The following is a 230686-nucleotide window of genomic DNA, read 5'->3' as shown; positions in this document are numbered from 1 at the left end:
AAGCTATAAACACGACGGCAATTTGCATCGAACATGGCGTGATACCATGGTATTAAAAACGAGTGAGCATTCGCTCATAGGGGTCAATGACCATACTTTAGTGACGGAGTCTGATGGGCGTAGATGGGTAACGCGGGAGCCTGCTATTGTGTATTTTCACAATAAATATTGGTTCAATGTAATTGCGATGATTAGAGAAAAAGGTGTCTCTTATTACTGCAATTTAGCCTCACCTTACCTCATGGACGAAGAAGCTTTAAAGTATATTGATTATGACTTGGACATTAAAGTCTTTCCTGATGGCGAAAAGCGCTTGTTAGACGTAGATGAGTATGAAGAGCACCGTAGACAAATGAACTATCCCGCTGAGATTGACTTTATCTTAAAGGAAAATGTCAAAATTCTCGTCGATTGGATTAATAATGGTTATGGTCCTTTTTCTCAAGAATATGTTGAACTATGGTATGACCGCTACCAGCAATTGTCACGTAAGTAGCAAGAAGTTAGATGAATTCTAACATAAGCAAAAGGTTAGAACTAAAATGCGTTATGACGTGAGCGACTTCCAAGGAAGCTACGCAAGCAACGTTACTGCTTAAGTAGGTTACAAGAAGTTGCAATGTCAGCATTTTTTCTACCAATTAATGAACTGTCAGCTGGTTTAGTGGCAGTTCTCTTTTTAATGAATTGTTCATGTAAGGAGGATAATGATGAAAGTTGTTTTTTCGGATGTTGATGGCACGTTTCAAGAGTTGGGAAAGCCCATTCCTCACGTAAATATAGAAGCGGTGAATGCCTTGCAAGAGGCGGGGCATCGTTTTGTTTTTGTGAGTGGGCGAAATTACCAGCAAATCAAGATGGTTTTAACTGAAAGTAATCTTGATTGTGATCTTATTTTCAGTAATGGGGCTGGCTTTAAGCTAAGAGGGGAAGACCCTCGTTTTACTAAAACATTAACTTTGGATCAGTTTAAGTTTATTGTTAAGATCTTAGAGGAGAATCAGATGTTTTATCATGTTCATACCAGTGTTGAAACTTACTTGAAACCGATTCATCACTACACGGACCACCTCAAACAGCTTAGACTAGACTTGGCTTTTATGGGGCAGCAGGGGATTGAAGCGATGGATTTTAAGGAAGATTATTTTACCAATGTCTGCGAGCATCATGAAGACTTGGTCAGTTATTTTGAGAAGCATCCTGAGATTAAATTGTTAAAGGTCGAGTTGATGGAAGGGAACGATCAGAATCGTGATCGTCTAAAAGGAATTTTTGAAGAAGCAGGTTATTCGGCGTTTTCGACTTTTCCAACGGTGTTGGAAATTATCGATCCTCAAAGTAATAAAGGCGCTGCAATCGAAGGCTATATTCAACAGTTTGATAAGGTGACTTCATACGGAATTGGGGATGGAGATAACGATCTTTCGATGTTTGCAGCGGTTGACGTTTCGGTGGCTGTTGGCAATGCGCCCCAAGCCATTCAAGAGAAGTGTGACTTAGTGGTTCGGGACTGTAAGGATGGTGGCGTTGGGCATTTTATTTTTGAGCAGATTATCGATTAATGGAATAACGTGCCATTTCATAGTGGCACGTTATTTTTGTTACAGTTCTTTTTTCATCATGTGATGGGGGATGTTGGCGTCTAAAAATTCTGGTCCATCAGTGTGATAGCCTAATTTTTCATAGAAGCCAATGGCGGTGTTTTGGGCACCAAGAATAATTTCTTTGAAGCCGTGTGCCGCGGCAATTTTTTCTGCTTCGCTCATTAATTGTTTGCCAAGTTGAAGACCGCGTCCTTCTTTTAGGACGGCCATTCGTTGCAATTTTGCTATGTGATGCTCTTTTTTTAGTAGGCGGCAAGTAGCCATTGGCTGAGTGTCACTGTATAGGACGAAGTGGAGACAGCCTTCTTCGCCGTCAATTTCAATCGCTTCAGAAACGCCTTGTTCTTTTATAAAAACCTCTCGCCGGATTGCTAAGGCATCTTGGTAAATCGCTGTGCTTAAATCTTCTGTATATCGAACGGTCATTAATAGTTCACCTCATAGTTTGATTTCTTTTTATGATAGTACAAACGAGTAGCATAAAGCAAGTTAAATAATCAGTCTTAAGTGGGATGTCAGGCCTTTAGATTTTCAGTTATAATGGAGATGTTCCGCTTTTAGAGGGCTATTTTTATCCCTTTGCGAGGAAAATAAGAGCATTTTAGGGGTAAATACTTTATACTAACAGAAGAACAGAATTATGGTGTCAGTCAAGTGCTTATGATAGCGCGTGATAATTGAAGGAGGAAATATCATTGTTTGATAAACTTAAACAATCTAAGTTAATGTTTTGGTCGGTGGAGTTGTTGGTCATCGCAACGTTTATTTTAGTTTCTTCGAAAATAAACTTTATGTTTAAACCGGTGGCAACGTTGTTTACAACTTTATTTGCCCCAATTTTAATAGCAGGCTTTTTTTATTACATGTTGAATCCCTTAGTCAAGTTGTTAATGGACAAAGCAAAGATGAAAAAGAATTTGGCTGTGGCTTTAGTATTCGTCTTGTTGTTAGGCGTTTTAGTTGTCTTTATTGGGGCTGTTATTCCTAATTTAGCGAAACAAATCGCTTCATTAGCCAGCAGTGTTCCGGATATTGTTAAAGGCATTGAATCGTGGGCCAATGAAATGATGAATCATCCGTTGTTAAAAAATGTGAATTACCAGGAATACATTGACAAACTTGATCTGTCATTTGGCGATATATTTAAAAATGTGGTCAATGGTTTATCTACTAGTTTGGGGTCAATTATTTCATCTGTGGCCAGTACGACGATGTTGATTGTAACGGTGCCATTAATTTTATTTTACATGTTAAAAGATGGGGAGAGATTTGTTCCATCCATTTCTAAGTATTTGCCAAAAGGCCATGCAGGTGAAATCAAAGAACTATTAAGCAAAATGAGTGACACGATTTCTGCTTATATTAGTGGACAAGCCTTAGAGTGTTTATTTGTGGCAGTGGCGACGATTATTGGTTATTGGGCAATTGGAGTCGAATATGCCTTTTTATTCGGTGTGATTGCAGGGATCACTAATATGATTCCTTACTTAGGTCCTTACATTGGCTTAGCGCCTGCGGTTTTAGTGACGGTCTTTGATTCACCGTTTAGAGCGGTTTTAGCCTGTGTGGTCGTCTTAGTTGTTCAACAAATTGATGGTAACTTTATCTACCCACTTGTGATTGGCAAAAGCTTGGACATTCATCCACTGACGATTATCTTAATTTTATTGGTCGCAGGAAATATTGCTGGCTTGGTTGGAATGATTTTAGGTGTTCCTTTCTACGCAGTCTGTAAAACGATTTTCATCTATGTTTTTGACATTATCCAACTCAATCGCAAAAAAGAATTGATGGATGGTTCCAGTAAACTAATTAAATAATTCTATATATTGATAAATCGTATCATTTATGATACGATTTTATCGTATATTATTAACATGAGATGATGAGCTAAGTGCCACGTCTATCATGATGGAAAATCCACTGATTGTTATGACTACATAATATAAAACAGTGGCTAAAAGGGATAGCGAGTTCCGAGACAAATGAGAAGTGAGCGGTATGGCATTTGCTCAGTGAGCTACCACCCTAAACAAAAGGAGAGAACAGCGTATGAATGCTGACCCGGAGAGTCAGTCGTTAATAGTACAACTTTTAATTTTAGTAGTATTAACATTGTTAAATGCTTTCTTTGCAGCTGCAGAGATTGCCGTCGTATCACTGAATAAAAATAGAATTCAACAGAAAGCCGATCAAGGGGACAAGAAAGCTGCCCGTTTATCTGCTTTGTTAGGGAATTCAAGTAACTTTTTATCGACGATTCAAGTCGGTATTACTTTAGTCAATATCTTGTCTGGTGCCTCTTTGGCAGATTCCCTTTCAAGAAAATTAGCACCACTTTTTGGTGACGTATCTTGGGCGACGCAACTATCGAAAGTCCTCGTATTAATGTTATTAACGTATATTTCAATTGTGTTTGGTGAGCTATATCCGAAACGGATTGCGCTTAATAAATCAGAAGAAGTCGCTCGCATAGCTGTTGGGCCGATCTTGGCAATTGGTGTTATCGCTAAACCCTTCGTTTGGTTATTGTCAGCTTCAACGGATCTATTAAGTAAGTTAACCCCAATGAAATTTGATGATGAAGATAATAAAATGACCCGTGATGAAATGCGGTACATGTTAGAAAAAGAAGGTATCCTGGAACTAGATGAGCTAGAAATGGTTCAAGGGGTCTTCTCCTTAGATACAACGGTAGCTCGTGAGGTGATGGTTCCTCGCACGGATTCATTTATGATTGATTTAAATGAGCCCATGGCGAATAACTTGGACTTGATTTTAGATAATACCTATTCTCGAGTACCGGTTTACGATAATGACAAAGACAAAGTAATCGGTGTGCTGCATTTGAAACGATTGCTAAAAGAAGCTCACGAAAAGGGTTTTGATAAAATTGATCTTCTGTCCATCTTACAAGAGCCTTTATTCGTTCCTGAGACGATTTTTACTGACGATCTGCTCTATGAGTTGAAACGGACACAAAACGCTATGGCGATCCTCTTAGATGAGTATGGCGGCATGGTTGGTATTGTTACCTTGGAAGACTTGCTAGAAGAGATTGTGGGCGAAATTGATGACGAGTCGGATCAAGTTGAAAAATTGTACACTCAAATTGAAGACAATGTGTATTATGTTCAAGGGAGAATGCCAATTGGCGAGTTTAACGAAGAGTTTAACACGAACTTAGACATGAAAGATGTGGACACCATGGCTGGCTATTTGATCACTGCTCTAGGGACAATTCCCGACAAAGATCAAAAACTGTCTTATAGTGTTGACAATCTTACATTGATTTCAGAAGAGATGGAAGGTTCTCGTGTTTTATTGCTAAAAGTTATTTTCCATGAACCTGTGGAAGAGGAACCTGAAGAAGAGAAAAAATTCTTTGGCAATGGCAACAAGAACAAGTCTAACGACGAGGAATAAGGGAACAGTCAGCCGGAAATTATGGGCTGGCTGTTTTTTATTAAATTGAAGATGAAATGAGGGGACTTAATGAGTAAGCGGCAATTGATTTTAAGGGCAGATGATGCTGGTTCCAGCACATCTGCCAATGAAGCGATGGTGAAGGTGATTGAAACAGGGATTGTTAAGAATGTTTCGCTGATGGCTGTGGGGCCTAAAATTGAAGAGGCGGCAGCCAAGTTAAAAGCATATGATTCGGTTTGTTTCGGGGTTCATCTAGTTTTGAATTCGGAATGGGACAAGGTTAAGTGGGGCCCTTTGACCGAATTAGAACTGGCTAGTGGCTTAGTGGATCAAGCTGGTTATTTTCTGGCAGATCCCAAACAGTTTCTTGAAACGACACCGTCTGTCTCAGTCATAATGGCGGAGTATGAAGCACAGTATCAACGGTTGCTTGACTTGGGATTTAAGATTAGTTACGCAGATTCTCATATGTTTCCTGAAAGTTTTATACCTGGGCTGCAAGCAGCAGTTGATCAATGGACAGTTGAAAAAGGCTTACTTAATCACGCTGACTATTATTCGGTTCCACCTAATGTGGACAAGTTGATTAACCGTGATATCCGCACGCTGGAGTTTTTGAAATCAGTGCCGGCTGGCCAGTATTTCTATGTGATTCATCCGGCCTTTGATTCAGCTGAGATGCGTCAAACAGGTAATAGTGGAGTTAGTGGTAATCAGATTGCAGAAGAGCGAGACAAAGAGGCGAAGCTTTTTTCCAAGAAAATGGTTAAGCTAACGCTAAAAGGACTTGGTGTAGAAACTATTCGTTACGATCAGGCGGTTAAAATGCCACGAATTGATTTAAGTTCATTCCTAAGTAAAAAAAAGTGAATCGCCCCTTGGCGATTCACTTTTTTACTCTGTAGTTTCAGCTGTTTCGTTTAAGTAAGTAGTGATGACCTCTAAGAAGGCATCGCCGTACTTATCGAGTTTGACTGTTCCGACACCGCTAATTGTGCCAAGCTGTGCGCTACTTTCTGGTAAGCGGGCAGACATCTCCCTTAAAGTTGCATCATTAAAGACAATATAAGCTGGCACTTTTTGCTCGTCAGCAAACTCACGTCGCAAGATTTGCAAGCGGGCAAAGAGCGCTGGATTGGCCACATCGTCTGTGACGGTGATTTTCTTTTTAGGTTCTTCGTCTTTAGCTAGGTTCATCATTAATTGGGCTTGAGGCGTTAATAGATCCTTCGCTCGAAAGCCCAATTGTAGAACGGGATATTGACCGTCACTGGTGATTAGGTAACCCTCGGCTAGCATAAATTCGACCATCTGCCGAATTTGTTTTTCACTTGTATCTTTCATAATTCCATAAGTGGAAACATTGTCAAGACGGAGTGTTTTAATCCGTTTTTGTTCACTGCCACGTAAGACGTCGATGACCATTTTGGTTCCAAAGTTTTCTCTCAAGCGTTTAACGCAGGAAATGATTTTTTGTGCGTGAACAGTCACATCAACTTTATCAAAATTAGTTAAACAATTGCTACAGTTGCCACAATAATTTCCAGAGGCTTCGCCAAAATAATTCAGAATATAATGGCGAAGACAATCTTGTGTAAAGCAATAGAAGGACATTCGTTTTAGCCGTTCCTGTTCATGCTTTTTAAAGGACTCACGCTCGGCTTCGGATAGTTGGTCATTTTCATTATCGTTGTCGATAAAAAATTGATTCATGACCACATCGCGACCACTGTATAGTAAGATACATTCGGCAGGCGTGCCATCACGACCAGCACGACCAGCTTCTTGATAATAGCTTTCCATGTTTTTAGGCATGTTGTAGTGAATGACAAAGGCTACATTGGATTTATCAATTCCCATACCGAAAGCATTGGTCGCAACCATTAGTTTCATTTTGTCAGTGACAAACAGTTCTTGATTGGCTTGGCGCTCATCGCTGGACAGGCCTGCGTGATAGCGTGTTGCCGCATGGCCAAGGTCTGATAAGCGTTGGCAAACCTCTTCGACATTTTTACGAGACTGGCAATAGATGATGCCGCTAATATCTTCTCGCTTGGCAATATAATCCTGAACGAATCGGAATTTATCTTTTGGTTTTTCAACGGCAAATGATAAGTTTTTGCGGTCAAAACCGGTGGTTAAGGTTAAAGGATCTCGTAATCTAAGGAGTTGGCTAATATCTTCTTTCACCAAGTTAGTAGCAGTTGCCGTAAAGGCGCCGACAATCGGGCGGTTTGGCAAAGCGTCCAAATAGTCATTGATTTGTAAATAACCTGGTCGAAAATCCTGCCCCCACTGTGAGACACAATGAGCCTCATCGACGCTGACAAAGGCCACATTAACGGTTCGGGAAAATTCCAAAAAGCGTGGTGTCGTTAGTTGCTCAGGGGCGACATAAATTAATTTATAGTGATTATTACGAGCATTCTGCATCATTCGACCTTGTTGGCTGGGCGTTAATGAGCTATTTAAAAAAGCGGCTGGAATCCCAACTTGATTAAGGGCCGTTACTTGGTCTTTCATCAAAGAAATCAGAGGGGAGACCACGATCGTTAGGCCGTCAAATAAAAGGGCGGGAACTTGATAACACAAAGATTTTCCTGCGCCAGTTGGCATGATGCCAAGTACGTCTTGTCCTGAGACGAGAGCATCGATGATTTCGGTTTGTCCTTCACGAAACTCTGAATAACCAAAATAGGTTTGGAGGACAGCATATTTATCTTGAATCATAAATGGGTTCTCCTTTCAGCGAGATTATGATTAAAAGTCAACTGTCATTATAACATATTATAGTGGGGGAATTGAGAAGGAGTTATTATTTAATTGATGAAATCTCATGAGCTGTGGAGTGGGAATTTCATTTAATTATCAAAAAAGTTAAATAAGTAAAAAAAGGCTGATTTAGCCTTAGCTAATCAGCCTTTTTATTAATTTATTGCATTGCGTTCAATGACTTCTTTCATCCAAAAGCTTGATTGTTTTGGATAACGCTTGAAGTTATCTTCGATGTCAACACGGTAAAAGCCATAACGGTTTTTATAAGCATTTAGCCATGACCAACAGTCGACGAATGTCCACAGGTGATAACCGAAGCAATTACTGCCATCTTCAATTGATTGATGTAAGAATTGAAGGTGATCTTCAATAAATTCAATTCGGTAATCGTCTTGGACAATGCCCTTTTCATCGATGAATTTTTCTTCACCTTCAACTCCCATCCCATTTTCCGAGATAAACCATGGCAAGTTACCATAGTCATTCTTGATGCGCATGGAAATATCATAAATCCCTTCAGGGTAAATTTCCCAACCACGGTGAGGGTTAATTCGTTTTTCTGGCCAATCATAGCCTTTAAAGAAGGAACTAGGCGTGATGGTTTCCAGATCGGGCTGATCTTGGTGTTGAACCCGTAGCGGCTGGTAGTAGTTAACGCCTAAGAAATCAATTTTATTGTTTGCGATAATTTTTAAATCGCCTTCGACAATTTCTGGCAGTAAATCGGCTTGTTTGCACAGAGCGATTAATTCTTCAGGAAACGTTCCTAGGACGATTGGGTCAAGTAAACTTCTGATTAATAACAAATCGGCTAGGCGACGAGCTTCCTGATCTTTTTCATCATCGCTTTTAGCGTAGACAGGGGAGAGGTTGAGAATACAAGAAATTTCGCCATCGTTGTTTTTATTTTTACGGAAGGCTTCAACGGCTTTGGCATGGGCCATCACGGTGTGGAAGCCAACTTGAATCGCACGTTTATAGTCATGGACCGCTGGGTAGTGGGCATCACCTAAATAACCGCATTCGATATGAACCATTGGCTCGTTAAAAGTTGCCCATTTTTTGACGATGTCGCCAAAAAGTGTGAAGGCCGTGTCAGCGTAAAAGGCAAAAGCGTCAACGGACTCACGATTTTCCCAGCCCCCTTTCTCCATTAACCACATTGGCATGTCGAAGTGGAATAAGTTCATAATCGGCTCGACGCCCTTGGCTTTTAATTCAGTGAAATAAGCACGGTAATAGTCAACAGCACTTTTGTTGATCGTTTTGCCATCAGGTAATAGACGGCTCCACGAGATAGAGGTCCGATATGAATTCAATGACATATCCTGCATCAGTTGAACATCTTCTTTGTACTGATAATAAACATTAGAGGTGTCTTGAGGTCCTACTTGGTTAAAGAATCGTTCGGGTTCTTTTTTGTACCAAAAGTCCCATGTTGATGGACTTTTACCATCGATTAGAGCTGCACCTTCTGTTTGTGGGGCTGAGGCTGCAGCACCCCAAAAGAAATTCTCTGGAAATTTTCTCATTTCTTGAATTCTCCTTTTTGGTCGGACAGGGTTCTAAAGAGCGCCTGTCCAACTTTTTTTAATCTTTCTTCCAAATTGTACTATGAATTTCCGCGGATGCCAAAGTATTTGTTAATTTTTTTTCACTTAGTGTTTCGATTAAAGTTGCTCGTTCTGGGGAGTAACCTTTGATTGTCAGCGCTAACGGATAGGAGACCGTGTTAGACAGGTTATACCCTCGAACGATAACCTCACTTTGATGTTCTTTGCGTTTCATGGTCGTTAGTAAATAACCTTCTGAATCAATACTTAAGAACTGATTGGTTGTTGCTAAAGCTCCACTGTGAACGGTTGTTTGAGTACTTGACACAGGTATTTGGAAATTTTGAGCGGCTTTAAATGTCTTGTTGTAATCATCTGAGCCATGGAAATCAACGGCAAAGGCCACTTGTTGTTGACCGATACACTGTGCTTCTGGAGTAGCGAAGAACCCCCAATCCCCTAGTTCACCAGTCCCTCGGAAAATCGTTAAGGCTAGAGTTGTATCCTCTTTAACTAATTCGTATTCATTGAGGCCGTAATTGGCCACAGTGACACCAGCTTTATCATCTCTGACATTGGCAAACGAATGTTGGTGTTGCGGGTTTGTGGGATTTTCCCACGAACTGCTAACACTGTTTGGTCGCTCTACGACTTCGTAAATGCTTTCAGCGTAGTGAACATCTGTCTGGATTTTCGTTGGGAAGAGCACCCGTAGACGGTGATTTTTCATTTGATTATTAAAGCTAGTAGTAAATTTCAATTGTGAACTGTTTTGATCCAAGCGAACAATCGTCGTAAGCTCCAATGGTGCTAATTCTTTGCTGCGACCAGCATTCCGATGTCTGAACTCCGTGACGGAAAACATCTCTTCGTTTAAGACCGTTTCATCAGCACTGACTGGAATCAGCATTCTTTGAGTCAGTGCGATTTCGGCTTGAAGGGGACTGTCGGTCACTACAGAGACGTCTAATGGGAAGTCGTGGGCGTAGATTGCTGTGTCATTTTTAGGTTGTTTAAAGATATATTCATTGGCAATATCACCGACATTTTCGTAAGTTAAGAAATTGTCATAAGTCGTCTTCGTCGTTTTATCAGTAATCGTTAAGCGACCGTCAGATTTGACGATGACTTTTAAGAAGGCATTTTCCAATAAGTGACCCTTGTCTTTAATTAAGCTGGTTGCTTGTTTTTGGCTGGCTTTTTCAACGAGAGCATAGCCTTTCCAAGACATTTCAGCCATCTTGCTGACCATTACTCGGACTTTAATATAGCGTGCCATAAAGGGAATTCTGAAACCATCTTTTGGCAAATCGTAACCGAAGCGAACTTCTGAGCTAATAACTTCAGCCTCAACTTCTTCACCTGTTTCATCAATGACGACTAATTCTGGAACGGCTTCATTTTTTAGTTTGGTATATTGAGCATTCGGCGCACCTTCTGAAAAAAGACCTCGTTTCCATTCAATTTCTGTTTCAACCACATCGGATTTTTGATTGCCACTAGTATTGAAAAGAACAAAAGGTTTGCTGCCTTCTGGAAAGCGACTGGTGTCAATGGCGTTGGTTAAGCTTTCTAGGGCTTCACTAGCTAGGAAGCGGCCGACCTCTAATGATTTGGCGAAACGCGTCATCATTTCTTGATGAACTTCATCGACGCTACAGCCACAAATGCTATCATGAGGGTGGTTTTGCAAGAGTAATTTCCAAGCATAACGCAATTCGTCATGGGGATATTTGCCAGTGACCTCGTAAGCCATAGTAGCTAAAGGTTCGGTAATGCTTTCTAATTGGCGCTGGACTTCTGTGTTTTTTTGCTTTAAGTAAATCCGTGATGAAGAGGTATTAGCCAGGGTGTACCACCCATCTGTTTCTTGGCTGGTTAGTTCACCTTCGACAGTGCTTAAGGTGTCAGGGGCATCTGCCATAACAGCTGTTAAGTATTCATCGAAACTGCTGTGAACAAATTCGTAATCTGGATAAAGCTCATTGGCTAGTTTAATAGCCTCGGTCACGTCTTTTTGTAAGGGTTGGTGATCACAGCCATTCATCATTAAAAGATGACCAGTTGAGGCATAAGCTTCGGCATCTGCTAATTTAGTGTCCCAGAAAGAGATGGCCGCTTCTTTTTCAGACGGAATTTCATTGCCATTACTGTACCAGTTGGCAAAGAGCACGCTGAAAATTTTGGAACCATCGGGACCTTGCCACCACATTTCTGAAAACTGTGAGGCATATTTTTCATCGTTAATGACCGCGTTATTAAAGCCTGTTGGTTTAACACCACGACCAAATGCTGCGACTTCGATACCGCCTTCTTGCATCATTTGAGGGGCTTGCCCCATATTGCCAAAGGTATCTGGGAAATAGCCAAGGAGGACAGGATCGCCCCATTTTTTACTTTCCTCTAAACCAATTAACATATTACGGGTATTGGATTCCGCACTGATTAAGAAGTCATCTTGCAAGATATAGAAGGGACCAATTTTTAACTTGCCATCAGCAATGGCTTGGCGAACTTCTTGTTCTTTTTGGGGACGAACTTCTAAATAATCATCCAGTGAAATCGTTTGTCCATCTAAGTGAAAACTATGAAAGTCCGGGTCGGTTTTAAAGGTTTCTAAAAGGTCGTCCATTAGGGCAACTAAGCGCATATGATGTTGTTCATAAGGCATGTACCATTCACGGTCCCAGTGACTATGGGAAATAATGTAGACTTTTTTCTTTGTCATGATGAGTCTCCTTGTAAAGAGCTAGTCTCTGAAAAGACTAGCCCCGATTAGTTTATTTTGTTGAAGCGTCATATCTTTTTATTCGTTGCCATCTGTTCTCAGACTTTATTTTTCAACGCGGATGTCGTAGTAGTCCATGACTAATTCGCAGAACATCATGTTGGCCCATGAGAACCATTCGCGAGTAAATTCCTCAGGGTTGTCGACGTTCACTCCTTCGTGCATTAAACCAGTCCCACCAGTTGTGGCGGCTAACATATCAAGGATTCGTTTTTTCTCTGATTTATCAGAAGTGGTCATTCCTTCAATGGAAACAGCGATTGGCCAAATGTAATTTTCTGGTGTATGTGAGCTGCCGATGCCTTTAGCGAACTTGCCTTCATAATAATAAGGATTTTCTTTGCTTAGCAAGGTTTTTCTAGTAGCTAAGTAAACCGGATCGGTATCCTCACAATAACCTAAGTATGGTGCGGCCATTAAACTTGGCACATTGGAATCGTCTTGTATAGAGAAATTGCCTAAGCCGTCAACTTCGTAAGCAAAAATCGTTTCGCCATTGGCGTTGTTAACTTGAGCGAACTTTTTGATGCCAGCATCGATTTCTTTTTTTAGCTGATTAGCACGACTGACAACAGCTGGTTGTGGCAGGATATCTGTGTAAATTTCTGCCAAATAATCCAGAACGACGACGGCAAACATATTGGAAGGAACTAAATAACCGTAAATACAACGGTCATCACTTGGACGGAAACCAGACCAGGTCATGCCGGTTTTACCAACAGGTGTTCCTTTGCCATCGTGAGTTAAGGTATCTTCTTCACGCCAAGTCTCACGTTCAAAGTTATAAGGAGATTGGCTATGATCTTGTTCAGTTTCCCAAACGGTTAATATCTTTTCCACACCATCTTGGAAATCTTGGTTAAAGTGGGCCGTGTCACCTGTTGCTTTGTAAAGTAAGTAAGCCAATTGAACTGGGTAGCACAATGAATCGATTTCATATTTACGTTCCCAAATCCAAGGAGTCATCACAGTGTGATCGTCTTGATGACCCGCATTGTTTGCTTCTTCATTAAAGGCATTGGCATATGGATCCATGTTAATATAGAAAAATTGACGTTTCACCAAACCGGCAATCATCTCTGCTAAATCAGGGTCCTTTTTTGCAATCGGTAAATAAGGGCGAACTTGAGCTGTAGAGTCTCTTAACCACATCGCAGGGATATCACCAGTTAGTAAGAATGTTGTGTTATCCTCTAAACGTTTAACCGTTGTCAAAAGAGTATTGGCGAAACAATTTGAGAAAAATTCTCCCCATTGTGGATTATCAGCTTGGGTTTTAGCACTAATTTCATCCATAAATTGTTGGACAGACGTTGGAACTTTTTCATAAGCCATTAAAATAGCCTCCTTTTTTTTTAGGTCTCTAGTCGAAGTTGCCTCAATTATTAGCGTTCAGGGACAATCTAGTAAAGCATTAATCGTAGAGATCCACTCTTTAAATGGTATACCATTTGTTTACAATTAAGATTATATGGTATATCATTAAATTTGTCTAGTGGAAATATAATAGAAAATACAGGACAGATTATAGGTCATCATTTCTGCTGTGAAAAATTGTTAAAATTATTTCGAGAGCATGCTTTAAGGGATGCGAATCGCTATAGCGAATGAGCTTTGATGGTCTGTCAGAGATTAGTATGGTAGAATATATAACAGAGAAATGGGGAGACCACCATGAAGAAACAACCATTATACCAAGTGATTTTAAATGATATAAAAAATGATATATTGACAGGTAAATATGAGACAGATGAACAAATCCCAACAGAACTGGAGTTGGCTGAGCGGTATCATGTGAGCCGCATAACGTCAAAACGGGCCTTAGCCGAATTAGAGAATCAAGGGTTTATTTATCGTTTACGAGGAAAGGGGAGCTTTGTTAAAGAGGCTGTTGCTCGTAAGGTATCAGGTAATAAAACGGATATTCTATTTATTATGCCCTTTCCTAAGGACATTGGTTTTGGCAATTATACTCAAGGGATTTTTCAGGCCATTGAAGGAACGCCTTATCGCTTAGTTGTTCAGTCACATGAAAGTTTGACTCAAGAAAGTCTTGCGGAGATTATTGAGCACTATGCAGGTATCATTTTTTATCCAATCAATCGGGGGGCAGATTTAGAAATGTTATACAGTTTGTATCTAAATCAAATGCCAACGGTGATTTTAGATAAGGAGTATGAGGGAATTGAATTTACGACAGTTGTCTCAGATAATCAGCAAGGTGGCTTTGAAGCCACAAACTTTTTACTAAGGACAGGCCTGAAAAAAGTGGCCTTTGTTAGTAGTCAGCCCATTATGGAAATTTCGACTGTTCGTGAGCGGTATTTGGGCTACTTAAAAGCCTTACATCTACAGAAAAATACGAGCAAAACATTATTTGAAGATTCTGGCCATGAGACCATGGGTAATTTTGTGGATGACGTTCTTGATCAATCGCTGAATGAAGGAATCGAAGGCCTTGTAGCTGAAAATGATTTAGTGGCGATTGCGTTAATTAATCAGATTAAACAGCGAGGAATTGCCATTCCAGAAGAATTGTCGATTGTCGGTTTTGACAATATTCAAGCAAGTGAACTATTAGAGCCAAAGTTAACGACAGTCGGTCAAAATTTTACTGAAATGGGATTATTAGCTTGCCAGAAATTAATTGAACAAATCGAGAGCCCTCTACCACTGTGCGAGACCATTGTTGTAGATGTCGATTTTATCGAACGGGAGACAACGAAAAAAATAAAAAGGTGAGTGTCAATGAAACAGCTATCGGTCTTGATTAAACCAGCATCCTCATTATGTAATTTACGCTGTCAGTATTGTTTTTATGCCAATATTAGTGATTTGCGAGATGTTCGTTCCTTTGGCCGGATGACATCAGTTGTTATGGAAAAAATGATTGATCAGATTTTTTTAGATTTGGAAGATGGCGATCAAATGTCATTTGCTTTTCAAGGAGGAGAACCTACCTTGGCTGGTTTAGCTTACTTTAAATCGTTTGTTGCTTATGTGAAGCAACAGACAAAACAGGTGACAGTTAAGTATGCCATTCAAACGAATGGGACGTTGATCAATGAGGAATGGTGTCAATTTTTAGCGGAGCAGCAGTTTTTAGTTGGTCTATCAATTGATGGAGGAATTAAGTTTCATGATGATAATCGTATGGATGCTAAGGGGCAAGGGTCTTTTAGCAATGTGATGGCAACTAAAAGATTGTTTGACCACTTTGAAATTGATTACAACGTATTATGTGTCTTAACGAATCAGAGTGCACGACACCCAAAGCAACTTTTTCATTTTATTACTAGCCATAAGGTTGACTATGTCCAGTTTATCCCTTGTTTGGACGATTTAGATGCAAAAATAACTTCTGACTATGCCTTAAGGCCAGAATCGTTTGCTAATTTCTACAAGGAGTTGTTTTTCTTGTGGGAACGTGACTATCACAATGGAAACTATTACAGCATTAATCTCTTTGATAATATTGCCAATTTATTGGGACATGGTCAAGTTAATGCCTGTGGTTTAGTCGGAAAATGTGCGGTACAATACGTGATTGAAGCGGATGGAAGTGTTTATCCCTGCGATTTTTATGTGTTAGATGACTATCGATTAGGCAACATTACGGAAAGTACCCTAAGAGAATTATTCTCAGTGAAAATCAGTCAAAGGTTTTTGCGAACGCCGCGGGATATGAGTGGGTTATGCGAGACCTGTCCTTACATCAATTACTGTGGTGGCGGGTGTAAACGGATGGAACAAGTTGTTTATAAAAACAAAGAAGGGACTTACTGTGGGTATCAGGATCTGTTAAAAACAGTCGCGGAACCCTTGTTCCAGATTAGTCGAAGTTAAAAATACGTAGGACATAGTAAACAATGACGATAATTATGCTACAATTTACTCAAGTAATAATGTTATAGTCGTAACACAATACCCAACCTATTCGGGAGATAGGTTGGGTTTATTTTTTCGAGCGGCAAGAGATGATGTTCGGGTTAATGGGTCAACCTGCTCTAATCATTGTCTATCCTATTCTTATCCAGCTTAACTATTTTTCCATTTTCTTTTAAGGTAAAACAATTTTCTAAGCTTCTAGGAATAACGGTCAGAGTAATGACATCTACCATCGTATAGTAACTCCTAATTTGGCAGGTAATCATACGATGGTAGTGCTTAAAAAAATTAGATTAGGTAATTGCTCAGAGTTGGTAATCAACAGAAGCTCTATTAAGTTGTTGAAATGAAGAGGTTATGCCCCAACAAGAGCCAAAATAAAAAAACCTCCAGCATCTACTGGAGGAAATAAGTTAATTAACATCGATCAACTTTAAACGGTATTTTAATAGTAAAACTCGAGTGACACTGGCATCAATTGTTTCTATTGTTATTTTTTTATCTTTAACGGCTTTTATCACAGCAGGAATTTGAGTCTGATAGCTGGAACTTAAAATTAAGTCGGCACTGCTACTAATGGCCAAGACAGCCGCTTCTTCTTGAGTTGTAAATTCTTTTAAGCCGGCCATATCGAAGTCGTCAGTCATAATAACGCCATTAAAGTCCAGATCTTTTCTCAAGTAGTCGTAAACACTTCGTGAGATGGAAGCTGGTTTTTTGTCGTCAAGTGCTTCTACAATATTATGAGTGATTAGAACAGAATCTGCCCCAGCTTCAATTCCTTTGATAAATGGTGGTAGCGCGTTTTTCTTTAGTTCTTCCAAGGTACGCTTGTCACGAACAATCTCTAAGTGAGAGTCTCTGTTATCGCCATACCCAGGGAAATGTTTTAAGGTGCTGCCGATGTTCAGTTCCTTCATCTCTTTGACGGCAGTTTCAATGAAGGCCGTAGTTTCGTTGACATTTTTACCAAGCGTTCGGTCGTAAATAAAGGCGTTAGGGTTAGTGGATACATCAGCTACTGGAGCCAAGCTCATGGAAATACCTAAATCATGTAGGATTCCAGCTTGATAAACCAGCTCTTTTTTAACTGCCTCTAGGCCGCCTATTTGATAGCTTTTTTGAGGAGAGGCAAAAGGGGGGTTAAGAAACCCTTTTTCATAGCTGAGTCGGGAGACTGATCCTCCTTCTTCATCAGAGGCTACAATTAGTGGCAGTTCCGCTGCCGCTTGATAATTGGCAATTTTCTTTTTAAGGGTTGATTGATTTTCTCCGGCGATATCACGGCTGAAAAGTAAGTAGCCGCCTAAATGATAGCTTTTTAAATCTTCTAATTGGTTTGTTTCAGGAACTCGTGCTAAAAAGAGTTGGCCGACTTTTTCTTCCAAGCTCATATGTGCAACTTGCTTTTTAAAGGCTTCTTCAGGGCTAATGTCTAAGTCAGTAGTTATATTGGGCTTCTTAATGAGCATTTTAGCGATTTTTTTTTGGGAATAACCTAGTTTTTTAGTAGGTAAGTCGGTCGGTTTAATTTGCTGATAAAATCCAACAAGAATGAGCGCACCGATGGTTATGATTGTTAGTTTTGTTTTTTTCTTCATGGGTATGGGTGTCTCCTTAATGATAGTGCCACATAAGTTAATGGCGAGTATGAGCAGATAATCTGAAAATTGATTACGTTCTATACTAGCATAGAGAGAGGGGCAGAACAATAGAACGAGCTGATATGGTGTAATCTTAAGGGATTTTCAATAAGATTGGGAAAAGGTTGATTGTTTTTTTAATGATATATCATATGTTTACAAAAACGATTAAATGGTATATCATATGGTTAAAATCAATTTTTTTTAAAAGGAGCGACATTATGTTAATTGAAAAAGACCTATTAGCAATTGATACACGCCAGGGGACCAATAACCAGCATTCTTATTCTAACGGAAATTGCTTGCCTTATACAGCAGTTCCCTTTGGAATGAATCACTATGTAGTTCAAACGACCGATCAAAAAGGCAGTTGGTATTTTAATCCTCATGACCGTGTTTTTCAAGGTTTTCGCTTAACTCATCAACCTAGTCCATGGATGGGCGATTTTTCAAGTTTGTTAATGACACCGATTTCTGGAGCAGTTAAGAATTCGGATTTGTTTACGATCCAAAGTAGCTATCGGCCGGAAGAAGCATGTTATGCGCCACATTATTTAAAAATAAAGCAAGAGCGCTATCAAATCACGTCGGAATTAGTTCCAACAACTTATGGGGCAGTGGTGAACAGTCATTATCGGGATGGGGAAAATGCTGGTTTTGTCTTAACTAGTAAAGGCTCATACAGTCTAAGGGTTGATGAAGAAAACAATCGTATATCAGGATTTGTTATTAATTATTCTGGGGTTGAAGATCCAGAGTTCAAAATGTATGTTGATTTTTCCTTTAGCCACCAGATTGATTTGAAGACCAGTAAGCTTAATAATGAAGCATTAAGTTCGACCAAATACTTGACTGGTGAAAATTTGAATTTATTGCTCCGATTCAATCAATGCGAGGACCTTGAAACGAAACTGGCTACTAGTTTTATATCATTGAAGCAAGCTAATTTAAATAAAGTATCCCTTGAACAACGGTCTTTTCTTCAATTGAAAGAAAAGGCGGCAGTGACCTGGCTGAATTATCTTAATCGAATTGAGGTTGAAGATACTAATCAGGAGGCGGTCAATACTTTTTATGGTTCACTTTATCGGACATGTCTCTTTCCTCAAAAGTTTTACGAGACAGATGAAAATGGTCAGGAAATTCATTACGATACATTAAGTAAAACAGTGAAACCAGGTAAGCTTTATACAAATAATGGCTTTTGGGATACCTATAAAACGGTTTATCCACTGTACTCTTTAATCGCAGTAGAGGAGTATCAGGAGATGTTGGAAGGGTTCTTAAATTCCTATCGCAATGCCGGGTTTTTACCAAAGTGGTTATCGCCAGATGAACGTGGTCTCATGCCAGGTACTTTAGTTGACGCGGTGATTGCCGATGCAGCTGTCAAAGGAATTGGCAAGAAATTAATGCCAGAATTACTTGAGGCGATGATTAAAGCAGCCACGGTTCAAAGTGAAAATGGTCATTATGGTCGTCGTGGAACGAATCAGTATAATGAAATTGGCTATGTGTCATCAGAATATGGTGAAAGTGTTAATCATACTCAAGATTATGCCTACTCTGATTTTTGTATTGCTCAAGTGGCAATCACCGAAGGTCAACGGGAATTAGCTCAAGATTATTTTGAGAGGTCTCATAATTACCGCCATATTTTTGACCCATCAGTTGGCTTTATGCGAGCCAAAGATCCGGAAGGGAAGTTTGTGGAAGAGTTTCATCCATTTAATTGGGGTAGAGATTACACAGAGGGATCAGCTTGGCAAAATAGTTTTGCTACCTATCATGATTTTGCTGATCTGATTGCCCTTCACGGTGGTCAGGAAGCATTTTTGGAAAAATTAATTGAGTTATGCAATACCTATCCAGAATTTAAAGATTTGGGATATGGGTTTGAAATTCATGAGATGAGTGAGATGGCTGCTGTCAATTTTGGCCAAATTGCCATGTCCAATCAACCAAGTTTCCATTTACCTTATTTATTTAATTATGTCAATCAGCCCTTGTATACTCAGTTGTTACTTAAAAACATTAAGGATAATCTCTTTAATACAGGATGGGATGGTTATCCAGGTGATGAAGATAATGGTAGTATGGCGGCTTGGTATGTCTTCTCCAGCTTAGGCTTTTATCCAGTTTGCCCTGGTTCAGGCGAATACACCATTGGCATTCCCAGCTTTGAGCGGGTAATCCTTCACTTGAGTAACGGGAAGGAACTTGAAATTCTTGCTGAAAATAAAAAAACAACGCATCATTTTGTTGAGCGAGTGAGATTGGGCAATGAGGTTGTTAACCCTCTTGCGATTCAACACGAGACGTTAATGAGTGGAGAACCCTTAACTTTTGATATGAGCTTAGTGCCGCCACTTCCTAAATCAGGTGTGACACTGCCGTACTCACTAAGTTAACTAGAGGCTCACGTTGACTAGGAAGTTAGCGTGAGCTTTTTGAGATATCTATAATTTCGACTCAAACCACTATAATTTGTTACTTTTCCTTGTTAAGGAATAGAGTAAAATAAAGACAGTAATAAGTCACCGCCAAAGATTAATAGTGTACGGACAATGAAGTGAAGAGCGGACCGATAAGTAAAGGAGGGGTAATGTGGAATCGTTACTAGAGAGATTAGCTCAGTATCAAGAGGTTTATACAAGAGGAGCCTATCAGTCTGTGGAAAAGCAGACACTTAAGGTGAAGTTTTATGGAAAGTTTTTTCGATTTGAAACGTATCAAGATGTTATTAAGACCGAGCAGTTTCCCAATATCGAATGGGTGAGCAGTGATGATCAACAACAGGTAGATTTGGCCTTTTATCATGAGTTTGATCGTCAGATGAAACCTGATAGTTTTTCTTTGGATATAAACGAACCTGGAAAGGTCGTCGTGGTTACTAAGAACTTAAGAGGGTTCAGGTATGGCTTAGAAGCCTTTGGTTTGGTTGTTGAGGCGGATGAAACGGGTGTGGCTTACCCGTTAATTAGTATTAAACATGACGTATCATTCCAAATGCGGGGGGTAATCGAAGGTTTTTACGGTATTCCCTGGAGTCATAGTGATCGCCTTGATGTATTGCACTACCTTGGGGAAGAGCGTATGAATACGTATATGTATGCGCCTAAAGATGACCAGTTTCAACGGAAATTGTGGCGAGAGTTGTATCCTGAGGAAGGATTGCTTAACTTTTCTGAATTAGTATCAGTTGCTGAGGAAGAAGAGATTGATTTTTATTATATGATTAGTCCGGGGAATGATATTGACTATACTTTAGAGTCAGAAGTGGCTGTATTAACCACCAAACTGCAACAGCTAATCAATGTGGGGATTCGCCATTTCGGGTTATTGTTGGACGACATAGATTATATCTTAAAAGGAAATGCTAAACGAAAATTTTCTTCTTCTGCGAGTGCCCATGCTTTTTTGATTTCGGCAATTGATTCATTTTTAAAGACACAATTAGCCGATTACAGTTTAGTGGCCTGTCCAACTGAATACGATAACCATCATGATTCCCTTTATTTGGAGATACTAAATCGGGAATTACCCAAACATATCCCCTTATTTTGGACAGGTCCATCGACACTTGCGTCTCAAATAAGCACAGTAGATATTGAGACGATGGCAAGGGCTTATGAGCGACCAATCGTAATCTGGGATAATATTCCCGTTAACGATTACCAAAAAGATGGTGAATTACTTTTCCTGAGTCCTTACGAAAATCGTTCTGGAAAATTAAACCAGGGGGCTTATCAAGTGGTCGGCATTGTGTCCAATCCGATGGCACAGTGGGAGTTATCTAAGCTAACCGTCCAAAATATGAGCCAGTACTTATGGAATTGTTCCAAGTTTGAGGTAGTAAGCGCTTGGGATAGGACGCTACTTGACTATGCTGGCAGTGAATTTTATGAAGCCTTGAAGACCTTCACTAAGTTTAATCCGAATAAATATACCCGTGAGGTTTATACTCGCAAGCAATTGCGAAAAATCGCTGAACAAGATCAGGCGTATATTTCTGATGAACTAGCTAAGTTACAGTTTGCCGCGAAAGTGCTAGCTAAATTCCCGAATCAGGCTTTTCAGGCTGAATGTGAACCGTGGCTAAAACGAATTGAAATGGACGTTGACTATTGGCAGGTTGTGCTAACAGGAAATCAGGCGACTATCAAGGCGAAGGCAAACGAATTGGCAGAATACCCTCACCGCTTAGGAACGGATTTAGTTAATAAGTATGTAACCTATTGGCAGTTATTGGATATCTAAATAGAAAAGAGCAGAGTGAGTTCTGCTCTTTTTTTGTTGGACATATTCGGATAAGCTAACCGATTGAGACATGTTTAAATGGAAATAGGAAATTAAGACAAAGAGCTATATCTATCATTTGTTTACTTGGAAAACCCGTAGTGACACTGATTAGAAGTGATTACCTATAATCTGTAGACAAAAATCAATGGTTTATTTCTTATTTTTATAGCGCTTTATTCGTATACTTAGAATGTGAAATTGATTAAATGAGTTAAACAGAGGTCATACAAACAAAAGGAGGTCCTATGGTTATTGCTTTGGCACTTACCGATAGTGGGCTTTCCGCTAGGCTCCAATCGTATCAATGTCTAAGTTCCTCTGGAACTTAGACATTGATGAGCGGACCTACAAGCAAAAGGAGGAGTAATATGAAGCAGTTAAAGAAAGCGATGAAGCACAAGGCGCTGTTATTAATGGCTTTGCCAGGGACTATCTGGTTGATTGTCTTTTTCTACATTCCAGTGCTGGGAAATGTAGTGGCTTTCAAGAATTTTAAGATTTCAGAAGGCGGTTTTATTAAAAGTCTGATTGACAGCCCGTGGGTGGGATTTAAGAATTTTGAGTTCTTATTTAAATCCTCTAATGCATACATCATCACTCGTAACACAGTGCTGTATAATGCCACATTTATTATATTGAATCTCTTGGTTGCCGTTATTTTCGCTGTTATTTTGAGCCAATTACGCTCGAAAAGATCTATTAAGGTGATTCAAACATCGATGTTATTACCTTACTTCTTATCTTGGGTTATTATTAATTTCTTTGTTAACTCATTCTTAAATCCAGAAAAGGGCTTGTTTAATGCTTTAATCACAGGAAATGGTGGCGAAGCGATTAGTTGGTATAATGAGCCGAAATATTGGCCTTTTATCATCATCTTTATGGGCGTCTGGAAGGGGATTGGCTATAACAGTATCATTTACTTTGCATCAATTATGGGGATTGATCCAACTTATTATGAGGCGGCGGAAGTTGATGGCGCTAGCAAGTGGCAACAAATTATTCACGTAACGATTCCCCAATTGATTCCTTTAATGACGGTCTTAACGATCTTAGCTGTCGGTAATATTTTTAGAGCCGACTTTGGCTTGTTCTATCAATTGCCTCGGGAATCAGGTGCACTATTTGATGTCACGAATGTACTAGATACTTACATTTTTAGGGGACTGATGAAGAGTGGTGACATCGGCATGGCGTCAGCAGCAGGATTATATCAATCAGTTGTCGGCTGTATTCTAGTCGTGGTTACCAATTTAATCGCTAGAAAATACGATGAAAACTCAGCATTATTCTAAGAGGGGAGACGAACATGAAAAAGAAAAAACAAATAGACTCAGTTAATATCAAAGGCTTTAGTAAACCAGTCAATGTTTTGTTTACTGCGTTAATGGCAATTGTTGCAATCGGATGCGTCTTTCCTTTTCTCTTTGTTATTGTCATCTCCTTTACGAGTGAGCAATCGATTGTCCAAAATGGTTATCAGCTGATTCCGTCTGGTTGGAGCTTGGACGGCTATCGTTATTTATTTGAAATGAAGGAGCAAATTTTACAAGCTCTGTTTATTACGGTGTTTGTTACCGTATTTGGAACATTAGTTAACGTTATTTTTACATCGACTTATGCCTATTCAATTTCAAGACAGAATTTTCCTTTCCGCCGCTTTTTCACCATGTTGGCCTTAGCCTCAATGTTGTTCAGTGCCGGAATGGTTCCTAATTATATTGTCATGACTAACTTATTAGGATTGAAAGATACGATCTGGGCGTTGATTTTACCAATGGCATTGTCACCTTTTAATATTATTGTCATGCGGACATTCTATCGCCGTTCAGTTCCCGATGCAATTATCGAAGCAGCCAGAATTGATGGTGCGGGGGAATTAAGAACCTTCCTGCAGATTGTTTTGCCATTGTCTGTTCCAGGAATTGCTACGATCAGTTTATTTGCGGCTTTGGCTTATTGGAATGATTGGTTTAATGCACTTCTTTATATACAAAGTGATAATCTAGTGCCTTTGCAATATTTGTTAATGAAGATTCAAGCAAACATTGATTTTATGATGCAAAATACCGCTTTAGGGGCTCAAGTAACAGGGGGCATCGGTATTCCAAAAGAGGCCACCCGAATGGCCATGGTCGTGATTTCAACACTGCCGATTGCGGCGACATATCCATTTTTCCAAAAGTACTTTGTTGGTGGCTTAACCATTGGCGGAGTCAAAGAATAGGTTATAATCCCGACAGAGCACGTGGTAGGCGCTGTTTGCGCCAATCATGACTCTGTCTGGTATAATAAAAATCTGAATTAGAAAATCGGAGGGAACGAACGTGAAAAAAACGTTTAAAAAGTTGGTGTTAGCTAGTATGGGCTTAGCTTTAGTTGGTACTTTAGCAGCTTGTGGTGGTTTAACAGGGGACAAACAAAAATCAAAGAAAAATGACAAGGCTAGTGGTGATACGACGACCTTGACTATGTATCGTGTGGGTGAAAAGCCTAAGAATTATGACGAATTAATGGAAGTTGTTAATAAACGCATGAAGGATGAAATTGGCGCTGAGTTAAATATTCAATACATTGGCTGGGGAGATTACCAAAATAAAATGTCTGTCATTACCTCTTCTGGTGAAGATTATGACATCGCTTTCGCTGACAGTTATGTTAATACTGCTCAAAAGGGTGCTTATAAAGATTTAACGGAGCTTGCGCCTAAGTATGCCAAGGAAACCTATGAAAATCTTAATCCAACTTATATTGAGGGAAATAAAGTGGATGGTAAATTATATGCGATTCCTGTTAACGCCAATGTCTTTGCTCAACGAGTGATGACCTTCGATAAAGAGTTGGTGGATAAGTATGACATGGATCTTTCAAAAGTGAAAACCATTGCCGATTTAGAACCTTTACTGAAAGTAATTAAGGAAAAAGAGCCAAATGTGTCGCCTTTCCCAGCAGGTAAAGATATTCGTATGGGACATTTCGATTACGTGTATGATGTTAATGTGCCATTAGGCATTGATATTGAGGGAGATAAAACTAAAATCATTAATCCTTATGCAGATTCACCACGGATGAAACGTGATTTGAACGATATGCATAACTTATTTACTCAAAAATATATCCCGCAAGATGCTGCAACAAGTGATGAGCTTTATCGCTTAGATGATAAAACATGGTTTGTTCGGGTCGAAACTCAAGGGCCTTATGATTATGGTGACACAATTTTAACACGAGCAGCTGGTCGTGAATTAGTTTCTGTCCCACTGACAACCCCATTAAAAGACAATGGTCAAATGTTCGTTGCTAACTGGGTGATTTCTAATACATCTAAAAATGCTGAAAAAGCCTTAGAAGCAATTAATTTAATTAACACTGATCAAGATTTATTAGCGACAATGGTCTTTGGTAAAGAGGGCGAAGGCTGGGAAAAAGTTGGCGACGATCGCATGAAGACTTTACCTGGTTATGATGCAAGTAATAAAGTTATTGGTGGTGCCTGGATGACAGGTGATAACAATAAGATTTATCTTGATGAAAAAATTACAGATGACATGGTGAAAGAACGAGATGAAAAAATCGAAGCGGCTGAGCAGTCACCGTTGTTAGGCTTCAATTTTAACGCTGAAGAAGTTAAGACAGAAATTACCAATTTATCAAACGTCACAGGGCAATATAAAGCAGGCTTAAGCACGGGGACACTTGATCCGGAAAAAGCTCTTCCAGAATTTAATGCAAAACTTGAAGAAGCTGGTTTGAAAAAAGTTCAAGAAGAGATGCAAAAACAATTCGATGATTTTATGAAAAATAAATAATAATGAGCTGCTAAGGACAAGACTAGTTTTGTTGCAGGCTGGATTGTTAGGCAGAGCAAGGTTATCTAATAGGATATAGGTTGATCGAATGAAGGGGGCAGAGGCAAATTTCTATAAGAGATTTGCCTTTGTTCTATTCACATATAAAGGTCCTGTTAAAGAATCACGCTTAACTATTAGACTTTCGACTAAAAAGGAGTTGAAAAATGCTATCTTTTACTCGAGATTATATTGATCAATCAATGGAACAATCGATTCGAATTATTTTACGGGATGTATCTATTTATGAAATTAATCATGAAAAATGTTATTATGTTAACGAAAGGTAGAGGTGAAACCCTTGATAGAGAGCGGCATTACAGAAGGTATTAATAAGTTCTTTTATATTTTGAAATTAAGTGTTTATTTTTGGGCAATGAGTTTGGTTGGAGCGGTGTTTTTAGGTGTTGGACCAGCATTTTTAGCGATTATGTCGATCTATCAGGAATTCGGCTGGGACTACAAAGAAATTACGTGGCAAGGGCTGTGGCCTCGTTTTAAAACTTATTTTATCTTAGGAAACAAGCTGCTTTATTCATATGGGCTAGCGAGTTTATTTCTTTTTTTAAGCTTATATACCTCGAGCCAATTAACGGGGATTATCTTTTTGATGATTGATTTTATGTTGGTAGTGTTGATGTTAATGGTGATGGTTGGAGGATTCTTCGCCTTTGCTTTAGTCTCTGTTTACGAGATATCTTTTAAAAACCTTCTTAAGTTATCTTTTATTTTAGTTTTTAAGGAATTAAAAGCGACTTTCTCCATTGTTATTTTTATGGTTATTGTGATGGTCGTGGGGTATAAAGCACCGGCGCTAATCTTTTTTGCTGGAATTGGAACGGTGGCTTTCTTTTTAAGTCGTCTTGGAAAAAAAATAGACGAAGGGTTAAGATTCGAGTAGTTCGGATGGATGCTGGGGGAGTCAGTGATGAAAATTAAAGGAAATTTGATGTACCGCTTGTTAAAAATATACTCGGTTACGTTATTGGTGATTATCACCATCTTTGCCATAGGGATTAGTTGGATTACTAATCGAGAAAGTTCCAAACGAGCGGAACGATTGGCGCAAAATTCATTGCTAAGAGTTTCAGCTTTTGTGGAAGAAAATCAGCAAAAAGCAGTTGAATTGGCAAATAATATTAGTGACAGTGAAATAGAATATCAAGGACTGACTAGATACTTTGCCATGACTGATGCAGAGTATCTCGATTATACGTTGACTCATAATTACGCAAAAAGTAATTTTACACATGTTATTCAACAATTATATCCTACAAATGATGAAATAGTCTCGGTTTCTGTTGATTTACTTAATAATAAAGAACGTTATTTGTCGGATGTTGATAGTCGATATGGACGTAAAGTGGAGCAACTTCCGCCAAATAGGGAAATCATGTTTAATGCGCCTCTAAAGGATGTCTGGGCTAAGCTGATTGGCAATCTGTACATGACCGTCAATAAGGAACCGTTAACTGAGATGCTAAAGCAATTATCAGCGGAGTACACGGCCGATGTTTTTTTAATTTCTGAAAGAAATCAGCTGGTCTATACGAATTCGCAAAATAAAGAATTAGTCGCTGAACTGGAGAAAAAGCTTGAAAAAGGCAATGGTATTGATACTAGTCAATATGAAACTGATAATATTGTGGCGGAAACTCAAGTGACCGTTCAAAAATATCAAATTCTATCCTTGGTCAATAAAGAACAAGTAAACCGAAGTTCACGACTATTTATGTTTTGGATGATATTTTTTAGTTTAATTATCGATGGAGTTCTTTTATTCTTATTGTACCGGTTATTTAATGGTTACGTCTTTCAAATTGGTGATATTTTAGAGACTATCAAGCAAGTGTCAACTGGCAATCGAGGGACTCGAATCCCTACAGAGAATAAAAAGGCGGAATTAAAAGATATTTCTCAGGGAATTAATGAGATGTTGGAAAGCTTGGATAATTTTATTAAAGAAAATTACGAATTGGAGCTACGGCAAAAGGACGCTGATTTTAGGGCCTTACAAGCTCAGATTAACCCTCATTTTATGTATAATACGTTAGAGTATATCCGAATGTATGCCCTAAGTGAAGGGATGGATGAATTATCCGAGGTCGTCTTTTCATTTGCGTCAATTTTACGGAACAACATCTCTCAGAAAAAAATGATTACGTTGGAAAATGAACTTAAATTTGTCGAGCAGTATGTCTATCTCTATCAAATGCGTTATCCAAAAAGCATTGCCTATTCCTTCAAAATTGATCAAAGTTTAAGAGGATTTGAAATACCCAAATTTTGTTTGCAGCCTCTCGTGGAGAACTATTTTGCTCACGGCATTGATTTTACTCGTTTGGATAATGTGATCAGCGTTTATGCTCGTGAAGATGAAGGGGGAATCGAGATAGAAATTCGCGATAATGGAAAGGGGATTGCCTCTGAAACCCTGACAAAAATCAATGAGTATTTAGTTTACAATAAAGCTTATGAAAGCCAATCAATCGGCATTCAAAATGTTAATGAACGATTAAAAATTATTTTTGGTGAGCATTATCTAATGAATTATGAAGAAACACCTGGTGGTGGTACAACGGTTCGTATAAGAATTAGGCGAAATTAGTGGTGAAATATGAGGGGGAGAAATGATGTGCAAAGTTCTATTAGTCGATGATGAATACATGATTTTAGCAGGGCTTAAGCATTTGATTCCTTGGAATGAACTGGGGATAGAATTGGTTGGCACCGCGACTAATGGTAGAGAAGCCCTAGATTTTGTTTTGCGAGAGCAGGTGGATATCGTCTTGTCTGACATTACGATGCCTCTGTTGTCGGGAATTGATTTTTTAAGAGAGGCTAAAAAGCAGCAGGTGAACATTAAGACAATCTTTTTATCTGGTTATCAGGAGTTTGAATTTGTTAAGGAAGGCATGTCATTAGGTGCTGTTGATTATTTGGTTAAGCCAGTGGATCGAAATGAATTAGTTTTAGCCTTAAAAAAAGCAATCGCTTTTGTGCAAGAAGAATCAAATAAGCATGACTTTGAACAGTTGAAATTCCAACAACGTTTGAAGGAATGGGTCTTTGGTGAACCGGAACAGATGTTGATCGATGAGCTAGGGTTACTCAATCGTCAGTCCGTTAATGTCTTTGTTGGCCAATATGAAGAGACAAGTTTCAAAGAATACTTGGACAAACTGGCTAATTGTTACTATTTTTCAGTGGGAGAAAAGCAAGTAGTTGGTATTTTCTTGGATTATAAAAAAAATGAATTGGGGCAGTTGTACCGTCAAATGGCAGAAAGATTCCCTAAAGACGTTTTTGTTTTTGCTGGAACTCTTAAGGATACTTACTTGGAAATAAAAAAAAGTTATCGTGTGGCGATCTCTTTAAGAGATAGTTATTACTTTTATAATTTGGTCCAAGATGGCTGTATTTGGCTGGAATTAACCAACCAATTGGAAGAAATCTATTACAATAGTACAGATGATTTACCTTTTATTTCTAAAAGTGAAAGAGAATTAAGTTTACATGAGAAAATTTTGCAAATTATTCATTATTTTGAACGAACACCGATTCCGCCAAACCATGCGCGTTATTTTATGTTGCTGATTCTTTCTGATGCAAGAGCTCATTATGACTTGGAATTAAAAGGCAGCTATCAAGAAGAAATTGACCAAATTCGTAATATTAATAACATAAATGAAATTACAGCCACCTTCCTTCAGCTTGAAGAGGAAATTAAAGGGTTGCTTTCTCAACGATCCTACAGTGAGTTAACTCAAAAAGCAATCGATCTGGTCCATCGCGATTATCAACATGATCTGATACTAAAGGAAATAGCCGAGGCCCTATATGTTAACCCCATGTATCTAGGACAGTTGATCCGCAAGGAAACAGGTCAGACCTTTGCCCAATATTTGAATAGTTACCGGATCAAAAAGGCGGAGGAAATGTTGATTAAATCGGCTAAAACCGTCAATGAAATAGCCCATGCCGTGGGATATTCAAGCACTGGTTATTTCCATAAGAACTTCAAAGAAATTTACGGCATCACGCCGAAAGAGTTTCGCGAGAAAAATTTATCCATATAAGGGATAGAGGGCTAGCGAAGGCTAGTCCTCTAAGGGTCTTTTGGGGGATTAAGTAGCTATTACCGGGACCAGAAAGTTTGTCCTTGGGGAAAGTCCAAATCTCCCCACTCTAAGGCAGTTTTTTTGAGGGCGATTTTGAGTTCCGCCACTAGTGAGCCGTATGAGGGAAGCTGAGACAAGTCATGGGATTCACAGGGATCATCTTTAAGGTCGAACAGTTGGGTATAGTTGCCAAATTGAGTGCGGTATTCGATTAGTTTGTAGCGATCTTTCTTGTAACTGCGTATTTTGTCTCTAAAGGCACCAAAGAGGCTCTCTCGGACACTCTCTTGGTTTTCGATGATAGGTCTTAAGGATTTTCCGGCAAGGTCCTTAGGTGGTAAAATACCGACTAATTCGCAGATTGTTGGGAAAATATCCATCAAATAAACATATTGTTGGCGTTTTTCACCTTGAGGTAGACCAGGTCCGGCCATAATTAAGGGCACTCTAACACTATGTTCATAAAGATTTTGTTTCCCCATTAAGCCGTGTTGGCCAATTGCAATCCCATTGTCACCACTAAAGATAATAATTGTCTCATCAAACAGACCTTCTGCTTTTAAAGTAGTGATAATTTGGCCGATGGCATCATCGAGGTGGCTAATCATGGCGTAATAGTCTGCTAGATGCTGTTTAATAGCTTGGGACTGACGGGGGTACTTTTCCAAGGACTCATCTCGCTGCTCTCTAATATCGAATTCAAATGAATGTTCAGGTAAAAAGTTCTCAGGCAGCGGCAAGTTATCTGCCTGATACATCTGTTGGTATTTTTCCGGCATGGTTCGTGGATCGTGTGGGGCCAGGAAAGACGTGTACATAAAAAATGGTTGCTCTTTGATGGCAGGTTGTGTTAAAAAGCGAATCGTTTCCTCCGTAAATAAATCAGTGGAATGCTTGCCAAGCTCAATCTGTTGAGAGGGTAATTCTATGACGGTGTTGCTAGAAAATGGATTGTGGGTAAATTTATGGGTATCATCATAAGCGCCCTTTTTGTCATATGGGTAAGTTGGCACATTCCAATGATCCCACATGCCACCAAAAAAGATTTGATTACCACCAGTGAAACTGCGAGCGTAAGAATCAGTGCCATTGTGCCACTTGCCAATCCCATATGTCTGATAGCCCGCTCTTTTTAATGTTTCCCCCAGCAGCGGGTGGTTCTTTGGAATGGTCTCACCACAGTTCTCCAGTTTAAAAAGTGATTGGGAACTGTGAATCATGGCACGGCTGGGCATACAAATAGCGCCACTCGTCCCACCAGGGATATGGGCTTGTTCAAAACTAATTCCAGAGGCCACCAGTTCATCTAAATGAGGCGTTTGAATGTCTGGATTCCCAAGTGCATGAATTGTGTCAAAACGTTGATCATCGGTTAAAATAAAGACGATATTTTTGTTGGTCATGGTTATCCTCCTAGCTGGATGTTAAGTCTTAGCCTTATTTTAACAGTGAGAATGGGTGTAATTAAAGCGTGAAATGATAGTAGAAATGATACTAATCATAGGTAAGCATAGATTAATCTATAAAAGATGATAAAAGACCTATAGTTTATTGGTTAATATTGAGAACGGTTACTTGTATAATGGTGAATAGGGGACAGCAATATCTAGCGAAAATAATTTATAGGGATTGTTCCGCAGAATGCTCCACAGATCATAAGTAACGTGGGCAGTGAATAATTTAACAGGAACGATCGAAGGAAGGACATTAGCCGATGACAAAACAACCGAATATTTTATTTATATTAACGGATCAACAGCGAAAGGATACGCTGACAACATATGGGGATCTAATATCTGAGACTCCTGTCCTTGACCAATTAGCGGAAGACAGTACTGTTTTTGAAAATGCTTATGCCAGTTGTCCGATTTGTGCACCTGCCCGAGCTACGATTCAAACAGGACTTTACCCGATGCATCATGGGATGCTGACCAATTCTTATAATTATGGAAACATGATTCAAGAATTGCCGAATTCTGCTGAGTTATTGAGTAATCGCTTGAAAGAGCAAGGTTATCAACTTGGATACACTGGGAAGTGGCATCTTGGATCAGGAGTAGATAATATTAAGGCGGACGATTATATTCAAACATATATGGGGGAGATGCATTTCCCGGAAATTACCTTTGATTATTCCGCTACCCCAGAAGAAATAGGGTATCAAGGTGATTACTTTCCAGGCCATGGCTATGGCGGGCATCATTATCCAGAGTTTAAGCGCTACTTGAAAGAACGAGGCCTAGTTCACCAGGTTGAGGGACTTATAACTGGAAATTATGGCGGGCATCAGGCTGGTGAGGTGATCTCTGGTATCGAATCAACGATTGAACACTTTTTAGTGGAGCGGACGAAAGAGCTGCTGTCAGGATTTTCAAAGGAGGCTCCCTGGTATTTTCAATTGAATTTTTGGGGGCCTCATGAACCCTATTTCGCTCCCACGGAATTTTTGGAAGGTTATCGTCAACGTGATATGCCAAAATGGGAAAATTATCAAGGAGATAGTGATAACAAACCACGGATTCATGATTTAAAAAGAGCTAATGACCCTGCTTGGTCGGCATTGGAGCCTTATATACAACATTATTTTGCCAATACTAGCCATATCGATTATCAGATTGGTCGGTTGTTGGCCTATCTTAAAGAACGAGACCTTTACGATGAGACGATCATTATCTTTAGTAGCGATCACGGAGAGTCACTGGGCATTCATAATGGGTTATGTGACAAAGCTATTTTTATGTATGAGGAAACCTGCAGTATCCCTTTACTAATCAAAGGTGTTAATCAACAAAAGAGGGGCCGTGTGAAAGAGCTCGTTAGTAGTTGCGATTTATATTCAACTATTTTAGAATTTGCAGGTTGGGAACGAGAAAGGGTTCAACGAGATGGCTCATCTCTGGTGCCATTAGTCACCCATGAAACTTGTTCGTGGCGCGAAGCGGTTGTCACCGAATGTTCTGGGATTGGGAGCGTCATGTTTTCGCAACGGATGATTCGTAAAGGCGAAATGAAATATGTTTTCAATTGTGGAGACATAGATGAACTATATGATCTGGAGACTGACCCCTATGAGAAAATTAATTTAATCGATAGGGAAGAGTATCGAGTAGCTCTCCTTGATATGAGAGGAGAACTGGAAGCCTGGATGTTAGCTCATAATGATAATTTGATTTTTGATTACCGATATTTAAGAATGAGAGAGTGAGAATAAGGATGAAAGGACTGGGAAAAATTCCTAGTCTTTTTCTATGTCTAGATCTAACGCCTACTCAATTAATTAAGAGGTCAGAGGCAAGCCAAATCCTTAGCTTTTTGCTAAATCAGTCGTTTAAACAAAGGAAAAGACCTGTTATACTGGAAATGTCGTGAAAGGAGCATTTGTGTGTCGCAATTATTTCAAATTAAAGAGCTGGCTTACGAAGTCAGGGATAAAGAGATTCTTAAAGAGATTAATTTAGTGGTTGAGAAAGGTGAGGATTTAGTCGTCTCCGGTCCGTCTGGTAGTGGCAAAAGCACGTTGTTGAAATTGCTCGGGTCATTATTAACACCGACTTCGGGGCAATTGCTTTTCGAAGGTCGCCCCGTCAGTGACAGAGAGCCAACCGAGTATCGAAAAGAGGTCTCTTATTGTTTTCAAAGTCCTCAATTATTTGGCGAAACGGTTAGCGATAACTTAAGATTTCCTTACGAGATTCGTCAGCAACGATTTAACGAAGAGCGTAGTCGAGAATTATTGATGCAAGTGGGGTTGGCCGAGACCTTTTTGACTAAGTCTATCAATGACCTTTCAGGAGGCGAGAAGCAACGTGTGGCCTTAATTCGTCATTTACAATTTATGCCAAAAGTGTTGTTATTAGATGAGGTAACCAGTGCCTTGGATCGCCAAAGTAGCTTGCAGATTAGAGGTTTTTTAAAACAGATTCAAGCGGAATATCAATTGACGTTAATTCGAGTGACTCATGTGGAAGAAGAAATTAAGCAGGCCAGTCGTTTAGTAAATGTTATTGAGGGGAGAATAGTGAAATGAACACATTGGCGATTAACAATATGACCTTAGTTTTAGCGGCATCTCTTGTGGTTATTTCTTTATTGTTGTCTTATAAAGAACAGTTGAAATTAGAAAAATCAATGATTAGCAGTGTTGTTCGTGCAGTGGTTCAGTTGACCGTAATAGGCTATGTCTTAAAATACGTTTTTCAAAGTAGCCAGCTGGTCTTAGTGATTGGAATGTTTTTAGTGATTTGTTTTAATGCTTCATACAATGCGGCGAAGAAGAATAAAGGGATTCCGCATATTTTTCGCACATCACTCATCGCCATTATGAGCGGCACATTTGTGACTTTAGCTATTTTAGTTGCCAGTGGCTCTATTCAATTAATGGCTTCTCAAGTCGTACCGATAACGGGAATGATTGCCAGCAATTCGATGGTGGCCATTGGTTTGTGTTATCGCAATATGACAACGTCATTTAAAGATCGGCGTCAGCAAGTTCAGGAGCGTTTGGCACTGGGAGCCAATTTGAAACAAGCCTCACGGATCATTGTCAGAGAAAGCATTAGAACGGGGATTACGCCGACGTTGGATTCAACTAAAACCATGGGGATTGTCAGTTTACCTGGCATGATGAGCGGTTTGATTTTTGCAGGGGTTGACCCAGTTCATGCGATTAAGTATCAAATAATGGTGGTCTTTATGTTAATGTCCACCACAGCGATTGCATCAGTCATCGCGTGTTATGGCAGTTATAAAGGGTACTTCAATGAGCGTGATCAATTAGTTTAAGTGTCGATCAAGAGGATTCAGCGGTCAAAGCTTTATTCTCGCCGTTCTTCATGATATACTTACAAATGGTTGAAATTTTTCTGCTATGGTACCTGAATAGGGAGAAATCATAAGGAGTCGTCCAATGTAAATAATTAATTTAAACTAACAGATAAATAGATATAGACGAAGGAGATTAGTGATGAGTCAAAAACAACATGAAGCGGTTGATAGTCGTCGCACTTTTGCGATTATTTCCCATCCGGATGCGGGGAAAACAACGATTACGGAGCAGTTACTGCTCTTTGGGGGAGCTATTCGCCAAGCTGGAACAGTCAAAGGGAAAAAAACAGGTAACTTTGCTAAGTCTGACTGGATGGAAATCGAGAAACAAAGAGGGATTTCTGTTACCAGTTCGGTGATGCAATTTGATTACGATGATAAACGGGTGAACATTTTAGATACACCTGGACATGAGGACTTCTCGGAAGATACCTATCGTACGCTGATGGCTGTTGATGCTGCGGTGATGGTAGTTGACAGTGGGAAAGGGATTGAGGCTCAGACCAAAAAATTATTCCAAGTTTGTCGCATGCGTGGCATTCCGATCTTTACTTTTATGAATAAATTGGACCGTGATGGTCGCGAGCCTTTAGATTTATTGGCAGAACTGGAAGAAGTCTTGGAAATTGAGTCTTACCCAATGAACTGGCCAATTGGTATGGGAAAAGGACTTGAAGGACTGTACGATGTCTATCATCAGCGAGTGGAATTACACCGACCTGATAATTATGATGGTGAAAGGTTTATTCCGCTAGTCAATGGGGATATACCAGCGGATCATCCGCTACATAAAGATGCGGTTTATAATCAGGTTTTGGAAGATGTGGAATTATTAGTCGAAGCGGGAAATGAGTTTTCAGAAGAGAAAATTGCTGCTGGGAAATTAACCCCTGTCTTTTTCGGTTCCGCCTTAACGAATTTTGGTGTTCAAACATTCTTGGAAACTTTCTTGCAGTTTGCGCCAAAACCATCTTCTCATATTACCAAAGACGACAAAGAAATCAGTCCCTATGAAGAAGACTTTTCGGGATTTGTCTTTAAAATTCAAGCGAATATGAACCCGGCCCATCGTGATCGGATTGCTTTTATCCGAATTTGTTCGGGTACCTTTGAGCGTGGGATGGATGTCTTTTTACAGCGAACAGGTAAAAAGTTTAAATTAAGCAATTCCACCCAGTTTATGGCAGATACGCGTGAGACGGTAGAGGAAGCGGTAGCTGGTGATATTATCGGGTTGTATGATACGGGTAATTATCAAATTGGCGATACGATTTATTCTGGTAAATTGAATGTTGCTTATGAAGAGTTACCACAGTTTACCCCAGAATTATTTATGAAAGTGACAGCAAAAAATGTCATGAAGCAAAAATCATTCCATAAAGGGATGGCGCAGTTGGTCCAAGAGGGAGCGATTCAGCTCTATAAAACAATTGTGACGGAGGATTATATCATCGGGGCGGTGGGGCAGTTACAATTTGAAGTCTTCCAACATCGGATGTTAAATGAGTACAACACAGAAGTGATTATGACACCTATGGGCACAAAAACGGCTCGTTGGATTGATCCAAAAGATTTAGATGAGAGCATGAGCTCAAGTCGTAATATTTTGGTAAAAGACCGCTTTGATAATCCTTTATTCTTATTTGAAAATCAATTTGCTATGCGTTGGTTCTCAGACAAGTACCCTGATGTTGAGCTAAAGGCTTTACTGTAGAAATCTTGACGGTAAAGTTAGTTTAAGGGCATCAATAAAATGGTCAAAAAAGCCCTCTCTATCATTTGTTGATAGAGAGGGCTTTTTTTCTAATGTTTCGGAAAGGGAAAAATATGGAGATGGTAGGGTTGCAGTAACTATAGTATTTTGAAGCCGTTTTTCTCTCAAAAAAAGAGCTAACCACTTTAGCAAAGGACAAAGTGGTTGAGTAAAGTATTTAAAAGCCAATTAATTTTTTTGCAATCTCTGCAGGAACATCCATGATGAGAGGTAAGAAATGGCTTGTTTATCTGATTTATTTATGATTGTGAGGGATTTAAACGCGGTGTTCACATCCTTTTCGATACTGATTAAGAGGTTTGATTTTATTTACTCATGCTTTTCGGTATTTATTGAACTAAAATCTGATAGGCCATTATTTGGACAATTAATCATAAATTTAGAAAATGAATTTATCGCCTTATGGGTAGTATATCGGATAACAAAGTCCATAGCAAAACCAAGATTAACCAAAAAGCACTTATATTAACCTGTTTCACTATAGATTAACTGATAATAGGTCCTGTTTAGTTGAGAAATGACTTGTCAGAAGGGAAAGTAAGTTAATTTGGGATTAAAAAAAGGTTAATCTTAAATTTGACATTTGAAAAAAGTTGATGGTGTCATTCGGCTATGATGATACTCTTATAGAAAAATCATCATTTCGTGTTAAAGTATAAAGTGTGACTTGTTAAAATGTAAGCATGGATAGGTCTCAATAAAAAAGTTATTTCAAAAAAAGGAGTCGTGGAAATGTCAGAATCAATGATTACGAAAATGGCCTTAGGGGATGCGCTAATCGAACTATGTCATCACAAACGCTTCGAGAAAATCAACATCAGTGATATTACTGAGAGATGTGGGTTAAACCGTCAAACTTTTTACTATCACTTTACCGACAAATATGACTTGCTAGCTTGGCTTTATCAGGAAAGAACCTTTAAAGAGTTACGAGGGGATGTGCGACTGGATAATTGGGAAGGGCAAGTTTGTTTAATGCTTGAAAGTATTCAAAAATATCATAATTTTTATCGAAATACAGTTGGAGCGGACCCTAACACTTTTGCGATTGTATTTGGAGGGGTGACTAGTCATTTATTTTTAGAGCTATTTGCCAGATTAGATAAAGAGGGGCTAGTTAATTTAGAGGATCGCCGGTTTTATGCTAAGTTTTTTTCATATGGTTGCAGTGGTGTTGTGATTGAATGGATTCAAGGGGGAGCCAAGGTCAGTGCCGAAGCGATTGGCCATCAATTATTTCGTTTGGCAAAAGATACCGAGCGATTGGCTAATACTCGTTATGAAGAGGAGTTGGCGGAAGGATCTGAGAGGTATATATAACCGTTTGATTTTTAGACAATAAGAGTACTTTGTCGTAAGTTCAGACAAACTGTCCTGATTGTGTAGAGACAGTTGTCGTTTTCCTCCGTATAGTAAAGGTAATAAAAGAGGAAAAGAGGAATCACGATGAAGCATCATAAATGGAAATTAATGACATTAGGAGCAATCTCAGCTGGCGCGGCGGCATACTCTGCTAAAAAAATGACTAGAAAACAGGTGATAAAGCGCCAAGCAAAAGCCGAAGAAGAAATTAAAACACGGTATTATGGTGATCGCCAAGTTTATTTTATCGGTGGTGGTTTGGCAAGTCTTGCAGGGGCAACTTATTTAATTCGCGATGCTAACTTTGATGGTAAAAATATTCATATTTTTGAAGGCATGGATATTGTAGGGGGAAGTAATGATGGTTCAGGCACAATGACGGAGGGGTTTTTGTGTCGTGGTGGCCGGATGTTAAACGAAGAGACTTATGAAAATTTCTGGGATTTATTTGAGACGATACCTTCACTGGAATTTCCTAATCAAAGTGTGACAGAAGAAATTTTGAATTTTGATCACTTGCATCCCACTCATGCACAAGCTCGTTTAGTAGATGGTGAGGGGACCATTTTAGATGCTCACTCAATGGGTTTTGATAATAATGATCGCCTGAAGATGACCAAGTTACTAGGGACACCGGAAGAAAAATTAGATGGTATGAGAATAAATGACTGGTTTGATGATCACTTTTTTGAAACTAATTTTTGGTATATGTGGCAGACGACCTTTGCTTTCCAAAAATGGAGTAGTCTATTTGAGTTTCGTCGTTACATGAATCGGATGATTTTAGAGTTTAGTCGAATTGATACTCTTGAAGGAGTGACGCGGACTCGATATAATCAGTATGAAAGTTTGATATTACCGATTAAAGCCTATTTGGAAAAACATCAAGTCATTATTGAAACCAATTCAACTGTGGAGGATATTGAGTTTAAAGATGGCAAAGGCATTACTGCTACACGACTAATCTTCAAAGATGGCCGTGTACTTGAGTTAGGGAAAGACGATGTGGTCATGATGACCAATGCGTGTATGACCGATAGTACGACAGAAGGGGATTGGTCAACGGCAGCACCGACACCAGAGGAGCGTCCTATTTCTGGAGAACTTTGGTATAAGATTGCCAAGAAAAAACCAAATCTGGGAAATCCGGAACCTTTCTTTGGGCATGAAGCTGAAACTAACTGGCAAAGCTTTACTGTTACTTGTCGCGGAGATAAATTACTTAAGAAGATTGAAGCGTTCTCCACTAATATTCCAGGTAGTGGGGCGTTGATGACCCTGAAAGATTCAAATTGGTTAATCAGTACTGTCGTGGCGGCTCAACCTCATTTTAAATCCCAAGCATTGGACACAACGGTCTTCTGGGGTTATGGGTTGTATCCAGATAAAATTGGGGATTATGTAAAAAAACCAATGAAAGAATGTACTGGTGAAGAGATTTTATATGAATGGGTATGTCAAATGAACTGGCAAGAGGATTGGGATGAAATAAAAACAGATATCGTGAATGTCATTCCTTGTTACATGCCTTATATTGATGCCCAGTTCCAACCTAGAGCGATGGCAGATCGTCCACAGGTTGTACCAGAAGGAAGTACTAATTTTGCAATGATCAGCCAATTTGTAGAGATTCCCAAAGACATGGTCTTCACGGAAGAGTATTCTGTTCGCGCAGCTCGGATAGCTGTTTATAAGCTGTTTAATGTCGACAAAGAAATTTGCCCAGTGACTCCTTATAATCGAGATCCAAAAGTCTTGGCTAAGGCAGCAGAAACGATGTTTAGATAAAGAAAAGACCTTGCCAACTAGCAAGGTCTTTTCTTAGTTAGAAGCATTTGGAACAAGGGGTTAAGCCTCTTGCTAAGGCATCGTCCATGGTGGCCTCGGTGTATGTGCCATTTCCACATTTTCCAGCATGGTATTTCTTTCCAGTAGGGGTAACGAAGACCATTTCTGTCGTTACAGGCCCACCTTGATCGCCACCTGTTTCAGCTAAGCGTGTTACTTCGGCAGCAGCTTGGCGGGCTGATTCTTGTTCAGCGGCTACAATGGTTGAGTTAACCGTATCCAACCGCTTAGCAAGCTCTTCAGCGCCACCGGGAACCTGGGCAATCGCAAGTTTAGCTGTTTCATAGTGAGGTTTTGTTGGTTGGGTTTCAGCCGTAGCCAAAGCGACTTCGGCAGTTTTCATTTTTTCGGCTTTTGCCGCAGCTAGTTGAATAGTTTGTTTGACTTTTTCCAATCGTTCTGAAAAGCTTTTGTTTTCGTCTGTGAGAGCTTTAACAAGAGTAAATGCTTTATCATAATTTTCTTGGGTAGGTGTTGTTTCTGATAAAACAATGGCCGATTCAGCTGCAGCCTTCTCTTTGGCAATTTTTTCTTTTTCCGCTTTTTCTTTGGCTTCCGCTGCTAATCGTTTTTCTTCATCGGCAACGTGTTTGACAAAGGCTTTTGAGGGGGCAATAGTGACTGTTTTACTAAGTTTTTCTTTCTTATAGTGAGTGGTGACAATCACTTTTTGGGGCGTATCTTTAGTCAGTTTTACTTCGTAACTGAAGTTACCTTCTTCATGGGGGACCACCGTTCCATCAATGGTTAACTCGGCTTGGTCGTTAGTCTGCCCCTTTATTAAAGCTAAACCTACTTCATTGGTTTCCAGTGTGTCTTTCTCCAGTGTTAAAGTGTTGCTACTGCAGGCGCTCAAGAAAACAACACTAGTGCTAATTAGCAGAAAACTAAGCCAACTTTTCGTTTGTTGTTTTTTCTTTCGGTGCAGGATGCTCATAGCCATCACTATCAAAAAGAAGTATAAGAGTGGTACATTTTCCATTAAATCTCCTCCAATATATTAGTTAGTGCAATATACGGATTAATTATATACTTTAATTGGTTTATTTAAAAGAAATAATACTAAAATTATTTTAATTGTATTTTATTTAAGGAAAAACGACCTCTATTAAGAGGTCGTTCCAATATTTTATTTGTTATTTTATCTTTCGCTCCACTTTTTATCATCGTCAAAATCAATATGGCGGATGTTATCATAGGGAATTTTTTGCTTACCGATATAGACCCCTAAGGAGTCATGACCACTAATTTTCCCAGTGATATCTGGGCTATAATGGCCCTCTTGATCAACTTCTTCTTTTTGGACGGATACGCCTAATCCCTTGAGAATCGCCGTTTCCAAAAACTGGCTGATGACTTCCGGCGATTGTTGTTCTTTTTGTGGTATTAATTGGATTTCTGTCAATTTGAGCTTTTCCATAATGGCTGTGTGCTCGGATAAATAGAAGCCAGCCCATTTTTTCATCCCTCGATCGTGATAATTATCAAAAAAATGTTCATTCATTGTAAGCCCTCCAGTCCGCCAGCATGACCACCGACTAAGCTACTGCGAGCAACAGCAGTGCCTCCAGGCATTAATGAATTTGCGTGAAGTAATGCGGTGTAGCCATATCTTTGTCGAATGGTATCGACTAAAGAATCTAATCGGTGGTTGATAAGCTGTTCTTCGGGGTCGTTGAAAAGATCTAATTGAATATCTGTGTGATAGACCAGTTTTGAATAGGAAAGGCCTAAATGACGAAGGGGTTGACCGCGCCAGTGCTTATGAAATAAGATCAAACAATAATTGGCTAACTCGAGGCTTTGATTTGTCATAGGGACTTTCATTTGGCGAGAAAAGTGCCGTTGACCATCTTGATCTTCATTGGCAAAACCGACAAAAAGATGAATACACTCGGTTTGACAATGATGTTTTCGCAAACGAGCAGCGACTTGATCAGCCATTTCCCGGATGACAACTTCAATATCTTCTCGTTTCGTATAGTCTTCCATCAAGACTTGGGAATTGTTGTAAGATTTTTCAACAGGGGTGTAACGCTCTGATAGCCGGCTTCGATCAATTCCCCAGGCGTGGGCCCATAACTGCTCACCTAGCATGCCGAGACGTTCCTTCATGCGATATTGATCGGTTTGAGCTAGCTCATAAATCGAGGTGATGCCCATTTTATGTAAGGTTTTAGCAGTTCGGTGTCCAACTCCCCACATATCGGTCATGGAAGAAATTTTCCAAAGGGTTTCTGGGACGTTTTCATAACGCCAGGTGGCGATAAAGTCCAGATTGTGCTTAGCTTCAATATCTAATGCCACTTTGGCAAGTAAGGGGTTATCGCCTATTCCAATCGTGCAGTAAAGTTTGGTTTCTGCTAAAATCGTGTCTTTAATCAGCTTTGCCACCTCGTAGACTGACTTGCCAAAGAGGTGGTAGCTTTCAGTTATATCAATAAAAAATTCATCGACTGAGTAACAGTAAAAATCTTCGTCGGCTGCGAAACGGCGGATGATTTCTGCAATGTCCATATTTTTTTTTATGTAGAGTGCCATCCGTGGTGGTACGATTTTCAAGTCAGGGTGATGAGGGACGTCAAATTTGCGTGTAACATTGGATATTCCTAAGCGTTCTTTGGCCGCTGGCGATGAGGCTAAAACTAATCCACCAGTATTTTCTGCGTTACTCATGACCACTAGCATGGTCTCAAGTGGTGGTAAGTTGCGCTCGACACATTCGATCGAGGCATAAAAACTTTTCATGTCAATGCATAAGATATCCCGCCGTGGCTCTTTATCATAGCGTCGATCATTCATATAAAAACCTCCATTCGTTCTAATCTGTCTCATCATCTATTATACGAACGTACGTTCTGAAAGTAAAGTGATAACACGTTTATTAATAATTTGGCAAATAGAGTGGAGACTAGTAAGGAGAGGATTGGGAATAAAAAAATGAATCAATAAAAGACGAGAAATTAGTGATTTCTCGTCTTTTGTTGACTCATAATAATGGTTGGTTTAGGCTTCTACTGCTTTTTCCGTTTTCGAAGGTATAGGAATTGAAATTTCTACAATTCCATCTAGTTTGATGATACTTAGAGAATCTTTGTCATTAGGGTCCTTTACAAGGCGTCTCAGGACGGTTTCTACTTCATCTTTTTTGATATTGCGCTGTTTATTTGTGATTAGAATTTCTTTATGAGTAGGGGCTTCGGTATAAATGACGGAAGATTTCCCAAGGGTAAATACTTTAATAAAATTCGCATCGGTATTTTCTAATTGCTTATTAACTAAATCGGGATAACTATTGGTTACGTCAATCAGTTTCATGTCTCTCACCTCACATATTCAATTTACAATCGGAACACTTAAGGTTAAGCTTTCTGATTTTATAAGATTGTCTTAAAGATAGTATAACGCTTTTGTGACAATAATTCAAAGATATCTGCTTCTTTTTTTTATAAAAAAAGCGCTTTTTTTATGATTAGATTAGAATTATTATTAATTAATCCTAAAGTTTGGGAAGTTTGTGATGTTAAACATTCTATAAGTGGGAGTTGTTTAAGGTAGCGGGAGACGAAATCACGAAATGAGACGTTATCAAAAAACCGAAGGGGCAAATATAGAGAGAGTTGCCCCTTCGGTTTCGTTTATAATTAGTTGTTAATTAGGTACATCTTCTGTAATCACGATGGCTTCTTCTTGAAGAACAGCAATCGTTCCATTCTCATCAATGACAGCCTGTAATTGTTTGACTGTTGGGTGGTCCAAGTAAAACTCGGCAATGTTATCTTCCAGTTGTTCTTGAATCACTCGACGGAGAGGGCGAGCGCCCATGGCTGGATCATAACCCAAGTCAACTAATTTTTCTTTAACAGCTTGAGTTACATCGATGTGAAGGTGTTGATCGGCGAGCATGCTATTAACATCGTTTAACATTAAGTCAACAATAGTTAAGAGACTTTCTTTTGTTAATGGTTGGAATTCGATAATACCGTCAAAACGGTTAAGGAATTCCGGTTTGAAATATTGATCTAAACGATCAAGGATAGCGCGCGATTTGTCTTCGCGGCTTGCACCAAAGCCCACGTTTGCTTCCACGTTGCTTGTTCCCGCGTTACTGGTCATGATAATCAAGGTATCTTTGAAGCTGACTGTTCGACCTTGAGAGTCTGTTAAACGACCATCTTCGAGAATTTGCAAGAACATGTGTAAGACATCCGGATGGGCTTTTTCCACTTCGTCTAACAAGATTAGACTGTAAGGATTACGGCGAACTTGTTCGGTTAATTGTCCGGCTTCGTCATAACCAACGTAGCCTGGAGGGGCACCGATTAATTTGGCCACACTGTGTTTTTCCATAAATTCGCTCATATCGAAACGAATCATGGTTTCATCGGAGCCAAACATTTCTAAAGCTAATTGTTTGGCCAACTCTGTTTTACCGACGCCTGTAGGTCCAACGAAGAGGAACGAACCAATTGGACGATTCTTTTTGTTTAAGCCTACACGGTTGCGGCGAATTGCTTTGGCGACTTTGTCAACGGCTTCGTTTTGGCCAATGACGTGTTGTCGTAAATCTTCTGCTAAACTCTTCAACTGTGTTTGTTCTTTTTCTTTTAATTCACCGACAGGAATTCCTGTTTGCATTTCAACAACTTTTTCCATGTCTTTTTCTGTGACGATTGGCATATCTTCATCACTGACTTGTTTTTCTTTGAGGGCAGTTAGTTTAGCCACTTGGTCGCGGTAATAAGCTGCTTTTTCATAGTCTTCTTCAACTGAAGCGACTTGTTTTTGTTTTTCGGCTTCTTGCAGACGTTCTTCCAAGACTTTGGGATCCATTGTTTGAATCGTCAAGTTCTTTTTAGAGCCAGTTTCATCTAATAAATCGATGGCTTTGTCAGGTAGGAAGCGGTCTTGAATGTAACGACTGGACAAGGTAACGGCACTGTTAATAGCTTCCTCTGTATACTTAACGTGGTGATAGTCTTCATAACGTTTTTGAATACCTTGTAGAATTTTAATTGTTTCTTCTTGAGTTGGTTCATTGACTTGGACAGGCTGTAACCGACGTTCCAGAGCTGCATCTTTTTCAATAATCCGATACTCATTCAAGGTTGTTGCGCCGACCATTTGCAATTCACCACGTGCTAAAGCCGGTTTTAAAATATTACCAGCATCCATGTTACCATCTCCAGCACTGCCGGCTCCAACTAGCTCATGAACTTCATCGATAAAGAGGATGATTCGTTTATCATTTTGTACTTCTGACATTAGTTGCTGCATCCGTTCTTCAAATTGACCGCGAATACCTGTGCCTTGAACTAAGGAGACCACGTCTAATTGAATGACTTCTTTGTCTGCTAGTTTTTGTGGAATATCGCCACTGGCAATCATTAAAGCCAAGCCTTCAGCAACGGCTGTTTTACCCACACCAGGTTCCCCAATAAGCACGGGATTATTTTTTGTTCGGCGATTAAGGATTTCAATTACTCGAGTAATTTCTTTGTCACGTCCAATCACTGGATCAATTTTCCCAGCTCGTGCCTGCTCTGTAAGATTTAGTCCATACTCATCTAAGAGCGTTCGTTTACCGTTTTGTGGTCCCCGTGGTGGTAATCCGCCACCGCCTTGTTGAGGTGTTAAACGGTTGGCTTCTTGTGTTCCCATTTGTTGTGATAGGGCGCGGAACCAATCGTCGATTGAACTAAATCCATAGGGATCTTGGTTGTTTGCCATTTTATGTTGTCCTTGTTGTTGTGCTTTTAATTCTTGATAACAACTTTGGCAATAGTCTAATTGTTTTCTTTCGCCACCGACATTTGCATAGAGATGAATGGAGGCTTCATTTTTTTGACATTTTTGACATAGCATATCTTGCTCACATCCTTTGATTAATAGTCTGACTAAACCTGATCTTAATTTGTGAGTTCTTTAGTTCCTCAGATTTAGCGGGTTAAAATAAGGTTGACCTATTTTGACCTTTGTTTTAATTATAACATTTTTTAGAGGACAATCAAGAAATGTGATTCGATTTTAAAAAAAAGTCGGTGCAGTCCGATAGCTAGCCAAACTCTATGATTAAAATTGAGGTAAGTCTATGGCAAGAAATTCTGATTATCGATAGTAATTTTGCTTATAAATCAAAGGGATCTGTGCTAAACTAGTAGGTGTAGTCGAAACTCTTTGGTAGCGTTAATCAGTCTCATTTTAGTTGTAGGTTAAGGAATCTATCGTTTTTTATGAGATGGGGAGGTGAAAAATATGATTGTAAATCCTTATGAAGAACAGTTGAAGCAGTTAGTTGTCGGGGAGCTTCAGGAAATTATTGTGGAACAGGCAGATTTTCTCGTTTTTCGTGAGGCATGGCTAGCTCACCCTCAGAGAAAAGAGATAGTTGGGGAAGCTGGTTTGAATGGTCGAATTGTTTACAGATTTCTGAAAGAAATGTAAAAATATGAAAATAATACGTGAAACTTCGTCAAAGAATATAAAAATGTTGTAACTATGCCAAAAAAATGGTAATCTTTACAATTGAAAGGGTAAATAATTAAAGTTCTTATTTTAGTCCATGAAAGGCTTTAAGTAAAACCCTCGATTAAACAAAAACATACTCAAAGGAGAACGATTCTTATGGAAAAAAAAGATTTTCACATTGTAGCTGATACAGGGATTCACGCGCGTCCTGCAACTTTACTGGTTCAAACTGCTAGCAAATTTAACTCTGATATTAACTTAGAGTATAAAGGCAAATCAGTAAACTTGAAATCAATTATGGGTGTTATGTCTCTTGGTGTAGGCCAAGGCGCTGACGTCACTATTTCAATTGAAGGTGCTGACGAAACTGAAGCTTTGGCAGCTATTGTTGAAACAATGACAAAAGAAGGCTTGTCTGAATAATGGCAGAAATGTTAAAAGGGATTGCGGCAAGTGATGGTGTTGCGATTGCAAAGGCATATTTGTTGATGCAGCCTGATTTGTCATTTTCCAAAAAGACAGTTGAAGATTCTGACGGTGAGTTAGCTCGTTTAAAAGAGGCTTTGGCTAAATCAACAGAAGAATTGCAAGCAATTCGTAATAAAGCAGCTGAAACATTAGGTGAGGAAGAAGCGCAAGTTTTTGATGCTCATTTAATGGTGTTGTCTGATCCGGAAATGATTGGCAGTATCGAAACAAGTATTCGCGATAAAAAAACGAATGCTGAGGCTGGTTTAAAAGAAGTAACGGATATGTTTATCGGGATGTTCGAAGCAATGGAAGATAATCCTTACATGCAAGAACGTGCGGCTGACATTAAAGACGTAACTAAACGTGTCTTAAGTCACTTATTAGGTGTGAAGTTACCGAACCCATCAATGATTGATGAAGAGGTAGTGGTAGTCGCTCATGACTTAACACCTAGTGATACAGCACAATTGGATCGTCGTTTTGTCAAAGCATTCGTTACGGATATTGGTGGACGTACGTCTCACTCAGCGATCATGGCTCGTTCTCTTGAAATTCCAGCGATTGTTGGAACGATAGATATTACAGCCAAAGTGGCTGAAGGGGATATATTAGCTGTTAATGGAATCGACGGTGAAGTTTTCATTCATCCAACAGATGAACAAAAACAAGCGGTTGCGGCTAAAGGCGATGAATTTGCAGCTCAAAAGGTTGAATGGGAAAAGCTGAAAAATGCTGAGACTGTTACAGCTGATGGCAAACATATCGAACTAGCGGCCAACATTGGCACACCGAAAGATCTTGATGGTGTCAGAAATAATGGTGCGGAGGCGATCGGTTTATACCGGACAGAATTCCTATACATGGACTCACCTGATTTCCCAACCGAAGAAGATCAGTACAAAGCTTACAAAGCAGTTTTAGAAGGCATGGAAGGTAAACCTGTCGTTGTTCGTACTATGGACATCGGTGGCGATAAAGAATTGCCTTACTTGACTCTGCCACACGAAATGAACCCATTTTTGGGTTATCGTGCGATTCGAATTTGTTTAGCTGAAGATGACATGTTCCGTACGCAATTGCGTGCACTTTTACGTGCCTCAGTTCACGGACCACTTCGCATCATGTTCCCAATGATTGCGACACTTCAAGAATTTAGAGAAGCTAAAGCTCTCTTGGAAGATGAAAAAGCTAAATTGATTGCGGAAGGCATTACAGTGTCAACTGACATTCAAGTCGGTATTATGATTGAAATCCCAGCTGCGGCTGTGATTGCAGATAAATTCGCTAAAGAAGTTGATTTCTTCAGTGTTGGTACCAATGATTTGATTCAATACACAATGGCTGCTGACCGCATGAATGAGCGTGTCTCTTACTTATATCAACCATATAACCCAGCAATCCTACGTTTGCTTAAAAACGTGATTGACGCAGCTCACGCTGAAGGCAAATGGGCCGGTATGTGTGGCGAAATGGCTGGGGATCAAACAGCTGTGCCGTTACTAGTTGGTTTAGGGTTAGATGAGTTTTCAATGAGTGCCACAAGCATTCTGAAAACGCGTAGCTTAATGAAACGTTTAGATACAACTAAAATGGCTGAATTAGCAGATAAAGCAATCAATGATTGTGATACAGCTGATGAAGTGGTTGCTTTAGTTGAAGAGTATACTAAATAATAGTTGGAAAACCCAGTGATTACGATCACTGGGTTTTTTTGTTTTTTTTATAAGGTGTCGTTATGCTTGAAGGAGATGATGATTTAAATGAGGCAGAAGAGTATAAGATAAGTTATACTTTAAATAACTAGTATGGAGGGGTTAGCAATCGAACTTAAGATATTATATTTAGAAGATGAGCTCACGATAGCAAGCGTTACAATTGAATATATGAAGATGAAAGAGTATCAAGTGACTCATGTGACAGACGGTGAATCAGCCATGGAGCGACTAAAGGAAGAGAAGTTTTCTTTGGTGATATTGGATATTATGGTGCCGGGGACTAGCGGGTTGGATGTACTGGCTTATATTCATCAAAAAGAGTTGGGAACACCGGTCATCATGCTGTCTGCTTTGGAAGATGAGGGAACTCAAATTAATGCGTTTAATTTATTCGCCGATGATTATATTACCAAACCTTTTTCGCCGATTTTATTATTAAAGAGAATTGAAGCTGTTTTACGACGGAAAGAAGGGGTGAGGGGACATTCTTTAACAAGTGGCATCGAACTGAGAGAACTGTCCTATGAAGTGTGGTTTAACAATCAATCATTGCAGTTTACCGTCACGGAGTATTTGCTGTTTCAATTATTGTATCAGCATCCCACTCAGGTTTTTACACGAGAGCAGTTGTTAAATCATGTATTTGCCGATGATTATTATCCCAACGATCGGGTTATTGATGCCCATATTAAAAATATTCGCAAAAAGTTACCGGAAAATGTCATTAAAACAGTTATTGGTCTAGGTTATCAATATGAAGCACATTGATTCATTTGAAATTCATTGTAGATTCATTGAGAAATTATATAGTTGTCTTGAGGAAGGTGACTTATGACTATTAGAAAGCGACTTTTTTTGTATAGTTTTGGGGTAGTTGGTTTAGTGGCACTACTAATCCTACTTTATTTTACCTTGATGTTATCCCAGTTATACGCTAAGCAGATTGAAACGGATCGGCTAAATACGTTGAAATCGATTCAAAGACGTCAATTGTCTGGCGATCATCAGCAGATTACTCAGGAGCTTAATCAATTTGAAACACCCAATAGTATTGCCAGCATTACGTTGACGGATGATACATCTAAAATCATCGTTAATTTGGCTTATTCAACAGTCGAGCTGTTGATTACCGACGCTGATTTACAAGGGTTGATTAAGGATTTATATAGCCTAATAAATAATATGGAGAATTTGACGGAAAAAGAGCTTAAAGATCAGATGTCAGTTTTAACTAAACGGGGAAAGCGTCTGTTGAATGAGAAAAAATTAGTCCAGAACTGGAATTCAGACCTTATTGATACTAAAGTAAATGAGACTTTTTTTACTTATCAGGAAGGATTCGAAGTGGAAGGTGGCGCAAGTTTCTATCAAGTGACTGATAAACAATTTATTGTTGAAACAAAGGTGTCCGACACTAACAATCGGTATACCACTTATTTAGGCTTGACCAAGGAAAATAAGGCGATTCATATAGTAGTAGCCGCTGCTATGACGCCTAAAATGACTCAATTAAATCAAGTGATTTATAACAGTTTGCCAATGATTGTGACAGTTCTTTTTGTCATCATTAGTTTGGCTACTGTTATTCTTTCCTTTCTCTTAATCAGTCCTTTAAAGAAAGTCTCTGAGGCAATGATAGAAATGAAAAACGGTAGCTATGAACCTAATGTGTTGCCAGATACTAGAGATGAGTATCAACAGCTTGAAGCGGATTTAGTGGCATTATACACAACCCTGGAACGTCAAAAAAAACAATTGGCGACACAAAATCAACGACAAGGAGTCTTTTTGAAGGCGTCATCTCATCAGCTTAAAACACCTGTGACTGCGGCCTTATTACTTGTGGAAGGGATGATTGGAGAAATTGGCAAGTATCGGGAAACTGCACTTTATTTGCCAGAAGTTAAACAGAAATTACGTTCCATGGAGCAGATTATTAACGAGATATTGTTAATTGACCAGCGAATTAAAGAAGAGCCACAGCTAGTGCCAGTCAAGCTAGTAGCGATGGTCAATCCTTTGTTAGCAAAGCAAGGGCTCTTGTTTAAGGAAAAAGGACTTGTTATAAAAAACGACGTTGATTTGGAACAAATAATTCAAACAGACCCGGTTTATTTTGAACAATTAATCGAAAATCTATTAAGTAATGCGTGTCACTATACAGAAAGCAATCAAATAATCAGAATTTACTCGGAGGAGTCTAAACTAATCATTGAAAATTATGGTAGCCAGCTAGATGAAAAATGGGCTGGGAAGTTGTTTGAACCATTCGTGCGGCCGCCTCAAAAAACAACTGGCCATGGATTAGGGTTGTATCTGGTGGCGCAATACGCCGAACTTTTAGGTTTAAGGGTCACACTGGTTAATAGTCATAGTAGCGTAATGGCAACTGTTTATTTTTAATGATTCACAGCAGGTTCATCTGAGCTTCATCTCATGATGAGAAACTATTGTCAGGAAGAGGAGGGCTGATGTATGTTAACAATAAAAAAATTATCGGTGACATTTGGTCAACAAGTTGCACTGGAGATTGACCAGGAGATTAGGTTTGAAGAGAACGATAGAATTGGCATTATTGGGTCGAATGGTGCAGGAAAATCGACATTAATTAATTGTCTCTTGGGGTTAGTGCCGTATAAAGGTGAGATTGTAACCAATCTAACACATCGTCACATGGCAGTTCACTTGCAGGAGAATAATTATTCTAACAATGTGACAGTCAAACTGATTATGGAGACTGTTTTGGGAACGAAGCTCAAAGATAACCAAGAACTCCAAGAGTTGGTTGCCTATTTTGATTTTAACAGCTGTTTAACAAAACGCTTTAATAAATTGTCTGGCGGTCAAAAGCAGCGTTTGACTTTGATTTTAGTCATGTTACAAAAAGCCGAATTAACTTTTTTGGATGAAGTTTCATCTGGTTTGGACTTTGAAACTCGGCAAATTTTAATGACGAAATTGACAAATTGGTACAGTCAAAGGTCAGGTAGCCTGTGCGTTGTTTCCCATTATTATGATGAACTGGAGAAACTAACAAATAAATTACTACTTTTGGATCAAGGGCGAGTGGTTGCTTTTGGGACTCTAGAACAGTTGTTTAATACCTATTGTGGTTATTCGGTGATTACGGTAGAAGACAATGCGTTAACCCAAGAATTTTTTGGCGGATATCGGCAGCTAAAAGCCCCGTCTCAGGTGCTAGCCTTAGCCTGTGATAATCAAGAAGATGAGCGTCACATTGTGTCTCAGTGCATTCGATCCAATATTAATTACAAGCGGCGCAATAATGACATTGAAATCATGACATTGAATGCAAAAGTAGCAGAGGAGGTTCGTCATGAGTAAACCGACGTTTAGAGCTTTGTTGAAGTACGAGACAATCAACACGATGACCAATTTTTTTACGCCATTTTTCGGTGTTGTTTTTCCGATGCTAATGGGGACCTTATTAGTCGCGACAATCACCAAAACTGTACCTGAATCTCAGCAAGCAACGGTGGGAACGGGTATCGCAATTGTGACCTCCTTAATCATCCCTATGTCGATTATGTTGGTCAGTTTTCCGGCTCTTTTCAGTCAGGAAGCGGAGCAAGGAGTCATGACCCGAATGGAATTATTTAACTTTCGTGAACGTGATATACTAGTTGCTAAAATTATTGTTCATTACCTGATTATGACCTGTTCAGCTGTTTTATACGGAGCAGTGATGGTGATGGTTAATCATGTTATGATTCCCAAATTGAGCTCTTTCATTGTCTTTTTAGTTTGTTATTACTTAATTGCGACCTTATTATTTATTTTTGCTTATTCTGTTGGGGCTTTACTTAAAAAGTTTGGAACGACCTATGCTATTACTATGACCGTCTATTTTGTTTTTATGGGGATGTCTGGCATGATGGGAGTCCAACCTGATCAGTTACCAATCTGGGGACAAAGAATTGCTTACAGCTTGCCAATGGCCCATATTAATTCTGATTTTAGTAAGTACTGGGTCACTGGCTTCAGTGGGTACAATTTTATGCCTCTAATCCAATCGTTTATTTTTATGGGGGCATTGGTAGTATTATGTTATATGGGGAGTTGGTATAAGCGGAAACGGACTATTGGGATCAGATAAAGCGTGTTAAGTTGGCGTGGCTAATTGTCCCGTCAATTTTTTTTGGTTACTCATTAATGCTTATCGGCCTAGAGTCTGATGGCAAGCTTCTTTGTTTATGCCATAATGAAAAGGAAGGGAGGGATTGGATGCTTTTTACAGTTTGTCTGGTGGTCATCTTATTTTTTTGCTTGTTGCTTCAACAGTCACGTAAGCCTTCTGGGCTGCTGGGGAGAGGGATGATGACTATTTGGAACCGTGTCTATCAGCCGATGGTCAATTGGGGGTTGGCTGAAGCTGATTTAGGTACCCCTCAAAAGGTGCTGGATATTGGGGTAGGGAATGGATTGTCGACTACTTATTTAAGCCAGTTGTTTCCAAATGCGGAGTGTCTTGGGATTGATTATGCTCCTGAAGCTATTAAAGTGGCGCTTAAAAGGACACATGGGAATCTTGATTTTCAAGTAGCGGATGTTACAATGTTGCCCTTTAAGGCAGGAGAGTTTGAATTACTAACGGCGTTTCAAACTCATTTTCACTGGAGCGATGTTACCAAAGGAATCGCTGAGTGTCATCGAGTTTTGGCAAGTAGGGGCCAGTTTGTGATTGCCTGTGAGAAGAACAAGGTAGCGTTTTACTTAAAGGATCAAGTCGATCACTCTCAAGCTCGAGCTTTTTTTGAGTCGATTGGTTTTATAGACGTTGTCATTAAAGAGCGGGGTTCTTGGATTGTTTATTATGGGCAAAAGAAATGAGTCTTTACTAAGAAACGACACTATTTTTTTGCTATTTGCTTAATTATGGTATAATGTCTCAAGAAGAAAAACTTATGATTAGTAGAATGATGTTAAGTCGGATAGTCTATTTGGTTAAGATTCTTGATTCGAGACTTATCGTATAAAATAAGCGATTCGAGAGATTTATAGGCTGAATCTATTAGAGTTGTAAAAGTAGTATGGAGGAAAGAACAGTGAAAATTGGTTTTTTTACGGATACGTATTTTCCGCAAATTAGTGGGGTCGCCACGTCCATCAAAACGTTAAAAGATGAATTGGAAAAAAATGGTCATGAAGTGATTATATTTACGACATCTGATCCAAATGCTGAAGAGGAAGAGGGAATCGTGCGGATGCCGAGTATTCCCTTTATTTCATTTAAAGATCGCCGAGTGGTCATTAGCGGTATGATTGATGCTTATGAAAAGGCGAAAAGTCATCATTTAGATATCATTCACACACATACGGAGTTTGGCACAGGTTGGTTGGGAAAGTACATTGCTAAACAATTAGGAATTCCAACGGTTCACACGTATCATACGATGTATGAAGATTATTTACATTATATCGCCCATGGTAAATTGATTCGACCGTATCATGTTAAACAGGCGTCTCGAGCTTTTTGCCGCAATTTAAGTGGCGTGGTTTGTCCAAGTGAGCGTGTGGTGGATAAATTGAGACAGTATCAAATTCATGCACCAATGGCGATTATTCCAACAGGGGTTAATTTATCTAAATTTGAAGCTGGACCTTCCAAAGAGTTAAGTTCCATTCGAGAGGAGTACGGATTGCAGGAAGACCATGTCTTGTTGTTGTCTTTAAGTCGCTTATCATTTGAAAAAAATATTCAAGCTATTATTCAGGGGATGCCTATTATTTTAGCATCCATTCCAACGGCTAAACTGTTAATTGTTGGCAAGGGTCCCTACTTGGAAGAACTGCAAGACTTGGTCTCTAAATTAGAGATTGGGGAGGCTGTTATTTTTGTCGGTGAGGTGTTAAACCATCAGGTTGGCCGTTATTATCGAGAAGCGGATTATTTTGTCAATGCCTCAGATTCTGAATCTCAAGGCTTAACGTATATTGAAGCTTTGGCTTCTTACACAAAAATTGTCGCCAAAGGGAATGACTATCTGGAACAGTTAATCGTTGATCCCGCTCTGGGACAAACCTTTGAAACGGATGACGATTTTGCCGAGTCATTTATCAGCTATTACCATCAAGAAATTAGTGATCAACCGCAGATTCGTCAAGCGAAGTTATATGAAATTTCCAGTGAGAATTTCGCTAAAAAAATTGAGTCCTTTTATCAGGAAGCACAATCCTACTATCAAGTTTTTATTGAAGAAGAAGAGGATGATCGTACTCACTTGCCATTGCGTTTGTTTAAAAAAAAGGAATAAGTTCCGATGGAGGTTAGTTGATGACGAAAAAAAATCGCATCTATTTGTATATTGCCTTGTTTATTGGCTTCGCTGTCTTATTTAATGAATTGCGAAAAATTAGTGTCACTGACCTTTTGCGTGAATTGAATGAGTTAAAACTTTCATGGCTTCTAGTTGCTGTGGGGTGTATGTTATTACATTGGGCGATTGAGGGGAAGATTATTCAGGGATTATTAAAACGTCAGCAAGGAAATTTTAGTTTTAAAAATGCTGTGAGGATACCCTTGATCGAACATCTATTTAATGCGATTACGCCCTTTTCATCGGGAGGGCAACCTGCTCAATTATTGGCTTTGGTTAAATCAGGTGTTGATCCAGGCGTTAGCGGCTCGGTTTGTTTGATGAAATTTGTGGTATATCAAGTCATGATTGTTTTAAATTTTGTAGCCTGTATCATCTTTGGCTTTCGGTTAATTTCCCATGAATTACAGGAACTTTCCTACTTTGTGATGTTAGGGTTCTTGATTAATGTAGTGGTAGTCGTTAGTTTACTGATGCTGATGTACTGTTATCCAATGACAAATGCTATTGTGAAATTTGTGATGACGATTGTTAAGAAATTTGTGCGTGGTCCTCGAGGGGAAGCGTTGGAAGTGGCCGTATTTGAAAAAATGGCTAATTTCTATGAAGAAAGTCAGTATATGCGCCGGGAAAAGAGTGTCATGAGCCGGACCTTTAGCCTGACTTTTGTTCAGTTGATTTGTTATTACATCGTCCCTTATTTTATTTTACTGAGTTTAGGGGTGAGTCAGGTAGATGTGTTACAAATCGTGATTTTTCATGCGTTTATCATCTTAATTATTTCCCTTTTTCCGGTTCCAGGAGGGACTGGTGGAGCGGAATATAGCTTTACTTTGCTGTTTGGTAGTTTTATTGCGGTTACAAGTAAATTAGTCGTGGCAATTGTTTTGTGGCGAATTGTCACACATTATATCGGTATTTTATTGGGAATGGTGGCATTATTTGTCAAGCCTGATTTGCCAAAAGCAAAAATTTTACCTGCCAAATCATCGGTAACTGAATTAACATAATCGTGAAAACTCTTTAGGGATTAGATGGTATTCTAATACTTAGAGAGTTTTTGAGTTGTTCTTATTGGTAATGAAAGTCAGGAGGGGTATAATAGGAGTATGAGCTATAGTTTAAGGAGGATTTGTCAATGAAAACAATTGGATTTATTGGAACAGGTGTCATGGGAGCTTCAGTGGTTAAGCACTTATTGAAGGCAGGTTATGAGGTCAATGTTTACAATCGAACGAAGGCTAAAACAGATGAGCTTATTGCTTTAGGGGCAGTCTGGAAGGCTAATCCTCAAGAAATTACCGATAGCAGTGAACTGATTTTTACCATGGTAGGTTATCCGTCAGATGTGGAAGCGACTTACTATGGCCCAACGGGGATTTTTTCAACTGATGTAAGGGGGAAATTGTTGGTAGATATGACCACAAGTACGCCATCATTGGCGATAAAAATCGCGGAGACAGCTCTGGAAAAAGGCAGTGTCAGTTTGGATGCGCCAGTCTCTGGCGGCGATTTAGGAGCTAAAAATGGTAGCTTAACGACTATGGTTGGTGGCGATGAAGTGACTTATGAGAAACTTGTTCCTGTACTAGATGTTTTTAGTGCTAATGTGAACCTTCAAGGCGGCCCTGGAGCAGGGCAGCACACCAAAATGGCCAATCAAATTATGATTGCTGGAACGATGACGGGAATGACTGAGTTATTGGTGTATGCTGAAAAAGCCGGTTTGGAGTTAGAAAAAGTGTTGGATACGGTGGGTGGTGGCAGTGCGGCAAACTGGTCGTTGACTAATTACGCACCGCGAATTTTACGAGAAGATTTTACGCCAGGCTTTTTTGCTAAACATTTTCTTAAAGATTTGAAAATTGCGTTAGATGAGTCTGCTAGAATGGGAATTGAGTTGCCAGCTACTAAAAGAGCCAAGGAGCTTTATGAAAAGCTGACAGAACAAGGGTTTGAGAACGACGGCACTCAGGCACTTATTAAACTGTGGTGGCCAACTGGGAAACCGCAAGATTAAAATTCAATTAAGACTTAAAAAAAATATAAAAAAAAGTGAAAAAAATGGTTATTTTCGGTGCATATACTATCGTAGTCTGATACAATGTAACAGAAAGTGAAATTGAAGGAGGCTTGCCCTATGAAACATTCACAATTGGTTGCGATTATCAAACGATTGGAAGCCATGATTGAAGCGTCTGCGACGGATAAAGAAATTCAAGTTCGCCGTTTTGAACGTGAAGGAAACGAACGATGTATTGTTACTTATGACTCAGCAAACGAGATGTTTGAATTAACGGAATCTGATACCCAACAAGTATATCAATTTGATGATATTGATTTAGTTGCGATAGAGATTTACGAGTTACTACAAGCCTAATAAGGACATAAACCAACTCAAGAAGATAAACTATCTTCTTGAGTTTTTATATACTTAATTATCAGTTATGTCTCGTGAAGTGTGTGGGGCTATGTTAAAATAGTGAGGGAGGCCAAGTAGTCGTTTTAAAGGCCATTGATAAGGAAAAGGAGAATACGATGACGAGTAAAAGGTGGATTGCAATCGGAATAGCTTTAGGTTTATTTTTGCTTTGGATGTTAGTTCCTTCAGCAAATGAGGAGTTGTCGGTTGAAGAGTTATTAGGTTCAAATGGCATAACAGAAAAAGTGGTGAGTCAGCGAGGCGATGAAAAAATCGCCTTGCTAGAAATAGATGGTACGATTGCGGCAAGTTCTGGTGAATCTTTGTTTTCATCAGCTGGTTATAACCATAATTTCTTTATGGCCCAATTAGATGAAATTGCTAATGATGAGTCGGTCAAGGGGATTTTATTAGAAGTAAACTCTCCAGGTGGAGGTGTTTATGAAAGTGCGGAGATTGCTAGAGCGATTAAAGCCATTCAAAAAGAGCGTGAAATTCCATTTTATGTTTCCATGAAAAACATGGCCGCTAGTGGCGGTTATTATGTTTCGGCGAGCGCCGATAAGATTTACGCGGCTGATGAGACCATGACTGGTTCGATTGGTGTGATTATGTCAGGCCTGAATATGTCAGGTTTAATGGACAAGTTAGGCATTTCGGATGAGACAGTTAAAAGTGGCGATTTGAAAGATGTTGGCTCTACCACTCGTAAATGGACGGAAAAGGATCGCCAAGTACTACAGGAGATGATTGATAGTTCTTATGGTCGATTTGTTGATATTGTAGCTGATGGACGTCACATGTCTGAAGAAAAGGTTCGGGAAATTGCCGATGGCCGAATTTATGATGGTGTTCAGGCTAAAGCTAACGGACTAGTAGATGAACTTGGTTTTCCCGAGGATGCCATGGTAGCCCTGCAAGACGATAATCACTTAAAGAATGCGTCCATTATCCAGTATCAATTACCACGCTCATTCGCCGATACCTTTACTAGTTCTTGGTTAGGGATGAAGGTTAAAGGCGCCTTAGGCCAAAGTGAGTCTGCAGATGCTTTATCAAAAGTTATCAGCAACTTTAGTTCTGAGGAAGCACCACGGATGATGTATTTATACGGAGGTGAGTAGGATGACGGAGAAATATCTGGAAGACTCTCAGGAGAAAAAACAAGTTGAAAAGCTGACCTTTCCGTCGGAAAACCATTTAGATGAATGGCAGGCTAACAAAGCAGCTCAGGAAACTAAGGAAGAGCCAGAGTCTCCATCAGAGGCTGAACCAGTTTCTGAAGAAGGGACCCAACCTTTGCCAAAAAAAGCGCAGCAAAAAAGTGCAGCTGATTTTTTAATGCAAAATAAAGAAAAACGTGAAAATCAACAGGACAGTCAAGAGGAAAAAGCGGACAATCAAAGGAGTTGGCAACGGTTTGTTGAACCTCCCAAACGCCAGCGGGATTATCACCATTTTCCAGCCTATTTTTATGCGGGCTTCTGGATTAGGGCTTTTGCCTTTATAGTAGATATCATCTGTATCGGGCTTATTTCCAGTATATTATTGGATGGTCTCTTAAGTTTTGTTGGCTTGGAAGCAGGGGGGGATTTGACTGCTTACGGTTTGCTGAGTTTGGCGATTTATCTAGGTTATTTCATTTTAATGACGAAATTGACGAATGGTCAAACAGTTGGGAAAATGATTTTTGGTATTCAAGTGGTTTGTTTTAAAGAGGAGACGCTGAGTTGGACAACGGTGTTGATCCGTGAAGGAGCTTGTCGTTTCATTTTAAAATCTGGCTTCTTAATGTTAGGCTATTTACCAGCTGCGTTTACTCCAAGTAAGCAGCATTTAGGTGATTTCTTAAGTGATACTAGTGTCGTCACTTTAAATAGTATTAAGGCTTATAATGGGATTAAATTTTAGAAAACAGGTCAAGGGAGTGATGATGTGAGTGAGCCAATTGAATTTCCATTAAATTTTGACCGGTATATGGAATTGGGGCAACTTGCTTTGGCTGAAGGGCTATTGGACGAGGCCTTGTTGAACTTTGAAGGGGCATATAATCTACAAGAGGATTTTCTAGCGAACCGTTCACTTGCAACAGTTTTAATGGCTCAAAGTGAATTTTTTGAGGCGAAGAAAATTGCAGATGAAATGAAGCTTGACTATTTAAGCGATCCTCAAAACTTTACTCTCTATGTGACAATTTTGACGGGCACTCATTTTTTTATTCAAGGACGTAAACTAGTGAAACGTTGCCAATTTTCGGAAGAGGTCAAAGAGAGTTGTTTAGAAGAGTTGGAGCAAGGGGAGCAATTCTTTCGTAAATTTCAGAGGAAAGAGCTGACAAAGCGATTGTCTTTGGCAACGGATTTAGGTGAACTGTCTTTTTATCAACAAGGAAGTCGTTTGCGTGGGTTGGAGAGGCTGCCCCAGGAAGAGTATGTGAGTCTCGTTAAGGCGCTGATTGAACAAGCAGTGTTGCCTTTATTATTAAACAATGGCTTAGTAGAAGCCTTAGTTGAGCTAGGCTGTCAATGTGAGTTGTCCAGCCAATCGATTATGGGACCACAACTAATTCAATTAGGAAAGTTACCGCTAATCGATCAACAGAACAGCTATCTTACAAGTTTGAAAGAGTTGCAGTTACAAGTTGAAAATGGTGACTCTGAGTTGAGTCAATCCTTGAGAGAGGAACTACGCTTACAGTTTATCTTATTGTACCCACTGGGAGATCAGCTAATCCAAGAGCCGAAGCTCTGGGTCAGTCTTTTTTTAGCTAGTTATTTTGGTAATGAGGTTGCAGAAGTTCCGGTGGGCCATTCCTATTTAACGCTACAAAGTCGACTTAGGCAAGAACTTGCTCGATTAGTCCAGTAAAGAGTTTGCTCATCCGAGGAAATCGGGGATAAATGTTTACAAGTAAAGATTGATAGTGTATTATTGTAAGGTATGCAATTGATAGAATTATTAAAATTAGATATTCTGGAGGGAATTATTAGATGACAGCCAAGTGGGAAAAGAAAGGCACCAATGATGGTGTATTAACATTTGAAATCGACAAAGATACAGTTGCAAAAGAATTAACAACAACTTTTAATAAAGTGAAGAAAAACCTTAGTGCACCAGGTTTCCGTAAAGGGAAAATTTCTCGTCAATTATTTAACAAAATGTATGGCGAAGCGTCACTATATGAAGATACATTAAATGCTTTATTGCCAAAAGCTTATGATGCAGCAGTTATTGAAGCTGGGATTGACCCAGTTGCTCAACCAAAAATTGACATCGAAAGTATGGAAGCGAACTCTGACTGGGTTATTACTGCAGAAGTTATCGTTAAACCAGAAGTTAAACTAGGCGAATACAAAGACTTAACGGTTGAAAAGCAAGACCGCGAAGTGACAGATGCTGAAGTTGACGAAGCAATCAAAGCGAAACAAGAATCTTTAGCTGAATTAGTAATTAAAGAAGCTGAACCTGCTGTTAATGGCGACACGGTTGTTATTGACTATAAAGGTTTGAAAGACGGCGTAGCCTTCGATGGCGGTACTGCTGATAATCACTCATTAGAATTGGGTTCTGATTCTTTCATTCCAGGTTTTGAAGAACAATTAGTTGGTGTTAAGGCAGGTGACGAAGTTGAAGTGAAAGTGACATTCCCAGAAGAATATCATTCAGAAGACTTAGCTGGCGCTGAAGCAATCTTTGAAGTGAAAGTCCATGAAGTAAAAGGTAAAGAGTTACCTGAACTTGACGACGAGTTCGCCAAAGATGCTGATGAAGAAGTTGAAACCTTAGCTGAACTGAAAGAAAAAATCCGTAAAGAGTTAGAAGAAAGCAAACAAAATGCTGCTGAAGAAGCGGTTCAAGAGTTAGCTATCCAACAAGCTGTTGCAAATGCGGAAATCGTTGATTTACCACATGAAATGGTTCATGATGAAGTTCACCGCTCGATGGATGAATTCTTAAACAACATGCAACGTCAAGGAATCGCTCCTGATATGTACTATCAATTAACTGGTACAACTGAAGCTGATTTGCATACACAATTTGAAGGTGAAGCTGAAACTCGCGTGAAAACTAACTTAGTTATCGAAGCAGTTTCTAAAGTTGAAAACTTTGAAGCAACTGACGAAGACATTCAAAAAGAACTTGAAACATTGGCTGAAGCGTATAATATGGAAGCTGATGCAGTTCGCAAAGTTTTAACAGATGATATGTTAAAACATGACATCGTGTTGAAGAAAGCCTTAGACGTTATTACTGAAACGGCTAAAGAAGCTTAATTTAGGATGAAAACGTAAAAGAGCGAAGGATTTCCTTTGCTCTTTTAGTCTCTTTAGTCAATATTATTCACAAGATAGCGATTAATGTGTTAAGATAAGTAAAATTGCTAAAACTTGTAAAAAGAGGACCTTATTTAAGGAGACTTTTTACGAAACCTATTAGGAGGGTTATTATGTACGATAACACGGACGATAATGGTTCGGTTCGTTGCTCATTCTGTGGGAAATCTCAAGAAGAAGTTAAAAAAATCGTAGCTGGACCAGGAGTCTACATTTGTAATGAGTGTATTGACTTGTGTAAAGATATTATTGATGAAGAGTTTCATGAAGATGCTGTTCACGATTTCTTAGATGTTCCTAAACCAAATGAAATCTTGAATGCCTTAGATGAGTATGTCATCGGCCAAGATCGTGCCAAGAAAGTTCTTTCAGTAGCTGTTTATAATCACTATAAACGTGTCGGCAATATGGAAGAAGCAGAAGATGGCGTCGAACTACAAAAAAGTAACATTTGTCTAATCGGGCCTACAGGCTCAGGTAAGACATTCTTAGCTCAAACATTAGCTCGGACGTTAAACGTGCCGTTTGCCATTGCAGATGCCACCAGTTTGACAGAAGCGGGTTATGTGGGTGAAGATGTGGAAAATATTTTGTTAAAATTACTTCAATCGGCTGATTTTAATGTTGAACGTGCCGAAAAAGGGATTATTTACATTGATGAAATTGATAAAATTGCTCGTAAGAGTGAAAATGTCTCAATTACGCGCGATGTTTCTGGTGAAGGGGTTCAACAAGCTTTGTTGAAAATTTTAGAAGGAACGGTTGCTAGTGTGCCGCCTCAAGGTGGTCGTAAACATCCCCAACAGGAGTTTATTCAAATTGATACGACTAACATTCTCTTTATCGTTGGCGGTGCCTTTGACGGCATTGAAAATATCGTTAAAGAACGCTTAGGTGATAAAGTGATCGGTTTTGGTAAATCTAACTCTAAATTAGATGATGATAAGAGTTTAATGCAAGAAATCATTCCTGAGGACTTGCTAAAATTCGGCTTGATTCCTGAGTTTATTGGACGATTACCTGTAACGGCGGCTTTGGAAAAACTAACGGTGGATGATTTAGTTAGAATCTTAACGGAACCTAAAAATGCGTTGGTGAAACAGTACAAGAAATTACTTGCCTTGGATCACTCTGATTTGGAATTCCAAACGGAAGCTCTACAAGCAATTGCTAACCAAGCGATTGAGCGCAATACAGGTGCTCGTGGTTTACGCTCAATCATTGAGCATATCATGATGGATATTATGTATGAAATTCCGATGCGCGAGGACATTAAAAAGGTTATCGTTACTGAGGATACGGTGAAAAATGATGCGAACCCAACTCTAGTTTTAGAAGACGATAAAAAAGTAAGTTAATGAAGGAATCAGCGCAAGTGAAAGCTTGGCGCTGATTTTTTTTAGAATGTAGGAAAGTGTATGACTTCCTCTATATTTTAGTCGGTGTCTAGCTTAACTCATCAACCACTAAATAAATTTCGTTGTCCTAAACACAACGCAAGGCTTCGATCTCATCAATTTCTTAGTGCTTTATCGCATAGAGATAAAGCACTAAGAAGAGCATTTAGCGATAGCTAACACTTCGTAAATTAGTAAGGTGAAGGGGGAGTTTGATTGGACAGCAAGATAACACCTTAAACGATGTTGTAGCTGGTCAGTTTATTTAGTTAAAAATGGATGACTTGTCAGTTATTAATTTGTAATATTAATCGCCTAGTTAGTTAGATGGAATTATGTTAAAATAAATAGTGGAAAGAGCCTGGTAATGATTGAGATGGCTCGCGTGATTGGGGCAATGCCACAGTCGAAGTAGGGAGTGGAAAGATGAAGGTACATAATGCGGAAATTTTAATTAGTGCGGTTTCGCCTAAACAATACCCGGAAACAGATTTGCCGGAAATTGCCCTAGCAGGGCGGTCAAATGTTGGGAAATCGTCATTTATTAATACCTTGATTAACCGGAAGAATTTAGCTCGGACATCAGGTAAACCTGGGAAAACTCAGACACTTAATTTTTATTTGATTGAAGATATTTTTCGGTTTGTGGATGTCCCTGGTTATGGGTATGCTAAAGTGTCGAAAACTGAACGCGCTAAATGGGGAGAGATGATTGAAACCTATCTAACCCAACGCAATCAGTTAAGAGCGGTCATTTGTGTGGTTGACTTGCGCCATAAGCCGAGTGTTGAGGATATTCAAATGTATCAATTTTTAAAATTTTATCAAATTCCAGCTATTGTTGTGGCAACGAAAGCAGATAAAATTGCTCGTGGTAAGTGGAATAAACATGAGTCAATTGTTAAAAAAGCTTTAGAATTTGATAAAAGCGATGCTTTTGTCTTATTTTCTTCAGAAACCAAGATGGGGAAAGAAGAAGCTTGGGAAGCCATTGAATTGTATTTAGAACTAGAAAATGACTAGAGTAGAGGGATGAGTTACATGGATTTTAATGAGTATCAATCGTTAGCTAATCGAACGCTTTATGGAAGCGAGCAAGTATTAACTAATTGTGCCTTAGGTTTAGCAAGTGAAACTGGCGAAGTGCTAGAAGTTATTCAGAAGTATACGTTTGAGAATCATCAGCTGAACCGTGATGAGCTGGTTAAAGAAATGGGCGATGTCTTATGGTATTTATCCCAAATTGCTGAATGGGCAGATATTTCGTTTGACGAAGTGGCCGCTACGAACATTGAGATGCTGAAGAGTCGTTATCCAGATAGCTATAAGATTTCTTCGAATGGTTAAACAAAGCAACCTGTTTATGATATGTCACAAACAGGTTGCTTTTTTTTTTATGCTTGCCTTACGTCGGATAAGAATAGTCGATGTAATAGCTTCTAAGGACAGCGGTAGTTAATGAGTCTAATGAGCTTACTATGATGCTAGAGGCTAGTCAGTGGGCTTTAATTCACTATAAGCCGCTGTCTATTATGGCTTGTTGAAATAGGGAATCATTTTAGTTTCAGCTTATTATTAAAAATACCTGACAATGCTACTATCAGCGTTGTCAGGTATTTTTTTATCGTAATTTAGGCTGTTTTCTTTAAGAGGCTATAAGCTGAAATGCTTGCAATCATCGTCATCAAACCTATCACGATTAAGATACTGTTTGATTTGCTACCTGCTTTTGGAAGAAAGCCAGATGTTTTTTTAGCCGTGGTTAATTTTTTTTCTTTGCTACTTAGGTTTGTTGTTTTGTTGCTTGAGCTGCTTGTTTCAAGGGTTTTAACGTTCGAACTACTGGAATTTGTCGTTGAATAAGTACGGATTGTCAGGTCAGTCGTGTTGTTCTCAACATCACCTTCCACAGTGGTGTTGGAAATAGGTAAGCTGGAAGAACTTGTGGGTTCTTCTGCTACGACGGTGTTGCTAGAAGGTGTAGTTTCAGCTGGCCCTTGATTACTGACCGAGGTTGTGGACGAAGCTACAGGATCTTTTACATATCGAATAGGAAAGGTGTAGTCAGTTGATAAAATATCAACTTCCCTCACCAACATGACATCTGAAACTTGATAGCCAGGGATGGCTTTGACATCAACCATAATGGTTGTTCCAAGTTTATCAGTCACTGATTTACTAGAGGCGATTTCTTGATTGGTATCCACATCAATATATGTAAAGGTAATCGTCGCCATCTCCTCAGAAGTTGGCGGAGTTTCGCTAGATGGTTCAGTTGTTGAAGGGGTCGTGTTAGTTGACTCTGTATTTTCTTCAGCAGCGCTATTGCTTGTGAGCAGACTGAAAAGAGTTAAACTTGTTAATAAAGCGAAAGCTAAACGTTTCATTATTACTCCTCCTCGAATGAAAAGTTTTCATTGGACTTTTTGATAAAATAAAATGAATTTAAATTAAAGATGATCGGTAATCACGACGGATTTTTTTCTATGATAGTCGTCGAGAGCCTTTAGATCATTTACACTCACATTATACGATAACAAAATGACAGCTAGATTACAAATTTATGAACTTTAATTGCAGAAATATCTTAAATTTTTCTGACTTTTTTTTAAAACGAAGGTATATAAAGATGTAGAATAGTCAGTTTGCCCATAAATGCGCTTGCAAAATGGTCATGTTGCAAATGAGGAATTAAGCGAGATATGCTACACTTAAAGACATATGAAAGAGTGATAGTCTGAGGAGGCTCCTTAATGAAAGTCATAAAAAAAATCTTTGGTGCTGACGGCGCCACGTTAGTTGTTATAGAAAATGATCATGGTTTAATTTTAGAGGTGACAGACTTTGGTGCGAGAATTGTGCGTCTTTTAGTGCCCACGAAAACCGGTGAACTGGTGAATATTGCACTAGGTTTTGCGGATGAAGAAAGTTACCGAAAACATGATACTTACTTCGGTGCGACAATTGGTCGGGTAGCAGGGAGGCTAGCAAAAGGACAGTTTAAAGGTCGTGGAGGGATTCAACACTTTGATCAAAATGAAGGGCCAAACACCTTACATGGCGGTGCTGACAGCTTTGAGGTTAAACGCTGGCAGACTGAAATTATAGAAAATACTTCTGAAGTTAGCGTAGTTTTTTCTTATATAAGTCCTGACGGAGAAAATGGCTTTAAAGGAAATTTAAAGGCTAAGGTTACTTATACTTTTAATAATCAAAATGAATGGCGCTTGGATTATGAAGGAGAAACGGATCATGAAACACTGTACAATCCGACGAATCATGTCTACTTTAATTTATCAGGCAGTTTAGCAAAACCGATTGATACTCATTCGCTGTATGTGGCAGCAGAGCGTTATGGGGTGATTGATGATCAAAGTTTACCGACGGGAGAATTAAGAGAAGTGTTTGGAACTGCATTTGATTTTACAAATCAAACTGGACGTCTTTTAGAAGATGGCTTTAATCAATCGGATCAACAGGTAGCTTTGGTAAATGGGTATGATCATCCATTTTTATTGAAAGCTCCCAGTTTAACAGAGTGTCAAGCCAGATTGAGTGATGAGCAAACGGGGATTACGCTTGAAATGCGGACAGATTCACCAGCCGTTGTGATCTATACAACTAATATTGGTGAAAAAGAATTACCTATGTTTGGAGAGAATGCAAGCCACCATAGCGGGATTACACTGGAAACACAAGTTTTACCTGATGCTATCAATCATGAGGGGTTTGGTAATATTGTTTTAGAGGCAGGAGAAATCTTTAAAGCAACGACGATTTTTTCCCTTAAATAACCATCTACCAAAGGTATTCGGCTGGAAAAAGCCGAATGCCTCACGATAGAAATGACCCATGTATTAGGTTGTTTGACTGTACGGATTCACGAAGGAAAGATAGGCTGAGTTGCGGAGGATAATTGTTTTTCCAATAGGTTAATTTCTTGCTGTAGTTGCTTTCCGATGTTGGTATCTTTGACTTTTTTTCGTTTGAGGACCCGATCAACCACTCGTTTGGTAGAGACGATATCCGTATAATTGTCGATAGCCCTCTTTTTTGATAAAAAAGGTTGGTGAGCAACGAGTTGCATGCCGTATGAGTTATAGATGAGCGTGTAACCGGCAATGCCTGTGGTCCCTTGGTAGGGTTTTGAAAAGCCGCCGTCAATCACAATCAGTTTGCCTTTAGCCTTAATTGGATTCTCGCCATCGATTTCTTTGACAGGTGTGTGACCATTGATGATATGGCTATCAGTATCATTTAAGCCGAATTCTCTTAATATTGATTGACAAATATCAATTTGATTGCGCTGCTCATAATAACTGTTTTTTATTTCCTTATGAGTTCCTTTATCAGTGAGGAAGTAGCGCTCGAAGGTTGTCATTTCATTTTTACCAAATAGGGAAGAACATTCCCCTGTCCATAGATACCAAATTAAATCGGTGGCTAAATCATCTCTGGTAGTCAAGTTATGGTAACTTGCACGCAAGGCTTTTTCAAAAGTGTCTAGCAGTGCTTTACCACTTAATGATTGCTGATTAATGGTGAGGGACTTGAAAGAGCCATCTGGATTTAATGGAATACAACCATGTATTAATAAATTGTTATTGTAGCAGAGATACATGCTACCTTTTTCCATCAAAAAATCAATGTGGCGTTTAAGTTTTTCTGATGATTGGAAGGCTTGAACTAACTGAGCGACAAGTTCTTGTTCGCTGCTAGTTAAGACGACTGGTGATAATGGATCAATGGTTTGAAAGCATGTCTGACTAAGCTGGTATAGGTCTCCATTGAGTGTAAGAGTCTTGTTTTGAAAGTCGATTTTTTCCAATAATAATCGATGGTTCATATTGAATTCTGGTCGACGTTTAATCAACTGGGCCTCTAATTTGAATTGAATGATGGCAACTGCTTGTTGAATCTGTGTTAATTGTAGTCGTTCAGTTGCATTTAAGGGAGTGTCCCCTTTAGGATGAAAGGCGGCGTTATCTCCATAAACGCTCTGAGCAAAGATTTGCAAGGGTCGTAAATTTATTCCGTAAACATCTTCCAGTATGGCTAGATTATTATAGCGTGAGGAAATTCGAAGGACATTCATCACGCAAAGGGGAGAGCCAGCGTACGCACCAATCCAAACGATATCATGGTTCCCCCATTGGATATCAAGTGAGTGATGAGTGAGTAGATCATCGATAATTCGGTCAGGAGCAGGACCTCGGTCATAAATATCCCCAACCACATGAAGGTGATCCACAATCAGTCGCTGAATCGTATAGCTCAATCCAGTTATCATATCTACTGCCTGATTCAACCGAATCACTTCGTTTAGAATTTCAGTAAAGTAGGCTTTTTTGTTTTGATTGTCTTGGTTGCGGTAAAGCAATTCTTCAGTAATGTAGACAAAATGTTTCGGTAAGCTTTTCCTAACTTTTGATCGGCTGTACTTAGTAGCGACGAAATGAATTAACTCAATTAGTTGTAAAATGGTTTGGGCATACCAATCGTCTATTTTGGAGTTGTTTACCAGTTCCTGTTCTTTCTTGATCAACATCTCTTCGGGATAATAAACGAGAAAAGTTAAGGCCTCTCGATCTTGAGAGCTAAGTTGTTGATTAAAACATAAATTTATTTTTTCTTTAAGGCTCCCCGAACCATTGCGTAAAACGTGTTGAAAGGCTTCATATTCACCGTGGAGGTCGCTGATAAAATGTTCCGTTCCTTTTGGTAAGTTCATAATGGCTTTTAAATTAATTAGTTCAGTCAGAATAGTAGCCGTTGTTTTCGTGGATATATTTGTCTTGTTGTTCATATTTCACCTCATATATACCAATTGTCGTTAGTAAGTCCTATGATAGTTCTTTCAAGGGGATATGTCAACGGTACCAATTGGTTTTTTGCGTACGAATCTTCGATAACTCAAGAGATTGCTAATTGATTATTAGTCGAGAAGTAAGTATAATGTGGTGTTAGTGACGACAGAAGAGATTGTTTCTGTCAGATGATGAGAACAAGGAGAGCGAATGTAGTGCGAAATAGAATGATGAAAATGCCTGTTGTAAGAGAAGAAATTGTTGAATTTATGCGGACGAAGCAGAAACAGTTAGCTGGCCCATTAGGTGATCTTCAAAAGAAAGCTAATGAGGCAAATGTTCCGATTATTCCACATGAAACTGTTGTTTTTATGCAGTTTTTGTTAGGTCAATTAAAACCACGTTATATTTTGGAAATAGGAACGGCCATTGGTTTTTCCGCGAGTTTAATGACAGAATATCTTGAGGAACAAGGGCATGTCACCACAATCGATCGTTTTGATGTAATGATTGAGAAAGCTAAAGTAACATTTGAATCGTTGGGTGTTGAGGATAAGGTGAGTTTATTGGAGGGGCAAGCAGCAGATATTTTACCTACCTTAGACACTTCTTATGACTTTATTTTTATGGACAGTGCCAAATCAAAATACATTGAATTTTTACCGGAATGTTTGCGCTTGTTAAAAGTGGGTGGGGTTTTGATGATCGATGATGTGTTACAAGGCGGGACTATTTTAGAACCAATCGAAGACATCGATCGTAGTCAACGTGCGATTCATCGTAAGCTAAATGAGCTATTTGATGTGGTATTAACTCATCCGGATTTAACTAGTAGTTTAGTTCCTTTAGGTGACGGGGTTTTGTTAATCACAAAGAACAAAGCAGAAATCGATTTGGACATTAACCGACCTTCATCGTAAGGCGGTTTTTTTGTTATGCTAAGTATTTCTGAAAGGTAAAATAAGCCATCCAAGTGAACTAGTTTAAACTTTGAGAGAGGTTAGTTTTAATTCTTAGCCATTCGTGTAAAAAAGAGGAAAAGAAGATTGAAAAAAACTAACATGAAATAACAATCTTATTAAACTTAACAAAAATTTAATAATCAATAGTTTAGATGCTTCAGTAGAAAAATTAGACGTTCAAAAAAACAGTCTATTAAATCAAAAAATAAAAAAAAGCATGTCATCCATTAAAAAAAATTCGTGGATGACATACTTTTTATTTGACGTCGCAGGAGGGATTCGAACCCCCGACCGTCCGCTTAGAAGGCGGATGCTCTATCCGGCTGAGCTACTGCGACATTTTTTACCGCAACAAAACTATTATATTCAATAAATAACACAAAGTCAATAATTATTTTTTTAACACAGTGTAAAAAAATAGAAATGATTTAAAAAAACGTTCTAATAAAAAAGCAGATGTTGATACAATGCCGTTTTGAGCTCTTAATGAACTGAGAAACCGAATTTTGTGCTATTATCATACTTTCTTTTAGCTAGACAAACAAAAAAAATCAAGATATACTAATTTTGTTGGGAAATATGCTGGGGAATGCAATTAAACAACACAAAATATGGGAAGAGGTAAAAGATAATGGGGAAAATCGATCCACGAGTAATAAAAACCAGAAGTAAGTTGAAAAAGGCTTTTTTAACATTACTATCTACACACAAGCTTACAGAAATGAATGTTAAGGACTTAACGCAAACAGCAGATGTCACAAGAGGTACGTTCTATCTACATTACAAGGATAAAGAAACTTTTATCAAAATTATGATGGAAGAATTAATTAATGAGTACTTCGACACAGTAATCTTTAATGTTGCTCTAGATGAAGAAAAAGAAGAGTTACAGCCTGTCTTGTCCTTAGTACATACTTTCGAATATGTTGGAGAGCGACCAGATTTCTTTACAGTGTTGCTTAAAGAGAATGACGCCATGGTATACCAAGAAGCGTTTAGTAACCAACTATTTGATTACATTCAACAACACCAAGCTAAAAATTCAGGTCTAAATGAAAGTAAGGTACCTAAAGAGTTATTAATGAGTTTCTTAACTTATGGTCTATTAGGCTATATTGATAGCTGGTTGGTTAATGGGAAAATTTACGCAAATCACTTTATGGCAACAAACTTACAAAAAATGTTAGATTCGACTTTGATTAAAGAAGCTGGGTTAGAAAACTTTTTTGTAACAGATGCGACTGAAGTCGAAAATATTGTGAAATAATCACAAAATTAAATTAAAGAGAAGCCCTTGTCGATTGTGATTGACTTGGCTTCTCTTTTTTGATATGATATTAATGTTGTAATTGTGGCACCACAGCTACAACCGCACGAAATAAGTAATTAAGAACAGAGGAATTTGTCGCTTATGCCGGCGAGTCTAAGTAAACTATAAGGAGGTGCTTAACAGCATGTACGCAATTGTTAAAACAGGTGGTAAGCAAGTAAAAGTAGAAGTAGGCCAAGCAATTTACATCGAGAAATTAGATGTAGAAGCAGGCGGAAAAGTAGTATTTGACGAAGTGATTTTAGTTGGTGGCGAGTCTACGAAAGTAGGAACTCCAACAATCGCAGGCGCAACTGTTGAAGGAACTGTTGAGAAACAAGGAAAACAAAAGAAAGTTGTGACTTTTAAATACAAACCTAAAAAACATACTCACCGTAAACAAGGTCACCGTCAACCATACACTAAAGTGATGATTGATGCGATCAATGCATAGTTTTAACTAACTGAAAGAAGGCAAGAGAATGATTAAAGGAACATTTAAGCGTGCTGAGGATGGTCGTGTTATTTCATTTGAAATAAGTGGACACTCGCAAGCCGGTTCTTATGGCGATGATATTGTCTGCGCAGCTGTTTCAGCTTTGACATTTAATTCGGTTAATTCGATAGAAGCTCTGGCAGGATTTGCGCCAATTTTGGATGTGGATCATGAAAACGAAGGGTATCTTTATTTTGAAATCCTTGCAGATATTAGCCAAGAACAATCTAACATTGCTCAAATTCTATTAGAAAGCTTATTGCTTGGTTTACAGAGTATTCAAAGTGAACACTCAGAATTTATTAAGATTGAAACTGTAACAACTACTTAAGGAGGTGCAACCAAATGTTGAAAATGAATTTACAATTCTTCGCGACGAAAAAAGGTGGTGGTTCTACTGCCAATGGTCGTGATTCACAATCAAAACGTCTAGGTTCTAAAAGAGCTGATGGCCAAACTGTAACAGGTGGTTCTATTTTGTACCGTCAACGCGGAACAAAAATTTACCCTGGTGCTAATGTTGGTAGAGGTGGAGACGATACTTTATACGCTAAGATTGATGGCGTGGTACGTTTCGAACGTAAAGGACGCGACAAAAAGCAAGTGTCTGTTTACCCAGTAGCGCAATAATTAACACAAATGTTTAGGCTAATCTCTTGGTGCTCAAGGGGTTAGCCTTTTTATTTGCTTTGAAATAAATCAACTGAATACGGTTTTTTTAAAAATAAGATAAGGCTATCATCTTTATAGATGGTGGCTTTTTTGTTATTGGTAATATAAGGCGGTTAGCCCTTACCTCGAAGTATAAGGTAGGAAATACCTACCTTGTTCAGTTAAATTGATATTTATGATTAGGTTGTTAGATGCTGAAAAGTGGCACTTAATATGTAAATTGTTTAACAGAACCGAAAATTTCGGCATCACAGGCGCAAGCGTCTAGCGTAACAAGTATGTGCCGCAAGCAGATAGAAGGCTATGAACAATTGCAGAGAGCCATTGAGGATTTCTCAGCAAACAGCCCCATGCTTACAGGGGCCGCTTATGATTCAGCTAAAGGATTCTTTACGTCAGTACTGCAACCATTAGCCCAAGGCGGGATACTACTGTCAGAAGCTGTTATGGAAGCATGTCAGAAGTTTCCAGAAGAATATATAGCGCAAGTTGATAGTGGTGATTTAAGGGAATCGGACTTAAGAGAAAAAATCGCTCAAGTTGATCGGCTGACGTCGGAATTAGCAGAAATGAATGATCGTTTACACGGAATGTTGTTTCAACAACAGCAGGAGGGGGCGTTAGATGGATCCATTGCTTCTAAGATGTCAAGTAATCAGTCGTTGATGGCAACCTATCAGACGGCCCGTCGAAAACTACAAGAAAAACTTGATGATCTACTTTCATTTAACGAGAGATCGCCGGCAATCTTTTCGGAAATCAGCACGTTAGAGGAAGCCGTTTCAAAAGGTGGAAAGTTAGCTAAGGGCTCATGGGATTCTAGTTTAAGTCAGTTTAGAATGCCCAAGTCTGAAAATATGGAATGGGCCGCAACGATTAAAAAGCGATGGGAGAGTTATGTTGAGCGCCAAACAATTGAAGATGAGTTAGAAATAAAACAAATACAACTACCTAGTGGAGAGATTATCTACACAGTTTATAAAAATGGTGAGTTGGATAAAGATGCAACAAACGAGTTAACTGTTGAATTAGCGAAAGAAGACTCGAAGTCTTTTAAAGCTTTCATTGCTGGAGCAGGATATCAAGTTCTTGAAAATAATGGAGTCAAAGCTTTATTAGAGTCAGTTTTTGGTGAAAGAGAAGTAAATGACTCCCTCAAGCAGAATAAAGGTTATAATAAAGGTGTATTTGTAGGGGATTTATTTAGTTTAGTTCAATCTGGTGCTGAATTCATAGGAGGTACGCTATGGTTCATTGGTGGGTCTGGTGGTAGTTTAGCTTTGGCTCCAGTAACAGGTGGAGCGAGTGCTGGCGCCATTCCAGCCGTCTCAGCAAGTACATTAGCAATTTGGGCGCATGCTACAGCTGTTGGTGGAATGAGTATCCAGAATATTATAAGCGGTGGGAACTATGACAATTCTTCGAATGCAGTTGGGAATATGGACGACTTTTTTGAAGGTGAGTTTGGCTCTGAATTAAAAGGAAATCTGTCTAAAAATGGAAAACGAGTCGATGGACAACAAGTCTATAAAGTAGATAATAAAAAGTTGAAAGAATTAGGTTTAAAAAAGGAGACCAATTATATTTAGATGGTATGCACAAAGATCATCTGGAAGTATTTGATAGCAAAGGGAAGTTTTCTAAGGTATTAAACTTAGATGGAACGATTAATAGGGATAAAACCTTAAAAGGATTGGGAAGGACGCTAAAATGATGATGGATTCTAAAGATTTTGATACATTATTAGAATTTTATACAAAGATAAATGGCAAAAATAAAGATGAGAATAATATTGATTTTCCCATATTGGAGTTGAAAGAAGATGTTATTGATGAGATCGTAGAAGATTTGAAGAAGCTAAAGAGTATTACTAAAGATATAGCAACGATTGATATGGAGAGGAGTTTGGAAGAAATAAATTATCAGTATATTTTTAGAGATAATCTTGTGAAACTTGTAGGAGTCTACGGTCATTTAAGCTCGGAGTTTGAAGATTTATACAACCTTAATGCGGCATTTATACAAAGTTTACCAGAAGGGCCTAAAGATGATTCTGAGTTAATTAAATAGTGTTGGACACTGTACAATTGGTGCTGGATTGAGTAATCCTTAGGAGGAAAAAATGCAATTAAACTTGTCAGTAAATAAAACAAATGAAGCAGAAAGGCTAATTTTAGTTAGTGCTATAGGTTTACTAGAATCGCTAGAAAACCAAGTGCTGACGATAGATGATTGTGAAAATTACTTATTTAGTCCCTATACGGTAAGCATTTTGGAAGAAAAAGGAGTAAGCGAAAAAGTCATAGAAATAGTTGAATTGGGATGTGAGTTGGAAGATATTCAATCATTAATGCCTGATAGATTAAAAGAAGAAATACACACTTTAAAGCTACAAGCATACGAATGCTTACGAGGGGTTCCACTCTCTGATGATCCCTTTGATGTGAAGAAGTGGCTTGATAAGTAGGGAGAGTAAAAAAGCCTAGCCGCTCAATGAGTGACTAGATAATTATTGCCCGTAGTAATTGTGATTTGAGTGAATACGGTATTGAATACGGAAAGATTTTCTTTAGTGGTATTCAATGATATAATTCTACTAATGAGATTTAAATAATTGTTGCCACTATCGTATTTAGGCGCTATGTGACTACTTGAAACCCGAATACCCAGTAGCGCAATAATTAACACAAATGTTTAGGCTAATCTCTTGGTGCTCAAGGGGTTAGCCTTTTTTTGATGAATAAAAGATTAAATAGGGAGTGACTGAATGAAGATTAGAACGGCAAAAATAGAAGATCTAAGTGCTTTGAGAGAGATTTATTACGGCTCTCGAGTTAATCATTTTACATGGATGAATAAGAGTCTGTCTCTGTTGGATTTTGATTTGGCGACCGCTGGAGAAGAAGTTTTATTAGTAGAGGACAATTTTGAAATCATTGCCTTTATGTCTGTCTATGAACCGGAGAATTTTATTCATTTGTTGTTTGTTAAACCAGGTCGTGAAGGACAGGGGATAGGTGGAATGCTGTTAGCAGAGTTACTGAGAAATCAAGATAGGACAGTAAGGTTGAAATGTTTGCTCCAAAATGAAGGTGCCCGCTATTTTTACGAAAAGCATGGGTTTTGTATTGTAAGGGAAGAGGTTGATGATCAGGACGGCCCTTATTATGTGATGGAGATAGAGGGGCATTAACAATGCATAAATAACAGTGTGTAGTACTTTGGTCGGTCACTTTTATTTTGCGAAACCAACAATAAATCAGGGCCTTTGGTTTAACTAATCGCTGTTCTTTGTTATAATTGAGAGGATGTCAGCAAAGAAAGAGGGTTAATAAATGATTAATCGCATTGAAAAAATAAGAACAAAACTAGCAGAGTTAGAGTTACCAGCTATTTTGATCACAAGTGAGTACAATTTACGTTATGCAACTGGTTTTACTGGTACCACGGGTTTAGCAGTTATTACATTAGATAAAGCTTACTTTGTTACGGATTTCCGTTATACGAAACAAGCGACGGAGCAGTGTCAAGGTTATCAAATTGTTCAAAATGTTGGACCAATCTATGATGAGGTAGCTAAGATTGTAAAAAGTGATGGTTTATCGGGTATTGCATTTGAGGAAGATTATGTGTCTTATGGGACTTACAGTGTCTTAGATGGATTAATTGGCGCTGATTTAATACCTATTTCAGGACTGATTGAAGGGTTACGTGAAGTGAAAGAATCGGGAGAAGTGGCTATCATTCGTAAAGCTTGTGAAATTGCTGATGCTGCTTTTGCCCATATTTTAACGTATATCAAACCGGGAATGACGGAAATTCAAGTTGCCACGGAATTAGATTTTCATATGCGTTCACTAGGAGCTTCAGGCATTTCCTTCGAAACAATTGTTGCTAGCGGCTTACGTTCTGCAATGCCTCACGGGGTAGCAAGTGAAAAAGTGATTGAAAGTGGTGATATGATTACACTTGATTTTGGTTGTTATTACAATGGTTATGTGTCTGATATGACGCGGACGATTGCTTTAGGTGATCCTGGTGAAAAAATGAAAGAGATTTATCAATTGGTTCTAGATGCTCAACTGAAAGTGTTAGAGGCTGCAAAACCAGGAATGTCTGGTGTGGAGCTAGATCATGTTGCCCGTGGGTATTTTGATGAAAAAGGTCATGGGGCTGCCTTTGGTCATTCGACTGGACATGGCATAGGCTTGGAAATTCACGAAGGTCCCAACGTATCGCGCTTAGCTGAAAAACGCTTTGTTCCCGGTAATGTGATCACGAACGAGCCTGGTTTGTATTATCCGGAAATTGGTGGTGTGAGAATTGAAGACGATTTGTTAGTGACGGAAACGGGAATTGAAGTCTTAACTCACTCGCCGAAAGAACTAATTATCTTATAAAACTTGTTTAAAACAGTGAGTATGCGAGCTCCTATGTGATCTTTCTAATGACAAAAGTGGTCATTTAATGATAAACTGTAGACGAGTCTATATGATTGGAGGAAACGGATGATTTCTGTAAATGATTTTAAGACAGGATTAACGATTGAATTTGACGGCAGTATTTGGCGAGTAGTTGATTTTCAACATGTTAAGCCAGGAAAAGGAGCAGCATTTGTTCGCTCTAAACTGAAAAATCTACGTAATGGTTCGGTTCAAGAAAAAACCTTCCGTGCAGGAGAAAAAGTTGCCAAAGCTCAAATAGATAATCGCAAAATGCAATACTTGTATGAAAGTGGTGGTAACCATGTGTTTATGGATACGGACAACTACGAACAAGTGGAATTGCCTACTGAGCAGATTAAAGATGAGTTGAAGTTCTTATTAGAAAATAGTTTTTGTTATATTATAATGTATGGAACAGAAACCATCGGTGTGTCCTTGCCGAATACAGTGGAGTTAAAAGTCGCTGAAACGTATCCGGGAATTCGTGGCGATACATCGTCAGGTGGTTCTAAACCAGCGACGATGGAAACGGGTTTGATTGTTCAAGTGCCGTTCTTCGTCAATGCAGATGATGTGTTAGTGGTTAACACGGATGATGGTTCATACGTCTCACGCGCGTAGTGGGTGTGGCTGTTTAATGCCAAATGTTTTATAATGGTAACAGCTATTAAGAAGGAGGGGTCCAAATGACTGAAGAAACAACATTTGTAATTGAGAATGGTCAAGAAAATATGGGTGGCGAGATTGTGATTGCCCCTGAAGTGATTGAAGTAATCATTGGGATTGCAGCGTCTAAAGTATCTGGTGTTTATGGCATGCGTGGTGATTTGGCTTCAAACGTCAATGAATTATTAGGCAGAGCAGCTCATGGTAAAGGCGTTCATTTGAAAAATGACGATAATGGCTTGAAAGTTGAGCTTTACTGTTATTTAAATTATGGCGTATCGGTACCGAAAGTTGCGTTGGATATGCAAGAGAAAGTGAAACAACAAGTTCTATATATGACGGATATCGAATTAGCGGAAGTTAACATTCACGTAGTGGGTGTTGTGCCGGAAAAATTAGCTAGCCCAAGTCTAGAAGAATTATTTGATTCAGAAGAGGATGAATAGAGTGGAATTAACTCGTCACGAAATAAGAGAAAAAGCTTTACAGTCATTGTATCCCTTTGACTTTAATCAAGATGTTACGAAGGAAGATGCTATTAGTTACGCCTTTGAATACAATAATGCCGAATTAGTGAGTGAAGATGGTGAGGCCTTTATTCCAAGTTACTTAGACGCTTTAGTAACTGGTGTCTGCCAACATCGTGAAGAGTTGGATCAATTAATTCAAAAGAATCTGAAAAAGTGGACTTTAGCAAGAATTGCGAAACCCGATTTAATTATCCTGCGAATTGCTATTTATGAGATGCTTTATGTCGATGAAATACCTGCCAAGGTTGCCTTGAACGAAGCTCTTGAGCTAACTAAAAAATACAGTGACGATGATTCCCGTAAATTTGTTAATGGGGTTTTATCTAATATTGTGCCAACCTTAAACTCAGAGAAATAGTTCGCTATTTCTTTGAGTTTTTTCTTTTTTTGATGAAGTTGAAATCTTTCTTGAAGAATTAATCTATGCTAAAATATAGGCAGTGAAAAAAATAGAAATGAGGCGTTATTGATGGTAGGTAAAATTATTGATGGCCGTGCGTTGGCTGATAAGATGCAGGCGGAGATGGCTACTGAAGTGGCTGATATGTCGGTTAAACCTGGTTTAGTCGTGATAATCGTAGGTGAGAATCCAGCTAGCCAGACCTATGTTCGCAATAAAGAATTAACGGCTCAAAAGATCGGGTTGCATTCTGTGGTGGAGCGGTTATCAGCAGATGTCTCGGAGGCTGACTTAATCAAAGTCGTTTCTAAGTATAATCAGGATGACCAATTTCATGGTATCTTAGTTCAGTTACCCTTACCTGACCATATAGATGAAGAGAAGGTTTTATTAGCCATAACGCCAGAAAAAGATGTCGATGGCTTTCATCCGATTAATGTTGGTAAGTTATTTAGCGGTCAAGCGGGGTTAATACCTTGTACCCCATATGGCATCATGAAAATGTTAGAAGCTTATGGTGTGGAGATAGCAGGGAAAGAAGCTGTTGTAGTTGGCAGAAGCAACATTGTCGGCAAACCGATGGCACAGCTTTTATTAGATAAAAATGCCACCGTGACGATTACCCATTCGCGGACGGTTGATCTGCCGACAGTTACAAGACGGGCGGATATTTTAGTTGTAGCCATTGGACGAGGTCATTTTATTCATGCTGAACATGTCAAACCGGGCGCTGTAGTAATAGACGTGGGAATGAATCGCAGTGACGAAGGTAAACTAATAGGTGATGTCGCTTTCGATGAGGTGATAGAGGTGGCCAGTTTAGTAACGCCTGTACCGAAGGGGGTCGGCCCGATGACGATTACCATGTTGATGGAGCAGACAATCGCTAATGCGCGTAAGAAACAGTCTTAGTCTGTTAAGATAACCTGATAGTAGATTGATAGATAATCGGTTAATGAAGATGCTAGTAAAGTCTCGTTTACAGAACATCGATAAAAAAGGAGATGAGTGACCTGGAACAACAGTATTTGACAGTCACAGCTCTGACGAAGTATTTAAAACGTAAATTTGAAGCAGACCCATACCTAGAGCGGGTGTATTTAACAGGTGAGATATCCAACTTTCGCATGAGGGCCAATGCTCATCAGTATTTTAGTTTGAAGGATGATCAGGCGAAGATTGCAGCAATCATGTTTAAAGGGGCGTTTCAAAAGCTGAAATTCACGCCTAAAGAAGGTATGAAAGTGCTGGTTGTCGGTCGTATTTCGTTGTACGAAGCCAGTGGTAACTATCAGATTTATGTGGAACATATGGAGCCAGATGGTGTGGGTGCTCTCTATCAAGCTTTAGCTGAAATGAAAGAAAAGCTCTCTGAAGAAGGACTATTTACAGCTGAAAAGCAACCCCTTGTTCCGTATCCACGAAAAATAGCGGTGATTACGAGCCCAAGTGGAGCGGTTATTCGTGATATTATGACGACGTTGAAACGTCGATACCCAATTGCTCAACTGATTCTTTATCCAACCTTAGTTCAAGGCGATAAAGCAGCAGATGATGTTTGTCGTAATATTGGGCGAGTTGAGTCGCGAGGTGATATTGATACGTTAATCATAGCTCGTGGGGGTGGTTCCATTGAGGATCTATGGCCGTTTAATGAAGAGCGGGTTGCTCGGGCTATTTTTGAGGCGAAAACACCGATTATTTCGTCGGTTGGACATGAAACGGATGTGACGATTGCTGATTTGGTAGCGGATGTTCGTGCGGCGACACCGACAGCTGCAGCTGAATTAGCAGTGCCGGTCTTAAGTGATGAATTGCTGAAAATTAAAGAACGAGAAAATCGTTTGATTAAAAGTTATTCTTATCAAGTTAACCGTCAGAAGCAGCGTCACCAACATGTGATGAATTCTTTTATCTTTAAGCAACCCCAACGATTGTATGAAGGATTCTCAGTTAAGCTTGATTTAATGATGAGGACGTTTCAACAAAATAGTCACCGTTTAGTGGCTGACAAAAAGGAATGGTATCAAATAATCAATCACCAGTTAAGACTAGTGACTCCGATTAATCGAGTGAGCAGCCAATCTCAACAATTAGGAATGTTGCAACAACAACTGACGAATGAAATGCTGCAATTAATTAAAGAAAAAAATAAACAGTTTGGGCAAGTAACCCAATCTTTGGACCTGTTAAGTCCCTTAAAAACTATGGGACGCGGTTACACCTACGTAACAGATGAGGAAAAACTAGTGGCTTCTGCAAAAAATCTTGTGGCAGGTGAGGCATTAACGATTCATTTTGTTGATGGGGAAGCGGATATGACGATTAACAAGATCAGAATAAATGAGAGTGAGGAAACAAATGGCTAAAGAAGTAATGACTTTTGAAGAATCAATGATGGCCTTGGAGGTTATTGTAAAAGAGTTAGAACAGGGAGATGTACCCTTGGAGACGGCTTTGGAACAATTTCAAAAAGGGATTGCACTAAGTAAAATCTGTCAGGAAACCTTAACAAAAGCAGAGAAAACTTTAACAAAAATTATGACAGAAAATGATGAAGAAGTTGTCTTTGATGAAAGCGAGTCTTAATGATGGGGGATAGCTTACTGACTAACTTTGCTGATAAGCATTTGCCTAAATTAGATCAAGAAATTAATCAATTTATTAAGGAGCATGCCACAGAGGATAGTTTGTCAACGAGTATGGAGTATTCTTTGGCTGCTGGCGGGAAAAAATTACGGCCATTGTTGTTGTTGGCAACCATTGATTTTTTTAATGGAGAGATAACGAGAGGTGCTTATCAGGTGGCTGGAGCTTTGGAAATGATTCATACCTATTCGTTGATTCATGATGATTTACCAGCTATGGACGACGATGAATTACGCCGAGGGAAGCCCACAAATCACATTGTTTTTGGTGAAGGCTTGGCAATTTTGGCAGGGGACGGTTTATTGACGGAAGCCTTCCATCTTGTAGCTGAAGCTGAGTTAGCTTCTGACCTTAAAGTGGCTTTGCTTCAACGTTTAGCTAAGGGGGCAGGGACTCAAGGTATGATTGGTGGTCAGGTTGCCGATATTGAAGGGGAATCTCAACAATTGGATTTAGCGAGCTTGCAGTCGGTTCACCGCCGTAAAACTGGGGCTTTAATAAAGTTTGCAGTTGAAGCGGGACTTATACTAAGTGGTCAGGAACATCAAATAGTGGAGTTGATGCTGATTTATGCCGATAACTTCGGAATCGCCTTTCAAATTAAAGATGACTTGTTAGATGTAATTGGTGATGAGGCTGTTATTGGTAAAAAAACGGGCATGGATCAAGCATTAAATAAGAGTACCTATACGTCTTTATTAGGTGTTGAAGGTGCTGAAATGGCTTTAAAAGAACACTGTCAATTGGCTCTTTCTACTTTAGCTAAAGTTAAGTTGGAAGTGGGAATCGACCAGAAAATAAGTTTATTAGAAGAATTGATTCAGACATTAATGGTTTAAATGAAAGTGAGACATATGAAAAAAGAACGTGTAGATGTCCTTGTGTACAACCAAGGTTTAAGTGAGACTCGAGAAAAAGCCAAGCGAGCAGTGATGGCTGGTTTAGTTTACGATACCAATAATCAGCGGATGGATAAACCGGGTGAGAAAATTCCGGAGGACACCGAACTCCATTTGAAAGGTGAAGGGCTTAAATATGTCTCACGTGGTGGGCTGAAGTTAGAAAAAGCCATTGAGGTGTTTCACATTGACATGACCGATAAAATTTTATTGGATATTGGCTCTTCAACTGGTGGTTTTACTGACGTGGCGCTCCAAAATGGTGCTAAAATGAGTTATGCGTTGGATGTTGGTTATAATCAATTAGCTTGGAAATTACGACAGGATGAGCGAGTGGTTGTGATGGAACGAACTAATTTCAGGTACTCGAAACCAGAGGAGTTTACTGCTGGTTTACCTGATATTTCATCGATAGATGTGTCATTTATTTCGCTACGCTTGATTTTACCTGTTTTAAAAACGATTTTGAAATCTGGTGGCGAAGTGGTCGCCTTAATTAAACCTCAGTTTGAAGCCGGAAAAGAATTAGTCGGTAAAAACGGGGTGATTCGTGATCCAAAAACTCACCGTCTTGTGCTGGAACGCATGCTGACATTTATGGAGGCGGAAGGATATCAAATCGCCGGAGTGGATTTTTCCCCGATTAAAGGTGGAGAAGGTAATATTGAATTTTTAGCCCACTTAAAATGGAACGAGGAACCACTGGTGGCCATAAACATCGAACAACTTAGTCAGGAAGTAGTGGAATCGGCTCATCGTGAATTAAAAGTAAAAATTGCTGAATAGTAGCTAATCTTAACTGATTGGTCTGCTGAGTCTTGAAATGGGCTATTCCTCGCGGCCGAGTATAGGGCTCATAAGAGGTTGAAATAGGAGGTAGTTTATGAAAAAAACAGATCGTCAACGCTTGATTAAACAATTGTTGAAAGAGCACCGTATTCAAAAACAAGAGGAATTTGTCGAGTTATTAATTGAACGTGGTATCGACGTGACCCAAGCGACGATATCGCGCGATATTAAAGAGATGCAGTTGATTAAGGTCAGTAATGAAGATGGTTCGTTCCATTATAGTTTATCGAATCAAAAGCCAGAGGTTGATGATCTAAGGCTTAGCAAAATGCTTGATGCAAGTTTAGTGAGTCTAAGTATTATGGATAAAATGGTGGCGATTAAGACCATTCCAGGAAGCGGTGGCGCTTTAGGACAGTTGATAGAAAAGTTGTACGAGAAGCTTTTATTTACTAGTCTCGCAACTGATGATAAGGTTTTAATGATTTTTAAGGAAGAAAGCCAAGCCATTGACGTTCACCAGCAATTAAATGCCATAAGTTATGAGAGGTGAAAGTGATGCTACAAGAATTATCCATTCAAAATTTTGCGATTATTTCTGCTTTGGATGTGTCTTTTGGTGAAGGGATGACTGTTTTAACAGGTGAGACTGGAGCTGGTAAATCGATCATTATTGATGCGGTAGGTTTGTTGGTCGGTGGTCGGGGATCCACAGATTATATTCGACAAGGGGCTTCAAAGTGTGTTTTAGAAGGGCAATTTAGCGTTGTGCCAGATTCTCGTTTGGTCTTATTGTTAAGTGAATTAGCCATTGATTTTGAAGATAACACGGTGATTATTTCTCGAGAAATATCTAAGAGTGGTAAAAATGCGTGCCGGGTTAACGGTCGATTGATTAACACGGCAACTTTGCGTGAGATTGGGAGTTATTTGGTCGACATTCACGGACAAAATGAACATCAGGAATTAATGCATGCGGAGAATCACCTGCGTTTATTAGATCAGTTCGGTCAGAAGCAAATTAGTCGTCTAAAGGCGCGCTATGATGTGGCGTACGGGGCTTACAGAGAGACTTTTTCAAAAGTACGCAATAAACAAAAGCATGAAAAAGAATTCGCCCAACGAATTGATATGCTTCAATTTCAGTGTGAGGAAATTGAAGCAGCTGATTTGAAGATTGGCGAGGAAGCGGTTCTGATAGATGAGCGGCATCGTTTGAATAATTTTCAAAAAATAGCTGACGGATTAACTAATAGTTATGAGGCTTTAACAGGTGGTGAAACCAGTAGTTTGGATCAAGTAGGTGTGGCCATGAATGAACTGATTGAAATTGAGGGCATTGATTCAGAATACTTGGAAGTTTCCGATGTCGTAAAGAATAGTTATTACCAGCTTCAAGAGGCTGTTACTGCAATTTCACGTATGGTTGATACTTTAGAAATGGATGAAACTCGCATCGATGAAGTTGAGTTTCGGTTGGATACCATTCGCCAGTTAAAGCGGAAATATGGTGAGTCAGAGGAGCAGATTTTAGCTTATTTTGCGGATATCTCAGCAGAGTTAATGGAATCGATTCTAGGTGAAAATCGGAGTGAGCAGTTGGAAGCTCGGTTGGCTGAACAAGAAGCGGAGCTTATGGGGCTGGCAGATCAACTGACGTCTTTGCGTAAGGAAATCGCTAAAAAACTAGAAGAAGCGATTGTCAAGCAACTGAAAGAGTTGTACATGGAGAAGACGGTCTTTGATGTTAGAGTTGAAAAAGAAGCCAGTTTTAATGAAACTGGGCAGGATAAGGTGGAATTTTTTATTACAACCAATCCTGGAGAACCCTTGAAACCTCTAGTGAAAGTCGTCTCTGGTGGAGAGCTGTCTCGTATTATGCTGGCCCTCAAAACTATTTTCTCTCAGACTTATGGCGTCACGAGTATTGTGTTTGATGAAGTAGATACAGGGGTTAGTGGCCGTGTTGCTCAAGCGATTGCCAATAAAATCCATCAAGTCGCAGAGAACTCACAAGTTCTCTGTATCACTCATTTACCTCAGGTGGCAGCTGTGGCAGATACGCAGTACTTTATAGAAAAGCAAGTCAAAAACAAGCGAACAGAAACCTCTCTCAAACAGTTGAATGATGAAGAACGGGTATTAGAAGTGGCTCGGATGTTATCGGGAGATGCTATTACGACTCTGACGAAGGAACATGCCAGAGAACTATTGGCTTTAGCAAAAAAGAAGTGAAAATAAAAGAGTTAAGTCAAAATTTTGACTTAACTCTTTTTAAATAATCGCCATTACACCGCCTAAGATAGCTGCGCCAAGAATGGCGATTAGCATAACCCAAACAACGACCTTGGTAACTTTGGAAAAAGTATTCGGTTTTTTACTGCTCACAGGAAGACACTCCTTTTTTATTCAATGCCATAAGTGTACACCTTTTACGCTAAGGTTCGCAAGTCAAAACTAAAAAAACTTTTTCTTTTTTAATATCCAGAAAGTGATTAAACTGAAAACAATCGTCAAAATGACGAGCCACCAGAAGGCGTTTTTTTCTTGGGCAAAAGGGAGTTCCACGTTCATGCCATAGACACCGCCGATAATCGTTGGGATGGTTAAAACAATTGTAATAACGGTTAGGACCTTCATGACGATGTTCATATTATTGGAAACAATAGCTGAAAATAAATTTCCCAGTTGGGATAGTAGTTCGGCTTGGATTTTGGCAGAAGCCAGGGCTTGTTTGGTTTCGATCATTATATCGTAAAGAGCCGTCATGCTTTCTTTGCTCGTCATAATAAGAGTAGATTCATAAGCTTTTTCAATGACAATTAAATTTTGTTCTAAGGCTGAGTCGAAGTAGACTAGGCTTTTTTGCATGTCCATCAATTGAAAGAGTTGTTTGTTCTCTGTTGATTTTTGTAATTCGCTTTCTAGGCCATCGGTTTCAGTTTTGATGGCTTTGATGTAATAGTTAAATAAATCAGAAAAATGCCAAGCTAATTGAATGGCCAATTTTTCTTTGGTTTCAATTTTAGAAATAAAAGCTTTACCTTTAAGTAGATTGGCGCCTAGTTCTAACGTGTCGTTGCAACTGGTGATGACCTTGTCTCGGGTAATAATGATACTAAAAGGGAGTGCTTCGATTTGCTTAAAGCCACTAGGACTCATCACGATTTTAGGGTATTGTAATAACAGGAGTACAGGTCGATCTAAAGAAGGTTGCTTAAATCCTTCGTAACGGGAAATTTCCTGATTATCCAAAACAGCTGAAAGATAGTCATGGGGGAAATGGTAGCGTTTCGTAAAACGATCAATGTCATCGCTTGTTGGTTTCTCAATATGAACCCAATTGGCGGATAGTTCGTCTGTTGCTTTGCTTATTTGACTATCATCGCTGATAGAGTAGTAATTAATCAATGAGTGTCATCCTTTCGAGTCGTGCTTAATATCTTAAAGTTTACACAAATAACCCAAGAGTAGCAACTTTCAATTGCCAGAAGCCTTTTTTTTGATTATAATTATTAATTGGTCTTACTAAAGTACTGTGGTAAAGAGACTCCAATAAAGAGGTCCTTGTTATGATTATTACATACTTTCGTAACAAATGACGTTTAAAGACAATGGAACTTAAACTGGCTGACATACGTGTGTAAACTAAACAGTGTATAGTTACTCTAGTAGTTGGAGAACAGAAAGGATTAGTTAAATGAAGATACCAGTTATAATGATTTTTTGGTATGTTTTCCCAATTATTTTGCTATTTGCTTGTAATTTTATTGTACAATCATTGGCGCTTGTTAAAAAATACAAATTAAAATCACCGGATTTAGCGACACCGCTTTTACTAATGGGGATACATGCTATTTCCATGGATACCTTTAAAGTATCGGCCGTACCTTATCTGCTTATTTTGATTTTTCTTTTAGGAATTGGGATTGCAGTGAGTCACGCATACTACTTTGGTGATATTCAATATAAACGATATTTTAAAATGTTTTGGCGAATAGTCTTTTTACTTACTTTGATATTATACATTCTTTTGACAATTTTAAACATTATTCAATATGTGTAGACATGTAAAATAAAAAAGCGACGTAGACTATTCTATGTCGCTTTTTCTCTTTTTTAGGGAAAATCCCCCACCTAACCCCCACTTTTCTTTCAGAAACAGTGAAAAGGATTTTTCTTCTATCAAAACCTTTTGATAGCAAGGGGTTGAGCCTCTTTTAGAGAGGCTTCTACTTAGACTTTCCTTTCGTATATTTGGGGTTTAGTAAAAAAATGAAAAAAAATTAGCTAGGTTGTGGTAGAAAGTGGGGGAATGTGGTAGACTGAATATACTAAGTGGGTAAATGAGGTAGTCTATCATGTTAATGGGTGAATATAAACATAATATAGATGCAAAAGGTCGCTTGATCATGCCTTCGAAGTTTCGTGATGAACTGGGTGAAAAGTTTGTTGTGACTAGAGGGATGGACGGCTGTTTATTTGGTTATCCTCAAAACGAGTGGGAAGTATTGGAAGAAAAGCTTAAAGAAATGCCCTTGGCGAAAAAAGATGCTCGGACGTTTGTTCGCTTCTTTTATTCAGCGGCAACGGAATGTGAAATCGATAAGCAAGGTCGGATTAATATCCCCCAAACACTTAGAACTCATGCAAGCTTAGAAAAAGAATGTGTTGTCATTGGTGTCTCTAACCGGATTGAAATCTGGAGTCAAGAGAAATGGGATGACTTCTCAGACGAAGCAGAAGCTAATTTTGATGAATTAGCTGAAACAATGATTGATTTCGGGTTATAGGAAAGTAGAGGAATTATGGGATGACTGAGAAATTTCGTCACACAACAGTCCTACTGCACGAGACTGTTGATCAATTGAAGATAAAACCCACTGGTGTCTACGTTGATTGCACATTAGGTGGTGCGGGTCATAGTGAGTATTTATTGTCACAATTAGCAGAGTCGGGTCATCTATATGCCTTTGACCAAGATCAAAAAGCTATTGACCACGCTCAGGAAACATTAAAAGAATACAGTGAAAAAGGTATGGTTACCTTTGTAAAAGCAAATTTCAGAGAACTGAAAGATAAACTAATGTCACTAAATGTGACAGAGGTCGATGGCATCTTATATGATTTAGGCGTGTCATCGCCACAACTGGATGAAGCTGAACGTGGTTTTAGTTATCATCAGGATGCGCCATTAGACATGCGGATGGATACTGATGCCGAGTTAACTGCTCGCGAGTTGATTAACACGTATGATTATCACGAGTTGGTTAAAATTTTTTATCGCTATGGCGAAGAAAAATTTTCCAAGCAAATCGCTCGTGAAATCGAAAAACGCCGCCAAGAGAAACCTATTGAGACAACAGGTGAATTAGTCGAGTTGATTAAAGATGTTATTCCTGCACCAGCAAGGCGCAAAGGTGGACATCCAGCAAAACGGATCTTCCAAGCAGTAAGGATTGCGGTTAACGATGAGTTAGCAGTAGTGGAAGAATCATTAGAACAAGCAATTGAGTTATTGGCGCCGAGTGGTCGGATTAGTGTTATCACTTTCCATTCTTTAGAAGATCGAATTGTTAAGACAATCTTTAAAGAGTATAGTCAGCCAAAAGAAACACCGCCAGGGTTACCGGTGATTCCTGACGAATTTCAACCGATCTTGTCATTAGTCAATCGTAAGCCAATTCTTCCTTCTGAGGACGAATTAGCGGATAATAATCGCGCGCGAAGTGCAAAATTACGGGTGGCTGAAAAAAAAGCACCTTGAAAGGAAGGGGAAGAACAGGTGGCAGAATTAAAAGAATTTGAAGAGTACGATATCAGTATTCCGCAAGAAGTAGACACGAAAGTAGTTGCAGCGCCAGAAGAGCCTGTCTTAACCTATCCTAAAAAAAGGTTACAAAATATTTCTAGAGTTGAGAAGTCTATCGTCGCCTTATTTATCTTAGCTTTCGTAACAATGGCTGTTTTAACAGTCAAGTTAACGACCACTATCTCTCGAGGAGAAGAAGAAATTGCTGTTATCCAAGGGGACATTGATCGTAAGACAGATCAAATCAGCAAGCTCGAGCAGGAAAAAAATGAATTGTCACGAGCAGACCGCATTAAAAAAGCGGCTGAGGAAGCAGGCTTAGAAGTCAAAGATGAAAATATAAGGAATGTGAAAAAATGAATTGGCAAAAATGGCAGAAATACATTCGAAGTAAAGGGCTAGAGCCAAGAACCAATCGGAAAAAATTCGGCTCCATCCTTTTTGGGGCAACTATTGTTGTCTTTTTTCTGTTCATCTTTCGTTTTACATATATCATAGGCTTTGGAAAAGTCGGCGATACTTCCTTAGATATCAAAACTCAACAACTATATCAAGGAAGTAGCGTAGTCAAGGCAAAGCGAGGTTCCATTTATGATCGTAATGGAGTTGCGATTGCCGAAGACGCTACTTCTTATTCGTTATATGCGGTGTTGGATAAAACCTATTTGGGGCTGTTAGATCCTAAAACGCAAAAACAAGAAATCCTTTATGCTGAAAGTAAGAACTTTGATCAAATCGCTGATATTTTAAATAAACATCTTAAGATAAAAAAAGCGAATGGTTTAAAACAATTGAATCAGAAAAAAAACTCTGATGGCTTTGCTATTAAGCGTGTTGAATTCGGTAAAGAAGGTAAAGGTATTTCTTTAGAAATAAAAAATAACATAGAAGCTGAATTGAAAAAGGCTGGTATTAAAGGGGTTTATTTTGACGCCCATCCAGCTCGTATTTATCCTAATGGAATTTATTCTCCTTATCTGATTGGTTACACCGCTCTTGCTGATGATAGTGATGAAAGTAAAGGGCTCTTAGGCCAAATGGGAATAGAGAAAATGTATAATAAGGAATTGAATGGACAAGATGGCGAAGTTAGCTTTCAACGGGATAGTCGTGGTAATCCATTACCAGGAACCATTAATGAGATAAAGAATGCTAAAGATGGTGTCTCGATTTACACTACGCTGGATGATTCCTTACAGTCTCTTCTGGAAAGTAAAATGACTGAATCGATGGAGAAATACGGGGCGGAAGATATCACCGCTATGTTGGTGGAAGCCAAAACAGGAAATATTTTAGCGGCGTCTCAACGACCTGCTTTTAATCCGGAAACATTAGACGGCTTAGATAAGGAAGGTGCTCAGTGGCAAAATTTATTGGTGGAGCAACCTTATGAACCAGGGTCAACAATGAAAGTTTTCACTGTTGCAGCTGCTATTGAAACTGGTAATTTTAATCCTAACGCTACATTCCTAACAGGGAAAATTCAAGTTGACGATAAACAAATAAATGACCACATTCGTGAAGGGGTAGGGACAATTACTTACCGTCAAGCACTTGCTTGGTCAAGTAACGTCGGAATGGTTCACTTGCAACAAGCTATGGATATGAAGTGGATCGATTACTTAAATCGTTTTGGTTTTGGTAAAAGTACGAATTCTGGTTTGCCACCGGCAGAACACGATGGTTTTATTCGGACGGATACGACAGTCGATAGAGCCATGACTTCGTACGGTCAAGCCATATCAGTGACGCCATTTCAAATGGTTCAAGGGTTCACGGCAATTGCCAATGGCGGCAAAATGATGAAGCCTAACTTTATTAGCAAGGTTGTCAAGGCAGATGGAACAGAAAAAGTCATTCAACCTGAAGTGGTAGGTCAACCAATCACAGATAATACAGCTAAACAAGTTTTAGACATGATGACTGATGTGGTAGAAGATCAGGAGTATGGCACTGGTAAAACATATAAGTTAGAAAATTACCGTGTTTCAGCTAAAACGGGAACGGCTGAGATTGCTGAAGAGCAGGGGTATTTACTTGATGAGTATTTATATTCGGCAGTCCAAATCGCGCCGACGGAAAATCCAGAATATATTATGTATGTGACAATGCGCAAACCAAATAAATCAGCTGGCGTTCAGCCTGCTGTGATGATATCTGAGATTTCTAATACGGTACTGGAACGAGCCTTAAACATAGATGCAAGTAACCGAAGTGTTGACGCAAGTAATAAATAGTAAATGAAGCAAGCGCTCAGCGCTTGCTTTCATCGCTAATTTTTAGGAGATAATAACGAATGGAATGGACTAAAGTATTTTTACCAATCGCGTTGAGTTTTGCGATGACCGTAACAATGATGCCTTTTTTTATCGGCTATTTTCAAATGAAAAAACAAGGACAGTCAATTAGAGACGACGGGCCAACTTGGCATAATAATAAAGCTGGCACACCTACCATGGGTGGCTTGGTCTTTTTAATTGCAATTGTGTTAGCATCGCTGGTTTTTGCTGTTTGGCAGAAATCCCTGACTGCTTCTTTTACTATTGTGATCTTTATACTTGTCCTTTATGGAGGACTTGGTTTTTTAGATGATTTTATTAAGATTTTCAAGAAACGAAATATGGGATTAAATTCTCTACAGAAGTTAATTGGTCAGATTATTGGTGCAGTAGTCTTCTATATGGTTTTTCGTAATGAAGGGTTTACTAATACACTTAGCTTACCACTTCTTGGAGACATAAATTTAGGTCTTCTATATGGGGTTTTTGTGTTATTGTGGTTAGTCGGCTTTTCGAATGCGGTCAATCTGACTGATGGGTTAGATGGATTAGTATCAGGTCTAGGTATGATTTCTTTTGGGACATACGCGATTATTGCTTGGAATCAGCAACAACATGATATTTTAATCATTTGTTTGACGACTATGGGTGGACTTTTAGGGTTTTTCCTATTTAACAAAAAACCAGCGAAGATTTTTATGGGTGATGTTGGTTCATTGGCTTTGGGAGGAATGCTAGCAGCCATTTCGATTTTGCTTCATCAAGAGTGGACTCTTCTACTGATTGGTTTAGTTTATGTCATCGAAACAGCTAGTGTTATGCTCCAGGTGACATCGTTTAAATTAAGAGGGAAACGAATTTTTAAAATGGCTCCGATTCATCATCATTTTGAGATGTCTGGTTGGAGTGAGTGGAAAGTTGATATTGTTTTTTGGATAATAGGATTGGTAATGTCAGTTATTACCTTAATGATTTTATACTAAGGGGAGACCCCCCTTTATAATAAGGAGAAAATACCGAGATGAAGACAGTCACAGCGTATGAAAACAAGAAAATTTTAGTTTTAGGGTTAGCGAGAAGCGGTGTTAGTGCGGCACGATTGTTGCATCAACTAGGGGCACTTGTCACCGTTAATGATGCTAAAGAGTTTGAAGAAAACCCTGAAGCCCAAGAATTACTCTCAATGGGGATTCGTGTTGTGACAGGAGGTCATCCAGCTGATTTAATGGATGAAGAGTTTGTTTTAGTCGTTAAAAATCCCGGTATTCCTTATTCTAATCCCATTCTCGAAAAAGCAATGGAAAAAAAGATTCCTATTATCACTGAAGTTGAGTTGGCCTATGAGATTGCCGAAGCTAAAGTTATTGGCATTACTGGGACCAATGGTAAAACAACGACAACGACGATGATAGGAGAGTTGCTCAATCAAGGACTTAATCAAGGGCAGGCATACTTAGCTGGTAACATCGGCTCCCCTGCCAGCTCAGTAGCGCAGCAAGCGAAAATTGAAGATATCCTAGTGACAGAATTATCGAGTTTCCAATTGATGGGAACTATTGAGTTCCACCCGCAAATAGCAGTTATAACTAATTTATATGAAGCTCATCTGGATTACCATGGTAGTCGCGACGAGTATGTAAAAGCTAAGTGGAATATTCAAAAAAATATGACCAAAGATGATTACTTAATACTAAATGGTAATCAGCCTGAATTAGTTGAATTAAGCAAGACTAGTCGAGCAACGGTGCTCTTTTTTAAAACAACAGGTGATGTTGTGGCAAATGCCTATTTAGATAATGGTCAGTTGTGCTATAATGGAGAGTCGCTTATGGCTGCTAAGGAAGTTGGCGTGCCGGGAGAACACAATCTTGAAAATGCACTTGCGGCAATAACTGTTGCCAAACTATTAGGTGTCTCTAATGACTCAATTAAAGATACATTGCGTCATTTTGGTGGCGTTGAGCATCGAACTGAGTATCTTGGAGAGATTAGCGGTCGCAAGTTTTACAATGATTCAAAAGCGACTAATATTTTAGCGACAGAAAAAGCCTTGAGTGGTTTTGATAATTCACAAACAATCCTCTTGGCAGGAGGGCTTGATCGCGGGAATGAGTTCGATGAATTAGTGCCCTCTATCAAGGACTTAAAGGGGATTATCTTGTTTGGCGAAAGTCAAGCTAAACTGAAAAAAGCAGCAGAAGCCGCTGGCATTACTCAAATTAGATTAGTGGAAACACTTCAGGAAGCTGTCCTTAGAAGTTGGTCACTAAGTCAGACTGGAGATAGTATCTTATTATCGCCTGCCTGTGCGAGTTGGGATCAATTTAAAAATTTTGAGAGCCGTGGGAATACCTTTAAAGAAGCCGTCAAGCAAATAAACGATAAGAAGTGATAATAAGCCGTCAAGCAAATAAACGATAAGAAGTGATAATAACATGAGAGTATTAGTATCAGGTGGAGGGACTGGCGGACATATTTATCCAGCAGTTTCCTTAGTCAAACAAATTAAAGAAAAACATCCTGAGGCTGAATTTCTTTATGTTGGAACTGACCGAGGACTAGAAAGTAAAATTGTACCAAAAGAGGGAATCCCATTTAAAACCATTCAAATACAAGGTTTTCGACGGTCGTTGTCTCTTGAAAATATTAAAACTGTCTATCTATTTATGAAAAGTGTCAGTGATTCAAAAAAAATCATTCGTGAGTTTAAACCTGATGTGGTAATGGGAACTGGAGGATACGTCTGTGCAGCAGTGGTTTATGCTGCTTACAAAGAAGGAATCCCAACCTTGATTCACGAGCAAAACAGTGTGCCAGGGGTCACGAATAAATTTTTAGCCAAATACGTCAATAAAGTCGCAATTTGTTTTCCAGATGCTGCTCAGTATTTTCCTAGTAATAAAATTGAGTTAACAGGAAATCCTCGAGGACAAGAAGTCGCAAAAATTGAAAAATCAACTATTTTGGAAAGTTATGGGTTAAGATCTGATCTGCCGACTGTGCTAATCTTTGGTGGTAGTCAAGGTGCTCTTTCGATGACTAACGCTTTAATTGAGGGATTAGCAGAGTTGAGCAAACGTGAGTATCAGGTACTTTGTGCAACAGGAGAGCGTTATTTTAAACAAGTTCAATCCGCCATGGCAGAAGCGGGTATAGAGTCTTCAAATTTAGTGGTGAGACCTTATATCGACAATATGCAAGTGGTGTTGAAAAATATTGATTTAGTTGTCAGCAGAGCTGGCGCTACAACGATTGCCGAAGTAACTGCTTTGGGCTTGCCATCGTTGTTGATTCCCAGCCCAAATGTCACCAATGACCATCAAACAAAAAATGCCATGAGCCTAGTCTCAGTTGGGGCGGCGGAGTTGTTGAAAGACAGTGATTTATCTGGTCTTTCTCTAGTTCGAGAACTTGATGCTATTATGTTGGATGACCAACGCCGTCAGTCGATGGCAGAGGCGTCATTAGCAGAAGGTATTCCAGATGCCACGGATCGCTTACTGGCCGTGGTTGAAGAGATTATATAAAGTGGGAGGTAAGCATCATGGGGAAAGACGATCAAGACATCAATAAGCCCTCTGAGTCAACAGACGCAGAGATGCTTACACCTTGGCAAAAAGAAAATTTGAAGTATTTAGAGCAAGTTGGTGATCAACCTCGTTGGAAAAAAACTGAGGAACCTGAAGTGGAGACAGCTGTTGTTCCAGACGATCCTGTCAAAGCAGATGAGACCTTAGTAGAAGCATCTGAGGATAATGAGGCATCGGAAGAGCCTACTAAGGAAGGGGCGAAGGATGGCCTCACCTTAGAGACGGTTAAGGATTTGCCTAAATCAAAGTCTTTTGCTGACAAGTTACCAAAAATGAAAGAAGCAAGACAAAAACGGTTGAAACGACGATTGACGTTACTTGTCAGTGTTTTCGGAATAGGGGCTATCGGTACGATGTACTATGTGTCCCCATTAAGCAAACTCAACAAGATTGAAGTTGTTGGAAATGAATTAGTGACATCTGAGGCGATTGCCGCTTCAACTAAATTAACTGGTGAGGAATTCATTTGGTCGGCTTATTTCAATAATGAACTAATTCCAAGAATAAAAAAGGATAATCCCCGGGTTAAAGATGTTGATATTCGTTTGAGTCGCATGAATAATTTGAAAGTAACAGTTACGGAATATGCTGAAGTGGCTTATGCGAAAGAAAATCAAACAATTCATGCTGTTCTTGACAATGGAACGATTTTAAGGGAACCAACAGAAATAAAAAATGAGGCATTTCCTGTTTTGATTGATTTTAAAGAGGGAGATAATTTAAATTATCTAATGGTTAGTTTTTCGAAGATTAATCCAGAAGTATTAGCTAATATTAAAGAAATTAAAAGTACACCTTCTAGTTCCAATGCTTACCTAATGACCATGACCATGAAAGATGGCAATCAAATTATAGCTTCAACGCGTGATTACCAAGATAAAATTAATTATTATCCTCAAGTGATTGCGGATAATCCTGGTAAAGGAATTGTGGATATGGAAGCAGGGATTTTCTTTACCACCTTTGAGTCAATTGAAGCCCAAAAAAAAGCGGCTCAAGCTGAAAAAGAACGTGCAGATTGGCAAAAACAAGTTGAAGAAGAGAATAATCAAAATAATTAACGAATTATTATGTATTCTTCTTTTGTAAAGTCTACTATTTATGGTAGAATTGTATGAAGATGGATTATTTTGTAATTTTGATTAAATAATATGAAATTAACATGAAACTAAACAGTATGGAATAGCAATTTAAATATAGGAGGGAATACCTTTCATGGCAAAAACAGGAATTTATGTTGGCCTTGATATCGGTACAACATCAGTTAAAGTTGTTGTAGCTGAATATATCGAGGGTCAAATTAATATTATTGGTGTCGGAAATGCTAAGGCGGAAGGACTAAGTCGTGGTATAGTAATTGATATCGACAAAGCTGTTGACTCAATTAAACGAGCAATCAGCCAAGCAGAAGAAAAATCTGGCATCCAAATTAGAAAAGTCAATGTTGGCTTACCAGCTAACTTATTAGAAGTTGAAAAATGTGAAGGCATGATCGCCGTTAATACAGAATCAAAAGAAATCACAGATGAAGATGTTCGCAACGTAGCGTCAGCGGCGATTGTTCGCTCGACACCTCCAGAACGTCAAATCATTACGTTGATTCCTCAAGAATTTAAAGTTGATGGTTTTGATGGCATCAAAGACCCTCGTGGGATGATTGGGGTTCGACTTGATATGAATGGGGTCGTCTTTACTGGACCTAAAACGATCGTTCATAACATTAGAAAGTGTGTGGAAAAAGCTGGGTTACAACTGGCTGAGCTGGTTATTACGCCTTTAGCATTAACAGAATCAATTTTGTCAGATGGTGAAAAGGACTTTGGAACGATTGTCATCGACATGGGTGGTGGCCAAACAACGACGGCTGTCATGTATGAAAATGATTTGAAATTTACCTATGTGGAACAAGAAGGTGGAGAATTCGTTACTAAAGATATCTCTGTTGTCTTAAATACCTCTTTGAACAATGCGGAAGCACTGAAGATAAATTACGGAGATGCTTATCCAGAAAGAACGTCTTCACATGAAGAGTTTCCAGTGGATGTGATTGGTCAAAAAGAACCAATTAAAGTGGATGAACGTTACTTGTCTGAAATTATTGAAGCCCGCATGGAACAAATCTTAGCGAAATCAAAAGCGGCTTTAGAAGAGATTGATGCATTAACCTTACCTGGAGGTGTTATTCTAACAGGTGGTAATGCAAGTATTCCTGGGATTGTGGAATTGGCTGCTGATGTTTTTGGTACTCATGTGAAATTACATGTGCCAAACCATATGGGCTTAAGAAACCCAATTTTCTCTAATGCTATTAGCATTGTGGAGTATGGATCGCAGCTAAATGAAATTTATCATATTTCAAAAGCAGCCGTAACAGGTGGCAAACTCTCTGTTAGTCAAACGAATGATGACGTACGTTATGAAGCACCGCGTCAAGTTGAGCAAGAGACAGCTCAACAAACAGTGGTTTATGATGATTACGAAGAAGAAGAACCAAAAGGAAAAAATGTGAAGAGTAAGTTAACTGATTTTATTTCGAACATTTTTGACTAAAACCAAAATAGGAGGACTATAACGAGATGGAATTTTCAATTGATAATAACATTGATAGTGGTGCAATAATAAAAGTAATCGGAGTCGGTGGTGGTGGCGGAAACGCTGTTAACCGCATGATCGATGAAAATGTTAAAGGCGTCGAGTTTATCGTTGCCAATACAGATGTCCAAGCATTAAAAGACAGCAAAGCTGAAACAGTCATTCAATTAGGCCCAAAGTACACTCGTGGTCTTGGGGCTGGTTCGCAACCAGAAGTGGGGCAAAAAGCTGCCGAAGAAAGTGAATCATTTTTAGCTGACGCTTTAAGCGGAGCAGATATGGTCTTTATCACTGCTGGTATGGGTGGTGGAACTGGGACTGGTGCGGCACCTGAAGTAGCTCGTATTGCGAAACAAATGGGAGCATTAACTGTGGGTGTGGTAACACGACCATTTAGTTTTGAAGGACCAAAGCGTGGCCGTTATGCTGCGGAAGGCATTTCGCAATTAAAAGAAAATGTTGACACGTTGCTAATTATTTCAAACAATCGCTTACTGGAAATCGTTGATAAAAAGACACCAATTTTAGAAGCATTCAGAGAAGCTGATAATGTTTTGCGCCAAGGGGTGCAAGGTATTTCTGATTTGATTACAGCACCTGGTTACGTTAACTTGGACTTTGCGGATGTGAAAACCGTTATGGAAAACCAAGGGACTGCCTTAATGGGTATCGGATCAGCTAGTGGTGAGGATCGAGTAATTCAAGCGACTAAACAAGCTATTTCTTCGCCATTACTAGAAACATCTATTGATGGGGCTGAACAAGTTCTATTGAACATTACAGGTGGGTTGGATATGACGCTGTTTGAAGCACAAGATGCGTCTGATATCGTGACAAGTGCTGCTAATAGCGACGTTAATATTATTTTGGGTACATCAATCAATGAAGACCTGAAAGATGAAATCATCGTGACGGTTATTGCAACAGGAATTGACCCAACGAAAAACGAAAAAAAAAAGAGCGGCCGCAACGTCGTTAGACAAGCCCCTCAACAAACAACACAACAACACACTCAATCGCAAGTGGTAGCACCTGCTCCACGACCGACGATTGATTTAGAGCCAATTAAAGCTGAACCAGAAGCAGACAGTGCTTTTGGCGATTGGGATATTCGTCGCGAACCTAGCCAACGTGGCAATGTTGAGCCTGCCTCATTTGACAAACTTGAAAAAAAAGAATTTGAAAGTTTCTCAAAAGAGCCAATTGACAAAGATGATGATGATGAATTAAATACACCAGCATTTTTCCGTAGAAAAAGATAGGAGCTACTTGCATGCTTGAAGATAACATTAATCAAATAAAGACAACTGTTTCTCAAGCATGTCATAAGGTTCAGCGTAAGACAGATTCAGTTAAAGTGATTGCTGTGACAAAATCGGTTACCAGTGAAGAAGCAGAAAAGCTGATTCCTTTTGGATTTACTGATTTTGGGGAGAATCGAACGGATCACTTACTTGAGAAACAGGCCGCTTTGAAAGACCCTGAGATTACTTGGCATTTAATCGGGCGTTTGCAACGGCGTAAAGTAAAGGATGTCATTAATCAGGTGGATTACTTTCATGCCTTAGAGAACGAACGATTGGCTGCTGAGATTGAAAAACGAGCAGAACATGTCATCAAGTGTTTTGTTCAAGTCAATGTGTCTCAAGAAGAGGCGAAACAAGGTGTTTTATTAGATGCAACAAAAGCGTTTATTGAAGAGTTGGCGAAATATCCGATGATCGAGGTGGTAGGCTTGATGACCATGGCACCTTTTGATGCTACGGAAACGGAAATAGAAGAGTATTTTACTCAGCTAGCCATTAAAAGGGATGAAATAATGGCATTAAATTGGGAACATGCCCCTTGTAGAGACTTAAGCATGGGGATGACTCAAGATTTTGAAATTGCCATTAAAGCAGGCGCTACACATGTAAGGATTGGGACTGCTTTTTTCAAAGACTAGAAAATAAGAAGGATGAGTAGAATGAATATGTCGACAACAGCTGAAAAAATACAAAAGTTTTTCGGATTGAATGATAGTGACGACTACGAAGAGTCGTACGTTGCTGAACCCGCACATGTTGAACAACCAGAACCACGATATTCTAGCCCAAACCGTTCATATTTTCAAGATGAAGGAACAGCAGAGAATACCCGATTCAGACAGGCACCTGTGCGACCTGCTCAGCAACAACCAGTCAAACAACCAACTCGTGAATTACCGGAGGAACCATCATTGGAGAACGTAAGGATTCCTAAGAAAGTCGTTCAAATGAGTAAGAAGGAAAGTTCGTCTCAACAAAGTTCAATGGGAGAAGAAAAAGTGAAGAAAATTTCAATATTAGAACCGAGAACTTATACTGAGTCTAAAAACATTGCTAAATGCGTTTTTAGAAATGAAATTGTCATTGTCAATTTTCATTTGGTAGAAGAATCTCAGGCTCGCAGAATTGTCGATTTCTTAACTGGCGCAGTTTATGCATTGGATGGAGATATCCAACGATTAGGTGATGAAATTTTCATCTTAACGCCTCCTAATACTGAGATTGATAGTGCAACTGCTAAGAGCTTACTAAGTACCCAATTTAGGGACTATTAGAAGGACGTGTTTTTTTGATTATTTATAATATTATTAGTTTTATATCATACGCAGCTAATATTTATATTGGCCTACTGGCAATCTATGCCTTATTGTCATGGTTCCCAGGCGCTTATGACTCGACTATCGGTCGCCTTATTTCTAGAATCTGTGAACCTTACCTAAGTTTATTTGATCGTTTTAATTTAAGTATTGGTGGGATTGGTTTTTCAATTATCATCGCCATTTTTGTTTTAAGAATGGGCGTTACAATTTTAAGCAGACTACTATTGACCATTGCTTATTAATCAATAAGAATATCATTGAAAGGATGTGTGTCTGTGAATGTAAATGTTTATCAACATTTTCGTAAAGATGAACATCCTTTTGTTGATATGATAGGAGGATGGATCGAGCAGGTTGAAAGTCAGTATGCTCCTCATCTAACCGATTTTTTAGATCCCAGACAAGCGTTTATCTTAGAATCAATTGTTAGAAGTGATAGTGAGTTACTTTTTTCTTTTTATGGTGGCTACGAAAGCGCTGAGAGACGACGGGCCTTAATTTACCCGGATTATTATCAGCCGACAGTTGATGAATATGATACAGTCTTGTTTGAGATTCATTATCCGACTAAATTTGGGAAATTGTCTCATGGCAAGATTCTCGGGACACTGTTGAATATAGGGTTAAGACGAGAGTTTTTTGGAGACATTATTTCTGATGGTGAACGGTGGCAGTTTTTTGTGAATAAGGAAATTGCTCACTTTGTAGAGGCTCAGTTAACTAAGATTGGCTCATTTACTATTCGTCTTGAAGAAGTTAACTATACGGAGGTCCTTAGGCCGAAAGATAGCTGGGAAATTGAACAGACAACGGTTAGTTCTATGCGGTTGGATACGATCATTTCGTCAGTTTTTAACATTTCCCGGCAGCGGGCAAAAACGTTAGTTGAAAGTGGTAAAGTGAAGGTGAATTGGGTGGAAAGTGTACGCCCTGACTTTATATTGGCTTTACTGGATATTATTTCAATACGTGGTTTTGGTCGAATACAAGTACGAGAGATCAACGGTCAAACAAAAAAAGAAAAACACCGATTACAAATTGGTGTTCTAAGAAAATAACGCAGAGGTGAGAAAGTATGGCTTTAAGTCCATTAGATATTAAAAACAAAAGCTTCCCGACGAAAATGAGAGGCTATAACCAAGAAGAAGTTGATGACTTTTTAGATCAAATCATCAATGACTACGAAGATGTTTTACGCGAAAAACGAGAGCTTGAAAAAGGATTAAAACATGCTGAAGAGAAATTAACTTATTTTAATGAGTTGAAAGATGCATTAAATCAATCGATTATTGTTGCACAAGATACGGCTGATAAGTTAAAAGATAGTGCGACACGCGAATCTGATGTAATGGTTACAACGGCTAACGCAGATGCTAAGAGCATTATTAGCCAAGCGAAGGCAGAAGCTGAATCAACACTTACAGCTGCTAATATCAGAGCGAAGGAAGTAATGGACTCTGCTACAACTAGAGCTAGTCAACTGGCTCATGAAACAGATGATTTGAAGAAAAAAACCAGAGAGTTTCATCGCAGTTTAGCGTTATTACTTGAATCTCAATTGGAAATCGTCAAAAGTAAGGATTGGGATGAGTTGTTGAAACCTTTCTCAACGTATGTTGATGAGACCCAACATTCTGCTGTCAGAGATTTACTTGATAGTGAACATCTTGACAAACAAAAGGCTGCTAATGTAGAATTAGAGGGCAGTACACAAGCGATTGATTTAGATGAAATTAGCAAGGCTGCTGATGAGCTTTTAGCTGCCGATTTAAGTACAACGATTGCAGGGATCGATAAGCCTGAACGTCGTGAGCGTCGTAGAGATTAACAATGAACCAAAAAACAATCAATGATTCTTATAGCGAGCCGATGACAGTGGAAGATCGGTAGACTCTCTTTGATTGAACTATCTTTCATTGCCTTTAGTTGTGAAATTAAGTAGCAATTAACGTATCATTCACGTTACGAATGATAGAGGGAATTTAACATGTATAGTGTTATATTCTAAATCTGGGTGGTAACGCGAGTACTTCGTCCCTATTAAGGGGAGAAGTACTTTTTTGTTTAATACGCTTTTGATAAGTGCCCTATTATAAGATGTGTTAATCATGTTTATTTAATTGAAAATGAAGATTTAAAATGAGGAGAGAAGACAGCCATGAAAATGAAAGAAACATTACAATTGGGAAAAACTGATTTTCCAATGCGTGGTAACTTGCCTGTTAGAGAAGAAGAATGGCAAAAAGATTGGGAAGACAAACAAATTTACGAAAAGCGTCAAGATCTTAACGAAGGAAAACCGAGTTTTATTTTACATGATGGACCTCCATATGCGAATGGCAACATCCATCTTGGACATGCTTTAAACAAGATTAGCAAGGACATCATTGTTCGGTCAAAATCAATGTCAGGATTTCGTGCTCCATATGTTCCTGGATGGGATACACATGGTTTGCCAATTGAACAAGTTCTAACCAATAAAGGCGTCAACCGTAAAGAAATGTCTCGTGCTGAGTATTTAAAAAAATGTGAAGAGTATGCGTTGACGCAAGTTGACACACAACGAGCAGACTTTAAACGTTTAGGGGTAGCTGGTGAATGGGATAATCCTTATGTGACATTAACACCTGATTATGAAGCAGCGCAAATTCGTGTGTTTGGCAAAATGGCAGAAAAAGGTTATATCTATAAAGGATTAAAACCGATTTACTGGTCTCCTTCAAGTGAGTCGTCACTAGCTGAAGCTGAAATTGAATACAAGGATGTTAAGTCTGCCTCTATTTATGTGGCTTTTCCGGTTAAGGATGGTAAAGGCAAATTAACATCTGATACGTCATTTGTTATTTGGACGACGACACCTTGGACCTTACCGGCTAACTTAGGTATTTCTGTCAACCCAGACTATAAATATTTGGTGGTTAAAGCCAATGGTAAAAAGTTTGTGGTGGCGAAAGATTTATTGGAAACAGTTAAAGAAGCTATTGGTTGGGAAGTAGTTGAAAGTTTAGAAGAAATTGCTGGGTCAGACTTAGAAAATATGACTGCACAACATCCCTTTTATGATCGTGAGTCATTAGTGATGTTAGGAGATCATGTGACCTTGGATGCGGGGACTGGTTTAGTGCACACTGCTCCTGGCCATGGTGAAGATGATTATTTGGTTGGTAAACGATATAACTTGGATATTTTATCACCTGTTGATAATCGAGGTATCTTTACAGCGGAAGCACCTGGTTTTGAAGGTGTCTTTTATGATAAAGCGAATCCTCTGATTACCGAGTTGTTAGAGGAAAAAGGGGCCTTATTGAAATTAGACTTCTTTACCCATAGCTACCCTCATGACTGGCGTACTAAGAAACCGGTAATCTTCCGAGCAACGCCGCAATGGTTTGCTTCAATCGATAAGTTCCGTGACAATATTTTATCAGAAGTTGAGAAAGTTGATTGGATTTTGCCTTGGGGGAAAACCCGTCTTTATAATATGGTACGTGACCGTGGCGATTGGGTTATTTCTCGTCAACGCGCGTGGGGTGTACCATTGCCAATTTTTTATGCGGAAAATGGCGAACCTATTTTAACACCAGAAACCATTGAACATGTGGCTGATATTTTTGCAAAAGAAGGCTCTCGTGTTTGGTTTGAACGTGAAGCAAAGGCGTTATTACCTTTAGGGTTTACTCATGAAGGCAGTCCAAATGGCCAATTTACTAAGGAAAATGACATTATGGATGTTTGGTTTGATTCCGGATCTTCTCATGAAGCGGTTCTTCGTGGGCGCGATAATCTAAGTTTCCCGGCGGATATGTACTTAGAGGGTTCTGACCAATACCGTGGCTGGTTCAACTCCAGTATTACAACGAGTGTGGCAATCAATGGTGTAGCGCCATACAAAGCTGTATTATCTCAAGGCTTTACTTTGGACCCACAAGGTCGCAAACAAAGTAAATCACTTGGCAATACGATTGAACCTGGTAAAGTTATGAAGCAAATGGGCGCTGATATCTTACGACTTTGGGTTGCCAGTGTTGATTATGAGTCGGATGTTCGTGTGGATATGAATACGTTGAATCAAATTTCTGAAGTTTACCGTAAAATCAGAAATACCATGCGTTTCTTATTGGCGAATACAACTGATTTTGTACCAGCTGAGCATGGTGTCAAGTATGATGATTTACGATCTGTTGATAAATACATGATGGTTCGTTTGAATCAGATTACGAAGCAAATTCGTGAAAAAGGGTATGACAAATATTCCTTCTCAACTATTTATAAAACTGTTGTTAATTTCTGTACCAATGATTTGTCGTCATTCTACTTGGATTTTGCTAAGGATGTTGTTTATATTGAAGCGGAAGATAATGCAGAGCGTCGTTGCATGCAAACTGTTTTCTATGAAACTTTAGTGACGTTAACTAAATTGTTAACGCCAATCTTACCACACACTTCTGAAGAAATTTGGAGTCATTTAAAAGAAGAAGAAGAGTATGTCCAATTAGCTGAATTGCCTGGCTATCAGGAATTTCCAAATCAAGAGGAATTAATGGATATGTGGGATGCTTTTATGGATTTGAGAGACAATGCGCTTAAAACGTTGGAAGAAGCCCGTAATGCGAAATTAATTGGTAAATCGTTTGAAGCGAAGATGACTATTTTCCCAAGTGAACCAATCAACGTATTGATTAAAGCACTTGATGCTAAGTTGGATCAATTACTGATTGTTTCACAAGTTGAAATTGCTTCTGTTGGTTCTGAAGTACCTGCAGAAGCCCATGTCTTTAATGATATGGCAATCCTAGTTGAAAAAGCAACAGGAGAAACCTGTGATCGTTGCCGTGCTGTCAAAGAAGATGTTGGTAGTCATGAAGAATTACCAACTCTTTGTCATCGTTGTGCGGAAATCGTTGAAGCAAACTTCCCAGAAGCAGTAGCTGAAGGATTCGTATAAACCATAAAAAAACAAGACCTGAGCGATTCGCTTAGGTCTTGTTTTAGATTGTTAAAGTTTACCGTGCTCACGGTACCACTCGTCAGGATGCCAAATCCATTCAAAGCTGTCTCGAGCTAGGAGATCAAAAGCGCACTGAGGTCCCATGGTGCCACTAGGATAGTTAGGGAAGTCAGGTGTCTCTTTATCCCATGCCTGTCTAATAACGTCCACAATGCGCCATGATTGAGCTACTTCGTCCCAATGGGTAAAGTTAGTGCCGTCGCCTTGCAAGCAGTCCAGAATCAGCTTCTCATAAGCTTCAGGGCTATTGTCCAGAGACTCAGCAGAATGACGGTAATCTAATTTAATGGGATCGATGTTAAAGCCAGCGCCAATTTCCTTACCATTTAGCGTTAACTGGAATCCTTCGGTCGGTTGAATATAAATCGTTAGAATATTGCGTGGGATATCTTCAGCATCGCAGGCATTTTCACTAGGATCACGAAACACATTAATTGGAGTAGGTTTGAAGACGATATTGATTCGCGTTCCTTTTTCCGTTAATTGTTTGCCTGTTCGAATGTAAAAAGGAACACCACGCCATCTAAAATTATCAACGACTAGCTTCCCAGCTACAAAGGTTTCGGTATGGGAATCAGTGTCCACATTTGTTTCCTCGCGGTAACCGACAAATGATTTGCCGTCTAAGTGTCCAGCTCCGTATTGCCCCCGAACAAAGTTCTTTTTAGCTTCGTCTTCTGAATAGACACGAATCGAATTTAAGGCTTTGACTTTTTCTTCACGAATGGTCTTCTCTGAGAATATAGCAGGAGGCTCCATCACAAGAAGTGAGACAACTTGTAAGATATGGTTTTGTACCATGTCTTTTAAGGCACCACTCTTGTCGTAATAGCCACCTCGTTCTTCAACACCAAGAGACTCTGACAAAGTGACTTGGATATTATCGATATACTTGTTGTTCCATAGGGATTCAAAGATGTTGTTGCCGAAACGAACAGCAGAAATATTTTGAATCATCTCTTTTCCTAAATAATGGTCAATTCGGAAAATTTGGTCTTCTTCAAACACTGCTCTAATTTCATTGTTTAATTTTTCAGCTGATTGATAGTCTGTTCCAAAGGGCTTCTCAATAATCAGACGATTAAAGCCATTTTCTGTGATGATTTCCTCGGATTTTAAATGTTCAGTGATGACACCAAAGAAATTAGGCGCCATGGCTAAGTAAAACATTCGATTATTATTTAATTGATACTTACTGTCCAGCTCAGTTGCCAAGACTTTTAGATTGTGATAGTGCTCGGTGTCGGTTACATTGTGAGCTTGATAATAGAAGTGGCTCGTAAAGTCGGCTAATTCTTTTTCAGTGGGTTCTAGTTCTGCAATGGTTCCTCGGACAATATCTCGATAATAGTCGTGAGTCCATTCTCGACGAGCCGTACCGATTACTGCGAATCGTTCTTTTAAGAAGCCTTTTCTAAATAGACGGAACAATGATGGGTAAAGCTTACGTTGGGCTAAGTCGCCTGTTCCTCCGAAAATCGTAAATAATGCGATTTGTTCATTTGACATATATATCGACTCCTCACTTTCCAAAAATAAGTAAATATGAAATTTTTCATTAAGTTAACTGAAAATTTATAAAATTATTACATTAGGTATATTTTACTGGTTTAGTTAAGGCAAAGCAAGAATAAACGACCTTATTTCCTGTTATTTATTTTCAAAACACTTATGAAGATCAGAAGTCATAGAAAAAAAACTCAAGAAGCGAGGTTATTGGTCACTGACAAAAATATTATGAGCTGCTTTATAACTAACGTGAAACTTTTGACCATCCTCATCGATTAATGTGAGAGGGCCTTCATAGGCACCAATTGTTTTGACCGTTACAATGGCATGAATCCCTAGCTTGATACTTGCTAAATAATCAAGGAGTTCGGTTTCATCGATGACCCGTTCAATACGAATTCGCTGGTTCAGCTGAACATCGCTTAAGGGTTTGAAATTTTGTTCTTGAATAGGTTGATTGTTACCGGGGATGACACCACCATGAGGACAAACTGTGGGAAATTCAAGGTAAGCTTCCAAGCGATTAGCCAGCTCTTCCGAGGTGACATGTTCCAAAACTTCCGCTTCAACGTGTACTTCATTCCAGGCGTAATCTAAATGGTTAACAAGAAATACTTCCCATAGACGATGTTTTCTTACCAGAGTGCTAGCGTGTTGTAAGCCAGCATCCGTCAATTGAACCCCTTGATAAGGCGAATGTTTCACAAATCCATCTTTTTCAAGTTTCGATATCATTTCGCTAACAGAGGCAGCAGAGACGTTTAAACCTGCTACAATCGATTTATTATTTATTTTTTTATCATAGCCACCTAATTCAAATATCAGTTTTAGGTAGTCTTCTTTATTAGGAGTCATAGTACTTGACCTCACTTTCATTCCCTATTCTATCAGATTTTACGCGTATCTCGCAATCTTAATGACAGATTCTTATAAATGAAAACGAATCCAATGTTATGTGGAAATGTTTATTGGAAGTCCATTCCTTAATAGTTAAGGAAAATAACCGACTATAAAAGTGAGGGGAATTTATTTCCTGATAACGACTTAAGTGATGAAATGAACAAAATTATAGGGAGGCTAGTTTTTACTGATAGCCCTTTAAACTAGATGGAGGAATGATTATATGATGTCTGCTGGTATCAAAAGTAAGTTGAATAAGCCACGTTATTATGACTTGGCAGGTCAGGTTTTTGGTGAATTAACTGTCGTATCGGCAACTGAAGAACGGAAAGAAGGGACTGTAGTCTGGCTGTGTAGTTGCTCTTGCGGCAAGGAAGTCAAAGCTTCTAGAAGACAATTAATTCGCCAATACCGTAAAGATTGCGGGCATGTCAAAGCGGCTCACTTAAATATTCGACAACAACTTTTTGGGAAACTAAGAGCTATTCAACCAATGGCAGAATTAAGCAATCAAACCAAATGGGTATGCCAGTGCGAATGTGGCAATCAAGCCATTGTTTATTATTATAATTTGCGCAATGGGCATACCCAAAGTTGTGGCTGTCTAAAAGCCGTTTCTCCGCTAACAATTGTCAATGGAACGGCGATTGAATTAATTAAATCAACGACGGTTAATTGTAATAATACAAGTGGTTTTCGCGGTGTTAGTCGTTGCCACAACAGCCCAAAATGGCGAGCTGACATCACGTTCCAGGGAGAACAATTTCATTTGGGAAATTACGATACCCGAGAAGCAGCTCATGAAGCTCGCCAAACAGCAGAGAAGCAGTTTTATACTCCGCTGATTTCTCAATATGATAATAATTGTAAGAGGAGCGCACGCTAAAAGGGGGATTACTTAATAAATTGAGATGCTTTCGATCTCCTTGCGAATAGGGTAAAGATAAACGAGGTTTTTCCGATTAATGTTGGCAAAGTCTTGCCATTCACTAACATGACTGAAGTAAGCAATGGCAATCAGTTGTATCGTGCAAAGCATGGTGAAGATTGCCTCTCCTTCGCTAGCAGTTAGTGCTGTTTTCTGATGATAGCCATTGACAACTTCTTGGAACAGGATTGGCCATTGGCGATACTGGCTTTCGTTTGTAACCTGAGATAGAATCGCAGTTCCCATATAACAAAGATCAAAAAGTCTTTGACTTTTGACAGAAATATCAAAATCGATAAACCCTGATACGTGATTGCCTGTAAAGAGAATATTTCCAGGGGTAGGATCCCGGTGAATTATTTGCTGAGGAAGTTCTGGAAATAATTCTTTTGATTTTGTTAGCAGATTTTTTTAAAATGTGTCTGGTAACTCGTGCTGCCACAGTCGAATGACCTTTTGCGTTTCAGGTAAGGCCCAATTCTCTAAGGTTGTGACTAGGTAATAGGTTTCAACGGTCTCTTGATCGAAGTGCTTCAATACTTGATGGCGTTTGGCTAATGTCTGTCCCTGTTCTTTAGCATATAACGCTGATTTTTCAAAAGATAGCTCCGACATCGACAACGGTAGTCCCTTTAATCGCGTCATCAAAATAAAATTTCCTTCGGCTAATTGTGAAATGCCTTGACCTTCTTTCGTCAAACAGACCTTTTGACTTGGGATTCCGTGCTTAATAAGACCATTGCATATCTGGGCATGTTTGATTCATTCATCATATTGCTCTTTTTTTAATGTGATGTTGATTAACAGACCAAATAAGATGGTCTTTATTGGTGTCTAATCCTTTGAGGGATTGAACGGTTGGAAAGTTCCAATTGGTAGTGATGATGTTGATCAGTTCTTTTTTTGTATACATAACTTGACCTCTCTCTAAAATATTCGGACAACCCGGTTTGTTAATCGGATGAATGTTTAGGTAGTCTTTTGGGCCACAATCGTAGACTTGAGCAAAGGCTCGATAAAAGCCTGAGTAACTTTGAAACCCGTAATTGAGGGCTGTTTGTTGCTTGGGAGCCCCTTGATAAATCTCGTAACGGGTCTGACATAATCTGCGTTGCAGATGTACGCAGCCAATGTAAAACCAGTGACCTCTTTGAAAAAATGAGAGAAATGAAATGGCGAATAATGATACCGTTCCGCTAATTCCGTTAAAGACCAGTAACTGTTTAAGTGAATCTCAATGTAAATAACACAATCTGCAATAATGACTTCCATCATTTCTACCTCCATGTGGTAATTTTTATTATAGCCGACACTAGCAGGAAAAACATGTTGAAATATGCCGAATGTTAAGTGAAGGAGGATTTTTTTCTAGGTTTATTCTAGAGATTATCAGTTGATTTATGATATAGTAGAGAGAATTGATATGAAGATAGGGTGACTAGAATGGCAACTAAATTTACAGAAAAACATGAAATTCAATTTTATGAATGTGATGTCACAGGTAAGCTAACGCTACCGATGCTTTTAAACATCGTCATAAAAACATCTGAATCACAAAGTGAAGCTTTGAATAGAGGGTCAGACTTTGTTAATAGCTTGGGGTTAGGCTGGGTTATAACTCAACACGAGATGACCGTGACTCGCTTACCTAAAACGGAGGAAATAGTGTCAGTAAGTACTCAGGCAACCTCATATAATAAATACTTCTGCTATCGGAATTTTTGGATTCACGACGAAAGTGGTCATGAGTGTGTGGCGATTAGTTCTACCTTTGTCTTAATGGATTTAGAAACTAGGAAGATGACAAGTGTGCCGCAGGAAATTATAGATGTGTATGACTGTGAAAAAATTACTAAGATTTTACGAGGAACAAAAATTACTTCTTTAGAAGATGACTCTCAGTTGCGGGAGTATCGGGTTCGTTTTTCTGATATTGATGGGAATAAACATGTTAACAATTCCCGATATTTGGATTGGATGGTCGATAGCTTAACTTATGATTTTTTGACCAGCCATGAACCAACTTTTGTAAACATTCGTTTTGATAAGGAACTAGCCTATGGCAACAGTGTGACAAGTCATTGGCAAGAGGCCTCTGGAGAACAACTGATTAGTAAGCATCGCATTAAGTTAGACGGAACACTTTGTGCAGAAGCCAATATTAGCTGGCGCAGCATGTAATCCACCCCTTAGTTAGGAGAATCCTCTTAATTAAGGGGTTTTTCTTTACGCAATCTTAACACCAGGAGGCTTTTTCTTAACACTATCTTTATTAAAAAGTTGTTATGCTAGGGATAGATAAAGCTCCGATACTAGACAATCAGTGACCAATGTATTTGGCGTTATATCTAAAGTTTGAATAGAGGAGTAAAGATGATGAATGGAATTATTGTTGTATGTGGATTCATGGCATTGCTGTTGTTGTGTTATTTAATTTACGTCTTGTTCTGGGGGGATTCAAAATGATCTCAATTATTTTTAATAATGTTTTGTTCCTCGTGGTGCTAATCGGATTAGGAATCCCTTTGGGTAAATATTGCTATAAGGTTATGACTGGGCAAAAAGTTTGGCTCGATCGATTAGTAAAGCCAGTGGAAAAGTTGACCTATCGCTTAATTGGTAAAGAAAGTCAGAAGAAGATGACCGCAAAAACCTATGTGATAGCAATTATCGCTTTTAGTTTTTTTAGTTTTTTAGCAGTCTTTCTTATTATGTTACTGCAAGGATTATTGCCTTTAAACCCTGCTCAATTAAAGGGCACAAGTTTGAGTTTAGCGTTTAATACAGCCATGAGCTTTACTACTAATACAAACTGGCAGGCTTATTCAGGTGAGACGACTTTATCGACCTTTAGTCAAATATTTGGATTAACCGTTCAAAATTTTGTCTCAGCTGCAGTAGGTATTTCTGTTCTCTTCGTTTTATTAAGAGGGTTTACGGCGAAAAAACAAAAAGAAATCGGCAATTTTTGGCAAGATTTAACTAAGTCAACTCTCTATATTTTATTACCAATCTCAATCGTTATTGCGTTGTTTTTAGTTTCTCAGGGTGTTGTTCAAAGTTTTTCGGGACCTGTCGCCTATGATTCGCTGGAAAAGGGCGTAAAAAGTTGGCTTTATTTAGGAACAGCTGCTAGCCAAGTCGCGATTAAGCAGTTGGGAACAAATGGTGGGGGATATTTTGGTAGCAACTCAGCCCATCCTTTTGAAAACCCAACCGTTTTAAGTAACTTTGTTGAGAATATCAGTATCCTGTTGATTCCTATGGCGTTACTAATTGCTTTTGGCTATTTTGTAAAAGATCATAAACAAGGACGAACACTTTTTATCGTCACGATGATTATTTTTGTCTTAGCGTTAGTTGGCGTGACTCTCAGCGAGTTACATACAAGTCCTGAATTTGCAGAGTTGATCAATATGGGCAATTTGGAAGGGAAAGAGACACGGTTTGGTGTTGGTTGGTCAGCGCTTTGGGCAGTCAGCACAACAGCTGCTTCCAATGGTTCGGTCAACGGCATGATGGATAGTTTCACCCCGTTAGGAGGGATGATTCCCATGTTCTTAATGCAGTTAGGCGAAATTGTTTTTGGTGGTGCAGGTAGTGGCTTATATGGGCTAATTGCGTTTTTAATTTTGACAGTTTTTATTGCAGGACTTTTAGTGGGACGTACGCCAGAATATTTAGGGAAAAAAATTGAACCTTTTGATATGAAAATGGTTTGCTTGGTGGTCTTGACGCCACCTTTAATGACTCTCTTGGGGACGATGAGTTTTTTGCTCTGGCCACAAGCAGAGAGCATGCTGACCAACAGTGGAGCTCATGGCTTTTCGGAAATTCTGTACGCCTTCTCGTCATTGGCCAATAATAATGGTAGTGCATTTGCTGGTTTACAGGCAGATACGTCTTTCTTAAACGTAGTCGGCGGCTTGACGATGTTGGTGGTGCGTTTTATTCCGATGATAGCTGTTATTTTCTTGGGTGAGAATTTAGCCAAAAAGAAAATGGTGGCCATTAGTGAAGGGACGTTATCAACGACCAATGGGATTTTTGTTGGCATGTTGTTTGGTGTCATTATTTTAGTTGGTGCCTTAAGTTTTTTACCTGCTTTAGCTTTAGGTCCAATTGCTGACTTTTTAACAATGAAATAAGAAAGAGGAGTGGAGTTTAACGTGAATGAAGAACTGTCACAAACAACTATTTTTAAAGATGCGCTAAAACAATCAGTTGTCAAATTAGCACCAAAAACCCAGTTGGAAAACCCAGTTATGTTTGTTGTTTATTTAGGGGCAATCTTAACTACGGTTCTTTACTTTTTAAGTTTTGCAGGTATTCGCGACACGGATTCTTGGTTTGTTTTTACCATTACGATGATACTATGGCTCACTATTTTGTTTGCTAATTTTGCTGAAGCAATCGCAGAAGGTCGTGGACGGGCCCAAGCAGACAGCTTAAAGAGTGCTCGTAAAGAGGTTATGGCCAAACGGATTAAAATCAAAGAAAATCCATTAGATTTTCAGGAAATCAGTTCATCTGAATTGAAACGCGGTGATCTGGTTTATGTGGTTGCAGGTGAACAAATTCCGATGGATGGCGATGTAGTAGAAGGCGCAGCTTCAGTAGATGAGAGTGCTATTACCGGTGAATCTGCTCCCGTTATTCGTGAATCAGGCGGTGACCGCAGTGCCGTGACTGGCGGGACAACGGTAGTGTCTGACGAGTTAATCATTAAAGTGACAGCTGAAAGTGGCGAAAGTTTCTTGGATAAAATGATTGCTATGGTAGAAGGATCTTCACGGAAAAAAACACCAAATGAAATCTCATTGCAAATTTTATTAATTACCTTAACGTTGATTTTTTTAGTAGTGTCGGCTACTTTATTGCCATATACGGCATTTTCGAGTCAGTTAGCGGGAACTGGGGAGGCATTGTCTTTAACTACCATTATTGCCTTGCTTGTTTGTTTGGCACCTACGACGATCGGGGCGCTGCTTTCTTCCATCGGTATTGCTGGCATGAGTCGTTTAAATAAAGCCAATGTCTTGGCCATGAGTGGACGGGCAATTGAAGCGGCAGGTGATGTGGATATTTTGATGTTGGATAAAACCGGAACGATTACACTGGGAAATCGAAAGGCTAGCGAATTTCTACCAGTCCGAGGCGCATCAGAAAAAGATCTAGCGGATGCTGCCCAATTATCGTCCATGGCAGATGAAACAGCAGAGGGACGGAGTATTGTAATTTTAGCAAAAGAGTTATTTGATATTCGAGCTCGCAACTTTAAGGAAACCAATGCTAAGTTTATTGAGTTTTCAGCTAAAACGAGAATGAGTGGGATTGATTATCAAGGCGATGAGATTCGTAAGGGAGCGGCTGATGCAATTAAGCAATACGTGTTAGCCAACGGCTCAACCTATCCAGAAGAATGCGATAAACTGGTTGCTAAAATTGCGAATCTTGGTGGCACACCATTGGTCGTTGCCAAAAATTGTCAAGTTCTTGGTGTGATTTATTTAAAGGATATTGTGAAGTCAGGCGTAAAAGAACGTTTCGAAGACTTGCGTCGAATGGGAATTAAGACGATTATGATCACAGGTGATAACCCGATGACCGCAGCGGCTATAGCCGCTGAAGCTGGAGTGGATGACTTCTTAGCAGAGGCGACACCAGAAGCTAAATTGGAATTAATTCGTCATTACCAACAGGAAGGCCATTTAGTTGCCATGACAGGTGATGGCACCAATGATGCCCCTGCATTAGCCCAAGCTGATGTGGCAGTTGCCATGAATACCGGGACTCAAGCGGCCAAAGAAGCGGGGAATATGATTGATTTGGATTCGAGCCCGACCAAGTTAATCGATGTGGTTCGGATTGGCAAACAACTACTCATGACTCGTGGTGCATTAACCACATTTAGTATTGCCAATGATGTGGCAAAATATTTTGCCATCATACCTGTTTTATTCTTTGGCATATACCCTCAATTGAATCAGTTGAATATAATGAATTTAACAAGTCCGACTAGTGCGATATTATCAGCGATTATTTATAATGCTTTGATTATCGTCGCATTGATTCCCTTGTCGTTAAAAGGGGTGGCTTACAAAGAATTACCAGCTAGCAAAATGTTACGTCATAATCTGCTAGTTTATGGATTAGGTGGGTTGATTGCCCCGTTTATTGCGATTAAATTAATCGATATGGGATTAACTGTAATGGGCTTCATTTAGGCTGACTGAGTAACGGAGCGTTTAGGCGATAAAAAGGAGAGTAGGCAGATGAAACAAATCAAACAATCTTGGTTAGCAAGCTTAAAAATGTTAGGTATTATGACGGTCATTTGTGGAGGTCTTTATACCTTATTGGTCACAGGAATTGCTCAAGTCATTTTTCCAAATCAAGCCAATGGAAGTGTAATTGAGGCAAGTGATTCGACTGGTCAAAAAAGAATCGTGGGTTCGAATTTAATTGGACAATCGTTTCTAGGTGCTAGCTTTTTACATGGGAGACCTGAAGACGAAGCGAGCAATTTGTCTCCTGTCAGTGAGGAACAACGTGACTTAGTGATGATTCGGTTGACGGAGATAAAGAAAACAAATCCACAAGGAAAAGAGATCCCCAGCGAGTTAGTTTTAGCATCTGGGAGTGGACTTGATCCAGAAATAAGCCTAGCAGGAGCTGAATTTCAAGTTCAACGAATTGCGACTGCTCGTCAACTTGAACCACTGGAAGTTAGAAAAGTGATTGAAAAGCATACAAGTGGTCAAGTATTTGGTAAAATAGGAACTGCACGGGTGAATGTCTTAGGTGTTAATCTAGAATTAGAGGGATATAGGATTAATTAAGAAGGCGATAAACTTTAGCTTTTGGGCTAAAGTTTATTGTTGATTTTTCTGGGAGGGATAAATGTGAAGGAAGAACAACGACCAAATCCGGATTTTCTATTAATGAAGTATCGGGAAAATGGGCAATCCCGAGGGTCATTAAAAGTCTTTTTTGGTTATGCAGCTGGTGTTGGGAAGACCTACAGCATGTTACGGGAAGCTTGGGAGCAAAAAGATCGTGGGCGAGATGTAGCTGTTGGTTATGTGGAACCCCACGCTCGTCCGGAAACACTGGCACTTTTAGATGGTTTGGAACAACTGCCTGCTAAAGTGATGAGTTATCGTCAAATGACCCTAACTGAATTTGATCTTGATCAAAGCCTTGTTAGACAACCAGAATTAATTTTAGTTGACGAATTAGCCCATACCAATGTAACGGGCTCCCGAAATCGCAAACGTTATCAGGATATACAGGAGTTATTACGAGCGGGAATTGACGTGTATACGACAATGAATGTTCAACACATGGAAAGTCTAAATGATATTGTAGAATCGATTACAGGCGTTCATGTGAGTGAAACCGTCCCAGATAGTTTTTTTGAAGAAGCGTTAATCAAATTAATTGATGTAGAACCTGAGGAATTAATCAGTCGCTTGACAGCAGGAAAAATTTATCAGCCTGAGAATGCTAAACGTGCCATGGCACATTTTTTTACAGAAGAAAATTTAAGTTTGTTACGAGAAATTGCCATTCGTAAAACCGCTGATCATATTGGTTTAGATAATCGCCCAGAAGCGATGCCAATGAAAAAAAAAGTTCAGGGGAAATTATTAGTTTATTTGGAACCTCAAGCTCGCGGCGGTTTCGAAAAATGCTTGCGCTGGACAGCTCGTTTAGCAACCGCTTTGCGATTGGACTGGGTGGCCTTAGCTATCCAAGACGAAGAAGCTGATGTTGTTCTTCAGAGACAATTAAATGAAAGTTTTGAATTAGCTGAAAAATTAGGAGCGGAAACACTGACGTTAAATTCAGATGATCCACTGTCAACCTTGATTCACTATGCAAAAATAACAGGAATTTCCGATATTGTTATCGGTAAAAACCAACAAAAAAAGTGGGTTAGACCTATTTTTCGTAAAGAACTGGAAGATGTCTTAATTAGTGAACTAGCTGATGTCGACATTCATATCATTCCATACCTAGAAAAAAGACCAAAACAATCATTAAAAGAAGCGAAAAGGAACTGGCAATTAAAGAACTGGTTATCTACTGGCGATCTATTAAAAAGTGGAATGTTACTTGTGGCAGGGACACTTTTTTCTGAACTTTTTCTTTACTGGGGCTTAGGTGACCAAAATGTGATCATCGTGTATTTGTTTACGGTGTTAGTGATTTCGCGAGTAACGGAAGGGTATGTCTATGGGGCATTGTCTTCAATCGTCAGTGTCTTGTTATTTAATTGGTTTTTTGTAGAACCGTTGTTTTCACTGACCGTTTACAAGGCGGGTTATCCAATTACCTTGATCATCATGTTAAGCGTGGCGCTAATTACCAGCAATATGATGATTCGTGTAAAAAAACAAGCCGTTGAATCCATTGAAAAAGAACATCGGATGGAGGTGATTTATGAATTGAATCAACACTTGTTGGGGAGCGAAAATCTGGCTGATATTGTGTCTTTGACAACTGGTTACTTAGGGCGAATGCTTGAGAAAACCATTATCTTTTACACGGAAAAGCCTGAAAGGTCGAATGCTAATTATGACGTTCAACTGTATCATGCTCAGGATGCGGAACGCCTGACATCTGAGGACGAAAGAGGCGTTGCTAATTGGGTTTTTAATAATGGCAAAGTGGCTGGTTTTGGCAGTGATACATTAATGGGAGCAAATGGCTATTATTTGCCCATTATGTCAAACGGACAAGTGTTGGGAGTCATTGGGATTCTCAGTAAAAAGGAAAGTCCCTTAAGCCATGAAAATCATAATTTCCTGAAGTTAATTACATCACAACTTTCCTTGGCATTGGAAGGACAACAGCTGGCAGATAAGCAGCAGCGAATTATGATTGAAAACGAAAAAGAAAAAATGCGGGGGAACTTATTACGAGCGATTTCTCATGATTTACGAACGCCATTAACGGGCATCTTAGGGGCTAGTTCTGCCATGCTGGAAAACAAGGGAAAGCTCTCTGCCGAATTGGAAGTTCAGTTATTAAATGATATTAAAGAGGACTCTGAATGGCTGATTCGCATGGTTGAAAATCTGTTATCTGTGACTCGGATCGATGAAGGAACGATGCGGGTGAAAAAGGTGCCAGAAGCAGTGGAAGAAATTGTTGGTGCAGCAGTCAGCCGAATTCGCAAACGATTTAAGCATCAAGCGATTAAGGTTGTGGCGCCATCAGAGCTATTATTGGTTCCTATGGACGGTAAGTTGATTGAACAAGTACTGATTAATCTATTAGAGAATGGCATTAAACATTCTGGGACAATTGAAGCCATCGAGGTGACTGTCGAAGGCCAAGGAAATGAGGCCGTTTTTACTGTAAGCGACCACGGTTCAGGGTTATCTGAGATGACTTTGGAAAAACTGCAAAATAATTTTCAAGGAGAACCGTTAATTCCGGTGGATAATAAACGGGGATTGGGAATTGGTTTATCAATTTGCCAGACAATAGTGGCGGCCCATGGGGGCATTTTAACAGGCGAAAATGATTCCCAAGGCGGTGCTGTTTTAAGGTTTAGCCTGCCCTTAAGAGAGGAGGGATAAAAATGACACAAGGATTAGTGTTAGTGATTGAAGACGATTCAGGGATTAAAAATTTTATGACGGCAGTCTTAAAAGGCGCGGACTATCAGGTTAAGACAGCTGAAAATGGCAATACTGGCTTATCTTTAGTAGCTACTTGGTCACCAGACTTAATTATATTAGACTTAGGCTTGCCGGATATGGACGGGTTAGAAGTTTTAACTACGATCCGAACTTGGTCAGAAGTTCCTGTATTGATTGTGTCTGCCAGGGGAAATGAGCAAGAGAAGGTTGCTGGTCTCGATGCAGGTGCCGATGACTATATCACCAAACCATTTGGAACGTCTGAGTTATTGGCGCGAATTCGCACGGCATTACGTCATCGAAAAAAAATTGATGTTCCCCTTAACTTTTTTCAAACTGGTGAGTTAACCATAGATTTAGAGCGTCGACTAGTCAAGATGGGCGAGGTAGAGGTTCATTTGACGCCGACGGAATACAAAATATTAACATTGTTTGCTCAGCATCATGGAAAGGTTCTTACTCATGATGTGATTATGAAGGCAGTTTGGGGCCCATATGTCAATGAGAATCAAGCACTGCGAGTGAATATGTCAAACATAAGACGCAAATTGGAAGCAAATCCTGCTGATCCGCACTATATTTTGACAGAGGTAGGGATAGGTTATCGTTTAGCCGAGCGTTAGATAATGCACTTAAAATTGAGCATGAATTTGCCGATTTTAGGTGTTTTTTGTCATGAAAAACCAACTTTTATTAAAAAAATATATAAAGCGGTTTCTTTACTACGATGACAGGGGCTGAAAGAGATGTTAAAATGCGTAAATACGCCATTTATAGACTGTAAAAGTTGAATTTTTATGAGTGATAGCCCATACTAGTAAGGGAAGCAACATTTTATTTCAATACAGAAAAGCGCCGATATGCTTGTTTTAGCGAGGCTTTATTTTAATTTCTAATCTTAAACAATAAGGTCGTCCTATCAAAGTAATCAGTGAATTATTTTGAAATGAGTGTTTCGGTCAGAGTAAGGAGTGGAAAAGTGTGATTGAATTTAAAAATGTTACAAAGGTCTTTAAGGGTGGTAAAAAGGCTGTGGACAACGTGAATATTTCCTTTGAAAAGGGGGAATTTGTGTGTTTTATTGGAACAAGTGGTAGCGGTAAGACGACAACCATGAGAATGCTCAACCGCATGATTGAGCCGACAAGTGGCCAAATTTTAATCGATGGAAAGGATATTTCAAAACAAGATCCTGTCCAGTTACGTCGAGGGATTGGTTACGTGATTCAAAATATTGGCTTAATGCCACATATGACGATTCGTGAAAATATTGTGATGGTACCAAAATTATTGAAATGGCCGGAAGAAGAACGGAACCGCATTGCAGATAAATTTATCGATTTAGTTGAACTACCTCGTGAGATGCTTGATCGTTACCCTAGTCAATTATCAGGTGGTCAGCAGCAACGGATTGGTGTTGTTCGGGCTTTAGCAGCAGATCAGGATTTAATCTTAATGGATGAACCCTTTGGAGCGCTAGATCCCATTACGCGGGAATCGTTACAAGATTTGGTTAAGGAATTGCAAGAGAAAATGGGAAAAACGATCGTCTTTGTTACTCATGATATGGATGAAGCGATTAAATTAGCCAACCGCATTTTAATTATGGATGATGGAAAAGCCATTCAATTTGACACGCCAAGCAATATTTTAAAAAATCCTGCCAACGAATTTGTTGAAAATTTAATTGGTGAAGAACGTTTAATGCAAGCTAGACAGGAAGAAACAACGGTTGAACAAGTAATGCTTCGGGCAGCTATTTCAATTACCCCTGAAAAATCAATTTCAGAAGCGATTAAATTGATGCGTGAAAAACGAGTGGATACTTTGTTAGTCGTTGATGGCACAGGGGTCTTAAAAGGCTTTATTGATGTTGAAGACATTAACCGCAATCGCCGCTCCGCTACGAGCGTTGGAGATATTATTCATAACGAAGTGTTCTTTGTACGAAAAGATTCTTATTTACGAGACACGTTACAGCGTATTTTGAAACGTGGATTAAAGTATGTTCCAGTTGTTGACGATCAAAAACGTCTTGTTGGGATTGTAACTCGCTCTTCCTTAGTCGATATTGTCTATGATGTTGTCTGGGGCGATGAGGATTATCTTGAAACAGCGATCGAGGAAAAAACTAGCGGTCAGGAGGGAGCATAATTATGGATGCTTTCTTACAAGAATATGGACGTGAACTAGTTGTTAAAACGGGTGAGCATATTACGGTGTCTGCGATTGCCTTGTTCTTAGGAGTGATTGTTGCCGTGCCCTTGGGTATTTTCTTAACACGAACACCAAAAGTTTCAGGCTTTGTCATCGGTCTAGCAAGTTTGCTACAAACGATACCTTCTTTAGCGCTCTTGGCTCTGATGGTGCCTTTTTTAGGCGTAGGGAAAGTGCCTGCAATTGTGGCATTGTTTATTTATTCCTTGTTGCCAATTTTGCGCAATACCTTTATTGGGATGGATGGAGTTAATCCTGACTTAAAAGATGCAGCCAAAGGGATGGGGATGACGAATTTTCAATCGATTGTTCAAGTAGAGATTCCCGCAGCGTTACCAACTATTATGGCAGGTGTTAAATTATCTGCTGTGTATGTCATCGCTTGGGCGACGCTAGCTTCATATATCGGTGGAGGGGGATTAGGCGATTTGATCTTTAGTGGTTTAAATAACTATCTACCTAATCTGATTATCGGTGGGACAATTCCCGTGACGATACTAGCATTGTTAACTGATTTTATCTTTACAAAGTTGGAAGATAAACTGACTCCGCTTGTTGAAAGGAGTGAGTAGGATGACGAAAAAAAAATTAAGCACCGTGATACTGACCGTTGTGGCAGGGTTACTCTTAAGTTCTTGTTCGTTACCTGGCCTACCTAGTGGCAACAGTAAGGAAACAATTTCAGTGGGAAGTATGTCCACATCTGAATCACAGATTTTAGCTGGAATGGTCAAAGGCATGGTGGAACATTATACAGATATTAAGGTGAACATGGTCAACAATCTAGGGTCTTCGACGGTGATGCATCAAGCTATGTTAAATGGCGATGTTAGTATATCCGCATCACGATACACAGGCACAGATTTAAGTGGAGCTTTGAAACTTCAACCTGAAAAAGACCCTGAAAAAGCATTGAAAATTGTTCAAGATGAGTTTAAAAGCCGTTTTGACCAGAAGTGGTATCCTTCTTATGGATTTGCGAATACTTACGCATTTATGGTGAAAAAAGAGACGGCTGAAAAATATAATCTGAAAAAAATCAGTGATTTAAAAAATGTCGCATCAGAACTGACGGCGGGTGTTGATACGTCTTGGTTGGATCGTAAAGGAGATGGCTATAAAGGTTTCGTAGCTGATTATGGCTTTGACTTCAGCAAAGTCTTCCCCATGCAGATTGGACTTGTCTATGATGCGGTTAATGCCGGTAAAATGGATGTTGTTTTAGGGTATTCAACAGATGGGCGTATTGCCAGTTATGATTTAGTTGTGCTGGAAGATGATTTACATTTCTTCCCACCTTATGATTGTTCAATCGTCATTGGTGAAGCTTTATTGAAAAAAGTACCGGAATTAGACAAAATTCTATCTAAATTGTCGGGGAAAATTAACACGGAAACCATGCAAAAGTTAAATTATGAGGTGGATGATAATTTGTTGGAGCCTGAGATTGTGGCCCAACGATTCTTGCAAGAACACCGTTATTTTAGTGAAGAGGGGGAAAATAATTAATGAAAGACTTAAATGTATTTCAACAATTTTTCTACTACTTTAACGAAAATGGTAGCTATGTTCTAACTCAATTTAGTCGCCACTTTTTGATTTCCGCTTACGGAGTACTTTTTGCGGCTATTGTGGGGATTCCCTTGGGGATTTTAATTGCTCGTAAGCGTAAGTTATCTCGTTGGATTATTAATGGAGCAAATGTGATTCAAACTGTGCCTTCCTTAGCCATGTTATCGATTTTAATGTTAGGCTTGGGTTTAGGTGTTAACACGGTTATTGTGACAGTCTTCTTGTATTCCTTACTGCCGATTATATCGAACACTTATACGGGAATGATTCAAGTTGACTCGACCGTCTTGGATGTTGGTAAAGGAATGGGAATGACCCGTTTTGAATTGTTGTTCCAAGTAGAACTGCCTTTGTCTATCTCGGTTATTATGGCTGGTATTAGAAATGCTCTAGTGGTAGCAATCGGGATTACGGCGATTGGTTCGTTTGTAGGTGCTGGAGGCTTGGGTGATATTATTATCCGCGGGACGAATGCCACTGATGGTACGGCGTTAATTTTAGTTGGCGCCTTACCGACAGCGTTAATGGCAATTGCAGTCGATTGGATTTTAGGAATGCTGGAGCGTCGATTAGACCCAGCTTCTAAAGTTACTAAAAAAGCTTAATGGTAAAAGAGAGAAACTTGGTGACGAGTTTTTCTCTTTTTTTCCTAAAGATAGCAAATAATAATTGCAATTTGGCCATAGTTAGTGTAATTTTAGCTATAACCAAAAGGTTTTTACGGGAGGAAGAGGAAAATGAGAGAATTTCAAAAATCAATGAAATTAGAAGGTGTTAGTTACGACGTACGTGGTCCTGTTCTAGAAGAAGCGGACCGAATGATTGAAGAGGGCATTAGTATTTTAAAATTAAATACAGGGAATCCGGCTCCTTTTGGTTTCGATGCCCCAAATGAAATCGTTAGAGACTTAATTATGAACGTTCGTGATTCTGAAGGTTATTCTGATTCAAAAGGAATCTTCTCAGCCCGTAAAGCGATTGAACAATATTGTCAGTTACGTGGTTTTCCAAACGTTTCAATCAATGATATCTATACGGGAAATGGAGTCAGCGAACTGATTACCATGAGCATGCAAGGCCTGTTAAACAATGGCGATGAAGTCTTGATTCCTATGCCAGATTATCCCTTGTGGACCGCGTCAGTTTCACTAGCTGGTGGCACACCAGTTCATTATATTTGCGACGAGCAGGCGGAGTGGAATCCTGATTTAGAGGATATCCGTCGTAAAGTAACACCCCGAACTAAAGCCATTGTGGTAATCAATCCTAATAATCCTACAGGTGCTTTGTACCCGAGAGAGATACTAGAAGGAATCGCTCAAATCGCCCGAGAAAATAATCTAATAATTTATTCAGATGAGATATATGATCGTCTGGTGATGGACGGATTAACTCACATACCGATGGCAACTGTTGCACCAGACTTGTTTGTGGTCAGTTTTAATGGTTTGTCAAAATCTCATCGTGTAGCTGGGTTCCGTTGTGGTTGGATGGTCTTAAGTGGTGAAAAACGGCATGTTCAAGGCTACATTGAAGGACTAAATATGCTGGCATCAATGCGGTTGTGTTCGAATGTTCTGTCGCAACAAATCATTCAAACGGCCCTTGGTGGTTACCAAAGTTCAGATGAATTATTATTGCCAGGTGGTCGAATTTATGAGCAACGTGAGTTTATTTGGAAAGCCTTAAATGACATTCCTGGTATTACGGCAGTTAAACCAAAAGCTGCTTTTTATATCTTCCCTAAAATTGATATTAAGAAATTTAACATTCACAACGATGAACAGTTTGTTTTGGACTTTCTTCATAAACATCATATCTTGATGGTACATGGTGGTGGGTTTAATTGGTCAGAACCAGATCACTTCCGAGTGGTTTATTTACCGAAAGTTGAGGACTTGAAAGAAATGACTACAAGTATGACAGAATTTTTAAGTACTTACAGACAAGGATAATAAAAAGACTAAAAACTATTAACTAATAAGTTAGTAGTTTTTTTTGAATGTTAATTCACATATTAAGATATGCAACTATTTTTCGAAAATTGTTGATAAATTGAAAAAAAAGGATTAAAATGTGAATTAGCATATTGAAAAAAGAGGTGTCAAAGTGTACGATTTTGGGTCGGTTATTAAAAAAATGCGTCAAGAGCGCCATTTCACACAGAAAATGTTAGCAGAAAGCATCTGTTCTCAAAGTGTCTTAAGTCGAATTGAGAACAATGAAGAAGTGCCGAATGTAGTGGTTATGCAGCAACTATGCAAACGACTAGAAGTGTCAATTGATCAGGTTTTAAATCAGGATTCAAATACTATTAAGAAAAACAATGAGTGGCTGGATTTAATGACCTATTATTATCAAATTAAGCGGTTTAAAGAACTGAATAAATTAGTCAGTCAAGAATATATTGTGAAACAATTATATTCTGATGAAGAACGACAAAAACACATGTATTACCGTGGAATTTGCCTCTACCATTTAAATGGCGACCTAGAAGGGGCACTGGAATTGTTACAGAAGAGTTTGAATTTCACCTATACGGCTAAGAAAAAAGTAGTGTCGGATATTGAGATATTGTTACTAAGTGAGTTAGCCCGTATTTATTTTGAATTAGGGCAAGGAGAGTTAGGCGATTATTATTTTAAGAAGAGCGTGGCTTTATTTTACACGCTTCCCGATGAGCGTTGCCAAGTGGAATTAACTAAAATTTTTTACAATGCCGCTGCTGCTTGTATTGAAGTTTCAAACTATGATTTGGCAATGGAACTGATTGACCAAGGCATTTGCTGGTCTCGTAAAAAAAACAGCTATTACTTTTTAGAAGAGTTACTCATGTTGAAGGGAATTATTTTAGAGGATCATAATCAATTAGATGAAGCTATTAGATTTGTTGAAATGGCTGAGATATTAAAAGAAATAGCTACAAGCAAAGAGTTATTATTTAAATAATGGTATACACCAATCTTGACTTTTCTTCTAAAAAAGCGTAGTTTAGAGAGTATAAAAGAAGGATATAACTCTAAAAAAAGAGTTGTATGGAAAGAAGGATTAATATGACAGCTTACATTAAAGCAGACAAATTCTTTTTAAAAAGTGGGGTAGTGGGTCCCGGTTATTTGGAGATAACAGCAGGTTTATTCGGTAATTTTGTGGAAGAGGTGCCAGAAAAGGCTGACGTCACAGACTATAGAGGAAAATGGATTGCACCTGGTTTAGTTGATACTCATATTCATGGATATATGAATCACGATGTTATGGACGCTGATGCTGAAGGGCTTAAAGTGATGTCAGAGGGCTTGCTGTCTTGTGGTGTGACCTCATATTTACCGACAACTTTGACGTCTTCACGGGAGTTGTTAACAAAAGTGGCTAAAACAATTGGTGATACTTATCAAGAGGTGAAAGGTGCTAAGATTCAAGGCATTTATTTTGAAGGGCCCTTCTTTACTGAAAAATATAAAGGGGCACAAAATCCTGGTTATTTTTCGGATCCTAGCTTAGCAGTTTTTAATGAGTGGCAGGAGGCTGCTGGCGGGATTATTAAAAAGATTGCGTTAGCACCAGAGCGTGAAGGGGTCACGGAATTTGTTGAAACTGTCACGAAACAAGGGGTTGTTGTGGCACTTGGTCACAGTGATGCCACATTGGTTGAAGCCCAAAAAGCTGTAGAAGCAGGAGCTAGTGTTTTTGTTCATGCTTTTAATGGTATGCGTGGCCTTCATCATCGGGAACCTGGGATGGTTGGTGCAACGATGACGTTACACGATGTCTATGCAGAACTAATCTGCGACGGCCACCACGTACATAAAAATGCCATGGATGTATTAGTGAAAACAAAAGGGCATGACCATATTGCTTTAATTACGGATTGTATGATGGCCGGTGGTATGCCAGATGGCGATTACATGCTAGGTGAGTTTCCAGTAGTAGTAGCAGAAGGAACTGCTCGATTAGAATCAGGAAACCTTGCAGGCAGTATATTAAAATTAAAAGAAGCCTTAAAAAATGTTGTTGATTGGGGAATGGCAACACCTGAACAAGCAGTGATGATGGCAAGTTTGATACCAGCGGTCAGTTGTAATATCGATGATAAATGTGGCATGATTGCTAAAGGGCGTGATGCTGACTTTATCGTTTTATCAGATAAAATGGAGTTGGAAGCAACTTATTTAGATGGTAAATGCCGCTATGAAGCATAATAGAATTAAACTAAGAGACCTTTGATTAGGTTTCTTTTTTTGTTTTCACCTAAGAGTGAAAGAAAATTTTTTAGTTTTTATAACTTCAGATGAGAGAGGGATGAAAGAAAAATGATAAAATGATTGAAAAACCCTCATATTTAACGTATGATAAAAACTATATTGTTAAGGGGGATTTTATATGAAAAAGAAAAAAATTGTCAATTCACTGATTATCTTAACTTCAGTTTTAGTGTTAGGAGCTTGTGGAAGTAAAGAGAAGGACAGAACTAGCGGTTCGAAAAAAGAGGGGGCTAGCCCAGAGCAAGTTGTTAGTTTTGGTATTCCGCAAGAGGTAGCATCACTTGACCCAGCTACTGCCACAGACAAAGTCAGTTTCGGCTTATTGAATCAAATTTATGAAGGCTTTTACCGAATGGATAAAGATAATCAACCGATTCCAGCTGGAGCTAAGGAATTAGCTGAGAAAAGTGAAGATGGCTTAACGTACACGTTAACTTTGAGAGACGATGCCAAGTGGTCAAATGGTGAACCAGTGTCTGCAGCGGATTATGTTTATGCCTGGCAACGAGTGGCTGACCCAGCAACTGGTTCGGAATATGCTTATTTATTGGAGCCAGTAAAAAATGCGGCTGACATTATTAAAGGTGATAAAAAAACGAGCGAATTAGGGATTGAAGCAGTTAGCGACACGGAAGTAAAAATTACACTGGAAGTAGCAACACCTTATTTTGAATCGTTATTAGCTTTCCCAACTTTTTTCCCACTAAACCAAAAGTCAGTTGAAGAATTTGGTAAGGATTTTGCCAGTTCAAGTGAAAAAGCCATATACAACGGTCCCTTCGTTTTAAGTGACTTTGATGGGGTGGGATCTGATCTTCAGTGGTCTTATTTAAAAAATGACAAATACTGGGATGCTAACAAGGTCAAGTTAACGAAAGTGGATGCGCAAGTTGTTAAAGAGGCTTCGACTGCATTGAACTTATTTGAGGACGGTCAGTTAGACGATGTTATCATTACGGGTGAATTAGCTCAGCAATACCGAAACGATGATAATTACGTTACCGAGTCCGATGGTCGAACGATTTATGTGGACGTCAATAAAGAAAGTAAAACTCAGCCTTTTGATAATGTTAATTTTAGAAAAGCACTGTCTTATGCAATTGATGGTGAAGCGATTGTCAACAATGTGTTAGGCGACGGATCAACGGTTTCAACAGGAATTGTTCCTCGGGAGTTAGCATCGAATCCTGTTACGAAAAAAGATTTTGTTGAAGAATCTGGTGACTATAAACAGTTCGATGAAGCTAAAGCAAAAGAATACTTTGAAAAAGCTAAAAAAGAACTAAATGTTGAAACAATTAGCTTTGATATTATGACTGATGATAATGACTCAACTAAAAAAATTGCAGAGTACATGCAAGGAGCCTATAAAGAGGTATTGGGAATTAAAACAACTGTGACCCCTGTAACAAAACCGATTCGTTTAGATCGGACTAGTGCTGGTGATTATGACATGGTTTTGACTGGCTGGGGCGCGGATTACAATGATCCAGGTTCATTCCTAGATCTCTTTGTAACAGGCAATCCTTATAACCGTGGGCGGTATGCCAATCCTGCTTATGATGAGTTAATCAAAGAAGCTTCGATCAAAAATGGTAATGATTTAGAAGCAAGGTGGCAAAATTACTTGGATGCTGAAAAATTATTGCTGGAAACCGATGCTGGGATTATTCCGGTTTACCAAGTGGTAGAGGGACATTTGCGTAATCCTAAGATGAAAGGTTACGTCTCTCATACTGCTGGTGCTTCTTATGATTATAAAGATATTTATTTAGAAGAGTAGGCGGATGATGAAATTCTTTAGGTAAATCCTATTAAGGGTGTTTCAGAATTATTAATATAAAAAAAGCAATTCCTTGACCCAATTATTGGTTAAGGAATTGCTTTTTTAGTTAAAGAAACGGGAAAAAAATCCTTTTTTTGGTTCGTCAGGCTGATCTTTTTCAGGTGGTGTAACAATTTCTTCCTCAATCTCACCTATGGGTAAAGTAGCAGTTGGTAAAATAGATGAATTAAGGTGCTGTTCTTCGTAGTCGACAAAAAAATCAATGAGTGGTATCTCAAAGACTTCTATATCAACTTTTACAAGGTTTTTAGGAATCACATAAGTTCGCTGATTGTTAGCTAAGATAAAGTCTCCGTCAATGGTCATAGCGACAACTTTAGTATCAGAATCAAAATAATCTGGCGTAATCGTGATCTCGGATTGAAGGGCGACGACATTTGCATTAAAAAGCCTGACGATTCGTTCTTGGTCCAACAGGAAATAATCATCATATTGAAAGATGCGACGATCATCAAAATGTTTAATAAAGGTATCGACAGTTTTATCTTTTAGTAGATGTTGTAAGGTTACAAAAACTTGTTGCATAAGGCGGACCTCCTATTTTAAGTTTAGAATGCTAACATTAAAGTTAATTGTACCATTTTTCCCAATAGTTTGGGCTTCCATATGGATTTCTTTTGGCATTAACTCACTTTCATTGTAAACAGGTGTAACCCGGTAACGTACTGTTTCGCCACTATCAACGGCTTGCCTAATTTGGTTCTCATAGTCGGTCATCATGGGGCTGTTTACTGGTGTCTGATAAATCGTCACTAAGTTTTGTCGGTCATCACCACTGCCGCCAAATTGTCGACCAATCAGATGCCCACGAGAATGGCCATGGGGTTCCAGGCCTGAAATAAAACCAGGAGGACGAATATCCCGATTGGCTTTAGTTCCTGAATTAATCATTTTTTTATTAATAAGCGCGTTCGCTTCAGTAGGTCGTTCTAGTCCATCTAATTTTCCATAAGTAATCCAGCCATTGGTAGAAGAGGTTAGCTCTTGTTGAGTGAAGGTAGCTAAGCCATGATCAATTGGGCCAGGGTTTTCCCCAGTTTCGGAAGTTGTCGGTTTTTGTTCAGGGTATTTCTCAACAGTTTTTGGTGTTTCCACGCCGAAGTAGTCTTGTAATATTTCAGGAATTTGGATACCTAAAGCGCCTAAAAATAGTAATCCTAAGATAATAATCGTTGCGATTGTCGGATTGAGTTTCGGTGTGTTTTTTCTTTTTTTTGCCATTATTTCCTTCTTTCTTTTCAAAACCTATACCAAAGGGAACTTTCTTGCGAAAACATTAGATCCCATAAAGTTTTTCCATCACTTGGTATTATACGAAATTTTGGGGCATAACTCAAAGAAAACTTGCAAGTAATAATTCAAAGTTTTTTCATAAGTTAAAAAGTAAAATATGTTAGAATAGAAGATGTATGTTATCTTGTGAAAAAAGATCAAAAAGCCTGTTAAACTTTCCAACTATGAAAGATATAGCAGATTTAAGAGCAATCATATAAGAATAGAGTTTGAAAGTCGTTACAATAAAAATGAGGAGTGTGGAATCGTGAGTTATGTTGAGTTATCAGGCGTTTTTAAACGTTATAAAATGGGTGAGACCGTCATTACCGCCAATCACGATATTAATTTTTCTATCGAAAAAGGCGAGTTTGTTGTTATATTAGGTCCAAGTGGAGCTGGTAAGTCAACAGTTTTAAATATTTTAGGGGGAATGGACACCTGTGACGAGGGGCAGATTATGGTAGATGGAACGGATATCGCTCAGTTTAACGAGCGCAAATTAACGACCTATCGCCGTTTAGATGTAGGGTTTGTTTTCCAATTTTACAACTTGGTCCCGAATTTGACTGCTAAAGAAAATGTAGAATTAGCCTCACAAATATCGCCTAATGCTCTGGATGTTGATTATGTGCTACAGCAAGTTGGGTTAGAAGAGCGCAAAGTAAATTTCCCAGCTCAGTTATCTGGTGGGGAGCAGCAGCGGGTTGCTATTGCAAGAGCCCTTGCGAAAAATCCTAAATTATTACTTTGTGATGAACCGACAGGCGCATTGGATTACGAGACAGGTAAACAAATCCTAAAATTATTGCAGGATAGTTGTCGGAATACAGGAACAACGGTTATTGTTATTACTCACAATTCAGCGATTGCACCGATGGCTGATCGAGTGATTCGTATCAATGATGCTCGAGTTAGAAGTATTGAGACTAACCCAGAACCAATTTCTGTGGAAAATATTGAGTGGTAGGACGTGAAAGAATGAAAAAGAAAGCTTTGCGCAAGTCTATTATGCGAGAAATATTTCAATCAAAAGCGCGATTCCTTTCTATTCTTGGCATAATTTTACTGGGTGTTTGTTTTTATGCGGGGATTAAAGCAACGGGACCGGTAATGATCGAATCGGCGGATCGCTATTTTACTGAGAAACAGTTAATGGATGGAAAAATTGTATCAACCATGGGGATTACTAAAGATGATTTAGATCTCTTAAAAAAGGATAAAGGCATTGATATCCTTCAGCCTGGTTATAGTCAAGATATTAATATGGTGAGTGATAATCGGGTTGTTCGTTTCTATTCGTTACCAGAAAAAAAGAAAGACACACTCAATCAATTTAAAGTGATTGAAGGTCGCTTACCGGAGCAAAAGGGTGAAATAGCATTAGATAGTTTAGCTGATTTATATGGTGAGTATAAATTGGGCGACACCCTGACAATTCAAGGCGACAAAGAATCGCTTGAGAGCTTTAATCAAACAGAATACAAAGTCGTTGGTTTTGTTAATTCGCCCATGTTTATTGAAAACATGACACGGGGGAATACACGAGTTGGTAAAGGTTCTATCGATTATTTTGCCGTTATTCCTGAAGAAAATTTTGATATGGAGACATACACAGACATCTACTTTACTTATAAAGGAACGGCTGATCTTCAAGCTTATTCTAAGGCATATGAAAAAGAAGTCAGTACGGGAACTAAGGCAGTTAAGAAGAACTTTAAAACACGACCGGCTGATCGGTTAGCTGAAATAAAAAAAGAAGCAGCTGAGCCAATTAATAAGGCTAAGAAAGAACTAGCTGACGGTGAGCAAAAGTTGAAAGAGGCTCAAAGTGAACTTGATAAAGGCCGGGGTGATTTAGCTCAGGGACAAACAGATTTGGCTAATGCTGAATTGACCTACCAACAAGAAATTGCCAATGGGGAAGCTAAATTAGCAACGAGTGCTCAGGAATTAGCGAATGGGCAGGCTGAGTTAGCCACTCAAGAGCAAAATTTGGCAACCGCTCAACAGACACTTGCCGCTTCTAAAGTCCAATTGGATCAAGGTGAGCAACAGTTGAGATCACAAGGTATTGACCCTTGGATGGACGTTGCGACTCTTCAGGGACAAATCTCCAACTTGCAACAATTAGCAGGTTATATCCAGACAATTGGGGCTGATATGGTGGCAACAGCAAATGGCACACCGGATGGGGACGTTATACCTGATGATACGCTGACCAAGTGGAGTGGAGGGTTAGCTAATTCTTACGTGGATTTAACTCAAGCCTCAGCTGCGATTATGGCAGTCTCTGGTGTACCAATGGCGCCTGAAAGCCGAGCAATGGTTTTAGCCATTGCTGCTCAGTTGACTGAAGCTGTTAACGGGATTTCTGAACAAACTGGACCAATGGAACAGTTAATCAATGGGCTATTACCATTCCAACAGGGGTCTGCAGAATATCAAACTGGTTTGGCACAGTACAATCAAGGTATTGCGCAAATTGAGGCAGCACGAGGCCAACTGGCAGAAGGTCAAGTGAGTTTAAATCAGGGGTATGGGCAGTTGGAACAAGCGAAAATTGATGGACAGGCTCAACTAGCTGAAGCGCGCCTGAAATTAAGCGATGCAGAAGCCAAGATTAAAGAGGGAGAAGCGACTCTTAAAACGGAAACTGCTAAATTAGAAGATGGTAAAAAGGAACTAGCCGAAAAAGAAAAAGAGTTGGCGGATTTAAAAGAGCCTGATTATTTCTTTTTTGATCGAGAGGATAATCCAGGGTATGCTGAGTATCATGAAAATTCCAAGCGGATCTCATCTATCGCAACGGTCTTTCCAGTATTTTTCTTTATGATTGCTGCTTTGGTCAGTTTGACAACTATGACTAGAATGGTCGATGAAAAGCGTGGCGAGATAGGGGCTTTGAAAGCACTAGGCTATACTAATTGGGAAATCTCGCAAAAATATATTGTTTATGCTACTGCAGCCAGTTTAATCGGTAGTCTATTAGGTTTGTTTGTTGGCTTTAATGTATTCCCTCGAGTGATTATAGATGCCTATGGGTCACTTTATAATTTACCATCGGTAGGAACTGTTTATTACGCCAGTTACTCGATTCAATCGATTATTGTGGCCTTAATGTGTACCTTGATTTCGTCCATGGTTGTTTTACGTTATGATTTATTTAGCACACCTGCCACACTAATGCGACCAAAAGCACCAAAAGCCGGTCAGCGAATATTTTTGGAACGCTTGACGTTTATTTGGAAGCGACTAAGTTTTAATCATAAAGTAACAGCACGAAATTTGTTCCGCTATAAACAGCGCATGTTTATGACTGTTTTTGGTATCGCTGGTTGTATGGCACTGATTATCACTGGATTTGGGGTTCGTGATTCCATTTCAGATGTTGTCGCCATTCAATTTAGTAAGCTGTGGCATTATCAAGCTGTTGTCACTTATAATGATGAAGCAACGAAGGAAGAAACAGCTGCTTACGAAGAAGATGTTAAGAATGTACCTGATTTAGACAAGCGGCTTGTGTTGTCACAACAATCGATGCGTGTGATGGAAAAGGGTAAGACCACTCAAACGGTTACCTTGGATGTGCCAAAAGAAACTACCTACTTGGCTGATTTTGTTCTCTTTAATGATCGAAAGTCAGGAGAGGTATACAAGTTAACAGATGAAGGAGTGATTGTTAATGAAAAACTGGCGAAAATGTTTAAGTTGAAGGTTGGAGATACCTTTGAATTAACTGACAGTGACAACCATAAGTATTCAGTTAAAATTGGGAATATTGTTGAGAACTATGCCATGCACTTTGTCTATATGACGCCAGCCTACTATGAGAAGGTTTTTGAAAAAGTGCCAGAATATAATTCAGAATTGCTCTTATTCAAAAATAAACCAACTGATAAGGAAGAAGATAAAATATCAGCTAGTTTAATGGAGAATGAGCAAGTTGTTAATGTTAGCTTCTTAAGCCAAACTAGTAAAGCTATGGATGATACGATAGACAGCTTGAATATTGTCGTTTGGGTATTGATTATTTCAGCAGGTACTTTAGCTTTTATCGTTTTATATAATTTAACGAATATCAATGTGTCTGAGCGAATTCGTGAATTATCGACGATCAAAGTTTTGGGTTTCTATAATAACGAGGTCACGATGTATGTCTATCGGGAAAATAATATTCTTACAGCTATGGGAATCTTAATCGGTTGTGTTGCCGGTAAGTTACTTCATGGATTTGTCCTTGGAACGGCAGAAGTGGACATGCTAATGTTCTCGCCCACCATTCATGGTATGAGTTATATCTATTCCGCCCTACTGACACTCTTTTTCTCGCTTATTGTGATGTGGGTCATGCATCGGAAGTTACGTAATGTGGACATGATTGAGGCGTTAAAATCAACAGAATAACCAAAAGGACGAGTTCAGCAAAAATGCTGGACTCGTCTTTTTTTTAAGCAATAACTTTTAGTTCTTTAGCTTTTAAGACAGCTTCTTTGCTGTTATTGACACCTAGTTTCTGATAAGCCAGATTGACATGAGCCCGGATAGTATTAATCGATAAGCCTGTAATGTCAACAATTTCATTAAATTTATGACCGGCAGCTAATAGCTCAACCATGCGCAACTGCTGCTTCGATAGGCGGACTGTTTCAGTTGACATTGGTGGCAATATTCCCGACCGCTTTAATGATACTTGGGTTGCAACAAGGATAATTTCACTCAGATAATGTTGGAATTCATTCGATGACCCGTTGGTTTGGTTGAGTTGATTTTTTAGCTTTTTAAGAATAGGTAAAATCGCTGCACCTTCATCTGCAAAAATGCGAACAAAATGAAATGGGAGGCTTTTGTTTAGAATGTCTTCTATCATTTTTAAAGCTTGTTTTTGATTGCCCAGGCGCCAGTAAACAATGGCTTGGAGAACCGTTACTTCGGCTTCGTCAGCAGGGCGTTTAAAATCTTGAGTATAACGTAACATTCGTTCAGATAAAAGGAGGGCTTCATGACGATGATCAAGTAAAATATGGGCCCGGATAGTGGTTAAGTGTTGGTAAAATTTATAGAGCTCAATTTGAGAAACTTCCGTCACATAATAACTTTTTAGCCAAGCATCTGCCTGTTGTTGATCACCTTCCCAAATCGCTAGACGGGAATTAAAGGCGGCGAAGTTAGGATATAAATAGTAATTATTGGTCTCTTTTAACCATTGTTTTAATTGGTTTTTACTCTGTCGAAAATAGTCATCGTCCCCACTTAAGTAGTGGAGTTGTAATAAATGCATGGAGATTGAAAAATAAAATTCATGATTCGTTTCATCAGTGACTTTTGAGAGTGCTTGATAGATATACTGAGAGGCGGTGATTAGATCATTGCGTTCTAATTGAAGGCCACCATAGACACAGTCTAGCGTTTCGTCGGCTTGATCTTGCAACAACACTTCGAAATGGGGACGAACTGCCAAAAAAGTGACCTCATTTGCCAATTCAGAATAATCAAGCAACCCGCGGTGTAAAAAAGGCAACTGAAGAGTCAAAGAAAGTTCTTTGCTGTTTTCAGGTTTTGGTAGTTTCTCAGGTAAACTAAAGACCTGAGTAATGGCGTTAATCTTTTCTAATAGGGGTTGTCGTGGATCAAGACCTAGAATTAAGATTATTTCAGGGATAAATAAAGGTGATGTGGTGGCAATTTGTTCGAAATGGATTAATAACTGATCTACATGTTGACTCATTTTAGTGGCTTTTCCAGTTAAATAATAATACCAGGCAGGTATTATATGAAAGCTAGGCTCTCGCTCGTAAATTGATAGTGGCAAGTTTTGTGCTTGAAATTTAAGAACCGTATCCACATATTCCTCGATACTAGTTTTGTAATCAATGTATTTAGACGTATTCATAAGGCTGGCAATCATTAAATTTTCATCAAGGCTGTTGATCGCAGCATGTCGAGCATTAAAAATATCCCCAATTTCAAGGTAATGACGAGTCAAAGTTTGATAAAGGCTGGAAAGATTGAGATGTTGAGCGGCTTGAAGTTTCCCTCGTAAAAAGTCTTGAAATAAATGATGAAAACGATAAGAGTTTTCATTAGTTTGATGGATTAGCATACTTTGGGAGGATAACTCCCTTAAAAGAGAATCACTTTCAGTATTCTCAGTTAATAAGCAAGCGATATTTGAGGTGATTTCACCGACTATGGACAACTTTAATAAAAAGTCTTGGGTGCTAGTCGGCCACTTCTCCCACATTTGACCTTCAATAAAGGTGGCCAGACGGTTCGTTTGATTTAGAGGAGAGGTTAACTGAACGGGACTAACCGCAAGGGATTGAATGGCAATTGGCCATCCGTTTGTTTGCGTATAAATGAGGCCAATTTCTTCACTGGAAACAGGCTTACCCATCAAGTGATAAAAATTTACAATTTCATCTTTTGTGAATGCCAAGTCCTCAGCGGTCAGTTTAAGGATTTTTTCTGGACGGTAATGTTCCTCAATTTCAAGAGGCATGGCTGCACGACTGAGTAAAATGATTTTTGTGGATAATGACAATCGCTTTAAGACAAAAGGAAGAGACTTTAATATTTTAGGATTGGTAATAAAATGAAAATCATCGAGGACCATTGTATAAGGTTGTTCTTCAGTTTTGAAGGCTGCCAGAGCTAATATCATAAATTCAACAGGGGATGAGGGGAAATCAGAATGATTGACGATTTCTGCCAGAGCACAATTATCTGGTTGCGCCCCTAAAAGAGCCTGGCTACACAGTTTGTAAAACAAGGTAGGTAAGTTATCGTATTCGTCCAATGACACCCATAAAACAGGCTCATTTCGGTTATTTAACCAATGAACGGTTGAACTGGTTTTGCCGTATCCACCAGGTGCTTGAAATAAAATAATACGCTTATCTTCAGTATCATTGAGAGCATGGATAATGTGACGGCGGGGCAAAAAATTAACGGGAAGAGTGTCGAATAACAATTTTTCATTTTGTATATACTTTTTATTCATCTGATACCAACCTCCTTATAATATAAACTGGGACTCCAACAACCTTAAAAAACAAAGCATCTTGTTATGAAGAATTATATCTAACTTATTAATAAAAGAACACATTTTGAATCGTTAAATGAGTAGAAAGTCTATTATAGGAGGGTTATTAGAGGCGAAACCTCACCTTTTTTATAAAAAAATAGCGTTAAACGATAAATTGTCAGACTATTGTGAAAATAATAATTAAACGAAACCTAACTGTCAGGTGATTGTGAGAGTGAAGACTATTTTTTACACTATAGGTAGTAATCGTCAAAGAAGACGAGCTGAACTAACAGTAAATGGTACAAGTACACAGGAGAATGGAGTGAAGAAGATGAAGAGACAAGTCAATCTCATAGTGAAACTGTTGGTCATGTTGACATTGACACTACAATTAATGCCTTTTAGTGTGGTAGCTGAGACCATGGTACAAGCGCCAGTGATTATATCAAAAAAGGAAGCCAGCACTCAATTAATTGGCGAAGAGTTATCGACGTATTTAAAAAATTTGACTGATGTTGAACGTGAGCGAGTGAAAGGGGAACTAAGGGATGAGCAAATAAGAAGTTTAGAAAATCTGGAAAAAACTGAGGAAAGTCAAGCCATGGTTAATGAAAGCAACAGTGAGCCAGCACAACCGATTGAGCAAAACAGCCTGTCAGACAGCCAAGAGACTAGTTTTGATACCAGTCAAAAAATAAATGAAACCACTGAAAGCAGTGATGAATTTCAAGAAGAGTCTTTAATAGGCGCCGCTACTGATTTTTTGAAAGCAGGACCATTGTCCAATACGTTGGATCTTGCAGCTGAAAGCAACTTGATTTTAAACAAAACAGCTACCTATAATGAGCAGCAAAATGCAGTTGATTTCCAGTTGGAAGCTTATGCGAAAGGAGAAATTGTTACAAGTAACTCAGAAGTTGATGTTGTATTTGTTCTAGATATTTCTTATAGTATGGATGATTATTTTACGAATAATAGAACCCGCTTAGATGCACTAAAATCAGCGGTGACCGGTTTCGCTGATGCTATGGCAGAATCTCAAAAAAAATTGGGAACCAATCAGTATCATACGATGCGGCTAGTGACCTATGCCAGATCTGCAACAACTTATCAGACAACTTACAAGACAAATAATGCCCAAAATGTAACTGGCTTTAAGGGAACAGTAAACGGACTAACGACGGCCAGTGCCACTAGGCAAGATAAGGGACTTGAAGCTGCTGAAGCAGTGGTGACATCTAACAAGGCAGTTCCGAATCGCAAGGCGAACCAAGTGGTTATTTTGTTTACAGATGGTGAGCCCGCAGATAGTGACTCAACAATTGAACAAATTGCTGGTAATGCCGTTAATGTCGCCAGACGAATAAAACAAAACTTAGGTGCAACTGTCTACAGTATTGGGATACAAAAAGATGCTGCACCGGGAAGCACCAGTTCTGCTGATATTCCTAACAGTATGCTAAATGGTATATCCAGTAACTATCCGAATGCAACTGTGGCTAACCCAAGCAAATATAAGCTAACCCTTGATCTTGGAGCGGTTAATCCAAAAGGAGCCAACTACTATTTAACCACAACGACTGCAGGAGGCTTATCAAGTATTTTCCAATCAATTGCCACGGAGATTGGTAAAATCGATAATCTAACGATTCGTGATGTCTTAACAGAGGAACCCTTTTTCGCAAGTGCGGCTACCTCAATTGATTTAAGTACCGTTAAGGTTTATAAAGCATGGAGTTATGCGCCTACGTTAGTCCCAGACTCAAATGCTTTAGTAACTTATGGGACCAATACGAGAACGGTTGATGTAAAAAATGTAACCTTAGACCCGGTTATTTTTAATGGCAATACACCGACGGAAGCGTCGAAAAATAATAAACTGATTATTCGTTTTTCAGTAAAAATTCAGGACGAGTTTCTGGGTGGAAATCAGGTGATGACCAATGAGGGGCTTTCAGGAGCGTATACCACAAGTGAAGGTGTGGAACAATTGGTAAAAACGTTCGACATACCAAAAGTTAACATCCCTTTGAAAGATGGCGGGATTGTTGTGAAGGATCAAAAGGTATATTTAGGAAACAGTGCTCAGGTTGGGAATTTTTATACTAATCTTGCAAAACTCAATGGTAAAAATAATCGATATGTTAATGTCATATACAAAATTGAAAAAGGCACAAGTATTCTGGCTGAAAAAACCATTTTAGCCGGTACAATCTTTCAGGATACTGCCATCGATGCTATCAGGAATGAAACAGCAGATGTGAGTTACCGGGTCAGTTATTCGGTAGTGCCTGTGATTTTGGAAACACCTGGTGTCACATCGATAAATAGGTCTGCTACAGCTAAAATTTTTGTCTTTAAACCAGTTCTGACGGTACCAGATCGTAAAATTTATCTGACGAATAGCTTGAATATGTTAGAAAAGTTGCCGACAATTGCTAACTGGCAACATCCGGAAGCTGCAAACCTTACTCATCTTAGTTTTAATGGGGAAGCGCCAACGGTTACGGGAGCTGTGACTGAAAGTCGAGACCTAATGTCTGAGGAAGTGATTAATGCCAATCTTAATCAAGTCACACTGTCAAATAACGCCAAGTTTAATTCGCTTCAAGGGTTTAAAATCTATATTTTTAGGCCAGAAGTAACCAGTTCTAACAAACAAATTGACCTCGGTGAGAGTACGACATTAGCAGAACGGAAAGTTAATTCTACTTGGAAAAATAGTCAGGCAACAATTTCTGGAATAGAAGGAATAGAACCAGTATTAACCTTTGAACCACGAAAAGTTGGAAATACGGTGTCAGAGACGCCACTTGTGAGCCCAAAGGTAAGTACGAATTATTTTTGGATAGTAAAGGCAAATAATCAAGATATTAGTCAGTATACCAGTCAAGTGAACCCGGATTATGGAGATGATCCAAAGCCGGTCGGTGCCAATTTCACTGTTTATGTCCTAGCTAGCTACTTGACGATTCATAAGGAAGTTGTGGCTGAAGCCCCAAGAGGATTTGGAGATGAGACGTTCTTATTTGAAATAACTTGGAAAAAAGGAGATCAATCAGAGACATACTACCAAACGATTACCTTAAACGGTAATCAGAAAAAGGGCCAAGCAGACTTGAATCAACTGAAAGCCGGAACTTACACCATAAAAGAAATTAATCAATGGTCTAGTCGTTATGAAGCTGATAATCAACAAAAAGAGCTTCAAATTACCAGTCGGAACCCAGGGAGTGTCACGTTTATAAATACGCTAAAAAATTCTAAGTGGTTGAGTGATGAAAGTAAAGTAGTCAATAAATTCACTCCATTAAAGAATCGAGCTGATACAAGGTGAAATCATTACTTAATCAAATCAGTTCATTGTTATTGATAACATTAGCTGTTCTAACATTACTGTTACTCTTAGGTCGGGCTCAAGGAAGAGCAGTCTTTATCATTCTTTCTGGCTCTATGGAGCCCACCTACCCTGTTGGCGGACTAGTTCTAACAAAGCCGATGAAGTTTGAAAAATTGACGGCGGGTGATCCGATTACCTTTCGTCGGCATGGTAAGGAAAATAAGGTTGTTACTCACCGCATTATCGAAATTAACCAACGAGAGGGATTTGCTAGGACCCAAGGAGATGCCAATAAAGAGCCAGATGGACAAGTTGTTCTAGCAAAAGATGTGATTGGTAAGGTGACACTTGGGTTACCTTATATCGGTTATGGGTTAGCCTTCTTACAAGGGCGTTTTAGTCAGTGGTTATTGCTGATGCTGGCGATCGGTTTGTTAATCAGTTATGTCAGTCGCCGCTTTTTTCTAAGTGACCAATCGACAACAGCGGATCAGCACATCAGATGGGAGGAGATGAAATGAAAAAGCAGTCTAAAAGTCGGGTATTACTAGTAGTAATTCTAATAGTAGCAGGGCTAATGTTGGTTAATAAGACTCAAGCGTGGCTGCTAGCTAAAACAGAAGAGCGGGCTAATCAATTCACTGTTGGTAAGGTTGCTCACGAAATTGAGGAGGAATTTGATCAAACTCAAAAAACAAACGTGAAGGTCACGAATACTGGCAATACTGACGCGTTTATTCGGGTCAAACTTGTTCCTCAGTGGCTAGATGAAACGGCTACTAAAAGTCTTGGGTTAGCGACGGCAAATACATACGAGATTGTGTTTAACGAAGTTGACTGGATTGAAAGTGGCGGGTTCTGGTATTGTCGCCAATCGGTTGCAGCAGGGGCACAAACGCCGATCTTGGTGAAGTCAACTAAACCTAAGGCCCAGCTGGCAGAAGAGTACAAAGGCAAAGTGTTTACTTTAGAAGTGGTGGCGCAAAGCGTTCAATCGTCACCAATCGAAGCGGTAACGGAGTTATGGGGCTTTGACCCTAGTAAATAAAATTTGGAGGGAATTAACATGACAAATAATCGGAAAAAACTCGCAGGCATATTAACAATTGCTTTACTATTAATGTTTGGAATTGCTGGGACATTAGCTTATTTAACAGATAAAACATCACCTAAAGTAAACACCTTTACAGTTGGGAAAGTGGGAATTAGCTTAACCGAACCAAAATGGGAAGCTGCTACTAACCACAAAATCACACCAGGGGTAGTCTTAGATAAAGATCCAACAATTGCGGTAGCAGCAGATAGTGAGACTGCCTATGTTTTTGCTGAATTAGTATTTACAGATAGCCTGGTCAAATATGACACATCCGCCACGATTAATTACAGTCCCGACTGGAAACTGTTAAAAACAGATGGGAATAAGAAAATCTATGCCTATCAGGCAACTGTTCCAACTAAAGGAACAGTCACGGCTTTAGCACCAGTCTTCACACAGCTAACCTTTGCCAATACCTTAACAGCAGCAAATCTGGAAGAATTAAAAACTGCCCAAATAACTGTTACGGGATATGCGATTCAAGCGACAGGGTTCCCAGATGCAGCGGCAGCTTGGGCAGAAGTTTCTAAATAATTAGTGAGGGAGGCATGATAAAAGGGAGCAGCCACCTTTGTCGAGATGGAGTAGAATGGTGCAATAAAATCAAAATAAGTCTTGCTTTTAGTCACCATTCCTCTGGAACTACCTAATTAACTAACAATAAGGTTGTTATCTTAAGTTAGAAAGGAGTAAAAAAAATGAAAAAGAAACTAGTGGGAGTCGTTTTATTGTTAGCGCTATTAGCGGGGGCTGTTTACTCCACGTTAGCATTATTTAGCGACAGTCAGGCAAAAAAAGGAATCATTACTACTGGTCAAGTAAAGATTGCCTTAATCGAAGAAGATGCTAAAGGGGCACCTTATGTTCAAGGAAATGAGGTTTTAGCGCCTGGTGACGAGATTAACCGTGTGGTGTCAGTTGAAAATGTTGGAAATAAAGCTGCCTGGGTGAGAATAAAGGTAGCCAAAAGTTTTGTGGTACCAAGAACAGATATTGAGCCTGCTGAACTACGTTTAATCGAAGTTGATTATCAAAGTAAATGGGTTGAGAAAGACGGTTTTTATTATTACCAGGAAAAATTAGCACCTGGAGCAGAAACAGCCCCATTTTTCAAACATGTTAAATTAAATTTAGCAGCGGATAATCGTTTTAGTAATCAAAAAATTAATGTGGATGTGACGGCAGCGGGTATTCAAGCGGATCATAATGGCACTAAAATTGCTGATGCTATAGGTTGGCCAAATTAACTAAGAAGCTAAGTATTGAGGGAGGTTTTAAGGATGAAGCAATTAAGAAAATCGTATGTGCCAATCCTAATCCTGCTAATCAGTTTTTTCTGTTTATTTCCTCTGACAGGACATGGAGCAGAGTTGGAAGATAGTTATCTGACTTATCAGGAGGATGGCGAGTTTCAACTCCAATCTGAAGATTTATTAGCCAAATTTAAAGGCGTGATGCCGGGAGATAAAGTGCGGCAAAAACTAATCGTAAAAAATGATAGTAACCGAGAGGTTGAAATTAGCCTGAGTGTGGTTAGCACAAACCCTGTGGATTTGGCTTTTTTGGAACAGTTAGGCTTGACCTTAAGAAAGGGAAGGACCATTTTATATTCTGGTAAGATTCATCAAATGACCGAGAAGTCAGGAACGGAACTGGGCAAGTTTCAAGTAGGACAAGAAGAAGTGTTTGACCTTGATCTGGAGGTCCCTCTCAGCTTGGACAATACCTATAATGGTTATTTAACCACATCAGAATGGAGCTTTGTGGCAACCGATAGTGGGGCACCAGTCAAACCAGAACCATCAAAACCAAAACCGACACCTCAGCCAATCCCTCCAAAAAGTGTCACTGGTGGTAAGCTAACTACGGCGGGCTATCATCTATTGCCGCAAATGGGGGCCAGTCGTAATAATTGGCAGTTAGCCGGCTTATTGGTATTGGCTTTGACAGTGTTAGTGGTTGGTAAGAGAATAGTAACTAAATTGGGCTAGTGATTACGGATGAAATTTAATTTAACATAGTGTGAGAAAAGCTTTAAAATAAGCGGCTCACACTATGTTTTTTTGATAGGAACGAGTTGAGCCAAATCAAAGGGAATAATAAGAATAGAATGTTTATTTAACCAATGTAAGCGAAAAACATTGCGTTGATACGATATAAAGATTAAAATATAACTAAGGCTAAAGACTGATTTTTTACAGAATTGTTACGATTTGACTGTATTTTTGTTACAAAGGTTGGTAAAATAGAATAACAGGGTACGAAGAGAAAGGAAGTGAGAATAATGCTAGGTGGGTATCCCTTAGAAACGATTTATTTTTATGCGTTAGTTGTTTGCGCTGGCTTAGCAGTCCTCTTATTTATTTTTGGTGACATCTTTGATTTTGATGGACCAATTGATCCAATGTTAATCGTTCCGTGGGTTGCATTTACATCGCTATTTGGTTATATCGGTGAGAAATTTTTTGCTGGAAATAGCCTGATGGTTTTCTTAATAGGGGCTGGCATCTCAACTTTACTTGTGTTCTTGTTGAATTTTTATATTGTAGTACCACTACGAAATTCAGAAGCCACCATTTCAACTACTGAAAAAGACCTTGAAGGGCGTACGGCAACGGTAGTGACACCGATTCCCTTAAAAGGAATGGGGGAAGTCCAATTTAAAAGTGTGACGGGTTCCATTACACGACCGGCTAGTTTCTATGAACCTCAAGAGGTTGGAATCGCTAACGGCGAATTGGTCTTAATTATCGAAATCAGAGACCGAGTCTGTTATGTGGTGCCCTATGAAGAAAGTTTTATTAAATGATTGAACACCCTATCCCTTTAAAGGTGGAATAGGGTTCATATGAAGGCGGTTCTGTAGAATCATATCAGAATCAGATTCATAAGAAAGAGGAGGAAAAAAAATGTTATTGTTAGTACCAATTGGATTAGTGGTTTTCATCCTATTAATGTTATTAGTGGTCTTTATCACGAAATATCAAACGGCAAAACCAGATGAAGCGTTAATTATTAGTGGGAGTTATCTGGGAAGTAAAAATGTTCATCAGGATGAGTCAGGTAATAAAGTGAAAATTGTTCGTGGTGGCGGAGCTTTTGTCTTACCTGTATTCCAGCGTTCGAACCGTTTAAGCTTGCTTTCAAGTAAACTGGATGTTTCAACACCAGAAGTTTACACAGAACAAGGCGTACCAGTGATGGCAGATGGAACATCTATCATCAAAATTGGTTCATCTGTAGAAGAAATCGCAACGGCTGCCGAGCAGTTCCTAAGTAAAACCCGAGATGAACTCGAAAATGAAGCTCGTGAAGTTTTGGAAGGCCACTTACGCTCAATTTTAGGATCGATGACAGTTGAAGAGATTTACCAAAACCGCGATAAATTTAGTCAAAGTGTGCAAGAAGTTGCCAGTGTTGACTTAGCTAAAATGGGATTAATCATCGTTTCGTTCACTATTAAGGAAGTACGTGATAACAATGGTTACTTGGATTCACTAGGTAAACCAAGAATCGCTCAAGTCAAACGTGATGCTAATATTGCTGAAGCTGAAGCAGATAAAGAAACGCGGATCAAACGGGCACAGGCTGAAAAAGAGTCTCAAAAATCAGAGCTGGAACGTCAAACTGAAATTGCTGAAGCCTCAAAAGAAAAAGAACTGAAGTTAGCATTGTACAAAGAAGAGCAGGATGTGGCTAAAGCGAAAGCCGATCAGGCTTACAACTTGCAAAGTGCAAAAGCTCAACAAGAAGTTATCGCTCAGGAGATGGAAGTAAAAGTCATCGAGCGTCAAAAGCAAATTGAGTTAGAAGAAAAAGAAATCATTCGTCGTGAAAAACAATATGATTCAGAAGTTAAGAAAAAAGCCGATGCGGATCGTTATGCACGTGAACAAGAAGCTCAAGCTTCTAAAGCACGTGATGTTGCGGAAGCGGAAGCTGAGAAATTTAGAATTGAAGCGATGGCAGAAGCCAATGCGTCACAAGTACGTTTAGAAGGTAATGCTGAAGCCGAAGCTATTTTAGCTCGCGGTACTGCCGAAGCGGAAGCTAAACAAAAAATTGCAGAAGCCTTTAAACAATATGGCGATGCAGCCGTTATGAGCATGGTTATTGATATGTTACCAGGTTTAGTTAAGGAAGCGTCACAACCATTGGGTAATATCGAAAAAATTACAGTTGTCGATACCGGACAAGGTGGCGAAGGCAGTGGCGCAAACCGCATTACAAATTATGCCACAAACCTATTAGCCTCTTCACAAGAAACATTAAAAGAAACAACTGGATTAGACTTAAAAGAAATGTTACAAAACATGGCGAAAAAGAATGGTCAAAATGTAGTAAATGTAACAGAATCAAAAGAAGATTAAACAAAAAAAGGACTGCGAAATTTTTCGCAGCCTTTTTTTGTTATTAGCTATTGTTTATCTTGTTTTTGATATTCAGCTAGTTGTTCTTTAAGTTTAGCAATTTCTTTTTCCTGAGCGATAACTTCTTCTCGATAATCCGTGTTTAAGACCATATCTTGTTCAATCTTTGCCTCAGGTGGTTTGACAAACCGATTGACCAGAAGGGCAACCAATGTGCCAATAACTGTATCCATAATCCGGGAGATGGCGTACCAAAAGGTTTCAGTTTCGGGGACTGTTAGGACGATAATAAAAAGGGTCGCACAAGCACCAACTATTCCAGGATTAAAGTTAAGCGCATCTGAGAAAATAATAATCGCAATAACGAAAAGGGGAATGAGAACCAGTTCAGCGTAAAAGTTGTAATTCAACGCCCTGTAGATATAGATATAAACTAAAGCTAGACTACCACCTACAAGGTTTCCTATAATACGATAAGAGCCAAAGTGGATCGTTGATGAAACGTCTTCCCTCATCGCGAAAACGGCCGCTAAACACGCGATTAAGGGGGCATCCCGATCTAGTAGTTGAAATAATAGGATACACAACAAAACCGCTAAAGCAGTTTTGAAGGTTCGAAGACCAAATCTTATGGGACCAGCTATCATTTGCCTCGCTCCTTACTTTGAGCAGCATCCTTTTCAAAAGTCTTAATGAGGCTCAAAGTGTAATCAATGTTTGCCTGAGCTTCCTCACTGACGATGTCCATTGCGCCATAAGTTCGTTGGATAATGGACAGTTCATCATCCATGTTTTCTTCTTTCATAGGCAAATCATCGTAAAATTGTTGCTCTTGAGAAACGCTGGTTTCGACGTAAACGGACAAAGAATCGAAATTGCTCGTGACAATTTCCAAGCTGCGACTAATTATGGTTAATTGACTATTATTGACGTCGGCCCCATTTTTCTTGACGATTCGATCTAGTTCTTTCTTTATGTTTTTAATCTTTTTTTGTGTGTTAATCATGGTACTGTGAAGCTCTTGTCTGACTTGTAGGTTATCGAAGACTTCACCAGTTTCATCTGCAAAAAGGCCCATATCTGGATCTTCTTCACGATCGAGTTGAAACGCCTCAGGAATTTCTTCAATGTAGGCAGAGAGTTGTTGATAGTTATCACTTTGTTCAGTGAGTGCTGATTTTAAATCAGCGACATTATTTTTGGCTTGCTCCAGTTCTTCTGTAATACCACATGCTGTCAGTAACAGAAGTGGCAGCAATAGAAAACTAAAAAGTCGTTTTTTGCTCATCTAAGAATCTCCTTTAAACTATTTTTCTTACGCAACTTGACGTTTCTATTGTATATCATACCATAAATGACTGAAAAAATTACGTTTAAAGGTTATAAAATACCTCGGCTTATTTGCTAAAGCATGTTATTCTATAGGGGCTAGGAGTTGAAAAAAGTGAAAATAAAAATTGGCTTAAGAACAATTAAAACAGCGATTTGCGCCGCAGTGGGGATCCTCATTGCCCAGCAATTAGGCCTACTTTATCCTGCTTCAGCAGGCATAATTGCCATACTAAGTGTGACCAATACAAAACGCTCATCTTTTGAAACAGGGTTTTATCGAATTTGTTCCTTGGGATTAGCCACGGTTATTGCGTTTTGTTCGTTCAAGTTAATTGGCTTTAACGCCGTGGCTTTTGGGATTTATCTACTATTATTTATTCCTTTAGCCGTCAAAGGTAAGATGTCAGAAGGGATTCCTGTCAGTTCAGTGCTGGTCACACATTATTTAGTGGAAAAAAGCTTGGGGCTTAGTTTGATTGGCAATGCATTCTGCTTATTATTTATTGGTGTCGGTTTGGCCTTATTAGCGAATAGTTATATGCCGGATATAAGCCGAGACTTACGAAAAAGTCAGCAAAAGATAGATGAAAAAATACGTCAATTACTGCTTGGAATGAGTCATTATTTGGATAAAAATGGGGACGTTATATCTTGTGATCCTTTATTAAGTCAAGTGGTGGTAGCATTAGTCGAAGCCGAAGAGACGGCTCAACGTCATGGCGATAATCAATTGTTGACCAATGATGATTATTATTTTAATTATTTTACCATGCGACGTTTGCAAGTCAATGTTCTCAGTAAGATGAATGAGCTAGTCAGTCAGATTGATTACTTTCATGGAGAGACAGCCCAAGTCAGAGAATTGCTAGTATTTTCAGCGACAACATTTGCTGAGGAAAACAATGGCTTGGAAATTCGCAAACGGATTGAGGCGACCCTAGCTTATTACCGGGAGGCCCCTTTGCCAATAACTCGGGAGGAATTTGAAAATCGGGCCCGTCTATACCAACTGTTAAATGAATTTGAACGGTTTATTGACATTAAAATCGAGTACACGATTAACAATCAAAAAAAGAAACTCTCTTGGGACTAAGCCAGGAGAGTTTTTTGTCTTAGAGGTATCATTGAGTTACCACTGAGCACGCATGCGATCCATTAATGCCACTACATCAGTGGTCAAATTTAAGGAATCGTTAGGTAATGTTCCATCAATAAACTGTGTCATATTACTGACTTCGTAGTTAAGGGCGAGAGCTTCCTCACCTGATTGTAGCGTTTCAATCTGGCCGTCTAAATAAGTAATCATAGCAGTATCGGCACGTGGAAATTCGTTAATGGTAATAAAGGCTTTCTCAAAGGCGACAATGCCTTGTTTTGGCATCTTAGATTGAAAGGTAAGGGCGACTGTAGCCATCTCATCGTTCTCGTTTCTCAGAATGGTGACCGATTGTTCATCAACACCCGTTTCAAAGGGGGCCATAGTTGATTGAATAAAAGTGGGTTGTGCCGATAAGAAGAATCGGACAAAGGACAGGGCATAGGTTCCAATATCTAAAATAGCGCCCCCCGCTAAATCAGGATTAAAAAAGCGATTTGTAGGATCAGCTTCCTTAAAGCTACCAAAAGAAGCTTGAATCATTTTTAATTTACCAAATTCTCCGGTGTTAATACGCTCTCTGAGTGTTAAGTATAAAGGCATATAAAAAATAGTCATCGCTTCAGCTAAAATCAAGCCTTTTTCACTAGCCAACTGTTTAGCCTGGGCTAATTCTTTTGAATTGAGGGTGATGGCCTTCTCACAAAGGACATGTTTACCATTTTCCAAGGCTGGAATAATGCTCTCTAAGTGATGATTGTGAGGCGTAGCGATATAAACGATATCAACCATGGGATCAGCAAATAGCTCTTCATAAGACCCAAAAGCCTTGCTAATGTGATGCTTGGCCGCAAAGCTTTGGGCCCTTTCTAAGTGACGTGAGGCTGCGCCATAGAGTTCCCCTAATTCGGGGTTAAATGTGTCGGCAAATTGAGTCGCAATGGTACCAAGACCTACAATGGCCCAACGGTAATGTGGCATAATGAAATTCCTCCCAGTAGAGCCTAATATAATCGACTCCATTTATATTTTTAATAGATTAGTTGCAAAGACTCTGACGAGTGGTCAGATATAACGGAAGGATGCTCTATCAGTATAGCAGAATTGCGTGTTACTTGAAAAAAATTCAACTTTTCCTTAAAATTATAGGTGAAAGGTGCTTTTTTTGAGCGACCGTTGTAGAATAGAGAATGAGGTGAGGAAAAATGCATCAAGCGATGGTAAAAATCATTATCGATCGAGTCCATAGTCAATTTGACTCAGAGAATCACTTTTGTAGCGATTATTTAGAAGTACCCCTGCAACAATGGGAAGAGTGGAAACGAGGCAGTCTTGCCTTACAACCAGAAGAAATGCAAAAAATTAAAAGTCTATTTTCCGACTATGAGTGGATGTTAATGCAGAAAATTATCAAACAAACTATTTTATTTCCTGAAAAACGTAATTATGTGGTGATGGAATACAAACGAGTTAAATCCTTGATTGCTAAAAAGTGGTTACAATCAGGTGAGGCGACAGTTGAATTAATCAGTCAAAAAGATACGTATTCTAAATCACCTAGAGCGCAAAGTAAAGAGATGATAAATTTAAAAGTTTCAATGGAATATGGTGTTTGGGGATACGATGATATTTTAGAGTTTTCTTTACCGGCCCTTATTCAAAAACAAATCGAAGATTCGCCTGTTGATTTGCTTGAATGGGTCAATGAAAATTTAACAGATACCTATGTGACTAACGATAATCAAGAGTGAGGAATCTAATGACCAAAAAAATATTCGGGATATTATCGATTTTAATAGTGGTCTTTATGGTAATCGTCTTTTTCTTTCCCGATACTAATAAGAAGAAAGAAGCCGAGCCAATACCCGCTAAAACCGAGACAACAAGTTCCCAGACAACTAAGAAGGTTGATAAAGACTTACCAAATGTGTCGAGATCGGATTGGCAACTTGTATTAGTGAATCATGATCATCTTATTATGGAAGAGCCTAAAACATTAACTACCATGAAGAACGGCTATCAAATAGATCAGCGGATTTACGATGCTTATTATGAAATGGAGGAAGCCGCAGCTAAAGCTGGTTTTTCCTTAACCGTTATTTCTAGTTATCGTTCAGTGGCCGACCAACAGGCAGTCTTTGATGCTGATGTCACAAAGTATCTTACAAGTGGTTTAACTGAAAAAGAAGCCGAAACAAAAGCTGAGGAATATGTCACCCATCCTGGTGGCAGTGAACACCATACAGGCTTAGCAGTCGATGTAGTTGATCAAGTCTGGTATGATCAGGGAAACGGCTTAGAAGAGGGCTTTTTTGAAACGGAAGCGGGTAAGTGGATTGATCAAAATTGTGCCAAATATGGGTTTATCATTCGTTACCCTAAAAATAAAGAAGGGCTAACAGGTATTAATTATGAGCCTTGGCACTTGCGTTATGTTGGTAAAGAGAGTGCTAACTATATGGTAACCCATCAATTAGTATTAGAAGAGTATTTAGATGTATTAAAAGAAGCAGGTAGATAATGAAAAACCAGAAAAAAAGAGCGACGAAGCGGCCTAGTTATCAACGTCGAAAACAAAAAAAAGACTGGAAACAATCCTTAACTCTATGGATTGCGATTATCTTGGCTTTAACTTTTTGCTTCGTTTTGAGCCTCTCACTTTTGAGTGAGCGTTATGAGCGAACTGAAGTGGCTCAAGTGCCTCAATCAGAGTTATTCATCGATGAAATAGCTCCCCATGCCCAAGTGATTCAACAGCAGCATAATATCTTGCCAAGTATTATCTTAGGTCAGGCTATTCTTGAATCTGACTGGGGACAAAGTCAGCTAGCAGCGACTTACGGTAACCTTTTTGGAATCAAAGCATATGGTGATGCCGATAAAGTCAACTTAGGCACAAGTGAGTTTGTTGATGGCAAGTGGATTGAAATTAAAGCGGATTTTCGTGTCTATCCCAATTGGCAGGCGTCAATGGACGATCATGCCCTGTTGTTTGTCAATGGGGTAGATTGGAATCCTAATCTTTATCAAGGAGTGACCCAAGCCAAAACCTATCTGGAAGCAGCCAAGGCTTTACAAGATGCTGGTTATGCAACAGATCCAGATTATCAACAAAAAATTATTGGTGTGATTGAGACTTATAACTTAAATAAGTATGATTGAATTTTAGGGTGGAATATTGAACTGTCATCGATTCGTGGTATAATAAGAGTTTAAACAGTCAAAGTTGGCGGTATCAGTTTAACTGGCTGTAACTAATAGTTTAGAACGATAGAGGGAGTTAATTGAATGAGAAAGCAAATCAAGGCGTTAAAGGGGATTATTGGCGGTTTATTATTGTCCATGCTAGTTTCAATGCCAATAGTTGCAGATGCTAGCAGTTTACAACCATTGCCTCAAACAGGTGAGGAAATTGCTAAAACTGGTCTAGTTATTGGCGGAATTATTATTGTAGTCGTAATCCTGATCATCTTAATTCGTCGCAGAAAAAAATAACGATAATGAGCTGGGGGATTAACCTGGCTCTTTTTTTGATGTTTGCTAATTTATTCTTCAATGGAGGGGCTTATTTGCTACAATTAACTCGATCTAGCCTATAATCTAACATCGAGTTAGGATAAACCTTAATAATATGATGAGAAAATTAAAAATTATTAAGAATTGGCTTGAAAAATAGGTGAATATGGTAGATAATTAAGAAAACTTTTTGAAAATTACAAGCTTGTATATGATCATAATTGGTTGATCGTCTCTACCTGGTGCCGTAAACACTAGACTATAAGCAAAAATAGGCATTTTAGACCTTTTTTTGCTATGGATAAACTAGCAGAAACAGGTCTTTTTGTATTTTTTCATAAGTAGCAACTCAAATCTAAGGAGGACAAGATGGAAATTTTAAAGAATAGAATCAAACAAGATGGCACAGTTTTAGGAAATGGTGTATTAAAAGTCGATAATTTTCTGACTCACCAAGTTGATCCAGCGTTAATGCAAGCTGTTGGAAAAGAATTTGCTGAGTTGTTTAAAGGTGAAAAGATAACAAAAGTGGTGACAATCGAAGCCTCCGGAATTGCACCTGCTATCTTTACTGGCTTATTTTTAGAAGTTCCCGTTATTTATGCTCGCAAGGCCAAAAGTTTAACGATGAAAGAAGAATTACTGACAGCAGAAGTTTATTCTTTTACCAAACAGATCACAAGTAATGTGTCCATCTCTCAAAAATTTTTAAGTGAGGAAGACAACGTGTTAATTATTGATGATTTTTTAGCAAATGGTCAAGCTGCACTTGGCTTAGTGGAATTATGTCGCCAAGCAGGTGCTAAAGTTAACGGTATTGGTATTGTGATTGAAAAATCTTTCCAAGATGGTCGTGAGTTATTAATTAGCAAAGGTCTTCGAGTGGAGTCCTTAGCCCGCATCGCCTCACTGGAGAATAACCAAGTGGCGTTTGTGGAGGAAGATTAGTATGGAAAAATCATCTAATGGTAAAGCAGCGGTCCTAGGGTTACAGCATTTATTAGCGATGTATGCAGGGGCAGTAGCTGTTCCCCTCTTAATTGGTCAAGGCCTCGGTTTTAGTACTGAAGAAATGACTTATCTGATCTCAATTGATATTTTTATGTGCGGGATTGCAACTTTATTGCAGTTAACTGTTAATAAGTATTTTGGTATTGGACTGCCAGTTGTTTTAGGCTGTGCGATTCAAGCGGTGTCCCCCTTAATCTTAATCGGCTCGACTAAAAGCATTGGTGCCATGTATGGTGCTATTATTGTGGCAGGAATCTTTATTGTGGTAATTTCTGGAGTCTTTTCTAAAATTGAAAAGTTTTTCCCACCAGTGGTAACAGGCACGGTAATTACCGTCATTGGATTAACCTTAATTCCTGTCGCCATTGAAAAAATTGGTGGCGGTAGTCAAGGAGCAGAAGGTTTTGGCGATTTACGCAATGTTGGATTGGCCTTTTTAACGATTGCGCTTATTTTAGGTGTTCAGGCATTTGGTCAAGGGTTCTTCCGATCGATTTCAGTCTTAGTTGGTTTGATAGGCGGAACGTTAGTGGCATTATTAACGGGAATGGTTAATTTTTCTGCGGTTAAAGAAGCCACTTGGTTGCATTTACCACAACCCTTTTACTTTGGTAAGCCGGAGTTTGATTTAATGTCTATCCTACTGATTATTATTGTGTCAATAGTTAGTATGGTTGAATCTACGGGTGTTTATTTTGCTCTTGGAGATATTACTGGACAAAAAATTGGCAAAGATGAATTAAAAAAAGGGTACCGTGCAGAAGGGGTAGCCGTTATTCTTGGGGGAATCTTTAACACATTTCCTTACACAGGCTTCTCACAAAATGTTGGGTTAGTCCAATTGTCTGGTATTCGCTCTAGACGCCCGATTTACTTTTCAGCTTTTTTCCTGATAGCCTTAGGTTTATTGCCAAAGGTTGGGGCAGTTGCTCAAATTATTCCTGAACCAGTTTTAGGTGGAGGAATGTTGGTGATGTTTGGTATGGTTGCCGTACAAGGGATGAAGATGTTGTCAAAATCCGATTTATCAAATGAAAAGAATTTGTTGATAATTGCGATTTCCATAGGTTTTGGTCTTGGCTTCAATATTGTGCCAACGGTCTTTTCACAGTTTCCAGCTGCTTTACAAATGTTTACTGGCAACGGCATTGTAATGAGTAGTTTCACTGCTATCATCTTAAATATTATTTTTAATTATGGAAATTTAGGGGAAACAAAACCAGTGGTAGCCGATAAACCAGTTTAAGGCTAACAAACAGTTGGAAGCCTATCACAGAGTGGGACAGCTTCAGTTCGCATTTATGACTGGCTTAAGTTGAATTATTCTTAAAAAGAATGTCTAAAATATGACTGAAAGTTTTGACACCGAGCCTTGCCATTGTTAAACTAAGGAAGTAAGGCAACACTAGCCCTTATTTAGCCTTAAAGAAAGCAGGAGATGACATTGTCAGAATTATTTATACCTGGTCAGACAATTGGCATAATTGGTGGCGGTCATTTAGCCCGGTTATTGACACTATCAGCTAAATCCATAGGGTTTCACGTTGGTATTTTAGACCCGGAACAAGGCTGTACAGCTGCTGAAGTAGCTGACTGGCAGATTGTTGCGGATCATAGCGATCAACTGGCAATGGTTCGGATGGCTGAAAAATGTGACGTCTTAACTTTTGAACATTTAGACAACGATCTTTCGTTGATTCGTCAAATAGATGAACTTGTTTCAATTCCCCAAAGCTTAGAGTTGTTGGAATTTCCTCAGGACCGCTTATTAGAACGGACTTTTTTGGATGCCAGCAATATTAACATAGCGCCTTATGCGCAAATCAATCAGATTGGTGATATTGAAAAAAATATTGAAGCAATTGGTTTCCCGTGTATTTTAAAAGGTGACCGAGGTCAAGGAAAGGCTGAAAGCCAGCACGTGATGAAACGAATCTCTGATATAAGAGGATGCTTACCTTTAGTCAGAGAAGGAACCTGTATACTGGAGGCAATGATTCCTTTTGAAAAAGAAATAACTGTCATGATTGTAGGTAATGGCAATCATGATTATTCGAAGTTCCCCATTGTGGAAACTCGTTACCATCATGATGGCCGTTTTGCTCAGGGCATTGTGCCGGCGGAATTATCAAATGAAATAGCTGAGGAAGCTTATCGAATTGCTGATGATATTGCTGTTACACTGAATGTTCAAGGCATTTTAACCATTGAAATGTTTGTTACGGAGGCAGGCATGATTTATGTCAATTCTCTGGCACCAGGACCACACAGTGCTGGGCATTATTCCTTAGAGGCCAGCAATCTGTCACAATTTGATGCCCACATCCGTGGGATTTGTGGCTGGCAATTGCCGGATATAAAACTCTATTCACATGCTATTATGATGAATGTAGCAGGTGAGCAACTGATAGAAACGATTAGCTACATTCCTTTTGAGAAAAATTGGTACCATCACTATTATGGAACGACCTCTTTAAGTAAGACAGATACCGTTGGACATATTACCATTTTAACAGATGATGTTGAGGCGGAACTGGCTCATATTGAAGGGATTCAAATTTGGGACAAGGATTCGGAATACAGATAACAAAAGTCGACTAATAAAATTAGAGGAGATAGTTAAATGATTGAACGTTATACACGCCCGGAGATGGGGAATATTTGGACAGATGATAATCGCTACGATGCCTGGCTGGAAGTTGAAATTTTGGCGGCAGAGGCTTGGGCAAATCTTGGTGAAATCCCACAAGAAGATGTGGTGAAAATCAGAGAAAATGCAACCTTTAACGTTCCTCGTATTTTAGAAATCGAACAGGAAACTCGTCATGATGTTGTGGCTTTTACGCGAGCTGTCTCTGAGTCTTTAGGCAACGAGAGTAAGTGGGTTCATTATGGTTTAACCAGTACTGACGTTGTGGATACAGCTTACGGTTATTTGCTAAAACAAGCTAATGATATTTTGCGTCGTGACTTAGTCAAGTTCACTGAGATTATTGGCGAAAAAGCAAAAGCTCATAAATATACAGTGATGATGGGAAGAACTCATGGCGTTCATGCTGAACCAACTACCTTTGGGTTGAAATTAGCTTTGTGGTATTCTGAAATGACTCGGAATATTGAGCGTTTTGAGCACGCTGCTAAAGGTGTTGAAGCTGGGAAAATCAGTGGGGCAGTTGGGACTTTTGCTAATACCCCCCCTGCTGTGGAAGCTTATGTCTGTGATAAATTAGAGATTCGCGCTCAAGATATTTCCACTCAAGTGTTGCCTCGTGATTTACATGCCGAATATATTTCGGCTATGGCGATTATTGCCACCAGTATTGAAAAATTTGCCACTGAAATTCGGAGTTTACAAAAATCGGAAACCCGTGAAGTGGAAGAATTTTTTGCCAAAGGACAAAAGGGATCATCAGCCATGCCTCACAAACGTAATCCCATTGGTTCAGAAAATATGACCGGATTAGCACGAGTTATTCGAGGTCATGTGTTAACAGCCATGGACAATATGGTCTTATGGCATGAGCGAGATATTTCTCACTCATCAGCAGAGCGAATCATTATTCCCGATACGACTATTTTGCTTGATTACATGTTAACACGTTTCAGTACAATCGTTGAAAATTTAACGGTTTTTCCAGAGAATATGAAACGAAATATGGATGCAACCTTTGGATTGATTTACAGCCAGCGTGTGTTGTTGCAATTAATTGATAAAGGAATGACTCGAGAAGAAGCCTATGATCTAGTGCAACCAAAAACGGCTTACGCTTGGGATCATCAAACGCAATTCCGTCCTCTTTTAGAGGCAGACGAGATTATCATGTCGTCATTAAATCAAGCTGATTTAGACGAAGCCTTCGATTATAACTGGCATATGAAACACGTTGAGACTCTCTTTGAACGAGTTGGTTTAGGATAATAGAAATAAAAAGATAAGAAAAAATCAATACCGCTAAACCAAGGAATTAATTTCCCTGATTTGGCGGTATTTATCTTATTTAACAATCATGTCAAAGCTTTTGGAGTCAAAATATGACGAGAATTTCAATTATTTTTCTTAATGTTTAAAAATTTGTTATACTGGATGTAGCGAATGAAAGAAAAGAGTTAGCCTATGAGAAAAAAAAAAACTGAGAAAAAAGTTTATGATTATGTATTGAAGCAGATAGAAGAAGGGGCCCTTGGTCCAAATAGTAAAATTGTGGAACAAGATGTGGCTCATTACCTTGGAGTCAGTCGTTCGCCAGTTCGCAGTGCCTTGCTTACTTTAGAAAGGGAAGGCTACATTAAATTGATCCCATACAAGGGAGCAATTGTGTTAAGTAAACAATTGGATGGACCCACTTATGTGGAGCAATTAAAAGTGTTTGAACTGTTATTTATACAGTATCTTTTTCAGGTTGAAACGAAGCACAGTCAGCTGCCTTTTGAGGAATTAGCTGAACAAACTCAACGTATTTCTCAAGGAATTGGTCAAGTTGCCAAAGAAAGGACCATTAGTTTGGAAATGGACCTCCTGGGGCTACTTTTAAGTCAGCAACCAAACCGCTACTACAAACAATTAGTGATGGGAATTATCAAAGGTGTTTTGACAACGGATTTTGGAGAAATGACATTACCAGAAGAAGAGGGCCAGCTTTTGTTTTTCACTCATTTTAAACTGTTAGTGGACTATTTAGAGAGTGGGAAGCATCCTCAAGCTCGCCGGGAAGTCAGGATTTTAGTTAATAATTTAATATTGGCGGTGATCGATAAACAGGACTTGGGACAATTAAATAAGTATGAATCGTAAGTGGTTACATGTATAATGAAGGGGTGTGAGAACGCAAGAGATTAAAGCGTTTAAATTCTGGAACCTTCACTAAGGTTTCAATCGCATCAAACTTAAGCGTCTTTCGATTTTTGCTATTACTCAAGCTTTTTCTGGGATGTGGCAAGGCCCAAGTTAGGGAAGATCGGACTTACAAAAGAGGAGGAATTGTCAGTGGAATACATTAATTTAGGTGGAAATGAAGACTTAAAAGTATCACAAGTAGCTTTAGGCTGCATGAGAATGACTAGCCTGTCTGAGACAGAAGCTACATCATTACTTGAGACAACTGTCAGTGAAGGAATTAACTTTTTTGATCATGCGGATATTTATGGTGCAGGAGAATGTGAAGTCTTATTTGGCAAGGCCTTAACTAATAGCTCGATCAAACGTGAAGATATTTTTATTCAAAGTAAATGTGGGATTCGCCAAGGCATGTTTGATTTTTCTAAAGAACATATTCTATCTTCTGTAGATGGTATTTTGAAGCGACTGGACATTGATTATTTAGATGTCTTGGCTTTACATCGCCCGGACACCTTAGTTGAACCAGAGGAAGTAGCAGCAGCTTTTGATCAATTAGAAAAAACAGGCAAGGTCCGTCATTTCGGTGTAAGTAATCAAAAACCTATGCAAATTGAGCTGTTAAAAAAGAGTTTAAATCAACCGTTGTTAGTGAATCAGTTACAGTTTGGTATTATGGCAACTGGAATGGTTGACCAAGGGATTCACGTTAATATGAAGGATGATGCTAGCGTGGACCATGATGGTAGTATTTTGGATTATTCCCGACTACACGATATGACAATTCAAGCATGGTCACCTTATCAATATGGCTTTTTTGAAGGTGTGTTCTTAGGTAATGAGAAGTTCCCAGAGCTGAATGCAGCTATCGATGTTTTAGCAGACAAATATAATGTTACAAACACCGGGATTGCTACTGCTTGGATTTCGAGACATCCGGCAAAAATGCAGACAATCTTAGGTACGATGAAGGAAAGCAGAGTTAAAGAAGTGGCCAAAGCCTCAGATATTGAGCTGACTCGTCAAGAGTGGTATGAGATTTATCGTGCAGCTGGCAATATTTTACCCTAATTATGTCACCTGTTCTCGAAAGAGAGCAGGTGTTTTATATTTTGAGAACCAATAAGATTTGTTTGTGATTGACGTGAGACTGGTTTCATATGGTATTCTTAAAATAAATCAGAGATTTTTTTAAGATAAGTCTCAAGGGACATGATGCGGAAAAAGTAAATTTGCAAATCCGCTCTAATACATATAGCCATGAGTTGGAAGGGATTGAGTAAATGGCAACAATTCGTGATATAGCAAAATTATCGGGGTATTCAGTGTCAACAGTTTCTCGGGTATTGAATAATCATCCCTATGTTTCTGATAAAAAGAGAAAAAAAGTTCAGGATATTATTGATGAACTCAATTATATCCCCAATACGAAAGCTCGGCATTTAAGTTACGGGAAATCATTAAATATTGGCGTGTTAATCCCTCTGACTAATAATTCTTGGTTTGAAGAAACGACCAGTGGGATTATTGATGAAGCAGCAAAATCCGGGTACACCGTCACGCTTTTACCGACTAACTACAATCGTGAAAGAGAAGATTATTTTCTAAGGGAGTTGCTGGCGAAAGCTTACGATGGGCTGATTATTTTATCCCGTGAGATCCCTTTAGCTATGATTGAAGAATATGCCAAGCAAGCTCCGATTGTGTGTTGTGAAGACACAGGTGACTCTAAAATTTCTTGTGTTTATGTAGAACGCAAAGAGATGTACAAGCAGGTTTTTGAAAAAATCAAAATTGAAGGAAAAACACCAGTTGGTTTAACACTTAGCCGCAATGAACGGAAAAGTGCCAGTATGCGGACGACTGTTGAAAGTTTTGTAGAGGTTTTTGGTTCGTTAGACGAAGCGGTTATCTTTCGAGAGTGCCGAACCTTTGAAGAAGGGTTGGAAGCTGGGGCCTTTTTTGCGAAACACTCTACCCCACCTCAAGTGGTGTTTGTGAATGGTGACGAAGTAGCTGCGGGTATTTATGAGTATTATCAAAAAGGACAGGGGATTGACATCATTGGCCAAGGGAATGAATTACTAAGTCGCGTCTTAGATTTCCCGACGATTCTCCATCCCTTAAAGGAAATGGGTAGCTTAGCCTTTAAGACTTTATTTGATACAAAAGTGACTCAGTTAAAACTGAAAAGTCGATGGATTCATCATCAATAAGAGTAAAACAAACGGGAAGATAAATTTTTTGGGTCCTGGTTGGGTTATTCGTTATGTATCAACACATGCTCAGTGCACGACACTTTGTATTTATCCCATCAATCGTGTACTATTCGTGAAAAAATGTGGTTAGGATAATAGTCCCAATCTCCGATAATTTTACGAAAATTGTGCGATAGACGCGCTCTAAAAGTCTGCTCTCTTCGATCTCAACAAAGTCTAATCAATGCTCGACGCTTCAGTGTACAGCGATTGATGAGATCGGAACGCAGTGTAGTGTCCCTTGTTTCTAATTGCTGCCGTTATTCTTATGAATTTCGACCTTAGCGGTAAGGAACAAGGTCGTGAAGGCTCGGGAATTTCTCAAAACCCGAGCAATCGACTTTTTCTGTGACGAGTTGTCTAACGAGGAAACAAAACAACTTTATGTCCCAGCTTGTTTTTACAATTGGTCGGGAGTCAAACATGATGTGTGGGGCTGTTTAATTTCAGCGAGCACACGTTTAGCTAATCTGTTAATACCAATGGGATAGACAGGTCGAAAATAATGATTGATGATTGGCAGATGTGCCAAGAGGAAGACACCGCTACCTTCAACCAAAGAAAATGGACGGCCAATTCCCACGACTAACCCTGGTCGAATAACGATGACGGGATTTGTTAACGGCTTTAAGTAAGTTTCGGCTTGTCGTTTGTGCTGGATGTATTCTTTGGGTATCACTGGGCCTCCAGCGTTGGCAGAAAGAAAGACATAGGGCAATTTGGGGTAGTGGGCTACTTGGTCGGCGATTAGCTGATTTGTTAGGACAATCATCTTCTGATAGGTGATGTTTTTGTTTTTATTCTCTCGCAAAATGCCAATTAAGTTAATTACTCCAAAGCTGTTCTCTACATACGGTTGCCAATTGGTTTCGCTGAAAATATCTGTCTTTACCCAAGTAATCAGAGGATGAGAGCTTAGAAAATGATTTTTAGGGCTGCCGCTACGTGAGAAACTGATAACGGGAATAGTTTGTTTGATGGCTTCTCGACAAATAGCTTGGCCAAGAAAACCACTGCCACCAAAAATTAAAAGAGGTTTTATCATAGTGACTCCAATCTGTTTTATTTAGTTTATAGGGTAAGCATATCATGTTCCGCTGTGACTGGGGAATGATACGGCTTATACACTCGGATAAAAGTATTTTACAAATATCCTGAGGTATGATAAAGTTAGTAAGCGAATGTGAGGTAATGACTATGAACAAAGCAACGCCCTATATTAGACGAAACAGCTCCTTACAAATGAATTAGATGAAGCATTGTATGGAGCATTAAAAACGAGAGACCCTTCATCACTTTTTTTAGCAAAAATTAGACTTGGTAAAGTCTTATTTGAGTTGTCTAAATTAAGTGGGGGATAAACCGATTTTATCAGGCTACTAGGATGTTTTTAGTGGCCTTTGTATGGAAAAGCAGAGGTTAGTAGGTGACTACTGAACTCTGCTTTATTTTATTTAAAAAGGAATGATGGAAATGAGTATCTTAACAATTGAAGAGTTGAATTATGAGCTACCAGATAAAGTGTTATACCAAGATGGCAATGTGACCTTAAATCGAGGCGAGCACATGGGGTTGGTTGGGAAAAATGGTGCAGGAAAAAGTACCTTAATTAAAATACTGATTGGGGATGTTCTAGCTGATTCAGGTAAAATAACCTGGCAGAACAACATTAAATTAGGTTACCTTGAACAATATTTATTAATTGAAGAAGGACAAACCATCCGAGAATTTTTACACACATCCTTTAGCGCTCTTTACGATCTAGAAAAAGAAATTGAAGGGTTATACAAAGAGTATGGTGAAAGTTTGGATGACCAATTATTGGATAAGGCGGGTAAGAAACAAGAGACACTCGAGCAAAGCGGTTTTTATACCATTGAACAATCCATTGAAAAAATGGCATTTGGCTTAGGGATTGCCGCGATTGGCATGGAGAAAAAATTAAGTGAGCTTAGTGGGGGACAGAAGTCCAAAGTCTTTTTAGCCAAATTGTTGTTAGAAGAGCCTGACGTCTTGCTATTAGATGAACCTACCAATTATCTAGATGATACTCACGTTCAGTGGTTAGCCGGGTTTTTAAATGAGTTTACTGGCAGTTATTTAGTTATTTCTCATGATTATCAGTTTTTAGACGAAATCACTAATTGCATCTGTGATATTGAATTTGGTCGTTTGCAGAAATATCCAGGTAATCTAAATAAGGCCTTGAAGTTAAAAGAAATTGCCAATGAAAACTATTTAAAGGATTACCATGCTCAACAAGAAAAAATCGATAAATTAGAAAATTATATTCGTAAATACAAAGCCGGTTCCCGCTCGACTATTGCTAAAAGTCGGGAAAAACAACTGAATAAAATTGATCGCTTATCAGCTCCAGAACGGGTTTATCAAAGTGCCTTCGAGTTTCCTTATGCCCCAATTCTAGCAAACTATATGATAGAGACGAAAGGCTTGGAAATTGGGTATAAGCATGCCTTATTACCAGCGATTGACCTGATTGTTCAACGAGGTGAGAAAGTTGCTATCAATGGTTTTAACGGTATTGGGAAGTCAACTTTACTCAAGACGTTAATCGGCGAAATACCGGGTTTAAAAGGAAACGTAATCCTGCCTGAAGGTTTGGAAATCAATTACTTTTCCCAAGAGTTAAATTGGCCGAACCAAAGTTTAACACCTTTTGATTACGTTCGGGAAGCTTATCCTAAATTATTGGACAAAGAAATTAGAACTCATTTGGCCCGTAGTGGCATTCATGATGATAATGTGAAAAAAGCTATGAAGTTCTTAAGTGGAGGCGAGCAAACAAAAGTTAAATTGTGTATTATGACGATGGTTCCCAGTAATTTATTGATTTTAGATGAGCCGACCAACCATTTGGATACAGATACCAAACGAGCCTTGCGTCAAGCTATTGAATCCTATGAAGGGACGATTTTAATTGTGTCGCATGAAGCCGATTTTTATGAGAATCTAGTGGAAAGAATTGTTAATATTGAGGAGTTGCAAGCTCAATAAGTTTGTCTATGATACAATATTTTTAGCGAACATGACTAAAATGAAAAATAAGTTGAGGTTAGGAAATTGAGAGAAAAGAAAAGCAAACGACTAAAAAATTTATCGCCAGTCCAATTAATTGTGTTGAGTTTTGTAGGAGTGATTTTTGTTGGAACCTTGTTATTGTCACTGCCTATTGCCTCAACTACGGGTGAAACCAGCTTGATAGATGCCTTGTTTGTAGCGACTTCTTCAGTTTGTGTTACTGGCTTGACCACGGTGAATACAGCAGCGCATTGGAGTTTGTTCGGTCGCGTAGTAATACTTTGTTTAATTGAAATTGGTGGCATGAGTTTTATGTTAATGACACTCTTTTTTACGATGGTTGTTGGTAAAAAAATAAATTTCGGGACGCGCTTAGTGTTAAAAGAAGCCATGAATCTTGATGAACACAGTGGGGTTCTAAAGTTAGGTCTTTATGTATTGAAGTTTTCATTTTCAGTTCAGCTGATTGGTGCGATTCTATTACTGTTCTCTTTTGGACCTAAATATGGCTTCTGGAAAGGGCTCGGATATAGTCTCTTTCATGCTATTTCAGCTTTTTGTAATGCGGGCTTCGATTTGTTTGGAGATAGTCTAGAGAGCATGCGCCAAGACAGTTATGTCATCCTAGTTTTAGCTGGCTTGATTATTGCTGGTGGGTTTGGTTTTGTGGTTTGGCGAGAGGTCTTAAATTGGTTTAAGACCAAGAAGATGTCGATTCATTCTCGTTTAGCTCTTAAAGTAATGGCGGTCCTATTAGTTGGTGGTTTTCTCTTATTTCTGCTGATTGAGAAAAATTTAGCTGCTTACAGTGATGAACTGTCATTTGGACAGCGGTTGGTAAATACATTTTTTTTAACCGTGACTCCTCGTACAGCAGGATTTAACAGCGTTCCTTATGCTGATTTATCTGACGCGACGCTGATTGTGACAATGATTTTGATGTTTATTGGTGGGAATTCGGGCTCCACAGCAGGTGGTCTTAAAACCTCAACCCTTGGTGTATTAGCGCTTTATGCTTGGGCGAGCATTCACGGTCGTGAAGTGACGGTGTATCGGGAACGAACGATTAATCGTAAAGTCATTATGCGAGCTTTTGCTCTGTTTTTCATCTCAATCTCGATTGCGATTGGTTCAATTACGTTATTATCAATGACGGAAACAATTCCCATCGGTTTTGGCATTGAATATGTGGCATTTGAGGTTTTTTCTGCTTTTGGAACGGTGGGCGTGACGATGGGCTTAACCCCAGGGCTGACCTTGATAGGTAAAGGAATCATTATTCTTCTGATGTTCATTGGCCGAGTGGGGGTCTATACCTTCTTACTTGCCATTGCCCGTCGTCAAAAAAATAATGAGGCCCTGATTCGTTATCCAGAAGAACATATTATGGTCGGTTAAAGTAGTTACTTAACAGGAATTATCCAGATAAAAAGACGCCTCAGAAGTTTTCGTAACTTGGGGCGTCTTTTTGTTTGATTAAGTAGTGTTCTAATTAGACTTCAACGATTTGCGAGAAAGGAATGACAAGTCGTTTGTTTAATTCTTGAACTCGATCAGTATCAATTTGAGAAGAATCACTAACTTCTACTAAAGCTGACAAGTCATATAACTTTTCAACTTTTCCCCTGAAGCATTCTTCAAGTAAGGGACTTGCGCATTGATAGGTATTACCGACAACGATTAAATCTGCTTCCATGAAAATTCACCTTCAATTTCTTATACAAAAAGAGTAAATAAGTCTAGTTGTATTTTTTTTCGTACCCCTATCTTACGATACTTGTCTTATGATTTCAACATGAATATTCATAAATAACTCATTTTTTGTTAGAAATAACGAAACTACTCATAAAAACAACAGAAAATTCATTTTATTTTCACATTTGAAAGAGAAATCAATTGGTTTATTGTTTTTGAACGCTTCATCAAGCTGAATAAAGTTAATGGAAACGAATTTTGTTAATTGCCGTTGTTTTAAGTAGAACTTGACGAGAGAGTAATTCGACTTATTTCCATAAGAAAAAAGGTGACTAATCTCAAAGATTAGTCACCTTCTTCATTAATAGAGACAGCTTCTAACAATAACTCGAGGAAAATATCGCCATTTAAAAGACTTGGTAAGTAAATCGTTGCTAAGATGGAGTTATTTGTATCTAATAGATTGACTTGTTGTCCGTAATTCCAAGACAAGATGTCTTTCTTGCGAGAAGTTGAAGTAGTAAAGCGGTGAAGCTGAATATCTGCAATATCATACATGTCAACTTCAGTACCGTCGATTGTCAATTGACGACCTTGCCAAGTTATTTCTGCACCTGTTGGCATGATTTGGGAGACGGGCAGGTGACCTTTATTTTGTTCAATCATTAATTCACGATCAAATTCTTCTTGCTGGCTTGTGTCAACACTCCTTGAGATATGCTCTGCTAAGTAGGGAAAGACAATTACTTGACCTTCTTGGAGTTTGACGCGTAATTCTTGGCCTTTTAACAGTTGGAAATGTTCAATGATATCTTGCTGAATGACTCCGATTAGTGTTTTTTTATCTTCTCTATCTTGTAGATTGGGCCCAATAACGGTCCATGAAAAATTTTTATGTTCATAGAGGGCAAGAGCTTCTCTAAAGCCGTACTCCTTAGATCCCGGTAAACGTAATAGATGAATGTAATCAACATTATTCAAATCCACTGTATAGGATGCTTTACGACTGTGGACATCGATACTGTTTTCAGAAATAGTTAAGACTAGCTTTCGCTTATCAATCATCAGGTAAACGATAATCACAATAAACACTATTAGCAAAAAGAGGCATAGACCAATCAGTGGCATTCCCAAAGGTTGTAAGCCAGTTAAAGAGAGGTTGAAGCTTCCCAGAGACAGATTGGTCAACGAGGTCAGGCTTAAGCCATAAAGCACGCCAAGGATGATGCTGGCTATTAAAAGCAGAGTGGCACAGACGAGCAAAGCCAGTTTATGCTGGGTGATGCGGGTAAGTGTTCGATGATTCATGTAAAGATCCTCCTTTTAAAGAAATTTAGGTCGGTTAAGGTAATTAGCAGTGGGTAAATCGCTAATGGTCTTTTTATTATAACACGTTTTGAGATGAGCTGTCGGAGGTAGCAACTAGTGACAATCTAATTAGTCAAAGAAACGGAACCTGGTACGCTTTCATTGTCAATAAATATAGTACGATACCAAAAGGCATATTTCTGAAAACCAGCAATGAATGCGCCCTAATATTGCCTAATGAAGGAAAGGTATATTATGTCGAAAAGTTTCAGATCAGCAGAGCAGAGATTGCCGAAATCACAAATGATGAAATTTATGAGGATATTCGTGTTAAAAATCAGAATGTCATTAAAACACGAACAATAATGTGGTGGATTTACAATATTATCATAAAATATTTAGAAATGACTTGCTTTTTTTATGGATATAAGGTAAATTATCTTAGGAAGCAAACGTAGAACTGTTAATTAAATGTTAATGTTCGTGTTTTCTTTCTAATATAATGAGTTCAAACTCAACAGGAGGTTATCAACATGAAAATTTTCGATTATGAAGATGTTCAATTGATTCCAAACAAATGTATCGTAGAAAGTCGTTCAGAATGTGACACAAGTGTGGTTCTAGGGAAACATACCTTTAAAATGCCCGTTGTCCCTGCTAATATGCAAACAATCGTTGATGAAACTATTGCCGAATGGTTAGCATCTAATGGCTATTTCTATATTATGCACCGTTTTGAAGAAGATAAACGAATTCCTTTTATTAGAGATATGGCTGAAAAAAAATTAATTTCGTCTATTAGTGTTGGCGTTAAGCAAAATGAATATGAATTTGTGGAAGAGCTTGCGGCCCAAGGTTTAGTGCCAGATTATGTCACTATCGATATTGCTCATGGTCATTCCAATGCCGTGATTAATATGATTCAACATCTTAAACAATTTTTACCTGAGACCTTTGTAATTGCAGGGAATGTCGGAACGCCAGAAGCAGTCCGTGAATTGGAGAATGCTGGAGCTGATGCGACGAAAGTCGGAATTGGTCCAGGAAAAGTCTGTATTACTAAGATTAAAACTGGTTTTGGCACTGGTGGCTGGCAGTTAGCTGCCTTACGCCGTTGCAGTAAAGCGGCGCGCAAACCGTTGATTGCTGATGGAGGAATTCGAACCCATGGTGATATTGCTAAGTCGATTCGTTTTGGGGCTACCATGGTAATGATTGGCTCATTATTTGCTGGCCACGAAGAATCACCAGGTGAAACAGTTGTCGTTGATGGCGTGAAATTCAAAGAGTACTTTGGCAGTGCCTCTGAATTCCAAAAAGGCGAAAAGAAAAACGTTGAAGGAAAAAAAATGTTATTACCATACAAAGGGGCTTTAGTGGATACATTAACGGAAATGCAACAAGATCTGCAGTCATCCATCTCTTATGCAGGTGGTAAAGATATTGGTGCTATTCGTAAAGTGGATTATGTTATTGTAAAAAATTCGATTTTTAATGGTGACTCAATTTAATACTCAAGTTTTATGACGTTAATTTTAAGCGAAGACCTTCCCCTTGTGGATAGGTCTTTTTTTACTTGACCTGTCGTAGTAATAGTGCTATAATTTTATTACTTCGACAGACGTAGTATATCAGTCGTAGTAAAATGGACTTACTCGGGAAGGATGTGAGTAGATGATCAGTAGTGACGTGATTCGTGGTTACAATGATCCGATGATATTATCCATATTAATTGAAGGTGATTCTTATGGTTATGAACTTTCTAAACAGATTAGGGAAAGGTCAGATGAAAAATACATCATTAAAGAAACGACCTTATACTCTGCCTTTACTCGCTTGCAGAAAAATGGCTACATTGAGTCTTATCCGGGGAATGAAACCTTTGGTAAGAAGCGCACTTATTATAAAATAACACCAGCAGGTTTAGAGTTTTATTTAGCTAAGCGGGATGAATGGCAGATTACCAAAGAAGTCGTTAATAAATTTATTGGAGGAGACGTGGAATGAATACAATAGCGGATTATTTAGAAACAATGTTTATTAATTTGCCGGAAACACCTGAAATTATGCAATTGAAATACGATCTATACGCTAATATGGAAGACAAGTACAATGAATTAAAGGTCGATGGTAAAAGTGAAAATGAAGCAATTGGAGTGGTTATCTCGGAATTTGGAAATATAGATGAAATTTTAGAAGAGATGAACGTCCATTATCAGGAAGAGGAAGAGGAGAGTATTCCAGTTGTGGATTTAACCGAAGCGTTGAGTTACGTCGAAGGAAAAAAACGAATCGGATTGGGAATTGGCGTTGGTGTTTTTCTCTGCGCCTTAGGGCTGGCGGCCTTTTTGCTGATAGCGATCAAATTTAATTCACCAATCGGCATTATCCCGATGATTGTATCAGTGGCAATCGGGGTGGGGTTATTTATTATTAGCGGTTATAAAAATAGCGCCTTCCAATACTTTCAAGGGGATTTTGTGATGACAGGCGCCTCGCGAAAAGTGATTCAGAATGAAAAGCATGCCTATGAACGAACCCATATCCTGGCGATTGTCTTAGGTGTTGCAGCGTGTATCTTATCTGTAGTCCCTTTCTTTATGATTGTGTTTCTTCGTCCATTTGATAATGGATTGATTGGCTTAGGGATTGGTCTAATCTTAGTGATTGCCTCAATTGGCGTGATCTTTCTAGTCTATACAGGGAATGTAATATTGGCTTTTAATACGTTGCTACGAAATGCGAAACCACGGCAGCCGACGAAAGAAGAGATTCAGTACAATCGAGTGGACCATTTATTTGAAGCTGTTTATTGGCCACTGATTGTGATTATCTATCTAGTTTGGAGTTTTACGGGATCAGGTATGCGCTGGTCTTACAGCTGGATTATTTTTGCTGTAGCCGGTATCTTGCAAGAAGCGATTAAAGCAATTTTAGGGATTGCTCCAACTCATAAAAAACATTAAAAAAACGCCTGACGAAAATCGTCAGGCGTTTTTTTGTTTTCTACCCAGTTAAATCAGTAAGGCTTAATTATGATTAAAATTGGGTGAAGTGCGTTTGTAAAATTGGGTGACAATCTGCTTGACCGGATAATAAGCAATTGTCACAATAATCAATGTGGATATACCATTGACTAGCGAAGCCGGTAATGACAGAAAAGCGGCAATAGCTGCTGGTCTCAAGCTGGCACCAGCAAGCATCGCAATCACAGTACTCTTTAAAAAGGTCATGGCCAATTTAGTGATGATGGCGCTAATTGCCACGATGATAATTTTATAAATCTGATCGTCTTTTTTATTAAATCCCATAAAAACTAAGGTGGCGACACCTCCAACAACGAAGCTTTCCAAAATAAAATAAGGGGCTTCTGCAGCAAAACCGTTCATCACATCGAAAATAGCAAAGCCCATGCCTCCAGCGAGAGCTCCTTTACGGAAACCAAGTGTTAAAACAGCTAACAGCAAAACAGAATTACCTAAATGAATAAAAGGGGCACCAACTGCCGCTGGCATAGGGATGCGAATCATTGTTCCGACAAATGTTAAGGTGGCAAATAGTCCCGTTAAAACAATATCTGCCGTTGAAATTTTATTTTTCTCCATTTTTTTTCCTGCTTTCAGTGACTGTCTTTAATTGGGCGAAGTATACGGTCCTCTGCGTGGTTGTATGCGCCATGCCAGACGTGACCTAAAAATGGATTGATTTCCAAGCCGTCTTTAATCGCGGCTGCCACGAAGGCTTTTCCTTGTATGACAGCTTCTTTCACGGTGAATCCTTTTCCTAAGCCAGCCGTAATTGAAGCCGCAAAGGTACAGCCAGCTCCGTGGTTAAAATCAGTTAAGTACATTTCATTTTCCAGGGTGATAAAATCCTGTCCGTCATAAAAAATATCAATCGCCTGATTGCCGGCAATTCGTTTACCGCCTTTGACGACGACATTTTTTGGACCTAAATCCAAAATACGTTTAGCGGCTTCTTTCATATCCTCAACGGTGTGCAACTCACCTAAACCAGATAAGATACCCGCTTCAATTAAGTTAGGCGTCGTAATAGTCGCAACTGGTAGGAGCAGTTCGACCATCTTGGCGACGTTCTCCGGTTGTAATAATTCTGTTGTGCCTTTGCAGGCCATAACGGGGTCGATTACAACATTTTCTTGATTAAAAACATCGATGTAATGACGTGCTACTTTGATCGTCTCGATTTCACCAAGCATACCGGTTTTTAAGGCTGCCAATGGTGCACCTGCATAAATCGTTTTTAATTGTTTGGCAACAACGTCTGAATCAACAGAGGTCACGCTGTGGGACCAGTTGTTATCCGGATCCATAGTGACGAAACTAGTGATGGCGGAAAAACCAAAGGTGCCGTATTCTTGAAAAGTTTTTAAGTCAGCTTGAATGCCAGCGCCACCACTGGAATCAGAACCGGCAATTGTAAGTATCTTGGGAATCATGTTTTAGCCTCCATCATTTTCTTGATATCTCTATCATAAACGATTCGCTGATTGACAAAAACAGCCAATTGGGTTATTTTTAACTCATCCAATTATAAGAAGGTGAAAGACGATGTGGCAATTGCCAGAAAAAAAGACCAAAGCCATTTATCAAAGCATTGTTGAATTAGTGATGAACCACATAAAAGCAGGTCGATTGTTACCAGGAGAAAAATTACCACCGGAAAGGCAGTTGGCCGCTGCTTTTGGAGTCAATCGTTCGACAGTTGTTCACGCTTTAGACGAGTTAGAGGCTATGGGTGTCATCATTCGTAAACAGGGGAGTGGCACTTTGATTAATGAAGGAAAATGGGGGATTTATACCGGGGCGTCAACTAATTGGCGGAGTTATCTATCGGGTGCCTTTAACCATCGTGACCCCTATTTGGAAAAAGTCAGTCAATTGGCAAAAAATCCTGGGGGTCGAGTGATTGACGCCTATACAGGAGAGCTTCCATTGGAGTTGATTCCCAGTTTAGCTTTACCGAGTATTTCTTGGAATGATTTTTTAGTTGAGGAGAGTCTTCAAGATGAGCTAGGTTATTTACCGTTGCGGCAACAAATTGTAACTCACTTAAATCATGAACGAGAATTGTCATTAACAACCGATCAATTGTTGTTGACTTCAGGAGCTCAACAGGCGCTTTTTTTAATCATCCAAGTCTTACTCCAAAGTGGCGATGCTGTAGCAATTGAAGAGCCATCTTCTTTTTATCCTCTGCCTATCTTTCAAGCTGCTGGAATTCGTCTTTATGGAGTTCCAGTTGACGGTCAGGGGATGAAGGTGGAGCTACTAGAACAGATGATTATCAAACGTAAAATAAAGATGGTTTTGGTTAATCCCAATTTTCAGAATCCAACAGGGTCAACGATGTCACTGCCTCGGAGGAAACAACTTGTGTCACTATGTCAGCAGTACCAAATTCCAATTGTGGAAGACGATGTTTTTAGTCAATTGTATTTTTCTGAAAAAGATAAGCCGGTCTTATTAAAGCAATTGGACAGTGAAAATGTGATCTATATAGGGTCGTTGTCTAAAATATTGGGAGCAACTACTAAAATTGGCTGGTTAAGTGCACCAGTTAAGGTGGCTCAGCAATTGGCTGAAGCCCGTAAAGAAATGGATTTCACTTTAAGTATCTTCCCTCAGGTGCTGGCGTCCAGTGCCTTAAGCAATCGCCAGTTTGATCAGCAAATCAAGGTGCTGCGCCAGGAGCTAAAACGTCGTCGGGACGTGTTAATCGGTTATTTAAAGGAGTTTTTGGGGCGAGAGGTTAGTTATGTTGTTCCAGAAGGAGGTTACTATCTGTGGTTGCAAGTTGAGAAACGGACATTAAAACAAGGAGACTTTGATTTTTTACTGGAGCTGGGGGGGTTAGTTGCCCCAAGTTTTACCTTTGGGGTGAATCGCCAAAGCCTAAGAATTAATTTTGCTAGGTTAACCCATAAGGATGCGCTTAGGCTGGTTAAATTGATTCATAAGATGATTTATAAAAGTTAGGAGAACGGTGACTTCTTAAAGTTTAGATCCGAAAAAAAGATGTTGTTAAGTTGTAGGGTGTCTTTTAGTTTTTTTGGGGAGGATTAATGTAAAAGATGGGAAAAAGGAAGGTTTTTATTTGACAGGTGAGGATTTAGCGCCTATAGTTAAGGGGTACCTAAAATAAAAACCAAATAATCTGTTAGGTGAGGCTCCTATATGGAAATACGCTGCTGCCCAAAAATATCGAGAGATGCCAATGGGTCAACTGGAATTGTCGAGAAAGGCTCTTCTTAATGTAGCTGACAGTAATGTCTAAGCCATATAGTGCTAAAACTCGACGTTGAGATTACTTTTTTGCTATGCATTATAACCTTGTTTAGCGAGCACTTCTCACGCCGAGAAGTGCTTTTTGTCTTTTTTTTGAGTAAGGACCAAGATGTTCCCTTTCAGAAAAATGATCTTTAAGTAGACATAGGGTTTTAGAGTTAAAAAGTAAGTTTCGAGATTTTAAGTGTTTTATCTTAAATAGGAGTAACTGGAAAGGGTGAGGGAAATGTCACGACAAGCGAAACAAGAGCCAGCAGAACCAGGTAGTAGTCGACAGCGGAGAAAAAAGCTAATTCATTCCCGAACCAATAAATTAAAGGCAGCCCTAAAATAGTTGGTTGAACGTACTTCAGATCTTATTTTATTTATTAAACTATTTAGCCAAGTGGCAGCCCTTAGTTTTTTTGTTAAAAAGGCTTAACTTTTTTCTTCGCATGAAAGTGAGGAAAAGAACATGATGAATTCAAGGAAAAATACAAAAAAAACAACTGTACAAATAAACCGCCAAGAGGCGAAAGATTCAGAACTAAAAAAATTAGCAGCCTTATCTGAAAGAGAACTGATGATGGAGTTTCGGACATCGGCTGAAGGGCTAACATCTGCCGATGCTGGGAAACGTTTAGAAGAACATGGACCTAATGAAATTTCTGCTCAAAGTCCAACACCTGCATGGAAATTATTGATGCACGCCTTACAGGATCCCTTTGTTTACGTCCTTGCTCTGCTCTTAGTAGTGTCAGCTGTAACAGGTGATATAGATGCCGCACTCATTATGGGTGTGATGATTTTCTGTAGTGTGATTATTAAATTTATTCAGGATTATCGATCTCAGAAAGCCAGTTTTGAGCTTAAAGAAATGATTGAGAACACCTGTGCAATAACTCGAGATGGTGTTACCACCGAAATACCGATGGATGAAGTAGTTCCAGGAGACATCGTGACCTTGTCGACAGGGGACATGATTCCTGCAGATGCTGTTCTTATTTGGACCAACGACCTATTCGTCAATCAGTCCTCTTTAACAGGCGAGTCAATGCCAGTAGAGAAGTTTGTTGATCCAGGAATTGATGTGAAAAAGATTCAATCCGACGACATTACGGCCTTGGATATGCAGGATTTAATTTTTATGGGAACGGACGTTTTAAGTGGTCAAGGGAAAGCGATTATTTTACGAACAGGGGAAGGCACTTTTTTTGGCGATATTGCTAAAAGTGCTAGCGGCAAACGAGGCGATACGGCTTTTGATGTAGGAATTACTAAAGTTAGTCGTCTTTTATTGAGAATGGTTGCAGTTCTTTTTCCAGTGGTCCTGTTGTTAAATGGCTTTACGAAAGGAGATTGGAGTCAGGCTTTCTTCTTTGCCATCGCTGTGGCTGTAGGGTTAACACCAGAAATGTTGCCGATGATTGTCACCAGTAATTTGGCCAAAGGGGCCATCAGTTTATCTAAGCAAAAAGTAATTGTCAAAGAACTGGCTTCCATTCAAAACTTAGGGAGTATGGACGTTCTTTGTACAGATAAAACGGGTACAATCACTGAAGATCGAGTGGTTTTAGTTAAGCACGTGAACCCCTTAGGTGAGGTAAACGATGACGTTTTAAACATGGCGTATTTAAATTCCAAGTACCAAACAGGTTGGAAAAACCTGATTGATCATGCGGTGATTAATTACTATGATCAAGCACCAGAGAAACATAACTTTACAACTGTTGAAAAAATCGATGAGATTCCTTTTGATTTTTCTCGTCGTCGTCTGACTGTCGCCGTTGATATTGATGGTCACCATGTGATGGTGACTAAAGGGGCAGTGGAAGAAATGGAAGATATTTGCACTCACGCTGAGATTAACGGTGAACTAGTCAAGTTGACTCCTGAATTGCGAAAAGAAATGCGCAGTGTCAATGTTAAAATGAATGAACAGGGCATGCGAGTCATCGCGGTTGCTTACCGTCGGGATGTCCATACTGAACCTGTTTATACGGTAAAAGACGAGACCGACATGATTTTGATAGGTTTTGTTGGTTTTCTTGATCCGGCGAAACAATCGGCAGTAACAGCGATTGCCTCCCTTCATGAACATGGAGTCAATGTAAAAGTATTAACTGGTGATAATGAAATTGTCGCACGTAAAGTCTGTAAAGATGTGGGAATTGAAGTGGAAGAGGTTCTTAATGGTTCTCAGATTGCGGAATTATCTGATGAGGAACTAAGAGGAAAGGTAGACGGCATTAATTTATTTGCCAAACTTTCTCCTATGCAAAAATCACGAATTATTAATTTGTTACAAGAAAATGGCCATACAGTTGGCTTTATGGGAGATGGCATCAATGATGCTCCAGCTCTGCGAAAAGCTGATGTGGGTATTTCAGTAGACACGGCGGCCGATATTACCAAAGATGCCAGCTCAATCATCCTCTTGGAAAAAAGTCTCAACGTTTTGGAGCACGGAATATTAGAGGGACGTAAAGTCTTCAGCAATATGATGAAATACATTAAAATTACCATTAGTTCCAATTTTGGTAATGTGTTTTCTGTACTAGTTGCCAGTGCCTTCTTACCATTTTTACCAATGCTCTCGATTCAGTTGTTAATTCAAAATTTGATTTATGATATTGCCCAATTAACGACGCCTTGGGATAATGTGGATGAAGAAGATATTTTAAAACCCGTTTCATGGGAAACTACTGGGTTACTAAAATTTACACTGTGCATTGGACCTGTTAGTAGTATTTTTGATATTGCAACCTTCTTATTGATGTGGTTTGTATTTGGTGCTAATACAGTAGCTAATCAAGGGCTCTTCCAAGCCGGTTGGTTTGTTGTTGGGTTAATCAGTCAAACGCTAGTGGTTCATATTGTGAGAACTAAAAAATTACCATTTATTCAAAGTAGAGCTAGTTTTCCACTGGTACTGTCAAGTTTGATAGCGATTGTCGTAGGTTTGGTGTTAGTCATCAGTCCCCTTAGAACAGGCTTTGACTTTGCAGCGTTACCAGCAACTTATTGGCCTTGGTTAATCGGTATTTTGATTGCTTATATTATCGCAACTGAAATTGCCAAAAGAATTTATATTCACTTTAATAAAGAATGGCTATAAGAGAATTAAAGGTGAGCTTTGCGAAAGTGAAGTCTTGCCTTTTTTTTAAAATTGAGATTATTCAATTTAACATTACTAATAGATAGAAAGAAAATGTCAGAGATAAGTCTAGGTTGATTGATATTTTTTTTGAGAAGAATAGCCAGAGAAGTTCGGTTTTTACAAAGGAAAATCAATTATTTAGTTAAAAAAGTTTGGGAATAACAGTGACAATATTAAAAAAACGTTTAGTGAACAAAATACTTTTTTCACTAACTTGTTGAAAAAAACAGATGAAAAAAAGTTGAAAATTGACGAATGAGCTAGATCAGTTGATTGTCGGTCAGAAATTGAAGAGTGAAGAACTTTGTGAAATGGCAAAAGTATTCAAATTGAAACAGCATAAATGTTGATAAATCAACGTGACTTAAATTATAATTAAGATGTTCTATAACAGATTGCACCTATGACTTATACAGAATGTAACAGTCTTTATCGGGAATGAAAATGAAAGTTTGAAAGTGGTGATTTCGTTAGTGAATTGATTCACTATATACTACAGAGTTATGCTCTGTCCTATTTTTATGAGAAAGAGGTTTTTTGAGCCACTTCGCTTGCAATAGTCTGTTTCTCGTGTTAAATTAAGAATGTGCTTGCAAGGAATACTGATACAGATTTCTTGCGCTGTTTGGAAACGAACACTAATAATGCAAAAAAGAGAGGATTGTGTAACAATGGCGACTAAAAAGAATAGCCCAGTTGATTTTGAAGCTTTGTTAGAGAATATCAACGCTGATTTTCCAACTTTACAAGTATTAGATGAGAATGGAAAAGTGACTAACCCAGATTTAATGCCAGATTTATCAGATGAAGAATTGGTTGAATTAATGACTAATATGGTGTGGGCTCGTGTCCTGGATCAACGTTCGACAGCATTAAACCGTCAAGGCCGTTTAGGTTTTTATGCTCCAACTGCTGGACAAGAAGCCAGTCAACTAGGCAGTCAATTTGCAATGGATAAAGAAGATTATCTATTACCTGGCTACCGTGACGTTCCGCAATTAATTAAACAAGGATTACCTTTAAAAGAAGCATTTTTATGGTCTCGTGGCCATGCTGCTGGTAACTATTACCCAGAGGAATTAAAAGCTCTACCACCACAAATTATCATCGGTGCGCAATACGTACAAGCTGCTGGTGTGGCTTTAGGACTTAAAAAACGCAATAAGAAAAATGTTGTGTTTACATATACAGGTGATGGTGGTTCATCACAAGGTGATTTCTATGAAGGGATTAACTTTGCGGGAGCTTACAAAGCGAACGCGGTCTTCTTTATTCAAAACAATGGCTATGCCATATCTACTCCACGTGAAAAACAAACAGCTGCCAATACATTAGCTCAAAAAGCTGTTGCTGCTGGAATCCCAGGGATTCAAGTTGATGGTATGGATGCGTTAGCCGTTTACGCTGTCACTAAAAAAGCAAGAGATTGGTCAATTGCTGGTAACGGTCCTGTCCTAATCGAAACATTGACTTACCGTTATGGTCCACATACATTATCAGGTGATGATCCAACGCGTTACCGTACAAAAGACGTTGAAGATTATTGGGAAAAACGTGACCCATTAGCTCGTCTACGTATTTTCTTAACAGAAAAAGGTCTTTGGACTGAAGATAAAGAAGAAGCGATTATTGAAGCAACTAAAGAAGAAATTAAAAATGCAATTAAAGAAGCCGATGCAGAACCAAAACAAAAGATTTCAGATTTCTTGAAAAACATGTTTGAAGTTTCTCCACAAAGCATTAAAGAACAAATTGCAATCTACGAAGCGAAGGAGTCGAAATAACAATGGCACAAAAAACAATGATTCAAGCAATTACAGATGCACTTGCAATTGAACTTGAAAAAGACCCTAATGTTTTAGTTTTTGGTGAAGATGTCGGTAATAACGGTGGTGTTTTCCGTGCGACTGAAGGCCTACAAGAAAAATTTGGCGAAGATCGTGTCTTCGATACTCCATTAGCTGAGTCTGGTATTGGTGGTTTAGCATTTGGTTTAGCTTTAGAAAACTATCGCCCAGTTCCTGAAATTCAATTCTTCGGTTTCATTTTTGAAGTAATTGATGAAGTGATTGGTCAAATGGCTCGTACTCGTTACCGTATGGGTGGTACTCGCACAATGCCAATTACAATTCGTGCGCCTTTCGGTGGTGGGGTTCATACACCTGAAATGCATGCTGATAACTTAGAGGGATTGATTGCTCAATCGCCTGGTATCCGTGTTGTTATTCCAAGTAACCCATATGATGCCAAAGGACTATTGATTTCAGCGATTCGTGACAACGATCCAGTTGTTTTCCTTGAGCATATGAAATTATACCGTTCATTCCGTGAGGAAGTGCCAGATGGCGAATACACAGTTCCTTTAGATAAAGCGGCTGTGACCCGTGAAGGTTCTGATATCTCTATCATTACTTACGGTGCGATGGTTCGTGAATCTATCAAGGTTGCAGATAAATTAGCAGAAGAAGGAATCTCTGTTGAAATTATTGACTTGCGTACAGTTGCGCCACTTGATATTGATACCATTATTGCTTCTGTTGAAAAAACTGGCCGTGTGGTTGTCGTTCAAGAAGCTCAAAAACAAGCGGGAGTTGCTGCTCAAGTTGTTTCTGAAATTTCAGAACGTTCTGTTTTGTCATTAGAAGCACCAATCGGTCGCATTTCTGCACCAGATACGATTTTCCCATTTGGTCAAGCTGAAAATGCTTGGTTACCAAATGCGACAGATATCGAAGCAAAAGTAAGAGAAATCCACGCGTTTTAAGAACCACGTTTAATGCATTAAACAAATTGATAATGGCTAAAAGGAGTATGCGCAAGCTTACTCCTTTAGCAGATAGTAATGACCAGAGTCTGAGCTGTTAAAACTTCAAACCATTTCATTCTTCAGGCAACTGATTATTCAATGGTTTTTAGGTTTGCACCGCTCAACTTTTATCAGACTTGATGAAAAGAAGGGAAGAATACGATCATGGCATTTAAATTTAAATTACCAGATATCGGTGAAGGGATTGCAGAAGGCGAAATCGTTAAATGGTTCTTTGCAGTCGGCGATACAGTAAATGAAGATGATACATTATTAGAAGTTCAAAACGATAAATCGGTGGAAGAAATTCCATCTCCAGTTACAGGGAAAGTTATTAGCATTTTGGTTCCAGAAGGGACTGTTGCTAATGTTGGTGACGTTCTAATTGAAATTGACGCTCCTGGTCATGAAGATGAGAGCCCAGCTGCACCTGTAGAAGCTTCAACGCCTGCACCAGCGGCACCGGCAGCAACTGGTGGTGTTTTCCAATTCAAGTTACCAGATATTGGTGAGGGAATTGCAGAAGGCGAAATCGTTAAATGGTTCTTCGCAGCTGGCGATACAGTTAATGAAGATGATACCTTATTAGAAGTTCAAAATGATAAATCAGTGGAAGAAATTCCATCACCCGTGACAGGGAAAGTCGTGTCAATCGTGGTTCCGGAGGGAACCGTTGCCAATGTTGGTGACGTGTTAATTGAAATTGATGCACCTGGTCATAACACTGCTACAGCCTCAGCTCCAGCAGCACCAGCGTCTCAAGCTGCACCAACTACATCAGCTCCAGTCGCTGTCCCAACAGCCGCTGATCCGAACAAACGTGTTCAAGCGATGCCGTCAGTTCGTCAATACGCTCGTGAAAAAGGCGTAGACATTACAGCAGTTGTGGCAACTGGTAAAGGTGGACGTGTGCTTAAAGAAGATATTGATGCCTTTGCAGGTGGATCTGTGGCTCCAGCTACAACAACTGCAACGTCAGAAGTAGCAGAAGCTGCACAAACCTCAACAACATCGGCAGCACCAGCAGCACCAGCACAACCATATGTTGGCAGTGGCGAACCAGAAACACGTGAAAAATTAACACCAATGCGTAAAGCTATTTCTAAGGCAATGGTAAACAGCAAACACACAGCTCCTCATGTGACATTATTTGATGATGTTGAAGTATCTAAAATGTGGGATCACCGTAAGAAATTTAAAGATGCAGCTGCCGCTAAAGGTACTAAATTAACTTTCTTACCATATGTTGTGAAAGCACTTGTGGCGACAATGAGAGATTTCCCAATCTTAAATGCCTCTATCGATGATGCAACACAAGAGATTGTTTACAAAAACTACTTCAATATCGGAATTGCAACAGATACACCAAATGGTCTATTTGTACCAAATATTAAACACGCCGATTCAAAAGGCATGTTCCAAATTGCTGATGAAATCGTTGAAAATGCTGGTAAAGCCATGGAAGGTAAATTGGCTGCTGCAGAGATGCGTGATGGGACTGTTACTATCAGTAACATCGGTTCAGCCCGTGGTGGTTGGTTCACACCAGTTATTAACTACCCTGAAGTTGCGATTTTAGGTGTAGGTACGATTGCTCAACAACCGATTGTCAATGAAGATGGTGAGTTAGCAGTTGGTCGTGTTATGAAATTATCATTGAGTTTTGATCACCGCATCGTTGACGGCGCAACAGCTCAAAATGCTATGAACAATATTAAACGTTTATTAGCGGATCCAGAATTATTATTAATGGAAGGGTAAGGTGAGAAACTAATGGTAGTAGGAGATTTCGCATTAGAATTAGATACAGTCGTAATCGGTGCTGGCCCTGGAGGCTACGTAGCAGCTATTCGTGCCGCTCAAATGGGACAAAAGGTAGCGATTATCGAGCGTGAATATATTGGTGGTGTTTGTCTAAACGTTGGATGTATTCCTTCAAAGGCGCTAATTAGCGCTGGACATAAATACCAGGAAGCAATTGATTCTGAAGTCTTTGGTGTGACGACTGAAAATGTTAAACTGGACTTTTCTAAAACACAAGACTGGAAAGACAATGTTGTGGTAAATAAGCTGACAACAGGTGTTAAAGGACTCTTGAAGAAAAATAAGGTTGAAGTGTTAATGGGCGAAGCCTTTTTCGTAGATGAGCACACATTACGTGTCATTCATGAAGATTCAGCTCAAACTTATGAATTCAACAATGCGATTGTGGCAACAGGTAGTCGCCCAATTGAAATCAAAGGATTCAAATTTGGTGGTCGTATCATCGATTCAACTGGCGGATTAAACTTAACCGAAGTACCTAAAAAATTGGTAATCGTCGGTGGTGGTGTTATCGGTGCTGAACTAGGTGGCGCATATGCTAACTTAGGCGCTGAAGTAACGATTCTTGAAGGATCTCCGCAAATTTTACCAACCTTTGAAAAAGATATGGTAAGATTAGTCGATAAATCATTTAAAGACAAAGGCGTTAAGGTTGTCACTAAAGCAATGGCTAAAGAAGCGATTGACAATGGTGACAGCGTCACAGTTAACTATGAAGTTGATGGTAAAGCTGAATCGATTGAAGCTGATTACGTGATGGTAACAGTGGGTCGTCGTCCAAATACAGATGAGCTTGGCTTGGAAGTAGCTGGCGTTGAAATGACTGAACGTGGCTTAGTTAAAGTTGATAACCAAGGACGTACGAACGTGAAGAGCATCTTTGCTATTGGTGATATCGTTCCTGGCGCTGCCCTTGCTCACAAAGCAAGTTATGAAGCTAAGATTGCGGCTGAAGCGATTGCTGGTAAACCAGTAGCCGTTGATTACCGTGCAATGCCTGCAGTTGCCTTTACTGATCCTGAATTAGCAACAGTTGGATTAACCCAAGCAGAAGCTAAAGAACAAGGGTTGGATGTTAAGGTGTCTAAATTCTTATTAGGTGGCAATGGTCGTGCTATTTCACTTGATCAAACAGAAGGATTTATTCGCTTAGTAACTACTAAGGAAGACAATGTGATTGTTGGCGCTCAAGTAGCGGGTGTTAGTGCAAGTGATGTGATTGCTGAACTAGGTTTAGCAGTTGAAGCTGGCATGAACGCTGAAGATGTTGCTTTAACTATTCACTCTCATCCTTCATTAGCCGAAGCGGTTATGGATGCGGCTGAATTAGCCTTAGGTTTACCGATTCACGCTTAATAGAAATAATCTCTCATGAGGATTTAAGGCTCGTGGGAGATTTTTTTGTAAATGAAACTTTCAAACTAAGAGAGAAGGAATGCTGATGTATCAGTTATTTCTTCTCTCTTAGTTTTGGGTTCAAATGAGGCTAGAATAGTGGTATGAAATAGAGTATCTTTCATACGATGTTCTGTGATTGCTATGGAAATTGGCGGTTACTTTACCCAAAAAGGCCCGGAGCAACCTGACTCTATGCCTCAATTTCATTGGATTTTAGTTTAAAAGATAATAAACATAAATATCGCGATATTTTTATTTAGTGGTAAATGACTGTTATATCACTTTTATTTTTTACACTGGTGTAAAAAAATAGATTTTGACAGTGTCTTTGGCTTGTGTTAAACATGAAGTAAGAAGTCGGATTGATCGCTAAATTTCTGGTAATAGTCAAGTTTAACTAGCTATAACAAACTGAGTGATGATAGGCGATTGAGGCATTTAATAAGCTGTTAGGGAGACGTGATTAATAAAGATAATGTCGGAATTACAAGGATAAATAGGTAATAGTCATTATTTTTTCTGAAGTTAATTGCTCGATTTTTAACAAATAAAGTGTTTTTATTCTGACTTTTTAAAGATGGCTAATTAGACATCAAAAAGATATGTGTGTTGGAAATGAAAACCATTATGTTTAGAAAGGAGCATGAAAATGACAGAAGAATCAAACGTACATGAAAGTGTTTTGGAAGCGGCGAGATTGGTTCAAGAGATGAGACGTGAAAAGAAGTGGTCCCAGGAGAAGTTAGCGGAAGAGATGGGGGTTAGTCGTCATTCGGTATTACGGCTTGAAATGGGAACGAAAAGCAAAGTTGATTTAGTGACGGTCGCCCTGGCGGCAGAAACGTGTGGTAAAAGACTGACTCTAGGGAGTCAGTTAATGGAAGTGCGTCATGGACGGCCTGAAACAATTTTAGAATTAGAAGCCGAGATTATTATCGCTTTTTCAAAAGGTAATTTACGGGAAGCGGAAGAAAATTTAAACTTAATAAAAAATTGGATTTATCCAGCTCATCAAATTATGGCAAAAGCAAATCGCGAAGTGGGGAAAGCGTTGAACTTCTATTTCAAAGGGAGGACAACCTATGCTGTTTCGTATATTAATCAAATGATTATGGGGTTGGGTATGTGTGGATTGACCGAGAAGGCAAAGGAAATTTCGGACCGCTTTCAACGACATGTCGCAAATGGAAATGAATCGATTGAAGCAGAAATCCGAAGAGCAGAACAGGTATTAGCAGAAAAGAAGGTGATGAAGTGAGTTATCGTGAACGGACGTACCTTGTCTTGACTAATCAAGAGGGAAAAACAGCGCGCTTTAAAATTCCCGTTTATCTGAATGGGTTTGACCCAGAGGTGGTTAGAGAGCAAATAGAATCTATCTTGGATTTGGGAATTTTACTGGATACTAGAGATTGCACCCGCTACCTGGTGACATGTAAAGAAATGACAAGGGTGGAAGTAATCAAGAGGACCATATTTGATAAGGAAAACCCGTTCGCAGTTTTTATGTAGGTCAAAATATGATGTATGTCGCAGGTGTTGTTACATTTAGTTGTGGAATTACTTGTTTAGTTCTAAGGTCATCACGATGGCCATGGGAGTTAAGTATTACTCACTTAATAGAATTAGAATTTCAAAAAAATGAATGTGTGTAGCATGACATGCTACAATTTGAGTATTGGCTAAGTGGATTCTTGGCGGGGAATGAGTGATGTAAGAAGAGTTAAGAGGTCACAACTTAAGAGAACCAGGATTTCAAAAGAATGAGTGCATGTAGCAGTTATTGCTACAATTTGAGTGTTGGGTAGATGTATTCTTGCTGGAGAACTAGCCGTTCAAAGGTAAGGAATAATCACTTGAGAAAATCATGATGTGAAAAAAGGAATGCTTGTAGCAAGCCTTGCTACTATTTTAAAAGATGATTAGATGCTGTCTTGCTAGTTAGACAGTTAAGTCGAGGGAGTTAAGCACTCACTATTCAAGAGAATCGGGATTTCAAAAAAATGAAAGTGTGTAGCAAGAATTGCTACAATTTAAAAGTTAGTTAGACGTTTTCCTGCTAGCTAGATAATCATATAAAGAGAATAAAGTAACTATCATTTAGGAGAATCAGGATTTCAAAAAAGTGAGTGCCAGTAGCAAGTTTTGCTACAATTTAAGCGTTGGCAAAATGGATGCTTACTAGCCAGATAGTCATAAAGAAGGAATAAAGTAATCATCATTTAGGAGAATTGGGATTTAAAAAAAGTGAGCGCCTGTAGCAGGTCTTGCTACATTAAAAGTTGGTTAGATGCTGTCTTGCTAGTTAGATAGTCTCAACAAGGGAGTTAAGTAATCATTATTCAAAAGAATCAGTATTTCAAAAAAATGAGAGCGTGTAGCAGGTTTTGCTACAATTTTAGTGGTGGTAAAATTGATTTTCGCAGGGGAACTAGCCGTTCAAAGGGCGTTAAGGAATAATCACTCAAGAAAATCATGATGTGAAAAAACGAATAATTGTAGCAATTTTTGCTACAATTTAAAAGTTGATTAGACGATTTCTTGCTAGCCAGATAGCCATAAAGGGAGAATAAAGTGATCACCATTTAAGAGGATTGGGATTTCAAAAAAGTTAGCGTCTGTAGCAGGTTTTGCTACAATTTGAGCATTGGCAAAATGGATGTTTGCGAGCCAGATAGCCATAAAGAGGGAATGAAGTGGTCATCACTCAAGAGAATTAGGATTTCAAAAAAGTGAATGCTTGTAGCAATTCTTGCTACAATTTGACCGGTGGTTGAATGGAGTCTTGCTAGCTAGATAGTCATATAAAGGAAATAAAGTGATCACCACTCAAGAGAATCAGGATTTCAAAAAAGTGAGCGCTTGTAGCAGGTCTTGCTACAATTTAAAAGTTGGTTAGACGTTTTCCTGCTAGTCAGACAGTCATAAAAAGGGAATAAAGTGGTCACCACTCAAGAGAATTAGAATTTCAAAAAATGAGAGTGTGTAGCAAAACTTGCTACAATTTAAGCACCGATTAAATAGATTATTGTTAAGGCACAAGTGATGTAAAAGGAGTCAAGAGGACATTACCTAAGAGAATCAAGATTCCAAAAAACGGATGTATGTAGCAAGTCCTGCTACAATTTGAGCGTTGGGTAGATCGGGGGCTGTTTATGGAACAGGTCATACAGAGAGGCTTAAGTCATTACCACCCAAGCAAATTATGATGCCAAAAGTTGCATCTCTGTCGCAAGAATTGCGACAGATTTTAAGCGTCAATGACAAGATGACTATATGGAAACGTTGTTACACAAGGGTTGTTACTAAAGGTTAATGATAATAGGATTCTCGGGAAAATAAGTGTATGTAGCGAGAATTGCTACATCTAATGAAGGAGCTAGGATAATGGAAAGGACTACTGAGCAGTCTGACATTAGAGTATTATCGGTCACCGCTTTTGTTTGGCTAGAAACGAACCATATTTGCCTGTTGTTTCATTAGAAAAACTAAAAGTAGGACGGTGAATCATTTTCTGATTCATCCGTCCTATTTTTTTGCTTTAATCCGTAGGCTAACCTTTGTTTCTTTTTTCATAAATACGCACAGTTATCGTGAGTGATTTGGCCATACTGATAATCAAAACAAGGGTTACTAAATTATCATTATGGAACTGTGGGTAATACCCTTAGCCTAACCCCGTTTACTGTTGGAGACATAAACATAGTGATACGCCATAACTATTTTTTAGTGATCACTCTGGAGACGATTATTTTTTGAGGAAGGGATTGAGCTTTCTTAATTGACATCAGAACGGTAATCGATTACGATAAATAAAAATACTGTCATGAGGCAGTTACAATAGTGAGAAAGTTGGCGGGGGATTGGTTTATTTGAAATCATTATTAGCAGGGGCTGTGGTTACTGTGGCTATCATGGTAGGAGCTGCTTTGTTTGGTTATAGTAGTGAGAAAGTGCTAGGAGTGCTTATTTTGATTGGGATTCTTCTGGCTGGGAGTTTAAGTGGGATTTTTAGTGGTGGTGAGCGGCAGCGACCTTGGAATAAGTGGTCCAACGATGATATGAGTCGTACGATTAATCAGGGTTTAATGGCGTTTGTCTTTACATTGCCTCTAATCCTTGGCTTTTTTATTAACTATTTGTTAGTCATTAAATAAAGACGGCTGATGTCAAAATCAGTCGTCTTTATTTGGTTGATAAGCTTTTCTGATTAGTTCAGGAAAATGGCGTGAGAGTCGTTCAAATGCTGATAGAATGTTGGCAGGTAATTCAACGTGAGCGATAAACTGTTTACCATTAGGTCCGTATCCCTGTGAATCATCTCTTAAACGTGGGATTTCCCCTAATATAAGCTCGATGTAGCGTCTTGGCTCCCATAAACCCCAGATTGATGGGCCAAGGTTAATCTGATCCTGGGATAGGCTGAAAAGTGGTTTATAAGGAGCATAGCTAATAATCTGAGTCAGTTTTTTCGGCCAAATTTTTGCGAAGGATGCGCCCATGCGTCTTTGCATTGAGGCATCTTGCATGATCAAGGTTTCTTTTGGTCGATAACCTGAGGCAAGTAGTTTGTCTAAAGCAAATTGGACATTTTCACCACAGTTAGTTGAAGCAGTTTCCAAAAAGAGTGACTCAGCTGGAATATCGTAAGTATTTATTAAATAATCGGCAAATAGGCTAGCTTCTGGCTGATTGTGCAAATCCGATTTAAAGGCCACTCGCAAGTGGTCAGTTGTATGACCGATTCCTCCTACGAGCATGATTTTTTTGACTAAACCTGTCTGCCAAAGTTCTCCTAGGACATCGGCTGCGGCAGGTATGGCACCACCGAAAAGGATAACTAAATCAACGCAGTCAATACCATGTGCTAAAAGAGTTTCTTTACTTAAATTAGGAATGGTACGCTCTGCTAAGTAGTCGCTAATAAGATTGAGATCGGCTACAAGGTTTGTTTGATAGGACAATGTATGTCACCTTTCTTTCACGAATTTTGTTAGATATGTTTTATTACATTCTATTATAGATGATTAGCTGATAAAAGTAGAGTGGAAGTTAAGTAAGAGCATAATCAGATAGAGTGGCTATGGTATAATAAAAAATAAATGTTGTTGTAGTAGGAGGAAAAAATGAAATTAGTGTTGGAGAATGTAACAAAAAAGTTTGACAAGAAAGCGATTATTGAAGAGGCCTCCTTTGAGTTTGAAAAAGGGAAAATATATGGCTTATTAGGGCGAAATGGGGCTGGAAAAACTACGTTATTTAATTGCATCTCTCGTAATTTACAAGTAGACAGTGGTAAGATTGCGTTGATTGAAGAGGGGCAACGAGACGAAAATTACGATAATACAGCAGTTGGTTTTGTTTACGCGACACCTCACTTACCAGGTTTTATGACGGGGTACGAATTTGTTAAATTTTTTATTGATGTGAATAAAAAGCGATTGGAAATGGTTGAAGATCCAACGGTCTATCTAACTCAAGCAGGAATTGAAACTAAAGATCAACACCGCCTGTTAAAAGATTATTCTCATGGCATGCAAAATAAAGTGCAGATGTTGGTAACCATGTTAGTCAAATCACCAGTTCTCTTACTGGATGAGCCGTTAACCTCATTTGATGTGGTGGCAGCTCACGAGATGAAAGAACTAATTATTTCTCAAAAAGATCATTCAGTTGTTATTTTTTCCACTCATATTTTACAGTTGGCACAAGATCTTTGCGATGAAATTGTGTTGCTCCATGAAGGAAAATTGACGGGAATACCTAGTGAACGAATTCATGATAGTGACTTTGAAGAAGAAGTCGTTAAATTATTATCTACTAAGCAAGCAAAAACGGATGCTCTTGATAGTATTCTCTTACAAGAGGGAGGTCAATAATATGTCTGAATTGGGCCAGAAATGGCGGATTTACTGGCTGTTTAAAAGCGCCGATGTAACGCGTAAAATTAATGGCTTATTCTTTTACTTGCGAAAAATACCCTTCATTGGCAAGGGAATCTCGGTCTCTATTTATCGTAATTATGAGATCAAGAAAATCTTATTCGTCATCATGACTTTTTTTGGGGTGCTGATGAAATTTGCCGTGAAGTTCCTTTGGATAGGCATTAATTTAGCGGTGATTAGTTTGTTATCCAACCTTTTGAATCTCCAAGGAGAAGTTGTTGAAAGTGGTTTGGCCTTATGGTTATTGACAGTCCCCTTGTTAGTCGGGGCATTTGATGGGTTTGGTGAACGCCTCAGTCAACAGGATGCCGATTTTATTGCGAATTTTCAAGTGTCTAATAGCTATTTCGTCCAGTCACGAATGTTGGTGGAAACGATTTATGATGGGCTTTGCAGTCTGCCGGCCATGTTGTTTTTTGGTGCCGTTGTTGGTCGGCCTTTATTGGTTCCCTTAGTCAGTCTCTTTTGTTATTTGGCTAGTTTGTTTCTATTTTATTACCTTGGCCGTCTGATTAGCTTATTTTCCAAAAGGCTTAGAATGGCGTGCAGTTGTCTTGGTTATTTGTTGATTGTCGGTCTGATTGGCTTTGTGTTTTGGCAAGATGGTTTTTCTCGATTATTTCAATGGTGTTTTAGCTGGCAGGGATTAATTATCTCTTTTCTGGCGATGTGTCTTAGCAGTTGGCTATTATTTAATTATCAGGGGGAAGAGCGATACAGTTATTGGCTGATTGAACGGTCTGCAGGACAGTTGGAGGCAATGGCTACTGCTAAGAAAAATAGTAATACTTATTTAGGTGAAGGGTTGAAAATGCAAAAGGATTTAAAATTGGTAACGGGTGAGCAAAGTCACTTAACAGGTAACCAGTATTTAAATAGTTTGTTGTTTAGTCGCTATCGGCCCACGCTAACTCGTCAGTTAAAATGGCGTTTGCTAGGAATAACGACTGTTAGTCTCGTGATAGTCGGGGTTAGTCTTTTAAAAAGTTTCCCTTTAATGTCAGAAAAAGAAGTCATTAGTTTGTTACCTGCTTTCTTTTTTGTGATGTACTTTCTGACGTTTGGTAAAAAAGTTGTCCAGATGGTTTTTATTAACTGTGATTCTTCCATGCTTTTTTATCCATTTTACCGGGAACCAAAGACAATTCTCCAAGGTTTTTATTATCGTTTTTGGAAGACGTTCTATTACAATGGAATTCTCTCTTTGGCGATGTTTTTGGCGATTTTCTTGATAAACAGTATCAATGGCTTTTTTCTCAGTCTGAGTTTTTTCGGGATTCTTGGGTTTTTGTTGTTGAGTTTGTCGCTACTGTTTTCATTTCATGAGTTGTTTATCTATTATATCTTGCAGCCTTTTTCCAGTGACTTAGAAGTGGTTAATCCAGTCTATAAAGTGGTGGCAGGTGTTCTTTATGGCGTGGCGTATCTGAATATGCAATTGCGCTCCATGGGTGCTTCCTATGTTATTTTAGTCTCGATTCTTAGTTTGATTTATGTGGCCGTGGGACTATTAATTGTTTGGCGAGTGGCCCCCAAAACCTTTCGTTTTAAAGGCTAACGTTAAGGGGCGGTAGTAAAAAAGCTTAGTGAAAGTGAAGTGAATCCTGACTTATGCAGAAATGAATGGTCATCTGATTGAATTTGAAGAATAATCCAATGACAAATGTGTTGTTTTAGTTTAGAATAGAGAGAGAAAACCTGAGGGTGAAGAGGTGAGAAAGATATCTGAAAAAAAGCGCAAACGTAAAAGACGGAGCTCCAGTGATATTATGGATGAGTTTATTGACGAGTCTTTACGACCTGAACCTTCGCCGAGAAAGCGTAAGCGTCGTTCAAGCTCCAGTGGCCAACGCAAGCGAAAAGTGCGTCAACCCATTGAAATGCCTGATATTGTGGATGAATCATTATTGGAGACCGTTGAAAAACCGGTGATGCCAGATAAAAGCCAATCAGTTAAAACAGAAGCTGTTATTCATCATGAGACTAGACGCTCGCGAATTCGCCAGCAACCAGCTGAAAATGAGTATGAAGATACGTTGCGCGACAGGCCCTATGATAAAAAGAAAAAAAGTTCGTTTGTGGATGGCTTGATAGGTGTTTTGTTAATAGCTGTTTTTATTTCCATGGTAATCTTTTACGTAAAGGTTGATCGGGCGGAAGTTATTAGTGGGTCCATGGAACCAACCTTAATGACCAATGAAAAAGTGGTGATTATCAATGGTCGTTCGCCTAAACGTTTCCAGATGGTAGTCTTTTATCCACCAGATGGTTCAAAAGACAAATACGTGAAACGGGTCATTGGTTTACCTGGAGACACGGTTGAGTACCGTGACGATGTGCTATACGTCAATGGTGAGATGTACGAGGAACCTTATTTAGATCAAAATCGAGAAGCTTTTGAAGCTGAGTCCAAGTCGGAAACGGATTTTTATACCAAAGATTTAGTCCTAGAAAATATTCCAGGAGTTTCTAAGGGAACTAAAAAGATTCCTAAAGATATGTATTTAGTTTTAGGTGACAATCGTCAAAACTCTCAAGACAGTCGCTATATCGGCTTGATCCCAAAAGATAACTTGGTGGGAATTGTCTGGAAAAAAGCGCAGGAACCTAAAAAAATAACAAAGTAAGTATGACTAATTAAAGAGGCAGGAATAATTTTCCAGTCTCTTTCTTTTGTAACGAGCCCCTAACTCGAGAATAAATAACAAATTATTTGTTCGATTAAAATGGGAATATTACGGATGAATTAAGTAAAAGTCATCGTTTTGAAATTGAAACTATGCTATACTTTTTTTGTAGGAGGAAGAACAATTATGAATATTATTAGACAACCAGAATTTGTAGAAGCATACCATTACGACATGAAAACAGCGGAAAGTGAAACTGAAACAGAAATCCGCGTTGAAGTAAAGCCATTTGATATGAGTGATCAACCAGATTTTCCAATTGATGAAAGTTCAGTTTTGGGGTTGCGTGTGATTTTCCAAATTGTCTTTGAAGAATTTGCCATTACCGGTGCTGTGCGTCAATTAGTGACATTGAGTGACCGTAAAATTGAAAATCCCGATGATCTAGAGCAACCTGAACTGGATGAATTAATGCGTCCATTGTTTTCAATGATCGAACGATTGACTTATGAGGTCACAGAAATCGCTTTGGATAAGCCAGGCGTTCAGTTGAACTTTGCTAATGAACCTGAGCCCTCAGCAGAATAGGGCAATGGCAATAAAAATAATCAAGCAAACTGTGTAAGACTAACAGTTTGCTTTTTTGATTTGATTAATGATAAATCTGACTAACGATTGAGTAGAAAACGTAGTATAATAAATAATAATAAGACTATTTTATACAATAAAAGACCGTTTGGAGGGGAGTTTATGAAAGAGTTAGTGTATGCCATTGGCGATATTCATGGGGATTATCTGACATTTATTGAATTGTTAAAAGAGTACGACCGGGAGATGCATCAGCTGGTTTTAATAGGTGACTTGGCAGATAGGGGGCCTCGCGGAAAAGAATGCCTTGAGTTAGGTAAACAATTAGTCGAAGAAGAAGGGGCTATTTATTTAAAAGGCAATCACGAGGATATTTTATTGAACTTTTTAAAGGATCCGGAAGAGCGCTACAATAATTATTTACGCAATGGTGGCAGTACGACAATCAATGGTTTGATACATCAAGGGGCAACGGAAGAGTATTCCCCTTTAGAGATGAGCATCTTAATTCAAACCTATCACGAAGAGTTAATAGCATTTCTAAAAAAACTGCCGCTGTATTTTGAATGGCATGACTATCTCTTTGTTCATGCTGGGGTTGACCTGACTAAGAGTGACTGGCACCAAACTAGTAAGCAGGATTTTGTGTGGATTCGGGATTCTTTTCACCAAGGGAAAAATAATACTGGGAAAACCATCGTATTTGGTCACACTATTACGCCTTTTCTTCATGGTGACAATCAAACGACAGACCTTTGGATTTCCGACAATAAAATAGGCATTGATGGGGGAGGAATTTACGGTGGATCTGTTCATGGTGTGATAGTTAATCAGCGAGGGATTCTTCAAGACATCGAAATTCAGAATTTTATTGGACCGTGGCAACCAGATTTTTAGCTAATGGGTTAATCTTTGCCTAAAAGTGGGGAATTTTTGGTCCTTTTGGGAGAAAGCCCCATATTGATGAGATTATTTTAGGCTCATAATGGAAATTGTGGGTAGAAGTGTGCTAAAATAGTACAGTATGATTAAATGAGGGAGCCAATGTCAATGGATGAAGGATTGAATCAACATATACTAAATTTACTGCAAGCAGAACTTAAAAGCTTCAGCCCAAAACAAATTAAAACGGTCTTGTCACTTTCAGGTGAAGGAAATACAGTTCCTTTTATTGCCCGCTATCGTAAAGAAATGACGGGAAGCTTGGATGAAGTACAGATTCGTGAAATTGAAGAGCGTTATAATTACTTGCAAAACTTAGAAAAACGTAAAGAGGAAGTCTTGCGTTTGATCGGGGAACAAGATAAATTAACTCCTGAGCTAGCAGCCTCAATTAAAGCTTGTGGCAAGATGCAACAGGTAGAAGATTTATACCGACCTTATAAGCAAAAGCGCCGCACTAAAGCAACGATTGCTAAAGAGCGTGGTTTAGAACCCTTTGCGATGTGGTTATTATCGTTTCCGTTATCGGGAGATATTATCAGTGAGGCAAAGCAATACCTCAATAGTGACGAAGAGTTGCCAACAACTGATGCCGTTTTAGCTGGAGCACATGAGATTATTGCAGAGATGGTTGGGGATGAACCTAGATATCGGACGTGGATTCGTGAATTTACTCAAAAGAACGGTCAACTTGTCAGTACGGTGAAAGATAAAGAAAAAGATGAGAAATCGGTTTTCGAGATGTACTATGAGTACGCTGAACCAGTTAGTCGAATTGTTTCTCATCGTGTTTTAGCGACGAATCGTGGCGAAAAAGAAGATATCTTAAAAGTTAACATCACCGTTGATGAAGAGCAGATCATGAGCTATTTGGATCGTCAGTTAGTTGGCAACCATCAATCGGCTATTACAAAAGCTTATGTGGTCGAGGCTTATAAAGACAGCTATAAACGGTTTATCGGACCTGCTATTGAACGAGAGATTCGCAATGAGTTAACCGAAAAGGCTGATGAACAAGCGATTGCTATCTTTGGAGAAAACTTGCGAAACCTTTTGCTACAGTCTCCTTTAAAAGGGAAAGTGGTTCTGGGATTCGATCCGGCTTACCGCACGGGCTGTAAATTAGCCATTGTTGATGAAACGGGTAAGGTTTTAGGGATTAAAGTGATCTATCCCCATAAACCGGCCAACGAGGCGAAACGGCAACAAGCAGCAGTGGTGTTTAATCAATTAATTGAAACCTATCAAGTTGAGATGGTCGCGATTGGCAATGGAACAGCTAGTCGGGAATCAGAGCTTTTTGTGTCTGAACAATTGCGCCAAATTAAACGAGATGTTTATTATGTGATTGTTAATGAAGCTGGTGCCTCGGTTTATTCAGCTAGTGATATTGCTCGTCAGGAGTTTCCTCATTTGCAAGTGGAGGAACGGAGTGCGGTTAGTATTGCGCGACGCCTGCAAGATCCTTTGGCAGAACTGGTTAAGATTGATCCTAAAGCTGTTGGCGTTGGTCAATATCAACATGATGTCTCACAGAAAATGTTAGCTGGACAGTTGGACTTTGTTGTGGAAACTGCAGTTAACCAAGTGGGGGTGACTGTTAATACGGCTAGCCCCGCTTTATTACAACATGTTTCAGGATTAAATAAAACAACGGCTCAAAATATTGTGACTTATCGTGAGGAAAATGGGGCATTTACTAGTCGCCCCCAACTTAAGAAAGTACCGCGGTTAGGACCTAAAGCTTATGAACAGGCCATTGGTTTTTTACGTATTCCTGAAAGTAAAAATATTTTAGATAATACAGGCATCCATCCCGAGAGTTATCCTGTTGCGAAAACCGTTTTAGCTGAGGCTAAAGTGGGACCAAAGGAACTGGGGTCAGTGGAAGCTAGAACAGCTCTGGAACAGTTAAACACCAACCAGACAGCTTCTCAATTAGACGTGGGGAAAGAGACCTTAACAGATATTATTGCTGGTTTAATTCAGCCGGGTCGTGACTTGCGTGATGAAATGCCAGCACCCTTATTGAGACAAGATGTCTTAAGTATGGAAGATTTAAAACCAGGAATGGAGTTACAAGGGACGGTGCGCAATGTCGTTGATTTTGGTGCCTTTGTGGACATTGGCGTAAAACAAGATGGGATGGTTCATATCTCAAAATTAAGCAATAAATTTGTTAAACATCCCACAGACGTTGTGGCAGTTGGCGATGTGGTAACAGTCTGGGTTGAAGAAATCGATCTTCGCAAAGGACGGATTGCTTTAAATATGTTAGGACCAGCCAAAGAGAAGGGATAGAAGGGTATTGATGGTTTTCAGCGCATTATATGAAGATTTTAACTATCTGGAAGAGATGGATGATATCGACGCATTAACTGATGACCGTTTGCAAGAGTTGGTGGAGTTGATCTCCACCAACGAATTTGATCGGGAATTTAAGCATCGCGCTTTCTTAAATGGTCGCTTGCGGACAACGGGTGGACGTTATCATCTGAACTCTCATAATTTAGATTTTAATCCAAAAGTCTACGAACGTTACGGTATGGAAGAATTGATTAATGTTATTAAACATGAATTATGTCATTATCATCTTCATCTGGAAGGTCGTGGCTTTCAACATCGGGATGCCGATTTTAAGAATCTATTGAAAAAGACTGGCGGTAGTCGCTTTGTCAAACCATTAGAGGAACAAAAACCAGAAAATTATCAACAATATGAGTGTCTCAAATGCCATAACTTGATTTTACGCAAGCGACGGATTAACACTCGTAAATACAGCTGTCGTTGCGGTGGCCAATTAAAACATCTATAGGGATACAAGTAGGGCGTTTAAGAGCTACTTTGTAGGCTGATGTGTTAATTGGTTGTTGCAAGGCGAAAACTCTTAGACCTGCTTCTAGGTCTTTTTTGTGTTGCCTGTAAACGTCTCATTAAGGAAACTCATAGTGAGTTGGCGGTTGATTGCTGGACTAGGGAGAGGTTCAGTTGTAGTCTGGAAAAATCACAATGTTTGGGGCATTAATCTATTCCTTGGCAAACTAGGAGACTAGTTGGTTACTGGGGGAATGAGTTGAATTCACTAGATTTTGATGGAAGGGTGTCGCACAATTAAGGGATGATAATGGATGGAGGCGTTTTATGCCAAAAAGAAGTATTTTATTTGCGATTATTGCGATGGTCTTATGGTGGAGACGCAAAGTCTCTATTCTTTGGTTGCTTATTCATGGCTATCTGGGTGGTATATTTTGTATCGACTATTTTTTAGTTGGTGGCCTGAGATTGAAGAAGAATCATATGAAGATCATTGAGCCATCTTGCTTATTTTACTTGCCTTCTTTCAGTTGTCATGCTATCGTATGGTTAATTGAATAGTTCGACCACTAGGGGGGCGATTGTGAGGACGTGATTTGTCTGTTACTGTGCTGAGATAGGAAATATCCTGACCCTTAGACCTGATCTGGTTAATACCAGCGGAGGAAATGTGGCTAGCAGGTTTTTCGTTTAGATAGACGAAATAGTTGTTTGATAGGGTCTTACCCTAAATATGTGTAAATACACCCACTTTCTGATTTTGAGAAGGTGGTTTTTTTGCTCGATTCACGTTTCGAGGCGAATGAATCAAAATAATCCTTAAAGGAAGAGATTGATGAAAAGTTTTGAGCAGTTAAATAAAATAAGAGCAGTGAGCCCTTTGATTCATAATATGACGAATCAAGTTGTGGCTAATCATGTTGCAAATGGTCTGCTGGCAATTGGTGCGTCACCGATAATGGCTTATGCCAAAGAAGAAGTCGGGTTGATTGCTTCTCAAGCAAGTTGTTTAGTTTTAAATATTGGCACGATTACAACACCGATTTTTGAATCGATGCTAGTCGCAGGGCGAGGAGCCAATGAAAATGATGTGCCGATTGTCTTGGATCCAGTTGGTGTTGGCGCCAGTCCTTATCGGCAAGAGATAGTTAAGACTTTATTGAGCGAACTCAAGATAAGTCTCATTAGAGGCAATGGAGGAGAACTTGCCCAATTAGCTAATGTCCCTTGGCAAGCTCGAGGGGTTGATAGTGGGGCGGGACAATACTCCTTAGCTAGGATGGCGCGAGAAGTCGCCTTAGCAAATGACTGTGTTGTGGCAATTAGTGGTGAAAGAGATTGGATTAGCGATGGCACAAGACTGGCAAGTGTCGACAATGGTCATCTCTTAATGACCCGGGTAACGGGGATGGGTTGCCTTTTAAGTGGGGTTTGCGGCGCTTTTATCGGTAGTTATCCAAATGTTTTTGAAAGCACGGTGGCAGCTCACGCTATCTACGGAATAGCAGGGGAAAAGGCGGCAATGGCAACTAATCTCCCTAGTAGTTTTAAAGTAGAGTTTATCAATCAATTGTTTTTATTAAATGAAAGTGACCAGTTTTTGCTAAAAATCAGAGAGGAGATGGGATCATGAAAATAGCCCAAGCATGTACGATAGCAGGTTCTGATAGTGGTGGTGGTGCCGGCATTCAAGCGGATATTAAAACCTTTCAAGAGCGAGAAGTCTTTGGGACATCAGTGATTGTTGCAATTACGGTTCAAAATACTAAGGGAGTGAGCGGCATTTATCCAACTCCAGTCCAAGGGGTTCAAGAACAATTAGAGGCAGTGTTTTCTGATTTTGAGATAGGCGCAATTAAAACAGGGATGCTAGTCGATCAGTCATACATGAAGATTGTAGCCTCATTTTTGACTGCTTATCCAGATATTCCTCTAGTGGTGGATCCTGTTATGATTGCCAAAGGTGGCGCTTCCTTAATGGCCGATGAAGCCATGAAGGGGATGAAAGAAACTTTAGTGCCTTTGGCAACCTTAATAACCCCTAATTTACCTGAGGCTGAAGAAATAGTGGGCCATGCCATTGCCTCAGAAGCAGAGATGGTAGCTGCTGCTTATGAGATTCAACAGATGGGTAGTCGCAATGTTTTAATAAAGGGTGGACATGCCCTTAATCAAAGGGAGGCTAAAGACTATCTTTTAACGAATGATGGAATCGGTCATTGGTTAGGGGGGCCTCGTTATGAGACCCAACATACTCACGGTACAGGCTGCACTTATTCGGCTTGCATCACCGCAGAGTTAGCCAAAGGGCAGAGCGTTTTGAAAGCAGTTCGGACAGGTAAAGCGTTTATTGACGCTGCGATTAAAGAAGAGTTGAAGATTGGTCACGGAGAGGGGCCAACTAATCATTGGGCTTATGGTCGAAAGGAGCGAGGAAATGAAACCACCTATTAATTGGCACGAGGCACTCAAACTTTATTTAATTGGAGGAACTCAAGATGTGGCTGGAGGTGATTTAGTTGGCCTTTTAGCAGAAGCGATTAAAGGGGGGATTACCTGTTTTCAACTGAGAGAGAAGGGGCCGGGATCATTAAAGAAGGGTGAGGCGATTGAAGGGCTGGCAAAAGAGTGTCAAGCCTTGTGTCGGCGAGGGAATATCCCTTTTATCGTGAATGATGATGTGGCTTTAGCGATCAAAATAAAAGCCGACGGGGTTCATGTCGGTCAGTCGGATAAAGGAATCCGTGAAACGCTTAAGGCAGTTAAACCATATGGGATTGATGTTGGCTTATCAATCAATACGTTGAAACAGTTTGAAGAGGCGTTGGAACTACCGTTGCTTGACTATGTGGGGATTGGACCGGTTTTTAATACGCAATCCAAAGTAGATGCTCAACCAGTTGTTGGTTTGTCATTATTAAATGAGGCAGTCAGAAGATCGCCGGAGTTGCCAAAGGTAGCAATCGGCGGCATCACTGTGGCCAATGTAGGGGCGGTAAGAGCTACTGGAGTTGATGGTGTGGCAGTTATCTCTGCCATTACGAAGAGTGAGGCTATTCGTCGAAGGATTCAGGAACTGGGCGGTGGGAGCAGCTCCTGAATCGTACCAATGATGAAGCACAATGAAAGAATGAATTAGCTGTGAATTTATAAACATTATTTGACTAGAAAAGACTAGTAAAAGCTAGAAGGTAACGGTTTACCTTAACTTGGATGAAGTGGCGGTACAGAAATTTGGAACCTTCACCTCGATTAATCAGGTTAAGGCGAATCAGTTACTATTACATAAACGACTAATCCAAAACAACAAACTTTCAATTAAATTGGAAGTTTGTATTGCGTTTTATTGTAAGTTAACTTATAATAAGTGTAATGATTAATTAGGAGGCGTTATAGATGGAATATAGTTTCACATTAAAAGTGGCAGCAACAAGTAGTCAGGTTTGGGAGTATTATGAAAGGATTGACAAATGGTCAGTTTGGGAAACTGATTTAGAAGAGATTTCCCTTGATGGAGAGTTTATTACAGGCACGGAAGGCTCTATGACCTTAAAAGGGATGCCACCAATGAATTTTAAATTGACGTCAGTCATCACTAATCAAGAATTTATTGATGTAACTGAAACGCCAATGGGGCAAATTAGTTTTGCCCATTATATTCAGGAACTTTCAGATGGGGTGATGATTCGGCATTCGGTAAGCATAGACAAAGATGACCAAGATGTTTTGCTAATGTTGACGGGGATATTTAGTGATGTGCCGGAAACGATGTTTTTATTGAAGAAAGTAGTGGAATCACATGGAGTTTAATTCCATTAATCAAGACAGCCCAGAGGGAGCCATTGGTTTACAATTTGTTAAAGTTTATAATATCTGGCACAACCAAATTAAATCAGCCTTGAAGGAAATTGATCTGACTCATCCTCAATTTATCGTCTTAACCTCACTAGGTTATTTGCAGCAGAGTGAAAAAGAAGTGACACAAGTAATGGTATCAAAAATATCAGAAATGGATGTCATGACGGTCTCTCAAGTATTACGCATTTTAGAGAAGAAGGACCTTATTAATCGAGGCCCACATTCAACAGACACTCGAGCTAAGGCCTTAAGGCTCACTGATACCGGTCTTGTGAAGATGAATCAAGGGTTGCCGATAGTAGAAGCAATAGATCAGACAATTTTTGGGGTTCTGGGAGAACAAGAAAGTAGCTTTCAACAAAGCCTAAGTCGTCTAATCCAATTACATGAAGAAGGAGTCTAATCAGATGACTAACTATTGGATTGGAGTGGCGTCCAAAAAACATGTTGAAATAGGAATCAAGGAAGGGTTCTGTCAATTAAATCACGGTAAAAAAGCCCCCCTTCAGCGAATGCAGGCTGGGGATTGGTTGCTTTATTACAGTTCTAAATTAACTCTAGATGGTGGCGAACCTTATCAGCAATTTACGGCCATTGGGCAAATTAGACAAGGAGAGGCTTATCAGGTTGAAATGGCTCCTGGATTTTCGCCATTTCGCAAGAATGTCGATTATTATCAGTTTGAACGAGAATTCCCTTTACAGGGATTAAGGGATTTTCCAGAATGGCAAGTGAAGAGACCTCAGCTTAGATTCGGACATTTTCCGATCTCAGAAGACTTGTTTAGGGTCATTACCTCATCTATGGGGAAAGCTGAGATGATCGGTGGTCAAGGGATTATCGAAAAGCTTAGTTAGGGATGGTATAAGGCCTTAACAGATGGAGAATGGTAAGCCAAAAACAAGCCAAATCAATGGCTTGTTTTTTTTTAGTCTGGTATGACTTGTAACACGATTTTGCCCATGTTTTTATTATCTTCCATGTAGCGGTGAGCTTGTTGTATTTCTTCAAAAGGGAACACGCAATCAACGATGGCTTGGATTTTATTACTGGCAAATAAAGGCAAAACCTCTTGACTAAATTCCTGACTAAGACGAGATTTATAGTCGTCGCTACGTGGTGTCAATAAGGTACCTGTTAGCTGGATACGTTTAGCCATTAAATCGAATAGGTTAACAACGGGCACCTGATTGCCTCCTAAGGTTCCGATTAGGACCCAGCGGCCATCAAGACTAATACTAGCTAAATTTTGCTGAAAATAGGAAGCGCCGATAAAATCAAGAATTAGATTGACTCCTCGTTGATCGGTAGCGGCTGAAACATCCTCAGAAAAGTTCGTACGATGATAATTGGTGCCAAAGTCTGCCCCTAAGGAATAACAAAAGGCTAGTTTATCTTCAGAACCAGCGGTTGTTAAAACGGTGGCTTGTTTCAGTTGTTTTGCCAGTTGAATCGCAGCCGTTCCAACACCGCTAGCGCCTGCGTGGATTAACACAGTTTCTTTTGGCGCTAATTGACCAATCCAGAACAGTGTTTGATAGGCTGTTAAAAAGACTTCTGGAATAGCCGCGGCTTCTGTCATGGTCAGGTTATCAGGCACTAAGATTGCTCGTTCGGCCGGCATAATAACATACTCAGCATAAGCACCTCCATTTACTAACCCCATCACCGAATCCCCTACTTTGAAGGGGCAATCTGAGCCTACAGCGGCAATTGTACCACTTACCTCTATTCCTAGAATTGGATTTTGTAAATAACCTAAGGGATTTTCTCGGTTAATGATGTCAGTACGGTTAATAGCAGTTGAATGAACGTTGATAAGCAGCTCACCTGTTTTTGCTTCTGGAATGGGGTGCTCAGTTATTTCAAGCTGGTCAGCCCCACCCGGTTTTTTGACTGTAATGGCTCGCATGAAGTTACCTCCCTATTTTTTCTATAGGTAATGATACCATAGAACAAGGAAAACTGATGTTTATAAAAACCCTAGTCGATATTTTTACGTTCCTTTCAACAAATATATATCGTGTTAAATGCTCAAACAGATAGTTTCCTTGGGTAATTCGTATAATCAGACCTCAAGAGTGACGCTTTCCATTTGTTTCAGCTAAAAGTTTAACAGCAAAGAGCTTTCACTCCATTGTTTCTTATTTCTAGTGAATTATGACAAAAATCCAAGTTACTGGAATTATATTCAATCAATTTTACTAATTGGTCCAGTGTTATTGTAACCAGGAAAAGATAGGGGGGTTAATTAACCAACCGTTTTTCGATACCAAATAATCAATTAGACCAAACTATTTTAGAGATTCTTAAATTTGTCGCAATTAAGTCTTAAGTATGATTGATTCATGATGGTTTTAACGTATACTGAGACATATCGTGGAATAGTCAAATTTTGGCTATTAAATTATTGTTATTCAGGAGGAATGTATGGGAAAGTCAGTCTTACAGATAAAAAATTTATCGAAGAATGTTGGGAAAAAGTCTATTGTCCGTAATATTAATTTCGAAGTTAATCAAGGGGAAGTCTTTGGGTTGCTCGGGCCTAATGGGGCCGGAAAAACTACGATAATCAGAGCGATTGTTAGTTTAATCAGTCGTTCATCAGGAACGGTTTTAATCAATGGAACAGATGTTAGCGTTGATTTCAAAGGAACTATTAGTGAAGTTGGGGCGATTATTGAAAATCCTGAATTTTATATGTATATGTCAGGTTGGGCAAATTTGCAGCAGTTTGCGCGAATGAGTCGCAAGCCTATTTCAGAAGAACGGATGAATGAGATTGTCTCTCGCGTTAAATTAACGGATGCCATTCATCAAAAAGTTAAGACCTATTCTTTAGGGATGCGTCAACGGCTAGGACTAGCTCAGGCATTAGTTCATCAACCGTCGATTTTAATCTTAGACGAACCTACGAATGGATTGGATCCTCAGGGGATGGCAGAATTTCGTGAAATTATTCGCGAAGTGTCGGCCCAAGGAACAGCCGTCTTGATTTCCAGTCATTTACTGAGTGAAATCCAACAGATAACTGATCGATTTGCGATTATTGAAAAGGGAGAACTAACCCATATTGAAACGATGAGTGACATAATGAACGAAGCCCATGCTAAGTATCTCTTAAAAGTGTCTGATGTGGATGAAGCTATTCGTCTTTTAGCAGTAATTGGCGTTGAGGCTAACGTGGTAGACGACCGCCATCTGGAAGTATCAATTTTAGAAGAACAAGTTCCAATGGTAATCAAAGAACTGATGGTGAATGAATTGGATATTTTTGCTGTGACAGCCAAAATCGGTTCCTTGGAAGAACGATTCTTTGAATTAACGGAAGGGGGATCACTGTAATGGGAGTCTTAATAAAAAATGAATTAATTAAATTACGTGGTAAGAAGGCTAGTTGGATTATGCAAATAATCTTAGTGGTTGGGATGTTTGGCATGGCTTTTATGATGCTAAATAGCAATGAGAACATGAAAGTTTATTTTCAAAGAGAAGAACAAGAGGAATTTAAAGGTGGGATGACGGCCTATAAGGCAGCTGATGGCACCTTGATAAGCCAAGAACAATTTTGGAATACGGAAGATGGCAACTACGATGACATCCAGCCAGTTTCCTTGACCTTGGAGGAATCGATTACACTGCTCGAATCAAGCATTCAAACTTATAAGTCTCAACCGAAAAAGTATGATAAGCAAACGATCAAACTAGCTGAAAAAGAGTTAGCTTATTATCAAGCATACAAAGAGCAGGGAGAAATTCCTCAGGATCCAAATGTAGGAACCACAAGTGCCGCTTTTTTTAGTAGTTATGGTCAGATTTATGTTCTGTCAACCTTGTTTGCGGTTATTGTTGCCAGTATGATTATTGCCTCAGAATTTTCTGGTGGTACGATTAAGCTACTCTTAACTCGCCCTTATAGTCGACTGCAAATTCTTTGGTCAAAGTATATTGTGACGATTTTATATGGATTGATGACATCGGTAGTTATGGCAATGTCTGCTTTTGCTTTTTCCTTTATTTTACCGAGTCAGTCCTTATTAGTCCCACTGTCTTCTGCGACAGGGACCAAAACTGCACTAACCATGGCTGGCCAGTTGTTTGCTAGTAACACCTTACTAATGATCCTGTATATTACGATTGCCTTTTTCTTTTCAGCCGTTATTAGGTCACAAGCCTTAGCTGTTGGGGTAGGCATGGGCGTTTTATTCTCAGGTAGTATTCTCGGTCAAATTTTACCAGGTTTTATTGAGAAGTATGATTGGTTAAAATGGATTATCTTCAATTTATTGGGCTTAAACAATCAAGTGTTGGATGTCAATTATTTGACCGGTGGTAGTTTAAGTATTCCAGCGACAGCCACGGGAATCATCATCTACATAGTTTTGATTCAGACTGCCACTTTAGTTATCTTTAATAAGCGAGATGTAGCGCTATCTTAGGGTTTTAAAGAGGAAGAATTGTTAGTTTTTTTAAGAAAACGTGATCACTCTCTAATTGACAAACGTCAACATGACTATTATAATTAATCAGGTAACCGTTAAATTGGTTACCTGTCGCGGTTGTGGCGGAACGGCAGACGCACTACCTTGAGGGGGTAGCGAGGGTATCCCTCGTGTGAGTTCAAATCTCATCAACCGCATATTGAGTAAAGCTTGACGCATTAATTTGTGACAGGCTTTTTTTTCGTCTGTTTTGGAATAACTGTTATAGTCAAAAACTCGCTTATCGTTAATTTAGATGATTCGTTATCGGTTTTTCTGATAGCCGTTATATTTTTTTGATAATAGTTGACAAGTGTTTTAGACTCTGATAATATGGTGAATAAGTTAGAGAGTCATTAGAAAAAGATTAGAAAACGTTGAAGAGAAAAGTACATTGGAGTGGACGTTTTACAGAGAGTCCTGTTAGCTGAAAAGGGATAACGAAAGCACAATGGAAAATGGTCTCTGAGTTGTTTGAGTGAGCCGAGAGTAAACTCGAAATGGGAACGCCCATTATAGCGTCAGAGTATGCGATTGGAATTGGATCAAGTACTTGGAGAGGTGAAATCAGTGATGATTTTGCGAACAAGGTGGTACCACGTTAGTTTGTTTATCGAACTCCCGTCCTTGAATAAGTGCAGTTAAGGCATTTATTCAAGGACGGGAGTTTTTTTGTACTTTAACTTATGGAAAAGTACAACGTATGCTGTACAACTATAAAAAAAGAAGAGGATGAGGAAAGATGACAAGGATTAAAAGTTCAAATTTAGGCTACCCCCGTTTAGGAGAAAAAAGAGAATGGAAACGGGCTTTAGAGCGTTACTGGAGTGGTCAAGGGAGCCAAGAGGAGTTACTATCAACTACCAAGGCATTGCGCTTAGAGGCTCTTAAAAAGCAACAAGTGAAAGGGATAGATATCATTCCCGTGGCAGATTTCTCTTTATACGACCATATTTTGGATACTAGTGTCGCTTTTAATGTCATACCGGAACGTTTCCAAGGACAGGGTGCTGATCAGTTAACGACTTATTTTGATATTGCTCGTGGAACTGCCGAGGGAGTCGCGTCTGAAATGACGAAATGGTTTAATACCAACTATCACTATATCGTACCGGAACTGGCTAATGTTAATCCTGAGTTAAAGGATAATCGCTGGTTAACTTATTATTTGGAGGCTAAAGACGCTTTAGGAATTGAGGGGAAACCGGTGATTGTTGGTCCAATCACTTATTTAAAATTGGGTAAGGGCTATCAAAGTGGAGAGTTTAAAGAGTTGTTAGCCAGTTTTGTCCCGATTTATGAGCAAGTTCTGCAGGAATTGGCAGCCGCTGGCGTTCAATGGGTCCAAATTGATGAGCCCTATTTGGCAACAGAGGTCAGTGAAGTAGACTTGGGGTATTACCAAGAAGTCTTTACTCGCTTAGCTCAAACAGATGTCAATATCGAACTGCAGACTTATTTTGAAAGTGTCGATCATTTAGAGTCGGTTCTTTCTTTACCGGTTCAGGCAATTGGACTAGATTTTATTCATGACCATGGGGAAACCTTGGCTCAATTAAAAGTCACTGGATTTCCTGATGATAAAATTTTAGGTGCCGGAATCATTGATGGTCGAAATGTTTGGGCAAGTGATTTATCGAAAAAAATAACTCTTGTGAAAGAATTATTGACGATTGTTAAACCAGAACAGTTATGGCTTCAGCCGTCGAACAGCTTGTTGCATGTGCCGATTACGAAAGTGAGTGAAACTACATTGAATCCAGTTCTTTTAGGTGGTTTGGCTTTTGCTGATGAGAAATTAAACGAACTGGTGACCGTGACGAAAGGTGTGAATCAGGGAACAGAGTCAGTTGCGGCTGAATTGAACGCTAATAATCAGGAACTAAAAGCTTTAAACGAATCACCAGATCGAAATAATTCAGAGGTTAAAAAAGGGATTGAGGAATTAACGTCATTAAAAAATGAGCGTCAGGCCCCTTTTTCTGAGCGGATTAAAGCGCAAAAAGCATGGTTAAACTTACCGTTATTGCCAACAACGACCATTGGGAGTTTCCCTCAGTCGCCAGAGGTGCGACAAAAACGTGCAGCTTGGTTAAAAGGGGACTTATCCCAGGAGGCTTACGATCAGTTTATTGAAAGGGAAACGGCCCGCTGGATTGAGATTCAAGAGGAATTGGATATTGATGTCTTAGTTCATGGCGAGTTTGAACGAACTGACATGGTTGAGTATTTTGGTCAAAAATTAGCTGGTTTTCAAGCTACTAAATTTGGTTGGGTTCAGTCCTATGGCTCTCGTGCTGTTCGTCCGCCTTTAGTCTATGGTGACGTGGCATTTATTGAGCCGATTACTGTCAAGGAGAGCGTCTATGCTCAGTCTTTGACTAAACGGCCAGTAAAAGGGATGTTGACTGCGCCAGTGACTATCATTAATTGGTCATTTGTTCGGGACGATGTACCGAAAACCACGGTAGGCAATCAGATTGGTTTAGCTCTGAGGAAAGAGGTTGAAGCGTTGGAAGAGGCAGGCATTAAAATCATTCAGGTTGATGAACCAGCTTTACGTGAAGGATTGCCATTGAAACGCTCACGTTGGCAAGCATACTTAGATGCGGCCGTCTATTCCTTTAAGCTGACAACTACCTCAGTGGCCAATGATACACAAATTCATACCCATATGTGTTATGCCGAGTTTGATGATGTGATTGAGACGATTGATGCTTTAGATGCCGATGTGATTTCCATCGAAGCTTCTCGCAGTCACGGTGAGATTATTTCGACCTTTGAGCAACACACCTATGACAAGGAAATTGGGTTGGGTGTCTACGATATCCACAGTCCACGAGTACCAAGTTTAGAAGAAATTCTAGGGAATATTCGACGACCCCTTAAGGTTATTCCAGTGGAACAGTTTTGGATTAACCCAGACTGTGGTTTGAAAACCCGTAAAGAGGCGGAAACTATTGCGGCTTTAGCAAAATTAGTTGAAGCGACCAAAATTATTCGTCAGGAATACCAAAACAAATAAAAGGAAAGCTGGTGACCCACAATGGGACTAAAAGACGTATTAGGCACGAAACTATTAATAGCAGACGGAGCTATGGGCACCATGCTTTACCAATACGGCATTGACCGTTCTCAAGAGGAGTTAAACTTGTCACATCCAGAGGCGATTCAAGGAATTCATCAAGCGTATATTGAGGCAGGGGCTGACATTATTCAAACCAATACTTATGGGGCTAACTATTTAAAGTTAGCCCGCTATGGTTTGGAAGAAGAGGTTCAGAAAATAAATGCTGCTGCTGTGGCAATTGCTCGAAAAGCTGCGGACGGTAGTGATACGTTTGTGATAGGCACAATTGGGGGGATTCGAGGGGCTGTTGATGCCAAAATCAATGAGCCATCTTTGACTGATATTATTCGTGGCTTTAAGGAGCAGCTATACTGTTTATTGCTAGCTCAAGTTGACGGTATTTTATTGGAAACCTATTATGATTTGGAGGAACTAAAAACGGTTTTAGCGATTGCTAGAGAAGCGACCGATTTGCCGATTATTGCGAATGTTACCTTACATGAGGTTGGTTTTTTACAAAATGGTCAAACTTTGGCCTCAGCCTTAGTTGAATTGGCGAGATTGGGAGCCGATGTGGTGGGTATTAATTGTCATTTAGGTCCACACTTTGTTGCAAAAAGTTTTGAGTCGGTCCCAATTATTGAAGGGGTCATTTTAAGTGCTTTTCCCAATGCTAGTTTTCCGGCTTTGCAAGATGGAAAAATTGTTTACGAGAATGCAGCTGACTATTTTCAAGGCTTCGGCGAGCTTTTTAGGCAGGAGGGATTAGGATTAATTGGTGGTTGTTGCGGAACCACGCCTGAACATATCGCAGCCTATCGAAAGGGCTTAGAAGGGGATCAGTTGATTAAGACGAAAGAGGTGATCCCTTTAACGGAAGTGGCTTTAAAGCGAACCAGTCAACGACAACATCCCCGACTTATCGATAAGCTAAAGGGGGAGTATACGGTGATAGTTGAGCTAGCCCCACCTCGTACCCTTAATACAACGTCTTTTTTTAAAGGGGTGGAGCGCTTAAAAGAAGTGGGTGTGGATGCCATTACCCTCTCTGATAATTCCTTGGCAAGTGCACGTATCAGTAATTTAGCTTTGGCTGCTATTTTGAAATATGAATATGACTTGCAGCCCTTGGTTCATCTAACTACCCGTGACCATAATCTGATTGGCTTGAATTCACAAATTATGGGGCTCCATAAGTTAGGCATTCACGATGTCCTGGCAGTGACGGGAGATCCGGCTAAAGTAGGCGATTTTCCTGGTGCTTCTTCAGTTTACGATATCAATTCTTTTGAACTCATTAAGTTGTTTAAGAAATTTAATGAAGGAATGTCTTACACAGGTAAAAATATGGGGGAGAAAGCTGATTTTCAAGTGGGGTCTGCTCTCAATTTAAATATTCCACGACTGGAACGAGCAGGTCGGTTATTGAAAAAGAAACAAGAGGCTGGGGCTGATTTTTTTATTACACAGCCAATTTTCGACGAGGGGAAAGTCCATGCCTTAAAAGAGCTAATGTCCGCTTCAGATATTACGATTCCTGTTTTTATCGGTGTCATCCCCCTTGTGTCAAGTCGAAACGCAGAATTTTTGCACAATGAAGTACCAGGCATTGTTTTAACTGAAGAGACTCGCCAGCGGATGAAAAAAGCGGAGATTGACAATAATGAGGCTCAAGTAGGTCTCGAAATCGCAAAAGAGTTGATTGATCGCATCTGTCAGAATTTTACAGGCATCTATCTAATGACACCTTTTATGAAATATGAATTAACGGCGGAACTAACGGCGTATGTTAAAGAAAAAAACAGCCACTTTCGAAAAAAAGCTCAATGAGTGTTGCTGTAATGAGAAGAAAAAATTAGAAATCTTACCTTATAAGGTAAGATTTTGCTAAAAGGTTTGTTTAATATAACTATCTGTTTGACTTCTATCTATTTACTATGCTATTTTTGAAGAGTGAGTAAAAAAAGAATAATCATGATTATTCAGATGGAGGAAATGTGTGAAAAAGAAATTAGGAATATTAATTGCGATGATTGGAACAGTTGTGACATTAGCTGCCTGCAGTACGACACCTCAAGGTCAGTTTCTTGAGCAAATGGAAAAAGTTAGTTCTACCAAAAACAATTCTGGAACACTTGAAATGAGTATTGCAGATTTAGAGTTAACCCAAGAGTCAGCAGGGGGAAATGATGCGATGATGGGAATGATTATGTCTTCAGTTAAAGGCATGAAGCTAACGGCTGATTATCAAACAGATTCGAAAACACCTGAGAATTTCATGGTTAACATGAAATTAAGTGCTATGGGAACTGACATTCCAATGGAAATGATTGGTTCAATGGGAGACAAACCTCAAATTTTCATTTCAACAGATGTGATGTCTTCGGTGATGGAATTAGCTCAAACATTTGGCGGTGCTAATGTACCAGTTATTACGGGTCTTGATGACTTAAAAGGGAAATATGTCGATGTTATGGCCATGCAGGAAGCGACGAAAGCAAGTAAAGCTGACGTAAAAGAGATGGAAAATGCTCAAGAATTTGCCAAAGCTTATCAAAAAGAAGTGGCTGCTTACCTAAAAGGACTGGATAAAAAGAGTTTTACTAAGAAGGATGATGTGATCACTCATACTTTTACGAAAAAAGAAATTAGTGACATCATGGCGTTATCTCAGAAAGTTGCCAAGTCTGATAAGAAGTTTGCCTCATACGTAGCCGAAGAGGTTGATTTTGATGAGGTCTTAAAGGAACTTGATGATTTATCTGTCACAGTTAAAGCCAATACAAAAACAAATGCCACTAAGATTCGGACGTTAGTATCACCAAGTGAAAAAAATAGTTCGGCAGGTCTTAAATCCATTACAGTTGATATGGTGATGACGAGCAAGTCAGATAAGGTGACGGTTAAACTGCCTGCTAAAGAAGATATCCTTTCTAAAGAGCAAGTCAACAACTTGATGACACCGGAACCAACTGCCCAATTGAGTGATGAGGACTTTAAAACAATTTTGGACTCTTATAAAGGGACAGCAAGCGAATTAAGTGAAAGTGAAAAGGCAGAGATGCTGAAGCAATCAAAACAATTTCTATCCGACTCACAATACAAAGAGCTAGAAGCAGTATTGAAATAAAGCGATAACTCATTGAGACTACTCAAAACAGTAGTCTTAATGAGTTTTTTTGAAGAGAAATAACCTGTTATTAGTGATGAATCTAAGGTAAACTAAAGGTATAAGCTCATAGGAGGTAAAAACGATGGCTCGTGTTGATTACTATTTTGATCCACCTTTAATAGAGACCTTTCATATTTTTAATCTAGGGCATGAAACTTGTTTGCCAGGTCATCAATTTGGTCCCCACGTTAGGGAGCACTTTGTGATTCATTATGTCCTGAAAGGGAAGGGGTATTTTGAAAAAACGGGTGTCCGTTATGAATTGGGAGCGGGACAATTTTTTTTAATAAAGCCTGATGAAGTGACCTTCTATCGTGCAGACGAAGTAGAGCCTTGGGAATATTTTTGGTTAGGATTTAATGGGGAACAAACTGAAAGACTATTGGGCATACTAGGTCTTTTGGATTTTAATCGGGTGGGAACGGTTAAAGATCAAGAGAAGTTGGCTGAATGGATTGGAGAGGCCTTGTTGGCCAGTGTGACAATTGAGACTAATTCCTTCTATATACAGGGCTTAAGTCAGGCGATTTTCGGTGAGTTTCAAGTGGAAGGGGATTCGATTTATCGAAGCATCAATCGACGGAATGTCCATATTGAAAAATTGCTTAAAGCCATTCACAATAATTTCGGTCGAGTGGATTATTCCGTTCAAGAGCTTGCCCGAACCTTGAATTTGACGGCACCGTATTTAAGTGCCTTAACTAAAAAGGAGTTGGGGAAGACTCCTAGTCAGCTATTATCAGATTATCGATTGGAGAAAGCCAGTTATCTTTTAAAGAAAACCGATATGCGCGTTAATGAAGTTGCTTTAGCAGTGGGGTATGAGAGTCCTTTAAGTTTTAGCCGAGCTTATAAAAAAATGTACGGATTAGCGCCAAGTTTCCAACAACCTTAAATAATGTTTGCTTTAGGATAAATCAGGTTATGTCCTTCTGTCCCTTGTTTCTTTATGATAGAGGTAGAAACAAATTGGTTACTGAAACCTATAAGGAGGACTTTTTTATGGTTAAAATTGCATTTATTGGAGCTGGCAGTACTGTTTTTGCGAAAAATGTCTTAGGGGATGCCATGCTGACCCCAAGCCTTCATCAGGCGGAGATCGCGTTGTATGATATTGATGAGAAACGGTTAAATGAATCAGAGATTATGCTAAAGACAATTAATAAAAATTGCAACAACAATCATGCCAGTATTCAGTCGTATCATAATCGAATTGAGGCCTTAAGAGGGGCAGATTTTGTTATTAATGCGATTCAAGTTGGAGGCTATAAACCGAGTACGGTCATTGATTTTGAAATTCCTAAAAAGTATGGATTGCGTCAAACTATTGCAGATACCTTGGGAATCGGTGGAATCTTTAGAGGGTTAAGAACCTTACCAGTCATGTTTGAGATGGCTAAAGAAATGGAAGAGGTCTGCCCAGATGCTTGGTTATTAAATTACACAAATCCAATGGCGATTTTAACGATGGGAATGTTGAAAGGGACCAAGATTAAAACCGTAGGGCTTTGTCACAGCGTTCAAGTTTGTGTCTCCGATTTGTTTGATTATCTGGGAATCACAGATCAGTATGATTTATCTGAATTTAACTGGTCGATAGCTGGCATTAATCATATGGCTTGGTTATTGGAAATCACTCATAATGGCGAAGATTTTTATCCGGAAATTCGTCGTTTGGCAGCTGAAAAGCCAAATCCACATCATGATTCAGTTCGTTTTGAGTTGATGAAACATTTTGGTTATTACATTACTGAATCAAGTGAACATAATGCAGAATACCACCCCTATTTTATTAAGGAAAAATACCCGCAACTAATCGAGAATCTAGGTATTCCGTTAGATGAATACATTCGTCGTTGTGAAGAGCAAATTGCTAACTGGGAGAAACAGCGAGACGATATCGTTCATAATGGTGACTTGACCCATGAAAGAAGTAAGGAATACGCCTCCTACATCATGGATGCTATTGTCACAAATGTTCCAACGGTGATTGCCGGAAATGTCCTAAATACAGGTCTAATAACTAATTTACCAGCAGACGCTTGTGTGGAAGTTCCTTGTTTAGTCGATAAAAACGGAGTGCAACCAACAGTGGTTGGCTCATTACCGACCCAGTTAGCAGCTCTTAACCGTACCAATATTAATGTTCAGGAATTAATCGTTGAGGCAGCCATGACCTTGGAAAAAGATAAAATCTACCAAGCAGCGATGTTGGATCCGCATACTAGCTCTGAGCTGTCTTTAGATGACATCCATCAGTTAGTGGATGAGTTAATAGAAGCACATGGTGATTATTTACCTACCTATCATTAAAGCCGTTCGTTTAGCATTAATACCCGCTCTTTTTTACTTTTGTCTGAGGCACTAGTCAGTATAGCCACTAAATGGCTTGATTTTAAGCTGAATAGGGGAGTTTCCTGAAAATGATTTGAAACTGAGCTCGAAATCCGCTATAATTATAAAGGTTCGTCTAGGAACATAATTAAATTATGGAGGGTGTTGTATGACTCACAAAGATTTTTCTGAAAAGAAAATGGAAAATGTCATCAGTCAAGCCAATGAATGGTTTACTGAGTTTAAAGGAAGTATGCAATTTAAGGAGTTAAGCACGTCTGCTCAAGGGCATAGTAGTGTTGTAACGATGGCATTATCAGAATGGATGTATAAAGAGGAGCTGCGTGCTGGACGTGAATGGACCGCAACCACTCTAGAAAACATCTTGGTTAACGTCTTTCCTAGAGAAGTAAGTGAATACCCAGAAGTTGCCTCTGATATTTCGAGTATTTTAACTCACTATTTTACTTTCTTAAAAGAAGACAAAAAAATAAGTAATGCGGATACGCTTTTGCGTAAATTAGCTAAACTATCTTTTGGAGCTGAGCAAACTGAGCAACCAGTAAAAGCTGAGACTTCACAAACAAAGGCTAAAAAAGCCAGTAAGAAAGCAATCACTCCAAACTATTCACAAAGTGAAATTGCACAATTTAATCGCTTTGCTATGGGAAATACGATTAATGAAGTGAAAGAACCTGTTGTGACAGTTGAAGAAACGGCAAACATAACAGAGGTTGTTGATACTGATAAAAAAATTGGCCGTAATGATCCATGTCCTTGTGGAAGTGGGAAGAAATATAAGAAATGTCACGGTAAATAGAAGGTTGTAAAAGCTGAATGTCAAATCATTCAGCTTTTTTTAGTGATTATTATTCTCAATTAGATATATTATTTCTCAATAAGCCCTATGGGGTTCTTTTTGACTTTAAAAAGGGATAGCAAACTATTTGCTTGTGAAATAACCTTGTGTAACCTAGATAAATTGGGGATTCTATATGTAAGTTAAGGTCATTTTTTTTCTAAATTCTTTTTGACAGAGTCCTTTTTGTTTGTTATCATAATAATGTAATAGAAAATATTAACTAGTCAGAAGGAGAATGTAAATAATGAGTAACTTAATTAACAAGCAATTATTTGATTTCGAAACAGATGCATACCGTCAAGGTGAATTCCTTAAAGTGAACACTGAAGACGTGTTAGGCAAATGGAGTATCTTCTTTTTCTACCCAGCGGATTTTTCTTTTGTATGTCCAACTGAATTAGGTGACGTACAAGATCATTATACAGAGATTCAAGCAGCAGGTTGTGAAGTTTATTCAGTTTCAACAGATAGCCATTTTGTTCACAAAGCTTGGGCAGATGCAACGGATACAATCGGTCGTCTTGAATACACCATGCTTGCAGATCCAAATGGTAAAATTTCTCGTTTCTTCGGTGTGATGGATGAAGAAGCTGGTCAAGCTTTCCGCGGTTCATTTATCGTTAACCCTCGTGGCGAAATCAAAGCTTATGAAATTCACGATATGGGAATTGGTCGTAATGCTGAAGAACTTGTCAGAAAATTAGAAGCAGCAGTCTTTGTTGAAGAACATGGCGATCAAGTTTGTCCAGCAAACTGGAAACCAGGCGAAGACACGATTGCACCAAGTTTGGATTTAGTCGGCAAAATCTAGTTTTAGAGATTATATAGAAGGCTCTACCTGAGAAATCATGGCAGAGCCTTTTCTTAAGATAAAGAGGAAAGAGGGTTATTAAATGAGTGAACATATTTACGATTTAGTCGTTATTGGAGCTGGTTCAGCGGCACTTTCTGCCGGGATTTACGCCGGTCGTTCAATGATGGATGTATTAATTATTGAAAAAGATAAAATTGGTGGGCAAGTCACAACCACTTCAAGTATTGTTAACTATCCCGGTTTACGCAACGCGACGGGGCCTGCAATGATGGAGGAAATGCGTTCGCAGGCAGCTGATTTTGGCGCTGAGTTTGTCGCAGATGATATAATTGCCGTTAAGTTAAGTGGTGAAGTAAAAGAATTAACGGGGAAATCGGGTAAACTTTATCAGGCTCGTTCGGTTATGATTGCGACGGGAGCATCACCAAATAAAATTGGTTTTCCTGGCGAAGTTGAATTTACTGGTCGTGGGATTGGCTATTGCTCAACCTGTGATGGCGAGTTCTTCACTGGCTTAGATATCTTTGTACTTGGTGGTGGATATGCAGCGGCGGAGGAAGCAGTTTTTCTAACTCGTTTTGGCAAAAAAGTTCATATGATTATTAGAGAACCTGATTTTACTTGTGCAGAAATGACAGCTAATCAGGCGAAAAATCATCCTAAAATCGATATTGTCTACAATACAGAAGTTAAGGAAATCAGTGGTGACGGTTTATTGCAAAAAGCTGTTTTCGTGAATAATCAAACAGGAGAAGAAACGGTTTTTGAAGCAGATGAGGCTGATGGTTCTTTTGGAATGTTTGTTTTTGCAGGCAATAAACCAAATACGGCGATATTTAAAGAGCAAATCGATATGACGCCACAAGGCTTCATTCCAACAAATGAAAACATGGAAACCAATCTTCCAGGGGTTTATGCGATTGGTGATTTACGTGTTAAAGAATTACGCCAAATCGTGACAGCTGTAGCGGATGGTGCTATTGCCGCAACTAAGGCACAACATTATGTGAATGAAGAAAAAGAACGTTTGGGAATTCCAGTTACTCACAAAGAAATTAAAACAGTGAATGGTGAACCGACTGCGCCAGCTAAACCGGCAGCAGCCACGTCTTCAGAGCCAGCTAAAAAAGGTGAATGGTTCCCAGCAGCAATGAAAGAACAGCTAAAAGGAATCTTTGGCAAATTAACCAAGACGGTCACTCTAAAAAATATTTTAGATGCTAGCCAGCCTAAAACTATGGAATTGTCCAGTTTTATTGATGAAATCAGTACACTAAGCGATAAAATCATTGTGAAAAATATTTCCAGAGGCGATGACGGTGCCCTTGAGAGTGCCATGAACTTGGAGCGATTGCCAGCTACAGCCTTATTTAATGAAGCTGGGGAGTACACAGGAATTAAATTCAGTGGTATTCCAAGTGGGCATGAATTGAATTCATTTGTCTTAGCTATTTACAACGTGGGAAGTGATGGTCAAGCTTTAGAAGAAGGCCAACTAGAAAAAATTACGGCGCTACCAAAAACAAAAGTTCAAATCTGTGTCTCTTTAACCTGTCATTACTGTCCAGATGTTGTGGCCGCTTGTCAACGAATTGCAGCTGCTAACCACAATGTAGAGGCTGAAATGATTGACACGGCTCTATTTCCGGAATTGAAAAAAGAGAAAAAAATTATGAGTGTGCCGGCCATGATTATCAATGATCAAAAGGTAATCTTTGGGGCAAAAAATATGGATGAAATCTTGGCAGAATTAGCCAAGGCCTAAAGTGAGTGAGAGGGTAGGACGTAAGTCCTACTCTCTTTTTCTCACGAAAATTTAATGGTTGTTTTATTGTTAATCAAGGATTTAAAGAGGTGAATTCAGCATAAATTGCGTGAAAGGCAATAGAATGATTATTTTTTTAATGAAAATTTCATTTTATTATTAAAACCTCATTAAAAAATGGTATACTAAAAGCATTATTATTTAGATGAAAAGGGGTTTTCATAAATGTCATTAAACTATCAAAGTACACGAGATAAAACAAATCAAGTCACGGCCTCTCAAGCTATTCTTCAAGGATTGGCTGTTGATGGCGGGCTTTATGTCCCGACTGAACTACCAACAGTGGTTTTGGATTTTAAAAAATTGGCTAAAATGAGTTATCAAGAAGTTGCTTATTTAGTCATGAAAGAATTTTTAACAGATTTTACGGAAAGTGAGTTAACGCACTGTATTAAATCGGCTTATGACCATAAATTTGCTGATGAGAAAATTGCGCCACTTAGAAAAGTCGGCAGAGACTATTACTTAGAATTATTTCACGGTTCGACGATTGCATTTAAGGATATGGCGTTGTCTATTTTACCTTATTTAATGACGACTGCCGCTAAGAAAAACAAGGTTGATCAAGAAATTGTTATCTTAACGGCAACATCAGGTGATACGGGTAAAGCGGCTATGGCTGGGTTTGCAGATGTCCCTGGGACAAAAATCATTGTTTTTTATCCAAAGAATGGTGTTAGTCCCATTCAAGAAAAACAAATGGTTACGCAAAGTGGAAAAAATACCTGGGTAGTTGGCATCACTGGAAATTTTGATGATGCTCAAACTAATGTTAAAGAGATGTTTAACAATCAGGAATTGAAAAAGATGATGGCGAACAATGGTAAACAGTTTTCTTCGGCTAACTCGATTAATATTGGCCGTTTGGTGCCACAAATCGTTTATTATGTGTATGCCTATGCCCAGCTAGTTGCTAGTGGTGAAATCAATGTGGGAGATGAGATCAATCTGTCTGTCCCAACTGGGAATTTTGGAAATATTTTAGCCGCTTATTACGCTCAACAAATTGGTGTACCAATTAATAAATTAGTCTGTGCGTCAAATGAAAATAATGTATTAGCCGATTTTTTACGGTCAGGTACTTACAATCGTAACCGTGAGTTTATGGTGACTAGTTCTCCTTCAATGGATATCTTGGTTTCCAGTAATTTGGAACGGCTATTATTTCATGTAGCTAACAACGATGATAAACAAACGAAGGCGCTGATGGACAGTTTAGTGGCGATTGGTAAATACAGCATTACCCAAGAAATGGCAGAAGGCTTAGTTGATTTTCATGGTGACTTCGCAACTGAGGAAGAAGCGGCCGCAGAACTTAAGCGAGTCTTTAATGAAGAAGAATACACCATGGATCCTCACACAGCAGTGGCAGCAGCCGTCTATGAAAATTATCGAGAGGCTACGGGAGACAAGCATCCAACTGTGATTGTTTCCACGGCTAGTCCCTATAAATTCCCACGTGCTGTTGTGGCATCACTGACAGGGGAGGTATCTGCAAGTACCGATGATTTTGAATTGGTCAATCAATTGGCCACTTTATCTGAGTTGGAAATCCCTGGAGCTGTGAGTGAATTAACAACTGCGAAGGTTCGTCATGATACAGTTGTGGAATCCAAATACATGCAAGAGACCGTTGAGTCACTGTTAAAACTGAAGTAGGAGGCTGATGATGTCTAATCAACAAGAAGTTGAGTTATTTTGGCAGGTGTTCTTAGCCGATTCAGGCATTAATAATGAGAAAACTTACGAAGCTTGGGCTTTTGGTGATAGTCCGGAAATGGCTGACGAACTATTAGGTTTGGTATTAGAAGGAACTAAGACGGGAACAACGAGTGCCTTGGCTGCCTATGAATATGAACAAGAGCCCTTACCGTTAGTTGGGTCTTATAGTATCTGTTTGGATGGCAAGGGCATTCCCCGATGTGTTATCCAAACCGTGGCCATCAAAACGGTCCCTTTTAAGGAGATAACAGCAGCTGACGCCTATAAGGAAGGTGAAGGGGATCGCAGTCTTGCCTATTGGCGAAAGGTTCACCAAGACTTTTGGGAAAGAGAGTTAGTGGCTTATGACGTGCCATTTTCGGATGAGCTGTTAGTTCTATACGAAGAATTTAAAGTGATTGATTAAAGGAAAAAGGCTGGATTGTAGAAAAGCAATCAAGTCTTTTTCCTTTTGGGCTTGCAGAGTGAGTGGAAGTACGAAATAATAGAGAGAGAAGTGGCTGAGTTAGAAGGAGGACAACATGACCAATCATTACAATGATGAGGCTTTTTTTGAGGCTTACCAAGAAATGGATCGATCGAAATTTGGTTTAGAAGGTGCCGGAGAGTGGCACGAGTTACAGAAGTTATTACCTGATTTCCAAGGAATGCGGGTATTGGATTTAGGCTGTGGTTATGGGTGGCATTGTCGTTATGCGGTGGCGCAAGGAGCAGTTTCTGTCTTAGGGATTGATCTATCGAGCAAAATGCTGGCGAAAGCACGTGAATTAACGGAGTCGTCAAAAATTGTCTATCAGGAATTAGATTTGCGACAACTTGAGCAATTGGAAGGTGAATTTGATGTTATTATTAGCTCCTTGGCTTTTCATTACGTAGAGGATTTCCACCAGATTGTCACTCAGGTGAAGCGACTCTTGGTCCCTCAAGGTAAATTCGTTTTTTCTGTAGAGCACCCAGTCTATACAGCGGAGGGGAGACAGGAGTGGTGTTATGATGAAGGTCAGCTTAAGCACTGGCCAGTGGATAACTATTATATAGAAGGTTCTCGTCAAAGTCACTTTTTAGGTCAGGATATTGTGAAGTATCATAAAACGTTAACCACTTATTTAAATACGCTGTTAGTGAATGAGTTTACTTTAAAGCAGGTTGTGGAACCACAACCAAGTCAGGACAAGCTAGCCCAAATTCCTGAAATGAAAGAGGAATTGAGACGGCCGATGATGTTACTTGTATCGGCTGAAACCAAGGCAGATTAGAAGGGAAGTCTGACAAAGACTTCCCTGTGGTTATTTTAGACTTGTTCAACCATAAAATCAGCTAACTCAGTGACACTCAATTGAGCATTTAGGGCCACCAATAATTTAATGCGAGCTTTCTGGCTGTTTAAGCCATTACAAAAGAGGACGCCTTTTCGCTCAAGTTGGATGCCGCCGCCTTCGTAATCGTAGACGCCTTCGGCAATTCCATTGAAACAGCGAGAAACCAGGACAATCGGCACTCCTTCCAGCAATAGATTATCAATGGCTGGAATGGTTTGAGGGGGCAGATTTCCCGCTCCCAAGGCTTCGATCACTAACCCGTCGATTTGATTAGCAGACAGTAAGTCAAGGAGACTGGTCCCCATGCCTGCATAAGCTTTAACGATGGGGATTCGACCTTTAACAGAAGTGATATTCATCGTATGGGTGGTGATTAACTGCTGATAAAAACTCACCTTGTGTTTATTGACTAAGCCGATAGGACCAAAGGTGGGCGTTCTAAAAGTGGCAACATTGGTTGTATGGGTTTTGGTGACGTATCGAGCGGTATGAATTTCATCGTTCATCACAACCAAGGTTCCTTTGTTGACTGCTTCGTCACTGGCAGCTACTCGGACAGCTGTCATGTAGTTGTATAAACCATCGGAGCCAACCTCATTGCTTGAACGCATGGCACCTGTAATCACAATGGGTAACCTATCTCCAAGTGTAATATCTAAAAAATAAGCTGTTTCTTCAAGGGTGTCTGTTCCGTGAGTAATGACGACGCCATTGATGCCTTCTTTTAATCCTAGTAAAATCCGATCTTTCAATAATAGCATATGTTCCGGTGTAATATGTGGTGAAGGAATGTAAAAAAAATCTTCAACAATTAATTCAAGATTATGATCCACATTGGTGGGTAAATCTAATAGTGGGTTTCGTCCTTCTGTCGAGACGGCTTTGGTTTTAGTGTCCTCTGACATGGCGATGGTTCCGCCTGTGTGAAGAACTAATATTTTTTTCATGGTTAACCCCTGCTTTCCAGTTTTCTCTGCTTACTTATTATAACAAACTAGCCTGTTAATGGCTTGTTTTTGCTAAAAAAATTAAGATTGTGTAAAATGTAAATGAGAGGATGGGTTAAATGATTAACATCGGACTAACTACCTGGTCAGAGCACACCAGTTTAATAAAAAAACCAAGACCAACTTTGGGTGACTACGCTTCAAAATTACCGGTTGTCGAGATAGATAATCCTTTTTATGGGATACCCAGTCGTAAGACTTTTGAGAATTGGGAAAGTCAAACACCAGATGGGTTCAAATTTTTAGTTAAAGCCAATCAGGCCATGACTCTTCAAACGTCGTGGGAAGACTATTATGAATCAGAACGAGAATTATACGAAACGTACAGAAATGCGATTGCACCTTTTGTGCAAAGGGGAAAATTGGAAGCTATATTATGTCAATTTCCGGCTATGTTTGATTGCACGAAAGAGAATATCGTTCATCTCCGTCGCATGCGTCATTATTTAGGGGATCTTCCACTAAGTGTTGAGCTTCGTCATCCAAGTTGGTACGAGCCACTTTATCTTGAAAAAACCCTTGAATTCATGCGAGGGGAACACTTTATTTTATTGACGATTGACGAACCACAGGTTCAAGATCGTTCGATTCCTTTTTATCCAGTGGTCACACATCCGGATAAAGCTATTTTTAGACTTCACGGTCGCTATAAAGATGGCTGGTTAGCAAAAGGGGACGACTGGAGGAAGAAGCGGACCCTCTATCGTTATAATCAAGAGGAACTGGAAGAAATAAAACAGGCTGTTCTAAATGTGGCAGGTCAGGTTAAAACAACGACGATTATTTTTAATAATAATTCTGGAGGGGACGCCGCAGATAATGCCATGGCGTTGAAAGAGTTATTGGGTATTGATTATTCAGGGTTAAATCCAGAACAGATTGATTTATTTTAGGAGCGAGAGAATGAAAATAAGTGCAGTGTTTTTCGATATCGACGGAACCTTAGTCACTCATCAAGCAAAAGCCTTAGCCTCAACTAAAGAGAGTATTGCCCAATTAAAGAGCCAAGGGATTATTTGTGGGTTGGCAACGGGTCGTGGTCCAGTTCGTCTTGACGAGCAGGTGGACCAATTAGCTTTAGATGTTTTTGTGACCTATAACGGGCAGTATGTTTATACCCGTGATCAAGTGTTATATGCCAATGCGTTTCCAGTGGATTTAGTAACAAAAATTGCTGCTTACTGCGATCAGAATAAGCGGCAAATTCTTTTCGGCAGCAATGATGAATTGGCGGGGAGCTCGATTATGAGCATCGGTCAAAAAGCTTGGGCCAAAAGACTTCAACGGTTTTTACCTAAAGCCCGTAATTCTCTTTTTTTTAAGAAGATAGCTCAAAAGATTAGTCGAACGGGAAATAAACAACGTTATCAAGATTTAGCTATATTAAGGAAACCTATTTATCAGTGTGTGTTAATTAGTCCCGAAAGTGAGCAGCCAATCTTGGAAAAGTTATTTCCAGAATGCAAGTTTACTCGTTCAAATCCTTATACGGTAGATATCATTATGAAGCGAAATTCAAAAAGTGTGGGGATTCAAAAAGTAGGTCAACATCTAGGATTTACACTTGATCAGTGCATGGCATTTGGGGATAGTTGGAATGACACTGAGATGCTGCAATCTGTTGGTCTAGGAGTTGCTATGGGCAACGCTAATGAGGATATTAAGCTGTTAGCGGATTACGTCACAACTAGCAACACGGAAGATGGTATTTATAATGCCCTTCGACATTACAACATTATTAAATAGGGAGGAACAGGGTTGAATCCATACGAACAAGCAAAAGCATTTCATGATAAATTTCATCCAAGCAAAAATCATCAGCCGACAGTTTTTTCACCACAAGAAGCTGGCTACCGAGCTGGCTTTAAGGCGGAGGAGTTAGTGGAGTTTTTATATGCCGCCGCTGACAATGACCAGCAAAGGTTCCAAAGCTTAGTTGAGGGACTTAAGAATAGTATTGATGGAGCGGTCACTAAAATAAGCACAAAAGGGGAACGGGTTAAGAATCCCCTTGTTGAAGAAGTCGATGCCTTGATCGATACCCTCTACTTTACTTACGGCTCCTTTGTTTTAATGGGAGTGGATCCTACCGAGATATTTAAGATTGTTCACGAGGCGAATATGGGAAAATTATTTCCTGATGGTCAGCCTCATTTTCATCCAGTTACGGGGAAAGTTATGAAGCCTGAAAATTGGGAACAGGATTTCGCTCCAGAAGAGAAAATCGAAGAAGAGTTGTCGAAACAGAGCGGAAATAAAAGATAGTCCTTGAAAAAGGACTATCTTTTATGGGGTCAACGTTGCATTAACGATGTTTTTGATTGCGGTTTGTTTAAATTTCCCGGGAAAGAAGTTAGTTGTTTTCAGACCTCTTTAAAGGACTTTTATCGGGGCGTCGATTGTAAAGAGAGGATATTTTCAGGTCTTCAATCGAGGTGTTTTGATTTCCCTTGCGTCGAGTTAGCTGAGGCGCTTATAGCCAAATTAAATACCGCCAAACCAAGAAAACTAGCTTCTTGGTTTGGCGGTATTTTTTAAAAGCTAGCATTACTTTTTAAAAAATTCTTCATATAGTGCTTGGATGGCGATATCCTCATGGCAACTCTTAATGCCGAAAAGAATGCTGACCTCTGATGACCCCTGGTTAATCATCTCTAAGTTAACCCCAGCTGCAGAAAGGGCATGGGTGCTTTTAGCTGCAGTCCCCACATTGCTTTTCATCCCTTCGCCAACAATGGCAATCATTGATAAATTATGGTTGACGTGAATCTCATCAACTTGTAATTCTTTTTTGAAGCGATCGATTAATCGATTTTCTACGTCAGTTGATAATTGATGTTCACGAACGATGATTGAAATATCATCAATACCAGATGGCATGTGCTCATAATTAAGAGATTCATCTTCAAGAATTTCCAAAACCTTTCGGCCAAACCCAATCTCTCTATTCATAAGGTATTTACTCATGTAGAAAATAGCGAAACCTGAATCACCAGCAATGCCAATAACGGCTTCATCGCCTGGTTGACGATCAAGCAGAATTCTTGTACCAGGAGCACTAGGGTTATTTGTATTTTTGATAACTACTTCAATTCCCCCACGGAAGGCAGGAATTAAGGCTTCATCATGGAAAACGCCAAATCCAGCATAACTTAGCTCTCGCATTTCTCTAAAGGTCAGTTCTTTAATCTTATGAGGGTTTTTAACTAAACCAGGATGAGCGGCATAAATAGCGTCCACATCGGTAAAGTTTTCATAAAGATCTGCATGGATACCAGCAGCGATAATCGAGCCGGTAATGTCAGAACCACCTCGAGAAAAGGTACAAATTTCCCCCTTTTCGGTATAACCAAAGAATCCCGGAATCACAAGAACTTCTTCAGTTGCTCGTAATTTAAAAAGTTCATCGTAAGAACTTGGTAAAATAAGGGCATTGCCAGGCTCGTCACTGACTATCATGCCTGCTTCTTGAGGACTCATGTAACGAGCCTTGAGGCCATTTTTTTGGAAGAAAGTCGCCACAAGTTTGGCGTTGTTATTTTCTCCACTAGCTTTAAATCGGTCCATCACACGAGCCGCATCTTGACTTAGCTCAGTTTCTTCGGCTAAATTAAGAATGGCTTGACGAATGTCTTCAATAATCGCGTCACCTAAGTTTAATTCAAAGGCAATTGCTTCGTAACGTTGAATAATCTGAGCTTGAATCTCTTGATACTCAAGATTAGCCAAATAAGCGTCTGCGTATTCAATTAATAGATCGGTGACTTTCTCATCGTCAGGGTTTCTTTTTCCCGGTGCAGAAACGACGACAATCTTTCTTTGTTCATCTGATTTAACAATAGCTAAAACTTTATTTAATTGTGTTGAAGAAGCAAGAGAACTTCCTCCAAATTTTACAACTTTCATTCGTTCAACCCCACTATTCATAAACTGTATTAATTAGATGTTTACTTATCAGAATACCGAAGTGAGCCAGTAAAATCAATACAAAATGAGTGGAAAATGAGAAGATTTCTTAGTTTTTACTCATTTATCGCGAAAAAGTGTCATTTATCGTGTGGTTTTTGTGTAAAAATCGGAAGAAGGGGCTGAAGAAGATGATCATCTGATTTTGAAGACTAGGGAAAGAAGGGGTCAATTAATTTAGAAAAGAAGGATGAAGAGGGCGGTTAAACAGGTGGGAAAAATAGCTGAAAACGAGAGTCAAAATTAGGAGATTAAGTTTGAACGACAGGGATATCAGGTTCTGAAATTCGTTGTATCTCAAAGGGATAATAATATTTACTGATTTTAAACTAGCATTTCTAATGATTTAGTTGTATAATTTTTTAGGGAAAAGTCTTTTTTTGAGGAGGACTTTTTATTTATGTTGGCAGATAAGCATGTTTCAAATTGAAGACAAGTTTTGCTAAAGCTGAATGGATACCAGTCAAAAGTCTCATTTTTTCAATCTTTTGTCGCTTTTATCATTTAACTAGTGAATGAAATCATTTCCTATGTTATAATTTAGAATAGATGCAAAAAATGTTGATAAACTTAAAATTAAACTTAAAATGACTTACTTTTAGTTTTTGATTGCAGTAAAAATGGTATGCTTACCTTTGCCTTTAGGACTATAAGTAATCTTGATAATTGATAGAAAAACGGAGGAAATTTCATGGGATCAAATATATGGATTTGGGTATTATGTGCGGTCATTGCCGTTGCAGCTTTGCTATACCTAGTCGCTTTTTTAATGAAAAGAAAAAATGAAGAACGTTTGGATGAGTTAGAAAAGCGGAAGATCGATTTGTTTGATTTGCCAGTAATAGAAGAAGTCGAAGAAGTTAAAAAGATGCACTTGGTTGGCCAAAGCCAAAATACCTTTAGAGAATGGAATCAACGTTGGACAGATATTTCAACAGCTTCATTTGCTGAATTAGAAAGTCGGATTTTTGAAGTTGAGAATCTGAATGAAACCTTCAGATTTATGAAAGTCAAAGGTGCAATCGAAGAAGCTTACGACACGATGGATGAAATGGAAGAGCAGGTTGAAGCGATTCGTTTAGGCTTAAAAGAGCTACGTGAAAGTGAAGAACGTAATTCACTAGCGGTTCAACAAGCCTTAGACAAGTATGAAGAAATTAGTGCTCTATCAAAAGAAGAAACTAAAAAATATGGACCAGCAATTGGCGAAATTCAAAAGCAAGTCCAGAGTATTGAAAATGAATTTACACAGTTTGTGGCGTTAAATACTGCCGGCGATCCGATGGAAGCTGGTTCAGTTTTAGAACAAGCCGAGGCGCGGACGTATGAGTTAGAAGCGGTAATGGAATTAATTCCACCATTGTTCGAGGAATTGGATAAGGTCTTTCCTAACCAAATGAAAGAAATTATCAATGGTCATAAAAAATTAGTTAAACAAAATTTCAAGTTTCCAGATGACGAGATTAAGAAAAATATCGTGAAAGTTAATTCACGAATTAAGAAAACCATGGCTTACTTGGAAAAATGTGAAGTTCAAGTAGTGGCTGAAAACAACGTGGAAATTTCAGAGCGGATTGATCAACTGTATGAAGTGATGGAAACAGAAATCAAAGCTCAAACCTATGTCAAAGCTAATATGAAAACTGTTCGTGAGTTTATCGGACACGCGTTACGCAACAATCGTCAATTGTTAATTGAGTTGGATCATATTTCTCAAAGTTATGCTCTTAATCACAATGAGTTAGGTCGTTCTCGTGGGTTCCAAACGCAGTTGGAAGAATTGACTAAACAGTTTACCGCCATTGAAGAGCAACTTAAAAACCATGAAGCTGTCTACAGCGAAGTGGAAAGTCGCTTAAAAGATGCTTACTCATTATTGGATGAGATTGAAAATCAACAAATTGAAATTAACACGTCATTGCAATCACTTCGTAAAGGTGAGAAATTAGCTCAGAAGAAAATTGATGAGTTTGAATTTAGTTTGCGTAACATGAAACGCTATGTTGACAAGCAACGTTTGCCTGGCGTGCCAAAAGAATACTTGGAGTTTTTCTATGTGGCAACTGATCGCATTGAAGAATTAAGCAAGGAATTAAACAAAATTAGAATTGATATGGAACAAATTAACCGTCTGGTTGAGTACTGTGAAAAGGACATTGAAGTTCTTGAAGAAAAAACCAATGAATTAGTTGACAGTGCTGCATTAACGGAACAAATGTTGCAGTATTCTAATCGCTATCGTCATAGCCATGGTGGAATTAGCCAGGCCATTGATAAGAGTTTACAATTGTTTAACATTGAATACCGTTACCAAGATGCTTTAGATGAAATTGGTGCGGCCTTAGAAAGAACTGAACCAGGTGCCTTTAAACGGATCGAGTCCTTCTATTTTAATAATAAAGAAAGTATTACTCATTTTTAATTAAGCGAAACTGTTTCTCTTGAATTCATTTTAAGAGAGGCAGTTTTTTTGTTCTTACTGGAATTAGAAGCTAGAAGGTAGAGTGACTTTCAGTTATCGGTGATTGTAATTTTAGTCAATAACGTCTATAATGAATAAGGATTTTACGTGAAGTGAAATAGCTGAGTTAGTGGTGATAATTTACTGAAATGACAGTTAAGTTAAAGAAAAGGAGTCAAGTTATGATATATTTTGATAATAGCGCAACGACAAAAATTCATCCTGGCGTATTAGATACTTATGTAAAGACAAGCCAACGGATTTTAGGGAATCCTTCGAGCTTACACCAATTAGGAGCGCAAGCGACTCGTCTATTGGATCAATCGCGGAAACAACTAGCCGAATTGTTAGAGGTTTTACCAGAAGAAGTTTATTTTACTAGTGGTGGAACAGAAGGTGACAATTGGGTTGTTAAAGGCACTGCTATAGAAAAGAACGGCTTTGGCAAACATCTAATCATTTCAGATATCGAACATTCGGCTGTTTCGAAAGCTGCCCAGCAACTTGAGCAGTTTGGTTTTGAAATTTCCAAAGCGCCAGTTGATAAACGAGGCATTGTGGATGTTGCAGCTCTCGCGTCTTTGATTCGACCTGAAACTATTTTAGTTTCAATTATGGCTGTCAATAATGAAGTAGGAAGTGTGCAACCGATTGAGGCGATTGGTAAGTGTTTAATCGATTACCCGACGATTCACTTTCATGTTGATGCTGTGCAAGCTTTAGGAAAAGTGCCAAAAGAAAAATGGCTGACGCCTCGTGTGGATTTTGCCACCTTTTCTGCTCATAAATTTCATGGGCCAAAAGGGGTTGGCTTTATCTTTAGTCGTAAAGGTCGGATTATTGCGCCGCTTTTAAACGGCGGTGGTCAAGAGCATAATCATCGTAGTGGAACAGAAAATGTAGCGGGGGTAGTGGCTATGTCTCGAGCTGTTCGTCTCCATTTAGAAGATCAGGAACTAAAAAATAAACGAGAAGCTAATATTAAAGAATACTTATTGGACTCATTAAAAAAATACGATAAGGTGTCGCTTTTTTCTGAACATAATCAGGATTTCGCTCCCCATATTGTTTGTTTTGGCCTTAAAGGAGTCAAAGGGGAAGTGCTTGTTCATGCATTTGAGCAAAAAGATATTATCGTGTCAACCACTAGCGCTTGTTCTAGCCGCAGTAAGGTGGCTGGGAGTACGTTGCATGCGATGGGCGTCCATGATAGTGTGGCAACTACGGCTATTCGCTTAAGTTTGGAAGCGAACTCGACTATGGTTGAAGCGGAGCAATTTATGATTGTCTTTAATCAATTATACAAACAGTTTGCCAAGATTAATAATTAAACCACTATATAAGGTTAAAGAGGAAGGAAATGTCATGAATTATACAGAAATTATGGTCCGCTATGGTGAACTTTCCACTAAAGGGAAAAATAAACGGGTTTTTATAAGCATCTTAGCTAGTAATGTCAAAAGTGCTTTAAATCAATTTCCCAATGTTAAAGTCCATGCTAATCGTGATCGGATGCATTTGTTGTTAAATGGGGAAGATAGCACTGGGGTGATGGATGCTTTGAAGCCGATCTTTGGTATCCAAAATGTTTCGCCATCTATTAGAATTCCTAAAACAACTGAAGCAATCTATCGCACAGCTGTTGAAATGATGACCGAAGTGTATGAGGAAGGTCAAAGTTTTAAAGTCAATACTAAACGCTCAGACAAGGAATTTGAATTGGATACAAATGAGTTGAATCGAGAGGTTGGCCATCATGTCATTGAAGCGATTCCCACTATTGGCGTTGAAATGAAAAAGCCGGATATAACCTTGCGAGTAGAGATTCGTCCCGATGGCGCCTTTCTTTCTTGTGAAACAATCAAAGGGGCAGGTGGGTTGCCAGTTGGTTCAAGTGGTCGTGGCATGTTGATGCTTTCAGGTGGGATTGATTCACCGGTGGCTGGTTATTTAGCGATGAAACGAGGCGTAAAAATTGAAGCCGTACATTTCCATAGTCCTCCTTATACGAGTCTACAAGCGTTGAATAAAGCGAAAGATTTAACGGTGAAGTTAGTTCCTTATGTGGGTAGCATTCAATTTATCGAGGTGCCGTTTACAGAAATTCAAGAAGAAATCAAAAAGCATGTTGATGAAGGTTACTTAATGACGATTACTCGTCGTTTTATGATGCGGATTACTGATCAGATTCGTGAAAAGCGTAAAGGACTAGCCATCATCAATGGAGAATCCCTAGGTCAAGTGGCGTCGCAAACGCTACACAGTATGATTGCTATCAACGAAGTGACTGCTACTCCAATTATTCGTCCAGTAGTGGCAATGGATAAAAGTGAAATCATTGAGATTGCTGAAAAAATTGATACCTTTGATTTAGCGATTCAACCATTTGAAGATTGTTGTACTATTTTTGCCCCACCTAAACCTAAGACTAAACCACGTTTAGATCGTGCTCTTGATTTTGAGGGAAAACTAGATGTGGAAGGGCTAATTGAACGTGCTGTAGCAGGTATTAAAATCAGTGAAATACAATTAGGTCAACAGTATTTAGCCGGTGATGCAGAAGAATTTGATGATTTATTATGATAAAAGTACAAGAGCAGCTTAGGCTAGTTGTTCTTGTACTTTTTTGCTATTCTGTAAAATTAACTCTTTTTTTCACAAAGTTATTGTAATGCGCAGCGGTCAATGGTACACTTGGAGTGTGAATGTTTTAACAAGAGGTGAGAAAAAATGAAAAAAGAAGACGAATGTAAGATACCAAATGCTACAGCTAAGCGGATTCCATTGTACTATCGCTACTTAAAAATTTTAGAAGAATCCAATGTTGAACGGATTAAATCAAAAGAATTTAGTCAATTAATTCAAGTGCCATCGGCGACGATTCGGCGTGATTTTTCCCATTTTGGTGAACTAGGTAGAAGTGGTTATGGCTACGACGTTAGTTATTTAATTCAAGTGTTCAGTCATATACTAAACACTCAAGTTGAAAAGCGAATTGCTTTAATCGGTGTCGGTAATTTAGGAAGAGCCTTAATAAAAAATAACTTCCGCAGAAATGAATATTTGAACATTGTTAGCGCCTTTGACAGTGATCCAAGTTTGGTGGGAACAAAAATTAATAACATCACAATCCGCCACATGGATGATTTGGCAGATGTCGTGAAAAAAGAAGGGGTTATGACGGCTATTTCAACCGTTCCAAGCAAACATTCTCAAGGAGCAGTTGATTCCATCGTGACATCGGGCATTACGGCGATTTTAAACTTCGCGCCAGGTCGGGTAAAAGTACCTGACAATGTAAAGATTCAGTATATTGATTTGACAACGGAATTACAAACGCTGATTTATTTTGATGAAAACTTTACATCAAATCATCAGTTTAATTTTGCCAATCAATAAGCATGACTTTTGTTTTTACAAGAAATATCTCGTATACTGAAGGTATCAAAAATATGAGAGGGGTTATCAGCATCATGAAAGTAACATTGAAGGGCAAACCAGTAGAATTGGAAGGTGACCAACCTAAAGTAGGGAAAAAGGCGCCTGATTTTTCATTAGTCAATTTAAACAAGCAAATCATTCAATTGTCAGACCTTTCAGATAAACCCGTTATTATCAGTGTCGTACCGAATATCAATACGAGTGTCTGCCAGTTACAAACAAAGCGCTTTAATCAGGAAGCTGCTAAAGTTGATGGGGTTCATTTCTTAACAATTTCAAACAACACAAAAGAAGAGCAAGAATCATGGTGTGCTGCTGAAGATGTGGACATGGAAATGCTTCACGATACAGAATTAAAATTCGGTAAACTTTACGGACTGTTTATGCCGGAAGTTGAATTATTAGCACGAGCTATTTTTGTTATCGATAAAGAGATGACTGTTGTTTACGAAGAAATTGTACCGGAGATAGCAACGGAACCAGATTATGAGCAAGCATTAGCTACTGCTAAAGGGTTGATCTAAAAACAGGAATCTTCTACTCAGTTGAAAGACGAGTAGAAGATTTTTTTAGGTGATTTTTAGTGAGGTGTAGTTTGCACGTCTAAAATCATAAAAAGGTGTTATTTGGAGCAAGTGAGAAGATATGGAATAATTTAATTAGAGATATCGGTTAAAATCATGGTCTTTTTAGGAAGAAAGTTTGACCTTCGGCAGGTTTACATGTAAAATATGGTCAGGACGTAGAACAAGAGAAGTAACTTTTGAAATAGTGTCAGAAAGAGAACCCTTAGGCTGGAAGGTTTTTACTAGGCAGAAAGTGAAGGTAGCTTGTGAGTTGATTAGCTGAACTAACAGTAAGTTAATCCGAGTCGTGACCGTTAGCTCACGCTAGAGATGTAGCTGTTTGGCTATAAATTAGGTGGTACCGCGTAAATGACGCCCTAAGAACACATGTGTGTTTTTAGGGTTTTTTGATTGTCCTGAAGACCGCTAGGAAAATCCGATGGACGCGAATCTGGCTGAGTTTGGGAGCCGATGAGAACAGGAAATAACCTATTGATCTCTGGTGTGAAGCCGGGATGATTACTACATGATACATTATGAAAGAGGGATGAGTATGTCAGAAAAGAATTTAGCACCAAAGTATGCCCCCCAAGAAGTTGAGGAAGGCCGTTACGCCAAGTGGGTTGCAGACAAGCGTTTCGTTCCAAGTGAGGATCCGTCGGCAGAGCCATATTCGATCGTGATTCCACCACCAAATGTTACTGGAAAACTACATTTAGGCCATGCTTGGGATACGACGTTACAAGATATTATTATCCGTCATAAGCGAATGCAAGGTTTTGATACCTTGTGGTTACCAGGAATGGACCATGCGGGAATCGCCACTCAAACGAAAGTGGAAGAAAAATTAGCTGAAGATGGCCTAACACGTTATGATTTAGGGCGTGAGAAATTTGTTGAAAAAACCTGGGAATGGAAAGAAGAGTATGCCGGTCATATTCGTGATCAATGGGCGAAAATCGGTATTTCAGTGGATTATTCTCGTGAACGTTTTACATTGGATGAAGGGCTATCTGAAGCCGTGCGCAAGGTTTTTGTGACTCTGTATGAAAAAGGGTTAATCTACCGCGGTGAATACATTATTAACTGGGATCCCAAAGCGAAAACAGCTCTATCTGACATCGAAGTGATTCATAAAGATGTGGAAGGTGCCTTTTACCATATGAGTTATTTGTTAGCTGATGGCAGTGGTGAAACAGTTGAAATTGCGACGACTCGTCCAGAAACAATGTTAGGCGATACTGCTGTTGCCGTTCACCCGGAAGATGAGCGCTACAAAGACTTGATTGGTAAGTATGTTATTTTGCCACTGATGAATAAAGAAATCCCAATCATCGCAGATGATTATGTTGATCCGGAATTTGGGACTGGCGTTGTGAAGATCACACCTGCCCATGATCCTAATGACTTTGAGGTTGGTAATCGTCATCATTTGCCACGAGTAAACGTGATGCATGAAGATGGGTCGATCAACAGTTTAGGTGGTAAATACGAAGGCATGGATCGTTTTGCAGCACGAAAAGCCGTGATCAAGGATCTAGAAGCTGAAGGGCGTCTAGTTAAGATTGACAAAATGGTGCATAGTGTGGGACATTCTGAGCGTAGTGGTGTCGTTGTAGAGCCGCGTTTGTCGACTCAATGGTTTGTTAAAATGGCGCCATTAGCTAAGGAAGCTTTAGCTAATCAGGAAACAGATGATCGTGTTGACTTTTATCCACCACGTTTTAACCAAACGTTCTCAACATGGATGGAAAATGTTCATGATTGGGTTATCTCTCGCCAATTATGGTGGGGACATCAAATTCCAGCTTGGTATCACAAAGAAACAGGTGAATTGTATGTTGGTGAAGTTGCGCCGGCTGATAGTGAGAACTGGGTTCAAGATGAAGACGTCTTAGACACATGGTTTAGTTCAGCTTTATGGCCATTTTCAACCATGGGCTGGCCTGATGAAGAGGCACCTGATTATCAACGTTACTTCCCTAATTCAACCTTAGTGACCGGGTATGATATTATATTCTTCTGGGTTAGTCGGATGATGTTCCAAAGTTTAGAGTTTACTGGTAAAGCGCCATTTAAAAATGTTTTGATGCATGGATTAATAAGAGCGGAAGATGGTCGCAAGATGAGTAAATCTTTAGATAATGGAATCGACCCAATGGAAGTCATTGATAAGTATGGTGCAGATGCCCTGCGCTGGTTTATGTCGAATGGCTCAACCCCGGGACAAGATATGCGTTTTAGTTATGATAAGATGGATGCTTCTTGGAACTTTATTAATAAAATTTGGAACGCCAGTCGCTTCGTTTTAATGAACACAGAAGACCTTACTTTTGCGGACATCAAATTGGAGGGCCGTAAAACGGTGGCTGACCGTTGGATTTTAACTCGTCTTAATGAAACCATTGAGCGCGTGAATACCCTTTTTGAAAAATTCGAATTTGGTGAAGCTGGTCGTCACTTGTATAACTTTATCTGGGATGATTTCTGTGATTGGTACATTGAGATGAGTAAAGAGGTCTTGTATGGCGAAGATGAAAGTCAAAAACAAATGACTCGTAGTATCTTAGTTTATACCTTGGACAATATTTTACGCCTGATTCATCCGATAATGCCTTTTGTGACAGAAGCTATCTGGGAAAAAATTCCTCATCGAGGCGACTCAATTGTGGTGGCAAGTTATCCAGTGGTTGTCCCTGAGCTATCTGATGAAAAAGCGGCAGATGGAATGGAAGTTCTAAAAGAAGTGATTCGTTCGGTTCGTAATATTCGGGCAGAAGTCAATACGCCTCTTTCTAAAGCTATTACGTTGCTGATTAAAACAAGCGACTCAGGTGTCAAAGAATTCTTGGAAGCTAATCAGAATTACATTCAA

General features: G+C 39.2%; 201 protein-coding genes, 2 tRNA genes, 2 pseudogenes, 3 riboswitches and 3 other annotated features (2 of these 211 only partly in view). Of the genes and pseudogenes, 167 read left to right on the top strand and 38 right to left on the bottom strand.

What is annotated here, in order from left to right:
* Together RWN13_RS03200 and RWN13_RS03195 are read left to right on the top strand one after the other, a co-directional pair.
* Positions 1–496, top strand: the 3' portion of a protein-coding gene (locus RWN13_RS03200; protein WP_314060428.1) for a DUF402 domain-containing protein. It extends 38 nt beyond the left edge of the window; the window shows 496 of its 534 coding nt (coding positions 39–534); its start codon lies off the left edge, out of view; it ends in the stop codon at positions 494–496.
* Positions 497–710: 214 nt separating this feature from the next.
* The gene (locus RWN13_RS03195) at positions 711–1562 is read left to right on the top strand and encodes an HAD family hydrolase (protein WP_314060427.1); all 852 of its coding nucleotides are present in this window, start codon (positions 711–713) and stop codon (positions 1560–1562) included.
* Between the two features lie 39 nt (positions 1563–1601).
* Here the strand turns inward: RWN13_RS03195 and RWN13_RS03190 are convergent, their stop codons facing one another.
* Positions 1602–2030, bottom strand: a complete 429-nt coding sequence (locus tag RWN13_RS03190; protein ID WP_314060425.1) for a GNAT family N-acetyltransferase — start codon at positions 2028–2030, stop codon at positions 1602–1604.
* 269 nt (positions 2031–2299) lie between these two features.
* Between RWN13_RS03190 and RWN13_RS03185 the strand changes: the two genes are divergently transcribed.
* The 3 genes from RWN13_RS03185 (at position 2300) to RWN13_RS03175 (ending at position 5903) form a co-directional block, all read left to right on the top strand.
* Positions 2300–3424, top strand: a complete 1125-nt coding sequence (locus RWN13_RS03185) for an AI-2E family transporter (RefSeq protein ID WP_314060423.1) — start codon at positions 2300–2302, stop codon at positions 3422–3424.
* 232 nt (positions 3425–3656) lie between these two features.
* Positions 3657–5030: a hemolysin family protein gene (locus RWN13_RS03180; protein WP_314060421.1), complete on the top strand. Its 1374-nt coding sequence runs from the start codon at positions 3657–3659 to the stop codon at positions 5028–5030.
* Positions 5031–5099: 69 nt separating this feature from the next.
* Complete coding sequence (locus RWN13_RS03175; protein WP_314060418.1) at positions 5100–5903, top strand: ChbG/HpnK family deacetylase; 804 nt, start codon at positions 5100–5102, stop codon at positions 5901–5903.
* Between the two features lie 24 nt (positions 5904–5927).
* On the opposite strand, the gene recQ is transcribed toward RWN13_RS03175, so the two are convergent.
* The 4 genes from recQ to RWN13_RS03155 all read right to left on the bottom strand — a co-directional run bounded on the left by recQ (position 5928) and on the right by RWN13_RS03155 (position 13484).
* Positions 5928–7763: a DNA helicase RecQ gene (gene recQ / locus RWN13_RS03170; RefSeq protein ID WP_314060416.1), complete on the bottom strand. Its 1836-nt coding sequence runs from the start codon at positions 7761–7763 to the stop codon at positions 5928–5930.
* 197 nt (positions 7764–7960) lie between these two features.
* Positions 7961–9340, bottom strand: coding sequence for a glycoside hydrolase family 1 protein (locus tag RWN13_RS03165; RefSeq protein ID WP_314060414.1), 1380 nt, complete (start codon positions 9338–9340; stop codon positions 7961–7963).
* Positions 9341–9398: 58 nt separating this feature from the next.
* Positions 9399–12089, bottom strand: coding sequence for an alpha-mannosidase (locus RWN13_RS03160; protein ID WP_314060412.1), 2691 nt, complete (start codon positions 12087–12089; stop codon positions 9399–9401).
* 105 nt (positions 12090–12194) lie between these two features.
* Positions 12195–13484, bottom strand: a complete 1290-nt coding sequence (locus tag RWN13_RS03155; protein WP_314060410.1) for a glycoside hydrolase family 125 protein — start codon at positions 13482–13484, stop codon at positions 12195–12197.
* A gap of 339 nt (positions 13485–13823) precedes the next feature.
* On the opposite strand from RWN13_RS03155, the gene RWN13_RS03150 reads away from it, so the two are divergent.
* Positions 13824–14891: a substrate-binding domain-containing protein gene (locus RWN13_RS03150; RefSeq protein ID WP_314060408.1), complete on the top strand. Its 1068-nt coding sequence runs from the start codon at positions 13824–13826 to the stop codon at positions 14889–14891.
* Between the two features lie 6 nt (positions 14892–14897).
* Entirely contained in the window at positions 14898–15995 is a 1098-nt protein-coding gene (locus RWN13_RS03145) for a radical SAM/SPASM domain-containing protein (RefSeq protein WP_314060404.1), read from the top strand.
* A gap of 455 nt (positions 15996–16450) precedes the next feature.
* Here RWN13_RS03145 and RWN13_RS03140 read toward each other — a convergent pair whose 3' ends face one another.
* The gene (locus tag RWN13_RS03140) at positions 16451–17638 is read right to left on the bottom strand and encodes a glycoside hydrolase family 3 N-terminal domain-containing protein (protein ID WP_314060403.1); all 1188 of its coding nucleotides are present in this window, start codon (positions 17636–17638) and stop codon (positions 16451–16453) included.
* A gap of 263 nt (positions 17639–17901) precedes the next feature.
* Between RWN13_RS03140 and RWN13_RS03135 the strand changes: the two genes are divergently transcribed.
* From RWN13_RS03135 to RWN13_RS03095, 9 genes are all read left to right on the top strand, one after another.
* A complete protein-coding gene (locus tag RWN13_RS03135; protein ID WP_314060401.1) occupies positions 17902–20091 on the top strand; it encodes a GH92 family glycosyl hydrolase in 2190 nt (729 codons plus the stop codon).
* A gap of 196 nt (positions 20092–20287) precedes the next feature.
* On the top strand, positions 20288–21940 hold the full coding sequence (locus RWN13_RS03130) for a protein O-GlcNAcase (protein ID WP_314060399.1): 1653 nt from the start codon (positions 20288–20290) through the stop codon (positions 21938–21940).
* Between the two features lie 410 nt (positions 21941–22350).
* Positions 22351–23277 (top strand): sugar ABC transporter permease, encoded by a 927-nt coding sequence (locus RWN13_RS03125; protein WP_314060396.1) that lies wholly within the window; start codon positions 22351–22353, stop codon positions 23275–23277.
* A 14-nt stretch (positions 23278–23291) separates the two neighbouring features.
* The gene (locus RWN13_RS03120; protein ID WP_314060394.1) at positions 23292–24209 is read left to right on the top strand and encodes a carbohydrate ABC transporter permease; all 918 of its coding nucleotides are present in this window, start codon (positions 23292–23294) and stop codon (positions 24207–24209) included.
* A 136-nt stretch (positions 24210–24345) separates the two neighbouring features.
* Entirely contained in the window at positions 24346–25791 is a 1446-nt protein-coding gene (locus RWN13_RS03115; RefSeq protein ID WP_314060504.1) for an ABC transporter substrate-binding protein, read from the top strand.
* A 206-nt stretch (positions 25792–25997) separates the two neighbouring features.
* Positions 25998–26120 (top strand): hypothetical protein, encoded by a 123-nt coding sequence (locus RWN13_RS03110; protein ID WP_314060392.1) that lies wholly within the window; start codon positions 25998–26000, stop codon positions 26118–26120.
* A gap of 11 nt (positions 26121–26131) precedes the next feature.
* Complete coding sequence (locus RWN13_RS03105; RefSeq protein WP_314060390.1) at positions 26132–26731, top strand: DUF624 domain-containing protein; 600 nt, start codon at positions 26132–26134, stop codon at positions 26729–26731.
* A gap of 27 nt (positions 26732–26758) precedes the next feature.
* Positions 26759–28438 (top strand): histidine kinase, encoded by a 1680-nt coding sequence (locus tag RWN13_RS03100; RefSeq protein WP_314060388.1) that lies wholly within the window; start codon positions 26759–26761, stop codon positions 28436–28438.
* A 22-nt stretch (positions 28439–28460) separates the two neighbouring features.
* A complete protein-coding gene (locus RWN13_RS03095) occupies positions 28461–29909 on the top strand; it encodes a response regulator transcription factor (RefSeq protein ID WP_314060386.1) in 1449 nt (482 codons plus the stop codon).
* A gap of 59 nt (positions 29910–29968) precedes the next feature.
* Here the strand turns inward: RWN13_RS03095 and RWN13_RS03090 are convergent, their stop codons facing one another.
* Positions 29969–31354 carry a sulfatase-like hydrolase/transferase gene (locus RWN13_RS03090; RefSeq protein WP_314060385.1) on the bottom strand — a complete coding sequence of 462 codons (1386 nt, stop codon included), beginning with the start codon at positions 31352–31354 and terminating at the stop codon, positions 29969–29971.
* 311 nt (positions 31355–31665) lie between these two features.
* Between RWN13_RS03090 and RWN13_RS03085 the strand changes: the two genes are divergently transcribed.
* The 6 genes from RWN13_RS03085 to RWN13_RS03060 all read left to right on the top strand — a co-directional run bounded on the left by RWN13_RS03085 (position 31666) and on the right by RWN13_RS03060 (position 39699).
* Positions 31666–33156: a sulfatase-like hydrolase/transferase gene (locus RWN13_RS03085; RefSeq protein WP_314060382.1), complete on the top strand. Its 1491-nt coding sequence runs from the start codon at positions 31666–31668 to the stop codon at positions 33154–33156.
* 177 nt (positions 33157–33333) lie between these two features.
* On the top strand, positions 33334–33978 hold the full coding sequence (locus RWN13_RS03080) for an ATP-binding cassette domain-containing protein (RefSeq protein WP_314060380.1): 645 nt from the start codon (positions 33334–33336) through the stop codon (positions 33976–33978).
* Positions 33975–34733: an ABC transporter permease gene (locus RWN13_RS03075; RefSeq protein ID WP_314060378.1), complete on the top strand. Its 759-nt coding sequence runs from the start codon at positions 33975–33977 to the stop codon at positions 34731–34733. Before RWN13_RS03080 ends, RWN13_RS03075 begins: the two co-directional genes overlap by 4 nt.
* 181 nt (positions 34734–34914) lie before the next feature.
* Positions 34915–36489, top strand: a complete 1575-nt coding sequence (locus RWN13_RS03070; protein WP_314060375.1) for a peptide chain release factor 3 — start codon at positions 34915–34917, stop codon at positions 36487–36489.
* 792 nt (positions 36490–37281) lie between these two features.
* Positions 37282–37869, top strand: a complete 588-nt coding sequence (locus RWN13_RS03065) for a TetR/AcrR family transcriptional regulator C-terminal domain-containing protein (protein WP_314060373.1) — start codon at positions 37282–37284, stop codon at positions 37867–37869.
* Positions 37870–37995: 126 nt separating this feature from the next.
* A complete protein-coding gene (locus tag RWN13_RS03060) occupies positions 37996–39699 on the top strand; it encodes an oleate hydratase (RefSeq protein ID WP_314060372.1) in 1704 nt (567 codons plus the stop codon).
* A 37-nt stretch (positions 39700–39736) separates the two neighbouring features.
* Here the strand turns inward: RWN13_RS03060 and RWN13_RS03055 are convergent, their stop codons facing one another.
* The 5 genes from RWN13_RS03055 to RWN13_RS03035 all read right to left on the bottom strand — a co-directional run bounded on the left by RWN13_RS03055 (position 39737) and on the right by RWN13_RS03035 (position 45624).
* Positions 39737–40741, bottom strand: a complete 1005-nt coding sequence (locus RWN13_RS03055) for a hypothetical protein (protein WP_314060370.1) — start codon at positions 40739–40741, stop codon at positions 39737–39739.
* Between the two features lie 159 nt (positions 40742–40900).
* Positions 40901–41263: a hypothetical protein gene (locus tag RWN13_RS03050; protein ID WP_314060367.1), complete on the bottom strand. Its 363-nt coding sequence runs from the start codon at positions 41261–41263 to the stop codon at positions 40901–40903.
* The gene (locus RWN13_RS03045) at positions 41260–42561 is read right to left on the bottom strand and encodes a Y-family DNA polymerase (protein WP_314060364.1); all 1302 of its coding nucleotides are present in this window, start codon (positions 42559–42561) and stop codon (positions 41260–41262) included. Before RWN13_RS03045 ends, RWN13_RS03050 begins: the two co-directional genes overlap by 4 nt.
* A 204-nt stretch (positions 42562–42765) precedes the next feature.
* Positions 42766–43077, bottom strand: coding sequence for a DUF1827 family protein (locus RWN13_RS03040; protein WP_314060363.1), 312 nt, complete (start codon positions 43075–43077; stop codon positions 42766–42768).
* 333 nt (positions 43078–43410) lie between these two features.
* Complete coding sequence (locus RWN13_RS03035; protein ID WP_314060361.1) at positions 43411–45624, bottom strand: AAA family ATPase; 2214 nt, start codon at positions 45622–45624, stop codon at positions 43411–43413.
* 390 nt (positions 45625–46014) lie between these two features.
* Between RWN13_RS03035 and RWN13_RS03030 the strand changes: the two genes are divergently transcribed.
* The 19 genes from RWN13_RS03030 to RWN13_RS02940 all read left to right on the top strand — a co-directional run bounded on the left by RWN13_RS03030 (position 46015) and on the right by RWN13_RS02940 (position 64251).
* Positions 46015–46203: a hypothetical protein gene (locus RWN13_RS03030; protein ID WP_314060359.1), complete on the top strand. Its 189-nt coding sequence runs from the start codon at positions 46015–46017 to the stop codon at positions 46201–46203.
* Between the two features lie 180 nt (positions 46204–46383).
* Positions 46384–46650: a phosphocarrier protein HPr gene (locus tag RWN13_RS03025; RefSeq protein WP_209527462.1), complete on the top strand. Its 267-nt coding sequence runs from the start codon at positions 46384–46386 to the stop codon at positions 46648–46650.
* On the top strand, positions 46650–48371 hold the full coding sequence (ptsP, locus tag RWN13_RS03020) for a phosphoenolpyruvate--protein phosphotransferase (RefSeq protein WP_314060357.1): 1722 nt from the start codon (positions 46650–46652) through the stop codon (positions 48369–48371). Before RWN13_RS03025 ends, ptsP begins: the two co-directional genes overlap by 1 nt.
* A 132-nt stretch (positions 48372–48503) precedes the next feature.
* On the top strand, positions 48504–49181 hold the full coding sequence (locus RWN13_RS03015; RefSeq protein ID WP_314060355.1) for a response regulator transcription factor: 678 nt from the start codon (positions 48504–48506) through the stop codon (positions 49179–49181).
* 63 nt (positions 49182–49244) lie between these two features.
* Entirely contained in the window at positions 49245–50816 is a 1572-nt protein-coding gene (locus RWN13_RS03010) for a HAMP domain-containing sensor histidine kinase (protein ID WP_314060353.1), read from the top strand.
* A gap of 72 nt (positions 50817–50888) precedes the next feature.
* Positions 50889–51758 (top strand): ABC transporter ATP-binding protein, encoded by an 870-nt coding sequence (locus tag RWN13_RS03005; protein WP_314060351.1) that lies wholly within the window; start codon positions 50889–50891, stop codon positions 51756–51758.
* On the top strand, positions 51751–52530 hold the full coding sequence (locus RWN13_RS03000) for an ABC transporter permease (RefSeq protein WP_314060349.1): 780 nt from the start codon (positions 51751–51753) through the stop codon (positions 52528–52530). Before RWN13_RS03005 ends, RWN13_RS03000 begins: the two co-directional genes overlap by 8 nt.
* A 128-nt stretch (positions 52531–52658) precedes the next feature.
* Positions 52659–53264: a class I SAM-dependent methyltransferase gene (locus RWN13_RS02995; RefSeq protein WP_314060347.1), complete on the top strand. Its 606-nt coding sequence runs from the start codon at positions 52659–52661 to the stop codon at positions 53262–53264.
* 215 nt (positions 53265–53479) lie between these two features.
* A complete protein-coding gene (locus RWN13_RS02990; RefSeq protein WP_314060344.1) occupies positions 53480–54688 on the top strand; it encodes a glycosyltransferase family 4 protein in 1209 nt (402 codons plus the stop codon).
* A 20-nt stretch (positions 54689–54708) separates the two neighbouring features.
* A complete protein-coding gene (locus tag RWN13_RS02985; protein WP_314060341.1) occupies positions 54709–55761 on the top strand; it encodes a lysylphosphatidylglycerol synthase transmembrane domain-containing protein in 1053 nt (350 codons plus the stop codon).
* 128 nt (positions 55762–55889) lie between these two features.
* Positions 55890–56771 (top strand): NAD(P)-dependent oxidoreductase, encoded by an 882-nt coding sequence (locus RWN13_RS02980; RefSeq protein ID WP_314060337.1) that lies wholly within the window; start codon positions 55890–55892, stop codon positions 56769–56771.
* Positions 56772–56891: 120 nt separating this feature from the next.
* Positions 56892–57131, top strand: coding sequence for a YkuJ family protein (locus tag RWN13_RS02975; protein ID WP_209527479.1), 240 nt, complete (start codon positions 56892–56894; stop codon positions 57129–57131).
* Positions 57132–57289: 158 nt separating this feature from the next.
* Positions 57290–58297 (top strand): signal peptide peptidase SppA, encoded by a 1008-nt coding sequence (gene sppA, locus RWN13_RS02970; RefSeq protein ID WP_314060334.1) that lies wholly within the window; start codon positions 57290–57292, stop codon positions 58295–58297.
* Positions 58298–58514: 217 nt separating this feature from the next.
* Complete coding sequence (locus RWN13_RS02965) at positions 58515–59084, top strand: RDD family protein (RefSeq protein WP_399553630.1); 570 nt, start codon at positions 58515–58517, stop codon at positions 59082–59084.
* Between the two features lie 24 nt (positions 59085–59108).
* Positions 59109–60041 carry a hypothetical protein gene (locus tag RWN13_RS02960; RefSeq protein ID WP_314060332.1) on the top strand — a complete coding sequence of 311 codons (933 nt, stop codon included), beginning with the start codon at positions 59109–59111 and terminating at the stop codon, positions 60039–60041.
* Positions 60042–60163: 122 nt separating this feature from the next.
* Positions 60164–61447, top strand: coding sequence for a trigger factor (gene tig / locus RWN13_RS02955; RefSeq protein ID WP_314060330.1), 1284 nt, complete (start codon positions 60164–60166; stop codon positions 61445–61447).
* Positions 61448–61620: 173 nt separating this feature from the next.
* The gene (gene clpX / locus RWN13_RS02950) at positions 61621–62865 is read left to right on the top strand and encodes an ATP-dependent Clp protease ATP-binding subunit ClpX (RefSeq protein WP_314060328.1); all 1245 of its coding nucleotides are present in this window, start codon (positions 61621–61623) and stop codon (positions 62863–62865) included.
* Between the two features lie 465 nt (positions 62866–63330).
* Positions 63331–63927 (top strand): ribosome biogenesis GTP-binding protein YihA/YsxC, encoded by a 597-nt coding sequence (yihA, locus tag RWN13_RS02945; protein WP_314060326.1) that lies wholly within the window; start codon positions 63331–63333, stop codon positions 63925–63927.
* A gap of 18 nt (positions 63928–63945) precedes the next feature.
* Positions 63946–64251: a nucleoside triphosphate pyrophosphohydrolase family protein gene (locus tag RWN13_RS02940; RefSeq protein WP_314060503.1), complete on the top strand. Its 306-nt coding sequence runs from the start codon at positions 63946–63948 to the stop codon at positions 64249–64251.
* Between the two features lie 284 nt (positions 64252–64535).
* On the opposite strand, the gene RWN13_RS02935 is transcribed toward RWN13_RS02940, so the two are convergent.
* Positions 64536–65291: a MucBP domain-containing protein gene (locus tag RWN13_RS02935; protein ID WP_314060324.1), complete on the bottom strand. Its 756-nt coding sequence runs from the start codon at positions 65289–65291 to the stop codon at positions 64536–64538.
* Between the two features lie 366 nt (positions 65292–65657).
* Between RWN13_RS02935 and RWN13_RS02930 the strand changes: the two genes are divergently transcribed.
* Positions 65658–66698, top strand: a complete 1041-nt coding sequence (locus RWN13_RS02930; RefSeq protein WP_314060322.1) for an aldose epimerase family protein — start codon at positions 65658–65660, stop codon at positions 66696–66698.
* 86 nt (positions 66699–66784) lie between these two features.
* On the opposite strand, the gene RWN13_RS02925 is transcribed toward RWN13_RS02930, so the two are convergent.
* Positions 66785–68710 carry a fructose-1,6-bisphosphatase gene (locus RWN13_RS02925; RefSeq protein ID WP_314060319.1) on the bottom strand — a complete coding sequence of 642 codons (1926 nt, stop codon included), beginning with the start codon at positions 68708–68710 and terminating at the stop codon, positions 66785–66787.
* 216 nt (positions 68711–68926) lie between these two features.
* On the opposite strand from RWN13_RS02925, the gene RWN13_RS02920 reads away from it, so the two are divergent.
* Entirely contained in the window at positions 68927–69631 is a 705-nt protein-coding gene (locus RWN13_RS02920) for an O-methyltransferase (protein WP_314060317.1), read from the top strand.
* A gap of 306 nt (positions 69632–69937) precedes the next feature.
* On the opposite strand, the gene RWN13_RS02915 is transcribed toward RWN13_RS02920, so the two are convergent.
* Positions 69938–70011: transfer RNA gene (locus tag RWN13_RS02915), tRNA-Arg, on the bottom strand.
* A gap of 293 nt (positions 70012–70304) precedes the next feature.
* Between RWN13_RS02915 and RWN13_RS02910 the strand changes: the two genes are divergently transcribed.
* From RWN13_RS02910 to recN, 19 genes are all read left to right on the top strand, one after another.
* On the top strand, positions 70305–70940 hold the full coding sequence (locus tag RWN13_RS02910; protein WP_314060315.1) for a TetR/AcrR family transcriptional regulator C-terminal domain-containing protein: 636 nt from the start codon (positions 70305–70307) through the stop codon (positions 70938–70940).
* 90 nt (positions 70941–71030) lie between these two features.
* Positions 71031–71108 (top strand) — a sequence feature (ribosomal protein L21 leader region).
* Between the two features lie 19 nt (positions 71109–71127).
* The gene (gene rplU / locus RWN13_RS02905) at positions 71128–71436 is read left to right on the top strand and encodes a 50S ribosomal protein L21 (RefSeq protein WP_209527501.1); all 309 of its coding nucleotides are present in this window, start codon (positions 71128–71130) and stop codon (positions 71434–71436) included.
* A 28-nt stretch (positions 71437–71464) separates the two neighbouring features.
* Positions 71465–71809, top strand: coding sequence for a ribosomal-processing cysteine protease Prp (locus tag RWN13_RS02900; RefSeq protein WP_314060313.1), 345 nt, complete (start codon positions 71465–71467; stop codon positions 71807–71809).
* Positions 71810–71823: 14 nt separating this feature from the next.
* Positions 71824–72108, top strand: coding sequence for a 50S ribosomal protein L27 (gene rpmA, locus RWN13_RS02895; RefSeq protein WP_209527505.1), 285 nt, complete (start codon positions 71824–71826; stop codon positions 72106–72108).
* 353 nt (positions 72109–72461) lie between these two features.
* A complete protein-coding gene (locus RWN13_RS02890; protein ID WP_314060311.1) occupies positions 72462–73739 on the top strand; it encodes a hypothetical protein in 1278 nt (425 codons plus the stop codon).
* Positions 73740–73860: 121 nt separating this feature from the next.
* Positions 73861–74220 (top strand): hypothetical protein, encoded by a 360-nt coding sequence (locus RWN13_RS02885; RefSeq protein ID WP_314060310.1) that lies wholly within the window; start codon positions 73861–73863, stop codon positions 74218–74220.
* 52 nt (positions 74221–74272) lie between these two features.
* The gene (locus tag RWN13_RS02880; RefSeq protein ID WP_314060309.1) at positions 74273–74617 is read left to right on the top strand and encodes a DUF3969 family protein; all 345 of its coding nucleotides are present in this window, start codon (positions 74273–74275) and stop codon (positions 74615–74617) included.
* Positions 74618–74917: 300 nt separating this feature from the next.
* Positions 74918–75343 carry a GNAT family N-acetyltransferase gene (locus RWN13_RS02875; RefSeq protein ID WP_314060308.1) on the top strand — a complete coding sequence of 142 codons (426 nt, stop codon included), beginning with the start codon at positions 74918–74920 and terminating at the stop codon, positions 75341–75343.
* 142 nt (positions 75344–75485) lie between these two features.
* Positions 75486–76550: a Xaa-Pro peptidase family protein gene (locus RWN13_RS02870; protein ID WP_314060305.1), complete on the top strand. Its 1065-nt coding sequence runs from the start codon at positions 75486–75488 to the stop codon at positions 76548–76550.
* Positions 76551–76658: 108 nt separating this feature from the next.
* Positions 76659–77216: an elongation factor P gene (gene efp, locus RWN13_RS02865; RefSeq protein ID WP_314060302.1), complete on the top strand. Its 558-nt coding sequence runs from the start codon at positions 76659–76661 to the stop codon at positions 77214–77216.
* A gap of 65 nt (positions 77217–77281) precedes the next feature.
* A complete protein-coding gene (locus RWN13_RS02860) occupies positions 77282–77707 on the top strand; it encodes an Asp23/Gls24 family envelope stress response protein (protein WP_314060301.1) in 426 nt (141 codons plus the stop codon).
* Positions 77700–78149 (top strand): transcription antitermination factor NusB, encoded by a 450-nt coding sequence (gene nusB / locus RWN13_RS02855; RefSeq protein ID WP_314060300.1) that lies wholly within the window; start codon positions 77700–77702, stop codon positions 78147–78149. The genes RWN13_RS02860 and nusB overlap by 8 nt, the downstream gene beginning before the upstream one ends.
* A 111-nt stretch (positions 78150–78260) precedes the next feature.
* Positions 78261–79103 carry a bifunctional methylenetetrahydrofolate dehydrogenase/methenyltetrahydrofolate cyclohydrolase gene (locus tag RWN13_RS02850; RefSeq protein ID WP_314060298.1) on the top strand — a complete coding sequence of 281 codons (843 nt, stop codon included), beginning with the start codon at positions 78261–78263 and terminating at the stop codon, positions 79101–79103.
* A 101-nt stretch (positions 79104–79204) separates the two neighbouring features.
* A complete protein-coding gene (xseA, locus tag RWN13_RS02845) occupies positions 79205–80560 on the top strand; it encodes an exodeoxyribonuclease VII large subunit (RefSeq protein ID WP_314060501.1) in 1356 nt (451 codons plus the stop codon).
* Positions 80553–80780, top strand: a complete 228-nt coding sequence (locus RWN13_RS02840; protein WP_314060296.1) for an exodeoxyribonuclease VII small subunit — start codon at positions 80553–80555, stop codon at positions 80778–80780. The genes xseA and RWN13_RS02840 overlap by 8 nt, the downstream gene beginning before the upstream one ends.
* 17 nt (positions 80781–80797) lie before the next feature.
* Positions 80798–81679, top strand: a complete 882-nt coding sequence (locus RWN13_RS02835) for a polyprenyl synthetase family protein (RefSeq protein WP_399553629.1) — start codon at positions 80798–80800, stop codon at positions 81677–81679.
* A gap of 15 nt (positions 81680–81694) precedes the next feature.
* Complete coding sequence (locus RWN13_RS02830) at positions 81695–82525, top strand: TlyA family RNA methyltransferase (protein ID WP_314060291.1); 831 nt, start codon at positions 81695–81697, stop codon at positions 82523–82525.
* 97 nt (positions 82526–82622) lie between these two features.
* On the top strand, positions 82623–83081 hold the full coding sequence (locus RWN13_RS02825) for an ArgR family transcriptional regulator (protein ID WP_314060289.1): 459 nt from the start codon (positions 82623–82625) through the stop codon (positions 83079–83081).
* Positions 83082–83086: 5 nt separating this feature from the next.
* Complete coding sequence (gene recN, locus RWN13_RS02820; RefSeq protein WP_314060286.1) at positions 83087–84763, top strand: DNA repair protein RecN; 1677 nt, start codon at positions 83087–83089, stop codon at positions 84761–84763.
* A 39-nt stretch (positions 84764–84802) separates the two neighbouring features.
* On the opposite strand, the gene RWN13_RS02815 is transcribed toward recN, so the two are convergent.
* Positions 84803–84916, bottom strand: coding sequence for a DUF4044 domain-containing protein (locus tag RWN13_RS02815; RefSeq protein WP_314060283.1), 114 nt, complete (start codon positions 84914–84916; stop codon positions 84803–84805).
* 69 nt (positions 84917–84985) lie between these two features.
* Entirely contained in the window at positions 84986–85939 is a 954-nt protein-coding gene (locus tag RWN13_RS02810; RefSeq protein WP_314060281.1) for a magnesium transporter CorA family protein, read from the bottom strand.
* Positions 85940–86228: 289 nt separating this feature from the next.
* On the opposite strand from RWN13_RS02810, the gene RWN13_RS02805 reads away from it, so the two are divergent.
* The 17 genes from RWN13_RS02805 to ileS all read left to right on the top strand — a co-directional run bounded on the left by RWN13_RS02805 (position 86229) and on the right by ileS (position 104372).
* Entirely contained in the window at positions 86229–86594 is a 366-nt protein-coding gene (locus tag RWN13_RS02805) for a DUF3397 domain-containing protein (RefSeq protein ID WP_314060278.1), read from the top strand.
* Between the two features lie 295 nt (positions 86595–86889).
* Entirely contained in the window at positions 86890–87321 is a 432-nt protein-coding gene (gene mraZ / locus RWN13_RS02800; RefSeq protein ID WP_314060275.1) for a division/cell wall cluster transcriptional repressor MraZ, read from the top strand.
* A gap of 20 nt (positions 87322–87341) precedes the next feature.
* Positions 87342–88295 carry a 16S rRNA (cytosine(1402)-N(4))-methyltransferase RsmH gene (rsmH, locus tag RWN13_RS02795; RefSeq protein ID WP_314060274.1) on the top strand — a complete coding sequence of 318 codons (954 nt, stop codon included), beginning with the start codon at positions 87342–87344 and terminating at the stop codon, positions 88293–88295.
* Between the two features lie 18 nt (positions 88296–88313).
* Entirely contained in the window at positions 88314–88700 is a 387-nt protein-coding gene (ftsL, locus tag RWN13_RS02790; RefSeq protein WP_314060273.1) for a cell division protein FtsL, read from the top strand.
* Positions 88697–90577 carry a penicillin-binding transpeptidase domain-containing protein gene (locus RWN13_RS02785; RefSeq protein ID WP_314060271.1) on the top strand — a complete coding sequence of 627 codons (1881 nt, stop codon included), beginning with the start codon at positions 88697–88699 and terminating at the stop codon, positions 90575–90577. The genes ftsL and RWN13_RS02785 overlap by 4 nt, the downstream gene beginning before the upstream one ends.
* Positions 90578–90636: 59 nt before the next feature.
* On the top strand, positions 90637–91602 hold the full coding sequence (gene mraY, locus RWN13_RS02780) for a phospho-N-acetylmuramoyl-pentapeptide-transferase (protein WP_314060269.1): 966 nt from the start codon (positions 90637–90639) through the stop codon (positions 91600–91602).
* 38 nt (positions 91603–91640) lie between these two features.
* Entirely contained in the window at positions 91641–93011 is a 1371-nt protein-coding gene (murD, locus tag RWN13_RS02775) for a UDP-N-acetylmuramoyl-L-alanine--D-glutamate ligase (RefSeq protein ID WP_314060266.1), read from the top strand.
* A 43-nt stretch (positions 93012–93054) separates the two neighbouring features.
* Complete coding sequence (gene murG, locus RWN13_RS02770) at positions 93055–94146, top strand: undecaprenyldiphospho-muramoylpentapeptide beta-N-acetylglucosaminyltransferase (protein WP_314060263.1); 1092 nt, start codon at positions 93055–93057, stop codon at positions 94144–94146.
* 17 nt (positions 94147–94163) lie between these two features.
* Complete coding sequence (locus RWN13_RS02765) at positions 94164–95270, top strand: FtsQ-type POTRA domain-containing protein (RefSeq protein ID WP_314060262.1); 1107 nt, start codon at positions 94164–94166, stop codon at positions 95268–95270.
* Between the two features lie 154 nt (positions 95271–95424).
* Positions 95425–96759 carry a cell division protein FtsA gene (gene ftsA, locus RWN13_RS02760; RefSeq protein ID WP_314060260.1) on the top strand — a complete coding sequence of 445 codons (1335 nt, stop codon included), beginning with the start codon at positions 95425–95427 and terminating at the stop codon, positions 96757–96759.
* Between the two features lie 26 nt (positions 96760–96785).
* On the top strand, positions 96786–98063 hold the full coding sequence (gene ftsZ / locus RWN13_RS02755; RefSeq protein ID WP_314060258.1) for a cell division protein FtsZ: 1278 nt from the start codon (positions 96786–96788) through the stop codon (positions 98061–98063).
* Positions 98064–98074: 11 nt separating this feature from the next.
* Positions 98075–98746: a YggS family pyridoxal phosphate-dependent enzyme gene (locus tag RWN13_RS02750; protein ID WP_314060257.1), complete on the top strand. Its 672-nt coding sequence runs from the start codon at positions 98075–98077 to the stop codon at positions 98744–98746.
* 21 nt (positions 98747–98767) lie between these two features.
* The gene (locus RWN13_RS02745) at positions 98768–99382 is read left to right on the top strand and encodes a cell division protein SepF (protein WP_314060256.1); all 615 of its coding nucleotides are present in this window, start codon (positions 98768–98770) and stop codon (positions 99380–99382) included.
* A gap of 14 nt (positions 99383–99396) precedes the next feature.
* On the top strand, positions 99397–99669 hold the full coding sequence (locus RWN13_RS02740) for a YggT family protein (protein WP_314060255.1): 273 nt from the start codon (positions 99397–99399) through the stop codon (positions 99667–99669).
* 33 nt (positions 99670–99702) lie between these two features.
* Positions 99703–100485: an RNA-binding protein gene (locus RWN13_RS02735; protein WP_314060254.1), complete on the top strand. Its 783-nt coding sequence runs from the start codon at positions 99703–99705 to the stop codon at positions 100483–100485.
* A 17-nt stretch (positions 100486–100502) separates the two neighbouring features.
* The gene (locus RWN13_RS02730) at positions 100503–101255 is read left to right on the top strand and encodes a DivIVA domain-containing protein (protein ID WP_314060253.1); all 753 of its coding nucleotides are present in this window, start codon (positions 100503–100505) and stop codon (positions 101253–101255) included.
* Positions 101256–101585: 330 nt separating this feature from the next.
* Positions 101586–104372, top strand: a complete 2787-nt coding sequence (gene ileS, locus RWN13_RS02725) for an isoleucine--tRNA ligase (protein WP_314060252.1) — start codon at positions 101586–101588, stop codon at positions 104370–104372.
* Between the two features lie 51 nt (positions 104373–104423).
* Here the strand turns inward: ileS and zwf are convergent, their stop codons facing one another.
* Complete coding sequence (zwf, locus tag RWN13_RS02720) at positions 104424–105944, bottom strand: glucose-6-phosphate dehydrogenase (protein WP_314060251.1); 1521 nt, start codon at positions 105942–105944, stop codon at positions 104424–104426.
* A gap of 204 nt (positions 105945–106148) precedes the next feature.
* Positions 106149–106799, bottom strand: a complete 651-nt coding sequence (locus tag RWN13_RS02715) for a metal-dependent transcriptional regulator (protein WP_314060249.1) — start codon at positions 106797–106799, stop codon at positions 106149–106151.
* Between the two features lie 268 nt (positions 106800–107067).
* On the opposite strand from RWN13_RS02715, the gene RWN13_RS02710 reads away from it, so the two are divergent.
* The gene (locus RWN13_RS02710; protein ID WP_314060248.1) at positions 107068–107730 is read left to right on the top strand and encodes an AP2 domain-containing protein; all 663 of its coding nucleotides are present in this window, start codon (positions 107068–107070) and stop codon (positions 107728–107730) included.
* Positions 107731–107742: 12 nt separating this feature from the next.
* Here RWN13_RS02710 and RWN13_RS23610 read toward each other — a convergent pair whose 3' ends face one another.
* The 4 genes and pseudogenes from RWN13_RS23610 to RWN13_RS02695 all read right to left on the bottom strand — a co-directional run bounded on the left by RWN13_RS23610 (position 107743) and on the right by RWN13_RS02695 (position 109047).
* Positions 107743–108018 (bottom strand): hypothetical protein, encoded by a 276-nt coding sequence (locus RWN13_RS23610; protein WP_399553625.1) that lies wholly within the window; start codon positions 108016–108018, stop codon positions 107743–107745.
* Positions 108019–108177, bottom strand: a pseudogene (locus tag RWN13_RS23605) (phosphotransferase); the annotation flags it as partial. It abuts the gene before it with no gap.
* Positions 108178–108183: 6 nt separating this feature from the next.
* Positions 108184–108471, bottom strand: coding sequence for a hypothetical protein (locus tag RWN13_RS02700; protein ID WP_314060247.1), 288 nt, complete (start codon positions 108469–108471; stop codon positions 108184–108186).
* Between the two features lie 270 nt (positions 108472–108741).
* Positions 108742–109047, bottom strand: a complete 306-nt coding sequence (locus tag RWN13_RS02695; RefSeq protein WP_314060246.1) for an AraC family transcriptional regulator — start codon at positions 109045–109047, stop codon at positions 108742–108744.
* 168 nt (positions 109048–109215) lie between these two features.
* Here RWN13_RS02695 and RWN13_RS02690 point away from each other — a divergent pair, with 168 nt between their 5' ends.
* The 14 genes from RWN13_RS02690 to RWN13_RS02625 all read left to right on the top strand — a co-directional run bounded on the left by RWN13_RS02690 (position 109216) and on the right by RWN13_RS02625 (position 127262).
* The gene (locus tag RWN13_RS02690; protein ID WP_314060244.1) at positions 109216–109953 is read left to right on the top strand and encodes an acyl-ACP thioesterase domain-containing protein; all 738 of its coding nucleotides are present in this window, start codon (positions 109216–109218) and stop codon (positions 109951–109953) included.
* Between the two features lie 281 nt (positions 109954–110234).
* Entirely contained in the window at positions 110235–111920 is a 1686-nt protein-coding gene (gene kdpA, locus RWN13_RS02685) for a potassium-transporting ATPase subunit KdpA (protein ID WP_314060241.1), read from the top strand.
* Positions 111921–111941: 21 nt separating this feature from the next.
* Positions 111942–113999: a potassium-transporting ATPase subunit KdpB gene (kdpB, locus tag RWN13_RS02680; protein ID WP_314060240.1), complete on the top strand. Its 2058-nt coding sequence runs from the start codon at positions 111942–111944 to the stop codon at positions 113997–113999.
* A 48-nt stretch (positions 114000–114047) separates the two neighbouring features.
* Positions 114048–114614 (top strand): potassium-transporting ATPase subunit C, encoded by a 567-nt coding sequence (locus tag RWN13_RS02675; RefSeq protein ID WP_314060238.1) that lies wholly within the window; start codon positions 114048–114050, stop codon positions 114612–114614.
* A 63-nt stretch (positions 114615–114677) separates the two neighbouring features.
* Entirely contained in the window at positions 114678–117365 is a 2688-nt protein-coding gene (locus RWN13_RS02670) for a sensor histidine kinase KdpD (RefSeq protein WP_314060236.1), read from the top strand.
* 2 nt (positions 117366–117367) lie between these two features.
* Positions 117368–118051: a response regulator transcription factor gene (locus tag RWN13_RS02665; protein ID WP_314060235.1), complete on the top strand. Its 684-nt coding sequence runs from the start codon at positions 117368–117370 to the stop codon at positions 118049–118051.
* Positions 118052–118409: 358 nt separating this feature from the next.
* Entirely contained in the window at positions 118410–119582 is a 1173-nt protein-coding gene (locus RWN13_RS02660) for a betaine/proline/choline family ABC transporter ATP-binding protein (RefSeq protein WP_314060233.1), read from the top strand.
* A gap of 2 nt (positions 119583–119584) precedes the next feature.
* The gene (locus tag RWN13_RS02655; protein WP_314060230.1) at positions 119585–120217 is read left to right on the top strand and encodes an ABC transporter permease; all 633 of its coding nucleotides are present in this window, start codon (positions 119585–119587) and stop codon (positions 120215–120217) included.
* 1 nt (position 120218) lies between these two features.
* Positions 120219–121154, top strand: coding sequence for an osmoprotectant ABC transporter substrate-binding protein (locus RWN13_RS02650; RefSeq protein WP_314060229.1), 936 nt, complete (start codon positions 120219–120221; stop codon positions 121152–121154).
* On the top strand, positions 121154–121822 hold the full coding sequence (locus RWN13_RS02645; RefSeq protein ID WP_314060228.1) for an ABC transporter permease: 669 nt from the start codon (positions 121154–121156) through the stop codon (positions 121820–121822). The genes RWN13_RS02650 and RWN13_RS02645 overlap by 1 nt, the downstream gene beginning before the upstream one ends.
* 132 nt (positions 121823–121954) lie before the next feature.
* Complete coding sequence (locus RWN13_RS02640) at positions 121955–123172, top strand: pyridoxal phosphate-dependent aminotransferase (RefSeq protein WP_314060226.1); 1218 nt, start codon at positions 121955–121957, stop codon at positions 123170–123172.
* Positions 123173–123326: 154 nt separating this feature from the next.
* Positions 123327–124166, top strand: a complete 840-nt coding sequence (locus tag RWN13_RS02635; RefSeq protein WP_314060224.1) for a helix-turn-helix transcriptional regulator — start codon at positions 123327–123329, stop codon at positions 124164–124166.
* A 104-nt stretch (positions 124167–124270) separates the two neighbouring features.
* On the top strand, positions 124271–125416 hold the full coding sequence (gene nagA / locus RWN13_RS02630) for an N-acetylglucosamine-6-phosphate deacetylase (RefSeq protein WP_314060223.1): 1146 nt from the start codon (positions 124271–124273) through the stop codon (positions 125414–125416).
* A 181-nt stretch (positions 125417–125597) separates the two neighbouring features.
* On the top strand, positions 125598–127262 hold the full coding sequence (locus RWN13_RS02625; RefSeq protein ID WP_314060220.1) for a peptide ABC transporter substrate-binding protein: 1665 nt from the start codon (positions 125598–125600) through the stop codon (positions 127260–127262).
* 105 nt (positions 127263–127367) lie between these two features.
* Here RWN13_RS02625 and RWN13_RS02620 read toward each other — a convergent pair whose 3' ends face one another.
* Complete coding sequence (locus RWN13_RS02620) at positions 127368–127850, bottom strand: hypothetical protein (RefSeq protein ID WP_314060216.1); 483 nt, start codon at positions 127848–127850, stop codon at positions 127368–127370.
* A gap of 12 nt (positions 127851–127862) precedes the next feature.
* Positions 127863–128546, bottom strand: a complete 684-nt coding sequence (locus RWN13_RS02615; protein WP_314060213.1) for a DNA/RNA non-specific endonuclease — start codon at positions 128544–128546, stop codon at positions 127863–127865.
* A gap of 319 nt (positions 128547–128865) precedes the next feature.
* Here RWN13_RS02615 and RWN13_RS02610 point away from each other — a divergent pair, with 319 nt between their 5' ends.
* Together RWN13_RS02610 and RWN13_RS02605 are read left to right on the top strand one after the other, a co-directional pair.
* Positions 128866–129567 carry an ABC transporter ATP-binding protein gene (locus tag RWN13_RS02610; protein ID WP_314060210.1) on the top strand — a complete coding sequence of 234 codons (702 nt, stop codon included), beginning with the start codon at positions 128866–128868 and terminating at the stop codon, positions 129565–129567.
* Positions 129568–129578: 11 nt separating this feature from the next.
* Positions 129579–133004 (top strand): FtsX-like permease family protein, encoded by a 3426-nt coding sequence (locus RWN13_RS02605; protein ID WP_314060207.1) that lies wholly within the window; start codon positions 129579–129581, stop codon positions 133002–133004.
* 43 nt (positions 133005–133047) lie between these two features.
* Here RWN13_RS02605 and RWN13_RS02600 read toward each other — a convergent pair whose 3' ends face one another.
* Complete coding sequence (locus RWN13_RS02600) at positions 133048–135600, bottom strand: LuxR C-terminal-related transcriptional regulator (RefSeq protein ID WP_314060203.1); 2553 nt, start codon at positions 135598–135600, stop codon at positions 133048–133050.
* 358 nt (positions 135601–135958) lie between these two features.
* On the opposite strand from RWN13_RS02600, the gene RWN13_RS02595 reads away from it, so the two are divergent.
* The 8 genes from RWN13_RS02595 (at position 135959) to RWN13_RS02560 (ending at position 144433) form a co-directional block, all read left to right on the top strand.
* Positions 135959–138964: a VWA domain-containing protein gene (locus RWN13_RS02595; protein WP_314060200.1), complete on the top strand. Its 3006-nt coding sequence runs from the start codon at positions 135959–135961 to the stop codon at positions 138962–138964.
* Positions 138961–139488, top strand: coding sequence for a signal peptidase I (locus RWN13_RS02590; protein WP_314060198.1), 528 nt, complete (start codon positions 138961–138963; stop codon positions 139486–139488). Before RWN13_RS02595 ends, RWN13_RS02590 begins: the two co-directional genes overlap by 4 nt.
* Positions 139485–140015 carry a hypothetical protein gene (locus RWN13_RS02585; RefSeq protein ID WP_314060196.1) on the top strand — a complete coding sequence of 177 codons (531 nt, stop codon included), beginning with the start codon at positions 139485–139487 and terminating at the stop codon, positions 140013–140015. The genes RWN13_RS02590 and RWN13_RS02585 overlap by 4 nt, the downstream gene beginning before the upstream one ends.
* Before the next feature lie 18 nt (positions 140016–140033).
* Complete coding sequence (locus RWN13_RS02580) at positions 140034–140597, top strand: SipW-dependent-type signal peptide-containing protein (protein WP_314060193.1); 564 nt, start codon at positions 140034–140036, stop codon at positions 140595–140597.
* A gap of 164 nt (positions 140598–140761) precedes the next feature.
* Positions 140762–141310 carry a hypothetical protein gene (locus RWN13_RS02575; RefSeq protein ID WP_314060190.1) on the top strand — a complete coding sequence of 183 codons (549 nt, stop codon included), beginning with the start codon at positions 140762–140764 and terminating at the stop codon, positions 141308–141310.
* A gap of 33 nt (positions 141311–141343) precedes the next feature.
* Positions 141344–142054, top strand: a complete 711-nt coding sequence (locus tag RWN13_RS02570) for a hypothetical protein (protein WP_314060187.1) — start codon at positions 141344–141346, stop codon at positions 142052–142054.
* 293 nt (positions 142055–142347) lie between these two features.
* Positions 142348–142872: an NfeD family protein gene (locus RWN13_RS02565; RefSeq protein ID WP_314060184.1), complete on the top strand. Its 525-nt coding sequence runs from the start codon at positions 142348–142350 to the stop codon at positions 142870–142872.
* 100 nt (positions 142873–142972) lie between these two features.
* Positions 142973–144433, top strand: a complete 1461-nt coding sequence (locus RWN13_RS02560; protein WP_314060182.1) for a flotillin family protein — start codon at positions 142973–142975, stop codon at positions 144431–144433.
* Positions 144434–144480: 47 nt separating this feature from the next.
* Here the strand turns inward: RWN13_RS02560 and RWN13_RS02555 are convergent, their stop codons facing one another.
* Positions 144481–145080: an aromatic acid exporter family protein gene (locus RWN13_RS02555; RefSeq protein ID WP_314060179.1), complete on the bottom strand. Its 600-nt coding sequence runs from the start codon at positions 145078–145080 to the stop codon at positions 144481–144483.
* Positions 145077–145721, bottom strand: coding sequence for a hypothetical protein (locus RWN13_RS02550; RefSeq protein ID WP_314060176.1), 645 nt, complete (start codon positions 145719–145721; stop codon positions 145077–145079). Before RWN13_RS02550 ends, RWN13_RS02555 begins: the two co-directional genes overlap by 4 nt.
* A 156-nt stretch (positions 145722–145877) precedes the next feature.
* Here RWN13_RS02550 and RWN13_RS02545 point away from each other — a divergent pair, with 156 nt between their 5' ends.
* Positions 145878–146858 (top strand): aromatic acid exporter family protein, encoded by a 981-nt coding sequence (locus RWN13_RS02545; protein ID WP_314060173.1) that lies wholly within the window; start codon positions 145878–145880, stop codon positions 146856–146858.
* 36 nt (positions 146859–146894) lie between these two features.
* Here the strand turns inward: RWN13_RS02545 and RWN13_RS02540 are convergent, their stop codons facing one another.
* Positions 146895–147842, bottom strand: coding sequence for a Gfo/Idh/MocA family oxidoreductase (locus RWN13_RS02540; protein WP_314060171.1), 948 nt, complete (start codon positions 147840–147842; stop codon positions 146895–146897).
* 224 nt (positions 147843–148066) lie between these two features.
* Between RWN13_RS02540 and RWN13_RS02535 the strand changes: the two genes are divergently transcribed.
* From RWN13_RS02535 to RWN13_RS02485, 11 genes are all read left to right on the top strand, one after another.
* Positions 148067–148612, top strand: a complete 546-nt coding sequence (locus RWN13_RS02535) for a hypothetical protein (RefSeq protein ID WP_314060169.1) — start codon at positions 148067–148069, stop codon at positions 148610–148612.
* A gap of 8 nt (positions 148613–148620) precedes the next feature.
* On the top strand, positions 148621–149382 hold the full coding sequence (locus tag RWN13_RS02530) for a M15 family metallopeptidase (RefSeq protein ID WP_314060166.1): 762 nt from the start codon (positions 148621–148623) through the stop codon (positions 149380–149382).
* Complete coding sequence (locus tag RWN13_RS02525; protein ID WP_314060165.1) at positions 149382–150023, top strand: glycoside hydrolase family 73 protein; 642 nt, start codon at positions 149382–149384, stop codon at positions 150021–150023. The genes RWN13_RS02530 and RWN13_RS02525 overlap by 1 nt, the downstream gene beginning before the upstream one ends.
* Before the next feature lie 126 nt (positions 150024–150149).
* Positions 150150–150356: an LPXTG cell wall anchor domain-containing protein gene (locus RWN13_RS02520; protein ID WP_314060161.1), complete on the top strand. Its 207-nt coding sequence runs from the start codon at positions 150150–150152 to the stop codon at positions 150354–150356.
* Positions 150357–150562: 206 nt separating this feature from the next.
* Positions 150563–150659: riboswitch (purine riboswitch) on the top strand.
* 87 nt (positions 150660–150746) lie between these two features.
* Positions 150747–151325, top strand: coding sequence for a xanthine phosphoribosyltransferase (locus tag RWN13_RS02515; protein WP_314060158.1), 579 nt, complete (start codon positions 150747–150749; stop codon positions 151323–151325).
* Between the two features lies 1 nt (position 151326).
* Positions 151327–152634, top strand: a complete 1308-nt coding sequence (locus tag RWN13_RS02510; protein WP_314060156.1) for a nucleobase:cation symporter-2 family protein — start codon at positions 151327–151329, stop codon at positions 152632–152634.
* A 198-nt stretch (positions 152635–152832) separates the two neighbouring features.
* Positions 152833–153975 carry a 5-(carboxyamino)imidazole ribonucleotide synthase gene (purK, locus tag RWN13_RS02505; protein WP_314060154.1) on the top strand — a complete coding sequence of 381 codons (1143 nt, stop codon included), beginning with the start codon at positions 152833–152835 and terminating at the stop codon, positions 153973–153975.
* A 36-nt stretch (positions 153976–154011) separates the two neighbouring features.
* Positions 154012–155307 (top strand): adenylosuccinate lyase, encoded by a 1296-nt coding sequence (gene purB / locus RWN13_RS02500; protein WP_314060152.1) that lies wholly within the window; start codon positions 154012–154014, stop codon positions 155305–155307.
* A gap of 195 nt (positions 155308–155502) precedes the next feature.
* Positions 155503–156180 (top strand): GntR family transcriptional regulator, encoded by a 678-nt coding sequence (locus RWN13_RS02495; protein ID WP_314060150.1) that lies wholly within the window; start codon positions 155503–155505, stop codon positions 156178–156180.
* 192 nt (positions 156181–156372) lie between these two features.
* Entirely contained in the window at positions 156373–157293 is a 921-nt protein-coding gene (locus RWN13_RS02490) for an aldo/keto reductase (RefSeq protein WP_314060148.1), read from the top strand.
* A 212-nt stretch (positions 157294–157505) separates the two neighbouring features.
* Positions 157506–158438 carry a LacI family DNA-binding transcriptional regulator gene (locus RWN13_RS02485; RefSeq protein WP_314060145.1) on the top strand — a complete coding sequence of 311 codons (933 nt, stop codon included), beginning with the start codon at positions 157506–157508 and terminating at the stop codon, positions 158436–158438.
* 442 nt (positions 158439–158880) lie between these two features.
* On the opposite strand, the gene RWN13_RS02480 is transcribed toward RWN13_RS02485, so the two are convergent.
* The gene (locus RWN13_RS02480; RefSeq protein ID WP_314060142.1) at positions 158881–159525 is read right to left on the bottom strand and encodes an NAD-dependent epimerase/dehydratase family protein; all 645 of its coding nucleotides are present in this window, start codon (positions 159523–159525) and stop codon (positions 158881–158883) included.
* A gap of 428 nt (positions 159526–159953) precedes the next feature.
* Here RWN13_RS02480 and RWN13_RS02475 point away from each other — a divergent pair, with 428 nt between their 5' ends.
* Together RWN13_RS02475 and RWN13_RS02470 are read left to right on the top strand one after the other, a co-directional pair.
* Positions 159954–161495, top strand: coding sequence for an ABC-F family ATP-binding cassette domain-containing protein (locus RWN13_RS02475; protein ID WP_314060138.1), 1542 nt, complete (start codon positions 159954–159956; stop codon positions 161493–161495).
* A 66-nt stretch (positions 161496–161561) separates the two neighbouring features.
* A complete protein-coding gene (locus RWN13_RS02470) occupies positions 161562–162917 on the top strand; it encodes a TrkH family potassium uptake protein (protein ID WP_314060135.1) in 1356 nt (451 codons plus the stop codon).
* Positions 162918–163011: 94 nt separating this feature from the next.
* Here RWN13_RS02470 and RWN13_RS02465 read toward each other — a convergent pair whose 3' ends face one another.
* Together RWN13_RS02465 and RWN13_RS02460 are read right to left on the bottom strand one after the other, a co-directional pair.
* Positions 163012–163215: a DUF2187 domain-containing protein gene (locus RWN13_RS02465; protein WP_314060132.1), complete on the bottom strand. Its 204-nt coding sequence runs from the start codon at positions 163213–163215 to the stop codon at positions 163012–163014.
* 344 nt (positions 163216–163559) lie between these two features.
* Entirely contained in the window at positions 163560–164522 is a 963-nt protein-coding gene (locus RWN13_RS02460; RefSeq protein WP_314060129.1) for a hypothetical protein, read from the bottom strand.
* 533 nt (positions 164523–165055) lie between these two features.
* On the opposite strand from RWN13_RS02460, the gene guaC reads away from it, so the two are divergent.
* The 3 genes from guaC (at position 165056) to RWN13_RS02445 (ending at position 167488) form a co-directional block, all read left to right on the top strand.
* Complete coding sequence (gene guaC / locus RWN13_RS02455; protein WP_314060128.1) at positions 165056–166033, top strand: GMP reductase; 978 nt, start codon at positions 165056–165058, stop codon at positions 166031–166033.
* Between the two features lie 163 nt (positions 166034–166196).
* Positions 166197–166529, top strand: a complete 333-nt coding sequence (locus tag RWN13_RS02450) for a PadR family transcriptional regulator (protein ID WP_314060127.1) — start codon at positions 166197–166199, stop codon at positions 166527–166529.
* Positions 166526–167488, top strand: coding sequence for a permease prefix domain 1-containing protein (locus RWN13_RS02445; protein ID WP_314060125.1), 963 nt, complete (start codon positions 166526–166528; stop codon positions 167486–167488). The genes RWN13_RS02450 and RWN13_RS02445 overlap by 4 nt, the downstream gene beginning before the upstream one ends.
* A gap of 63 nt (positions 167489–167551) precedes the next feature.
* Here the strand turns inward: RWN13_RS02445 and RWN13_RS02440 are convergent, their stop codons facing one another.
* Both RWN13_RS02440 and thiD (RWN13_RS02435) read right to left on the bottom strand, forming a co-directional pair.
* Positions 167552–168127, bottom strand: a complete 576-nt coding sequence (locus tag RWN13_RS02440; RefSeq protein WP_314060123.1) for an ECF transporter S component — start codon at positions 168125–168127, stop codon at positions 167552–167554.
* 14 nt (positions 168128–168141) lie between these two features.
* The gene (gene thiD / locus RWN13_RS02435) at positions 168142–168981 is read right to left on the bottom strand and encodes a bifunctional hydroxymethylpyrimidine kinase/phosphomethylpyrimidine kinase (protein WP_314060121.1); all 840 of its coding nucleotides are present in this window, start codon (positions 168979–168981) and stop codon (positions 168142–168144) included.
* 112 nt (positions 168982–169093) lie between these two features.
* On the opposite strand from thiD (RWN13_RS02435), the gene RWN13_RS02430 reads away from it, so the two are divergent.
* From RWN13_RS02430 to RWN13_RS02390, 9 genes are all read left to right on the top strand, one after another.
* Complete coding sequence (locus tag RWN13_RS02430) at positions 169094–170521, top strand: PLP-dependent aminotransferase family protein (protein ID WP_314060118.1); 1428 nt, start codon at positions 169094–169096, stop codon at positions 170519–170521.
* A 170-nt stretch (positions 170522–170691) separates the two neighbouring features.
* Positions 170692–170856: riboswitch (M-box (ykoK) riboswitch) on the top strand.
* Positions 170857–171284: 428 nt separating this feature from the next.
* Positions 171285–173927, top strand: a complete 2643-nt coding sequence (gene mgtA / locus RWN13_RS02425; protein ID WP_314060116.1) for a magnesium-translocating P-type ATPase — start codon at positions 171285–171287, stop codon at positions 173925–173927.
* Between the two features lie 713 nt (positions 173928–174640).
* The gene (pdhA, locus tag RWN13_RS02420) at positions 174641–175753 is read left to right on the top strand and encodes a pyruvate dehydrogenase (acetyl-transferring) E1 component subunit alpha (RefSeq protein WP_314060114.1); all 1113 of its coding nucleotides are present in this window, start codon (positions 174641–174643) and stop codon (positions 175751–175753) included.
* Positions 175754–175755: 2 nt separating this feature from the next.
* Positions 175756–176733 (top strand): alpha-ketoacid dehydrogenase subunit beta, encoded by a 978-nt coding sequence (locus tag RWN13_RS02415; protein WP_209527704.1) that lies wholly within the window; start codon positions 175756–175758, stop codon positions 176731–176733.
* A 207-nt stretch (positions 176734–176940) separates the two neighbouring features.
* Complete coding sequence (locus RWN13_RS02410; RefSeq protein ID WP_314060112.1) at positions 176941–178536, top strand: dihydrolipoyllysine-residue acetyltransferase; 1596 nt, start codon at positions 176941–176943, stop codon at positions 178534–178536.
* 12 nt (positions 178537–178548) lie between these two features.
* The gene (lpdA, locus tag RWN13_RS02405; protein WP_314060109.1) at positions 178549–179955 is read left to right on the top strand and encodes a dihydrolipoyl dehydrogenase; all 1407 of its coding nucleotides are present in this window, start codon (positions 178549–178551) and stop codon (positions 179953–179955) included.
* A gap of 691 nt (positions 179956–180646) precedes the next feature.
* Positions 180647–181255 (top strand): helix-turn-helix transcriptional regulator, encoded by a 609-nt coding sequence (locus RWN13_RS02400; RefSeq protein ID WP_314060106.1) that lies wholly within the window; start codon positions 180647–180649, stop codon positions 181253–181255.
* The gene (locus tag RWN13_RS02395; RefSeq protein WP_314060102.1) at positions 181252–181509 is read left to right on the top strand and encodes a hypothetical protein; all 258 of its coding nucleotides are present in this window, start codon (positions 181252–181254) and stop codon (positions 181507–181509) included. Before RWN13_RS02400 ends, RWN13_RS02395 begins: the two co-directional genes overlap by 4 nt.
* A 2360-nt stretch (positions 181510–183869) precedes the next feature.
* On the top strand, positions 183870–184154 hold the full coding sequence (locus RWN13_RS02390) for a hypothetical protein (RefSeq protein WP_314060099.1): 285 nt from the start codon (positions 183870–183872) through the stop codon (positions 184152–184154).
* Between the two features lie 18 nt (positions 184155–184172).
* Here RWN13_RS02390 and RWN13_RS02385 read toward each other — a convergent pair whose 3' ends face one another.
* Entirely contained in the window at positions 184173–184961 is a 789-nt protein-coding gene (locus RWN13_RS02385) for a YdcF family protein (RefSeq protein ID WP_314060097.1), read from the bottom strand.
* 162 nt (positions 184962–185123) lie between these two features.
* Here RWN13_RS02385 and RWN13_RS02380 point away from each other — a divergent pair, with 162 nt between their 5' ends.
* From RWN13_RS02380 to RWN13_RS02315, 14 genes are all read left to right on the top strand, one after another.
* The gene (locus RWN13_RS02380) at positions 185124–185876 is read left to right on the top strand and encodes an ABC transporter ATP-binding protein (RefSeq protein WP_314060095.1); all 753 of its coding nucleotides are present in this window, start codon (positions 185124–185126) and stop codon (positions 185874–185876) included.
* Position 185877: 1 nt separating this feature from the next.
* A complete protein-coding gene (locus RWN13_RS02375) occupies positions 185878–187500 on the top strand; it encodes a hypothetical protein (protein WP_314060093.1) in 1623 nt (540 codons plus the stop codon).
* Positions 187501–187654: 154 nt separating this feature from the next.
* Entirely contained in the window at positions 187655–188569 is a 915-nt protein-coding gene (lepB, locus tag RWN13_RS02370; RefSeq protein ID WP_314060090.1) for a signal peptidase I, read from the top strand.
* Positions 188570–188755: 186 nt separating this feature from the next.
* Complete coding sequence (locus RWN13_RS02365; RefSeq protein ID WP_314060088.1) at positions 188756–189157, top strand: DUF1149 family protein; 402 nt, start codon at positions 188756–188758, stop codon at positions 189155–189157.
* Between the two features lie 162 nt (positions 189158–189319).
* Positions 189320–190054 (top strand): metallophosphoesterase, encoded by a 735-nt coding sequence (locus RWN13_RS02360; RefSeq protein WP_314060087.1) that lies wholly within the window; start codon positions 189320–189322, stop codon positions 190052–190054.
* A gap of 153 nt (positions 190055–190207) precedes the next feature.
* Positions 190208–192400, top strand: a complete 2193-nt coding sequence (locus RWN13_RS02355) for a Tex family protein (RefSeq protein WP_314060495.1) — start codon at positions 190208–190210, stop codon at positions 192398–192400.
* A gap of 55 nt (positions 192401–192455) precedes the next feature.
* A complete protein-coding gene (locus RWN13_RS02350) occupies positions 192456–192914 on the top strand; it encodes a SprT family protein (RefSeq protein ID WP_314060493.1) in 459 nt (152 codons plus the stop codon).
* 326 nt (positions 192915–193240) lie between these two features.
* Entirely contained in the window at positions 193241–193474 is a 234-nt protein-coding gene (locus RWN13_RS02345; protein ID WP_314060086.1) for a hypothetical protein, read from the top strand.
* Positions 193475–193599, top strand: a riboswitch (TPP riboswitch). It abuts the gene before it with no gap.
* 149 nt (positions 193600–193748) lie between these two features.
* Positions 193749–194546, top strand: a complete 798-nt coding sequence (gene thiM, locus RWN13_RS02340; protein ID WP_314060085.1) for a hydroxyethylthiazole kinase — start codon at positions 193749–193751, stop codon at positions 194544–194546.
* Positions 194543–195367, top strand: coding sequence for a bifunctional hydroxymethylpyrimidine kinase/phosphomethylpyrimidine kinase (gene thiD, locus RWN13_RS02335; protein WP_314060083.1), 825 nt, complete (start codon positions 194543–194545; stop codon positions 195365–195367). The genes thiM and thiD (RWN13_RS02335) overlap by 4 nt, the downstream gene beginning before the upstream one ends.
* Positions 195351–196013 carry a thiamine phosphate synthase gene (gene thiE, locus RWN13_RS02330; RefSeq protein WP_314060081.1) on the top strand — a complete coding sequence of 221 codons (663 nt, stop codon included), beginning with the start codon at positions 195351–195353 and terminating at the stop codon, positions 196011–196013. Before thiD (RWN13_RS02335) ends, thiE begins: the two co-directional genes overlap by 17 nt.
* Positions 196014–196309: 296 nt before the next feature.
* Positions 196310–196723 (top strand): polyketide cyclase, encoded by a 414-nt coding sequence (locus tag RWN13_RS02325; RefSeq protein ID WP_314060078.1) that lies wholly within the window; start codon positions 196310–196312, stop codon positions 196721–196723.
* Positions 196713–197174 carry a MarR family winged helix-turn-helix transcriptional regulator gene (locus tag RWN13_RS02320; RefSeq protein ID WP_314060075.1) on the top strand — a complete coding sequence of 154 codons (462 nt, stop codon included), beginning with the start codon at positions 196713–196715 and terminating at the stop codon, positions 197172–197174. Before RWN13_RS02325 ends, RWN13_RS02320 begins: the two co-directional genes overlap by 11 nt.
* 4 nt (positions 197175–197178) lie before the next feature.
* Positions 197179–197628: an EVE domain-containing protein gene (locus RWN13_RS02315; protein ID WP_314060072.1), complete on the top strand. Its 450-nt coding sequence runs from the start codon at positions 197179–197181 to the stop codon at positions 197626–197628.
* Between the two features lie 71 nt (positions 197629–197699).
* On the opposite strand, the gene RWN13_RS02310 is transcribed toward RWN13_RS02315, so the two are convergent.
* On the bottom strand, positions 197700–198683 hold the full coding sequence (locus tag RWN13_RS02310) for an NAD(P)H-quinone oxidoreductase (RefSeq protein ID WP_314060069.1): 984 nt from the start codon (positions 198681–198683) through the stop codon (positions 197700–197702).
* A 518-nt stretch (positions 198684–199201) separates the two neighbouring features.
* Between RWN13_RS02310 and RWN13_RS02305 the strand changes: the two genes are divergently transcribed.
* From RWN13_RS02305 to RWN13_RS02240, 14 genes and pseudogenes are all read left to right on the top strand, one after another.
* Positions 199202–200116, top strand: a complete 915-nt coding sequence (locus RWN13_RS02305; protein ID WP_314060066.1) for an ABC transporter ATP-binding protein — start codon at positions 199202–199204, stop codon at positions 200114–200116.
* Positions 200116–201210, top strand: coding sequence for an ABC transporter permease (locus RWN13_RS02300; RefSeq protein WP_314060063.1), 1095 nt, complete (start codon positions 200116–200118; stop codon positions 201208–201210). The genes RWN13_RS02305 and RWN13_RS02300 overlap by 1 nt, the downstream gene beginning before the upstream one ends.
* A 116-nt stretch (positions 201211–201326) precedes the next feature.
* Positions 201327–201410, top strand: a tRNA-Leu gene (locus RWN13_RS02295).
* A 210-nt stretch (positions 201411–201620) separates the two neighbouring features.
* Positions 201621–201884: a binding site (T-box leader), on the top strand.
* Positions 201885–201994: 110 nt separating this feature from the next.
* Positions 201995–204277, top strand: coding sequence for a 5-methyltetrahydropteroyltriglutamate--homocysteine S-methyltransferase (metE, locus tag RWN13_RS02290; protein WP_314060060.1), 2283 nt, complete (start codon positions 201995–201997; stop codon positions 204275–204277).
* Between the two features lie 21 nt (positions 204278–204298).
* Positions 204299–206152, top strand: coding sequence for a bifunctional homocysteine S-methyltransferase/methylenetetrahydrofolate reductase (locus RWN13_RS02285; RefSeq protein WP_314060057.1), 1854 nt, complete (start codon positions 204299–204301; stop codon positions 206150–206152).
* Between the two features lie 169 nt (positions 206153–206321).
* Entirely contained in the window at positions 206322–207452 is a 1131-nt protein-coding gene (locus tag RWN13_RS02280; RefSeq protein WP_314060054.1) for a hypothetical protein, read from the top strand.
* A 124-nt stretch (positions 207453–207576) separates the two neighbouring features.
* Positions 207577–208389, top strand: a complete 813-nt coding sequence (locus tag RWN13_RS02275; protein ID WP_314060050.1) for an AraC family transcriptional regulator — start codon at positions 207577–207579, stop codon at positions 208387–208389.
* Between the two features lie 107 nt (positions 208390–208496).
* Positions 208497–209807, top strand: a complete 1311-nt coding sequence (locus RWN13_RS02270) for an alpha-glucosidase/alpha-galactosidase (protein ID WP_314060048.1) — start codon at positions 208497–208499, stop codon at positions 209805–209807.
* Positions 209808–210573: 766 nt separating this feature from the next.
* A pseudogene (locus RWN13_RS02265) lies at positions 210574–210648 on the top strand (SEC-C metal-binding domain-containing protein); the annotation flags it as partial.
* Positions 210649–210934: 286 nt separating this feature from the next.
* The gene (gene ahpC / locus RWN13_RS02260) at positions 210935–211501 is read left to right on the top strand and encodes an alkyl hydroperoxide reductase subunit C (protein ID WP_314060046.1); all 567 of its coding nucleotides are present in this window, start codon (positions 210935–210937) and stop codon (positions 211499–211501) included.
* An 82-nt stretch (positions 211502–211583) separates the two neighbouring features.
* A complete protein-coding gene (locus RWN13_RS02255) occupies positions 211584–213269 on the top strand; it encodes an FAD-dependent oxidoreductase (RefSeq protein ID WP_314060044.1) in 1686 nt (561 codons plus the stop codon).
* A gap of 225 nt (positions 213270–213494) precedes the next feature.
* Positions 213495–214988, top strand: coding sequence for a threonine synthase (thrC, locus tag RWN13_RS02250; RefSeq protein WP_314060042.1), 1494 nt, complete (start codon positions 213495–213497; stop codon positions 214986–214988).
* 10 nt (positions 214989–214998) lie between these two features.
* On the top strand, positions 214999–215457 hold the full coding sequence (locus tag RWN13_RS02245) for an ASCH domain-containing protein (protein WP_314060040.1): 459 nt from the start codon (positions 214999–215001) through the stop codon (positions 215455–215457).
* A 115-nt stretch (positions 215458–215572) separates the two neighbouring features.
* Positions 215573–216307: a class I SAM-dependent methyltransferase gene (locus RWN13_RS02240; protein ID WP_314060039.1), complete on the top strand. Its 735-nt coding sequence runs from the start codon at positions 215573–215575 to the stop codon at positions 216305–216307.
* A 35-nt stretch (positions 216308–216342) separates the two neighbouring features.
* Here RWN13_RS02240 and RWN13_RS02235 read toward each other — a convergent pair whose 3' ends face one another.
* A complete protein-coding gene (locus tag RWN13_RS02235; RefSeq protein ID WP_314060036.1) occupies positions 216343–217317 on the bottom strand; it encodes an asparaginase in 975 nt (324 codons plus the stop codon).
* A gap of 119 nt (positions 217318–217436) precedes the next feature.
* Here RWN13_RS02235 and RWN13_RS02230 point away from each other — a divergent pair, with 119 nt between their 5' ends.
* Genes RWN13_RS02230 through RWN13_RS02220 form a run of 3 tightly spaced genes read left to right on the top strand, consistent with a single transcriptional unit; the run spans position 217437 to position 219642 of the window.
* Complete coding sequence (locus RWN13_RS02230) at positions 217437–218270, top strand: DUF72 domain-containing protein (RefSeq protein ID WP_314060034.1); 834 nt, start codon at positions 217437–217439, stop codon at positions 218268–218270.
* A gap of 10 nt (positions 218271–218280) precedes the next feature.
* A complete protein-coding gene (locus tag RWN13_RS02225; protein ID WP_314060032.1) occupies positions 218281–219123 on the top strand; it encodes a Cof-type HAD-IIB family hydrolase in 843 nt (280 codons plus the stop codon).
* Between the two features lie 12 nt (positions 219124–219135).
* Positions 219136–219642, top strand: a complete 507-nt coding sequence (locus RWN13_RS02220) for an HAD family hydrolase (protein ID WP_314060030.1) — start codon at positions 219136–219138, stop codon at positions 219640–219642.
* 282 nt (positions 219643–219924) lie between these two features.
* Here RWN13_RS02220 and RWN13_RS02215 read toward each other — a convergent pair whose 3' ends face one another.
* Positions 219925–221283, bottom strand: coding sequence for an aspartate kinase (locus RWN13_RS02215; RefSeq protein ID WP_314060028.1), 1359 nt, complete (start codon positions 221281–221283; stop codon positions 219925–219927).
* A 751-nt stretch (positions 221284–222034) separates the two neighbouring features.
* On the opposite strand from RWN13_RS02215, the gene RWN13_RS02210 reads away from it, so the two are divergent.
* The 6 genes from RWN13_RS02210 to RWN13_RS02185 form a co-directional block, all read left to right on the top strand.
* Positions 222035–223765, top strand: coding sequence for a septation ring formation regulator EzrA (locus RWN13_RS02210; protein WP_314060024.1), 1731 nt, complete (start codon positions 222035–222037; stop codon positions 223763–223765).
* A 221-nt stretch (positions 223766–223986) separates the two neighbouring features.
* Positions 223987–225135 (top strand): cysteine desulfurase family protein, encoded by a 1149-nt coding sequence (locus tag RWN13_RS02205; protein WP_314060021.1) that lies wholly within the window; start codon positions 223987–223989, stop codon positions 225133–225135.
* A 34-nt stretch (positions 225136–225169) separates the two neighbouring features.
* Positions 225170–226387, top strand: a complete 1218-nt coding sequence (thiI, locus tag RWN13_RS02200; RefSeq protein WP_314060020.1) for a tRNA uracil 4-sulfurtransferase ThiI — start codon at positions 225170–225172, stop codon at positions 226385–226387.
* Between the two features lie 147 nt (positions 226388–226534).
* Positions 226535–227203 (top strand): redox-sensing transcriptional repressor Rex, encoded by a 669-nt coding sequence (locus tag RWN13_RS02195; protein WP_314060019.1) that lies wholly within the window; start codon positions 226535–226537, stop codon positions 227201–227203.
* 74 nt (positions 227204–227277) lie between these two features.
* Positions 227278–227769 carry a thiol peroxidase gene (gene tpx / locus RWN13_RS02190; RefSeq protein ID WP_314060018.1) on the top strand — a complete coding sequence of 164 codons (492 nt, stop codon included), beginning with the start codon at positions 227278–227280 and terminating at the stop codon, positions 227767–227769.
* Positions 227770–227979: 210 nt separating this feature from the next.
* Positions 227980–228194, top strand: a binding site (T-box leader).
* Positions 228195–228364: 170 nt separating this feature from the next.
* Positions 228365–230686: the 5' portion of a valine--tRNA ligase gene (locus RWN13_RS02185; protein ID WP_314060016.1), read on the top strand. The gene runs 318 nt beyond the window's last position; the window shows 2322 of its 2640 coding nt (coding positions 1–2322); the start codon lies at positions 228365–228367; its stop codon lies beyond the right edge, outside the window.

The organism is uncultured Vagococcus sp. (assembly GCF_963518325.1).
GTDB lineage: Bacteria > Bacillota > Bacilli > Lactobacillales > Vagococcaceae > Vagococcus_D.
The sequence above is the reverse complement of the archived record's forward strand: the minus strand, read 5'-3'. Positions and strand labels throughout refer to the sequence as shown.

Coding starts and splice junctions, on each gene's coding strand:
- RWN13_RS02320 (WP_314060075.1), top strand. CDS start 196,713: ATGGAGTTTAATTCCATTAATCAAGACAGCCCAGAGGGAGCCATTGGT.
- RWN13_RS02910 (WP_314060315.1), top strand. CDS start 70,305: ATGGGGAAAATCGATCCACGAGTAATAAAAACCAGAAGTAAGTTGAAA.
- RWN13_RS03025 (WP_209527462.1), top strand. CDS start 46,384: ATGGAAAAAAAAGATTTTCACATTGTAGCTGATACAGGGATTCACGCG.
- RWN13_RS02565 (WP_314060184.1), top strand. CDS start 142,348: ATGCTAGGTGGGTATCCCTTAGAAACGATTTATTTTTATGCGTTAGTT.
- RWN13_RS02840 (WP_314060296.1), top strand. CDS start 80,553: ATGGCTAAAGAAGTAATGACTTTTGAAGAATCAATGATGGCCTTGGAG.
- murG (WP_314060263.1), top strand. CDS start 93,055: ATGAGAGTATTAGTATCAGGTGGAGGGACTGGCGGACATATTTATCCA.
- RWN13_RS03035 (WP_314060361.1), bottom strand. CDS start 45,624: ATGCTATGTCAAAAATGTCAAAAAAATGAAGCCTCCATTCATCTCTAT.
- RWN13_RS02975 (WP_209527479.1), top strand. CDS start 56,892: ATGAAACATTCACAATTGGTTGCGATTATCAAACGATTGGAAGCCATG.
- RWN13_RS02585 (WP_314060196.1), top strand. CDS start 139,485: ATGAAAAAGCAGTCTAAAAGTCGGGTATTACTAGTAGTAATTCTAATA.
- RWN13_RS03000 (WP_314060349.1), top strand. CDS start 51,751: ATGAGTAAACCGACGTTTAGAGCTTTGTTGAAGTACGAGACAATCAAC.
- nagA (WP_314060223.1), top strand. CDS start 124,271: ATGACAGCTTACATTAAAGCAGACAAATTCTTTTTAAAAAGTGGGGTA.
- RWN13_RS02325 (WP_314060078.1), top strand. CDS start 196,310: ATGGAATATAGTTTCACATTAAAAGTGGCAGCAACAAGTAGTCAGGTT.
- RWN13_RS02605 (WP_314060207.1), top strand. CDS start 129,579: ATGAAAAAGAAAGCTTTGCGCAAGTCTATTATGCGAGAAATATTTCAA.
- RWN13_RS03095 (WP_314060386.1), top strand. CDS start 28,461: ATGATGTGCAAAGTTCTATTAGTCGATGATGAATACATGATTTTAGCA.
- RWN13_RS02210 (WP_314060024.1), top strand. CDS start 222,035: ATGGGATCAAATATATGGATTTGGGTATTATGTGCGGTCATTGCCGTT.
- RWN13_RS02215 (WP_314060028.1), bottom strand. CDS start 221,283: ATGAAAGTTGTAAAATTTGGAGGAAGTTCTCTTGCTTCTTCAACACAA.
- RWN13_RS02355 (WP_314060495.1), top strand. CDS start 190,208: ATGGATGAAGGATTGAATCAACATATACTAAATTTACTGCAAGCAGAA.
- RWN13_RS02540 (WP_314060171.1), bottom strand. CDS start 147,842: ATGCCACATTACCGTTGGGCCATTGTAGGTCTTGGTACCATTGCGACT.
- RWN13_RS02520 (WP_314060161.1), top strand. CDS start 150,150: ATGAGAAAGCAAATCAAGGCGTTAAAGGGGATTATTGGCGGTTTATTA.
- RWN13_RS03155 (WP_314060410.1), bottom strand. CDS start 13,484: ATGGCTTATGAAAAAGTTCCAACGTCTGTCCAACAATTTATGGATGAA.
- RWN13_RS03065 (WP_314060373.1), top strand. CDS start 37,282: ATGTCAGAATCAATGATTACGAAAATGGCCTTAGGGGATGCGCTAATC.
- RWN13_RS02460 (WP_314060129.1), bottom strand. CDS start 164,522: ATGAATCATCGAACACTTACCCGCATCACCCAGCATAAACTGGCTTTG.
- guaC (WP_314060128.1), top strand. CDS start 165,056: ATGAAAATTTTCGATTATGAAGATGTTCAATTGATTCCAAACAAATGT.
- RWN13_RS03050 (WP_314060367.1), bottom strand. CDS start 41,263: ATGAATGAACATTTTTTTGATAATTATCACGATCGAGGGATGAAAAAA.
- RWN13_RS02350 (WP_314060493.1), top strand. CDS start 192,456: ATGGATGATATCGACGCATTAACTGATGACCGTTTGCAAGAGTTGGTG.
- recN (WP_314060286.1), top strand. CDS start 83,087: ATGCTACAAGAATTATCCATTCAAAATTTTGCGATTATTTCTGCTTTG.
- RWN13_RS03195 (WP_314060427.1), top strand. CDS start 711: ATGAAAGTTGTTTTTTCGGATGTTGATGGCACGTTTCAAGAGTTGGGA.
- RWN13_RS02255 (WP_314060044.1), top strand. CDS start 211,584: ATGAGTGAACATATTTACGATTTAGTCGTTATTGGAGCTGGTTCAGCG.
- RWN13_RS23610 (WP_399553625.1), bottom strand. CDS start 108,018: ATGGGAACTGCGATTCTATCTCAGGTTACAAACGAAAGCCAGTATCGC.
- RWN13_RS02615 (WP_314060213.1), bottom strand. CDS start 128,546: ATGGCAAAAAAAAGAAAAAACACACCGAAACTCAATCCGACAATCGCA.
- RWN13_RS03060 (WP_314060372.1), top strand. CDS start 37,996: ATGAAGCATCATAAATGGAAATTAATGACATTAGGAGCAATCTCAGCT.
- RWN13_RS02415 (WP_209527704.1), top strand. CDS start 175,756: ATGGCACAAAAAACAATGATTCAAGCAATTACAGATGCACTTGCAATT.
- RWN13_RS02515 (WP_314060158.1), top strand. CDS start 150,747: ATGGAAATTTTAAAGAATAGAATCAAACAAGATGGCACAGTTTTAGGA.
- RWN13_RS03120 (WP_314060394.1), top strand. CDS start 23,292: ATGAAAAAGAAAAAACAAATAGACTCAGTTAATATCAAAGGCTTTAGT.
- RWN13_RS02535 (WP_314060169.1), top strand. CDS start 148,067: ATGCATCAAGCGATGGTAAAAATCATTATCGATCGAGTCCATAGTCAA.
- RWN13_RS02935 (WP_314060324.1), bottom strand. CDS start 65,291: ATGAAACGTTTAGCTTTCGCTTTATTAACAAGTTTAACTCTTTTCAGT.
- RWN13_RS02825 (WP_314060289.1), top strand. CDS start 82,623: ATGAAAAAAACAGATCGTCAACGCTTGATTAAACAATTGTTGAAAGAG.
- RWN13_RS03115 (WP_314060504.1), top strand. CDS start 24,346: ATGGGCTTAGCTTTAGTTGGTACTTTAGCAGCTTGTGGTGGTTTAACA.
- RWN13_RS02475 (WP_314060138.1), top strand. CDS start 159,954: ATGAGTATCTTAACAATTGAAGAGTTGAATTATGAGCTACCAGATAAA.
- RWN13_RS02560 (WP_314060182.1), top strand. CDS start 142,973: ATGTTATTGTTAGTACCAATTGGATTAGTGGTTTTCATCCTATTAATG.
- clpX (WP_314060328.1), top strand. CDS start 61,621: ATGTACGATAACACGGACGATAATGGTTCGGTTCGTTGCTCATTCTGT.
- RWN13_RS02875 (WP_314060308.1), top strand. CDS start 74,918: ATGAAGATTAGAACGGCAAAAATAGAAGATCTAAGTGCTTTGAGAGAG.
- RWN13_RS03045 (WP_314060364.1), bottom strand. CDS start 42,561: ATGAATGATCGACGCTATGATAAAGAGCCACGGCGGGATATCTTATGC.
- ileS (WP_314060252.1), top strand. CDS start 101,586: ATGAAAATGAAAGAAACATTACAATTGGGAAAAACTGATTTTCCAATG.
- RWN13_RS02665 (WP_314060235.1), top strand. CDS start 117,368: ATGACACAAGGATTAGTGTTAGTGATTGAAGACGATTCAGGGATTAAA.
- tpx (WP_314060018.1), top strand. CDS start 227,278: ATGAAAGTAACATTGAAGGGCAAACCAGTAGAATTGGAAGGTGACCAA.
- RWN13_RS03055 (WP_314060370.1), bottom strand. CDS start 40,741: ATGGAAAATGTACCACTCTTATACTTCTTTTTGATAGTGATGGCTATG.
- RWN13_RS02365 (WP_314060088.1), top strand. CDS start 188,756: ATGAATATTATTAGACAACCAGAATTTGTAGAAGCATACCATTACGAC.
- murD (WP_314060266.1), top strand. CDS start 91,641: ATGAAGACAGTCACAGCGTATGAAAACAAGAAAATTTTAGTTTTAGGG.
- RWN13_RS03175 (WP_314060418.1), top strand. CDS start 5,100: ATGAGTAAGCGGCAATTGATTTTAAGGGCAGATGATGCTGGTTCCAGC.
- pdhA (WP_314060114.1), top strand. CDS start 174,641: ATGGCGACTAAAAAGAATAGCCCAGTTGATTTTGAAGCTTTGTTAGAG.
- RWN13_RS02710 (WP_314060248.1), top strand. CDS start 107,068: ATGATGTCTGCTGGTATCAAAAGTAAGTTGAATAAGCCACGTTATTAT.
- ftsZ (WP_314060258.1), top strand. CDS start 96,786: ATGGAATTTTCAATTGATAATAACATTGATAGTGGTGCAATAATAAAA.
- RWN13_RS03140 (WP_314060403.1), bottom strand. CDS start 17,638: ATGAAGAAAAAAACAAAACTAACAATCATAACCATCGGTGCGCTCATT.
- RWN13_RS02550 (WP_314060176.1), bottom strand. CDS start 145,721: ATGAGCAAAAAACGACTTTTTAGTTTTCTATTGCTGCCACTTCTGTTA.
- RWN13_RS02965 (WP_399553630.1), top strand. CDS start 58,515: ATGCAAAATAAAGAAAAACGTGAAAATCAACAGGACAGTCAAGAGGAA.
- RWN13_RS02310 (WP_314060069.1), bottom strand. CDS start 198,683: ATGCGAGCCATTACAGTCAAAAAACCGGGTGGGGCTGACCAGCTTGAA.
- RWN13_RS02695 (WP_314060246.1), bottom strand. CDS start 109,047: ATGATGGAAGTCATTATTGCAGATTGTGTTATTTACATTGAGATTCAC.
- RWN13_RS03015 (WP_314060355.1), top strand. CDS start 48,504: ATGGAGGGGTTAGCAATCGAACTTAAGATATTATATTTAGAAGATGAG.
- RWN13_RS02345 (WP_314060086.1), top strand. CDS start 193,241: ATGCCAAAAAGAAGTATTTTATTTGCGATTATTGCGATGGTCTTATGG.
- RWN13_RS02570 (WP_314060187.1), top strand. CDS start 141,344: ATGAAGCAATTAAGAAAATCGTATGTGCCAATCCTAATCCTGCTAATC.
- thiD (WP_314060121.1), bottom strand. CDS start 168,981: ATGATTCCCAAGATACTTACAATTGCCGGTTCTGATTCCAGTGGTGGC.
- ahpC (WP_314060046.1), top strand. CDS start 210,935: ATGAGTAACTTAATTAACAAGCAATTATTTGATTTCGAAACAGATGCA.
- RWN13_RS02690 (WP_314060244.1), top strand. CDS start 109,216: ATGGCAACTAAATTTACAGAAAAACATGAAATTCAATTTTATGAATGT.
- RWN13_RS03030 (WP_314060359.1), top strand. CDS start 46,015: ATGATTGTAAATCCTTATGAAGAACAGTTGAAGCAGTTAGTTGTCGGG.
- RWN13_RS02240 (WP_314060039.1), top strand. CDS start 215,573: ATGACCAATCATTACAATGATGAGGCTTTTTTTGAGGCTTACCAAGAA.
- RWN13_RS02230 (WP_314060034.1), top strand. CDS start 217,437: ATGATTAACATCGGACTAACTACCTGGTCAGAGCACACCAGTTTAATA.
- RWN13_RS02375 (WP_314060093.1), top strand. CDS start 185,878: ATGTCTGAATTGGGCCAGAAATGGCGGATTTACTGGCTGTTTAAAAGC.
- tig (WP_314060330.1), top strand. CDS start 60,164: ATGACAGCCAAGTGGGAAAAGAAAGGCACCAATGATGGTGTATTAACA.
- RWN13_RS03070 (WP_314060375.1), top strand. CDS start 34,915: ATGAGTCAAAAACAACATGAAGCGGTTGATAGTCGTCGCACTTTTGCG.
- thiM (WP_314060085.1), top strand. CDS start 193,749: ATGAAAAGTTTTGAGCAGTTAAATAAAATAAGAGCAGTGAGCCCTTTG.
- RWN13_RS03125 (WP_314060396.1), top strand. CDS start 22,351: ATGAAGCAGTTAAAGAAAGCGATGAAGCACAAGGCGCTGTTATTAATG.
- nusB (WP_314060300.1), top strand. CDS start 77,700: ATGAATAGAGTGGAATTAACTCGTCACGAAATAAGAGAAAAAGCTTTA.
- RWN13_RS02270 (WP_314060048.1), top strand. CDS start 208,497: ATGGTTAAAATTGCATTTATTGGAGCTGGCAGTACTGTTTTTGCGAAA.
- RWN13_RS02300 (WP_314060063.1), top strand. CDS start 200,116: ATGGGAGTCTTAATAAAAAATGAATTAATTAAATTACGTGGTAAGAAG.
- RWN13_RS02885 (WP_314060310.1), top strand. CDS start 73,861: ATGATGATGGATTCTAAAGATTTTGATACATTATTAGAATTTTATACA.
- thiD (WP_314060083.1), top strand. CDS start 194,543: ATGAAAATAGCCCAAGCATGTACGATAGCAGGTTCTGATAGTGGTGGT.
- purB (WP_314060152.1), top strand. CDS start 154,012: ATGATTGAACGTTATACACGCCCGGAGATGGGGAATATTTGGACAGAT.
- RWN13_RS03150 (WP_314060408.1), top strand. CDS start 13,824: ATGAAGAAACAACCATTATACCAAGTGATTTTAAATGATATAAAAAAT.
- yihA (WP_314060326.1), top strand. CDS start 63,331: ATGAAGGTACATAATGCGGAAATTTTAATTAGTGCGGTTTCGCCTAAA.
- RWN13_RS02830 (WP_314060291.1), top strand. CDS start 81,695: ATGAAAAAAGAACGTGTAGATGTCCTTGTGTACAACCAAGGTTTAAGT.
- RWN13_RS02650 (WP_314060229.1), top strand. CDS start 120,219: ATGACGAAAAAAAAATTAAGCACCGTGATACTGACCGTTGTGGCAGGG.
- thiE (WP_314060081.1), top strand. CDS start 195,351: ATGAAACCACCTATTAATTGGCACGAGGCACTCAAACTTTATTTAATT.
- RWN13_RS02465 (WP_314060132.1), bottom strand. CDS start 163,215: ATGGAAGCAGATTTAATCGTTGTCGGTAATACCTATCAATGCGCAAGT.
- RWN13_RS02765 (WP_314060262.1), top strand. CDS start 94,164: ATGGGGAAAGACGATCAAGACATCAATAAGCCCTCTGAGTCAACAGAC.
- RWN13_RS02275 (WP_314060050.1), top strand. CDS start 207,577: ATGGCTCGTGTTGATTACTATTTTGATCCACCTTTAATAGAGACCTTT.
- RWN13_RS03040 (WP_314060363.1), bottom strand. CDS start 43,077: ATGAAACTGATTGACGTAACCAATAGTTATCCCGATTTAGTTAATAAG.
- RWN13_RS02400 (WP_314060106.1), top strand. CDS start 180,647: ATGACAGAAGAATCAAACGTACATGAAAGTGTTTTGGAAGCGGCGAGA.
- RWN13_RS02495 (WP_314060150.1), top strand. CDS start 155,503: ATGAGAAAAAAAAAAACTGAGAAAAAAGTTTATGATTATGTATTGAAG.
- mraY (WP_314060269.1), top strand. CDS start 90,637: ATGGAATGGACTAAAGTATTTTTACCAATCGCGTTGAGTTTTGCGATG.
- RWN13_RS03090 (WP_314060385.1), bottom strand. CDS start 31,354: ATGACCAACAAAAATATCGTCTTTATTTTAACCGATGATCAACGTTTT.
- recQ (WP_314060416.1), bottom strand. CDS start 7,763: ATGATTCAAGATAAATATGCTGTCCTCCAAACCTATTTTGGTTATTCA.
- RWN13_RS02410 (WP_314060112.1), top strand. CDS start 176,941: ATGGCATTTAAATTTAAATTACCAGATATCGGTGAAGGGATTGCAGAA.
- RWN13_RS03010 (WP_314060353.1), top strand. CDS start 49,245: ATGACTATTAGAAAGCGACTTTTTTTGTATAGTTTTGGGGTAGTTGGT.
- RWN13_RS02305 (WP_314060066.1), top strand. CDS start 199,202: ATGGGAAAGTCAGTCTTACAGATAAAAAATTTATCGAAGAATGTTGGG.
- ptsP (WP_314060357.1), top strand. CDS start 46,650: ATGGCAGAAATGTTAAAAGGGATTGCGGCAAGTGATGGTGTTGCGATT.
- RWN13_RS02235 (WP_314060036.1), bottom strand. CDS start 217,317: ATGAAAAAAATATTAGTTCTTCACACAGGCGGAACCATCGCCATGTCA.
- RWN13_RS03165 (WP_314060414.1), bottom strand. CDS start 9,340: ATGAGAAAATTTCCAGAGAATTTCTTTTGGGGTGCTGCAGCCTCAGCC.
- lpdA (WP_314060109.1), top strand. CDS start 178,549: ATGGTAGTAGGAGATTTCGCATTAGAATTAGATACAGTCGTAATCGGT.
- RWN13_RS03180 (WP_314060421.1), top strand. CDS start 3,657: ATGAATGCTGACCCGGAGAGTCAGTCGTTAATAGTACAACTTTTAATT.
- RWN13_RS03085 (WP_314060382.1), top strand. CDS start 31,666: ATGACAAAACAACCGAATATTTTATTTATATTAACGGATCAACAGCGA.
- RWN13_RS03100 (WP_314060388.1), top strand. CDS start 26,759: ATGAAAATTAAAGGAAATTTGATGTACCGCTTGTTAAAAATATACTCG.
- RWN13_RS02980 (WP_314060337.1), top strand. CDS start 55,890: ATGAAAACAATTGGATTTATTGGAACAGGTGTCATGGGAGCTTCAGTG.
- RWN13_RS02195 (WP_314060019.1), top strand. CDS start 226,535: ATGAAAAAAGAAGACGAATGTAAGATACCAAATGCTACAGCTAAGCGG.
- RWN13_RS02445 (WP_314060125.1), top strand. CDS start 166,526: ATGAATACAATAGCGGATTATTTAGAAACAATGTTTATTAATTTGCCG.
- RWN13_RS02225 (WP_314060032.1), top strand. CDS start 218,281: ATGAAAATAAGTGCAGTGTTTTTCGATATCGACGGAACCTTAGTCACT.
- RWN13_RS02880 (WP_314060309.1), top strand. CDS start 74,273: ATGCAATTAAACTTGTCAGTAAATAAAACAAATGAAGCAGAAAGGCTA.
- RWN13_RS02430 (WP_314060118.1), top strand. CDS start 169,094: ATGTGGCAATTGCCAGAAAAAAAGACCAAAGCCATTTATCAAAGCATT.
- RWN13_RS03160 (WP_314060412.1), bottom strand. CDS start 12,089: ATGACAAAGAAAAAAGTCTACATTATTTCCCATAGTCACTGGGACCGT.
- RWN13_RS02940 (WP_314060503.1), top strand. CDS start 63,946: ATGGATTTTAATGAGTATCAATCGTTAGCTAATCGAACGCTTTATGGA.
- RWN13_RS03075 (WP_314060378.1), top strand. CDS start 33,975: ATGAACACATTGGCGATTAACAATATGACCTTAGTTTTAGCGGCATCT.
- RWN13_RS02595 (WP_314060200.1), top strand. CDS start 135,959: ATGAAGAGACAAGTCAATCTCATAGTGAAACTGTTGGTCATGTTGACA.
- RWN13_RS02925 (WP_314060319.1), bottom strand. CDS start 68,710: ATGAACAACAAGACAAATATATCCACGAAAACAACGGCTACTATTCTG.
- RWN13_RS03190 (WP_314060425.1), bottom strand. CDS start 2,030: ATGACCGTTCGATATACAGAAGATTTAAGCACAGCGATTTACCAAGAT.
- RWN13_RS02930 (WP_314060322.1), top strand. CDS start 65,658: ATGAAAGTCATAAAAAAAATCTTTGGTGCTGACGGCGCCACGTTAGTT.
- RWN13_RS02555 (WP_314060179.1), bottom strand. CDS start 145,080: ATGATAGCTGGTCCCATAAGATTTGGTCTTCGAACCTTCAAAACTGCT.
- efp (WP_314060302.1), top strand. CDS start 76,659: ATGATTTCTGTAAATGATTTTAAGACAGGATTAACGATTGAATTTGAC.
- RWN13_RS02805 (WP_314060278.1), top strand. CDS start 86,229: ATGAAGATACCAGTTATAATGATTTTTTGGTATGTTTTCCCAATTATT.
- RWN13_RS02745 (WP_314060256.1), top strand. CDS start 98,768: ATGAATATGTCGACAACAGCTGAAAAAATACAAAAGTTTTTCGGATTG.
- RWN13_RS02750 (WP_314060257.1), top strand. CDS start 98,075: ATGCTTGAAGATAACATTAATCAAATAAAGACAACTGTTTCTCAAGCA.
- RWN13_RS02645 (WP_314060228.1), top strand. CDS start 121,154: ATGAAAGACTTAAATGTATTTCAACAATTTTTCTACTACTTTAACGAA.
- RWN13_RS02640 (WP_314060226.1), top strand. CDS start 121,955: ATGAGAGAATTTCAAAAATCAATGAAATTAGAAGGTGTTAGTTACGAC.
- RWN13_RS02485 (WP_314060145.1), top strand. CDS start 157,506: ATGGCAACAATTCGTGATATAGCAAAATTATCGGGGTATTCAGTGTCA.
- rpmA (WP_209527505.1), top strand. CDS start 71,824: ATGTTGAAAATGAATTTACAATTCTTCGCGACGAAAAAAGGTGGTGGT.
- zwf (WP_314060251.1), bottom strand. CDS start 105,944: ATGTCAAATGAACAAATCGCATTATTTACGATTTTCGGAGGAACAGGC.
- RWN13_RS02870 (WP_314060305.1), top strand. CDS start 75,486: ATGATTAATCGCATTGAAAAAATAAGAACAAAACTAGCAGAGTTAGAG.
- ftsA (WP_314060260.1), top strand. CDS start 95,425: ATGGCAAAAACAGGAATTTATGTTGGCCTTGATATCGGTACAACATCA.
- RWN13_RS03145 (WP_314060404.1), top strand. CDS start 14,898: ATGAAACAGCTATCGGTCTTGATTAAACCAGCATCCTCATTATGTAAT.
- RWN13_RS02245 (WP_314060040.1), top strand. CDS start 214,999: ATGTCTAATCAACAAGAAGTTGAGTTATTTTGGCAGGTGTTCTTAGCC.
- RWN13_RS02715 (WP_314060249.1), bottom strand. CDS start 106,799: ATGACTCCTAATAAAGAAGACTACCTAAAACTGATATTTGAATTAGGT.
- RWN13_RS02205 (WP_314060021.1), top strand. CDS start 223,987: ATGATATATTTTGATAATAGCGCAACGACAAAAATTCATCCTGGCGTA.
- thiI (WP_314060020.1), top strand. CDS start 225,170: ATGAATTATACAGAAATTATGGTCCGCTATGGTGAACTTTCCACTAAA.
- metE (WP_314060060.1), top strand. CDS start 201,995: ATGACAAGGATTAAAAGTTCAAATTTAGGCTACCCCCGTTTAGGAGAA.
- RWN13_RS03005 (WP_314060351.1), top strand. CDS start 50,889: ATGTTAACAATAAAAAAATTATCGGTGACATTTGGTCAACAAGTTGCA.
- mraZ (WP_314060275.1), top strand. CDS start 86,890: ATGTTAATGGGTGAATATAAACATAATATAGATGCAAAAGGTCGCTTG.
- RWN13_RS02510 (WP_314060156.1), top strand. CDS start 151,327: ATGGAAAAATCATCTAATGGTAAAGCAGCGGTCCTAGGGTTACAGCAT.
- RWN13_RS03135 (WP_314060401.1), top strand. CDS start 17,902: ATGTTAATTGAAAAAGACCTATTAGCAATTGATACACGCCAGGGGACC.
- RWN13_RS02625 (WP_314060220.1), top strand. CDS start 125,598: ATGAAAAAGAAAAAAATTGTCAATTCACTGATTATCTTAACTTCAGTT.
- RWN13_RS02450 (WP_314060127.1), top strand. CDS start 166,197: ATGATCAGTAGTGACGTGATTCGTGGTTACAATGATCCGATGATATTA.
- RWN13_RS02440 (WP_314060123.1), bottom strand. CDS start 168,127: ATGGAGAAAAATAAAATTTCAACGGCAGATATTGTTTTAACGGGACTA.
- RWN13_RS02315 (WP_314060072.1), top strand. CDS start 197,179: ATGACTAACTATTGGATTGGAGTGGCGTCCAAAAAACATGTTGAAATA.
- RWN13_RS03110 (WP_314060392.1), top strand. CDS start 25,998: ATGCTATCTTTTACTCGAGATTATATTGATCAATCAATGGAACAATCG.
- RWN13_RS02580 (WP_314060193.1), top strand. CDS start 140,034: ATGACAAATAATCGGAAAAAACTCGCAGGCATATTAACAATTGCTTTA.
- RWN13_RS02675 (WP_314060238.1), top strand. CDS start 114,048: ATGAAACAAATCAAACAATCTTGGTTAGCAAGCTTAAAAATGTTAGGT.
- sppA (WP_314060334.1), top strand. CDS start 57,290: ATGACGAGTAAAAGGTGGATTGCAATCGGAATAGCTTTAGGTTTATTT.
- RWN13_RS02850 (WP_314060298.1), top strand. CDS start 78,261: ATGGTAGGTAAAATTATTGATGGCCGTGCGTTGGCTGATAAGATGCAG.
- RWN13_RS02985 (WP_314060341.1), top strand. CDS start 54,709: ATGACGAAAAAAAATCGCATCTATTTGTATATTGCCTTGTTTATTGGC.
- RWN13_RS02620 (WP_314060216.1), bottom strand. CDS start 127,850: ATGCAACAAGTTTTTGTAACCTTACAACATCTACTAAAAGATAAAACT.
- RWN13_RS02600 (WP_314060203.1), bottom strand. CDS start 135,600: ATGAATAAAAAGTATATACAAAATGAAAAATTGTTATTCGACACTCTT.
- RWN13_RS02860 (WP_314060301.1), top strand. CDS start 77,282: ATGACTGAAGAAACAACATTTGTAATTGAGAATGGTCAAGAAAATATG.
- RWN13_RS02900 (WP_314060313.1), top strand. CDS start 71,465: ATGATTAAAGGAACATTTAAGCGTGCTGAGGATGGTCGTGTTATTTCA.
- RWN13_RS02995 (WP_314060347.1), top strand. CDS start 52,659: ATGCTTTTTACAGTTTGTCTGGTGGTCATCTTATTTTTTTGCTTGTTG.
- RWN13_RS02480 (WP_314060142.1), bottom strand. CDS start 159,525: ATGATAAAACCTCTTTTAATTTTTGGTGGCAGTGGTTTTCTTGGCCAA.
- RWN13_RS02575 (WP_314060190.1), top strand. CDS start 140,762: ATGAAAAAGAAACTAGTGGGAGTCGTTTTATTGTTAGCGCTATTAGCG.
- RWN13_RS02655 (WP_314060230.1), top strand. CDS start 119,585: ATGGATGCTTTCTTACAAGAATATGGACGTGAACTAGTTGTTAAAACG.
- rsmH (WP_314060274.1), top strand. CDS start 87,342: ATGACTGAGAAATTTCGTCACACAACAGTCCTACTGCACGAGACTGTT.
- rplU (WP_209527501.1), top strand. CDS start 71,128: ATGTACGCAATTGTTAAAACAGGTGGTAAGCAAGTAAAAGTAGAAGTA.
- RWN13_RS02530 (WP_314060166.1), top strand. CDS start 148,621: ATGACCAAAAAAATATTCGGGATATTATCGATTTTAATAGTGGTCTTT.
- RWN13_RS02525 (WP_314060165.1), top strand. CDS start 149,382: ATGAAAAACCAGAAAAAAAGAGCGACGAAGCGGCCTAGTTATCAACGT.
- RWN13_RS02360 (WP_314060087.1), top strand. CDS start 189,320: ATGAAAGAGTTAGTGTATGCCATTGGCGATATTCATGGGGATTATCTG.
- RWN13_RS02380 (WP_314060095.1), top strand. CDS start 185,124: ATGAAATTAGTGTTGGAGAATGTAACAAAAAAGTTTGACAAGAAAGCG.
- thrC (WP_314060042.1), top strand. CDS start 213,495: ATGTCATTAAACTATCAAAGTACACGAGATAAAACAAATCAAGTCACG.
- mgtA (WP_314060116.1), top strand. CDS start 171,285: ATGATGAATTCAAGGAAAAATACAAAAAAAACAACTGTACAAATAAAC.
- RWN13_RS02285 (WP_314060057.1), top strand. CDS start 204,299: ATGGGACTAAAAGACGTATTAGGCACGAAACTATTAATAGCAGACGGA.
- kdpA (WP_314060241.1), top strand. CDS start 110,235: ATGATCTCAATTATTTTTAATAATGTTTTGTTCCTCGTGGTGCTAATC.
- RWN13_RS02730 (WP_314060253.1), top strand. CDS start 100,503: ATGGCTTTAAGTCCATTAGATATTAAAAACAAAAGCTTCCCGACGAAA.
- RWN13_RS02785 (WP_314060271.1), top strand. CDS start 88,697: ATGAATTGGCAAAAATGGCAGAAATACATTCGAAGTAAAGGGCTAGAG.